Origin of the sequence: Synechocystis sp. FACHB-908 (assembly GCF_014698595.1) — a bacterium.
In the GTDB taxonomy this organism is placed as follows: Bacteria; Cyanobacteriota; Cyanobacteriia; order Cyanobacteriales; family Microcystaceae; genus Synechocystis.
In genome coordinates this window covers 57,672-245,358 of the sequence record NZ_JACJTH010000037.1, presented here as the reverse complement: position 1 = coordinate 245,358, position 187,687 = coordinate 57,672, and the positions used below count along the sequence as shown (strand labels likewise).

Sequence of the window (187,687 nt, the reverse complement as noted above, 5' to 3'; positions counted from 1 at the left end):
TTTGTTGGGCTTAAATCTACTCTATTTAACCATCTGTATATCGAGGCTTTTCCTATTTTATATATCTTGGAAGCCTCAGTTATTTTTCCTCCAGCTTCTATATAAGCTACTACTCTTTGCCTCAAATCTAAACTGTAAGCCATTGTTTAAACCTGTTCATTTTGTACACTCCATAATTTTACATTAAATTCTCTCATCGTTAATTGAAATGACTATAAAAACAAAGCCTCAACCTCTGTAGATTCTTCAGTGGTAATTGCTGATGGTTTTCAAAATGGCAAGAAAAAACCCTGAGCAGCTTAAAACCCAGGGAATTTGGCGATCACTATTGGGATTGATCTGATTGGATCTATAGATTCAGGCCCAGCCTAACTGTGCAAGCATTAGGCAGCCAATTGTTTATTATTCATCCACAGCGCTGACAGCCAGGGACTCATCTTCCTCATCATCGGTGTCATCAACGGAAGTGGGGGGCTCATAGGGAATGCCCTGGGCTTCCGCTAAACGTTTTTGCCGGAAAATTTCCGCCATTTCGTCCGCCATTTCGTTGACTAAATCCCGGTCTTTTAGCATGGCACCGGGTTCTGGCTCCAATTGCTTGGTGGAAAGGGAAATACGACCCCGTTCCGCATCCAGGTCAATAATCATCACCTTGATTTCATCATTGACATTGAAGACGCTGTGGGGAGTATCAATGTGGTCGTGGGAAATCTCAGAAATGTGCAACAGACCGCTGACACCGCCGATATCGATGAAAGCACCGTAGGGTTTGATGCCCCGGACGGAACCCACCACTACCTGGGCCACTTCTAAACCGTTCATCTTCCGCTCTACCAGAGCCCGACGGTGGCTGAGCACGAGGCGATTACGCTCTTCGTCCACTTCCAAAAACTTCAGGGGCAGATCTTCCCCTACTAGATCCTCTTTCGCTTCCCGAGCGCTGATGTGGGAGCCGGGAATAAAGCCCCGCAGTCCTTCAATTCTGACTAAGGCACCACCACGGTTTGTGGCAAAAACATTGGAGCGCACCGTGGCATCTTCTGCCTGGAGTTGTCTGACCCGTTCCCAAGCCCGCATATATTCAATCCGGCGGATGGAGAGGGTGAGCTGACCATCTTCGTTTTCATCGGTCAGAATGAAAAATTCCCGGGTTTCATTGGGCTGGAGCACCTCTTCAGGGTCATCCACACGGTTGATCGACATTTCCTGAATGGGAATGTAGGCGGCGGTTTTCGCCCCAATGTCAATCAGAGCCCCCCGGGACTCCATGCTAAAAACGGTCCCAGCGACAATGTCCCCAGGACTAAAGTGATAATCGTACTTGTCAAGAAGGGCGGCAAAGTCCTCGAGAGTGAATCCAATAGTTGCTGTAGAAGTTTGACTGACCATGTAAGTTTTAAGTCCTAATCCCTTAGTCTCCGTTTAGTGAATATGCGTGCCTCCTGTTACTTACCGTACAAGCCAGGATACAGACTCTCAATTATACAGTACGCGTTGGACAAAGGGGGCAAGACCACCACCGGGATGGACAATTTTGAGCGCCGTCTTCGGGCCGACTTTAGCCTCAGGCGATCGCCGGGTGAAATGGCGCTTGGGCTTTGTTTGCAAAATTCTTAGTTTGTCTCCTAAATTTCAAGACAAAGGGAGAGTTTTCTCTAACTTTTCCCAAAATTTAGAGATTGGGTGAGTTGCTCAAACCCGCCCTTTGATGTTGCCCGGGGGCCCTGGTTAATAGTTGCTGCCACAATGCCCTCCCGCTCAGAAAACAATAGAATTTGAACAGTGAAGTTAGGCCGAATTTTAAAAATGTCAGAATTCATGAGCAACTCCATTCCCCTGGTGGGATTAAAGGCAGACCATTTCCGCCATCCTTTGGACCAAATGGCCACCACCAACTTGAAGCAAATTCCCGGCCTAGACCTGATGGTGCGGGGACTGTTGGGCTCCGTGGCAGAACAGTTTTTTGCCCTCAATAATTTGGCGGCCAGTGTCCGGGTGGGAGAAAAACAATTACCCCATCTTCATCAACTGCTTTTGGATGCTTGCAAAATTCTCGACCTGGAAGCGCCGGAACTCTACATTCAACAAAATCCCCAACCCAATGCCTACACTTTTGCCATGCGAGGTAAAAAGCCTTTCATGGTGATGCACACTTCCCTGGTGGATATGTTGACTCCGGCGGAAATTCAAGCGGTGATGGCCCATGAGTTGGGACACCTCAAATGTGAACATGGGGTGTATTTAACCCTGGCTAACATTATGGTCTTAGCAGCGGGGCTAATTCCCAACTGGGGAGCAGTGTTGACCCAATCCCTCCAGTCCCAGATGTTGGAGTGGGTGCGCTGTGCTGAATTTAGCTGTGACCGGGCAGCCCTGTTGGCGGTGCAAGACCCGAAAGTGGTGATGTCGGTGCTGATGAAGTTGGCCGGTGGTTCTCCCCAATTGGCTCCTTTACTAAACTTGGATGCTTTCATTGACCAAGCCCGGGAATACGATCGCCTGGGGGAAGATGAAATGGGGGCAATGCTGAGGAATATGCAGACCCAAAACCTGACCCATCCGGTGCCGGTACTCCGGGCCAGGGAAATTGATCGTTGGAGTGATTCCCAAACCTATCAAAACTTGCTCAAGGGCCGCAAAAATGCGTATAATCTGAACACCGAAGAAAACAAGGGCGGCTGGCGGAATTGGTAGACGCACCACACTCAAAATGTGGCGACTTCGGTCGTGAGAGTTCGAGTCTCTCGCTGCCCATCCTAAAACCTAGATATGAACCGGTTCTGCTTAGGTCAACTCGTCTCCTTCGGGGTGAGTCCTTAATTACCCTGGTTTCATTGACCGGGGAAAAATTTCCCACCCACAGAGCTAGGCGATCGCCTCTGGGTAATCCGGCTATGTGCTTCCCTCAGGGCACATATTTTGGTAGCTTACTTAGGGAAAGATTCAACGATAATATTTGCCCATATCAGCGACTGTCGAGGATTTCAGCCGGGGACAGTCTTGCTCAATTTATAAGGAGAAACTCTAAAATGTCCATTGTTTTTCAGATTGCGTTGGCGGCCCTGGTGCTTTTTTCCTTCGTGATGGTGGTGGGGGTGCCCGTAGCCTATGCTTCTCCCCAGAACTGGGACCGTTCTAAGCCTTTGCTGTATTTAGGTTCCGGCATTTGGGCCATTTTGGTAATTGTGGTGGCCCTGTTGAACTTCCTGGTCGTCTAGGGGAGGCGATCGCCCTATCCCGGTAATTTCCCCATGGCCTGGGCTGTGGGGGATAGCCCCGAAAAACTCTGATCTACCGCTAACCCGATCTAGGGAACTACACCATGACAGTTTATGAAGGGTCGTTTACTCCTCCGGCCCGGCCATTTCGTTTTGCCCTTGTAATTGCCCGTTTCAATGATTTAGTAACGGAAAAGCTACTTTCTGGTTGCCAAGATTGCCTCAAACGTCATGGCATTGATGTGGACCCCGCCGGTACCCAGGTGGACTATATTTGGGTTCCCGGTAGCTTTGAGGTGCCATTGGTAACCCGTAAGTTGGCAGTGTCGGGGCAGTATGATGCCATTATCTGCCTAGGGGCGGTGATTCGGGGACAAACCCCCCATTTTGATTTTGTGGCCGGAGAAGCGGCCAAGGGCATTGCGGCGATCGCCAGCCAGACTGGGGTACCGGTAATTTTTGGCATTTTAACCACGGATACCATGCAACAGGCCCTAGAAAGGGCGGGGATTAAGAGTAACCACGGCTGGGGCTACGCCATGAATGCATTGGAAATGGCTAGTTTGATGCGGGCCATGGCTCCTTTGACGGAAGGTTAAGTAAAAAGTAGGTGGTCAAAGGTTAGCTTAAGTCAGTCACCGGTTAACCCTGGGAAATTGTAGCTCTCAAATTTTATTTTTCCTGCGCCCTTGTCCCAAGCATCCCTAGAAGAACGTATTAAAGCCCAAGCGTTGGCGATCAGTTTCCATCGGGTGGGCATTGCGCCAGTGTCGGAAACGGAGAATGATGAAGCTGCCCAAAGATTACAGAGTTGGATTGCCCTGGGCTATAACGCCGATATGGCTTGGATGGCTAATCCCAAACGGCAAAATATTCGGGAGCTTTTACCCTCAGCCCGGTCAGTAATTGCGGTGGGTTTGAATTATTACACTCCCCACCAGCGCAGTGGAGACCCCGCCCATGGCAAAATTTCCCGCTATGCCTGGGGAAGGGATTACCATCGGGTGTTAACTAAAAAGCTAAAAGCCCTTAATCTCTGGCTCGAACAACAGGTGCCAGATTTACAGAGCCGTTATTACGTAGATACGGGCCCCATCCAGGAAAAAGCTTGGGCGGAACGGGCCGGTCTTGGTTGGGTAGGAAAAAACGGTAATTTGATCAGTCGGGATTACGGCAGTTGGTTATTTTTAGGGGAAATTGTCACTAATATCACTCTCCAAGGCGATCGCCCCCATAGCCAACATTGTGGCACCTGCACCCGTTGCCTAGAAGCCTGTCCCACCCAGGCCATTGTGGAACCCTTCGTGGTGGACAGCAATAAATGCATTGCTTACCACACCATTGAAAATCGGGCAGAAATCCTACCAACGGCGATCGCCGACAATTTGCAAGGTTGGGTGGCAGGGTGCGACATTTGCCAAGATGTGTGCCCCTGGAATCAGCGTTTTGCCCAACCCACCGATGTGGCGGATTTTGATCCCTACGAGGGCAATCTCAACCCAGAGTTAGAAACTTTAGCCAATATCACCGAAGCTGATTGGCAGCAACAGTTCACCGCTTCGGCCTTGAGGCGAATAAAACCAGCTATGTTACGGCGGAACGCCCAGGCTAATCTACAATGAAGGACTGACCAACTATTTGGCCCATCCTCCTCACCATGGCCATTAAAGCTGTATTGTTCGATTTTGACGGCACCATTGCCGATACCCACGATGCTTTTTTTGCCATCGTCAATCGCTTGGCAGACGAGTTTGGCTACCCAGCGGTGGATAAAACAGAGTTGGCCCGCCTAAAAAAACTAAGCTCCGCCGAAATTATCAAATATTCCCAAATTTCTCCGTTTAAAATTCCTTTTATTCTCAAGCGCTTCAAAAAAGAATTGGGCAAAGAAATCAAAGACCTCAAACCCTATGGCGACATTAAAGAAGTATTAACTCTGCTCAACCAAAAGGGCTACGTTTTGGGCATTGTCACTTCCAACTCCAAAGATAACGTACTATCATTTTTACACAACAATGGTCTAGAAGATATTTTTGCTTTTGTCAAAGCTGGCACCACCCTATTTGGCAAAAACCGCATTATCAATCGGGTGTTGAAGGAGCATAAGTTTGGAACTGATGAGGTAATTTATGTGGGAGATGAAACCAGAGATATCAGCGCCGCTAAAAAAAGTCGGTTAACGATGGTTTCCGTGGCTTGGGGATTTAGTCCACCGGCCATTTTGCAGGAATATGAGCCGGATTTTTTGGTACATCAGCCCAAAGAACTGCTTACGGCGATCGCCTCCTTGGATAACCATCGCTGGTATCCATTAAAATCCTAGGAATTGCCCTTGTCCTGAATAGTTTTGGCCATGCCCAATGAGTTGTCCAATTTACCTCCAGTCCTAGGATCGGAGGAAACCATTGCACCCCGTCGTTCCTTGCCCCAATGGGTATTTCAAGAGTCCGTTGAACCGGCCATGCCCTGGTTACTAGTGGTTACGGTGGTGGGCATCGGGCTGGGGCTAATTTTCCAGTCCTCTTGGTTGGGATTTACTTCGGCGGTGTTGGCCCTGATGTTTTCCCTCCAGGTCATTCTCCCCACCATCAAATCCTGGGTACAGCATTACCTCACTGTTCAGGAGCGCCGTTCCCTGCTCGGGGGTTTAGGTTTTGTCCTGGCGATCGGTGCCCTAGCCCACTATCTAGGTGTCTACAGTTCCCTCAAATATTGGCTCAATCAGTTTAAATACGACGAATTTGGTTCCTGGGCGGAATGGGTGGGAGCCCTAGGGCAAATTATGATTGCTGTTCTAGCTGTGTACGTGGCTTGGCAACAATATGTCATTTCCAAGGATTTGACCATTCAGCAAAATCGTATTACCCAGCAACAAACCGTTGACGCCTATTTCCAGGGCATCTCAGACCTAGCTTTAAGTGATGAAGGCATGTTGGAGGATTGGCCCCAGGAACGGGCCTTTGCCGAAGGTAGAACAGCAGCAATCCTCGCCAGCGTCGATTCCGGTGGTAAAGCAAAAATTCTCCGCTTTCTTTCCCAATCCCGCTTACTCACTCCCCTAAAGCGGGACTATTACCTCGGTCGCCCTATTTTTGACGGCATGGGGGGCTACCAAGAGGACCGCATTCACGGCCTGAGGGTAATCAATCTGGGGGTGATGCTAGTGGCGGCGGATTTAGTCGGCCAGGATCTGCGCTGGGTGGATCTGAGCGAGATTTACCTCATCCGGGCAAACCTCAGCCAAGCGGATTTGGTCAAAGCTAATCTATCCAGGACAGTGCTATACGAGGCTAATCTTGATGGGGCTGACCTCAAGGGAACTAGGCTATTCTACGGCACCTGGGACCAGGCTAGTCCCCGCAGCCGCAACCATATTCCCAACTACGAAACCGGCGAATATACGGGCGCAGTGGTGGAAAATGCCAATTTTAGTAAGACTAAGAACATGAGTGAGGAGCAGAGGTGCTATTGCTGTGCCTGGGGAGGAACGTTAACCAGAAAAACTATCCCCGGCGGCTGTGAAGGAATCGAAAATCGTCTTGATCGATGAATGATTGAAAGAGCAAAAAGGTTAGGTAGAGAATTAATGAAACAATTTTCAACCTGTTAGCTTCTCCTACGAATGAAGGGAATGATCGCCTTTGTTATTTGTTGCGGTTTGTCGCAGTAGGGCCAAGGAGTTGATGTACAAAATACAGCCCCCCAGGGCCCATACCCCTTCGGCAAAGACATTAATGCGGTGGGTCATTTCCCGGCTGTAAAGGTAATCTGCCCTAGCGGGGGAAGATCGACGAACTTCCTGTTGAACCAGGGCGTTAGCCTCTGTTAAGCGGACCATATCCAGAACACTACAAGCACCACTGACTATGGCCACCGCAGCTCCCACTCCCATACCACCAATGGCGGACAGTCTGACAAAAAAGTTGAACATAATGCCAGTTCTGGTTGATTGACTTAAGACAAAAAAATTAGGTCTGCTGTTGAAATTTACCGATAAAGTTGACCCACCGTCGCCAATTAGCCCTGATTACTTTCCAGTAAGTTAGCATATGTATAAAGATAAAAATTAGAAAAGTATAAGCTAACCAAAAATGGGCATTACGGCCAATTTCTACCATGGCTTCGTTTTGGGGAAAAATATCGGGCAATGTGATGGAGAAAAATCTGACATTATTAGCTTTAAAGGAATTTGAGAGTAAAAAGCCAGAAATTGGGATCACTCCCATAAATACATATAGGCTCAGGTGGAGAGTAAAGGTGCGCCACCAAGCCAGAGATAACTTTGGGGGACGTTTAGTATATTTACGCCACCAAACCTGTAAGAGGGTGAAAATTCGCCAGGTTAATAATGCCATGGTTAATATACCGATGGATTTGTGGAAGTCGTATAGTTCACTGCGTAAAAATTGTCCCCTTTCTAAGTTAACCATTAAAGTTCCAGTGCAAAAAACTATTAGATAGGCAAGGGCCATCCACCAATGGATTCGCATTAGTGACTTAAATGGGGAATTAAGCCTTGGCGAGCGTTTCTCTGCTTCCTTCTGTAATGGGAGAGGATTCATTGTCACTACGGAAAAGGGTTAGAATTTTACCGTTAACAATCGTATTTTTGACCATATTCTATACTTTTTCCGATGTTGACCGATGCGTTATGGGGGTGGAGTGTTCAATCGATTAGCCTAAAGGGGCTGTATTGATCGCACAAACCGCTGTAACTGCCGACGTTCTAATTCCAAAACCCGTCGGGCAAAATCAGGGTTATGGTCGAGAAAATCATCAAAAGTATGGACTGAGATGGCTAAAATGCGTGTTTTTTAGCTGGCCGCAACGATAGTATTTTCTGAATTGCTGTGGGCCAAGACTTCTAACTCATCCAACGCTTGTCCGGGTTGGTAGTCGGAGCCATTTCTTCTGCTCTTTTTTCCTATCTGGCGATCGCCCCTGGGTGGAGAGTGGTCAAGGCTCCTATGGCACTGGCATAGGTCACTGCCTGGCAACTGAGATGAGGGTCTATGAATAAATTCTCTCCGTGGGTCAGGGCCTGGGCCAAAAATCCGGCCACAAAACTGTCCCCAGCCCCGGTAGTATCCCGCACATTAACTTTAAAAGCAGGGACTTCCCCATGGTTTTTGCCTAAGGAGTAGGAACAACCCTTGTCCCCGGCGGTGACCAATACTCCCTGGAGGTGGGGTAGTTTCTGGTGGATGGTGACCGGATCTTGGTGACCAAACAGCCACACTGCTTCCTCGTCGGTACATTTTAAAATTTGGGCATGGGTAATCAGGGCGGGAATTCTTTCCTTTGCCTGTGCTTCATCGTCCCAAAAAACCGATCGCCAGTTGACATCTAAAAATATTTTTACCTGGTGCTTTTTCGCCAATGCCACTAACCGCTCCGTGGCAGTGCGACTGGGGGCATAGGCCAGGGCAATGGTGCCCATCACCAAATATTGAGCTGAGGTGAATAGGGATTCGGGAATGGTTTCTCCCTGCATCGCTGTGTCGGCAAAATCCCCGGTGTGATATTCCCCAAACCCAGCAAAATGGCGATCGCCGTCCCCTGTCCGGGTCACATAAACCAAACGGGTGGGCCGGTGGGGATCGATTTGGAGCCCATCGGTATTAACTTGACATTGCTGTAGAACATTTTTAAGTTCTTGTCCGGCCTGGTCTGCCCCCAAACGACCAACAAAAGCGGCGCTAACACCTTGTTTGACTAGGGCACAGGCCACATTGGCAGGGGCACCACCGGCGTAGTTAGTCCAGGATTTAACTTGTTCCAAGGGGACTCCCAACTGGTCTGCCAAACAGTCGAAGAGCATTTCTCCAAAACAGACAACCTCAGCCATGGATACTTAACCTGTTCCAAAATTCATTGCTAATTCCCTTTCATCCTAGCCTGGGGACTGAAAGAGCTTGCAAGGATCATGTTTGCCCAGTCCGCAATGGCAATTAAGCCCTCAGCCTTTCCGAATAGGGCAATAGGACGCCCTTGGTTTGCTAATGTTGGAGGAGTTTTGGCAAATTTTGCCCCGTTTTTAGCCGTACTTGAGTCACCATGGAAGTAAGCCAGAGCAAGCCTGAAGGATTTTTGCCCCCCCGTTCTTTGCTGGTCGGGATGGCGATCGGTGCAGTCATTCTCTTCATCTGTGCCACGGTGCGCCATTGGCTGTTCCAATCCACTGCTCTCGATTTGGGTTTCTTTGACCAGGCTATTTATCTGATCAGTCAGGGGGAATATCCCCGAGTTTCCTTTCGGGGTTTCCATATTTTGGGGGACCACGCCGCCTTTTTGGTTTATCCCATAGCGATTTTTTACAAAATTTATCCCTCCGTTTATTGGTTATTTCTGATCCAGGCGATCGCCTTAGCCTTGGGAGCTTGGCCCACTTGGCAATTGGCAAAACAAACGGGACTGGGGGAAAAAGAAAGTTTAACCATGGCCTTGGTTTATGGCCTATATCCCCTAATTTTTAACATCAATTTATTTGACTTTCACACTGAAGTAATCGCCGTACCTGCTCTGCTTTGGGCCGTGTGGAGCGCTAGGGCGAATAAGTGGGGGATTTTCTTAATTAGTTTAGTCACAATCTTGGCTAGCAAAGCAGTACTTTCCCTCACCGTATTTATGCTAGGCATTTGGTTATTGATTTGGGAAAGAAAAAGGTTAATGGGACTCATTACCACCGTGGCGGGCATTGCCTGGTTTATCATTACCACCAAAGGTATTATTCCTGCTTTTAGCGGAGAGGAAGCAGCGGCGGTGGGTCGTTATAGTTTCCTGGGGGATTCCGTTGCAGAAATTATTTTAAATTTAATTCTTAAACCCCAAATTGTTTTAGGGATGTTATTTACCCTGGATAATTTATTTTATTTGGTGCTATTAACTGCGCCGGTTATTTGGGGAATTTGGGGCAAAGCTTGGGCTATGTTTATCCCCGCCATTCCCGCCCTATTTGTTAATTTGGTCACCGATTATCTGCCCCAAAAAGATTTAATTCATCAATATTCATTGCCAATTTTGCCCTTTTTGCTCCTAGTGGTGATGACCCATTGGTATCAGGGCAGTAGTTGGTTAAAAAAGCTCCGGTGGATTATTCTCTGGACGGCGATCGCCTTTTTAGCTTTGGGGAAATACACTTATTTTTTCGGCCGGTATTGGCACCATTGGGGACAATTGGCTAACCTACAAACGGCGGTGTCCTTAGTGCAACCAGGTGATCGGGTTTTGACTTCGCCCCACCTGGCGGCCCACCTGAGCCATCGACCAGATTTGGAATTAGCCATTGAAGCGGAAGCTCCCTTCGATCTGAACCGTTTTGATGCCGTATTGTTGCAGACTAACTACGCTGGTTGGGAAAATTCCCAGGGCACGGTGGAAGCCCTAGCCCAGCGGGTGAGTCAGGATTCAGCTTTTACGCCAGAATATCAAGAGAACGAGGTAATTCTTTATCGACGGGCCCCTTCTATTCCCTAATTTCAGCTCCGGTTTCCCATGGGCAAATTTCTTGATCTCCTACAAAAATACTGGCTTTTGCCCTGCCTTTTGCTAGCGGGTTACGGGGGAAACTATTTCAAGTTACATATATTTTTTGGAGTTGATTTTCTTTTTGGCAGCATTGCCACTTTACTGGTTTTGGTTTGCTATAGCTTGCCCTGGGGTCTAGTTAGTGCGGCGATCGCCGGTAGTCACACCCTGATCATTTGGCGCCATGGCTACGGCATATTAATAATCATCCTGGAAGCCCTGGTGGTGGGCTTGATGTTGCGCCGCCGGCAAACAAACTTAGTCCTAATTAATAGTCTCTTTTGGCTATTAATTGGCATACCGTTGGTTTATATTTTTTACCGTTGGGGCTTAAATATGACCTCGGTTACCACCAGTTTAATCACTCTTAAGCAAGCTACCAATGGCATTTTTAATAGTTTAATTGCCAGTTTTTTAATCACTGGCTTTGGTTTGTCGAAGCAGAAGTTTTCCCCCTCGACTAATCCAGCTTTTTTTCCCTGGAAAAAACTGTCTTTTGAGCAGACTTTGTTTAATTTGCTGGTGGCATTTGTCTTTTTCCCCCTCTTTTTTATCACTGTTGTTAATGGTCAAGAAGCTTTTGTACAAATGGAAAAGCAAACAGTCCAAGAACTAACAGCTTTATCCATACCCATTCAAAATTCTGTTGAGGATTGGTATCAAAGTCATCTGGAAGGAGCAGAGGTTTTTGCCACCGAAATCTTACCTTTAGTAGCTGCAATCAACCAGGGTAATGGGGCGCAACTACCTGCCCTTAGCCTTATGACCCACACCATACAAACAGCTTTTACTGGCTTTAGTAATATTTATGTCGGCGATCGCCAGGGGCAAATTATTGCCAGTTCTCCTGAATTTAATGAAGTGGGAGAATCACGACTAGGACTGATTCAAGCAGAAAAAATAGCTGGTTTTTCCATTCCCTCGCAAATACAAGTATCTCCACTACACCGCACCAATGTGAACGTCGATCCCCATGTGGCTATCACTATTCCACTAGTGGCTAACAATAGCTTTGAGGGCTTTATTAATGCTTCTTTAAACCTGGCTAAAATGAAAGACCTTCTATATGCAAATAGGGTCAGTAAGGAATTAAATATTACCCTCATCAATGGGCAAAATCAAGTGGTAGCCAGCACCATTGCTAATGTATTACCATTGGAAATCTATCAACCTTTTGAGGGGGGAGACCCTCGGGATTTAGGCTCATCAAATTACCATTGGTATCCCGATACACCGGCTAATCCTACCATCCGCTGGCGCGACTCCTATTATTATCATATTTTGCCCTTGGATAAAATTAATGATTGGCAATTAGTGCTTGGTTTGCCCGCTCGGGAAAGCATCGAAAAACTACAGGCTCAATCAGTACAAAAATTGGGCTTGCTATTATTTTTAAGTCTAGTGGGTTTGGTGGTTGCCATTGGTGTGAGTAAGCGGGTAGCTAATCCATTATTAACTTTAGCTAAAATCACCACTGACATTCCCACTAAAATGCAATACCAAGGCTTAACTCCCATTGCTCTCCGTAGTGAAGTCAGCGAAGTAATTACTCTGAATGAAAACTTTAATGAAATGCTGATTACTTTGCAAAATCAGTTTAAAATCATTAAGCAGGCCAAGGATAACTTAGAAATGAGAGTGGCGGAAAGAACCCACACTTTAATTGTGATTAATAAGCAACTAGCGGGGGAAATCGAAGAACGTCAGCGCATTGAAATTAAGTTGAGGGAAGCAAAGGAAAGTGCCGAATTAGCCAACCGTGTTAAGAGTGAGTTTTTAGCTAATATTAGCCATGAAATTCGGACTCCAATGAATGCTATTTTGGGTTTTTGCGACTTACTTTTACAAAAAGATCTTAGTTTGTCCCAAACCAAGAAATATCTCAATGCCATTGGTTCTAGTAGTAAGATTTTGTTGGCACTGATCGATGACATTTTAGATATTTCTAAAATTGAAGCAGGCAAATTAGTCATCCATCTAGAGCCAGTAGATTTAAGGGTAATAATTAGGGAAATCAAACAAATTTTTGATTACAAAGCTGAAAGCAAGAGTTTGTTGTTAACTATCCAAATAGATGAAACCTTAAACCAAGCTATTTATTTTGATGCGGTACGTCTGCGACAAATTTTATTTAATTTAGTGGGTAATGCTCTTAAATTTACGGAGGAGGGACAGGTTTTTATTTACATTGGCGTGGAAGGCATTCAAGTCCGTTCCCAGGGCACCTATATTTCTCTAGCCATTGAAGTCACTGACACGGGCATCGGCATTGCTCCAGAAGACCAAGCGAAGATTTTTGATGTTTTCACCCAAAGTCAGGGCCAGAGCACTCGCAAATATGGGGGCACAGGTTTGGGCTTGACCATTACTAGGCGCTTGACTGCATTATTAGGGGGAGAAATAAGTCTTTCCAGTCGGCTGGGGGAGGGGAGCACGTTTATTTTGCATTTCCCAGCGGTACGTTTGGTGGAAAATTCACTCAAGTCCGACCTCACCAATGGTGATGGGGGAAATTTAACCGATCGCCTAGGGTCGATGTCTTCATCTTCCGCCAATACAACGGAAAAACTTTTGCCCACTAGGGTTGGGAATATGGCCCCTGACAACAACTCCTTAGGCAACCACAACGGGCCTAGCCAAGGCTTCCCTAGGGCAGTCCCCCTCATTGACCAAGCCCAACGACAACAATTGATTTCTCTGCTGGAACAGGAAGAAACTAATGTTTGGAATAAATTACGCCATACCCTCATTTCCCGGCAAATAAGAAACTTTGGCGATCGCCTTTCAAGTTGGGGGAACGAATATGGCTGGGAAGATTTACACACCTATGGTCAGAGCATTATCAAGGCTTTGGAAAATTTTGATAGCCGTCGATTGGAGCAACTTATGGGTCAATTTCCCCAATATAGAGCTAGTCTGACGGAAGTTTCTGCCGGAGTGGATGGTAAGCATGCTTCCGAGTAGGCAAAAAAGTTAGTATGGAATCCCTTTCAATTCTCTAACCATGGCCCAATTTCGTTGGCAGTTAATTCCCCCTGTTACTCCCCCGGCTATTTTTGTCGAACAGGTGCGTCGCCATTGTGGCCAATCCAGCGGTCAATTTGCCGCCCAATTACTGTGGCAAAGGGGCATTCAGTCAGCGGATCAGTTGGGTGGGTTTCTTTCCCCGGATTGTTATACTCCCACCAGCCCTTGGGAATTTGGCCAGGAAATGAAATGGGCTGTACAAAGGTTGGGCCAGGCCATGGCCCAGAAGGAAAAAGTCACCATTTGGGGGGATTTCGATGCCGACGGCATTACTTCCACTGCAGTGTTATGGGAAGGATTGGGGCAATTTTTTCCCCAGGATAGCCAGTTGACCTACACCATCCCTAACCGTTTACGGGAGTCCCACGGCCTCAACCGACCGGGACTAGAACGCTTAGCAACCCAGGGTACAAAGTTAATTGTCACCTGCGACACTGGCAGTACAAATTTGGACGAAATTGTCTATGCCCAGCAGTTGGGCATGGATGTAATTGTCACCGACCACCATACGTTGCCAGACGATCGCCCGGAGGTGGTGGCCATTATTAACCCCCGTTACTTTGCCGATGGCCATCCCCTGTTTAACCTTTCCGGAGTAGCAGTGGCTTTTAAGTTGGTGGAAGCTCTCTACAACCAATATCCCACAGTGCCCCAACAACCCTTGGAGGATTTACTAGATTTAGTGGCGATCGGTCTAATTGCCGATTTGGTTACCCTGCAAGGTGATTGTCGTTACCTAGCCCAACGGGGCATTGCCCAACTCCGTACCCAAAAAGATCCAGCCACTGCCACCCGCCCTGGCATCCATGCCCTACTTAACCTTTGCAATCGCAACGGCGATCGGCCCACAGACATTGGTTTTGGTATTGGCCCCCGCATCAACGCCATCAGTCGCATTAAAGGGGATGCTAGCTTTGGAGTAGAACTACTCACCAGTCGGGACACAAAAGTTTGTAACCAATTGGCGGCCGAAGCGGAAACCCTCAACAGTAGACGCAAGGGATTACAGAAATCTGTCATTATCGAAATTGACCAACGACTCCAAAACATTGACCTATCCACCACCGGGGTAGTAGTACTCACCGATCCCCAGTGGCCTACAGGGGTTTTGGGCCTAGCCGCCAGTCATGTAGCCCAAACCTGTGGCCGTCCGGCCATTTTGCTCAACACCCAAGATGGGAAAATTGCCAAAGGATCAGCCCGTTCTGTGGCCAACATTGACCTTTATGCCCTACTGCACAGTCAACGACATTTAATGCTGGGCTTTGGAGGCCATCCCTTTGCCGCCGGTTTGAGCTTGCCTTTGGATAAATTGCCGTTGTTCACGGAAGCGGTCAATCAACAGTTTTGGCAAAGCTACGGAGCCCAGATCAGCTTGGATCCGATTCTGGCAGTGGATCTCCAAGTGAAGGTGGCAGATTTAGGACAGGACCTCTTTCGGGAATTTAATTTGCTTGAACCCTATGGCATGGGTAACCCCGCACCCAAACTACTACTGGAAAATGTGCAAGTCGGGAGGCCCAGCTTTCGCAATATCAAAGACCGCACTGGTAATAAAGTGTCCTACCTAAAAACCAGCTTTCGGGTAACGGACTATCCGCCTAAAACCGATGACGATGGCCAAGTTGTTCAATGCCCTGGGGTTTGGTGGGGCCACCATCCCGATGAACTGCCCCAAAATGAACCGTTGGATCTGGTGGTGGAATTAGACTTCAACACCTACGACCGGCAGTATGAAGTGCGCCTGATCGATTTCCGCTTACATCAACCCCAAGGAATTGCCCCTAGTCAAACTAGTACCAATTTAATTGACCGCCGTTCCCCCCATGCCCCAGACCAGGATCTTTCTCCCCAAGGTCATGTCCTCCGCACCTGTCCCAGCAGTTGGTCAGAATTGCGCCGGGCCTACCAACAGGCGATCGCCGCCCAGCAACCCCTAGTGTTGGATTATCATTTCTTACCCCAATGCCCTAGTAGCTTAGTGGCCGAACTAGAAGCCCAATGGCATGGGCGGGAAACGGCCCAACTTTCTCCCCTCAGCTTGCAAAAACAATGGGATTTTAGCCATGGCTTAGCAAGTCAAATTCTGGTCCTAATCCAAGAGTACGGCCCAGCGTTAAACTCAGGCAGTGCTTGGCCGAAAGCTTTGGTCCGCCAAATTGAAACTTTAATTGCAGAAGAACAATTCCAAAAGCAATATTTCAGCCAGGTGTCCCTAACCCCCGAGCTTTTGGCCACCGTACCCGACAAGCCATGAAAATTATTTTGCGATGCTGGGAATTTAGTGTATCATTGTTAACTGTCCGTTGGAGAAACAGACAAGGCTTGGTAGCTCAGTTGGTTAGAGCAGGGGACTCATAAGCCCAAGGTCGGCGGTTCAAATCCGCCCCGAGCCATTTCTAGTTTAGAGTTTTTCTACCTGGATGTTATGGGCTTTCAGGGTTTTTCCGTTTTCTGAGTTAGTCGAGCATGGGGAGTAGAAATAAAGCTCACTAACCCTTGATGGCAAGGTGATTTTTCCCGTGGCAACTCCATGGAGTTGTACGCCAACCTTAGCGGTTAAGAACGGCGGGAATGATTATGGCGAGGGCCGAGGTGGCCAAAAGGCCAAAGGCAATATTGACAATTTGCTGGGAAGCTTTCTGGTAAGTATCTAGTTTGCTGTCATAGATTTTAATTTCTGTCACTAGGTTAGTAAGAATCGTTTCAATTCGGTCTAGGCGTTGCCCCTGTTCATTCAAGCTATGTCTTTGAGCTTCAAGATCTTCGGAGATCTGCTCTAAGCGAATATTGTCATTGTTAGTCATGGAGTCTCCTTTTGCGGAGGTACTAGCGCCCCTGGATTAATTGTAGTGGCAGCCCAGATTTCAAAAGAAGCTAAACCATAGATGCTAAAGAGTGTCCCAAGCATAATGGCGTCTCCAGACCATCGTAAATTCCCTAACCCGGGGCGAGGATGATTGCTTTGTCAGTTTGGGAAACCATCAGGCACCAACTTTAAAGGTTGCTAGAAGTTGGCTGGTCACTGTTTACAAGGGGATTTTGCACCAGTTGACGACAGTGGTGACGATATACGGGGTCGATAAACTGGCTCTGCAATGGTTGCCATTGGTCCCAATATCCCAGGCGATCGCCATGGAAAATAGCACTCCATTGGGGACAGAGTTGCTTTAGGTCTACATCCAGGTACTGCTCCACCATGGCCCTCAAAACGAAGCTATCTTGCAAATTGCCGAGGATTTCTTGGGTCATTTTTACCTGGGCTAATAATTGTTGATATTCTTCCCCAAAGTAATCGCTAAATAGCTCCATTTGGTAGCGGGTGCGTTTTGCTTCTTTACGTAAATCGTGCAAAATTGATTCTTCCCCGTCTAACAAAGTTTCAATGGCGGTAGGACTGAGGTCAATACAGCGACGTTGTCGGTTTGAACTGTTAGTATCGGGGTCAATTTCTGTACCAACCAACCAACCGGGATGAAGAAAAAATTGGCTCAGTTGGGGCAGAAGTAAATCAGGTAATACATCGGCGATCGCCAAACCACCGAGGCTAGTGAAGTGGGGATGTTCTAGCCATATTTCCCAGCTCTGTTTAAATTGAGTAAATTTGTCGTGGGTTAACAATTTATAGGTGGCTTTAAACGCCTGTTTTCGCTCCTTTTGTAAACGTTTTAAAACTTTTTCCAAACAACCTTGTTCCGATGTTGGTAAATGGGGTAAATATTTATGGAGCAAAATTTCCTGCAAAACATCATTGTCCCGTTGCACTCCCAACTGTTGACCTATTTTTCCGATTTTTCTTTCCGTAATGCCCTGGGGTAATTGCACGGCTGGCATAAAACCAATGACCGCCGTTCTTAACCGTCGTACCCCCACCCGCAACTGATGCAGATCCTCTGGGTCTTGATCTTTTAAAACCCTAGGGGCATATTTAAAAATTTTTCCAGTGTGTTTCCCGAAGGCGAAAACTGCTCGATCGCCAAAGCTATGTGTTGTTTCCATGTCAAATAAATCACCCTAAATGCTCCGTTGTCTCCATCGTAGGATAGGAATTTGGGTCTTTGACAAGATTATGAATAGGTTAAGAAGTCTGGTTGGACAGGCAAGTTCTGGGGAAAATTCTCCCGATTCGTCGTTTACTGTTGTGGCGATATTTTGTGTGCATCCAAGGGAAAATTGATTATTCCACATCGGTTCAAAATGGTTGAGCACTGGCGGGAATGATACTGAGTTCCAGTTCAAAGGCGATCGGCTCCTCCGCTACCGATGTGATTACCAACTCGTAATAACCGGCTTGGTCAGTGGGGCCAGACCAGCGGTGCATGGCAGAATTTTGCAGAATTACCTCCGGCCCGGTGGGGGGATAGAAGGAAATTCGAGCGGTGGGAGGGGCGGTTAATTGTAGGCTGAACTCCTCTGTGGGGGGAATGGTAACAGCATAGGCATAGCCTTCTCCTGGCTCCAGGGTGCCATTGAGGTTGAGCTGATTGGTATCGTCAAAACTCAGTCTTTGGTAATGGCTTTCATCCTCCAGGCTTGCCAAGCTGTCAAAGGCCATGGCATTCCATACCTGGGCCAGGGGGCGTTGCTCAAATTCCGGTTCCCCCAATAAAGCAGGGCTGACCATGGGTAAATAGTGATGGAAACGGGCATTGACCAAATCGTAAAAACTACGACTGCTGAGGCGCAATTGATTTACCCTCGGAATCCAGCGGCGGCGATCGCCGGAATTGTTTTGGGCAAAATCCCTCGTAGCTTCTCGACTCAAACTTTCCAAGGCATCCAACACAGTGATGGTCATGGCCATCTGTTGCTCTGGGGAGCCGAGGCTCAGAGGGGCACCATTGGTATTGGGGTTCTTTTCCAACCTTTGCTGGGGGTCAATACCCAACTGAAAAGCTAAACCATCGTCCATCAAGGTCTGAAATCGTTGGGGAGAAATGCCTAAATTTAGTCGGCGGGCCCGAATTTCATTTTTAATCTCCAAATCGGTTTTTTCCGGCACATCATCCCCCGGTTCTTCCTGTGCCAATTTCTCCAACGCCGCCCGTTGTTGATTATCTAGCCATAACTGCCCTGCTCCCCAGCCTAGGGCCATGGCGATCGCCATCAAGCCCAGTAAGATGAATGATTTTTTGACTAGCCCCTTTAACCCATCGACTCGGACCATATTTTTTACTTTTGCGGAAGAAGAAGATTCAGGAGACTGATGGACTGTGGGGAAAGGGGGTTCCCCGGTGCTAGATTTACCAACGCCATTATCAGTTTGCTCTGGTATGGTGGACGTCAGGTTAAACTCAGCCACTGTAGGCAAAAAATGCTGGGGCAAGTTGTTCAGATTGTCCGTCAAAGTAGGCCAATCCACCAGGGGCGGCCAAGCTAGTAATTTCAGCAATAACTGGCGAAATTCCTGACTGAGGGCAACGGAGGACAACAGGTTTTCCCAAGGTGGGTTAGGGTTAACTTCCCCCGTCAGCAAGGCGATCGCCCCCAGGCCTAGACCATGTAAATCTCGTCGGTCTTCCCCTGGAGTACCGGAATAATATTGACTATGAGTAAAATCTACCAACACTGGCAGCCCATCCACTGTACGGCGCATTATACTACTGGGGCTAATCTGGCCATGGCAAATTTTCTGGATGTGGAGATAGTGTAAAACCGGTAGCAGTTGACGGCACCATTGGCGTACTTCCAATTCCGTAAAAGCTTTCCCCTGAAGGCGGCGGTCTTTGAGCAAATCGAAATAGGATTGTCCTTCGATAAAATCCTGTACTAGATAAAGCTCTGACCCCAGGGCAAAAAACTCCCGGAAATTAGCAATTTGGGGATGGTCGAGGGCGTAGAGTATTTCCGCCTGTTGCTTAAACAAATTGCCGGCTTTGTCCCCGGGGGGCGCAGTTAAAACCGTGATGGTGCAGGGTTCATCAAAGCGGTGGGTATCTTGGGCCAGATACTGCTGACCCAGGGAATTTTGTCCTAAATGCAGTTGAATCAGGTAACGGTCATCGAGGCGTTGGCCCAGGGACAAGGATGGGGTCATTGGGGGAAAGGAAGCAAGTTATCCAGCCGATGGCACATCCTAGCTTAATTTGACGGTACAGGGTTCTTCTTCTGCCACCATTGAAAACGAGGGGCGGGAAACTGACGGTCTAGCAATACGGTCAGGGGCGAAAGACAAAACAAGGCCCAGAACAAAGCAGTGGGCAAGTAGAAGTGATATTGCAAAATTAGGCTAAAAATGGCGATCGCCGTAGCCCAGATTAAACGACTAGAGCGGGCATTGGGAATGGAGCGGGGATCGGTGAGCATAAACAGGGCAAACACCAGTAAACTGCCATTTTCCAAATGATGGAAACTAACTTCCGGCGGCCAACCTAACCAAGCGTTGCGGGCTAAATCCAACCCGGCATAAACCGCCAAAAACATTATTGATGTGTCCCATCGTCCCACTTTACCCAACACCAAACCCCCCGCAGCCAGGAAAACTGCTCCCAACCAGAGAGTCGTGCCCCATTGTCCAGGGGAAACCCACGCATCCCCCGTTAAAGTCAGAGCGGCAATAATGCCGAAGTTAGCCGGATTAAACCAATGTTTACCCCAGGCTTGCAACAAAAATTTGCTGGCGATCGCCAAACTAGCCGCCAATATCAAAGTGGATAAATGGTTGGCTCGGAGTAATAGACAAAGACCTAAGCCAGTAATCAAAGCACTTTTCCAACCTTGATGTCTCCATAAACTCTGCCAGGTATCGAGGGAAAACCACCGACTAAAATTGCCCTGTTGATTAATGGTGAATAAGGATTGCACTGTCAGGGCAGTGGCCAAAACAACGGCGATCACCAGGGGGCTTAAACTCCAGTCCCGGGCCAATATCCCCAAACTCAAAAAGCTACAGAGAAAAATAATCTGGTAATCCCGGGCATCACGGTGGACAGTCAGCATGGGTTTTCCTGGCAAAAAAGTATTTTCATCTTAGAAGATATTTGGGAGCCTTGAAACCTACCAAGGACAGCATAAAATGAGGGCAGTGGGTGACGCCTAGAAACGCCTCCCCGACAGGTTCAATGCCATAAATCTTCAGAGCAGAGGGATATGTCTTCTTTTTTTATGCCAACGAAGGCCAGGAGCCAATGCATGTCCATGTTAGGCACGGAGGTGGGTATGCCAAGTTTTAGATCGAACCCGTTGAGCTGGATTATGCTAAAAGCCTAAAAACAAAACAAATTGTTAGAGCAGAAAAATTAATTGTTGATAATCTAGATTTGATCAGGAGCAAGTGGCACAATGTTTTTGGCATCTGAACAAACTATTCAAGCCGAGAGGGTATGGGTTGAAGATCGATGGATTTGTGTTCGCCTACAGGATGAACGGGAGATTCGTTTTCCTGCTCACAAAAATAAACGATTAGCAAAAGCAAGCTCGGAACAGTTAGCGGAGGTTAAATTGATTTGTGGCGGAACGGGACTCCATTGGGCAAGCTTAGACGAAGACTTATCCGTTGTTGGCATTTTAGAAGGAAGACTAGGATAGGATGAACTGACCGAGGACTTTGGTGGAAGAAAAAACGCAATCAAGCCAAACTCGCTGAATTTATTGCTAAGCAGAAAAAGTCTGTCTAGGCATTCTTTTGGGGGGAGATTATACTAAGTTTATTTGGAGTACCTATTCCCTTGGGCTGTGCAGATAATGCAGTCACCTCTGCTCACTGACAATCTCGATCTGTTTCTACAACGCGCAGAAATTGAGGCTTCCCCAGCCTGGGAATTTATCCGGGGGCAGGCCCAGCAGAAACCCATGCCGACGTTGTTTCATTCCCGCCTACAGCGTAATCTGGTCAACGTCATTAATGCACAAACCAGGGATTATGAGGCCATTCAGGAATTGCGCTGTATTGTGCCCCCATTTTCCCCCGTACCTGACATTGCCGTTGTAAAAAGCAATCTCCTGGCGGAGGAAGACGGGCCATTGAAGGGAGCGCCGGACTGGTTAATCGAAATTCTGTCCCCCGATCAAAATATTCTTAGCCTGCAAACCAAAATTCTGCATTGTTTGACTAATGGGACAAAACTCGCTTGGCTCATTGATATTTATCGTCAACAAATCTGGGTTTGGAATCAGGAATCGTTACCTTTAATTTATCAGGGACTGGAAAATCCACCCACGTTAGACAATCTTTTGACTTTGACTGTTAATGACGTAATGGCCATGACCCGACAACGCTAACGATGAAAATTTGGGTGTTTTACCAGGCCTTGGGTTTAAATTTCTCATCATTAAGAATGACCAAATCTTCCCCCGATTGGGCAATTACAAATAACCCTTTTTTATAGGCATAGCGAGCCACATCACCCGGAATAACCATGGCTGCCACTGCCCCAAGAAGATTAAAATTTTGATAACGGGGCAAAAGTCGCTTAAATTTACCCAATCTTTCCAGGTGTTCATCCACATCATCCTGGCTTAATTTACTTTTCACCTCAATGGCGATCGCCTCTGTGCCATTCACCACCAAAATATCAATTTCAATGCCATCTTGACTGGTCTGAAGAGATACATCAGAGGAAATTTCTTGGACATCAATGCCCCATTCTCGAAATAATCGCACCGCCGCCGGCCGCACCTGGGATTCCACAAATTCCCCGAGCCGGTTGCCCAATTTTCCTATTTGTTCATCTACCCGTTGGCTTTGTTCTTTCAGCAAACGCTCTGTTTCTCGAAATCTTCGCTCTGACTCCTCCCGTTGTTTTTAAAACCGGCGATCCATTTGCTGAGAACGGCGATCAGCCTCTTGACGCATTCGTGCCGATTCTTCTCTTTGTTCCTTCTGGACTTGGACTAGCTCTCCCAGGAGTTGCCACACTTCATCCGCTGTTGTCGCCATAATTACTTAGGATTTAGCCTACTTATTCCCCATTTTAAGGGGTCACCGTTTGGGATAGAACCTGTATCTCTGCAACCTAGCGGTTTGTTATTTTTTCGGTGTTTTGTTAAGAAGTCATACAAAAGTTAGCAATGGTAACCAAATTTTAATTCTGGTCCGACACTATAAGGGAAAGGCACAGCATTAATGGAGCACCTTCCCATGGCTTTTAACACCACCAATCCCCTCATTCAGGTGGAGGATGACCGCACTGGTCTGAGCGTGGAAACCCTCAAGCGGGCTTTGGCAGACAATTTGTTTTATCTCCAGGGTAAATTTCCCGCCATTGCCACTAAAAACGATTGTTATATGGCCCTGGCCTACACTATCCGCGATCGCCTCCTGCAACGGTGGTTAAATACATTCCAAACCTATCTCAACTGTGACAATCGGGTGGTGTGCTATCTGTCGGCGGAATATTTGCTGGGGCCCCATTTGGGTAATAACCTAATTAATTTAGGGCTATGGGAGCCGGTGCAACAGGCGGTGGAAGAATCGGGGTTGAGCTTGGATGAGTTAATTGATATTGAAGAAGAACCGGGGTTGGGCAACGGTGGTTTAGGTCGTTTGGCCGCCTGCTTTATGGATTCCCTGGCTACGTTGGAAATTCCGGCGATCGGCTACGGCATCCGCTACGAATTCGGTATCTTTGACCAGGAAATTAAAGACGGTTGGCAGGTGGAAATCACTGATAAATGGCTCCAACTGGGTAATCCTTGGGAAATTGCCCGTCCTGAATCCGCTGTGTTAGTCAAACTGGGGGGCCATACGGAACCCTACACCGATGACCAAGGTAATTATCGGGTGCGTTGGATTGCCGGCAGTTTGGTCAAAGGCATTCCCTATGACACTCCCATTTTGGGCTACAAAGTCAGCACCGCCAATAATTTGCGCCTGTGGAAATCGGAAGCGGCGGAATCCTTTGATTTTCAACGGTTTAATGTGGGGGATTATTACGGGGCAGTGCAGGACAAAATGTCCTCGGAAAATCTCACTAAAGTGCTCTATCCCAACGATGAACAGATTCAGGGGAAAGAGTTACGGCTGGCGCAACAATACTTTTTTGTTTCCTGTTCTTTGCAGGACATGATTCGCATTCACCTGTCGGACAATCCCACCCTGGAGAATTTCCACGAACATTTTGCGGTGCAGATGAATGACACCCATCCTTCCATTGCGGTGGCTGAACTGATGCGTCTGTTGGTGGATGAGCATCACTATGAATGGCAACGGGCTTGGGCCATTACCGAAGCCACCTTTGGTTTTACTAATCACACTTTGCTACCGGAGGCATTGGAAAAATGGTCTTTGCCCCTGTTTGGCGAAATGTTACCCCGCCATTTGGAAATTATTTACGAAATCAACCAACGTTTCCTAGATCAAGTACGGATGAAATATCCCAACGATGGCGATCGCCTGGCCCGGTTATCCATCATTGACGAAGCAGGAGAAAAGTCGGTGCGGATGGCCTATCTGGCCACGGTGGGTTCCCATGCCATTAATGGGGTGGCGGCGTTGCATAGTCAACTGGTGAAGGAGACTATTCTTAAAGACTTTTACGAACTTTGGCCAGAAAAATTTAGCAATAAAACCAACGGCGTTACCCCCCGGCGCTGGATGGTGCTCAGTAATCCCCGCCTGAGTAACTTAATTTCTTCCCGCATTGGTGATGGCTGGATTAAAAATTTAGACGAGCTAAAACAACTGGAACCCTTTGCTGATTTGGCTGGATTCCGACAGGATTGGTGCAAAGTTAAGCGGGAAGTTAAGCAGGATTTAGCTCGCTATATCCACACCAGAACTGACTTAGTGGTTAATCCCGATTCCCTGTTTGATGTGCAGGTAAAACGAATCCATGAATATAAACGGCAACATTTGAATATTCTCCACGTTATCCATCTTTATTTGCAGATTAAAAATAATCCTAATCTGGATGTTACACCCCGTACTTTTATCTATGGTGGTAAAGCAGCCCCCGGTTATTTTACCGCTAAATTAATCATCAAGCTGATCAACTCCGTGGCAGATGTAGTTAATAATGACCCCACCATTGGCGATCGCCTGAAAGTTATCTTTTTGCCGGACTATAACGTTAAATTTGGCCAAAGGGTCTATCCCGCCGCTGATCTTTCCGAGCAAATTTCCACCGCTGGCAAAGAAGCTTCCGGCACCGGCAATATGAAATTTTCCATGAATGGAGCTTTAACCATTGGCACATTGGACGGGGCAAATATTGAAATTCGAGAAGAGGTGGGGGCAGAAAACTTTTTCCTCTTTGGCCTCACCACTCCAGAAGTGGAAAAAACCTTGGCGGAAGGCTATCAACCTTGGGAATATTACAACAATAATGCCAACTTAAAAGCTGTGGTAGATCTGATTAATTCTGGCTTTTTCTCCCATGGTGACACAGCATTATTTCGCCCCTTAATGGATTCCTTGTTGGGTCAAGACCCATACCTTGTATTTGCCGATTTCCAAGCCTATGTGGATTGTCAAAACCAAGTGGGAGAAGCCTATAAAGATCAGGAAAACTGGGCTCGCATGGCCATCTTAAATGTGGCTCGCATGGGTAAGTTTTCCTCGGATCGCACTATTCGGGAATACGCCGAAGACATCTGGGCTATCAAACCCGTGGTAATTGAATTAGAAGACCTCTGTCCCGATGGTCAATGTTTGTTAATTTCTCCTAATAAATAGTTACCTTAACCTGCCTCTATTGCACTGTAAAAACCCAGTCCTGAGCATCAGTTACATTTTGTTAAGACACTGTTACTGGCCCTTCAATCTTCGTTTACCGTCCAGATAAAGACAACTTTCGTCACCTTTTATCACTGGATTGTGATTATTCCAGTATCACCATGGTCAACTCGGTAATAGGATGGTTGAGACGGCGGTTTTTACTAGTAGGATTGAGTGTTTTACTGATAACTTTTTTAGGGATTTTTACTCCAACCATTGCCCAAAGTGAACAATGGCGATCGCTCTCCAACGTGGTTTGGGGTAAGGATTTACCAGCTTTTACCTATGCCTTTAGCAAAACTCCCCTAGTGCTTTACGACGGCGGCACCACTAAACAGGTGGGTACCTATAACTTTCCCGTCAGCAAGGGGATGGCGGGGGTTTATATGAGCTTGGAGCCCGGAGCGATTCGGGAATTACATTGGCATGCCAACGCGGCGGAATGGGCCTATGTCATGGAAGGCAGAACCCGGATTACCCTCACCAGTCCCGAAGGCAAAGTGGAAATTGCCGATGTGGACAAAGGAGGGCTTTGGTATTTTCCCCGGGGTTGGGGCCACAGCATTGAGGGCATTGGTCCCGACACTGCCAAATTTTTGCTGGTATTCAACGACGGCACCTTTTCTGAAGGGGCAACCTTTAGCGTTACTGATTGGCTTTCCCACACTCCGATCGCCTGGGTGGAAGAAAATTTAGGTTGGACGGCGGCCCAGGTAGCCCAATTACCCAAAAAACAGGTTTACATTTCCTCCTACGGCCCGGCTTCTGGCCCCTTGGCTAGCGCAACTCCCCAGGGGCAAACGGCCAAAATTGAAGTTCCCCACACCCATAATCTCCTGGGGCAACAACCCCTAGTTTCCCTGGGTGGCAACGAATTGAGGCTAGCCAGCGCCAAGGAATTTCCCGGCAGTTTTAATATGACCGGCGCTTTAATTCATTTAGAACCGGGAGCCATGCGTCAACTCCATTGGCATCCCAACGCGGACGAGTGGCAATATGTGCTCGATGGGGAGATGGATTTAACCGTTTTTGCTTCCGAAGGTAAAGCCAGCGTTAGTCGTCTCCAGCAGGGAGATGTGGGCTATGTGCCCAAGGGTTATGGCCATGCCATCCGCAACAGTTCCCAAAAGCCGTTGGATATTGTGGTGGTTTTCAATGATGGGGATTATCAAAGTATTGATCTGAGTACTTGGTTAGCTAGCAATCCTAGCTCGGTGTTGGGGAATACTTTCCAAATTTCGCCGGAATTAACTAAAAAGTTACCAGTGCAAGACACGATTTTTTCTCTACCAACCCAACCATAATTATTGATAACTACCAAGGGGGAATAATGGCATGAAAATAGGAAGAATTACGGCCTATGCCCTAGTTGTGATTATTTTTGTGCTGTTTTTTTCCCTGGTAACTCCAGTAAGCTCTAAAACCGTTGCTACTATTACTTTGCCTGGGGTTTGTAATGCCAAATTATCTCCCCTTGCCATCAGTTGGCAGTTACCGGCAGACGTGGAAGGGGAACTCAAGCAAAAGAATTTCAATGTTGTCCAACGGGCGGTGGATACCTTTGCTTGGCAAGAATTCATTGCCCTAAACTGGCCCGCTATAGTTGGCGACGGCGATCGGGGAGTGCCGGATAAAAATTTAGCCATCAATGCTCCCGGCCCAAGGGTGTGGGAAACCTGGAAAGAAACCAGCGAAGTTTATTTGCCCAATGGCGCAGTGCCGCAGCCATGGAATAGTAATGAACCTTTACCCAATGGTTTGAAAGGAGATGGAAGAACGAAAATTTTATTTCGTCAAAGCAAGGTGGATGAAGTACTCAATGATGAATTTCAACCCACCAAAGCTGATGGGGCATTGCCCGGAACTTTGACCGATCAGTGGGGCAATGTGGTGCGCTATGAAATTCGCATGAATAAGGTGTTGTTTGATTATGTGGTGAAAAATAAACTTTACAACCCAGAACAACAGGCTCTTTTACCCGAAATTAATGCCCCTGATGGCTCCATTTTAATTAAGGCCGCTTGGCGGGAAATTACCCCGGAGGAATCCGGCCGTTTTCACAATGTACCGGCCTATGTGCAGGATTTAACCACAGGGAAATATCAACTGCAACAGATGGGTTTGGTGGGATTTCACATTATGTATAAAACTCCCAGTGCGCCCCAGTGGATTTGGTCCACCTATGAACAGGTGGATAATGTCCCCGGTTTAAACCACAGTGGTTCTGCCAATACCGTTTTCTCCTTCCACGGCGATCGGTGCGTTAATTGCTTGACCAACAAACAAACCATTCTTGGTGTTCCCAACCAAGTCACTCGCCGAACTCCTATTCCCCACCAAGACCCGGATTGCAGTCAACCCACCAAAGCAGTGGATAACGTTGCCGAGCTTAACCGCCTTGTACAAGCAGGGTTAAAAGATTCCGTTTGGGCCAATTATGAATTAATCAATGCTCAATGGGCTATCCCCAAATCAGCGGCGGATAAAAGCCCCGACACCGTTTTTCACGTTCTACCAGCCCTGTTAGCCAATACCACCATGGAAACCTATATCCAGGGGACATCTTCCTGTATGGGATGCCACGCCATGGCCCGGAGTAGTAATGTCAAAAAATTTGCTTCGGCGGATTTTAGTTTTACCTTTGCCGATGCCCTCCCGACCCAAATTGATCCTCAAGTTGTTTCTCCCCCCGATGAACCGGTAACGGCTTGGGATAATCAGCATTGGAATAGTATTCTGCGGGGCTATCAATTAACGACCGAAACCTATGAGGAAATGCCAGAATTTGTGCTCACTGCCAAGCTTCATTGCGCTAGTTGTCACCTCAATGCCGGGGCTAATCCGAAAGCATCTTCCTGGTTTGGCATGATGAAAAAATATCAATATCCAGAAACCATCAATTTACAGAAACGGATCAATCTTTGTTTTGAACATAGCCTCAACGGCAAACCTCTGACCATTACCGCCGATAGTCCCGATTTCCAAGCTTTTATCAGCTATATGCAGTGGCTGGATGAACAGGCAGAGGTATTGAACATCGATTTGCCCAAAACCCCCTATCCCCCCATTGCCAAACTGACGGGGAATCCAAATCAAGGCCAGGCAATTTTTGAGCAGAAATGTGCTTTTTGCCACGGTGCGTTGGGCCAGGGTCGCTATGGCAGTGACACCTATTATCGCCCAGCCCTATGGGGCCCCAATTCCTTCAATCGCCAAGCGGGGATGGCGAGGATTAATACTTTGGCAGAATTTATCCACGGTAATATGCCCTATCAATTTGATGGAGTGTTGACGGATCAAGAGGCCTGGGATTTAGCTACCTACATTGATGGTCAACCAAGACCGGAAGGGCCCGGATCACGCCAGAATTGATGGTTTTAGGTCAGTTGTGCAAGCAAACCACATTGCTAGCCTGATGATTGGTCTGACTAGCGATCGCCAATGGCCAGAAACTCTTTCAGATCAAAAATTGCTTCCTGGTGACGATACCATTTGAATTCCAGATAGTTATGGAAGGGGTCAGCTAGGAAAAAAGTGCGATGTTCCGTCAATTCTCCAGCAAAGCGTAACTTGGGCGGCAAATGATAGGGCACTCCGGCCGCTTCCACCTGTTCAGAAAAAGCAAACCAATCCGCTTCGACAGGAAATACTAAACCAAAATGGCGGGGATAGATGCCCGGTTGTTTTACTAAAGGTTCCAGGGTAATGTGGGCCACCACCTGATGGCCGTAGAAATCTAGAATTATTGCCTTATCGGTTTCTCTGCCGGCCTTGGCCCCCAGGCGATCACAGTAAAATTCCTTAGTTTTCGCAATATCATTAACGGGGATAGCGAGGTGAAAAATAACGGGGCCTGTCATCGGAATTGCCCTCTAGTCTTACAAATCAACACTGACCCTTTCATTCTAAGCGTCTTACCCTTTGCCTTTAGCACCCCCGTCACCGGCTGTTAACTTGACCTCTTTTTTTTGCATTTTGGAGTTAGGCTGAGAATCCCCCTGTCTGTTGATCGCCCGGTTACCTTGCCATGGCCTACGAACCTCTGCACCATAAATATCGCCCCCAGACCTTTGCAGATTTGGTGGGCCAAACGGCGATCGCCGCCACATTGAGCAATGCCATTGAACAGGAGCGCATCGTACCTGCTTACCTATTTACGGGCCCCAGGGGAACGGGAAAAACTTCTTCAGCCCGAATTTTAGCCAAATCCTTAAACTGCATCGCTGGCGATCGGCCTACTGCCACTCCCTGCGGCCAATGTGCCACCTGTCGGGCTATTACTAACGGTTCAGCTTTAGACGTAATTGAAATTGATGCGGCCAGTAATACAGGGGTAGATAATATCCGAGAAATTATTGAACGGGCTCAATTTGCCCCAGTACAGTGCAGATATAAAGTATATGTGATCGATGAATGCTTAACGGGGGACTCACAAGTTTTGACCCGCAATGGCTTAATGTCCATTGACAATCCCCAAATAAAAGGGCGAGAAGTTCTGAGCTACAACGAAACTCTACAGCAATGGGAATATAAAAAAGTTTTAAGATGGCTTGACAGAGGCGAAAAGCAAACATTGTCTATTAAGACAAAAAATTCTACAGTACGGTGTACGGCTAACCATTTAATCAGAACTGAACAAGGATGGACGAGAGCGGAAAACATCACTCCCGGAATGAAGATACTATCCCCTGCGAGTGTGGATGTGGACAATTTATCGCAAAGTACGGCACTGACCGCAAGCTTAGGCGGTTTGTCCGGGGCCATCAACTACGAGGCAATCAATACGGACAAAAAAAATACGACCTTATCTCTATCCTTGAAGAAGCAGAAGCCACAAGACCCTTTTGTCAATGCGGATGTGGCGAAAAACTTGATATTCCAGCATTTTTGCAGTGCAAAGGAAGAGAAATTAAAAGTATCCAATCCCATTGGCGAAGACATCCCTACAAAAAAAGCCACGGACTTTGGGATCTCAGAACAGAAAAAATTACATCAGGGTCAGAACCGTTGGGAGCAGAAATTCTCGGTCTTATCTACGGAACCTTGCTTGGGGATGGAAGTATTGACTATCCCAACCCACATAGCCGATTCCCCCGCTTGCGATGGACCCACGGCACCAAGCAGTCAGAATGGATGGAATATAAAGCGGCAAGACTGGGATGTCTGTCACCCAAAATACGATTCACAGCCAATAAAGGCTATGGGGAAAGTTCCATCTGCTGTCAAACCCGTTGTTCCCCAAACCTTATTGATGTTTTCAGCACAGTCAAACCTGGAGGTAAAAGAAAACAAGTTTCTTCGGAATGGCTCTCGCATATCACTGAAGAAGGAATGGCTTGGTGGTACATGGACGACGGTTCCCTCTCTATTTCCGAATCTGGGAGTCCATCAATTCAGTTACACACAGAGGGCTTTTTCCCGGAAGAAAATCAACTTATTGCTGAATGGCTTACCGATAGAGGATATCCCACCAGTGCAAAATCCTATCGCAGAAGCATTAACAGCAAAACCTATTACTACACAAAAATGGGAGCAGTGGCCACCCGCAAGTGGTTATCGGACTTGGAAATCTATTCCATCCCCGCAATGGCATACAAATTTCGAGGAAGTTGAGTCCGTCACTAAGGGTCAAGTGGAAAAAGTTTATGACCTGGAGGTGGAAGATAATCACAATTTTGTTGCCAATGGCTTACTAGTCCATAACTGTCATATGTTGAGCACGGCCGCATTCAATGCCCTGCTAAAAACCTTGGAAGAGCCACCGGAGCGGGTTGTTTTTGTCCTCGCTACCACCGATCCCCAGCGGGTTTTACCCACCATTATTTCCCGGTGTCAGCGGTTTGATTATCGCCGCATTCCTTTGCAGGCCATGGTGGACCATCTCCGTTATATTGCTGGGCGAGAAAATATTAATATTGACCAACCAGCTTTGACCCTAGTGGCCCAAATTGCCAATGGTGGTTTACGGGATGCGGAAAGTTTACTCGATCAATTAAGTCTGCTCCCCGACCTGATTACCCCCGATAAAGTTTGGGACCTCGTGGGGGCGGTGCCGGAACAGGATTTGTTAGCCCTCCTAGAGGCGATCGCCAGTGACGATGCAGAAACCCTATTGGCTACCTGTCGGCAGATTTTGAACCGGGGGCGGGAACCCTTGGTGGTATTGCAAAATTTAGCCAGTTTTTATTTGAATTTACTTATTGCCCAAACAGCTCCCCAACGCTCAGATTTGGTGGCGGTGACGGCGGAAACCTGGCAAGCCCTGTGTGACACGGCGCCCCAATGGCAAAGGGGAGTGATTTTGCAAGGACAACAAAAACTTAAGGAAAGTGAAATCCAAATTCGTAACACTACCCAGCCCCGACTTTGGCTAGAGGTGACCCTGTTGGGGCTGTTGCCATCCGCCTGTGGGTTGGACACTGGGGCAGTTAGTCAAACGGCAGTTAGAACACCTGTGGCTCAACCAATAACTCCGCCAAAGCCCAGTAATGTGGTGACTTTCCCTGGTGGCTCACACAACCATCTAACCGTGGTGGATTCTCCTACAATGATTCCTGTTTCTGAACCTATTGTTCTAGAAGAGAAGCTAGAAGCAGATGTAGAGCCATCCAGCTTTGAGCCGAGCAACGCCCATTGGGATCTGACCCAGTTATGGTCGGAAACGTTAAACAATCTAGGGGCGCTCAGTCAATCTTTATTTAAATCCTTTGGTTCTTTGATCAATTTGGTGGGGAATAATGCCACCGTCAGTGTTACCACCCAACAACTGCTTAAAATTGCGGCGGGCAAAAAGGATGAATTGGAAGCGGCCCTAGGGCAAGCCTGTGGCCAATCGGTGAAAGTGAATTTGGTGGTGGGTAAGCCATCGACCCCGGAAACTACTCCGGTTAACAGCGCTCCTCCCCCTAGCCATAGTAAGCCGCCAGCCTTTGCTCCAGAGCCAAGCCCTCCCCCCACCGCAGCGGTTAATGCTAATCCGGCTCCCACTGTGCCTCCTTCTCCCCCGGCGATCGCCAGGGGCCCCGCTACATCGGAAATAAAACCTTCCCCCCGACGGGAATCAAATAATTTCTCTAATCCTTCTCGGCCCAAACCAAAACCGGCTCCAGCCATGGAAGAGCCGCCTCCGACAGATATTGGTGACAGTGCCACCCGCAAGGCGATCGAGCAGTTTGCCAAAAATTTTGACGGGGAAATTGTGGCATCCGATGCGGCTCCCAAACAGGAATCGGATAATGGCGATGATTTATCTACGGAACCAACGGCGGAACTTGGTCAGCAACCCATGGATCACAATGGACATCTGCAAATTAACCAACCCACCGTCCTGAACCGACCGGCGATCGCCCCGGAGGAAGAAGAAGATCTACCTTTTTAGTAGCTGTCTCAAAAGTCTAATTTTTTTCTAATGGGACTCACTGCTTTTCGGCAAAGAAGCCCTTAACTTTTTCTACCCCCGTTTGCACATCGTGCCAGGAAAGTTTCAGCAGGGAAAATACCCCCACAAACACCAGGGCAATGCCAATGAGAAAATTGCTATCGGCCAAAAACAAACCCACAATGACGATGAAATAGGGGGAAAGGATCGCGCTAACTTTTTCCACCACCTGGACGGTTTCGGTCTGTTTTGGTTCATTCATGGTCCGTTGTTCCGGAAAATTCAGCAGGTTGATAGACGATTATCCCTTGGAATTATACTGGCCTGCCAGAGCAGATCAAGCCAAGGCCGGCCCACGGCGATCGCCCTTTAGGGAGTAAAACCGCAGTAGATGGGCTAGGAAAACGGGGTAAAATCAGCAAGTATTCCTATGCACAATTCTGCCCCAAGCCACTGTGACTGAAGCCAAAAGTTATAAAGACACCGTTAACTTGCCCCAAACCCGCTTTGATATGCGGGCCAACGCTAACAAAAGAGAGCCGGAAATTCAGCAATATTGGCAGGAAAAAGGAATTTACGCAGATTTAGCCGACAATAATCCCAAAGATTTGTTTGTGCTCCACGATGGGCCGCCCTACGCCAACGGTGCCCTCCACATGGGCCATGCTTTAAACAAAGTTCTCAAGGACATTATTAATAAGTATAAACTATTACAGGGGCATAAAGTCCATTACGTTCCCGGTTGGGACTGCCACGGTTTGCCCATTGAGTTGAAAGTTCTACAAAGTTTAAAAAGCAGTGAACGGGCGGAATTAACTCCCCTCACCCTCCGTCACAAAGCCAGGGATTTTGCCCTCAAAGCCCAACAGGAACAGGCGGTGGGATTCCAGCGTTATGGCATTTGGGGGGATTGGAAAAAGCCTTATTTAACCCTGACCCCGGAATATGAGGCGGCCCAGATTGGCGTATTTGGGGCCATGGCGTTGAAAGGTTATATCTACAGGGGTTTAAAACCGGTCCATTGGAGTCCTAGTTCCCGCACAGCCCTAGCAGAAGCGGAGTTGGAATATCCTGAAGGTCATACTTCCCGCAGTATTTACGTTAGTTTTCCCATCACCCAAGCAGGGGAGAAAGCCGCTGAAATTTTGGCCCCCTACATTGATGATTTAGCGGTGGCCATTTGGACTACAACCCCCTGGACATTGCCGGGCAATTTGGCCGTGGCATTAAATCCGGAATTAACCTATGCGGTGGTGGAAACGGAGTCCCATATTTTTCATCGCAGTTACTTAATTGTGGCCCTGGATTTAGTGGAAAAATTAAGTGAAACTTTCGGGGTCAAATTAACGGTTAAAGTAACTCTGCAAGGGGAAAGTTTGGAAAATACCTGTTATCAGCATCCTCTGTTTGACCGGGTTAGTCCCATTGTTATTGGTGGCGATTATGTCACTACCGAATCTGGTACCGGGCTAGTGCATACGGCTCCAGGCCACGGTCAAGAAGATTACGTTGTCGGGCAACGGTATGGCTTACCAATTTTGTCCCCGGTGGATGCGGCGGGCAATTTAACGGAGGAAGCAGGGAAATTTGCGGGGCTTAATGTGCTCAACGATGCCAATGAAGCCATTATTAATGCGTTGCAAGATCAAAAAGTTTTGCTCAAAGAAGAAGCTTATGAGCATAAATATCCCTACGATTGGCGCACCAAAAAGCCGACTATTTTCCGAGCCACGGAACAGTGGTTTGCTTCGGTGGAAGGTTTTCGGGATCAAGCTTTAAAAGCGATCAAAGAAGTTACCTGGATTCCAACCCAGGGGGAAAATCGCATCACTCCCATGGTTGGCGATCGCAGTGATTGGTGCATTTCCCGGCAACGGGCTTGGGGGGTTCCTATTCCCGTATTTTATGACGAGGAAACCAGTGAGCCTTTGCTAACGGAAGAAACCATTAATCATGTGCAACAAATCATTGCGGAAAAAGGTTCCGATGCTTGGTGGGAATTAACCGTAGAGGAACTCCTGCCGGAAGCATACCGCAACAATGGTCGTACTTACCGCAAAGGGGAAGACACCATGGACGTATGGTTTGATTCTGGCTCTTCCTGGGCAGCGGTCGCAAATGCAAAAAATCGACCATTAAAATACCCGGTGGATATGTATTTGGAGGGTTCCGACCAGCATCGAGGTTGGTTCCAGTCCAGTTTACTCACCAGTGTGGCAGTAAATGGCATTGCCCCCTATAAAACAGTGTTGACCCACGGTTTTGTACTGGATGAAAAGGGTCACAAAATGAGCAAATCCCTGGGCAATGTGGTGGACCCCTACCAGATTATTAATGGCGGTAAAAATCAAAAACAGGAACCGGCCTATGGGGCTGATGTGTTGCGGCTTTGGGTGGCATCGGTAGATTACGCCAATGATGTGCCCATTGGCCAGGGCATTCTCAAACAGTTGGTAGATATACGCAATAAAATTCGCAATACGGCCCGGTTTTTACTAGGTAACTTGCATGATTTTAATCCTGAAACCGATGCAGTGGCCTATGAAGATTTGCCAGAATTAGACCGCTATATGTTACACCGTATGACGGAAGTATTTACGGAAGTAACGGAAGCCTACGAAAGTTTCCAATTCTTTAAGTTTTTCCAAACGGTGCAAAACTTCTGTGTGGTGGATTTGTCTAACTTCTACTTAGATATTGCTAAAGACCGTCTGTATATTTCCGCCCCCAATGCTCCCCGTCGCCGCAGTTGCCAAACCATTCTCCAGTTGGCGTTGGAAAATTTAACCAAGGCGATCGCCCCTGTGCTGTGTCATTTAGCGGAGGACATTTGGCAATTTTTACCCTACGAAAAACCGACGGAATCGGTATTCCAATCAGGCTGGGTAAATTTAGATGCCCAATGGCAACAGCCGCAATTAGCTCAAAAGTGGGTTAGCCTACGTCAATTACGAGATGGAATTAACCAACTTCTCGAACAGGCTCGAAGGGACAAAGTGATAGGTTCATCTTTGGAGGCTAAATTGATTATTGTGGATCCCCGAACTGCTGAAAGTGGCACGGATGAAAAACAAGGAGAAAATTTTGTGCATTGGTTCTACGGATGGTTAGAAAATTTTAATGAACCCACATTTGATCCCAATGACCGAAAAATTTCGCTTCGCAACATATTTCTAACTTCTCAAGTTGAGTTTATCAAGTCTGCTGAAATTGAACCATCTTTTACGTATGAGGAAACCGTAGTAATTAACCTGGAACGGCATGATAATAATATTCGCACTAAACCCATTAAGATTATTGTCACTAAAGCCGACGGTCATAAATGTGAGCGTTGCTGGAATTATTCCACCCAAGTGGGCAGTTTCAGCGATGACCCCACCATTTGTGAGCGGTGCAACGAGGCCCTCCAGGGAAACTTTTAGATCTCCATAGTCTGAACGGAGTTGATTGAGCCATAGCCCAAGGGCTTGATTTCGGGAGGATTACAACTTCCTCCCTTAAATTGGGACTGCCAACGGACTTTTATCCAAGTGGAAAGGGCGGCACAGTCACTCAGTGGACACCTGAAAATTTACCCAGGCGGAACGGGAAGAATAGGGTTCTACCCAAGCTAACTGCTCGCCGCTATTGAGGGCATTGCGAGGCCCGCTCCAAGGCTCGAGGCACAGATAATCTTTCCCAGCCACAGTCCACAACACCAGAGTTTGGTACAGTTCGCTGAAGCTAACTTCTATCTTTAAATTCCGGTCTGGGTCAATAAAATGGGCCCTTGGCTGGGAAATTTGGGTAAAGGCTAAATCCAATTCCGGGGAAGTTAGATTCAGTTGCCCGTCATAGCCATGGCAATCGCCAGTTTTTTGGTCTAGGTAATCATTGGCAGGAATTGCTAACGTAATCCCTAACTTCTCTCGGCAGAAAAAATAGGGATGGAAACCGAGGGAAAAGGGCATCCGCTGATCGCCAAGGTTGGCAATACGTTGTTCAATGCGGAGGCTATGGCCCTGGAGTTGATAGCTGAAAACCAACTCAAATGCAAAAGGGAAAGCTTCGAGGGTGGCATCATTGTGGCTCAACCGTAGATCCAACCGGGCATTGTCTTGGGTTTGCTGGCCGATTACTTCCCACGGCAGATCCCGCGCAAAACCATGTTGTTTCAGGCGATAGCTTTTACCGGCGTGGTTGAACTGATCCTGGGGCAGATTGCCACAAATGGGAAACAAAATTGGGATGCCTCCCCGTACTGACAGGGATGGATCCTGGAACCGCTCTCGGTCAAAATACAGGATGGGCTGACCTTGAACGGTCCACTCGGTCACCAGACCGCCCCGCCCCGGCACGAGGGAAAGACGGGCCAGACTTTGATCATCCTCCAAATGGTAGGTCAGCGGGCGATCGGGGGTAAAGCTAATGTTGTACATGGTTAGCAGAGCACCTTACCATAGGCTTCCACTTCGCTACAAACTTCATAAATATTGGTGACCGGAGGCACATTAAACAAAGGGCCCATTTCGTCCAAAATTTTGCGATGGACTTCCGTTTGATTCGCCTCCATATCTTCGATCGTATTCCAGAGAATCACGGCAATGCCCTCGTCGGAATTGGGTTTTCTTAGCAGGAAGGCACCCTTAAAGCCACTTTTATAGGTGGAAATGGCCTTCTCATATAACCGTTGGGCTTCTGCAAACCGACCGGGTTTAAATTCTCCGATCGCCACATAGGCGCATTTATGTTGGAGGCAGTCAAAAAATTCAGCGGACATAATTGTTCTCTCCGGCGGTGAAGGGGCCTTACTCTACTTATACTTCTGGGCTTTGGCCATCAAGACAAATTAGTCATTATTCTTAACTTTCCCCTGCCCAAGGTAAATCTAGATCATCCCCAGCAATTTAAGTAAGCTTTTGCCAAAGTTGAATTTCGTAGCATAGATGATCCCGAAAAATATTCCCAGCCTGTAATCCTTCCTTTACCAAAACCTTAGCCTTTTTACCCAAAAAGTAATCGAAAATTTTATACAGAGGGGGGACTGCAATTCTGACTAAACTAGCTAAATAGGTTAAAGTTGAAACACCAAAAGTTTGAAAATTTTGCACACAAAGGTCTAAGGTAGGTACAATTTGTTGGGAAATATCATCCCTATCGAGCAGAATAAAACCGGCTTCTTTCATCGCCATCTGTAATTCACTTTTGATCAAACAATTGGAAAACATTCCTGTCTGATAATCTTCATTTTTACGAAACATATCAGCCAAGAGAACATAACCCCCTGGTTTTACCAATAATTTTGCCCCATCGGCGATAGTGGCTACAGCCATATATTGGGTACTTTCACTAAAAAGCAACAAATCATATTGGGGCATAGAACCAATCCGTTGCCAATCTTCTATAAAACCTTGGAAAGTATTACTATTAAAGCGAGCTTTGCCCCCAGTCTTTTGTAAAAAACTTGACTCCTGAAAAGGATCTGGGGCAATTCCTTCCACCTGTAAACCTTTGCCAATTAGTTGACTGGCGTTATCACCGTTGCCACAACCCACATCCAATACAGTTTCGATATTCTGCGGTAAAAATGAAAGCAAATGGTCAGTATATTTTTCCTGAGCATGGCGCAATTTAGCCATAGTCAGATCATCTTCGGTTTCCGGAATTGGTTGCCAATAACCGTAGTGGAGATGGGAAGACCCAGTCAGATCTTGGTAGTACTGAAGCGCGGCGTTTTGATAGCGAGTAACATTATCCATTCCAATACAGTACCATCAAAGCCAGAATAACCGTTGGGCAAATTTATGGCCGGATTTTTTCAATGGTAGTTAGGTGAAAATTCCAATGTTCAAATATAGTACTAAGCGGTGATCGATACCCCATCTAAAATAATTGATGGAGTGGCACAGGAACCCTGCCAACGACGGTCTGAACCCAAAGCGATAATCTGATTTAATAATTCATAAATGTTGCCAGAAACCATAGTGTCCTTAACCCTGCCAGTAATTTCACCATTCTGCACTCGATAACCCAAATCAACGTTGATGGAAAAATCACCGGAAATATCCGCCCCCCCCCCAAGAATTTGATCTACAACTAAACCATTACCCAATTTTTTAAGTAACTGGTCGAAGCTAGCGGTTCCCGGTGTGATTAACATATTCACCAAACCCGGTTGGGGCGCACTGCCTAGGCTAGGACGAAAACCATTACCCGTGGTGGTTGTACCTAATTTTTCTGCTGTTTCATGGTCTGTATAAAACTGGGCAATTTTTCCATTTTTAATTAAAGCCAGTTTTTGAGTACGGCTTCCTTCATCGTCAAAGGGACAATCAAAGGGAATGGCGGTGGGATCTTGACTAATATTCAATTCTTCAATGGCCACAGTTTGTCCTAATTTTTCTGCCCATGGGGATGAGTCTTCCGCTACCCGTTGACCATGGAGGGCTTCTCCTACCGTGTCCCAAAGCAAACTGGCCGCGCCACTGGTGAGCAAAATGGGCATTTTGCCGCCCTGGATTTGTTGATTCACTTCCACCCAAAGTAGCCGTTGCCGCAGATTTTCCACCACCTGTCCGACGTTGGTCTGGCCCCGACATTGCTCCCCATCATAGATGGCTAAAAAATCCTCTCCCCGAATCCATTCCACCCCGAAGTAGTAACTCAAACTTCTCTCTGTCCAGGTACAGTCCAAACCTTCACTGTTAATTAGGCGGGTGCTGTCAGTGCTACAGGCTAATTCGCCACTACAGAGCACTTCGGCAAACTCTGACCGTAAACTGGCGATCGCCGTTTGACCCCAATCGATTAATTGTTCTACGGAAACATCTTCCCCTAAACTTTCCCGATAATCTTGCCGGGGAGCAGTGAACCGGGGCGGATTGGGGGGATTCAAGGCTGCTAGGGCCAACGCTTTTTCGACTAATATTTCCGGTTCCACCGGACCATAGGCCACCGCTAAACCAGCCTGACCATTTTTCCATAACCGCAGGGCTACCCCTTCCGATTCAGAACTTTCCAACTGTTTTAACCGATTAGCCTCAAAGAAAACTGGTCGGGAAAAGGATCGGGAGTAATAAACTTCAGCGCTTTCCGCTCCGGCTTGTTGGGCTTGGTCGAGGTAAACCGATAGATCGGTGGTCATGGCAAAACTAGATGATAGACAAACAAAAAAGGGAGACGAATATTCCCCTCCCCATTATTAAGTATTCAGCTCTCCCCTAGGGTTAGAAGTCCCCATTGAGGTCAGCTAACTAAACGGAAACTAGAACCTTATCGCCACTGCCCACCTCATCCTTAGCCCGCATTTGGGTCAAAATGGCATCGACATTTTTCTTGGCATCGCCGAACAGCATTTGGGTATTTTCCTTATAAAACAAAGGATTTTCTACCCCAGCATAACCGGAAGCCATGCTCCGTTTCATCACCACCACCTGTTTGGCTTTCCACACTTCCAACACCGGCATTCCGGCGATCGCACTGGTGGGATCTTCCAAAGCACTGGGGTTCACCGTGTCATTGGCGCCAATCACTAGCACCACATCGGTTTCGGGGAAATCTTCATTAATTTCGTCCATTTCCAGCACTACGTCGTAGGGCACATTGGCTTCCGCTAACAGAACGTTCATGTGGCCAGGCAAACGACCAGCGACAGGATGAATGCCAAACCTGACCTTAACACCCTTTTCCTTGAGTAATTTGGTAATTTCTGCCACGGGATGTTGAGCTTGGGCCACCGCCATACCGTAACCGGGGGTAATGATCACGCTCTGGGCATCGAGCAATTCCTCCGCGACTTCTTCCGCACTAGTTTTAGTGACTGTACCAATTACCTCCTGGGCTGGCCCTTTGGAAGCAGCACTAGAACCTTCGCCAAAACCACCCAGGATAACGCTGATAAAAGAACGGTTCATGGCCTTACACATGATGTAGCTCAAAATTGCGCCACTGCTTCCCACCAACGCCCCAGTGATGATCAGTAGATCATTGGAGAGCATAAAGCCCGCCGCCGCCGCCGCCCAGCCAGAATAGCTGTTGAGCATGGAAATGACCACCGGCATATCTGCCCCCCCGATCGCCGCTACGAGATGCAGACCCAACACCCCGGCAATGGCGGTCATGATTAACAGGGGGGTCAAGCCAGCGGGGCTATTCAATTGCATAAACTGCACCCCGAAAATCACCGTAGCCACCAGCAGGGAAATGTTCAAGAAGTGCCGAGCCGGGAGCATGAGTGGTTTACTGCTGATAATGGCCCGCAATTTGCCAAAGGCCACGATGGAGCCGGTGAAGGTAACAGCCCCAATGAATACGCCTACATAAATTTCAATTTGATGGATAAAAGCTTCGGAACCCGCTAAACCATTTTCCGGGGCTAGGTAATTGGCAATACCTACCAAAACCGCCGCTAAACCCACAAAACTGTGCAAAATCGCCACTAGTTCCGGCATGGAAGTCATGGCTACTCGGGAGGCTAACAGGGAGCCGATAACCACCGCAGGTAAAATTGCCCCCAGCAGAGTGGTGTAACCAGTAAAGTCGCCCCCTAAAGCAGTGGCTAAAAAGGCGATCGCCATGCCGGCAATGCCATAAACATTTCCCCGCCGGGCAGTTTCCTGATTGGCCAGGCCCCCCAGGCTGAAGATAAATAATATGCTGGCGGCCACATAGGCCACGGTTTGTAAACTGTTAGACATAAGAATTTAGTGGTAATTGGTTATCAATTTAAGTAAAGGATTAGGGTTTTGCATAAACCCTTTCAATGATGGGAATCGGCTCTCCGTGTTTGTGATAGCTTTCCTTTACCCCTTGCCAGGCAATTTCTAATTCAGCAAGAGCGGCTTGGGGAGAATCGGCAAACGCTGAAACATTGGGCATTTCCGCCAAGCAAGCTAACCAATCCCCATCTTCATCCTGAAAAAGATTGATTGTGTAACCATCAAAAATATTACTAACAGTCATAATCACTCCTGAAGAAGATTGAGAAATTGCTTAACTTGATAAGCTTTTGCTTGACCATTTTTTGTTGGTTGAACGGACAAGCGATGCTTATCATAGGAGTACCAAATACGGTGACTACCAGTTTGATGATCAAGAAGCCAACCAGATAGTTCTAAAAGCTTTTCAAATTCTCTAAAGCTGAGGCCTTGGGGATTATTTTTAGCTTTGCTTAAAAGTTTTTGTTTCTTGTCCATTTATTGAAGCCTTATTAGGACTAAATCTGTAGTCTCGACTCCGTATAAATGACCTGTAAAGATTCCAAAATTGCTTTTTTCCTCAGTGGATTTTGGCTTTGCTCAATGCTTAACCGTTCCATTAAGTCCACCTTCCGACCAAAAATTTGTTGAAGTTGATCTTCCATATCCACCAGATCTAAGATTGTCCAGGGAACATTAGGCTCAAAAGAGACCAAAACGTCAATGTCGCTGTTATCTAGATCAAAATCATCTCGGAGAAATGAACCAAATAGGGCAAGCTCAGTTATTTGCCATTGCTGACAAAATGCAGTAATTTTGCCTGGATCAATGGAAACTTTATATTTAAATGCTGGGGAAATTTGCATGGGATTTATCGAGCCATAACGTAGGACACAGCAACGTGGAAACCGGCTTCATGTTGAGTTAATTGGAAATCTTGGATAATTCTTTTGTCCTTAGGAAATACTTCTAATTTGCGCTCAATTAACTCCTCAACAAAAACTCTTAAATCCTGCGTCGCTTCTATACTTTCTGGCTCGAGGGGATTGCTCAAATCTGTAAAAAAAGCTTCCATAAGTTTTTCTCGCCCACTTTCTGGGAATACTGAACAATTCCAGGCTAATATTGCTAGCTCAAAGAAAAATTCCCTTTCTTCATAGGAGTCTTCATCACCAATAAAGGGGGCGACAAATTCCTCTAAAACCTCAGACATTTTTCTCATGCCTTTGGGATTTTTAACAAAGGTGGCGCCTTTATTGTGCTCATCATTTTCAAGCTTTTTTTTGAATTGATCGTAAGCCGCTAATTCCTTTTTTCTAATGGATTGAGAAGTAGACTCCCTTCTTGGTGATTTCTCAGCATGGGTTTCTTCGTGAAATAATTTTTGAAATTCTTTTGATTTTCTGGCCATAATTTAATTCCTATTAAAAAATAAAATTACTTCCGAAACATTTTCAGCATCCGTTGGGTAACTAAAAATCCCCCGGCAATGTTGATCGTTCCCACTAAAATGGCGATCGCCCCCAAGATAGTGGTGGGACTATTCAATGGCCCGGAAATCTGCAACATGCCACCGATAATGATGATGCCGCTGATGGCGTTGGTCACACTCATCAAAGGGGTGTGCAATGCCGGGGCCACATTCCAAATTAACTGCCAACCCACCACACAGGCCAGCACAAACACAGTGAAATGGGAGAGAAAAGAAGTAGGTGCGCCGATACCAATGCCCACCAAGGCGATCGCCGCTAGGGCTAACCAAAGAAAATTACCGGAGCCGGATTTTTTAGCAGATTTGGCTTCACTCTCCACTACGGTCACGGTAGGTTTAGCTGGTTGCACCGGACTAGGGGGATTAAGCTTCGGCGGTGGCCAAGTAATCTTGCCTTCATGGGATACCAAGGCTCCCCGAATAACCTCATCTTCCACATCCACTTTGAAAGCTTCGGAGCCGCCCATATCCTTGAGCAAATGCCAGAGATTGGTGCCGTAAAGCTGACTGGATTGACTGGCCATGCGACTGGGCAAATCAGTGTAGCCAATGATGGTCACCCCTTCATATTCATAAACTTCGCCGGGTTTAGTAACTTCACAGTTGCCCCCCTGCTCCGCCGCTAAGTCCACCACTACGGAACCAGCCCGCATGGATTTGACCATGGGTTCAGTAATCAATTTGGGGGCGGGACGACCGGGAATCAACGCTGTGGTGATAATAATGTCCACTTCCTTGGCTTGGGCGGCAAATAACGCCATTTCCGCCGCAATGAATTCTTCACTCATTACTTTGGCGTAACCCCCCTGCCCGGTGCCGTCTTCCTTAAAGTCCAGCAGGAGAAATTCCCCGCCTAAACTTTCCACCTGTTCTTTGACCACTGGGCGAGTATCAAAGGCCCGCACGATCGCCCCTAAGCTTTTGGCCGCCCCGATCGCCGCTAACCCTGCTACCCCGGCCCCAATGACCAGAACTTTTGCTGGGGGAACTTTGCCCGCCGCAGTGATCTGTCCAGTGAAAAACCGCCCAAAACGATTAGCCGCTTCAATGATCGCCCGGTAACCGGCAATGTTGGCCATGGAACTGAGGGCATCCAATTTCTGGGCCCGACTGATCCGGGGCACCGCATCCATCGCCAGCACAGTGATATTTTTCGCCGCCAATTTTTCCAGCAATTCGGGATTTTGGGCCGGCCAGATAAAACTAATCAGGGCTTTCCCCGCCGGTAACTCCTCCACCTCTGCCGGGGAAGGGGGCCGCACTTTGAGGATAATGTCCGCTTGCTCAAATAAGGTTTGGCGACCATCGACAATGCCACAGCCTAGGGACTCATAAAGGCGATCGGCGAAATCCGCTTTTGCTCCCGCTCCCGTTTCCAACAACAAATCAAAGCCCAATTTTTGCAGCTTTTGGGCTGTATCGGGGGTCATGGCCACCCGGCATTCCTGGTCAAAGGATTCCCTGGGTACACCAATTTTTTTCGGTGTCGTCGGCTTCATCTCAGGGGCAACGGTGGTTTTAGGGGCGGCAATGGTCATGGAAAAAAATCAAAGTAAACACGGAGGTCTTGATCTGCATAGTAAGGCGATCGCCAAAGTTTGGGGCCAATCCTTTGCATTGCTTTATATTTGTTTACTCACAAATTAGCCTTAACGGTCGGTTATTGATGGAATAGGAATTGGGTCAAACCTTTACGCTGTCCCCGTAAGATGGGTAAGGACTGCTCAGGAGGGAACCTATGGATTGGCACATTGCAAAACATTACGACGACATTCTCTATTACAAAGCGGGGGGGATCGCCAAAATTGTCATCAATCGTCCCCATAAACGCAACGCCTTCCGTCCCCAGACCGTTTTTGAACTTTATGACGCATTTTGTAACGCCAGGGAAGATAACCGCATCGGGGTTGTACTACTAACCGGAGCCGGGCCCCACAGCGATGGCAAATATGCCTTTTGTTCCGGTGGGGATCAATCTGTCCGGGGAGAAGGGGGTTATATCGACGACCAAGGAACTCCCCGCCTCAATGTGCTCGATTTACAGCGGTTAATCCGCTCCATGCCCAAAGTTGTCATTGCCCTAGTGGCTGGCTATGCCATTGGTGGTGGCCACGTTTTACATTTGGTGTGTGACCTGACCATTGCCGCAGATAACGCCATTTTCGGCCAAACCGGGCCAAAAGTGGGGAGTTTTGATGGAGGCTTTGGCTCCAGTTACTTAGCTCGCATTGTGGGACAAAAAAAAGCCAGGGAAATTTGGTATCTTTGCCGCCAATACTCTGCCCAGGAAGCAGAACGCATGGGCATGGTGAACACCGTTGTTCCCGTCGATCGCCTGGAGGAAGAAGGTATCCAATGGGCGAAGGAAATCTTGAGCAAAAGTCCCCTGGCTATCCGCTGTCTTAAAGCTGCTTTCAATGCCGACTGTGACGGCCAGGCTGGATTACAGGAACTAGCGGGCAACGCCACCTTGCTTTATTACATGACAGAAGAGGGCAGTGAAGGCAAACAAGCCTTCCTGGAAAAACGCCCCCCGGATTTTAGCCAATATCCCTGGCTCCCCTAAGCTGATCAGACCAAAGCTCCCCTGTTCAGCCCTACTATGGCACTATGTCGGAAAATTAACCCCAAAAGTTCCCCGAAAACAGTCTCCACTATGGCAAATACCTTTAACACCCTTTAAGAGTCCATTACCCCAATTGTGCTGTCTAGGCCGCTTCGGCTGCGGTGGCGATCGTTTCTGCCGATTGTTCCACTAGAGCATCCTTACTGGTCAAAGCATAGGCATGTTCTAAATACACCACATCTTCGAGGTTCTCCCAGGGACCGGCAAAGGGTTTTGCCGCTAGGGCACAGGCCTTCCACTGTCCCTGTACTGGCACATTGAGTTGACTGCAAGTGCCGCCTCGCCTACCTTCAGCCTGGTAGTAGCGGCAATAACGACAAGATGAGGTGATAAAGTTAGCGGTTTTCATGGGGGTGCGTGGGGAAATTAGGCAGTTGTTAAAATTTTTGAAAAATATCAGCTCTTTTTGAAAAATATCAGCTCGAACTTTCTAGATGTTTATATTTTGCCCTATTCAACCAAGGGGGCAAATCCGCATTAAACAGTTACTCTGTCTGCCTTTACCTCCCCGATGGAAGGAAATTCTCTTCAGGTTGTCTTAATATTCGTTTTACAAATCGATACGTTTGACACAGCACCCGACCTTAACAGGTAACAAAATCTTTAGATAATGGTATGGTATGGAACAAAAAAGGTCAGGGATCAAGAAAAAACAAGATTAAAATAGTGGCTCAAATAACTGAACGCCCAACTAATAATCTTTTTTTAACCAAACTTGCTGAGATTGAGCTGTCTTGATCCCAGGCTAAAATTGTTTTTCCAACCAGCAAATTACTTTTTCTCCCAGGCGGACTCCCTCAAGGCGATCAATCTCCCGGATCCCCGTCGGACTTGTGACATTGACTTCTGTTAGGTAGCCTCCGATAACATCAATACCGACAAAATATAAACCGTCAGCCTGCAATTTGGGTTTTAGCAAAGCGCAAATTTCTATTTCCCTGGAGGTAATGGTAGTGGGAGCCACTTGACCACCAACCGCCATATTGCCCCGGAATTCTGCTCCACTGGGAATGCGATTGACGGCTCCAATGGGATCACCATCCAGCAGGATAATTCGCTTATCACCTTCCTTCGCTTCTGGCAGAAAACGCTGTACCATTACCGGCTCTTTGCCATGTTGGGTACTAATCTCCACCAGGGAGTTGAAGTTTCGATCGCCAGGATCGAGAAACAAAATTCCCTCCCCGGCCTTACCTCCCAAGGGTTTTAACACTGCCGCCCCGTGCTCTTCCAAAAACTGGCGGATCAGGCCCTTGTCCAAACTAACCACCGTGGGAGGCATCACCGCAGCAAACTGCAGGGTGTACATTTTTTCATTGGCTTCCCGTAGCCCCTGGGGGGAATTGATCACCATGGTCTTGGTGGGGGCTAGTAACTCCAAAATGAAGGTGGCGTAGAGATATTGCACGGTCACCGGCGGATCCTTACGCATAAAGACTGCTTGGCATTCCGTCAGGGCCATCCACTGGGATTTGGACAGTTCGGACCAAGGTTGGGAAACTTGCCAGTGCCCATCGACCAAAATCACAGGCTGAAGGCGTACCGCCGCTAATTTAGCCCAGGCCTGGCCATTGATAACGGCCAAATCCCCCACTGATGTGACAAAAACTTCGTGTCCCAACTTTTGGGCCGCTTCCATGATGGCAACGGTGGAATCATGGCCCGGATCGAGTTTTTCTAGGGGATCGATAATAAAAGCCAGTTTCACAGGGTCAATATCCTTGGGATGGGGGCAGAAGCCGTAATGGTTGAAGACAAATAATATATATACGAATAAGATTAGCCAGCCTAACTATGGAGCAGGGGGTCCAACTTGCCTGCACCATCTAGGGCATAGATGTCATCACAGCCACCAATGTGTTGGTCGTCAATAAAAATTTGGGGCAAGCTCCTTTTGCCGTTGGCCCTTGCCGCCATGGCTTCCCTTGCTTCGTTGTCGCCGTCAATGCAATATTCTTGGAACTCTACTCCTTTACGTTTCAATAAAGCCAGGGCTCTCATGCAAAAAGGGCAAGTGCTCCATGTATAAATTTCAATTTTTGCCGAGACAGCCATGGCAACGCTTAATGTAAAGATTTGTACGGTTCTGATTATAGCTGACCCTGTTCGTGGTTAGGGGATAACTAACGGGCAATGCTCAACTAAAGGGCAACAATGAGCCGTTGGCGATCGCCGTAATGTGGGTAAGCAGACCCATGGTTTCCATCGGCGCTGGCACCATTTCGCCACGAAAGTCGAGAATTTGTACTAAAACTAGATACGCTACAGCTAAAATAATTGAGATGGCACCGGTGACAATGGCCACGATTTTGCCTGAATCCATAGTGAGTTTCGCCCCAATTTTCGTCGGGAGATTATTTTCGCCTAATCCTACCACGGCTTCCCCAGGGGTTTTTGGGTAGGCCAATTTCTCCTAACCCCAATTATCGATCGCCATTTTTAGCCAGCACCATTTGAGTATGACTCCTTCCCTAACCCTTCCCGCACCGGCATTTACTGAAGCAACCTCCTGGGAATGTTGGCGACAAATGCAACAAGTTTCCCTAACCATCCATGGCCCAGACCACCCCAGTGCCATCACCGTGGACACCAACTATATGGATGAAGGCCAGGGGGAACCCATGCTTTTTATACATGGCTTTGACAGTTCGGTGTTGGAGTTTCGTCGCCTACTGCCCCTAATCAAAAAAAATTTTCGGGCGATCGCCATTGATTTGCTGGGATTTGGTTTCACAACTAGATCCAAGATATTACTACCCACCCCAGCCAACATCAAAATTCACCTAGACCACTTTTGGCAAACAATTATTCAAGAACCCATTACCTTAGTGGGGGTATCCATGGGGGGAGCAGTGGCCCTAGATTTTTGCCTCAGCTTTCCCGAACGGGTCAAAAAACTAGTGCTAATAGATAGTGCTGGCCTCGCGAAACAACCCTTTGCCAGTCGGCTCATGTTTCCACCGTTGGACCGTTGGCTAACCAATTTTTTAGCCAGCCCACAGGTCAGACAAAGTATTGGCCAGACCGCCTATTACAACCGGAGTCTAGCCAGTGAAGATGCCCGCCTCTGTGCCGCTGCCCATTTAACCTGCCCGGGTTGGAGCGAAGGATTGATTGCCTTCAGCAAAAGTGGTGGTTATGGCTCCTTTGCCGAGCAATTGGGGCAAATTACTTTGCCTAGCCTAATTATTTGGGGTAAACAGGACAAAATTTTGGGTGTTAGAGCGGCTGAACGATTCCAAAATCTTTTGCCCCAGAGTCAATTAATCTGGCTTGATGCCTGTGGCCATGTGCCCCATCTGGAACAACCCGAAGCTACCGCCGCCGCCCTCAGACAATTTTGCCTATGACCACCAAGACCTAAAATCTTCTAGCTAGCTTTTAAACTTGAGATTGATAAGTAATAACTGCATCCACCCAGGGAGATTTCCTTGGGAAAATAATGGGAAAAAAGTATTATCGTTTACTTTGGTCCCTGCCCCATGCTGGTTCAAAATTTGGGACAAAAACCATTCAGAAGTGAAGTTGGAGAACAGTTCTCATCTTAAAGTAATGAATTTTACTAGTACATACTTTAGCTTGTCGTCCCGGGCAAAGGGCTTATCTAATAAAGGTTCTGTAAATATTGACAATACATGGTCTGACTGATTATGGTTGTCGGAGTTAAAAACAATTATAAAGGTGACTATTCCCACGAATTGTTTACTTTTCTGCTAATATGTCTTCTATCCGACCAAAGACTATTTTCTCCTCAGTATCTATTTTGCACTGGTTCATCATTGCCTAAGATAATGTTGAAAATTTAAAACTCTTTTGGTTGTAAAGGGTCCACATTTCACACTGCTACATAATGTCTATCAATGCTTACAAACTAGCTACGACATTGACAGAAGATGGCACGCTCCTGCTCCAGGATTTACCGTGTCCAGCTGGTACTTCCGTAGAAGTTATTGTGTTAGTTGCCCCCCAGGGAATGGTCCTTCCCCAAGCTGAGAGGGCCCAAGGTCCTGCCCCCGGCAAAGTTGGGGAAGCTGGGGCCGACTATATGGCTGCCACCGCCGACACTATGACCGAATGGAATTCTGAAGCTGATAATTCTGCATACCGACACCTATGAATACAATTTACGAACAATTTGACGTCGTCATTGTCCCAGTTCCCTTCACGGATAGGCAATCTGATATTCGTCGCCCCGCTTTAATTTTGTCCGACGCCCCCGCTTTTAATAACCGCATTGGTCACAGTGTTATGGCTATGATCACTTCGGCAAAAAATGCCCCCTGGCCCCTCGATACCCCCATTGAAGACACCCGTTCAGCGGGATTGTTTACGCCTTCGGTGGTGAGGATGAAACTGTTCACCCTAGAACACAAGTATATCCTCGACTGTGTTGGCTCTCTGTCAAAGCAAGACCGATTGATGGTGAAGAGTGCTTTTCCCCATGTTTTTAAACTCGGTTAGTCCACTGGCTGGCCGCAAATATGATTAGCTTTGGCCGGACTGACTGCCTCAAGCTCCCATCAAATCATCTAACTCTTGGTAGTGCGGTGTTTTTTTGTGGGTGGGTTTTCCTTTGCGTATCACTAGGCGATCGCCTTGGGGGCGGGAAAAGATCTCACTGAAATAACGGGCTGGAAAGATAACTAGATCCGCTGGACCATTCACAGCAAGGCGGCCGTAGTCGGCAAGTCCCATTAATTGGGCAGGGGTTTGATTAACGGTGGCACACCAGTGACCGTAGGGAGGATCCAATTGGCCAATGCGTACGGATTGGTTCAAAATTTCCAGGCCATCATGGTCACCAAAGGGAAAAAACGGATCCCGACAGTTATCACTGGCAAAGACGAGGGGAATGCCCTCCGCGTGAATGGCATGAACTTTGGTAATTCCTCTCCAGGCCGGTTTCTGGGGTTGATGGCGGCCCTGGAGGTACAGGTTACAAAGGGGCAAACTAATGATAGCGATATTAGCCTGTTTGACTAAAGCCAATGTTTGCTGGACTTGCTGGGGGGATTGCACATCTAAACTGCAACAGTGCCCACAGACAATTTGACCGGTGAAACCGACTTTTAAGGCGATGGCGGCTACTTGATGCAATACTCGGGAGCGGCGATCGCCATTTTCGTCTACGTGCAGGTCAATGGCCAAATTTCTGGCTTGGGCTAGGGTCATCAAACGGGTTAACTGGGCTTCCACCTGGGGCCCAGCGTAGGCCACTCCCCCCAGAATTCCTCCCCCATGGGCCATCTGGTCGGCTAACTTTTCCCCTGCAGAGCCTAGATAATAATCCGTGGTAACCATCGCCACCCCTTGTAAAGTTAGGCGATCGGCCCAGGCTTGGCGCAGTTGTTGAAAAGTTTGCCAAGCAATCTGACTTTTCTGACCAGCCATTTCTATGTGGGTACGCACCGCTGCCGTGCCATGGGCATAGCTACATTGGAGGGCAAATTCCATTCTGCGGTAAATATCTTCTGGGCTATGGTGCAATTCAGCATCCCTTTCCGTGCTAGCAATGGCTCCAGAAAAGGTTCCATCAACATTTGGCGATCGCCCCCAGATATGGCCCTTATCTAAGTGGGTATGCATATCCACAAAACAGGGCAAGATCATTCTTTTACTCAAATCCACCCTGGGGACACCATCGTCGGTAACTAAATCGGACTCTTCCCCCTGCCCAACAGCAACGATATTTTTGATTTTGCCGTCGGCAATTTCTAGATGGTAAAGTCCTAAATCCTCCCAAGGCCTGGGAAACTGAAAATTTTCGGGAAAATTTACCTTGGTTTTGACCAAATTGGGGGGAATATGGGCATTTTTAAGCCAATAGTGGCCATCACTGGGAAGAACCAGAGGGGAAGACATAAAAAAGATGATTTAGTTTGCCAGTTTGCCGTTGCATCAATTCAGGGCCAAGCTCCAAAACTTTGCGTTACCCTGCAGGGGAAAAATTTAGCCCCTATTTGCAATTAGATGCCAATTTTCCTAGAACATTGACCAGTATAATAGCCGGATTATCTGCCCTTTACTGACTTCGCCATGATTACCAGGGAAACCTTGCCCGTTTATTTACAACGCCTTTGGCAAAACGCCATGGTGCGCTGGTGGATCATTGGCATTATTGCCATGGTTTTGAACGTTGTCCTCTTGGATTGGTTCAAAGTGTCCCTCGGCATGGGCCTCACCTGGGCTTCCGTCCTCTCCGCCGAAGTCATTACCATCATTCGTTACGGGGCGATTGACCTCTGGGTATTTCGTAATCCTAACCTTTCTTGGCAACGCTGTTGGGAATACCATGTGGCCAATTTCAGTGGCTTTTTTCTCTGGAGTTTAATTATTGTAATTTTGGGCAATAAATTGGGCTGGGACCATAAAATAGCGGCTATCGTTGCCACCATGATTACCGTATTTTGGAGCATGGCCACTAACTTTCTTTGGGTCTGGCGTAAACCGAAAAAGAAAGCTTAATTTGTAGCCCATTGGTGTGATGGAAGGAATGGATAATGATGGGTAAATTTTTTCACTTCATTAACGACGAAAAAAATCTTAAATACTGCTTTTTAATTGCCATAGCTGTTACCCTGGGGATTTTTCTACTTAAGTTTTTTGTCACTGGCTTTGGGGTGTACGGTGATGGATTGGGCTATTACACTCCCCTGAGATCTCTATTATTTGATGGTAATCTCAGGGTAGATAACGAATATAGCTATTATGCTGAAACCGCAGGACAATTCAACAGCAGTCCCCGGGTATTTGGGCCCATTCCAGAATACAGCAAATACACGGTGGGGCTAGGCATAGTTCTGTTACCATTCTTTGCTCTAGGTCATGTAGTTGCCTTGATTTTACATCAGTTTAATAATGCCATTCCCATCAATGGTATGTCTTGGCCCTACGAACTATTTTATTGCTTGGGAAGCGTTGGTTTGGGCATCACTGGTTTAGCCCTGAGTTATCGTTTTGCTCGGCGTTATTTTTCCCACATAAGTTGTTTACTGGCCGTAGGTGGAATTTGGTTTGCTTCACCATTGAGCTATTACCTATTCCTAGAAGTGTCCATGTCCCATGCAGTTTCCGCTTTTTTAATCGCCTTATTTTTGTACGGCATATTCACTAAACCTTGGTTAACCGATGGCCGTTGGCAGATTATGCTCGCTTTGGCGATCGCCTTTGCCGCTTGGGTGCGGCCCCAGGATGTGCTGTTTTTCCTCGCACCAATATTGGTGGCGGCGATCGGGTTTGAAACGCAACCATTGGGTAATCAACAACCGAGTTTAACAACCATTTCAGCAATTCATTGGGGAAAAGCTAGTCAAACTATTTTTACCAATATTACTAAGAGAAAATTTTGGCAACCACTGCTAGTGATGTTGACAGTGGCGATGCTAATGCAAATTCCCCAGCTATTAATTTATCTTTGGCAGTATGGTGGCATTGAGCGCATTCCCTATTTAGAAGAAGGACAAGCTACGGGTCACGGGGGCAGTTTCAATTGGTTGCAACCATCCCTTTGGCAAGTGTTATTCTCCGGTCATCGGGGCTTATTTATTTGGCACCCCATAACCTTACTAGCGGTGGTTGGTTTAGTGCTAGGTTGGAGACTGTTGCCCCGTTTAAACACCATTTTGTTGGTAACTTTCTTGGCTCAAGTTTACTTTATTGCCGCTTGGTGGTCTTGGTGGCAGGGCGCTAGTGTGGGGGGGAGAATGTTTAGTAATTGCACTTTTTTATTTGTATTTGGCATAGCTAATTTTTGGCAAAAAATTTCTGGTCGTCGCTGGCAAAAATGGGCTGCTTTTGTCACAGCGTTTTTTGCTTTTTGGAATATGCTAATTGTTTTGCAGTATCAATCGGGCATGATTCCACCGGAAGCTCCAGTGACGTTGGTGGAACTATATCAAAATCAATTTGAAGTCATTCCCTTTTTTGTTAGTCATCTTCTGGAAAAATTTTGATGGACATTGAGAACCATTCAGCAAGATAGTGCATAGAGTCTATTATTTAAGGGCTATAGGGGGTAGACCCCGGCAAAAGTAACTTGTAATTCTGTCTAGCCTTTGCACCTACGGCAAACCGGCCCCAAAAAATTGTTTTTTCTGCCCTGTTGATGCATAATGAAAATAATTTGCAATAGCTTTCTATAAAATCTTCTCTCAAAATTTACGGAAAAGTCCTTATGTATATCTGCGTTTGCCGGGGTATTAGCGATAAGCAAATTGAAGCGGCTGCCCAGCAGGGCATAACCTCCCTAGAAGAGTTGTCCGAGTCCATGGGAGTAGGGGCTGACTGCGGTGTCTGCCAAGGCCATGCTTGCCAGGTGCTAGAGGCGATCGCCAGAAGGAAATTAACCTAGATGGGAGTTAGAAAAATTGAGTATTAGGCTGAAAAGATATAAGCACTAACGATAATAATCTTCAAACTATAAACTACCCGACAGGGGCAAAAATTCCAGCACTTGGTCAACTTCCAAACCTAATTGCTGCGCCCGTCCTGCCCCCAGCTCCAACACCTGGTTAACCTCTTGGTTGAGGGGGCCGTAGTTGGGACAAGGATCGGCTTTACAGGGGGGAACGTTCGTAATAATTTGTTTAATTTGCCCATCCCGCAAAAAGATCATATCCAGGGGAATCAGGGTATTTTTCATCCAAAAGCGGGCAATTCTGGGTTCTGGAAAAGTGAATAACATCCCCCGATCACCAGCTAGTTCGGTGCGAAACATCAAGCCCTGGGCCTGCTGGGCAGGAGTTGTGGCGACTTCCAACAGAATTGTTTCCGAACCAATGGTTACCTTGGCCGTCAGAGGTAAAGATTCCACCAGCGGCGATCGGGAATAACTAGGGCTACACCCCACCGTCCCCATTGCCAATCCAATACCCAAGCCAATGGTTACCAAAGTCCGCGCAATAGATGGGGCTTTAGATTGACCTAAGTTACGAAAAGTCAATGGGGTCATGGCAAACGGTGGGGATCAACCCCAAACCATAGGGGACTAACCAATGGTAGCTAACCAATCCCGCATTAACTGATTGACAGTGGACGGATCTTCGTCGTGGGGACAGTGGCCCGCCGGCAAAAAATGCTCCGTTAGTTGGGGGTAATGTTGTCGAAACTTAACACTCCTTTCCTTGACCCGCATCCAAGGATCCCCCTGTCCCCAAATAGCCAACAGGGGCGCTTGTAATTTAGCCAGGAGTTTATCCACCATTTCCCCCTGGGGAGATTTAAACACCGAGGCAAACACCTGGGCCGCCCCCCCATCACAGGAAGGACGATAAATTTCTTCCACCAGGCGATCGGTCACTGCTGTTTGATCTACGTAAACTTTTTGTAAGGTCTTCCGAATGGTGGGTTTGCGCCGCAAATATTGAAACAGTAAGTAACTGGGTAGGGGCTGGAGCATCAAGCTTTGAATTGCTTTTTGCACAAAATTAATACCGCGCTCACTAATTTGATCACCAAATGGCCCGGCACTATTGAGCAACACCACCCCGGCAATTTTGTCGCCACCGTTGGCCGCCGCACAGAGGGAAGCGTAACCCCCTAGGGAATTGCCCGCCACCACGGTTTTTTCCCCAATCACCTGGTCAATAAAATCCAGTAACTGCTGTTCCCACAGTTGGCCGCTATATTCCAGAGCCGGTTTAGCCGATCGCCCGAAGCCCAACAGATCAATCGCCCACACCTGAAACTGGTCTTGGAGTCCTTCAATGTTTTTACGCCAATGGTCAGTGGAAGCACCAAAGCCGTGCACTAAAAGTAAAGAAGGTCGATCCGGCTGGGGTTGTCCGGCCCGGACATAGTAGATCTCATGCCCTTGCCAGTGCCAATAATTACCTGTGGGTGCGGTGATCTGGGGCGAAAAGGACTGCATTTCGTTAAGAATTGTTAAGTGAATTTATTTTCCCATCATAACCCCTTAACCCGGAGGCCAGCTAAAAGGGCGACCGCCAAGGATATGGAGGTGGAGATGGAACACAGTTTGCCCCACTTCCGCCCCGTTATTAATGACTAAGCGAAATTGATCGCCAATGCCTAGATCCGCCGCTACTTCCTTGGCTTTGAGCAAAAGATGACCCAGTAGGGCATGGTCTTCCGGGGTGGCCGCTGACAATTGGGGTAAAGGCTTTTTGGGGATTAAAAGCACATGGACTGGCGCTTGGGGATTAACATCCTTGAAAGCTAGGCAAAGATCATCTTCATAGACGATCGCCGCTGGAATTTCCCGACGGATAATTTTACTGAAAATGGTATCTTCTGCCATGGTTTAAACCTAAACTGACGCTATTCAGATTAACTTACCAACGGGGCTAAGCTAATTGAACTTTTGTTTAGCTTGCTCGTAGACCGTTTCCGTTATCTCTGTGATTCCTGCTTCCCTGGCAAAATTTTCGATTTTTTTACGGGCGGCAGGACGAACGAAAAAAGGAATTTCCTTTAAACGCTCCGTTGCTTCGGCAGTCCAACTAATAGGATCACTCATTACAAAAATGGGTCTGAAATTTCGCCCTTGGGCATGATTTGACAAAAGCATTCTACCGCGACCGTAAAATACGTGCCAAAGCATAGGCTATGAAAGAATCTCCTTGTATTTTTGTTTGAAGCTAAGGGAAGTTAATATTTACGCTCCTTCGGTTCAAAGCGATTAATGACCACCGGCATATATTCCACTTTTATTTGTTCGCCGTCAAAACTGGCTAAGGTGTGGCGCAAGAATTGTTCATCATCCCGACTGGGAAAATCTTCCCGAGCATGGGAACCCCGACTTTCCTGGCGTTGGATCGCAGAAGTTAAAATCAATTCCCCCACTGCCATAATGCTTTGCAGTTCTAGGGCTTCAATAACTTCCGTATTCCATTGCGGTTGTTTATCGTCCAAAAAGATTTGCCCGTACTGGGCTTTAAGATTTTGTACCTGTTCCAAACCTTCTGCCATAAAGGATTCGGAGCGGAACACCCCACAATGGCTGGTCATGCAATCCTGAAAAGCTTGGCGCAGGGTGTTAATACGCACTGTACCCTGTTGGTTAAGAAGCTGATCAATGCGGGTTTGGGCCTCAGTTTTATAAACTGCTTCGTCAATTTCCGGGAGCGATCGCCCTTGGACATATTCGGCAATGCTCCGGCCCGTGCGACGACCATAAACCACACATTCCAACAGGGAGTTACTGCCTAAACGATTGCCCCCATGGACGGAAACACAGGCACATTCCCCCGCAGCAAAAAATCCTTCTGTTAACTCGTTGGCATTTTTTCGTACCCGACCATCGGTATTTACCGGAATGCCCCCCATGCAGTAATGCACTGTGGGCCGCACTGGCATCGGTTGTTCCACTGCATCAATGCCCACTAAACGGTGAGCTTCTTCCCAACAGAAGGGAATACGACTCATAATTTTTTCCCGACCCATATGGCGCAAATCTAGGTAAACATAGGGGCCGCCAGCACTGCCATCGGCGTTAACCCCCCGCCCCGCCCGGATTTCCAGGGTAATGGCCCGGGAGGTGATGTCCCTGGGGGCCAACTCCATACGACTGGGGGCATAGTCTTCCATAAACCTGCGCCCTTCACTATTAATTAAGTAAGCTCCTTCCCCCCGCACTGCTTCGGAAATTAGCACCCCCACCGGATATAGCCCCGTGGGATGAAACTGGACAAACTCCATATCTTCCAAGGGAATTCCGGCGATCGCCGCCATGGCCAAACCGTCCCCAGTGGAAGCGTAGTCATTGGAAGTAGTGTTATAAACCCGGCCGTAGCCCCCCGTGGCGACCATCACCGCCTTAGCTCGGACAATTTCAATGCGACCGGTGGCAATTTCATACATCACCAAGCCCTTTGCCTCACCTTCTTCGTAGATGAGTTTCATCACATACCACTCATCGTAAATTTCCACCTTATTGCGGCGCAGGTTATTCACGAGTTCGTGCAAAATGGCATGGCCTGTTTTATCGGCGGCGTAGCAAGTGCGATTGTGGGAGTGGCCGCCAAAGGCCCGCTGGGCAATTTTACCGTCTGGTAAACGGGAAAAAAGTACTCCCAAATGTTCTAGCTCAATAATTACTTCCGGGGCTTCTTTGGTGAGAATTTCCACCGCATCCTGATCCGCTAGATAATCCGATCCCTTCACCGTATCAAAGGCATGGGCTTCCCAGGAATCTTCAGCGTCAACGTTTTTCAGACTGGCTGCAATGCCCCCCTGGGCGGCCACAGAATGGGAACGGATGGGATGGGTTTTGGCCACGATCGCCACTTTGGTATCAGGGGCCAGACGCTTAATTTCTAGGGCGGCCCGACAACCGGCTAAACCCCCACCGACAATGACAACGTCCTGTTCGAGCATGGAAAAACCTTCAAAGAAGCAACAATGACAATCCCTAGGGGCCTGCCTTCCCTAATGCTGAATCATTTTTGGTGATTGATCAATTTTTTTTGCCCCACCTGTGTATATTTTTCTAACTATTTTCAACTATGGATTAGCTAGGTGATTAATTGATCAACGAATTAACTGAATTTTGCTAAAAGTAGTCGTAGTCTTTCTCAGTTTCAAAAGCAGGGTAACTGAAGTTGGAAGGGTCTCTTAAAAAAGCAAAGACTTCTTCCTCCAGACGGTGGATCAAGTAGGGTTCAATTTGGTTGCTGAAACGCAGACAGGCAATAAACCCATCCACATAGAGGCGGATTTCATCCATCGAACGACTACGGTTCCATAAATCCACCATCGCATCAGTTAACTTTTGATAGAAACGAATGATTTGGGGGTCTTGCAACATTATGGACATGGTTATGATTCACTGACTATTTCGGGAATTACCTCTGATTCTAACGAGACGGGAATACCTTTGGAAAGTTTTATTGAGCCCCATAGGTTAACCAATGATCACCATTGACTTTCACCTTGCCCATCTGGCTAAGTATCTTTGCGGCACAGTGCTCCAGATTTATCTCTAAAGATTTTCAATTAATTCATCGGACATCTATCCCTGGCTACCCGCGAAATACCCTCAACCGGGCGCTGTCCGCTAGTTAAAGTTAACCTTCATGGCCAAGGCTGGTTGGAAGTAATTTGATTCTTTCAGTTTTAGTGTTGTTTTAGGATTATTGAGGAAAAGACTTTACAATATCATTTCCCATTTTTCCATCAAGGACAAACATAACGCTCTGTCACCCAGCCTCTCATGCCGTCCATGGTTTCCACCAGGAAGAAACCGTTGCTATAACCCTCGGTACTAACTGCAGTGCCATTGCTCAGGGTGCGGTTGGCATTTTGGCTGCTATTGCTGGGGCGATCGCGCAAATATACCCGTCCCGTTTCGGCACCACAGATATAGGAAGGGGAACTTCCAACGGGGGAACTGCCACAAAGATAGCGTTCTGTGACCCACCCCGAAAAACCATTGACGGTTTCCACAAAAACAAAGCCGTTGCGATATTCGTATCCTCGCACAGGGGTGCCGTTGGCTAGGGTGCGGTTAGCATTTTGACTAGCATTGCTAGGACGATCCCGTAAATAGACCCTGCCGGTTTCTGCCCCACAGACGGTGAGAGCATTTTGGCCCAAGGCAGGGGCTTGCAACCAAAAACCTTGCCCCAACAGACCAAACACGGCCATCAAGTTAAAGAGTTTCAAGATACGGTGGGGAGAAACTTTTTCCGGAGCATTGATGTGACCTTTCATGGTGAATCACCATTGAATTCGACGCAAATTCTGAAAAGATTTTGATTTCCATCTAACATTATAGTTGACTAGTTGTTACCTCCTCTTCAAAGGGTTAACTAGCTCGATCAATGAAACGATTAGGTAATTAAAATTAACAAAAATTTAACAGAAATGAAGCAAATATCCGTGGTTATTGTGGGTGGTGGTCTCTGCGGTTTAATGGCGGCGGTGGTGTTGCAACTCCAGGGCTTGGAGGTCACCGTGTTGGATAAAGGCAAGGGCATAGGGGGCAGACTGGCTTCCCGGAGATTACGCCATGGGGACGCAGTGGGATGTTTCGATTTTGGGGCCCAATATTTCAAAGCCCAGCATCCCCTTTTTCTTGCTTGGGTGGAGGATTGGATTAAGGCAGGGGTGGTCAAGGTTTGGGCAGAAGGGATGGGTACGGAAACAGGCACAATCCGCAGTCAGGGGGTAAAGCTATATCGAGGGGAACCGAGCAATCGCAGTTTGGCCCAATACCTCGCCCAGGATTTGAAAGTAGTTAATCAGGAAAAGGTTAATGCTTTTCACTGGCAGGATAATATTTGGCAAATTCACTGTGATTCCGGGGGGATTTACCAAGGCGATCGCCTAGTGGTGACGGCCCCGTTACCCCAAACCCTAGAATTATTGACAGTATCTAACATCAATTTGCCCGCCGATATTCAACAGACTTTGACTGGGGTGGTATATGACCCTTGTTTCAGTTTATCTTTACTGTTGGAACAACCCAGTTTAGTGCCTGACCCCGGTGGTCTTTGGTTATCGGGGGAACCCTTGGCTTGGATGGCTTGCAGTACGAAAAAAGGAATTTCTCCCCATGGCTACGGAGTGACAGTGCAAGCAGGCCCAGAGTTTAGTCGTCATTATTTAGCCACCGATACGGAACAGGTAATCGCATTAATGACCGCCGCGGCCCAACCCTGGTCAGGTTCAGCGGTGTTGGCTTCCCACTTGCATCTCTGGCGCTATAGCCATCCCCAAAATCCCCTCGATCAACCCTTTCTCTTTGGCGATTTTCCTGGCCCAGTTTACTTTGGGGGAGATGCTTTCCATGGCGGCAAAGTGGAAGGAGCAGCCCTATCGGGATTGGCGATCGCCGAGCATTTATTGAATTCCCTAGCGAAAGGTTAGAACCGGAATGGAAGTTTTTCGTAGAACTTGGGCGGTGGTACTACCGATAACCAAATGGCGAATACGGCTATGGCCATGGGCCCCCATTAACAATAAATCAATGGCGTTATCTTCCTGGTAACGAACAATGGCTTCTTCCGCATGGCCCACCAACAATTCCACCTCGAGCTTAAAACCAGCTTTTTCCAAGACTTTTTCGGCTGTACCCAAATTGGCGATCGCCTGGGGGTCTTGGTTGGTTTTCCCCACCGTGACAATGTGTAGGGGCAAATCAGCCAACAGGGAGGAACCGGCCAAAAACTGCAGAATTTTTTGGCAACTGGCACTACCGTCATAGGCAAAAAGAACTTTGGTAATGGTTTGAAACTGCTTTGGAGTAACCAAACAGGGCTTGGGAATACTGCGAATAATTCTCTCCATATTGGCTCCCAAATGGCCCTGGGCAAATTTAGCTGTTTCCCCTCTTTTCCCCAGGATAATTACATCAAAATCGCCCTTCAAATCTTCTAGACAATCCAATAAAAAACCTGTTTTGTGCATAACCTGCACCGATTCTATGCCAGCTTGCTGGAGAGTGTTTTTAGCCGTTGCCAGGACCAGTTTCGCCTTTTGATGATTAAGTTTGGCTTTAGTATGTTCTAAATCCACCAATTGTTTTAATAATTCTTCAGAAGTTCCTAAGCCAATACTGCCACTCAAATTGACCGATTCCACTGCCTTTTGGGCCCGGATATCAGTAACGTATAAAACCTTGATATTGCCGCCTAATTTACTGGCTAACCAGGCGGCGTAGGGATAACTTTGCTGAGCGAAATCCGATCCATCAGTGCAAAGCAAAATATTTTTCACAATGGTAACATTCCCAAAAAATAATTAGTGATGTGTAAGTTTTAAAAAAGCGTGGCCAGTTCCCCCAATTTCGCTCTAGTTCAGTACTGATATCAAACCTTAATTTTCAGCAGAAGAATTAATCAGTTTTAGTTCCGGTTCCTTGATCAATTTTTGCCAAAGGGTCGCACTCGCTCCGTTTAAACCCACCAATTCCACATCAATGCCATTGCGCCGGAACTTGGTCATGATTTGCTCCACTGTGCCCACTGCCCCCTGGTCCCAGAGATGGGCATGGGTTAAATCGATGGTAACCCGGTCTACCAATTCGTCAAAATCAAAGGCTTCAAGGAATTCTTCTTTGGAAACGAAGAAAATTTGACCAGAGACATTATAAATACGGTGGTTTTCATCCTCTGTTAAAACCCTATCCACAAAAACAAGTTGGGCAATTTTGCGGGTAAAAAAGATCGTACTCATAATAATGCCTGCCGCCACCCCCAGGGCAAAGTTACGAGTGATAATAATTAGCCCCATGGTGGTGAACATAACAATGTTTTCGCTCTGGGGAATTTTACGGAAGTCCCGCAGGGAAGACCAACGAAAAGTGCCAATGGAAACCATAATCATCACAGCTACTAAGGTTGCCATGGGCATTTGTTGCACCCAGTCCTTTAACCCCAAAATAGCAATTAAGAGAAAAATTCCCGCCGCAAAGGTGGATAACCGGCCCCGACCGCCGGATTGCACATTGATGACTGATTGGCCAATCATGCCACAGCCCGCCATGCCACCAAAAAAACCAGTGACAATATTGGCAATACCCTGGCCTTTGGCTTCGCGGTTTTTGTCGCTGGGGGTATCGGTCAATTCATCCACTAAAGATGCGGTTAAAAAGGAAGCCAGCAACCCAACGATCGCCAGGGTAAGGGAATAGGGCAAAATAATTTGTAAAGTTTGCCAATTAAAGGGAATTTGGGGTAGTAAAAAAATTGGTAGACTCCCAGGTAACTCCCCCATATCTCCCACAGTGGGCACATCTAGTTGCAAGAAAATAGTGGCATTGGTCATCACAAATAAAGCCACCAAAGGAGAGGGAAAAACCTTGGTAAACGTGGGCAGAATATAAATAATTGCTAGGGAACAGGCCAAGATTAAATAAACTAACCAATATTGACTAACTTTAGTCGGGTCTAGCTGGGGTAGCTGGGCCAAAAAAATCAACACGGCTAAAGCATTGATGTAACCCAACACCACCGCCCTGGGGACGTAGCGCATTTGCTTAGCAACTTTAAAAACCCCCAACAAAACCTGAAAAATTCCCGTCAGTACGGTGGCGGCCAGCAGGTACTGCAAACCGTGGTCTTTGACTAAATCCACCATTAATAGGGCCATGGCCCCTGTAGCGGCAGAAATAGACCCCGATCGCCCACCAAAAAAGGCCGTCAACACAGCAATGGTGAAGGAAGCATAAAGTCCCACCTTGGGGTCAACCCCAGCAATGATGGAAAAGGCGATCGCCTCGGGGATAAGGGCCAAACCCACCACAGCCCCGGCCAACAAATCTTCCTTGGTATTGCGAAACCACTCCCGCTTTAATATCGTCCAATTGATCATTATTCGGTCTAAAACTTAGTCTTTTACAAGATTTTTCGCGAGAATTTTTATAAGGAAGGGGGAATGGCAATCGCACTTAGTTTTAAATCAAGACAATCCCCTGCCACTTGTTCCAAATTCCACTGATTTTTAAACAGTAAAACTGGCGCATCCCAGCGATCTTTGACCACCACCGTATTGAATAACCGTCCCGCTTTTTCCAGGGCATCCCAACCTTCCACCACCCAGCGGGCCAGGGAAAAACCAAGGGGCTCTAATCTGGTTTCTACTCCGTACTCTTCCTGGAGGCGATACTGTACCACTTCAAATTGCAATTGTCCCACCGCGGCCAAAATAGGATCTCGTTTACTTTCATCCAGGGATTGGAGAATTTGCACCGCCCCTTCTTCCTGTAACTCTGATACCCCTTTCTTAAAGTTTTTATACTGACTAGGATCGGTGGATCTGAGATAGGCAAATAGCTCAGGAGAAAAGGATGGAATGGGGGGATAAATTATTTTTTCGCCAGTATGAACCGTATCGCCGATGGTGAATGCCCCCGGATTATTTAAACCAATCACGTCCCCCGCATAGGCAATGTCCACCGATTCCCGTTCCTGGGCAAAAAGTTTTTGGGGTCGGGATAAACGCACTGTTTTGCCCGTTCGGGGATGTTTTACCACCATATCCTTTTCAAATTTACCAGAACAAACCCGCAAAAAGGCAATGCGGTCCCGGTGTTTAGGGTCCATATTGGCCTGGAGTTTAAAGACAAAACCGGAAAATTCTTCATAGGTGGGTTCAATAGTTCCTCGGTTACTGTCATGGGCTTCGGGCTTAGCGGCATACTGCAAAAACGCTTGCAAAAATAGTTCTACGCCAAAGTTATTCATGGCACTGCCAAAAAATACCGGGGTCATTTCTCCGCCATGGACGGCGGCTAAATCAAATTCGGCCCCCGCTTCTTCGATTAATTCCAACTCATCTTGAAATTCGGCGTACACATCACTACCTAGCAATGATTCCAGGGCCGGATCATCTAGGGCCATGGTCTGATCCGCAGCTTTTTTGCTGCCGTGGGTGCCCGTTCGCTCAAACAAATGGATAGTTTTGGTTAAACGGTTGTAAACGCCCCGAAACCGATCGCCGGTGCCGATGGGATAGTTGACCGCATAGGTGTTCATGCCCAATTCCTGTTCAATTTCGTCCATCAATTCCAGGGGGGTCAAGCTGGGGCGATCGAGCTTGTTAATAAAAGTGAAAATGGGCAGATGGCGCAGACGACACACTTCAAACAGTTTGCGGGTTTGGGTTTCTAACCCCTTAGCGGCATCAATTAACATCACCGCGTTGTCTGCTGCGGCCAAGGTACGGTAGGTATCTTCACTAAAATCTTGGTGCCCTGGGGTATCCAACAAGTTAAGAATTTTGCCCCGGTAGTCGAACTGCAGCACGGTGGAAGTGATGGAAATACCCCGCTGTTGCTCCATGGCCATCCAGTCGGACGTGGCACTGCGCTGACTACGGCGAGCTTTCACGGCCCCCGCCTCCTGAATTGCGCCCCCATACAACAACAATTTTTCCGTTAGGGTAGTTTTCCCCGCATCGGGGTGGGAAATGATGGCAAAATTACGACGGCGATCGACCTCTTTCAAAAGATCGTCCAGGGCTTTGTCCGCACACGGCGCAGTGGAAGATGGGGAAGTTTGCATGCGATGGGAAAAAATAAGCGGGCATTAGCAATGGGCCCACTCTTTCTAGGCTCTAGCTGCAAACATTGTCTCAAGTTAACAGCGGATCTGTCCAATGGTGGGTTGGGTTTTGCCCTAGAACTTCTCGCCAATACCGAAGTTAATGCGGGATTCTCCCTCTCCAGTAAAGCCTAGGTCAATGCGGATGGGCCCTACGGGGGACTGGATTCTTACCCCTAAACCGTAGCCCACACCGGAACCGGGCAAACCTCTAACGATCGCCGGAAAACCTGGTACAGCGCCCTGGGAACCAAGGTTAGAGCCGTAGTCCACAAACAAAGCTCCTCCCACCGCTGCGATAATGGGAAAACGATATTCTGCCGTAGCTTGGAAGAAACTACGACCATTGCCCAGTTCCCCTTCTTGATAACCCCGCACGGAGTTACTACCCCCCAAAATGAAAGCTTCATAGGGTGGTAAATCCCCCAGCACAGTTCCCGCTTGCACGTTGAAAGCCACCGTTTGGGGCTGGGTGGATTCCACAAGGCCAAAGCCGGTCAAATCCAGCCAGTTAACTGGAATGTAGTAGCTATAACTACCCCGCAACCGGGTCATCATAATGTTGCCGGTGCCAACGGGAATAGTTTGTTCTGCCCCAAAGCGCACTAGGGAACCACTGGTGGGTTGCAAAGCATTGTTGCGATTATCCTGGGAAGCACCAAAGGAGAGGGTAAACAGCTCATCCACCCCATAATCACTGAAGGACAGGGGCTGGGAATTAAAACCATTTAAAGGGGCAGAAAAGGGAGACAGGGCCCCGGCGGCATTTTCAATGCGGACATTTTGATAGCCAAAACCCGCTGACAAACGCCAATCCGGTGGGGCAAACACATCATCGGCGATCGGTCTAAAAAAGGTCAGCCCTAAACCAGTACGTACAACCCTAGGACTGTCAAAGCCGTTAAAGGTACGAATGGAAGAATCAGCCCCGTCAAAAACGAGGGAAATGGTCCGGCGGCGGAAAAGGTTAGCAGTGTAGGAAGTGCGGAATGGATCGCCACCAATCCACGGGTCGGTAAAGCTAACATCAAACAACAACTCCCTTTGACCTACTTGGGCTTCCACCCCAATGGTTTGGTTGTTGCCCCCCAGATTTCTTTCCTGGTAACTGATGGTACCAAATAGCCCACTGCTGCTACTGATCCCCCCCCCGGCGGCGATCGATCCCGTATTGCCTTCTACTACATCAACGTTGACAATTACTTCAGTGGGATCACTGCCGGGATTAAATGATAACCTGACATCTTCAAACAGTCCCAGGCTATACACCCGCTGTAAGTCCGTTTGGGCTCGATTGCGGTTAAAAACGTCCCCCGGCTTCAAGCGCATTTCCCTGGTGATGATGAAATCCCTGGTTCTGCCCTGCACCGGCTCGTCTTCCGAGTCAAAAAAGCGCACTTGGATATTCTCCACAATGCCCTCGGCAATGACCAAGGTTACCTGGCCATCAGCCCCCACCTGGGGAGACCCCACCACCTGGGCCAGGTCATAACCCTGGTTGGAATACCATTCATTGATGGTTTTAATGCCCTCTTGTAATTCTCGTAGGTTGAGAATTTTGCCGTACTGTTCCCCAAAGGTTTCGTCCACCACTTCCTGGGGCAGAATTCGTTCCTTGCCTTCGGCCGTTTCCGGTACTGTGCGTATGTTCAAGCCGGTGAAAACGGGGTTAGCCTGGACTTCAAAGGTCACCCTCACCCCTAGAGGGGTATCACTGGGGGCTACCCGCACATTACTAAAATAGCCGGTGGCATAGATGGCGTTGACGTCCTCCTGCAACTGAGTACGGGTAGTGGTCCGGCCTGGTTGGGTGCGAATGGCGTTATAAACCAGCAACTCCAGTTCCGGGGTGGTGCCGGTAACCAATACTTCACTGACCAATACCCTTGGTTCTTCCTCGGCTGGGGCTGGGGTAGTAGTACTAGGACTGGCTGGAGGGGTAAAACTAGGCAGTGTCTGGGTGGGTCCCGGGGTTCCCTCGGTGTTAGTGGGAGGGGCATCGGGGGTAAAAGAGGGAGTTTCCTCCGGCGTTTCTTCCGTTACTCCGGTGGTTTCCTCCGTTGCCTCCATTTCTACCGCTTCAACTTCTTCTTCCACTGCGGCCTGGGCCATCAGTGGTGATTGCGGCTCAACGTGATCGGTCTGGTTATCGGTCTTTGTTTCGGCGATTAAATTTTCCTGTTCTACCTGGGCTACCCTTGGAGCAACCTGTGCAACGGCATTGCCATGGGGTAATTCGTTAGCTTGAGCTAATTCCGCGGAATCAACGGGGGCCATGGGGGGCAAATCATCAACCCCGACATCTAAATTACCCGCACTAATCTCCATTGTCTGGCCCAGGCGATCGCCGTCAATTTGCTCAATTTCAGGAGGGATAACACTGATCTCGCCATTCTCGCCATTGAGGGCGTTTATGACGGAGGGGGCAGCTTCCTGGAGAGTTGAATAATTAGAAGCTTCTGACTCGGAAGTGGGGCCGGGGAAATTAAGTTCTGAAGATGGCGAAACTAATAGCTCCGTGTTGTCCCCATCGGCCAACATATTTAGGGGGGAAAATGCCTGAGTTGCCTGGGCTGGAGATGCCCCCAGAACAAGACCACTGGTTAACAAAAGAAGTCGATAGTAAGGAGAAAGAATCACGCTTTTGTTCTGGTTTGACACGTCCTGACACCCAATTCAAGCCATTAATATTAATACGGACACGGGGGGTATGGAAAAATACCCAAAAACAACGCCGCGATGGCTAGAGATTCGCCGCGATTGCTTGCCCATTATCGAGTCCTGTCGGTTTCCTGACAAGCCGTTTGTGCAAGGTTTTAAACTGGTAGGTTGACCCAGACCCGTTGGAAAGGTTCCACACCAAGCAACGATGATCAGAAGGCACCCATTTGGGACTGCAGGCGTTCAATTTGGCTTAAAACCCGTTTTTCCACTGTTTGATAAGCGGCTTCAATTGAGCCCAAATCCCGCCGGAAACGATCTTTGTCTAGTACTCTGGCCTGGGGATCCGCCTGGGCGTTATCCCACAAACGACAGGTATCCGGGCTAATTTCATCGGCTAAGATGATTTTCCCTTGGCGATCGCCGCCAAATTCTAACTTAAAGTCCACTAAGGTGATATCGCACTGGGCAAAAAACCTCTGCAGATGCTGATTGATATTCAAAGCCAAGTCCTTTAGGGTCTGTAATCTCGCTTCATCGGTAACCCCCAACAGCAAGGCCCGTTCCCAGGTCAGGAGGGGATCCCCTAAGGCATCATCTTTGAAATAAAACTCCACCAACGGATTGGGCAGTACTAAGCCTTCCTTCAAACCGGTTTGCTTACAAAGACTGCCGGCGGCAATATTACGCACCACAACCTCCAGGGGAATGATGTTCACCGCTTTGACCAACATTTGGTCATTTTGGGGGCAGTCAATGTAATGAGTGGGAATCCCTAGGGTTTCTAACCACCGGAATAGGGCCGCTGAAATGGCGCAGTTAATGGCTCCTTTGCCCTGGATCTGGCCTTTTTTTTGGGCATTAAAGGCGGTGGCATCGTCCTTAAAAATAGTTAGCAGTACATCTGGGTCCTCGGTGGGGTAGAGGATTTTTGCTTTGCCTTCGTACAGTTTTTCCATGGAAAAGTTACCAAAATGGATGGAGGGCTCTGGGGGCCACATCTGCACTGATTTTAGCGGAGATGGGCATTAATCCCTGGTAGGAGGAAAGGAAAGATTACCATGGTGATGTGGGGTTTGATGACCCCATTGGCCTAGGGAGAAAGAGGAGCCAATCAGATGTTAAAGGCAGTATTGTTAGACTTCAATGGCGTGGTAATCAACGATGAAGCGATCCATCGCAGTCTGATTGACGAGCTATTGTTGACTGAGAATTTGCGTCCCCTCACTCCAGCGGAGTACCAACAGTTTTGTTTGGGCCGCAGTGACCGGGCTTGTTTGGTGGATTTGTTTGAGCATCGGGGCCGGGGGTTAACGGAAGCCTATTTGCAAAAGCTAATTGACCGCAAAGCGGAGAGCTACCATCAAAAACTGGTGGCCCTGGAAACCCTGCCCATCTATGGCGGACTGAAGGAGTTTCTCGAAAAGTTGCAGTTACGACGATTGGCGATCGCCTTGGTGACGGGGGCCGTTAGGTCAGAGGTGGAATACGGATTAGACCGGGCTGGGCTAGCAAGGTACTTTCCAGTCATTGTGGCGGGGGATGATATTGCCAGCAGTAAACCCCAGCCGGATGGCTATCAACTGGCTATTCACAAACTCAATCAATGGCGGCAGAGCCAAGCGGTGACCGATAGCTTGCTCGATGACATCGCTCCCCTGTTACCGGAAAATTGTCTGGCGATCGAAGATACCTTTGCCGGCATTGAAGCGGCGAAAAAAGCCGGTATGGCCGTGGTTGGCATTGCCCATACCTATCCCTATCACTTTATGCAAAGGCAAGCTAACTGGGCAGTGGACCGTTTTGATGAGTTGGATCTAGACCGTTTACAGGTGATTTTTTCCCGGCCCAAACTGGCAGTGTGAATCCTTCAAACCCTGGTTAAAACTGCAAAAAGTAGCTTGAGAATTAGTAAAAATAGGGCAATGGTTGCTACTACGGCGATCGCCCCGGCAATAGCGGCAATAATGACCGTAACTAGAACCGGGAAATCAAGTTGGGTCGCTAGTTCGACAATCTTTGGCCAACGGCTCAAACCCGGCACAGCTAATAGGGCCAGAATGGTTAGGGTATTGAGGCTCAACATTTCCGTTACTTCTAACCAACGCTTGAATTGGGCCAAGATTATCCCCGCCACCACCATGCCCAAAATACCCAAACTAATATTGGTCTGGGGAAAAAGGCTCACAGCAATAATGCCCCAGAAAACCAAAGCGGAACCAGTTAAAGCCCCTTGGAACAGAACTTTGAGAACCGGCAAATTTTGTACCGCCTGGCTAATTTTACCCGGTGTCTTTGGCGCTGTTAGGGGAGAAGCAGAACTTGCTGGGGTTGGTTGAATTTGGGTATTGGTACCTTGGGGAGTGGAAACTGTGGCCCCTGGCGGAGCTTTACCCTGATTGCCTTTACCGCCGTTCAGCACCGCCAAAACCTCTTCCGCACTGGCGTAACGGTCCTTGGGAGTGGGTAAAAGCAAACGGTCAATCACATCGGCCAAGGGCTGGCTCACCTTCAAACCAGGCGATCGCCAATTCCATTGGTTATGGTAAGCGTCGTACAAATCCTGGGCTGTTTTGCCCGTTAACAGGTAAAGACAGGTCACAGCCAAAGCATATAAATCCGTGGCGGGATAAACCTGGTTACCAGCCATCTGTTCCGGTGGCGCAAAACCCATGGAGTAAATGCCCGTGGAACCTTCGTTACTGGCCCCCACCCCGGCGGTTGCTTGCTTTACTGCGCCAAAATCCAACAGATACAATTTGCCCTCTTGGTCCCGCATTAAATTAGACGGTTTAATATCCCGATGAATGGCTCCGGTGCCGTGGACGAAACTAAGAATTTTTAGCATTTCCGTCAGCACCCAACGCACTTCCGCTTCCGACAGGGGGCCATGTTTTTCAACGGTTTTTTCCAAATCCTGACCGTTAATAAATTCCTGCACCAAATAAAAAAACTGATCCTGTTTACCAGTGCGGGGATCGTCCACCAACAGGGGAAAATAAGCAAATAAATCGGGAATCTGGTCATGGCGATTGCCCAACTTTTCCAACACCACCGCTTCCCGTTCAAATAGGGACAAAGCCAAATCTAATTGCTCTTGATTTAAATTCCCTGACGGTTGAAATTGCTTCACCACACAAAAACGCATGGTGGGGGTAAATCGATCTAGGGCCAGATAGGCCGCCCCAAAGCCCCCCTGTCCCAGGAGTTTCACTGGCAAATATCTGCCCGCCAAAATTAGTGGCATCCGACAACTGGTGCAAAACCTTTGTTGTACTGTTTGCAGAGTATTGCGATTATCCAGGTCAGGAAAAGAATTTAAACGGGCACAACCGGGGCGGGTGCAGAGCAGATCCATTGGCTGGTAAGGGTCTGATAGGTTTGGGCGGACTCAGCCCCAGTTTATCTTGTTTTTCTATTAACCTCGGCTGGATGGTGGGTAAAATGGGCTTGGGTTGATTTCTTTAACGTTGGTCGATCGCCTGTTCAGTTTTGGCGTCGAACAGATGAATTTTTTCGGGGTTGATTGTCAGCCAGAGTTGTTCCCCCACCTGGAGGGGATGATCGGGGGCAATGCGGGCTTGGATGGTGAGATCCGGCTCTGTCACTAAATGGGCATAGATAAAAGTATCGTTACCGAGGGCTTCAACCAAATTTACTGTGACAGGAAAAGCGTTGGACCCTTCGGTACTAGGGATAAAACTTTCTGGCCGTACCCCTAGGATCAAGGAACGACCTACGTAGGGGGCCACCAGTCCATGCCACTTTTCCGGCAGATTGAGGGCAAAGGCAGGATGTTGCAACACTGAAGCCGATGCCACTTTGAGGGTAAAAAAATTCATGGGAGGAGAGCCGATAAATTCCCCCACAAAACGGTTGGCGGGTTGATTGTACAAAGTTAAGGGGGGCGCAATTTGTTGAATTACCCCTTGGTTAAGCACCGCAATACGATCGCCCATGGTCATGGCTTCGGTTTGGTCGTGGGTAACGTAAATGGTGGTGGTGCCCAGTTGCCGCTGAATTTGCACAATCTGACTGCGGGTTTCTGCCCTTAGTTTGGCATCCAGGTTGGACAGGGGTTCATCCATCAAAAAGACTTGGGGATTTCTGGCGATCGCCCGACCGAGGGCCACCCGTTGCTTTTGGCCGCCGGATAATTGTTTGGGCAGCCGGTCTAGTAAATGGTCAATTTGCAATTGTTGGGCCACTTGGTTGACCCGTTGAGCCAGTACTTTTTCCTGGGCAGAAAGGTAGTGTAAAGATTTTGGCAAAGGTTTGGTAATGCCCCGTAAACTGTCCCCTACCCAGCGGGGGAATTTATCTTCAGTCTGATTATTTTCCCGATCCAGCATGCGCCGCAAACCAAAGGCAATGTTGTCGTAAACACTCAGGTGGGGATAGAGGGCATAGCTTTGGAACACCATGGCAATGTCCCTGGCTTTGGGCGGTAAATCATTTACCCGGCGATCGCCAATGAGAATATTACCCCCTGTAACGGTTTCCAAACCAGCAATGAGCCGCAGTAGAGTACTTTTACCACAACCGGACGGCCCCACCAGCACCATAAATTCCCCGTCGGCAATTTCCAGGTTAATGGCCTTAAGCACATTCACTGTTCCTCCGTCTTTAGCTTTGTTTTTGCCTTGGGCGGGGAAACTTTTGTAGAGATTTTCGACAATTACCTGGGCCACAGCGGAAACCGAAATCAATTTACATCAAGGCATCCTAGCATCTTCATTGGGGCTATTTTGGGGATTGGTTAACTCCCTAAAATTTGCCGCAAACTGGTTTCTAAATCTGGAGCCTGGAACTGAAAATCTGTTTTGCTAATGGCCCCCGGCAAAACTTCCTGCCCCTCCAGCACTAACTTGGCCCCTTCCCCCAGCAATAATTCCAACGCAATATCCGGTACGGGCAACCAGGAAGGACGGGCCAAAACTTTGCCCAGGGTGTGGCAAAATTCCTTCATCTTGACTGGGTTGGGCGCTGTGGCATTGTACGTTCCCCGTAAAGTTGAGTCCGTTAAAGCTTTATCAATTAAAGCAATTAAATCCCGGCGATCAATCCAAGAAAACCATTGTTCTCCACTGCCCAATGGCCCCCCAGCAAAGAGTTTGAACGGTGGCAACATTTTGGCCAACGCTCCCCCATCGGCCCCCAGCACAATGCCAATGCGAAAAACTACTAACCGAACTCCCAACTGTTCTACCTGGTGGGCGGCATTTTCCCACGCCTGACAAACTTCCGCCAGAAAATCATCTCCAGGCTTACTACTTTCCGTAAAAGTCGCCGTCTCGCTGGTGCCGTAGTAACCTATGGCTGACCCAGAAATCATTACTTGGGGTTTTCTATCCGCTTTGGCGATCGCCTCCACCAACTTTTCTGTGCCCAGCTTTCTGCTATCAAAAATCTCGGCTTTGTAAGCTTCTGTCCATCTTTCCGAAATGGGTTCCCCCGCCAAATTAATCACCGCATCCTGGCCATCAACGACCTTTTGCCAGTCCCCGCTTTTAGTGGCTTCATAGGCGATCGCCTTTAACTGGGGGAAACTACCGGGGGCAAATAACCGTTGGGCCTTAGACACACTACGCACCAGCAAAGTTAGCTCATGGCCCTGTTGATGTAGTAGAGGCACCAAAGAGCACCCCACAAAACCCGTCGCCCCAGTCAAAATAATTTTCATTAATGTACGTCTCCCACCACCAGCAGTAATGTGATTTTGACAATTGACAACCCTCCCCATCTTAGGGGGAACGGTCCTTAGTGACCAACTGGCCATGACCCTGGGGGGAGTAGGAGTAAGTTAAAATGAAAACCTGCATTGTGCTGTCAATGTTCCCCAGAGGATCTACCCAATGATTGAGATGAGAGTAGCTGGCATTGCCCTCGATGCGGTAAGTCGCAGTCCCATCGTATTGCTCAAGGATGGATCTGAACGGCGGGCATTACCCATTTATATCAGCCAAGACCAAGCTCGGTCGATTATCGGAGCCCTGGAAAATCAAAAGCCCACCCGTCCCCTCACCCATGACCTGATGGTCAATCTCCTCACCACCTGGGATGTGGACCTCAAAAAAATTATTATTCATTCCCTGCAGGATAATACCTTTTACGCTGTGCTCTGTTGTGCCCAGGGGGATCAAATTAGGGAAATTGACTGCCGCCCCAGTGATGCCATTTCCCTCGCGTTGCGGATGGACAGTCCCATTTGGGTGATGGAAGAAGTGTTGGCCGATGCTTCCATTCCCGTGGATCGAGATGCGGACGAAGAAGAAAGACAAGCTTTTCGGGATTTTCTCGACAATGTTAGCCCGGAAACCCTGATCAAACAGGCTCGCCTAAGTTCCGATAGCTTTGAGGCGGAATCCGATAGTTAGCCCCCTCAAAATCATTAAGCAATATTTAGTTCAGGTTAATAAATGGTGGTTGTAGATCTCTCAACGAAGGGCGATTGCCATGGAAACGGAAAAGAGCGAAAAAATAATTTCCCTTGGTTGATTGCTAAACTTAATTGTTGATTGAACCTTAAGCCTACTGTTACTGTGCCCATGACTGTTGTCCCCGACTACCTTGCCCACCTCAATCCTTCCCAACGGCGGGCGGTGGAGCATTTTTGTGGCCCTCTTTTGGTGGTGGCCGGGGCCGGCTCAGGGAAAACTAGGGCACTAACCTACCGCATTGCCCATCTAATTCGTCAGCATCGCATCAATCCGGAAAATATCCTGGCGGTAACCTTTACCAATAAAGCCGCCAAGGAAATGAAGGAACGTTTGGAAAAGATTTTTGCCCAAGCCTGGGCCCAACAGGAATTTAGCCAACGGTGGGAATTGTTGGGGAAATATGAACAAAAACAGTTGCTTTCCAGGGTGTACAAAACAGTTACGAAACCCCTCTGGATTGGCACTTTCCACAGTCTATGTTCTCGTATTCTCCGCTACGACATTGATAAATATCAGGACAGCAGTGGCCGCCGTTGGACAAAACAGTTTTCCATTTTTGATGAAAGTGACGTGCAAAGTTTGTTTAAGACCATTGTCACTAAGGATATGGATTTGGACGAAAAACAGTTCAATCCTAAGAGTATTCGCTACCAGGTCAGTAATGCCAAAAACCTCGGGCAATCACCGGAGACCTATCTAAGGGAAAATCCCAGTTATAAAGGTAGGGTCATTGCGGAAGTTTACCAAGCTTACCAAAATCAATTGGCCGCTAATAACGCTCTAGATTTTGATGATTTAATTCTCATCCCTACCCGTTTATTTCAACAAAATGAATCAGTTTTAGGCTACTGGCACCGAAAATTTAACCATATTTTGGTGGATGAATACCAAGACACTAATCGCATCCAATATGATTTAATTCGTCTGCTGAGCACCAATGGGGAAGAACGGCAGTCGGAGTGGGATTGGCGGGGGCGTTCCACTTTTGTGGTGGGGGATGCAGACCAATCTATTTACAGTTTCCGCATGGCAGACTTTACCATCCTGCTCAATTTCCAAGAGGATTTTGGCGATCGCCTGTTGGATGGGGAAACGACCACCATGGTCAAACTAGAGGAAAATTACCGTTCTCGGGAAAATATCCTCCAAGCGGCTAACCATTTAATTGAACATAATAGCCAACGGATTGACAAGATCCTCAAGGCTACCCGGAGTGGCGGAGATGATATTATCCTTTACCAGGCGGATGATGAAAGGGATGAGTCCCGTTTTGTGATTAATAAAATTCTGAGCTTAAGGAAAAATAACCCAGAATTAAATTTTGGTGATTTTGCTATTTTATATCGCACCAATGCCCAATCCCGGGCCTTTGAAGAACAGCTATTAAATAATAATATTCGCTACAATATTGTCGGTGGTTTTCGCTTCTACGATCGCCAGGAAATTAAAGATGCCATTGCCTATCTCCGGGTGTTAGTTAATCCGGCGGATACGGTCAGCTTGTTGCGTATCATCAATACTCCCCGGCGGGGCATCGGTAAATCCACCATTGAAGGTTTTGTTAATGCCTCTAAGGAATTGGACATTCCCCTGTGGGAAATTATTACCGACGAAACTTCGGTGAATACTCTGGCCGGGCGATCAGGTAAAAAAACCCTGCAATTTGCCCGCATGCTCCAGGAAATCCAAAGCCAAATTGGTGAGCTTTCTGCGTCGGAAGCCCTCAGCTTAGTGTTGGAAAAATCCAATTATGTGGACGACTTAAAGCAAAAAGGCACCGAAGAAGCGGATAATCGCCTGGCCAACCTGGGGGAATTGGACAATGCAGTGCGACAGTTTGAAGCAGAAAGTGAAGACCCTAGCCTAGTGGATTTTTTGGCTTCAGCATCCCTCACTTCCGACCTTGATGACCTGGAGGAATCCGGAGACGAAGTGTCCCTCATGACTCTCCACTCTGCTAAGGGCCTGGAATTTCCAGTGGTCTTCTTAGTGGGGTTGGAGCAGGGCACTTGCCCCCACGCCCGCAGTTTAAATGATCCTTTGGATCTAGAAGAGGAACGCCGTTTATGTTACGTGGGCATTACCAGAGCCCAGGAAAATCTCTTTTTGACCCATGCTCGCATGCGTTACATCTGGGGTTCTTTAGAAACCAAAATACCGTCCCAATTTCTCCAGGAATTACCACCGGATTTATTGGCCGATGGCTCAACTGGTCGTAGAACTGGTCGCAATGCTCCTGCCGCCGATCCCAAGGGACCTTCCATTGCCCAAAAACAAGCCCGAAAAAAAACTGGTTCCCAGTCCACTCAACCGGCTAAAGACCTAATCTGGAATGTTGGCGATCGGGTAATGCACAACAATTTTGGAGAAGGCACTGTGACCCACATTTTAGGCAAAGGCCATAAAGCTAATTTGGCCATCAAATTTCCCGGCATTGGTGTGAAAATTATTGACCCCAGTTTCGCCCCTCTACGCCGCCTTTGACTAACGTGAGTTCGAGATAAGAAAGAGGACTGAACAATGGGCTAAAAGCTTTATAGATCAATACATTCGGCAATGACATCAGACTCATGATTTCTGTTTTTTCATCCTCACAAGTGATTTTTTTGAAGTCCTGAAGCCCCAAATCCCCCAGTGTAGCTGGCGAAAAAGCCTCCATTGCAGTCAGAGCAATACTTCTAAGGATCGGCTTAACCCGAACTCGCGTTAACTACCAAAATTTTTCCGTTGCGAATACTAAGCCATGCTCCACTTCAAGAATCTTGAGGCCCTTGCCTTGAAGGCTTTTCGTCCGAAACTGTAACTTTTTGTTCAAATGCGCACGTTGGTCTTCTTAGAAACAGCAACCATTTCACCCTTGCCAGAAGGTAGCGGAGAGTCCAGCAATTAAGATAGGGACTGAGAAAGCGCCATCCTTCCCGATGGACTCGCCTGTGATAGAAAACCAGCGTGTAAGCAAAATCGCGAATTCTTCGTCCCCAGTAGATTTTTTGAATGCCACCGAGATCAAGGCGAATGCCATGGCGACTGTAGTTGGCATAGTTGAGAGGATTAAGGGGTGTGAGTTGCTGCTGTTGAGCTAGACTATCATAGGAGCGTCCAGGGCGAGTTTTAGGACAATCATCCGGTTCGATCCATTCACACAGCATCCAGGTGAGTCCAGCGGCATGGAACTGCGCTACGTCACGGGTGACATGCTGGGATCGCAAATATATTCCTACTGGTATCTCGGACCAAACGCCATGTTGCCAGACGAAATCCGGTTCGAAAAAGGCTTTAAATGCCCAGGAGTGCGTCTTCTCCCGGTATGTTATGTCAAGCCTAACTACCTGTCCAATCATTCCACTTCCAGCATGGCTGATGCGAAGTTCCAGAGTACCTTGCAGACTCTGAAGGTGGAGAGTTGTTTTTGGGAAGGGCTGCGGTGATCTTCCTACACTCTCTGCTAAGCGATCAAAAAAGGCAAGAAGTAGTGGTTCTGGCAAATAATCACAGAAAATACAAGGCAAATGACCGAAATACAAACGCTCATGCCCATTTTGCTGGCAAATGTTGCAGACGTAGCGGTAGAACTGCCAGGGAGAAAGAAGGGTTGTGCGTGCAAGGATATCGAGCTCGGTAGGGTCACAGGGTGAAATTAAAGGGTTAGAGGCGGAGGATTGAAAACGCTTCCAGAGGGTGAGAGTCAATGTAGTCGTTCGAGTGCAAAGACGCTGGGGTTAATATTTAACGTGAGTTCGGGTTAAGCCGATCCTTAGAAGTATTGCTCTGACTGCAATGGAGGTTTTTTCGCCAAGTACACTGGGGGATTTGGGGCTTCAGGACTTCAAAAAAATCACTTGTGAGGATGCAAAAACACAAATCACGAGTCTGATGTCATTCCCGAATGTATTGACCTGTAAAGCTTGTAGCCTATTGTCAGTCATCTTTCTTATCCCGAACTCACGTTACTTACAATACGAATAACCGAACAAAGGCGCAAGACTAGTTAAATCAGAGACTATTCTTCATAATATTCAGGCATTTTTTCCCGGCGGGTTTCCGGAATATTCACCCGGGGAGGGCTGTAGGGAGCAGGGGCCTCATCGTCGTCCCAGACATCGCCAGCCACTCCATCTTCATAATCATAATCCGGTTCTGGAGCAGAAGAACGGGAAGACGCTTCCCCCCAATTATCCACTTCATAATCATCTTCATATTCCGGCTCTGGATAACGCAGAGGGGCCACTTCCCGACGAGGGGGCGGCGCAGGGCGGGTATCTTGCCAATCGTCCTCGTTCCAACGCTCTTCCAACACGGGCTCCGGTTGACGGACTTGTACCGGTGGCCGCACGGGGATGCCACTGCCCAATTGATTTTCAGGGCGGGTAGTGGGGGGATAATACAAATCCTCTTCCATCCGTTCCCAAGAAGGACGGCCAATGCCAAGGCGTTCCAGTAATCCCACACTGAGTTGATTTAATCTTTCCTCTGCTCCTTCAAAAACGATCAAACGGTTGGGACCACTGCTCACCACCTCGTCAATGGAAAGCTCGTAGGTGCTGATAAGTTGGTCAGGAATTTGGGGTAATCCCAAGGAAGCGATGATAATGGAGGAAACTTTGCCAGTGGCGAGGTCAAACTGAAAATCCCTTACCCTACCCAGGGGTTCTCCCGTTTCAGTAACCACTTCGCTATTGACCAGAGGGGAATAGAGGTCCACTTCCACCAATTCAAAAACATCATCGTTTTCTACTAAGACCACGTCCCCGGTTTGGACAATACTGTTCAGGTAAAGATATTGGGGCATCCCGGTTAAAGACAAAAAGTTGTCCCGCAGTCCCAGGGCGACAATTTCTCGCTGATCGACATCGACTAGCACTTCTTTGACTACCCCCAGTTTTTTGCCGCTGCTGCGGGTAATAACTTCGGTGTTAATAAATTCGTTTCTAAGACGGATGTTATCAATGGTCATTGTGGTTTGGCGATCGCCGTGGTCAGAGGGGAGTTAAAACTGAGGTTGGGAGGATTGAGGTTTGATTAATTACGTTACAGAAAGCATTGGGAACGGAGTCGGGAATGGCCAGCGCAAAGTTGTTGCCAGTCAGTTTACTTTACTTCATGAAAACATTGTAGCGAATGGCTTGATTTTCTTGGGCAAAATTGCTAGGAATGCTTATTTAAGGGCAAAAAGCCATCCTAGTGACTGTGGAATGCCCCCCGTTCTGGAAAAAATGGCGCAGTTATTTCCGCTACCCTGACCCCCAAACCCCGGAGCATATCAGCCAATACCGGATCCGGTGCCAATCGCAGATAATCCAAGTTCACTTCTAGGGGCACATGGCGATTACCCAAATGATAGGCGGCCTTCAACAAAATAAGGCGATCGCCACTGGTGAGATGGAGCAGAGGTTCATCCGCTGCCAAAATAGTAATCGTTTCCCCTGTGGGAGAGCCGAGGCAATCCCCTGGACGTAAAAAACTTCCCCTGGGCAATTGAATAAATAGAGACGGAAAGCCAGGTTTATCAAAACGATAGCGGGTGCGACCCCTTTCCTCGGCGGTGAGGGGGAGGTCCCAGGTGGTGGCATCGGGTACTGTTTCTAGGCGATGATCAAAAATCACCATGGAGTATTAAATAAGAATTTGTCGGGGACTAACGGCGGAGATTAATGATTGCCCGTTGAATTTGGGTTTTCAGGTTGGCATTATTCTTGGCGGCTTCGGTGATGCGATTAAATTCTCCCGGCTTGAGTCCGCTTTCTTCAGCAATTTGTTTGGAACGATTGCAAAAATTAACGGCGATCGCCTGGGCGTTGCGGGGTAACTTGCGGATACTGTCCCGATTGGTGCAGGTAAGTTGGGGGGGAACCCGGCCAATGAGGGTTTGAATTTCCTCAAAGGCTTTTTTCCGTTCTACTTCAATGGCTAATACTGCCTTAGCATAGTGATTGATGCTCTCGGGGGAAAATTCCTGGGAATAGGCCGACCAGCGAAAGACAAGGGCTGTGGGGTGCCAACTTACCTCCGGCACCATTCCCCCAAATAAGCCGAGGAAGGCGAGAGTATTGGCAATAAAAAGTCGACTCAGAACACCGTTCAAGCCGCTTAAGGGACGTGAGCTAATAACCATGCGCCTAGTCGCTTTCGGGTGAATAGGATGACAAAATCCTAATGGTTTGCATTTTCTGTTTGAATTACTTTGCCGGGGATAAGTTCCGTGGAGGCTGTTACCCTGGGAAGGCGGGATCGTTTGGGGACGTAGATGGGAGCCAAATCCATGGAAGGAATGAACTTAAAACAAACGGCGATAGCAGACTTTCATCACGTTAGCGTTTTGCCCACGGCCCTGGTGGAAGGACTGGAGCCAAAGCCCGGTGGCTATTACCTTGATGCCACTGTGGGAGCTGGGGGCCACAGCGAAAGATTACTGAAATTAGGTATTCCCCTTGCCCTGACTATGATCGACCGAGATGTCCAGGCGATCGCCGCCGCCATGGAACGTTTGCAACCCTTAGTTGCGGATCGCAAAGACATAAGCATTAACACTTGGCAAGGTAACTTTGCTGATTTTCCCGGTCAACTCGAGCAATTTGACGGCATCATCGCAGATTTAGGAGTAAGCTCTCCCCAACTTGATCAAGGCGATCGGGGCTTTAGTTTTCGCCACACTGCTCCCTTGGATATGCGGATGGACCAAAGCCAGGATCTCACCGCCGCTGAAATTATTAACCACTGGTCCGAAAAAGATTTAGCCCGCATTTTTTATGAATACGGCGAAGAACGGCTTTCCCGACGTATTGCTCGGCAAATTGTCGAACAACGTCCCTTCCAAACCACTACCGACTTAGCAGAGGCGATCACCAAATGGGTACCAGGAAAATATCGCCATGGGCGCATCCATCCTGCCACCAGGACGTTCCAAGGTTTACGCATTGCAGTGAACGATGAATTAGGTTCCCTGGAAAAATTCATTGCCCAAGCTCCCCATTGGCTCAAAAGCGGCGGAAAGTTCGGCATTATCAGTTTTCATAGCTTGGAAGACCGCATTGTTAAGCACCGTTTTCGGGAAACGGAAAATTTACGGGTGCTGACCAAAAAGCCCATTATTGCCGGAGAAGAAGAGCAGAGGCAAAATCCCCGGGCCCGTTCCGCCAAATTACGTTGGGCCGAAAAAATCTAAGGAATTGGGGAAAGTCAAACCAAAATTGCTGATTTTTTCTGCCGGTTGTGGATTTACACGTCAGATAGTCTTAGTGGAATAATTGTTCCAATCTAAACGGTAATTTACAGGGTAGAAGGGTCAATACCCAATTCCCGCAATTTAGCAAAAGCTCGGTCTCTTTCCTGTTGAGCCTGATCCCTTTCTTCAAAAAGGGTTTCTGGATCTTTAAATGGCTCTCCGTTGGGGAAAAACAGTTTCAAGCCATCGGCAAACATTTCAAAGCGAATTCCTAGGGTTGGAGAAGTCCAGGGAAAATTGAGCAGGGTGATGGTTTTAAATTCTGCATCTGGGTGGGAACGCGCCTGACCCCAAAAGTCATAGGACTCTGGATCGTAAAAGAACATCTCTAATACTCCATACCGCCGATAAAACGTTTGCTTATGGAGCATTTCCCTGGCACTGTTACTCTCGGAAAGAATTTCAAATACTACCTGGGGAGCAATATGGTCTTCTTCCCATTGTTTGTAACTGTGTCGTTCCCCATCAGGTCTTCCCAGAACCACCATGGCATCGGGTGCCTGGCAGGGTGCGGGGGGACTGGCCACTTGTTCGGGATACCAAAGTAAATCCCCCGCTACAAAGACTGTTTTGCCCTGAAATAAATGCTTAAGATTGGTCACCAAACGGACAATCCAGTGATACTGCAGGGTATTGTCAGCCATGGGTTTACCGTCGGATTCCGGATATAGATCGGGAAAGTCGAGGGGAAGTAGGGCAGTTTGAACCATAGACTTTTACCGAATGAAATTGTACAAGCTCGTTCAACCTACTTAAGCTACTTAGAAGCGGTTTTGTTCACCTGTTGCATTAGCACTTCATAGGCCCTGGCAAATTGGGGGTCTTCCAGGGTGCCTACTTTTTCCCGATTTTGTTGCAATTCCTTCCGCTGGGCGTCGGTGAGTTCTACTTCCACATCGGGGTCGATGCCATGTTTATTGATGTCCCGACCGTTGGGGGTTAAATATTTGGCGATCGTCACTGCCATACCGGAACCATCCCCCAATTCCCGCACCGATTGTACTAATCCCTTACCAAAGGTTTTGGTGCCCACAATGACGGCCCGTTGATTATCCTGTAAGGCCCCGGAGACGATTTCACTGGCACTGGCGGAACCACCATCCACCAACACCACTAGGGGACGGTTACTCAACTGCCGCTTGTTAGCACTTTGTTGTTCCACTTCCCCTCGGCGATCGACGGTGGACACAATGCCCCCTTCATCCAACCAAATGCGAGCAATATCCACACTGGAATAAAGCAAACCACCGGGATTGGAACGCAGGTCGAAAATGTAGCCCACCACATTCTCTTTTTCCAATTTCTGCACTGCTTGGCGCATTTCCTCCGAAGCCTGGGCACTGAATTGATTTAAACGGATATAACCAACCCTGGCACCATTAATATCTTCCACTTGGGCCCGCACTGGATGAATTTCAATTAAAGTCCGGGTCAAAGGATATTCGATCGCCTGCCCTTCCCGCTCAATAGTGAGCACCACACTGGTGCCGGGCTTACCCCGAATTAACTTCACTGCGTCATCTACTTCCATGCCATCGGTGGACTTACCGTCAATCTTGGTAATTACGTCCTTAGAAAGAATGCCAGCGTTGTAGGCGGGGGTATCTTCGATGGGAGCCACCACCACAATTTTCTTCGTATCCTGGTCCTGGGTGATTTGAATACCCACCCCGGTCAATTCACCGGAAGTGTCGATACGCATTGATTGAAACTCATCGGGGGACATGAAGCGAGTGTAGGGGTCATTTAGCTTCTCCAGCATTTCCCGAATGGCGGTGTAGGCTTCTTCCTGGTTTTTGTAGTCCCGTGTTAGATAATCCTGGCGAACCGCTACCCAATCCTCACCGTTGAAAGTACCATCTACATAGGTGCGGTTGACAATCTGCCAAACTTCGTCAACCAGCTCCTTGGGATTATCCTGTAGGTAGCCCTGGGAGCGGGCCAATCGCAACCCAACCCCCGTCACCGCCACTGTTGTCAATAACAGAGCTGTAGTTCCCAAAATCAGACTGCGTTTTTGTTTCAACATGGGATTTACCGGACAGTTGGTGAAGATTAGTTAAGAAAATAAACCCTAGGGCGGTGCTTAGAGTCCTTGATTCCTAGGTTATAACATTTCAGAGATGATGGTTATTGAACTCCCATGACGGATTTAGTTGTGTCTGATTCCCTGAAAAATCGCCGGGAACAACTGATGTGGCAGAGGCGTTGGAAGCGTCTGCGCTCCTGCTGGCAATTTGTCTGTGTTTGTGGTTTGACGGGGGGCATGGTGTGGGTGATGAGCTGGCCAGAATGGTCTATCCGCTCCGATCGCCAAGTGGAGTTTTTGGGCAATAAGCTAGTCTCTAGGGAAACGTTATACGAAGATTTAGACCTGGAATATCCCCAGGCGGTTTGGCAACTTTCTACCCAGGCCTTGGGGGATGAACTGGCAAAAAATCCGGCCCTCCTGAGAGTAGAAGTCACTAGACAGTTATTTCCGGCCCAGGTAAATGTGGCCGTACAGGAACGACAACCGGTGGCGATCGCCGTGGCGGATCAGGGTCCGGGCTATTTAGACGGGGAAGGAAATTATATTCCTGCCTCCCTCTACAGCCAGGCGGTCAGAAAAACCCTGCCCCAAACCCCGCAATTTTTGGGCTACGGCCCCCAATACCGCAGTTTTTGGCAAACCCATCAAATTCTGATTCAACAGTCCCCTGTCAATATCCGGATTATTAACGGCAACAACCCCAGTAACATAAGTCTGACAACGGATTTAGGTTTAGTTTTCATAGGTTCTGACCTCTCTCGCTTCGGGCAACAAGTACAGGTTTTAGAAAAAATGCAGAATTTGCCCAGTCGGGTGCCCAAGGAACGTTTACTATTTATTGACCTCACAAATCCAGACAGTCCCAGCATTCAACTTCGTCCCCAACCCCCCAAGGAAAAAGCAGCCGTCAACAAACCCTAATATTTTTACCCTCCACTCCAGCCATTCTCCCGTGATAGAGGGAAAAAGCTCAGATTCACATTGACAAATTTGCTCAATATGCCTAGTGTAGGGACGATAGACCGCTGGGATTTGTGCTTGGGCGAGGGGATCTCTGTCGTCGTAAAAAGGCTTCAATACCCTGCTGCTTCGGAAGCGTTGCTCTCCCTGTGGTTGCTTTTGCGCCCTAAGAATTTGCTCATTTTGCTCCCCTAATACTTCCCCCCTGCAATGACGCTCAATAATGATTTACCCCTAAATAACATAGGTTTTACCGGTAGTGGTCTCAATGATGGAACGGAGGGGTTAGATGATTTATTTTCGTCCTCCATCGTTGACAATGAACCGTTGGAGGCTTTGGTAGAAACACCTACTTTTGCCAGCCCTAGTCCTAACCTAAAAAGGGATCAGATTGTGCCTAGTAACATTGCCAAAATTAAAGTGATCGGCGTTGGGGGAGGCGGTTGCAATGCTGTCAACCGTATGATTGCCAGTGGGGTGACGGGCATCGACTTTTGGGCAATTAATACCGATTCCCAGGCATTAACTAATACGAACGCCCCGGATTGTATTCAAATTGGCCAAAAACTCACCAGGGGTTTGGGGGCCGGTGGTAATCCGGCGATCGGGCAAAAAGCGGCGGAGGAATCCCGGGATGAAATTGCCCGTTCCCTTGAGGGTACGGATTTGGTCTTTATTACTGCGGGCATGGGGGGCGGCACTGGCACTGGAGCAGCTCCCATTGTGGCCGAGGTGGCCAAAGAAATGGGCTGTTTGACGGTGGGCATTGTCACCCGTCCATTTACCTTTGAAGGCCGACGACGGGCTAAGCAAGCTGAGGAAGGCATTAATGCTCTCCAATCGCGGGTCGATACCCTAATTGTGATTCCTAATAACCAACTTTTGTCGGTTATTCCCGCCGAAACTCCTCTCCAGGAAGCTTTTCGGGTAGCCGATGATATTCTGCGCCAGGGGGTACAGGGTATTTCCGACATTATCATCATCCCCGGTTTGGTGAATGTGGACTTTGCGGACGTGCGGGCGGTGATGGCCGATGCTGGCTCCGCATTAATGGGCATTGGGGTGGGTTCCGGCAAGTCCCGGGCCAAGGAGGCGGCCACGGCGGCCATTTCCTCTCCTTTGTTGGAATCTTCTATCCAGGGAGCTAAAGGAGTCGTATTTAATGTCACTGGTGGAACCGATCTGACCCTGCACGAAGTTAATGTTGCGGCTGAAATTATCTATGAAGTGGTGGATGCCGATGCCAACATCATCTTTGGAGCGGTGATTGACGATCGCCTGCAGGGAGAAATGAGAATTACCGTCATTGCCACGGGCTTCAACGGTGAAAAAGAAAAACCCCAAGCAAAAACCAGCAGCAAACCTGTGCTCAGCGGCCCCCCTGCCGGAGTGGAGACAGTGCCATCAACAACAACACCAGAAGATCCCCTAGGGGAAATTCCCATGGCCCCGGAGTTAGACATTCCTGATTTTCTCCAGAAGCGGCGTTTTCCCCGCCGTTAGGTTCCCCAGGATTACTGGTGGGAACCAAATAATTTGACCAAGAAAGTCTCTTAGGCTACACTACTAACCTCTAATTGTTGTCTCAAACTAAAGAGGTTGATCGATTTGCGCTTTTTGTTTGCTAGCCTACTAATTCCCTTGGTATTGCCTTTGCCGGTGATGGCCCAATCCGCCACTTTCTATGGCAATCAGTTTGTAGGGCGGAAGATGGCCAACGGCCAAGTCTATAACCACGGTCGCATGGTGGCAGCCCACCCCAGTCTGCCCCTAGGAACCAGAGTTAGGGTAACCAATCGCCGTACGGGGAAATCGGTCGTAGTGACGGTGAGTGACCGTTGTAACTGCTCCATCGACCTCAGCCGTTCTGCTTTCCAACAAATTGCTAACCCCCGCAAAGGCCGGGTTCCCGTAAGCATTACCCGTCTCTAGGTGCTGGGCAAACTACGTAAATAGGGGCTGAGGTGAGACCGTTCCGCAATACAGTGAAAGAGCGGTCCCCGGGAAGATAATTCCACCACGCTCAGTCCGGTGACGGGCATGGCAAAACGGTCTCGGTAACGACCTACGTCGATGCCCAGGAGGCAGCAGAGTAGGATGCGGATGGTGGCTTTGTGAGAAACCAACAACACATTGCCATCATCGAAGCGGTCTTCAATTTCCTCTAGCACCCTAGTGCCCCGGCGGGCGATGTCAATGCCCCTTTCTCCACCGGGGGGAGAGTTCCAAGCTGGATCGGTGAGCCATTGCATATAAAGGTCGTGGTCCCTTTGGTAAACTTCGTCGGGATGGAGTCCTTCCCATTCTCCATAGGCCACTTCCCTTAGGCCAGGGCGGATCTGCATTTCAATACCTAGGCGATCGCATAGGGGTTGGACTGTTTGGCGGGCCCGTTGCAAAGGGCTAACATAAACTGCTTGCCAGGGGTGTTGGGCGTAGGCTTCAGCAAATTCCTTGGCCATTAAAATTCCTTCTGGGGTCAAGCCAGGGTCATTTTCCGGGGTACCACAATAGCCTCCGGTGGCACTGTAGGCGGTTTGTGCGTGGCGCAGGAAATAAAGTTTGAGGGCCATGGCCGAGTTGAAAAGCAACAATATTAAAGATTACAGAGGAGTGAGAGCTTGGCTCTGCCTGCTCCCATTGTACATAAATACTCTGTTTTTTCGTGCCCAAGAGTTTTCCAGCCTTGCAAAAGTTGATCGGTAGCCAAAATCACCTTTGTCCCCTGGGTAAAAAGCTATAAAAAATCTTTGCGAAGCACACCTAAACTGCCCATTTTTGCGGAACTATGAGCAAGGAATTTCGAGAGCTATTAAGAAAAGTGGGTAGTGGTCCCCATACCAGCAAAAATTTGACCAGGGAAGAATCGGCCCAGGCCATGAAGTTGATGTTAACCCAGGAAGCTACCCCGGCCCAGATTGGTGCTTTTTTGATTGCCCATCGTATTAAACGTCCCACAGGAACTGAATTGGCAGGGATGCTGGATGCCTTTGAGCAATGGGGACCCAAAATTCCTGCCCTTAGCTCTGGTCAAACGGTAATTGTGCTTAGTCAACCCTACGATGGCCGAGATCGCACCTGTCCCGTGGGACCTCTCACAGCCCTGGTGCTGGCAACGGCGGGTTGTCCGGTAATTCAACATGGCGGTGATCGGATGCCCACAAAGGAAGGAATTCCCCTGGTGGAGTTGTGGGAAGGGCTAGGAGTGAATTGGCGATCGCCATCTCTGTTGGCCACACAGGATATTTTAGAAAAAACTAATGTGGGTTTTGTTTATCTGCCCAAATATTTTCCTGAAGCCCAGAAGTTGGTAATTTACCGGGAAGAAATCGGCAAACGCCCTCCCCTGGCAACCCTAGAGTTAATTTGGGTTCCCTATGCCGGTAAACACCATGTGGTGGCGGGGTTTGTCCATCCCCCCACGGAAAATATGATTGCTGAGGCTCTCAGTCTACGAGGCGTTAGTACATTCACCACAGTGAAAGGTTTGGAAGGAAGCTGTGATTTGCCCCAGGAGCGCACAGCCATCATTGGTTTGTACGATTTGACCAAGGCAGAAAACGCCCTGACCCGTTTGCGACTCCACGCCGCCGATTTTGGTCTGGGGGGGAAAAATCCGGTCTGGACTAATTTGGTTGATTATCTTGAGTTGGCCCAAGCCACTTTGAATGGGGAACAAACTCCCCTGCGGTCAGCCCTAATTTGGAACAGTGCTTTTTATCTCTGGCAACATACGGATGCTCCCAATCTAGAAACGGCGATCGCCAAAGCGGAAAAGCTCATTGACGACGGTCTGGTCAAACAACAATGGCATCGACTGCAGTTATATGCAAAATAAGCCAGCACCAATGCAGTAATCGCATGAAAATTAATTATTAGTTACAAACTATACAAATATTTACAAGGAAAAAATCCAGTCTAGGAATGTGATCGTCAGCAGTTGCCCTTTCTGGCCTTAGTTATTGCCTACACTATGAGTAATTTTTCCCGAAGCACCCGACGCAAGTTCATGTTTACCGCAGGGGCCGCCGCTATTGGAGGAGTGGTTCTCCATGGTTGTACTTCCCCCACCACCACATCCACCGGGACGGGTACAGGGTCCAGCACGGATCAAGCCATTAGTCCTTTAGTCGAGGGGGAGAATGCCCCGGAAGTAACCACCGCCAAATTGGGTTTTATTGCCCTAACCGATGCTGCCCCGTTGATTATTGCCAAGGAAAAGGGTTTTTACGCCAAATATGGCATGCCGGATGTGGAAGTGTTGAAGCAGGCTTCCTGGGGTACTACCAGAGATAACCTCGTATTGGGTTCCGCCAGTGGCGGTATTGATGGGGCCCATATTCTTACCCCCATGCCTTACCTCATTACCATGGGCACTGTAACCGATGGAAAACCAACCCCGATGTACATTTTGGCCCGCTTAAATGTCAATGGCCAAGGCATTCAGTTGGGCAATAATTATAAAGACTTAAAAGTGGGTACCGACGCTGCTCCCCTCAAAGAAGCCTTTGCCAAAGTAACGGATCCTAAAGTGGCCATGACTTTTCCTGGCGGCACCCACGACATGTGGATTCGCTACTGGTTAGCCGCTGGAGGCATGGAACCAGGTAAAGATTTTTCTACCATTGTGGTTCCCCCCGCCCAAATGATGGCCAACGTTAAAGTTAACGCCATGGAATCTTTCTGTGTTGGTGAACCATGGCCTTTACAAACTGTTAACCAAGGAGTCGGCTATCAGGCATTAACCACTGGTCAACTTTGGAAGGATCATCCCGAAAAAGCGTTTGGCATGCGGGCCGATTGGGTAGATCAGAATCCCAAAGCTGCTAAAGCGTTGTTAATGGCGGTGATGGAAGCCCAGCAATGGTGTGACCAGGCAGAGAATAAGGAAGAAATGTGTCAAATTCTCTCTAAACGGGAATGGTTTAAAGTTCCCTTTGAAGATATTATTGACCGCTCCAAAGGTATTTATAACTTCGGCAATGGCCAAGAAACCTTTGAAGATCAAGAAATTATGCAGAAATATTGGGTCGATAATGCTTCCTATCCCTATAAAAGTCATGACCAATGGTTTTTAACTGAGAATATTCGCTGGGGCTATTTGCCAGCGAGTACGGACACCAAAGCCATTGTGGATAAAGTCAATCGTGAAGATCTATGGCGAGAAGCAGCCCAGGCGTTGGAGGTACCAGCAGATCAAATTCCCAGTAGTCCTTCCCGGGGAATTGAGACTTTCTTTGACGGCATAACCTTCGATCCAGAAAATCCCCAGGCCTATCTGGACAGCTTGAAAATTAAGTCTATTAAAGCTTAGTTCCCAGTGATTTGCCCCCTGGGGAAAAGTACCCCCTTGACTTTTGTAATTGCTGCAGTTCAATCAACTATTTTTGGTAAAAATTATGGCTAGTTCCACCGCTGGGCTCCGTCCCCGCCGCAAGAAAAATCCCCTCAGTTTCATTTACAGTCCCAAGGTTATTCGTCCCGCCGTGGCGATCGCCGTTTTGTTGGTGGTTTGGCAGATTCTCTGCTCCGGAGAAGGTTCTAATCTGCCCAGTCCCGTGCAGGTCTTAGAACAAACCTATCCTTTAATTCTCAATCCCTTTTTTGACAATGGTGGCACAGACAAGGGTTTAGGCATCCAAATTTTTGCCAGTTTAACCAGGGTGGCAGTGGGCTTCAGTGCGGCGGCGGTGGTGGGCATTGCCCTAGGCATCTTAATTCGTAGTAGCAAATTTATGTATGATGCCCTCGATCCAATTTTTCAGGTTCTAAGAACCATTCCTCCCTTGGCCTGGTTGCCCATTGCTCTGGCGGCTTTGCAGGAAGCAGAGCCTTCGGCCATTTTCGTTATTTTCATTACGGCAATTTGGCCCATCGTCATCAACACCACGGTGGGAGCTCAACAGGTTCCCCAGGATTATCGGAATGTTTCCCGGGTTCTAAAACTCTCCAAAAGCCAATACTTTTTCAATATTCTATTCCCGGCAGCAGTGCCCTACATTTTCACTGGCCTACGCATTGGCATTGGTCTTTCCTGGTTGGCGATCGTGGCAGCGGAAATGCTGATTGGTGGTGTGGGCATTGGCTTTTTTATCTGGGATGCCTATAACAGCTCCCTGATCAGTGAAATCATTATTGCCTTAATTTATGTGGGCATTGTCGGTTTATTGCTAGATCGTTTTATCGCTTTTCTGGAAAGTTTAGTGGTCCCAGCGGAGCAAAAGTGACCAAACATCCATAGGAAGGCCGTTTTTCCTAGCTACTAGTTCTCAATTTTTGATTTGTCACCCCCGGACTAACTATGATGCCCTTCATTGAAATTGATCATGTTGACCGTATTTTTCCCCTCCCCGACGGGGGGCGTTACATTGCCCTCAAAAACATTGAGCTGAAAATTAGTCAGGGAGAATTTATTTCCTTGATTGGTCACTCTGGCTGCGGCAAGTCTACCTTGTTGAACATGATCTCTGGGCTAGATAAGCCCACCTTTGGCGGGGTCATCATGGAGGGGAAAGAAATCACCGAGCCTGGCCCTGAAAGGATGGTGGTGTTTCAAAACTACTCCCTGTTGCCTTGGTTGACGGTGCGACAAAATATCGCCCTGGCTGTGAATCGAGTTCTGCGGGATCTGCCCAAACCAGAACAAGAAAAAATTATTGACGACAATATTGCCCTGGTGGGGTTACAACGGGCAGCCCATAAACGACCGGGGGAATTGTCCGGGGGCATGAAACAGCGGGTGGCGATCGCCAGGGCATTATCGACCCGTCCTAAGGTTTTATTATTGGATGAACCGTTTGGGGCTTTGGATGCTTTAACCCGGGGGAATCTCCAGGAACGGTTAATGGAAATTGTCCAAGAAAGTGGCGTAACCTGCATTATGGTCACCCATGATGTGGACGAAGCATTGTTACTTTCTGACCGGGTGGTGATGTTAACCACAGGGCCCGAAGCCCACATTGGGCAAATTTTGGAAGTGCCCATTCCTCGACCCCGTCACCGTTTGGAAGTGGTCAACCATCCCAGTTACTACGCCCTGCGGGGGGAAATGGTTTATTTCCTCAATCAACAAAAACGGGCTAAAAAAGTTGGGGCGGTCAGTCAGTTTGCCGAGGCCATGGGGGGCAATGGCCTGGAAAAAATCAATCTGGACTTAGGTTTTATCCCCCTCACCGATTGCGCCCCGTTAGTGGTAGCCAAAGAGAAAGGTTTCTTCCAAAAGCATGGTTTAGAGCAAGTTAACCTGGTGAAAGAACCCAGTTGGCAGGCGATCGCCGACGGCATTCGGGAAAGACGGTTAGACGGAGCCCAAATGGTAGCGGGTATGCCCCTAGCTCTAACCCTAGGCATGGGGGGGAAAACCCCTTTACCCATGGTTACGGCCATGGTGATGAGTCGCAACGGCAATGCCATTACCCTCAGCAAAAAGTTTGCTGAAGCGGGGGTTAAAACCCTCGAAGATTTACGGTTAAAGCTAGCAGAAACTCCCGATCAAGTTTCCACCCTGGGCATGGTTCACCCCGCATCTATGCAAAATCTGTTACTGCGGTATTGGCTTGCTTCTGGCAGTATTGATCCAGACCAAGATATTAATTTAATGCGCCTACCACCGCCCCAAATGGTGTCTAATTTAGAAGCTGGCAATATTGACGGTTTTTGTGTGGGGGAACCATGGAATTCCTATGCTGTTAAACAGAATTTAGGCTATGTTATTGCCACGGATTTAGACATTTGGAACGGTCATCCGGAAAAGGTTTTAGGAATGCGGGAAGAATGGGTCAATAAATATCCAGCCACCCATTTAGCCCTGGTTAAAGCTCTGTTGGAAGCCTGTGAATATTGTGACGATCGCCGTCATCGCCAAGAAATTCTAGACTATTTGGCATTGCCTCAATATGTCGGCACCTCCACGGAATATATCAGTCCAGGCTTTTTGACTGAATATGATCAAGGAAATGACGCAGAAGCGGAAATGTTGCTGGACTTCAATCAATTTTATGTCAAGCAATCTAACTATCCCTCCCGCAGTGAAGGGTTATGGATTCTGACCCAATTAGCCCGTTGGGGTTACATTGATTTTCCTAAAAACTGGGTGGAAATTATTGAACGGGTACGCCGTCCTGACCTATTTGGGGAAGCCTGTCGCCATTTAGGGTGGCCAGATTTAGAAGGTGATCACCACAATGTTTCCCTGTTTGATGGCATGGTTTTCACCCCGAATGATCCCCTTGGTTACATTAAACGTTTCACCATTCACCGGGATATTCAAGTCACAGAAATTCTCATCGACCAAATTGATCAAGTTAATCAATAGATCAGCTTTTTGTCGCCTCTTTTTAACCTTGAAATATCTATTCTTCTAAATGTCATGCAAACAATGAATGTCAATGACCCTATCCTGACCGAAGAAAAAACCGCTTTTTTAGCCATTGAAAATGTCAGTAAAGTTTATCCCACTGCCCAGGGGCCCTATACGGTTTTAGATGGGGTTAACTTAGAGGTAAAAGAAGGGGAATTTATTTGCATCATTGGCCATTCCGGTTGCGGTAAATCTACCCTCTTAAATATGGTGTCGGGCTTTAATCAACCCACCCAAGGCACGGTTAAGCTGAAAAATCAGTTAATTACTGCCCCGGGCCCTGACCGAATGATGGTTTTCCAAAATTATTGCCTACTGCCTTGGAAATCTGCCTATGATAATGTTTCCCTGGCGGTGGAATCGGTTTACCCAGATAAATCTAAAACGGAAAAAGAAGAATTGGTAGCCCATTACCTCGAAATGGTGGGTTTAACGGAAGCGGCTCAGAAAAAACCTGGGCAAATTTCCGGGGGTATGAAACAACGGGTGGCGATCGCCAGAGCCTTAGCTATTTCCCCAGAAGTGTTAATTTTAGATGAACCTTTTGGGGCTTTGGATGCCATTACTAAGGAGGAATTGCAGGAAGAGTTATTAAAAATTTGGCGGGAAAATAATCTGACCGTGTTGATGATTACCCACGACATTGACGAAGCTTTATTCCTCGCCGATCGCCTAGTGATGATGACCAATGGCCCCAGCGCCAAAATTGGTGAAATTTTAGATATTCCCTTTGACCGTCCCCGCAACCGCAGTCAAATTACCGATGATCCAAAATATTATCAACTGCGGAATTATGCCCTTGATTTTCTCTTTCACCGTTATGCCCATGACGATGATGATGACCTCAAAGAAGATAAACCCAATCCCGGTTTGCTATTCAAAAAAGTTATGGCGGGAGCCCTAGGACTAGTGGCGATCGCCTTAGTCGGGGTTGGTTTGGTGCAAACTTTTGGTTCTAAGGGTGATGGTGGCCCTACCCCCTCAGTGGAATCCATGGAAGGGTCTTGAACTATCTGGATTAGCTAAATTTTTGCCGTTGTTACCATTAATTGCCACCAATTTGTCCAACTGTCGACTTACTATTAGTTTTTAAAAAAATGTCAGTTATTAACAACTTTGATCATTCCCTCTCACCTCCTAGCAACTCGATCCATGACAGTGATAATCAGCTTTGCTACTATCGCAATAGTGGCAATAAATTACAGCAGATAATTATTGATGGCACCTGGAATAAGGAAAAACTGATTTTTCCTGGCGAACAGTTATTATTTTGGGCTAGCCCTCAGGACAAATTAACTATTAAAGTTTTTCACTGCGATCAAATATCGACCAATCGTATTAACTGTATTCATCTTTTGGTCAATTAGTGGTCAACTAATCAAATTCGCTTCAATTAACTGCCAATATTTTAATGGATTCACCAGCTATTCTTCCCACCACCAGAACCCTTTGTCCTTACTGTGGAGTTGGTTGTGGTTTGGAGGCTGTTGCTAGTCCCCAAAAGTCGGTAGTTGATGCCGGTCATGCCCATAAAATTAGAGGCGATCGCCAGCATCCTTCCAGCCAAGGCATGGTCTGCGTCAAAGGAGCTACCGTAATGGAATCCATGGATAAACAGCGATTACTTTACCCCATGTTTCGGTCAAGTTTAGATCAGCCGTGGCAACAAATTAGTTGGGAAGCAGCCCTAGAAATTGTTGTTGATAAAATTCAGCAAGTTAAACAAACTTTGGGGGTAAGTGGTTTATGTATGTACGCCTCTGGGCAAATGCAGACAGAGGATTACTACGTGGCCCAAAAATTATTTAAAGGTTGTTTGGGTACCAATAATTTTGATACCAATTCTCGTCTTTGCATGTCTTCGGCTGTGTCTGCCTATAGCCTAAGCTTTGGTTCCGATGGTCCGCCTTGCTGTTATGAAGACTTAGAAATAACCGATTGCGCTTTTTTAATTGGTACTAATACAGCGGACTGCCATCCCATTATTTTTAATCGTTTACGCAAACACCACAAACAAAATCCCCACGTTAAATTAATTGTGGTGGACCCCCGTTGTACTGCCACCGCAGAAGTTGCGGACTTACATTTAGCGATCAATCCTGGCAGTGACATTACTTTACTCCATGGCATTGCCTATTTGCTAAAAAAGTGGAATTTAATTGATCAAAAATTTATTGATAATCACACCCAAGATTTTGAGCAGTATTGTCAAGTTATTGATCATTATCCCCCGGAAAAAGTTACCCAAATTTGTGGCATTAGTTTAGAACAATTAGAAACCGCCGCTCACTATTGGGGCAATGCCAAAACAGTGCTTTCCCTTTGGTCCATGGGAATGAATCAATCTTTTCAAGGCACAGCTAAAGGTCGTTGTTTAATTAATCTCCATTTACTCACTGGTCAGATTGGGAAACCAGGCAGTGGACCTTTTTCCCTCACTGGTCAGCCCAACGCCATGGGGGGTCGGGAAGCAGGGGGATTGTCCCATCTGTTGCCTGGCTATCGTTCAATTAAAAATCCTCAACACCGCCAAGAGGTAGAACAACTTTGGCAGATTTCCCCTGGCCGTATTAATCCAGAACCAGGTTTATCAGCCTGGGAAATGTTCATGGGATTGGAAAATCAACAGGTTGGTTTCCTATGGATTGTGGCGACTAACCCTGTTGTTAGTATGCCTGATTTAGAAAGGGTTAAAAAGGCTCTGCAACAATCAACTTTTACGATTCATCAGGATGCCTATTCCCCCACTGAAACGGCAGAATACGCCCATTTGTTATTGCCAGCAGCTCAATGGAGCGAAAAAACTGGCACAATGACCAATTCAGAACGGAGAGTTACCCTTTCTCCTGCGTTTCGCTCTCCTCCTGGGGAAGCAAGACCCGACTGGGAAATTTTTGCTGAGGTAGGACGTAGATTAGGTTTTGAAAATCAATTTAATTTTGTTGATTCAGCCGCAGTACATCGGGAATATGTGCAACTAACTGCTGAAAGATTATGTGACCAATCTGGTGTCAGTTATGAAAAGTTGCAAAAGCTGGGGCCGCTGCAATGGCCCTGTCGTCAATCAGATCAAGAAAGTCAACTTTTATCAACTAAAAGACTTTACACCGACTATAAATTTTGCACAGAAAATGGTCGGGCAAACTTTTGCTTAGACCACAGTCGGGGATTAGCTGAGCCGGTCGATCCAAACTATCCTTTTGTCCTCACCAATGGTCGTCTTTATGGTCATTGGCATACCCAAACCCGCACTGGCCACATTGAGAAAATCAAAAAAATGCATCCCAAACCTATATTGGAAATGCATCCCAAGGACGCAGAAAAATTGGGTATTAAAAGTCAGGATTTAGTTGCGATTAAATCTCGACGGGGTTCTGCTCAGCTAGAAGTTCTAGTTACTAGAGCCATTGCCCCCGGTACGGTTTTTATGCCCATGCACTGGGGTTTTTTGTGGGACGATAATGCTGAAGTTAATAGTTTGACCCATGCCACTGCTTGCCCTATTTCTAAACAACCGGAATTAAAAGCCTGCGCCGTTAATATTACACCAGTTTAATCAAACAATAAGCAATTAATTGTCAGGATAAAAATCTAAGCTTAAAATTTGGTCAGGAATATATGAGTATTGTTGAGGAAATGTTTCTTCCGGCAAGTTGGTCTCTCCCATTGCTAGATCCCTGCCATTATCATAGCCATCTGAGATAGCCTCTGATAAATAGGTTTTTAAGCTAGGATTTTCCTTAATCAACTTTAAAATATCCCGTCTTTGTACTCGAATTGTTGCCAGCCAACTGCGGCTTCTTTGCTCTGATTGGTATTGTCATTTGAGGAGATGACCAAGCAAAATTGCTAGACAATTTCTTAATTCCTGACGCTGTTGTCTCCCCAAGCTCTCTATTTCCTCAATCAAATTTTCTAAATCTAGTTTATGCCATTGCTGGTTACGTAGTATTTCAGTTTGCTCTTTTGTCCAGGCATAGAAATCGCTGTGGTAAGTGCTAGGTGAAGGCATTGAATTATATCCTCGCTCAACATCCAATGTTAGCATTAAAAACTAAGTTGATTTTCCTGTAACAATAACAATGTTTTTTCAATTTGAAGCTGATTTTGTTGATTCCCTCCGCTGTATTCCCATGGTTGTGCGTTATAAACTAGACACCTGTGGCGTTAAATTAAAATTAAGTCATTGGCATCAACTGAGTTTGGAACAAAGGCAGTATTTGACTGAAGCTAGTTGTGAAACACCAACAGAAGTTAGCCAATATGGGGAAAAGCTGCAAAATTGGATAACGGAATTAACTGGCAAGCCAGCTTCCACATTATCAGTGCCGGATTTACCCGATTGGTTAAATGCCAATCAAATTCCAGCTCAAATATTAACGGAGTTAAATAATAAATTACCGTCTTTGGAATCTTCCGGCATTACGTTGACTCAATGGCAATCCCTGACTCCTTTGCAAAGATTTGCTTTAATTAAACTAAGTCGTGCTGGCCACGAAAATCGTAATTTTCTGCTGGCCATCAAAGAATTTGATCTGATGCCAAGCTGACACAAAATCTACAACTCGCTAATTTATTCTCCATCCAGTGAGTTAATCAAACTAGTCCATATCAAATTTATCTATCTACTTAAAAATTGTTTGCTCCGGTTTACGTGGATAGAATTTTAAGGCGATCGCCGTAATGATCAATGTCAACCAAGCAAGAAGACTGATAAAGTTTGCCCAGATTAAGCCGGTGAATTTGACTTGGATTTGATGTTTGCCTGGACTCAGATTAAGACTGAGTAAATTAAAATCTCGATAATTAGTAAAAAATCCTTTTACTGGTTGATTATCTACCACGACTTGTTGCATTGCAGGATAATACAAAATTGGCAGTTGCACTGTGCCAGCCTCTGCGGGCATTTCAACTGGGCAGTTAGTCACAACTCCCTTTTGGTTACACATTTCCTTAGTTGCATGGACAGGTAGAAGGGTATTTGCGGCGGAAAAATCATCAAAATATAGATGATTCATTCTGATGTAAAGAGGATTGCCGTCAGTGGTTTCTCCCTCTACGATAAATTTTAATTCAAAGGCGTTGCCAGCGAATTTAACGTCGGTGAAAGGAACTTTTACTTTTAATTCTTCCTGGGTCAAAGGAATGGAAGTTAATGGTTGTTGATCAACAAAAACTATTAAATTAGCTTGGCTTTTAATTTTATCCATGGGAACTCTACCCTGTAAAACTAGGGTGGGTTTTTCCGTTTCTGGCCAGGCAGGATAGGGAATATCAACGTCAATGGGTAGGGGGCCATTAATAAATACATCCCAGGAAAGATAGCCGGGAATCCAATCGGGATGGAGAAGTTGCAACTCGGCTTTGCCATATATTTTTTCCACCGCTGATTGGGCTTTTGTGTTAACAGGAACGGCTTTGTTGGGTAAGCGATAGAGATAGTCCAAAGCGCCAGAATAACGAAAAAGGGGATCTTGTAATAATTCTTCTACTGTCACTGTGCCTCGGGGTATGGGTAACCAAGGGCGGCTAGCAATGACAATAATTAAAATACCTAAAATTAAATGACGACTGCGTAATCTTTCTCGAAAAATTAAAATAATTGCCAGTGTGGTTAGCAGTGCCCCGGACCACATTACATGGGTTAAAAAACGAAAAGTAAATTGGGTGACCCACAACTGTCGGGGCAAAAGATTCCAAATATTAACGGGACTCCACGTAAGAAATAAGGCTAGTATAAATACGCTCAGCAAAGGAATCAGCCAGGGCTGCGATCGCCATAAACGCCTAGGTAATGATTTGCCAGCAAAAACAAAGTAAATTACCGTGCCAAAGCCAGCCAAAAGAATCCAACCGACAGCGGGATGAAAACCGTAGGTAGGGGCAATGCCCAGTTCCGTTGGTTGGTGAGGCAGAGAATTGGGGGCTAGTAAATTGGCGATCGGGGTAATATCGGTAGTGTTGAAGGGATTAATGGCTTGAATCTGACGACGAATGGCTAAACTGCCAGATTCCAGAGCCACAGGAGCTAAAAAGTAAAGCGCTAGCAACCAAGCCCAGATGTAGCTCAAACTAATGTAAGTAATCCCTTTTTGCCAATGATTAGGCTTATTTTTGACTAAGAAAATGGCACCTAATAAAGCAATAAAAATAGTTGTGTAAACGAAGGTGATAATATGGGTTAATCCCAGGGCACACCAGGCCAAAGCACCTAAAATTAAATGGCGATAATGGGGATAGTAAAAAGTTTGAATAGCATAAAATAAAACAATGGCTAAAATTCCCTGGGCGATCGCCTCGGTGAAAGCTCCCCTTGCATGGACATTATTAAGAAAATAGGGGGCGGACATATAGGTCACTCCCCCTAAAATAGCGGCAATTTGGGAACGGGTGAAGAAAAACCCAACCCGATAGATGAAAATCCCCCCCAACCATAGGGCAGACCAAAGCAAAATTTTATAGGCAGTGTAGGGATTAGTGGGAGTCAAAAATTTGTAAATTATTGCCCCGAAAAAATAGGGAAGTTGACTATAAAATTGAAATCCAGGATAACGGAAACCAAAATTTTCTAGAGGGGCCACCCGTAGGGGAAATTGTCCTTCCTCTAGGGCCATTCGCCCTTGGACAATGTAGCCGATGTGGGAAGTGTGGTCATTAATGGAGAAAATTATCTTGGTCGATGCCATAGGGGCCATCCAAGCCAAAGCAATTAGCCCTAGCAAAACATAGGTAAGAATGGCAATACGATTTTTATAGTTAAAAGTGCCAATTTTTCGCCAAATTGCCATGGTGGTAACGGGTTTAATCAAATCAAATAAATATTGACGAAACGTTACCCCAAAAAGTAATAAACTCAAGATGATTAAATTACGTCTTAAGGCTTGTAAATCAGCCGCACCAAGCTTTGGTTCTAGAATGCCCCAATAGCCCACTAATCCTAAAGCTAAGCCTGTAATAAGACAAAATAAAGCAAGAATAAAAAAGGGGTTATTTTTCCGAATAACGAGGAATTTTAAGTTTTTAAAAATGCCGACTTCCTGATAGAGCAGAAAAAATCCAATCAATAAAATAACAGCCAAACCAAAACCGATTATAGGAATTAGCATTAGATCCAAGAATGACTCAGTTAGGGGCATTTCGGGTGACCGATAACGCCACATAATATCACAGGGGATTGCATTTTTTAGCTGACCCTAGATGGGGTTGATTTTTGTGGGAGAATGTTAGCCAACCTGAGGATAAACCATCGGATTTTTTGGGAAACGCCCCTATGCAAAAATTTTTTAAACAATTACGTCGCAAGCTTTTTGGCCTAGATGAGCAGGAAGCAGCCATGCTCAGGGCGATCGCCGACACCAATGATTTGATTGCTGGTTTACAAAAATCCTTTGATCATCTCCATTTGGATTACAGCCGGGCTTTAGTGGAAATTGTTGCCCAGAGCCAACCCCAGACTACCCTAAGCTGTGAAATTAATGGGGTTCCCCTCAGAGTTCCGGTGGGAATTTTACGGGCCTATGCCCATTGCTTGGAAACGTCCCAGGAATTTAGTTTTACCTATTGCATAGAAAGCCATTGCGTTCAGTGGCTGGGGCAGCATCTACGGCCCGGGGACGTGTTTTTTGATGTGGGGGCGGCCTACGGGGTGATTAGTATTCCCTTGGCAGAAATTGTTGGTAATAACGGCCATATCTATGCCTTTGAGCCCGCTCGCCAAACCCGTCAAAGCCTTGAACAAATCGTTAAGGGCAACCACCTGGAAAATATTACAGTTCTTCCCCTGGCGATCGCCGATGAAACGGGGGAAGCGGAATTCATTGAATATAGTACTGATAACCGTTTTTCCTGGGCGGCGGACACTTCTACCTTGGCGAAAGATGTGGAGCCTAGCCTAGATAATTATGCTACCTACGCAGTGGAAATCACCACCATTGATAAATTTGCCGGGGAAAACAATCTCAGCCCCAAAGCGATCAAAATTGATATTGAAGGTTTTGAACTGTATGCTCTCCAGGGGGCCATGGAAACATTAAAAACCTGTCGCCCCTATCTTTGCATTGACATCCACGCTGATGTGAAAACCAAACAATCGGCATTGTTGGGAGTCCAACCGTTGTTAGAGGGATTGGGTTACCGTTGCAACAGCGATGGCCATACTCTGTTTGCTAGTCCTGTGTGATCCCTATTAACCAATTAATTATCATCGTGGCTTTGGCTGGACAAACTTGCAGAGGGACAACCGGCCAGATAAAATTAGCCCCAGTTCTGAGAACCATTGGCACAGGCCTCTATTAAAATCCTGAATTATGAACGTTTAGGAAAAATACAGGCGCTCTGACCCTTTCTCAGCTTATTTTTACCGAATTTTTGGCTAAATTAACGGTGTCAACCTCTTTTTCCAGTGCCTATCGTTTGGCGGTGCTAGTTCCTTGCCGTAATGAAGCTTTGACCATCACCCAGGTTGTGACTGATTTTCGCCAGCAGTTGCCCAATGCCGCCATCTACGTTTACGACAATTGTTCCACCGATGACACCGCCACCGTCGCCCAGCAAGCAGGGGCCATTGTTCGTTACGAGAAACAACCGGGTAAAGGCAATGTGATCCGCCGCATGTTTGCTGATATTGAAGCGGATATTTACATTTTGGTGGATGGGGACAATACCTATGAAGCCGAAGCGGTGGGTAGATTGATTGATCGCCTGATTAATGAGCAATTGGATATGGTGGTGGGGGCTCGGCGATCGGAGGTTAAGGACAAGGAGGCCTACCGTTTTGGCCACCGCAGTGGTAACCAACTATTAAAGGGCATTGTGGAATTACAATTTGGGGCTCGGTTGGACGATATGTTGTCGGGCTACAGAATTTTTTCCCGCCGTTTTGTTAAATGCTTCCCAGCTATTTCCAACGGATTTGAAATTGAAACGGAATTAACTATCCACACCCTAGAACTACGTCTGCCCTTTGCCGAAGAACCAGTGTTATACCAATCTCGCCCTTCTGGCTCCGAAAGTAAGTTAAACACCATTAGCGATGGCTTTCGGGTTTTGGGTACCTCCTTTTTACTGATGAAGGAAACCCGCCCATTCCTCTTTTTTGGTGTGTTCTTTGCCCTCTTTTCCGGGTCGGCGATCGCCTTAATGTTGCCGGTGGTATTTACCTATCTGGAAACGGGTCTAGTACCGAGATTTCCCACAGTCATCATTGCCGCTTCTTTAATGTCCTTGGGCTTTGTCTTTTTCACCTGCGGCCTAATTTTAGATTCCGTTGCCCGGGGAAGACGGGAGCTTAAGCGCATGGCTTATCTCAGAATTCCCAGGGTCGAAATTAAGGAGGTCTAGGAGCCAATTAAATTCCCTCGACAGTTAGCTCCTAGGAAAATATCAACCATCGCTGCCAGCCTCCTGATTTTTCAGCAACGGAAAAGCAATTACATCTCGAATACTGGGGGAATCGGTCAGCAACATCACCAGGCGATCGATGCCTATGCCCAAGCCACCAGTAGGGGGCATGCCGTATTCCAACGCTGTGAGGAAATCTTCATCAACGCTGTGGGCTTCCAAATCCCCTGCCGCTTTTTTAGCCGCCTGGGCTTCCAACCGACTCCGTTGATCAATGGGGTCTGTCAGCTCGGAAAAACTATTGGCCAATTCCCGACCGTAAACAAATAGCTCAAACCGTTCCACCAGCCCCGGTTTACTGCGATGGGGCTTAGCGAGGGGAGAAATTTCCACCGGGAAATCGATGATAAAAGTGGGTTGCATCAACGTCCCTTCCACTTTTTGCTCAAAAGCATGGTTTAACAAATGCCCAAGGGAAGGACAATCTTCCGGCACACCAATGCCCGCTTTTGTGGCCGCTTGTTTGGCCGTTTCCAGATCTGTAAATTGGCTAAAATCTATCCCTGTTTCTAACTGCACCGCTTCGTGCATGGTGATGCGTTTCCAGGGAGGGGTGAGGTCGATTTCTTCCCCTTGGTAGGTAATTTTTAGCGTGCCTAATACTGCTTGGGCGGCGGTGGTGACGAGGGCTTCGGTTAAGGCCATCATCTCGTTATAGTCCACGTAGGCTTGATAGACCTCAATGGAGGTAAATTCAGGATTATGCCTGGTGGAAACCCCTTCGTTGCGAAAAATTCGCCCCAACTCAAAAACCTTTTCAAAGCCTCCCACCACCAATCTTTTCAGATGTAATTCCGTAGCAATGCGGAGATACAGGGGCATGCCCAGGGTGTTGTGATGGGTGATAAAAGGCCGAGCTTCTGCGCCCCCGGATTCCCCCTGTAAAACTGGTGTTTCAATTTCGATAAAGCCCTGTTTATCCAAGTAACGGCGGATGGCGGCGGTAATCTGGGCCCGGCGGCGGAAAGTTTGCCTTACGGTGGGATTAACGATTAAATCCACGTAACGTTGGCGGTAGCGTTTTTCTGTGTCAGTCAAACCATGCCATTTATCCGGTAGGGGCAGTAAAGACTTAGTTAATACAGCGTAGGTTTGCACATAAACCGATAATTCGCCTTTTTCCGTGCGTTTGAGGGTGCCGGTTACCCCCAAAATATCCCCCACATCGGTGATTTTTTTCAACAAGTTAAAAGCATTTTCCAACTCCGGCATATGTTCCGTCAGCCGTTGCTTTTCCAAATAAAGTTGGATGGTGCCGCTTTCGTCCTGGAGAGTAAAAAAGGCTAATTTTCCCATCACCCGCCGTGCTAAGATTCGGCCGGCGATCGCCACTTTGAGGTCCACTTCTTCGCCGTTGCTTAGATCCCGATAGGTTTCCTGTAAATCCTGAGCTTGGTGGGTAATTTCCCAGGTGTAGGCATAGGGATTGAGGCCGAGTTGCCGCAATTGTTCCGCTTTTTCAAGCCGGGTGGCACGGATTTCTTCAAGGCTGGAGTGGGAATGGGAATCGGCCATAGTGGAGTAAACGGGAAAAATTGAAATGAAATGATATTAAATACTAATAAACTATCTACTTCATGTTGGCCCTGGTATCCTGCACCGCAATCCAAAAGAAAAGGGCTGTCAGGGGAATACTGCCCAACAAAATGGCCGTGGTGGTCGTACTGCCCAATTCCGGTTGCCCCGATGACAGTTCAAATACGCAGCCCACGGCGGCGATCGCCGACACACAGGAAAGGAGCAGAAGAATACCACTTTTAGGGGTCACAGAAAAATAGCCTCCGGAACAATGGAACGGACAACAGTTCAGTTTACCGTTAAGCGGGGGCTAGGGTTGAGCCAGGGAAGTGAAGACTTTTTTCAGATGGCCTGCTAACTAAGACTCAAGCGACGGGCTTAACCGCCTGCATAGAAAAACCTTCTTTCTTCAAAGATTCTGCTAAGGCTAAAGGATTATCCACCCGGTCCACAAACATAACCCCATTCAGATGGTCCATTTCATGTTGAATTACCCTGGCGGTTAGCTCAGCAAAAAGGCGTTTTTGGGGCCGGCCATGCTCATCTTTGTAGGTCACTTCGATCGCCCGGGGCCGGGTCACATCCATGTAAACATTGGGCACACTCAGACAACCCTCTTCCACCACACAAAGTTCTTCGCTAGTGCGGGTAATTTGGGGATTAATCATAATCAAAGGCGGTTCATCGGGCTTATCCTGTTCACAATCCACCACCAAAAGTTGTTTGTTAATACCCACCTGGGGAGCAGCCAACCCGATACCATTGGCACTGTACATAGTCTGCAACATCTCCTTGGCCAATTTGCGAATGCTGTCATCCACCTTGGCAATGCGCTTGGCCGGTTGTCGGAGCACCTTGTCCCCTAGGTAATGAAGTTCTAAAGGGGGACGATCAACTTTTTGCTTTTCAACGAGGATGGTGGCAGTCATGGACGTTCTACGGGCCTATCTCAACAATGGGGTCTTGGACTACATCTTAACAAAATCACGGCCTGGACAATTTTCGCTATGGTTTAAAAGGTTTGCTTACCGTTGCCCGTTTGACTAGTTACACATCCTATGAATTTTTTGCTCACCAATGACGATGGCATTGATGCCCCTGGTATTGAAGCTCTCTATGAAGCCCTTGGTAAAAGGGGGGTGTGGGTGGCTCCCAAAAATCAACATTCCGGCTGTGGCCATAAGGTGACCACTGACCAGGCGATCGCCGTGGAACAAAGAGGCAAAAATCGTTACGCAGTGGACGGCACTCCGGCGGACTGTACCCGGTTGGGAGTAGTTCATTTTTATCCAGAAGTGGATTGGGTTATTGCCGGCATCAATGCGGGGGGCAATATGGGCATTGATTCCTACCTATCTGGCACAGTGGCGGCGGTACGGGAGGCGGCTATCCTTGGCCATAAGGCGATCGCCATTTCCCACTGGATTAACAAACCCCGCACCATTAACTGGGCCTGGGCTTCCCATTGGGCCAATGCTGTCTTCAATACCCTTTGGCAACAGGATTTACCCCCCCAACATTTTTGGAACGTTAACTTACCCCATTGGCAAAGTGGCGACCCGGAACCGGAGGTTATTTTTTGTGAACCCAGTCGGGATCCTCTGCCCGTGGCATTCACCATAGAAGGATCGAATTTCTTTTATCGGGGGGAATATAGCCAGCGACCACGGCAACCCGGCTCCGACATTGACGTTTGTTTTTCCGGCAACATTGCCATCACTCAGTTGAGAGTTTAAGCCGATAAGATATAAGCAAAGTTGCCCATTTTAGGAAACTTAAGCAAAGCAAATGGTTATCGCCCCCCATCGCACTATTATCTACCCCGACAGCGACGGTCAACCCATGGCAGATAATACTGAACAATTCCAGTGGATTGTTTTACTCAAGGAAAATCTGGAGTGTCTTTTTGCCCAGGACGACAATGTTTTCGTAGCCGGGGACCTACTCTGGTATCCCGTGGAAGGGCATCCTGAAATCCGTGTAGCTCCCGATGCCATGGTGGCCCTAGGGCGGCCCAAGGGGAAACGCGGTTCCTACCGCCAATGGGAGGAAGACAATATTGCTCCCCAGGTGGTCTTTGAAATCCTCTCTCCCGGCAATCGTGCTAAGGAAATGATTCGCAAATTACAGTTTTATGAACGCTACGGGGTGAATGAGTATTACGTTTATGACCCCGATGACAACGAATTAACCGGACTGCAGCGGGGAGAGAACGGATTAGAGGTGATTGAGACCATAGAAGATTGGACTAGCCCCCTCCTGGGCATTCGCTTTTTCCTCACTCCCGATACCCTGCAGATTTATTATCCTGACGGACGCAAGTTTCTTACCACGGTGGAGCTTGATCGAGAAATGGTCAAAGAAAAGCAACGGGCTAACGAAGAACAACAAAGGGCCGATCGCCTAGCGGCCAAGCTGAAGGAATTAGGCGTTGATCCTGAGGAAATTTAAGTTCTTGGCCGTAACTGTTACATCCTGCAACAAAGAGATTAGCTGCCAGTGAACTTAGTCTGTCCCGTTCCCCTTGATCGTTATCCCCAGGTACTGTTAGCCCACGGCGGCGGCGGTAAGTTGAGCCAACAATTACTTAAGCAAATTTTTTTACCGGCCTTTGGCGCTTCTGAAACGGGTAGTCATGATGCGGCGGTTTTTACTGCCAACCAAAGTTCTTTAGCTTTCACCACCGACTCCTATGTGATCAATCCCCTCTTTTTTCCTGGGGGCGATATTGGTTCTTTGGCAGTCCACGGCACCGTTAATGACCTAGCCATGGCCGGCGCAACCCCTCGCTATATCAGCGTTGGTTTTATCCTCGAAGAAGGATTGCCCATGGAGACCCTCTGGCGGGTGGCCCAATCCCTAGGGCAAGCGGCCCAAAACTGTGGGGTGGAAATTCTTACCGGTGATACCAAAGTGGTGGACCGGGGTAAGGGAGACGGCATTTTCATCAACACCAGCGGCATTGGTTCCCTCGACCATCAACAAACTATCCATCCCAATCAGGTACAGGTAGGCGATCGCCTAATTTTGAGCGGTGATTTGGGACGTCATGGCATGGCCATTATGGCAGTGCGCCAAGGATTAGAATTTGAAACCACCATTGAAAGTGATTCGGCCCCGGTTCACAGAGAAGTGCAGGCATTATTGTCGGCAGGGATCCCAATCCATTGTCTGCGGGATTTAACCAGGGGGGGATTAGCCAGTGCGGTTAATGAAATTGCCCAAACTTCCGGGGTAACCATGGCTTTACGAGAAACGTTAATCCCGGTGGAGGCCGAAGTACAAGCCGCCTGTGAACTGTTGGGTTTTGACCCCCTCTATGTGGCCAATGAGGGAAGATTCCTGGCCATTGTGCCCCCGGAAGCAGAACAGAAGACCGTGGAAATTTTGCAAACTTTCCATCCCCAAGCTACGGCGATCGGTACAGTAACAGGCAAAAGTGCACAAACCTTGGGGTTAGTCAGTTTGGAAAGTTCCATTGGTGCCCCCCGGTTGCTAGACATGATCAGTGGGGAGCAATTACCCCGTATTTGTTAGGACTCCAATCCCCAAGCCCTAGACTGAAAACCATAGCCCAAAAATATCGCCTTGCCTTAGGGATATGATGGGGAAAGGCCGATCAACCCGATCGCCAGATTTTTCTTGTTCAGTTACTCTTCTCCCAACCCATGGCCATCAAACCCCAACCCCAATGGCAACGTCGCCTTGCTAGCGTCCTGCTGTGGGGCTCCACCATTTATCTGTTAGTGAACTTGCTTGCCCCGGCATTATTTCGCTCCCAACCGCCCCAGGTGCCCTACAGTCTTTTCATTGACCAGGTGGAAGGGGACAAGGTAGCCAGCGTTTACGTAGGACAAAACGAGATTCGCTATCAACTCAAACCGGAAGCAGAGGATGAGGGGAAAGAAAAAGCCGCCGAGGGGCAAATTTTAAGAACTACTCCCATTTTTGATCTGGAGTTACCCAAGCGCTTGGAGGCCAAGGGCATTGAGTTTGCGGCCGCTCCCCCAGCGAAAAATTCTTGGTTTGGCACCCTTTTGAGTTGGGTTATCCCTCCGCTGATTTTTGTTGGTATTTGGTCATTTTTCTTGAACCGCAATAATAACGGTGCTCCCGGTGGGGCTTTGGCCTTCACTAAAAGTAAAGCGAAAGTTTATGTGGAAGGGGACTCCACTAAAGTCACCTTTGACGACGTGGCCGGGGTGGAAGAAGCCAAAACGGAATTGAGCGAAGTGGTGGATTTTCTCAAATTTCCCCAACGTTACACCGCCCTGGGAGCAAAAATTCCTAAAGGCGTATTGCTAGTCGGGCCTCCCGGCACAGGCAAAACCCTACTGGCTAAAGCGGCGGCGGGGGAAGCAGGGGTGCCATTTTTCATCATTTCTGGTTCTGAATTTGTGGAGTTATTTGTGGGCGCAGGGGCCGCCAGGGTGCGGGATTTATTTGAGCAAGCCAAAAAACAAGCCCCTTGCATTGTCTTCATTGACGAATTGGATGCCATTGGTAAATCCCGGGCCAGCGGCGCTTTTATGGGTGGTAACGATGAGCGAGAACAAACCCTCAACCAACTGCTGACGGAAATGGATGGGTTCAGTGCGGCGGGGGCAACGGTGATTGTATTGGCGGCCACTAACCGCCCGGAAACCTTGGATCCAGCTTTACTGCGTCCTGGCCGTTTCGATCGCCAGGTATTGGTGGACCGGCCAGATTTGGCGGGCAGGCTGAAAATTTTAGAAATTTATGCCAAGAAAATTAAATTGGACAAAGAGGTGGAATTAAAAAATATTGCCACCCGTACCCCTGGTTTTGCCGGGGCTGACTTGGCTAACTTAGTCAACGAAGCGGCACTGCTAGCCGCTAGGAATAAGCAAGATAGCGTTACCGAAGCCGATTTCCGCGAGGCGATCGAACGGGTGGTGGCTGGCTTGGAGAAGAAAAGTCGGGTGCTGTCGGATAAGGAGAAAAAAATTGTTGCCTACCATGAAGTGGGCCACGCACTAGTGGGAGCAGTGATGCCCGGCGGTGGTCAGGTGGCGAAAATTTCCATTGTGCCCCGGGGGATGGCCGCCCTGGGTTATACCCTACAGATGCCCACAGAAGACCGCTTTTTGTTAAACGAGTCTGAGCTACGGGACCAAATTGCCACTCTGCTGGGGGGAAGGGCCGCCGAAGAAATTGTTTTTGACAGCATCACCACTGGCGCGGCCAATGATTTACAACGGGCCACGGACTTAGCAGAACAGATGGTCACCACCTATGGCATGAGTAAGGTTTTGGGCCCCCTCGCCTACGATAAAGGTCAGCAAAATAACTTTCTGGGGCAGGGCATGGGTAATCCCCGGCGCATGGTCAGTGACGACACTGCCAAAGAAATTGACCTAGAGGTCAAAGAAATCGTTGAGCAGGGCCATAACCAAGCTTTGGCAATTCTGGAGCACAATCGAGATTTACTAGAGGCGATCGCCGAAAAAATTCTTGAAAAAGAGGTCATTGAAGGGGAAGAACTACATCACCTATTGGGCCAGGTTCAAGCTCCTGGCACCCTAGTGGTATAAGGAACTTGCTTTTTTGCTCCCTTTAAAAACCTGTTTGCAAAGTTCCAGTTTGTTCCCTAAATCTCCCCGCTAAAGCTCCGGCCATGGCACGTTATCCATGGCGGCTTTTGAGTGGGAATAGAATAAGCAACTAACCTAGACAGTTCTAGCATTCCCTCTGTAATTAACGCTTCCGGACCAGGGCATATTGTTTTTATAATCTGAGTTTTTTGTGACTAATCCCTTTCTGAATTTGACCTACGAACCTGCTTTAGAATCCTTGGGCAATGAATTTTTTGACCCAGTGTCAGCAGCGACTTTTCCTGAGCATAAACTGAGATTCCGTAACGATCGCCTGTTGCCCATGTTGGGTCTGGAGCCAAGTCAGGTTAAGGATGATAATTTCGTTGAAGCTTTCGGTTTATTCCATGGGGTAAGGCCATTTTTAGCTCTGCGTTACCACGGTTACCAATTCGGTGAATATAATCCTAATTTGGGTGACGGTCGGGGTTTTCTCTACGGCCAAGTGCGGGGAGTAAACGGGGAATTATTCGATTTTGGCACCAAAGGCTCTGGCCAGACTCCCTATTCCCGGGGCGGTGATGGCCGCCTAACCCTCAAAGGTGGGGTAAGGGAAGTGTTGGCCGCTGAGGCGTTGCATCGTTTGGGGGTAAAAACTTCTCGTTGTCTGAGTTTAGTGGAAACGGGGGATTCCTTGTGGCGGGGGGATGAGCCTTCCCCTACTAGGGCGTCGGTAATGATCCGCTTTAGCCGTTCCCACATTCGTTTTGGTACTTTTGAGCGACTCCATTACCATCACCAAACGGAACAGATTGCACAACTACTGGATCACGTAATTGTAACCTACTATCCAGAGGTTTCTGGCTCCAACTCCGATGATTCAGCCCATATTGCTTTTTTCCGAGTTTTGGTGGAGCGGGTGGCCAAGTTGGTGGCCCAATGGATGGCGGCGGGATTTTGCCATGGGGTTTTAAACACGGACAATATGTCCATCACCGGGGAAAGCTTTGATTACGGCCCCTATGGTTTTGTGCCCACCTACGATTTAAATTTTATTGCCGCCTATTTTGACTATGGTGGTCGCTACCGCTTTGGTAATCAACCCGCTGTCTGTCGCTGGAATTTGGAACGCCTACAAGTATCCCTAAGTTCCGTCATTCCCAGCAAAGCGATGACAGAGGCATTGGAAGACTACGAAAAAATTTATTTAGGCTACTACATCACCTTAATAGCCCGCCGCCTTGGTATTTCCTCCACCCTTGGCGATCGCCTAGACCCGGAGTTATGGGAAAAATTAGTGGGTCAGACCCTGCAATGTTTAGCCCAAAGCCAATGGAGTTACCCGGACTTTTTTGCCCAATTGCGGCTTAATTTCAGCCCTAGTTGGCGAGACAATGCCGATTTGATTTTGGAAAATGTCGATTTACTAGGGGCAGATTGGTCAACTTGGCGATCGATATACCAACAGGTGTTAAAGCAATTGCCTCCGGAATCCTTGGCGGCAGTGCCCACTGTGCTTGAGCAAGCCAACCCCCTTACCGATCTACTCCGGCCCCGCATTGAAACCGTTTGGCAGGCGATCGCCGAAGATGATAATTGGCAACCATTTAACGATTTGGTGCAGAAACTACAAAGCGGGAATTAATTTTCTCCATGCCCTGGGTCCCTGGGGCCATAGCCTCGAACAGTTTACTCAAAACAACTCAAACTCAATTTGGGTAAACCTTCAGAGTATGATGGGAGGACGTTGTGACCCTCCAGGAGCAAAAAATGTTTGGATTAGGTTGGCCAGAAATTCTGCTGATTTTAGGGGTAGTAATCATCATTTTTGGTCCCAAGAGAATTCCAGAATTGGGGGGAGCGTTGGGCAAAACCCTGCGCGGTTTCAAAGAAGAGTTACAAACCCAAGATGTGGATAGCACTGAAGTAGTGGATGTAGAACTAGGGGAGAACGATCCTGCGGCCGGCAAAAAATAAGCAATAATGAACGTTCTCTTTCTTCACCAAAATTTTCCTGGGCAATTTAAACACCTCGCCCCTGCTTTGGTAGCCCAAGGGCATCAGGTGGTGGCCATGATCATGCAAAAAAATGCATCTCCCCAATGGCAAGGGGTAAAGTTGATCAACTATTTTCCCAATCGGGGCAGTACCCCAAACATTCACCCTTGGTTGGTGGACTTTGAAACTAAAACCATCCGGGCAGAATCCGTTTTTCATCAAGCCCGAAAGTTAAAAGCCCAAGGATTTAATCCCGACGTTGTTATTGCTAACCCTGGTTGGGGCGAAAGTTTATTTGTCAAAGATGTGTGGCCAGAAACGAAATTGGGCATTTACTGCGAATTTTTCTACCATGCGTCCGGCTATGACACCACCTTTGATCCGGAATTTGCCAACGTTGACGAAACAGAGGTCTGTCGCATTCGCTGGAAAAATATCAACCATTATCTCCATTTTGACATTGCCGACGGTGGCCTGGCGCCTACCCAATGGCAAGCGGATTCCTTTCCCGAACCTTTCCGCTCCAAGCTGACAGTTGTCCACGACGGCATTGACACCGATATTCTGCGTCCCAACGCCGATGCCAACTTAACTTTTAATAATCAAATCACCCTCAACCGCAGCGACGAGATCATTACCTTTGTCAATCGCAACCTGGAACCCTACCGGGGCTACCACAGTTTTATGCGTTCCCTGCCGGAAATTCTCACTAATCGTCCCCATGCCAAGGTTTTAATTGTGGGCGGCAATGGGGTGAGTTATGGAGCCAAGCCCCCAGGCGATCGCCCTTGGCGGGACATTTTTCTCGACGAGGTTAAACCAAAACTAACGCCAGAACAGTTAAGTCGTCTGTATTTTCTCGGCACCATTCCCTACAACTATTTCATTAATCTGCTACAAATCTCCACTGTCCACGTTTACCTCAGTTATCCCTTTGTGCTGTCCTGGAGCTTACTGGAATCCATGGCCTGTGGCTGTGCGATCGCCGCTAGTAATACAGCCCCAGTGCGGGAGGTGATCACCGATGGCGAAACGGGACGGTTAGTGGACTTCTTCGACTACTCAGCCATCGCCACAACTATCTGCCAGTTATTAGAAGACAAAGAGGAGAGACAAAGGCTAGGAATCAACGCCCGCCGCCTAGTCCAGGCTAAATATGACCTACAGACCATCTGCCTACCCCAACAATTACAGTGGCTAGAGAATCTGGTTTCTCCCCAGCATTAACGAGCGGGGAAATTGTGTTGTTTTTGTTTGTGAACTGAATAGTTCTGCGAAAAACCCCGCCAATTTTGCGAAAAGGCGGGGTCATTTCTGTTGCACTCTAGTTATTGGCAAAAATGCGGATGGCGAGACTCGAACTCGCAAGGCAAAGCCACACGCCCCTCAAACGTGCGCGTATACCAATTCCGCCACATCCGCGTTACCTGTAATAATATCACGGCGATCGCCCCAATTAAGCACCACCAGGGGACAAATTTTTTCCATAATGGAGCCTAACTTAAGTAGTAATTAGTCACCATGGCAAAAAGAAAGACTGATAAGCCCACTAACACCACTAAGTAGCTCAAGGGCCGCAGTCTCAGGGTTACTAACCAGAGTCCAATGGTCTGTAAATTAAACAAACTTCCCCATAATAAAAAAGCAACCATGGACCCTCGCCAGAGTTGTTCCCCCAGGGGTGCCAATAAATCTGGGTTACTAAAATTTCCCAGGGGTAAAATGAACGACCAACCCATCATTAGTACAGTTTGCCGTACCGGCCCCAATCCAGCCCATTGTAGTAACCACGCCTGGGGAAGGAAAAAGACAATGCCACAGGCGATCGCCGTCCCGATGACTAGCACCCCACCAAATTCCTGAAATTCCTCAATGATGTTACGACCAAAAAGATGTAACTTTTGCCGCCAGGAAAAATCTGCCACAGGATTAACTCCACTGGCAAAAACCAACCCTCCCTGCCTTGGGGACGCCTCCATCGAAGATTGGAGTATAATCAAAGCCCCTGACCGTAATAGGGGAATGTTTAACAGGGCCGTTTCCCCCTCGTCCTCTGCCTGTTGACGGGCCAGTCGATAGGTACTAAAAACTAACCCCATCACGATCGCCATCAACCAACTGCAAGAAATACAAAGAAAAATTAGACCGTACTGAGATTGACGGGAAGATAAGACCCTGACAATGGCAAAAATATTCAAGGTGGGTGCTGCCACTAAAAAACTAACAGCCAAAGGAATGGGAGCTCCCTGTAAAAGTAAACGCCTCACTAAGGGCACACTACCAAAAGCCCCCAGAGGCAGCAGAAAACCGAGGGCGCTTCCCACCAAACTACTGAGCAAACGATTGCGGGGGAAATTAGCCACCCATTTCTGCTCATCGGTCCAAATTAGGAAAGTACTAGAAATGATAATTCCCAACAGGAGCCACGGCAGAGATAGCAACAGGGCACTACCAAGTAAATCTAAAAACAGATTAAATTCAACCAAATTAATCATCCAGGGGCAAAGCAACAATCAAATTAATGCAGCCCTTGTTCCGCTCCCTCATTTTCGGGCCCATGGCCAGGGTCCACTTTGGTTAACACTTCAAACATCGGCTCGTGGATGGCAACCATCAAAGGATCTTCATCCATGGCTACGATCGCCGGGTCCAAATTAGCCTGATTCAGAGAAGGAACCAAGGGTTTACCCAGAATACTAGAGTAGGCGGCCACCACCACAGCGGCGGCAGTCACACTACCCCAGAACCAAATACCACGCCAACGATTTTCCTGCTCTAGTTTGGCAAATACCCTCTGGGCCAACACATCGGCGTCAATAGCCGGCGGCACTGGCACTTGGGGCAAAGCGTTTTGCAAACGAATCAACCCCAGATAGGTCTGCTTAAACTCTGGGTCGCTATCAATCCAGCCTTGTACCTGTTTCTTCTCTTGGGGGGTAACCTCCCCGTCAATGTAAGCACTCAACAGCTCAAATTTTTCATCAAACAATAAATCCTCATTTCCAGGTTCAGCTCCATCCCAAGGCTGCCGTGGACAATCAAAGTCAAATTTTGAATTCATAGTAAACCTCTTCGGGGGAATCTCCACCGACAAGTAATAGTGAATTAGCTGTTTGTTATTAACTCTGGCCGATTCACTCCTCACAAAGTTGGACACTCCCTAGACCAAGGGTGATGGGACTAACACCAATAATAAAAACCATTGCTGGTGGCGGAAGCTAGGATTCAATGTTTAGGGTGGGCTTAGGAAGCCAAATAGGGCTGTAAAAAAGTTTGCAACTTCGCCCGGGCCCGGGCAATGCGAGATTTAACCGTCCCGAGGGAAACCCCGGTGATTTCGGCAATTTCTTCGTAGGCTAAACCGTCAATTTCCCGCAGGATAATGGTGGTGCGGAAAGCTTCAGGTAGGTCCTTAATGGCCGAACGCAAACATTCATAAAATTCAGCAGTGGATAAAGTTTCATCGGGACTGGGGTAATCAGATTCAATGTCCCAGTCAATTTCGCCGTCATCCATGCGCCGGGGAGCGTCAAGGGAAATGGGATGACTAACCCGTTTGCGCTTGCGTAACTCGTCGTAGAAGAGGTTAGTGGCAATGCGGCTGAGCCAACCCTTAAATTTGACCGGTTCGTTTAAGCGATGGATGTTACGGTAAACCCGAATCCAAACCTCCTGGGCCAAGTCCGCCCGGTCCTGCCAGTCGGGGGCCAAGTGATAAAGAATTTTATCCACATGGGACTGGTAACGCCGGAGCAACTCATTAAAAGCGGTACTATCGGGACGGGTCTTTTGCTGACAGAGCAAAATCAGGTCAACATTGGTTAACGACTCCGGGGGCAGGGCACTTAGTTTGCCTCCGCCACTCTCGATCGCCCAGTTGGTATTGACGGCTTGATTCATGGATTTACCCAACACGGCTGACTCCTCACATAGGCTAGTTGACGTAAGGATACCGTAAGAGTTTCTAGAATCACAGGTGTTTGCTAAAAAAATTAAAACTTTTGCCTAGGCACAACGACTTTTCTCTCCACTTTCCCCGTTTTTTATCCCTAAATTTCGACAAAACTTCGACAGAACATGATCATATTGCAAAAAAAATAACACCCGGTACCAAGGGTGTCAGTGGTGCTATGGCAAGTGGTACCGTGGCTTGGCTCTGCTTACGGTAAACCAAGGCTTTAGAGAAAGTCAGCCCAACGGCTGAAGAAGTAACCCCAGATGAAAGTGGCAGCCCCAATGGCGAAGAGAGTATTGGTGAAAAAGCGACCGAATTCAGGGCTGTTGCCCAGTTGCTTATCTTCTTGCCCGGCGGTGAAAAATAAAGACCAGGCTTGGTTCCCGTTGATGGGGGCAAATTGGTTGAAGTCTTTGCGGAAGACAACGGGGGCAAATAGATCTTTGTTTTGATAAATATCAGTGTCGGCGTTCATAGTTTTACCTCTTATTTGTTCGATTTTCACGGTGCCAAGGGCAGTCCTTTGGTAGTTCATGGAGCTAGGCCCTGGTTCAGTAGATTGCTTGGTTATGCACCCAGCCAATTAGAGAGAGAGCAACCAACCCACAATGCCGTGGCCAGTAATTACTTCCATTGCCAAGAGAGAAACAAAGCCAATCATGGCAAAACGACCATTCATTTTTTCGGCGTATTCAGTCCAACCGGCTTGAACACTGCTGTCAACGTACACAGGGGGTTCAATGGCGAAGTTGTTGAGACGGTTGTCTTGGTCGAGGCGAAATCCGCGGCTAGTCATAGTGTTGATCTCCTTGATTGGGTATTTGAGGTTTTTATTTTGTAACCTTATGTAAATAAATGTAACGTATTGTTAAGATTTTTGTCAAGTCTGTTGACCAAAAGAGCTTTTTGTTGGTGGACGAATTGCTTGCCTAGGATGGGTTTGGGCACTTTGCCTAAATTCTGAGAGGGAAAATATTTTTCGTTACATTTGTGTAACATCCGCGCCAGGGAGATTACTCTGGCAAAGACGCCAGGGTCTGGGGAATGACCATTTGATGTCCTGTTCTTTTTCCCTAGTTGTCTTCCTTTCCCCAGCATTTTTGCTATAAACTGACCAGAAGTGCGTCCCATTTCGTGTGCCAGGAGTCCGTCATAGTAATGCAGGCGACCCAACCGCTGCAAACCGTTTCCCAAGCTGTCCCAAAAGAGTTTTTACAGGCGGACGGCGGCTTCAATCCCAACGTGGCCATGTTCGGGATAGCTATTCTCTTAATGCTCGCTAACGTTTTTGGCTACTGGCAATGGGGGCTGCCCCACTGGCTTTGTTTTAGTTGTTCGGTGCTGGCGCTGCACCTGTCAGGCACAGTGATCCATGATGCATCCCACAATGCGGCCCATCGGAACACCATTATTAATGCAGTGCTTGGCCACGGTAGTGCCTTAATGTTGGGCTTTGCTTTTCCCGTCTTTACCCGGGTTCATCTCCAACACCACGCCAACGTCAATGACCCTGAAAATGACCCAGACCATTTTGTTTCCACCGGCGGTCCCCTCTTCCTCATTGCCGCCCGGTTCTTCTACCATGAGATCTTTTTCTTTAAACGGCGGTTATGGCGCAAATATGAGCTACTAGAGTGGTTCTTAAGTCGGCTTGTGTTGTTCACGATCGTTTTTCTCGGCATTCATTACGGCTTTATCGGCTTTGTGATGAATTACTGGTTTGTGCCTGCTTTAATTGTTGGCATTGCCCTGGGACTGTTTTTTGATTACCTGCCCCATCGACCTTTCCAAGAACGCAACCGTTGGAAAAATGCCAGGGTTTATCCCAGCCCCATTTTAAATTGGCTCATTTTCGGGCAAAATTACCACCTGATCCACCACCTTTGGCCTTCTATTCCTTGGTATCAGTACCAAAACACCTATCACATCACCAAGCCCATTTTGGATGAGAAGGGTTGTGATCAATCCCTGGGATTACTGGAAGGGAAAAATTTCTGGAGCTTCCTCTATGATGTTTTCCTTGGTATTCGTTTTCACGGCCATAATAATTCTCAATCATCTGACAAGCCCTAGCTAGGTTGTTTGCTTTCCAGAGCTAGAGTTTGCGGTGAAAATCGGGTAAGTAATTGCCAGCCCAGATAAACCACTAGGCCCAACATGTAGGAGACCAGGGAGAACCACAGCAGATTATTGCTCTGTTGCCAGATGGCTAGCCCAAGGCAGGGTAAATAGATCCCGAAGAAGGCAAACAGCACTCCGTTCCTAAGGGGTTGGGACGCTTTAAGCCCGATGAAATAGGCTTCCAGCATAAAGGCCAGGGCGGTGCTCTCCAACAGGGGAATCAGCCAGATGGTGTATTGACGGACGCTGTCGTTGATTTCTGCATGGTTGGTTAACAGTCCGAATAGGGTTTCGGGGAAGGCGATCGCCACAGCGGCAAAGCCCAGGGCCATTAATAGGGTGGTGACGATGGCGGTGAGTAAAACCGGCAATAACAATTGATATTCCCCTTTACTCTTGAAATTACCAGTCAGGGTTTGGCTGGTCATGCCCACCCCTTGGATGGTGAATTGGCTAAGCAGGGCAATTTGTAACAGCAGACCGTTTTGGGCCAAGACTTCCGTGCCAAAGCTGGAACTGATATTAGTAAACAAAGAATAGGTGGTGATTAAAATCACAAAACGGATCAAGATGTTCCCTTTCAGAGCAATGGTGGCCCGCAACGCTCCCCAGTCCGATAATTTGGCGATCGCCGCTTTAAACTCTCCCTTCTCTTTTTCCCCTTGGGCTAGAACCACAATGGAGATCAAACCTAGGGCCAGAGCTAAATACTGACTACTGGCAGTGGCCCAACCGGCCCCCGCACTAGCCCACCCCCAACGGTTAATCATCAAATAGTCCAGACCAACGTTGGAAAAATTAGCCACCAGGGAAATGAGCAAAACTAAACCATTGCGTTCTTGTCCCAATAGCCAGCCCAAGATGACAAAATTGAGCAGCACCGCCGGAGCCCCCCAAATCCGGCCGTAAAAATAGTCCATACCCGACTGCTCCACCCCTGGAGCCCCAGTTAACAGGGCAAAACCGAATTTTTGCAAGGGATATTGCAAGGCTAAAATGCCCAAACCCAACAATAGGGCTACCAAGGCACTTCTTAGTCCCGCCACCCATACCTCCGCCTGGTCTTCTTCCCCCACAGCTTGGGCCGTGAGAGCGGTGGTGCTGGTGCGTAAAAATTTTAGGACCCGGTAGAGGTAATCAAACAAAATCGAGCCGAGGATCACCCCTGCTAAATAATCAATGTCTTCTAGATGGCCCAAAAAAGCGGTGTCCACTAACCCAGCTAAGGGCACCATCATATTGGAAAGGACAGCAATGGTGGCTAGGCGAAAAAAACGGGGTAAGAATTGATACTGGCTAGGCAGGGCAAGATTCATAAAGACTTCTAAACTGGTCAGCGGCCAAGCAAAAATGCGGTCAAAATTCACAGGGCAGATTAGACTGCTCTTCTCACATTTTGCAACAGGCAAACCGTAACAACCTTTACCAGTGGCATGGATAGGACAAGAATCTTCTATCCCATGGTCCGGTGTTTACCCTTCTTTGATTAACAAAGCCACGCTGTAGGCGGCAATGCCTTCCTCCCTTCCCGTGGGGCCCAAACGCTCGTTGGTGGTAGCTTTAATGCCAATTAAATCTGGATCAATAGTCAAAACTTTGGCTAAATTTTCCTTCATGGCCTGGATGTGGGGTTTAAGTTTGGGTTGTTCTGCCACAATCACATTATCCAGATTATTGATTCGCCAACCCCGTTCAAGGATTAATTGATGCACCTGAGCCAAAAGTTTGAGGCTATCGGCCCCCTGCCACCGGGCATCGCTGGGAGGGAAGTAGTGGCCAATGTCCCCCAAACTCAATGCCCCTAGGAGAGCATCCATTAAAGCGTGGGTCAGCACGTCGGCATCGCTGTGGCCATCCAGTCCTAAATGGTGGGCAATGGTAACTCCCCCCAAAATCAAGGGGCGATCGCCTACGAGGCGGTGGATATCGTAGCCGTTGCCGATGCGTAGAGCAGTCATAGAAATTTAGTGAGTTCAAATAATCTAAATAAATTGGGCAAGTAGAGAATAATTAGCTTACTAAGGGTTACTTGAATAACCCCCAAAAAAACCGGTTGATCCGTTAAATCTTTACCAGAGTTTAGGCTCAAAATCAGGTGGAGTCTCTGCCAACTCAAAAACTTCATCGTGGATGCTGGCCACATATAAACCCTCCCGTAACGCCTGTTGCTTTAAGTCATCTGACCAATCCACCGCCGCCAGAATGCCATACAACTTTTTATCTTTGTGTTCAGGAAAGAAGGTACGAAACTTCTGGAGCAAATTTTTTAGTTGGGTAATGGACTCTTCCCTGGGATGGCTTTTTACTTCCACCACGTAAGCGGTATTAATGTCACTGTTGGCATAGGCTAGAACGTCAATTTCTAGGTGTTGCCCTCCTTTGCTGGCCCTGACACTAGGACTAATAACTTCCATGCCAAAACGCTCCTGCAGAATGCGCTCCATGGAAGGCAAGGCCAAGCCTTCGGTAAAACTACCAAATTTTTTCCCTAACCCACCAATTTGTTTCCCCAGTTCTTTGATAAAGCGACCGTTTTCTTTGATAAGTCGATCGGTCTCTTGCATACGACGATCGGTCTCCTGCATTTGAAGATCCGTTAATTTCATACGGCGATCGGTCTCTTGCATACGGCGATCAGTTTCTTTCTGGGATTCAATCAACTCCCCCAGTAGGGCCCAAACTTCATCGGCAGTGGTGGCCATTATGTTCCTCCGTGGTATTCACTAATAGTTAACTTCTCAAAATTTTGTGAACATTGGTATTTAATACCCTAAATTAACTGAATGCCAGGATTTGCTCGTCTAGGTCAAAATCTCCTTTTTCCTCCCCTTTACCGGACGGCAGATAATCCAGTTGAAAGCTATTTTTTAAGCCTTCTACTAAACCATAATTGGGATGCCAATCTAAATGGTCTTGGGCTTTTTGAATATCGGCAAAAAAGTGTTGTTGACGCAGGGGAAAAGCTTTGCGTTTACCAAAGTCAAAATCCTTGGGGTCATAGTGGACTAATTTAACGCCCTGGGGATCAAGACCCGCCGCGGTGGCACAGGCTTGAGCTAGACCATTCATGGTGACGTATCGATCGCCGGAGATGTTATAAATCTGCCCGATCGCTGCTGGGGTAACAATGGTTTTGGCCATGGCGATCGCCAAATCTTCCACATGGCCCAGTTGGGTGATGTATTGACCATTACCGGGGATGGGAATGGCTCGACCCCTCACTAAACGGTCAAAAAACCAGGATTCGAGGGCATTGTAATTGTGGGGACCGTAAATATAGGTGGGGCGGATGGCAGTCCAGGGAATGCCGCTCTGGGCTAGATAGCGTTCCGTTTCAAATTTGCCTTTGTGGCGACTCTGGGGATCCACCGCATCGGTCTCCCGGTGGGGCATTTGGGATGATGCTTGGTAAACCCCAGCGGAACTCATGTAAACGAATTGCTGTACTCGGCCATTGTACAAGTCCACCAGGGGCTGGGTATCGCTCAACTCCCGACCGTTGTTGTCAAAAATTACGTCAAATTCTTCCTTTTCTAGTTTTTCGCGCAACTGTTCAGCGACCCGGCGATCGCCATGGATTTGGGCCACGCCATTGACGGGGTCAGGACGATTTCCCCGATTGAATAGGACCACTTCATGACCTTGGGCCACCAGCACCCGGCAGAGATGGATACCGATAAAACGGGTTCCTCCCATAATTAAAATGCGCATGGTCTACTGTCTCCCTCCAAATGGCAACTTTCCCATTATCCCCTAGGCTGTGCCTCCCCGGAATTGTGGGGTTTTCTTTAAGCAGGAAGCTAAGTTTCTGGTATGGTCATCCCCAATTTATCAGCCATGGCCTGACCTTGAGTACTAATTGCCACCGGTTGGCGATCGCCATCAAATAGTAAACTGCCCACTTTTAATTGATGTTGACTGACTTTATAAACATATTCCTCCGAACGGCGATCGACGGTGTCCGCCATGGCTTGGTAAATTTTGCTAACCCAAGGACAATTTTGCTCCGTTTGCCAGTGGCGTAATAGCTTTAACCCTGCTTCCGTGGTGGGTGCTTGGCCAAGTTCCTGTACCAGGGGATAGGGTAAACCTGCTTGTACAGCTTGGGCAGTGAGAATTTCCAAACGGCCATCGGCTAAATGGTGATGGGTGTGGAAAATGCCCCCGGCTAGTTTGATCAATTTGCCGTGGTAACCCAAGAGCAAGATTTCCTGTACCCCCACGGCCGCCGCCGCCACAAAAAGGGAGCCTAACCAATTGGCCGTTTTTACCATTTGGTCTAGGGGTACTCCCCACTGTCGAGCTAAGTCTAAACCGTTTTCTCCCAGGCAAAATACTAAGCATTGATGTTGTTGAGCCGCACTAGTCAAATGCTGTTGAAACTCTGCCAGTTGCTCCGGAGCACTGAGGGGTTGGGCAATGCCGCTGGTGCCTAACAAAGATAGACCTTCCACCACCCCAAAAGCTGCATTGGATGTGCGAGTGGCTAAGGTTCGACCAAGGGGCAAAATTAAGGAAACCATCAGAGTTTGATCTCCACTTATGTACGGCTGCAAATGGTGTCTTAATAATCGTTGGGCATAGCTGTAAATGGCGGCTTGGCCTTCCCTATCAAGCTGTTTGCCAATGCCTTCTCCCCCTTGAATAATCAGTTTTCCTTCCCCTGGGGTAAATTCCACTTCCGCCCAAACGGGGGTATGGCGAGTTAAATCCAAGTTATTGCCCGGTTCGCTGCGGGTGATGGCCAAGGCTCTGTGATGACCGAGCAAAGCCCCCTGTTCAATGGCAATTTCCGCCGTTCTAGCCGGTTCCAATAGTTCCAGCGTGACCGAATCTGGACAGTTACTAGTGAGCAAGGTTTCCACAGCGGCGATCGCCGACGCACAGGCAAACACGGGCAGGGTATAACCAGATTGGGCAGAGATAGACTGAGACAAATTTTCTCGCTACTGATTAATTACAAAAAATAGGGCGATGATCATAGAGCAATTAACTTAGTTAAGGTTAGAAACAAACTCAATTTTCTGCCCATTATTTGTCATATCTAAAAATTGTTCTAGATTTTGGCAACGACCTTCTTCCATGTAACGACGAAAAACTTTATTTAAAGCTAGATTTTCACTAAACTCTTGCCGGGCCGCTTGACGAATTGCATCGGTTAAAGTCAAAGCGCCTTCGTCTAACAGAGACAAAATAGTTAGATAGGCTTTTTCCGCAGTTTCAAAAGCATTGGCGGATTGGGTAATGGAATTGTCCCGTTTATAGTAACGATAGAGGGGCTCGGGGTGAATAGCTACTTTTTCCGTGCGACTCAATAGCTCTAAATTGAAAAGTACATCCGCCGCAAAGGGCACTTTCGTCCAGCCATCTCCCAACAATTGCCGTTGAAAAACTGGAAAAAAGGGAATGCGGGGACTAAGAATATCCGCCGCTGTGGCAAAGTTCAGTGCTTGTCGTTGGGGAAAGGGTTGCTTATACAACACCAATTCACTGTTATAAACCCCCGTGTTATCGATCGCCACGCCATATTTTTCTGCTAGGGGTACTAACTTTTCCAGACGATCGGATGCAAAGGCATCGTCCGCATCTAAGTTGGCCAGAATGTCCCCATCACAAATACTCACCGCCTTATTCCTGGCGATCGCCTCCCCACTACCAATGCCCCCGGTAAAAACTTGCTTTAGCCTGGGGTCATTAATACCCTGTTCAGCCAATAGTTGCAGGTAATCCACCTGGTCATCCACACCGATCGCTACCTGCCAATGGTCATAGGTCTGGGCCAACACACTACGAACGGTAAAAGCAATGGTGTTTTCGGCCCGGTAGGCGGGGATGATAATGCTTACTAGGGGCTGATTAACCATGGTGCAGGGAAAAAAAGATGAATAAATGTCTAAGAATCTGTTTGAAAAGTTTTATTTTGCCCCCTAAATCCCCCAATAATGGGTGACTTTTACTTAACTTCCCCCAAACTTGGGGAGCCAGGGGGGCTTTTCAAACACTCTCTAAATTTAAGGCTGTTTACAGAGAATATATAAATGTCGATGGTCCGTAAAATAGGACCACGTTCGTTGCATATTACCTGGATCAGTATTAGATTTTATATCTAAATCATTAATCCCAGTTACCAACCATCCCCTAGGCTCCTGAAAATTAGCAGCGTCCAACTAAACAATTATCACAGGTGCCACAGGGTCGCCTCGCCGCCGGAGAATTGTCACCAAAGGCAACCAAAATCGTTTGCCAACGACAACGGGAAGTGGTCAGGTATTGGGTCATCAGGCGATACTGGCTTTTCAATTCCTCCAGGGGATTGGCCTGGTAATGGCCGGGGTTAATGCGGTAGTTAAATGGATCTAACCACTCTAAATTACCCCGACGGTGGAGCCACGCCAGAGCCATTTCCAAATCGGGAAAATGGGCTTTTAGTTGCCCTAGGTTGCCCTGGGATGGAATTTGTTGACTCAAGACCTCGGCTCGTTGTAGATATTTGCTGGCTTGACTCAAAAAATACTGACGCAATTGGCGATCGCCAGAGTCCAACCAACCGGTGGGTTCACTAACTAAGGTGAGACATTCTGCCGGTTGCAAATCTCGTCCGGCCCGTCCCACTTCCTGGAGATAATCCATCAACATCAGGGGGGCTTGGTAATGTAACACCCAACGGGTATCGGGCTTGTCTATGCCCAGGCCAAAGGCATTGGTGCAAACCACCGAAGAAATTTGCCCCGTTAACCATTTTTGTTCCAACTGTCGTCGTTGGTGGGGGCCCAAACCGCCATGGTAAGCTTCGCTGTCAAAGCCCCGTTCCTGCAACCATTGGGCTAAGTTGATGGCCATGGTGCGGGTACGGACGTAAATCAAACCGCTTTCCTGGAGATGCTTGAGCAAAAAACGCCGTAATTGTTGCCGGCGGCAATATTCACTCAGCACCATTTTGACTTTCAGATGTAGTTGGGGGCGATGGGGGCTGACCTGAAAACACTCCGGCGATCGCAAATTCAATCCTTCTACGATCAAATTCTGTTGCTGGCGATCGGCTGTGGCGGTGAAGGCGGCCAGGGGAATCTGGCCCTTGTCTCTGCCTAATCCCCGACGCAGGGCTCCCAAACGGCGGTAGGCAGGACGAAAACTATCTCCCCACTGCACCAAACAATGGGCTTCATCGAGCATGATTCCTTGCAATTTGACCTGGGGTTGCCGGAGCAAATTCCAGACTGGCTCACTCAGCAGGGTTTCCGGCGAAAGGTAAAGGAGCTTTAGTTGCTGTTGCCCCAATTGGTACAACACCTGTTTTCTTTCGGGGCGACTCAATTGGCTATGGAGACAGGCGGCGGGCAGATTTTGCCTACGTAAACTTTGTACCTGGTCTTCCATGAGGGCCACCAACGGTGAAACCACCAGGGTTAATCCCTCCCCCAATAATGCCGGCAATTGAAAGCAAATAGATTTCCCTCCTCCAGTGGGTAGTACCACCAGACAATCCCGCCTGGCCAATAGGCAATCAATTACTTCTCCCTGGGGATAGCGAAAGTGGTCATAGCCCCAAATTCGGCGGAGAGCTTCTTCCAACGATTGGCGATCAGCCATGGCAGGCAATGGGATTGATGATTTACCGGGAGACTGCAAAGTTGGTCAAATTTTACCTAACTATGTCCAAGCTTATTGTCCCCAGTAAACCGGAAAAATTAAGCTAAAGCTTCTTCCCCCCGACGGTACAATTCCCGGGCATAATCAGTCCAGGTGCCTTGGCCCCAATAACGGAAGCAACTAGTTTCCACTAATAACAGATATAGCAGAGCGTTTTGATAATCCTCCCGTTGGGTAACGCTGGGATCTTCCGCCACTAAGCGATCGAATTTTTGGTGGAATTTGGCGCTGAGTTGGTTCATTGGTTCGAGCACATTTTCATAGCCCTGTACCCAACTGAGATCATTAGTCCAAGAAGCTCCATCCATCCCAAATTGGTGGTCCGTGGCTTTCAATTCGGCGATCGCCTTTTCCACCTGTTCATGGCTGGGGGAATCGGGATTAACCCGTTGCCAAATTTTGTGTTGTTGAATGGCTTGGATCGCGGGGAAATCGGACTCTTGCACGCCGGCCGCTTCCAGTAGTTCTAAATATTCCGTGCCATTAATGGCCACTGTGCCGGATTTACCGCCATTTTCCGCCATTTTGCGAGTCGCTTGCTCGTAGGCAGGGGGAAATTCGTTCATCATGACGCCGCCATTTTCCCCATCGGCAATTTGGGTGACACAGGCAGGAATGTGGTGATTGCCCACAGGTTGTTTACCCCGCCCTAAGGCCTCGTAATAGGGCTGCATTTGGGCCACTAACTTGGTGTCGGAACCTTGGGTTTTAATGAGAGCGACAATGCTCACCGTTTCTCCCCGGGAGTTGCGGGCCACTAAGCGGTTGGGAACATATTTTTGATCACCGGAAAGGCCACTACCATCGAGGTTTTCCACGGAATGTTCCTGCACCATCAACCAACGGTAACCGCATTCTTTTAGGGCTTTAACATACTCAAACAAAGTATCAGGATGGTTGGGTAAATGCATTTCCGGGGGCGAGAAACCTTTCACCCGTTGTAATGCTTCCAGACCAAAAATATCAGCAAAGTGTTGTTGCCACGCTAACATATGTAGCTTCAAATCGGGGATGGGGGTGGAAGGGGCCACCGCATGGCTCCACATGGTTCCCAACCATTCCACATAGGGCTGATATTGGGCATCACAGGCTAACCGTTTCAGGTCATCAAGAATGTCGTTGCGGCTCATTTGCTGGAACGCCCAGAGCAAATTGCCAGAATAGTCCAACATGATGCGGGGATTGCAACCTTCCGCCACTAAACGGGGAATAATTTCCCCCAACCGACGGTAACACCAAGCAAAGGGATCGGCGTTGTGGTTATCCCCCTCCCCAGGATGCTCAAACATGTACTGCAGATTGGAAATCAACGCCCCATCTTGCCCGGCGGGAATGGTGGGTTGGTGCATATGCAGGGCGCAGGCACAGGCCGATTGCAAATTCTCCAACTGCAAATTGGTTTGGTGTAAAAACACCGGTTTATTTTCATTAACAACGGCTAATATTTCCGCTTCTTTACCAGCAATGGGGGGCAGGTTTAATTTTGTCCGTTCGGCGATCGATACCATCCGCAGTTTCTCCCAGGGTGAGTAAGTTAATGATTGTTAAGATTCGAGGTTTTTAATTGACTAAAATCTATGGCAATCCAGGTTAATGCTAGCATTGGGGCGGTTTCGGCATTGGTTACAATTCCCTTTACCAAGTCAGCAAACGTTGAAGTTAATAGTGACTAAAGGTGATGACTGAGCAGAAATACTTGATCAGAACGATGACTGCAGCGGAGATTGCTTTGGCGGTGGATTGGGCGGCTGCGGAGGGTTGGAATCCCGGTCACCAAGATGCTGACTGTTTTTACCAAGGCGATCGCCAGGGATTTTTCGTGGGTTTATTGGACGGGGAACCAATTGCCACCATTTCGGCGGTGAAATACAACCAAGAATTTGGTTTTATCGGCTTTTACATTGTCAAACCGGAGTATCGAGGTCAGGGTTACGGCTGGCAAATTTGGCAAAGGGCTTTGGACTATTTACAAGGCTGCAATATCGGTTTGGACGGAGTTTTGGCCCAACAGGCAAATTATCAAAAATCCGGTTTTCATCTGGCTTACCGCAATATTCGTTACCAGGGTGTTACCGGCGGCCTATCGTCCCCATCCCCCCATCTGGTCCCTCTAGAAGATGCCATGGCCTGGGAAGATGTATTGGCCTATGACGATCAATGCTTTCCTGCCCCCAGGGAAGAATTTTTACGAACATGGTGTCATCAATCGGGGCACCAGGCGATCGCCTACCAAGAAGATGGGATTTTACGGGGTTATGGCGTTCTACGCCCCTGCCGAGTAGGTTACAAAATTGGCCCTCTGTTTGCTGATACTCCAGAGGTAGCGGAAATTATCTTTTTAGCTCTAAAAGCAATTCCTACAGCGGAAAATACCATTTACCTAGATGTGCCAGAACCCAACCAAGCGGCGATCACTCTAGCAACGAAATATAGCCTGCAGGTAGTTTTTGAAACTGCTCGAATGTACACTGGGCAAGCCCCCTCCATCGCCCTAGATAAAATTTACGGAGTTACATCCTTTGAGTTAGGTTAACTTTTAAGTCCGGGTAAAATCCAAGTTTTCGTAAAGGATTGTGACAAAATCCCGCAAAACTGCAAAAATTCGTGGGGAAAAGTGATCCTACTTCCACACTTTGTGCATAGAATAAGGCAGTGAAACAGCCAGTCTGCGGGGATTTCAGGGGTTTTTAATGCCAAATTTCTGTGTCTATCCGGGCTGTGGAGCCTCCCGATGACCCTGTTATGGGGAGAAAATGCCTAAAAAATGAGTCTATTCCAACAAACTCACTCTCAAGGAGATTTTTTCAGATGAATAAAGGCGAATTAGTCCATGCGGTCACGGACAAAGCGAAAGAGCAACTGGGGGAAAGCATCACTAAAAAGGAGGTAGATGCGGTAATTTCAGCCGCCATTGATTGCATCATGGAAGTGGTGGCCGAAGGGGAAAAAGTAACCCTAGTGGGCTTTGGTTCCTTTGAAGCCAGGGAACGTAAGGAACGGGAGGGCCGTAACCCCAAAACTGGGGATAAAATGCTCATTCCAGCCACTAAGGTGCCGGCTTTCTCCGCAGGCAAAATGTTCAAAGATAAAGTTGCTCCTGAGAAAAAATAATTGCCACTGACCTTTGTTTGAGCGACCCCACCACGGTGGTAATTTGGGTTGGGCAGCGCAGATGGCAGGCTGTCCAGCTTTTTCTTTACTAGATTTTTCCGCCAGTATTAATCCTTTGGGCCCCCCCGCCTCTGTCCTGGCCGCCATTGAGTCAGCTTTGCCGGCCCTGCGCCACTATCCCGACCCCCAATATATTCATCTTCGTCAGGCGATCGCCGATCATCATCAGTTGTCGATGGATTGGGTGTTGCCGGGCAACGGTTCCGCGGAATTGTTAACCCTAGCGGGGCGCACTTTTGCTAGTTTGGATTGTACCTATGTGGTGGGCCCGGCCTTTGGGGACTATGGCCGCAGTTGGCGGGGAGCCGGAGCCGAGCTTAAAACTATTCCCTGGCAGGTTGATCAACCATGGCCTTGGCGAAAATTGCGATCGCCATCGGAAATTGCCAATACTTCAGCCGTCCAGTCCTCACACCACGGTTTAATTCTCAATAATCCCCATAATCCCTCCGGCACTCTACTAGCTCGGGAGGAAATTCTTGCCCTCCTGCCCCACTATCAATGGGTGTTGTTGGACGAAGCTTTTATGGATTTTCTGCCCCCGGGAGAAGAGCAAAGTCTGGTGGGGGATTTGGAGAAACATCCCAATTTAATTATTCTCCGCTCTCTGACCAAGTTTTATCGTTTGCCCGGATTACGCTTAGGTTATGCCCTAGCCCACCCAGATCTTTTAGCTCAATGGCAAGCTTGGCGGGACCCCTGGCCTGTGAATGTGTTGGCCGAAGCGGCGGCGATCGCCAGTTTGGAAGCCGAGGAATTTCGTCAACTGGTTTGGCAATGGTTACCCCCTGCCCGTAGCGCATTGCAGCAAGATTTAGCGAGTTTACCAGGGCTATTTCCCTTGCCGAGTCAGACCAATTTTTTGCTCGTAAAAACGACCATACCTGCTCCAGAACTTCAAGAAGAACTATTAACTAAATGCCAAATTTTGATCCGAGATTGTCTTAGTTTTCCCGAATTAGGTGAGGATTTTTTCCGAGTGGCAGTGCGGACAATGGCAGATAACCAAAAATTAACCCAGGCCCTAGCTACTATTATGGCCACGGCCGCCCCTAGCTAGATACAAAAATATTTAAAAGATCGGAGTAGCTCCATCAATGGCATGCTTTCAGGTGTTCAATGCCTAGACCGATACAAGAGCAATTAGGAATAATAAAAACCTGCTTGCAGAGTAATGAAGCTATCCGGCAAAGATTATATTTACCTAACTTGGGTTCAACCGATAGTCTTCAAACGTTATTCCTTATACCTTACTCAAAAAACCCTAGGTTATTATTGGAACTGGAGGCGATTATTTTAAGGACAACTGAGCCGCCGTGCAATGTCCAAATTCCTATGGAGTCCTAGGCCGTGCAAGTGAAATTTTCGGAGCAAATTTCGTCCGCTGATGCAGAAATTATTTTAAGGTGTTTACCAGATCGGATTCAAGATGCCCTAACTGCTCGTGCCACGGAAATTGATTATCCCGTTGAAGCAATCATCGAGATGGCGATCGCCACATTAACTTAAGCCAACTAAGGGCTGTTGATGCTCAGAGAATTAAGAACAAACAGGGCATCCTGGAAGATATTTACTGGGAAGAAATTGAGAAAGCAGTATCTATTGAGCTTGATTTCAACTCAGCGTTCAAGTCTTGATAATACAAAAGAAGGTCAGGCTATACTGAAAAAAGTCCACAGCTTTTATAAAATGATGCTTCAAGAACTCGAAGCCGTATTTGACGGCACAGCTCTTCAATTGGAAGTTCCCTTAAACCTTGCCGCAGGTACGAGGGTGCGAATTGTTGTTGAAAGTGTTCTACCAAATGAAGTAAAAGCACCTAAAACGTTTCTTCAAACTGCTCAGTCTTTAAAATTACAGGGTGAACCTGATTGGTCAGAGAAAATTGATCAATATTTGTATGGGGAAACTCTTTCTGACAATGACTGAAGTTTTTTTAGATACATCTTTTGCGATCGCATTATCTTCCATCACTGATCAAAATCATGTACGGGCTATTCAGCTTGCTAATCAAATTGAGGCTAACAAAATTCGTCTAGTAACAACCCAAGGTATCTTGCTAGAGATAGGCAATGCGCTTTCTAAGCAAAGATATAGAAAAGCGGCAATCCAACTTTTAGAATCCCTGGAAACTGATCCCAGTGTTGAAGTCGTTCTATTAACTAACAGTCTATACAAATCAGCATTTAATTTGTTTAAGCAACGAGAAGACAAGGAATGGGGTTTAGTGGACTGCATATCATTCATCGTGATGCAGGATCGAGGAATCACTGATGTACTGACTGCCGATATCCATTTTCAGCAGGCAGGATTTCGGGCACTATTAAGGGATTAATCACAGCAGTCAATGGCCGCAATACCCTTATGGTGACTCAAAAATCTTTCCTACTGCTAAGCTCTTAGAGCGTGTTTGAAAAGTAGGGTGAAGAATGGAAAATGGTGAAAAGAATAAAATTTTCACCATAATTAATGATAATCCGGGAATTTTACAGCACGGACATCACTGATAGCCAGTGGCAATTGGTAGAACCTCATTTACCCAAAGCAAAAACTGGGGGAAGAAAACGGAAAACTAGTCTGCGGGAGATACTCAATGCTATTTTTTACATGTTCAGAACGGGGTGTGCCTGGCGACTTCTGCCCCATGATTTTCCTAAATGGCGAACGGTCTATGGTTATTTCCAGCAATGGCACGAAGATGGTACCTGGAAAAAATTAAACCGTATCTTCCGTGAGAAAGTTCGGCTCAAAGCTGGAAGAAATACTCACCCTAGTGCCGGTTGTTTAGATTCACAGTCACTTAAAAAGGCTGGAACTGGCCAAGAAACTGGCTATGACGGCGGAAAAAAGGTCAATGGTCGTAAACGTACAATCCTCGTGGATACCATGGGATTACTTCTCGATGTTGTCGTCCATGGTGCCCATCGCTCCGACCATCAGGGTCTGATTCTACTTGCTACCTGGTTTGCTCCCCTTTGGCAGTGCCTGCAAGTTATATGGACTGATAGCACCTTTGGCGGAAAGGATTTTATCTATTGGGTGGAGCATACTTTTGGTTGGAATTTGAATGTCGTCAGCAAAAAGCAGGGACAAAAAGGCTTTGAAGTCCTACCCCGCCGTTGGGTAGTCGAGCGCACCTTTGCTTGGTTTGGCCGCTATCGTCGTTTAAGCAAGGATTATGAATATTTACCTACTACCAGTGAGACAATGCTCTATGTTGCCATGGTTCATCTCATGCTTCAAAGGCTTGCTTAAAACTTTTCAAACACTTTCTAAGAGGAGTGAGCATATCGCACCTGCTGCATGGTCGTTAGTTATTTGACTACCTTCTGAGGACAATCGAAGTACATGAGCGTTCTTAAATGGATAAATGTTGGCAAGGTTTCTGCTGAGCGAGACGACGAGCTCGTCAATTACTTCTATGATAACGGTGTTTTGAATTCAGTACTCACAAATAAGTCATCATTTTTGGTACTGGGAAGAAAGGGAGCAGGCAAGACTGCGGTTTTCAGATATCTGAAAGAGAACCCTCATCAGTATCTTAGTGATAAAGATATACTTGTTTCTCTTTCGTTTGAGGATTACAACTGGAAAGTACATTCTCTACTAAGTAATAGTGAAACGGCCGAATCACTCGCATATAAGCACTCTTGGCGATTCGTGATTTTAGTCGAAGTTATCAAGGCTTACGCCTCTCGTTGCGCCAAGGACGGTGTTACAGTCCCTCAACCAATTGCAAAAGCCCAAACCCTGCTTGAGAAACTGTTCGATCATCCTCTGCCATCGGTTTACCAATTAATTGGGCGGAAGTTACTCGGACTTTCGAAGGTAAAGTTACCAAGAGCAGGGTTGGACCTGGAAGATGGCAGCTTTGACTCCGTGGAAGTTTCTGGCGGTGAGTTGTCTTTTGAAGAAGTTTCGGCAGACAATGACATCCGCACTGCATTAGCCCAGAACGTTAGCAATATAATTGCTTATCTGGAAGCCGCACTTGCGAAAATTCAACCTTGTGAATATCGAACAGTTATCTGCTTTGATCGGGTCGATGAGGCCTGGGATAATGTCTCTCTCGATGTATCGCGGAAAGTCCTTGCTGGCCTAGTGTCCGCATCTGACTCTCTAACAGCAAAGTATAATGGCGTGGTTCGACCTATCATTTTCCTCCGTGAGGATATCTTTTCCGTACTGCCACTGAACGACTCTAACAAACTACGTGAAGACTGTGGCGCTCTGCTTAAGTGGGATCGTGACGACCTTTTTAAGCTCTTGTTGCGTCGCCTTTCTTATTTTGCACAAAAAAACGACGTGGATGCGGTGGAGGATTTAGATGGATTATTTGACAAAAACGAGATGCGGCAGCGCTCAAAACCTTCCAACTACCTCTTGAAACGAACCATGATGCGCCCAAGAGATATGATTTGTTTCTTGAGCCGTACAATTGATGCTGTGAAGGAAAGCGTTAATGATCCTTTCGAAGAAACCCCAGCTAATTTCGATCATCTGCCCGTTGAAGCAATTTACACAGCCGAACCAGGATATTCTGAATGGCTTCGTCAGGAACTACTCGATGAATGGTTTATCCAGTACTCGCATATTGTAAAGTTACTTTCTGCAATTCAAAACCATGCATCAACTCAATTCACTCGTGCCGAATTGGAATCGCAGCTAAGGGCACTGGGGGTTGAATTTACGCAAACTGGAATTCTGGACGATCTCCGTTTTCTTTTTGACAACTCAGTGGTCGGCTTTAAGATTGGAGCGTCTACCACTTGGCGCTATCGCTGTTTTTATCCATCACAAGGGTTTATTGAATCTGACCTTTATAAAGTGCATGATGGTTTAATCCGTGCGTTGAACTTGAAAGAACCACGAGACGCATCTTGACCTAAACTGTCAAATAAAAAACCGTTGCACACGAAGTCACAGGTTTTGCGGTTTGGTGAAGTTGATCTGTCCGGTGCGACCCGGTCAACAGTGACTTTAGATTAAATAGTGAAAATATATTTAAGTTTTTCTCACATTTAAGATTGCAATACCTTCGCTAAATATTTCCCTGTGTAAGAACTTGGATGTTGCGCCACTGTTTCCGGGGTTCCTGCAACCATAATTTTTCCACCCCGATCGCCACCTTCGGGGCCCAGATCAATAATCCAATCGCTACAGCGGATTACATCCAGGTTATGTTCAATGACTAAAACAGAATTGCCTTTATCCACTAGTCTTTGCAAAACGTTGAGCAAATGGTGGACATCATAAAAAGATAGCCCGGTGGTGGGTTCATCAATTAAATACAAAGTTTTGCCCGTGGCCCGGCGAGATAACTCGGAAGCTAGTTTGACCCGTTGGGCTTCTCCCCCGGATAAAGTGGGGGCCGGTTGACCCAGTTTGATGTAACCCAAACCCACATCTACCAAGGTTTGCAGGCGATTTACTGCCCTGGGAATATTCTCAAACACTGTCAGGGCTTCCTCGGTGGTCATGGCCAACACATCGGCAATGGAATGACCTTTATACTTCACCTGCAACGTTTCCCGGTTATATCTGGCTCCTTTGCACACATCACATTGCACATACACATCGGGCAAAAAATTCATTTCAATCACGTTAACTCCCTGACCAGCGCAGGCTTCACAGCGTCCCCCTTTGACGTTGAAAGAAAATTGTCCCGGCTTATAACCCCTAGCTTTAGCTTCAATGGTTTGGGTGAAAATTTCTCGAATGGAGTCAAAAATACCTGTATAGGTGGCGGGGTTGGAGCGGGGAGTGCGGCCAATGGGGGATTGGTCAATGACAATGACTTTATCGATCGCCTGGAGGCCGGTGATTTCCCCTAAATTCTTGGGAAAAGCTACTTGGCGAGAAAGATAATGTTGCAGAGCCGGATGGAGCAATTCATTGACTAGGGTGGACTTGCCGGAACCGGATACCCCTGTAACACACACCAGTTTGCCCAGGGGAATGGTCACATCAATATTACGCAAATTATTATGGCAACAACCTTGGAGGGTTAACTTGGCTCCGTTGCCATTTCTCCGTTCCTCCGGAGTGGCGATCGCCTCCCGACCGGATAGGTAAGCCCCAGTAAGAGACCTTTGATTTTTTAGTAGAGTCTGAAAATCCCCCTGACAGACAATTTCTCCACCATGGATGCCCGCCTTCGGACCAATGTCAACAATATAATCGGCGTGGCGGATAGTATCTTCATCATGCTCCACCACAATTAACGTATTGCCCAGATCCCTTAACTTAGTCAGAGTGGCCAACAGGCGATTGTTGTCCCGTTGATGCAAACCAATGCTTGGTTCATCCAAAACGTATAAAACTCCGGTGAGACCGGAACCAATTTGGGTGGCCAGGCGAATCCGTTGGGCTTCTCCGCCAGATAGAGTCATGGCGGCCCGGTCGAGGGTCAGATAATCCAAACCTACGTCCAGGAGAAATTGCAAACGGGCTTTGATTTCCTTTAACGCCAATTCCCCAATCATGGCTTGCCGGGAAGTCAACTCTAGATTTTCAATCCGTTCCAGGGTCTGGCGGATGGGCACACTGGTTAAATTGTTAATGTTGTACTGCCCTAGTTTTACTGCTAATGCTTCTGGCTTTAACCTTTTGCCGCCACAGGTGTGACAGGGTTGATTAATAATATATTTTTCTAACTTTTGCTTAATGGCATCGGAATTGGTTTCATCATAATTTTTTTGCAGGATATTTAATGCTCCAGCAAAACGACGATAATAACCTTGTTTATTGCGGTAACGGGATTCCCCTTCAAACCAAATTTCTTCTTCTGTGCCGTATAAAATTATTTCCTTTTGCTCTTTGGTTAGCTTTTTCCAGGGAGTTTGTAACTGAAAATCAAAATGCTGTCCTAAACTGTACAGTAACGACAAGTAATAGGAATTATCTTTTTCTGACCAGGGGGCGATCGCCACATACACTGGTTTTTCGGGATCAGGAATGACCAAATCTGGGCAAAAAGACCGCACAAAGCCAATTCCATGGCAATCGGGACAAGCACCGTAGGGGGAGTTGAAAGAAAATAAGCGGGGGGAAAGTTCATCCATCACCGCCCCATGTTCTGGACAGGCAAAGTTTTCTGAAAAGATAATTTCCTTGGGTAACTCTGCATGGTAAGCCTGGCCGTTTTCTGCCGCTTTTAATGCTTCTTTGTCGTCTTTTTTACCTCCATCTAACACTGCCAGCGTTGGCTTGTCCAAAATGTCAATAATGGCGGTGCCTTCTGCTTGCTTCAAACAAGTACTGAGTGAGTCTACCAATCGTTCCTGTAAACCTTCTTTTTTGATCAGGCGATCAATAACTATTTCAATGGTGTGGGCTTGGTTCTTTTTTAATTCAATATTGTCACTTAATTCTCGCACTTCGCCGTTAATTCTTACCCGCACAAAGCCTTGGGAAACTAAGCTAGAAAGTAGTTGCACATGGGTCCCTTTTTTGCCCTTTACCACCGGAGCAAGAATTTGAAACTTAGTTCTGTCCGGTAACTCCATCACCCGATCACACATTTGGTCAATGGTTTGGGGGGCAATATTCCGTTGGCAGTGGGGACAATGGGGACTGCCAGCCCTGCCAAATAACAGACGGAGGTAGTCGTAAATTTCCGTTACCGTACCCACGGTGGAGCGGGGATTGTGGGAAGTGGATTTCTGATCGATGGAAATAGCCGGACTCAACCCTTCGATGCTGTCCACATCAGGCTTATCCAACTGCCCCAAAAACTGTCGGGCGTAAGCACTGAGGGATTCCACATAACGCCGTTGTCCCTCTGCAAAGATAGTGTCAAAAGCTAGGGAAGATTTGCCTGACCCCGACACCCCCGTAAACACAATCAGGCGATCGCGGGGCAGGTCTAGATTCACATTTTTTAGGTTATGTTGTCTAGCGCCTCGAATACGGATGCTATTTTGTTCGGGCATAGGGGGAGACAAGGCTCTTAACTTTTCTTCACGATTTTAAACTGTCTTTGCTAATCTTGGCTGGCGATCGCCATTTACTTAGAAATAGGCTTAAAACCCAGAACAGTTTACGAAATTGATACAGATTTTTTTGATCGCTTTCGATGACCGTTGCAGTCTAAAGTCGGCGCCAGCGACGGCCATCTTTATTAATTAACCATTCTGCCTCCGCTGGTTCCCAGGTTCCAGCTTCGTACAAGGGCATGGAAAGAGGATCACTGGGGGCATCCCAAGCCGACAACACCGGAGTTACTACTCGCCAAGCTTCTTCTACCTCGTCGGCTCTTGTGAACAGGGTTTGGTCTCCCAACATACAATCTAATAAAAGGCGGTGATAGGCATCCGCTGCGGCCACTCCAAAGGATGAACCATAACTAAAATCCATATCTACAGTGCGGGTACGCAGTTCTGAACCGGGCATTTTTGCCTCAAAACGCAGGGAAATGCCTTCGTTGGGCTGAATTCTTAGACTCAACACATTGGGATTAGCTTGGTGGGCCACCGATTGAAAAATTAACAGAGGTACTTGCCGGAATTGAATTGCGATTTCACTCACTTTTTTAGGCATGCGCTTACCCGTGCGTAGATAGAAGGGCACCCCCTGCCAACGCCAGTTATCCACCATCAGTTTGAGGGCCGCAAAGGTAGGAGTGGTGGAACTTGGATCTACCCCCGGTTCTTCTCGATAACCCGGCACTGGTTTGCCTCCCATCCAACCAGCTTTATATTGGCCCCGGATACCGGCATTTTCCAAATTATTAATATCCGCTAAACGGGTAGCCTGCAACACTTTAACCTTTTCGTTGCGAATGCTGTCCGCGTCAATGGCATTGGGGGGGTCCATGGCGGTGAGACAAAACAGTTGCATGAGGTGATTCTGCACCATATCTCGTAAAGCCCCGGCGGATTCGTAATAACCGGCTCGTTCTTCTACCCCTACCGTTTCTGCTACGGTAATTTGCACATGATCAACAAACTGACGGTTCCACAGTGGCTCAAAAATAGCGTTGGCAAAGCGGAACACCATCAGATTTTGCACCGTTTCTTTGCCCAGGTAATGATCGATGCGATACACCTGATTTTCTTTGCAGACACTCTGCACTACCCGGTTCAAGCTTTGGGCTGAACTCAAATCCCGACCAAAGGGCTTTTCGATCACAATGCGACTTTTAACCGGGTCACTCAGCATACCCGCTGCCCCCAATTGTTTAATACCCGGGGGAAAGAAGTTGGGGGAAACAGCTAAATAAAAGACTCGATTGCCTCTGGTGTTACGTTTTTCATCCAATTCCCCCAGGAAGTTTTTCAATTTGAGATAGCTTTCTGGGTCATCCATATTGCCAGAGCAGTAGAATAAACCCTGGGCAAACTCATTCCACAGGTCTTCACTGCCAATGCCGGTGGAAAATTCTTCGATGCCCTTACGCATCTGCTCACGAAAATGGTCGTGGCTCCAGTCCCTTCTCGCAAAACCGACCACCGTTAACTCTGGAGGCAAGCGGCGCTCTCGTTTCATTTGGTAGATGGCTGGCACCAATTTCCGTTGGGTAAGGTCCCCGGATGCACCAAAAATGGTCAAAATGAGGGGTTCTGGAGTGCGTTCTTGACGGAGTCCAGTGCGGAAGGGATTTTCGAGTAGCGTTACCATGGGGAATGCTCGTATTGTGTGGCCACTTACGCTTTAAAATAACTCACAATTCCCGAAAGTTTTCTTTTTCTGGCAAAGTTTTCAGGAAAAATTTCTTTCTCAGTTCTTACTCCAAATCCTGAAATAGGGGGGTGCTGAGGTATCTTTCCCCAAAACTGGGTTGGATCATGACAATCAATTTATCTTTATTGGCAGGTCTTTTTGCCACTTTGATGGCCGCCGCCAGAGCTGCTCCAGTGGAAATCCCCGATAATATTCCTTCTTCCCTGGCTAATCTACGACCGTAGGCGATCGCCTCTTCATCGGTCACGGCAATCACTTCGTCAATCAGGTTTACATCTAACACTTCGGGAATAAAGCCCGCCCCAATACCTTGAATTTTATGCGGCCCCGGCTTACCCCCTGATAAGACTGGGCTATTTTGGGGTTCTACGGCGATCGCCTGAAAGCTAGGTTTTTTTTCTTTTAACACAGAAGCCACCCCGGTAATAGTCCCACCAGTGCCAACCCCCGCCACGAGGAAATCAATGGCTCCATCGGTATCTTGCCAAATTTCCAATGCCGTAGTCTGTTGATGAATTTGAGGATTAGCCGGATTATCAAACTGTTGCAACATATAGGCATTTGGCAAACTCTCAGCCAATTCTTGGGCTCTTCTAATACATCCCCCCATCCCTTCACTCCCCGGGGTCAGTTCTAGTTTTGCTCCATAGGCTTTTAACATCGCCCGCCGTTCTTGGCTCATGGTTTCAGGCATCGTCAAAATTAATTGGTAACCCTTGGCTGCGGCCACCATGGCAAGGGCAATGCCCGTATTACCAGAAGTGGGCTCAATCAGCAGAGTCTTCCCTGGTTCAATTAATCCCTCTTGTTCTGCCCGGTTAATCATATTAATGCCAATGCGGTCCTTTACCGAAGCCGCTGGATTCATCCCCTCCAACTTGACTACAATCTTGGCCCCACATCCCTCCAATAGGGGAATGCGATTGAGGCGAACCAGAGGAGTACGACCAATTAGCTCTGTAATATTACTGGCAATTTTCATAGGTAAGGGCCCACCAAGAAGGGAAATCTGCCTGCATCTTACAACGAAAAACCCCACCAGAGGCGGGGTTAAAGAGTTATTAGAGTTTAACTTTCAAACAAGTGTCTTAAGAAGACGGACTCAGGCTTAGAAAGTGAAGGTACCACGGACGGTGCCGATGAAGGCGTCGGTGGCGTTGGTGGTCTGTTCAGGCTTGGAGATCCAGATCACACCAGGAGTTATAGAAAGGTTGTCGGTGAGTTGATATTTGTAGAACAATTCAACTTGCAGAGGGTTAGCAGTGGTTACAAAGGTGGTTCCCAAAGTATTGTTGGTGAAACCGGAAACATAGGGTTGAACACCAGCAAAGATGCCAAGAACGTTACCTTCTTTACCAAGGTCGGGGAAGGCAAAGCCTCCACCGTAGGTCCAGATATCACCATTGTCTTTACCAATCAAAGTAACATTGGTGTAGCTACCATAGGCACTGAAGCTCAGCCAATCGGCAATGTTCCAAGCCATTTGGACGCCATAGCTGTTGGTTTGCTTGCCACCAAAGTCATAGGGGTTGATAACGTTGCCAGATGTGCTACCGCCGCTCACATTATTGTTGTAGGTAGCTGCATCCACAGGAGGAGCACCTACACCCAAACCGTTCACAAAGTCATCATTCAACTCAGAACGGTTGAGGTTAGCCGCAGTGGTACCGACGATACCTTGAGTGCCACCTTTACCGAAGATAGCGGCATCAGGGGTGGTGTAGGCATTAACGTAGGTGAAGCCTAGGCTAACCCGGTCGAAAATGTTGGTGGTAATTTGAGCCAAGGCGCTATAGCCACCGTTAAACAAACCGTTACCACCGCTGCTGAAGTCATAATTGTTGCCAGTGGCAGGGTTAGTAACAGAACCACCACTGCTGGGGTTGTTGCCCGTGCTAGCCAAGTAACCCAAGCTCAAGGAAGTGGGGCCCAACAGATTGCTGAGGAAGCCCAACTCTAGGCTTGTACCTATACCAGTACCGCCACCAATGGAGTAGATGGGGTTCTGGGCGGTGAACTGACTCAAGGAACCTTTGCCGCCAGTGTAGTCGTCGAAATAGGGGTTCAGGGTAGGAACGAAGTCATCCCAGATACCGCCCCAAGCAGCAATGTAGTTGTTGAGACGGAAGTTTTCGCCCAGATCCAAGGGAACATAGTAAGCTAACCAGTCAACGGCTACGTTGTTGTTGTCGCCGGGGGAAAGCTGGTGCACCTGGGTAAAGGTGGGGCTTTCATAGTAGTCACCTACAATACCGATGGGGTTACCGGTCTCGGGATCAATAACATTCTGAGTAGGATAGAAGCTCTTGAAGCGATTACCGTTACCAGCGGCGAGACGAGTGACCAACAGGTCTTCACCGGAGAAGCTGGTGTTGAACTGTAAACGAACCCGGTTCTGGAATACCGCTTGGTTGTTATCGGTTTGGTTGTTGAGAGTCTTTTTGGTACCAAAAATGGCGGTGGGAGCAAATATTACTTCCCCGGTCAATTTGGTGGTGGTAGAAAACTGATGGTCTTCGAGGAAAGAGGTGCGGGCTTCGAGGTTATCAACCCGAGCACCCAAAGCAGCCAATTCTGCCTCGAATTCCTGCATGAGGCGTTTCAGTTTGTCGATGTCCTCCCGGAGAACAGCCACGTTTTCCTGAATCAAACGTTCCATAACGTTCATACAGGCGTTAAGACCAGCGGCAAATTCCCAACGGCTGAGGGCTCGATCACCACGGAAGGTACGGTCAGGGTAACCAACGATACAACCGTAGCGTTCCACCAAGCTCTTGAGCGCTTCATAGGCCCAGGCAGTGGGTTGCACATCGCGGAGTTCGCTAACGCTGGTTACTTGATCAATGGCAGAAGACTGACCTTCGGCAGTGTATTGGTCTAATTGGTCTAAAACTTGAGCATTCGTAACGTTGTCGGGAGCAGCACTAGCAGCACCAGCCACAAGGGCGGCACCGATCACAGCAGGGCTCACTAACAGGGACTTCCAAGATAGTTTAAGCATTTTTAGCTTTTCCTCACACCTAATAATGACTACGGGAACCAAGTCCTATACTCAGTAACACATTGTACACGTTTTTTTCGAAAGAGTGGGAGAAGTTGACAATTTTCTTTAGATTCATGGTAGATGCTAGGCTAAGCAAGGCCATTGGTCTGTTTTGCGGGCTAGCTCAGGGAGCCAGGACCACAATCAGTGTTGGTAAAGAAAAACCGCCTACAGCTTCTGCTCACGGAACGATGATGTTGATGGTTAATAACAGATTATAGTTGCTATTTTGGTGATGGCTAGGGGCAGGGCCAGTTTTTAGGCCGGCCATAGTTCCCGGCGTAATGATGGAGCATTTGTCTGAACTCAGTTTTGACTTTGGATTAAGTATTGTTTCACTTGAACCAATCTTTTTTTCAGGGCTGTTTGAGGATGTTGTAAAGCTTTTTCTAGGGGCATATCCGGCCCCACTAGGCTAAAAATTTTGAGCACGTTAGGTAAAACTGTCTGACTTAATTGGCATTGTCCCGCTACGATGATCGCCGGTTTATTGATTTTTTTCGCTAGCTCAAGAACACCTCCCACCACCTTACCCTGTGGGGATTGATGATCGAAGCAACCTTCTCCGGTAATCACTAGATCGCATCCAGCCATGGCCTGTTCCAACTGGGTCAATTTGGCGATCGCCGTAAAACCTGATTCTATCTTTGTCTCCAATGCCCAGGCCACGCCCCCTCCCATTCCCCCAGCGGCCCCGGCCCGAGGAAAATTGATTTCAAAGCCATCAAACTCCCGTACTACTCGGGCAAAATGACGCAAACCCTGATCCAAGCGTTGAACCATAGCTGGATCTGCCCCTTTTTGCGGAGCATAGACCTGGGCAGCCCCATTAGCACCATAAAAAGGATTGGTCACATCGCATAAAACGGTTACCTGAGGAAAAGCATTTAAGACTGGAGGAATAATTTCGGCAACTTTACCCAGGGCTTGCCCTCCCCAACCGACGGACTGACCTTGAGAATCTAAGAACTGCCAACCCAATGCCATTAGTAAACCTAAACCTGCGTCATTGGTAGCAGAGCCGCCGATCGCCAATTGAATTTGTTTTGCTCCCCGTCGGGCAGCGTGGGTGATTAATTCCCCTGTGCCGTAGCTGGTAGCAATTTCCGGATTATGTTCCCCGACGGGTACCAGAGGCAAACCGCTGGCTCGGGCCATTTCAATGACTGCTGTCTCCTCTTGGGGTAACCATAAATAACAAGCATCAACCGTTTGATCCGGTAATGGCCCCTGTACTCTCACTGTCTGCCATTGGCCGTCGAGATTGTTGGCGATCGCCTCTAGGGTTCCTTCACCGCCGTCGGCTAGGGGATGGGCAACACAGTCAAATTCCGGCGCTAAAACATCTAGAGCAATCTGGCAAACCTCACCAGCGGAAAGAGTCCCCTTAAAAGAGTCTGGTGCAATCAAAATTTGACGCATTGGGGAATTCAGTAACCCACCTTATCTCGTCTATGCCTCTCAGTTTCCCAACAAAAAAATTAACGACGATTTAAACCTTCTGCTGCTTCCCGGAAAGGCTCCACTTCAGGACTAAAATCGATGGGCAGAACTGCCACTACGTTTTCATGGGGTCGGGGAATAATCACCCAGGTTTTCACGTCTGCCCCTTCAGTTCGGTTAATGGCATCAATACCAGCAGCCATGGCAGTTTTCACTTCCTGCACATCCCCACGAATATTAAGGGTGAAGCGAGCACTCCCCGCCCGAATATAGCCCACAATGGTAATCCTACCGGCCTTAACCATGGCATCAGCAGCGGCAAGAATACCGGGAAAACCAATGGTTTCAATGGAACCGACGGCGGATTGGGCGGACATATTGTTCTCCTTGACAGTGGCGGCAAAAACTAAAGGACAGATAAATAAAACCCAAACCTTCGACTTAACGACTAGTCGGGGTGGGAATTAGCAAGAATCCCATGGTCAACTATAGGCTAAGTGGTGTACATCGGACTACGAGGGCGGGAAAGTCTACCTCAGGTGCGGAAGCGAGCGACTTTTTCTGTGTATTCCACCGGCAAAACTGCCAGTACATTTTCGGGTGGATTGGGCACAATATAGTGGCTGACAATTTCTCCCCCCATAACAGACTCATTGACCGCCGCTAGACCCATCTTCATTGACAGATTCACCTCTGATACTGGGCCCCGTATCGCCACCACAAAATTCCCCCTCTCGGCCAAGTCATAGTACACCAGGGTCACCCTACCGCCCTTGAGCATGGCATCGGCAGCGGCCAAAACGGAGGGAAAGCCAAGGGTCTGTATCACGCCAACGGCCTGGGGCATGGAAAATTCCTCTAGGGAAACGGATGGAAACAGTCAATCGGACTAAGCAAGCGAAGATTACAACTTAGCTAGCTTTTTATCCTATCAAAAACATGGCACGGGCAAATCAAGCTGCAAGGTCCTAGTGCTGTTGACCACGGTAATTAGTTGCTTGGACCAGTCTAAAAAACCATAAATAGCCTTCGCCTTTGTGCCCTAATCGACATCCACCCTTGTCCCCTGACTAAAATCTCCGCTATGGTGGCCAGCCAGTGTGTCAAAATACTAGATTGTTGTGCCCCGATCGCCCTTGCTTGGTTTGCCTACACCGGACCAACAAGGAGAGATGCGGCGGCGGTCTAAATTGTTATTAAAAACTAAGTTTTCCCCCAGAAATCATGGCTGAGACCCTACTGTTTGCCGCCCTACGCCAAGCCCTTGACGAAGAAATGGGACGGGATGTCAACGTCCTTGTGCTGGGAGAAGATGTGGGACTCTATGGCGGTTCCTATAAGGTAACCAAGGATTTGTACGAGAAGTATGGCGAAATGCGGGTGCTGGATACGCCCATCGCCGAAAACAGTTTTACCGGCATGGCGGTGGGGGCGGCCATGACAGGATTGCGCCCAGTCATTGAAGGCATGAATATGGGTTTTCTTCTGCTGGCGTTTAACCAAATTGCCAATAATGCGGGGATGTTGCGCTATACCTCCGGCGGCAATTACCAAATTCCCATGGTTATCCGTGGTCCTGGGGGCGTAGGTCGGCAATTAGGGGCAGAACATTCCCAACGGTTGGAGGCCTATTTCCATGCGGTGCCGGGGTTAAAAATTGTGGCTTGCTCCACCCCCTATAACGCCAAGGGATTGCTCAAAGCAGCCATTCGGGATAATAACCCAGTGTTATTTTTTGAGCACGTACTTTTGTACAACTTGAAAGAAAACTTACCCGACTACGAATATATTGTGCCTCTGGATAAAGCCGAAGTGGTGCGCCCCGGTAAGGATGTCACTATTTTGACCTATTCCCGCATGCGTCACCATTGTTTACAGGCACTAAAAACTTTGGAAAAAGAAGGCTACGACCCGGAAATTATTGATTTGATTTCCCTCAAGCCTTTTGACATGGAAACCATCAGCGCTTCGGTGAAGAAAACCCATCGGGTCATTATTGTCGAAGAATGTATGAAAACCGGAGGCATCGGCGCTGAGCTCATTGCCCTAATCAATGATCATCTCTTTGATGAGTTAGATGGGCCGGTGGTGCGCCTTTCTTCCCAAGATATTCCCACTCCCTACAACGGTATGTTGGAACGACTGACCATTGTGCAACCGCCCCAAATTGTGGACGCAGTTAAGGCGATCATCGGCTAATTGGCCTCAAAACAGTACCCCTTGCCGTAAACGGAATTAATCAGGCGGGGGGCATTGGGCTGTTCAATTTTGCGCCGCAGTAATCGCACCAGGGCCGCCAGCACGTTACTACTGGGGGGGCTTTCGCCGGGCCAAAGGTGGGAATAGATCTCTTCGTGACTGAGAATTTGTCCGGGAGCTTGTAAGAATAGGGTTAACAGCGCCACTTCCTTTTCCGAAAGGGCAATGCGTTGACCCTGGCAATAGGCCACCTGATTGGCCACATCTAGGCTAACGTTGTTGACGCTGAGCAAATTATTTTTGACTGCACCCAGGGTTTCCGTGATGGTTTCTCCGTGGCTTTGTCGCCGCAGTAGGGCCCGCACCCGGGCTAAAAGCTCCCGTAGTTCAAAGGGCTTAATTAAATAGTCATCTCCACCGGCATCTAAGCCCGCCACTCGGTCATCAAGGGTATCTTTGGCAGTGAGAAATAAAACCGGCGTTGAGTGACCCAGAATCCTAATTTGACGACAAATCTCCAACCCTGATACTTGGGGCAACATCCAATCAAGGATTAACAAGTCATATTGACCGGCGATCGCCATGGCTAGTCCTGTTTTTCCTTGGTCAGCCACGTCAATGGTATGGCCCTGGTGCCCTAGGGCTTTGCTCAAGGGTTCCGTTAAGGCGTTTTCATCGTCCACTAAGAGGATATTGGCCATGGGGATGTTTTCTCAACTCTAGCAAGAATTTAGATTAGAGCTTGGTGGCCACTTGGGGGATCTGACTCTAACCAAGCAGTGTTTTGTTAGTCATAGTCTAAACTCCCATGGAAACAGTATTTTGGGGCAAATGGAAGCATTAAGATAGATCGGCAATTGATCGTAGTTAATTTTCTAATTATTTTCGGTTGTTGTTGAAAAGCAGCTCTGTCCTCTACCAACATTGAGACGAAACTAAGTAAAAGCCCCTCAATATTATCTGATCTAGTGGACAAACTAAAAGTTGTCCAATGGAATCTGAGGATAAAGTAGAGTCCTATTTGAACATATTTTTGTCAGCAAATTAGCAGAAGGATCTATGGTGGTGGTGCCGCGATTACATTACCGCCAAGATTATCTGCTCTTTTCTAGCGAGGTTTGAACTATGGGAACTAGTGCCAAATATCAATGTGTCTAGTACTGATTATTTATGCTTAATGGACAGCATAGAATTTATTATCCTTCCACCTAGATTAACGTAAGAGAGATAGAGAATTTTTATTGAAATCTTACTGCAAATTTAGAACAGTGGAGCACTATCGAAACACAACCGAGGCTGACCAACTTGATATTACTATCAACAACTTTAAATTTGGAACAGCCAACATTTTCCCATGCACTCCATTCAATCACCCCGACTACGACAACATTTCCCCCGGCGATCGCCGAAAAAATTGGCGTTAAAAAAGTCCGGTGGATTGGGCCATAGGGCTAAGGCTTCCCATTGCTATCGCATTGTCTTGTATTCCCACGACACCATGGGGTTGGGGCATAAGCGCCGTAATTTACTCATTGCCCAAACGTTACAAAAGTCTAGATTACCCGTTGAAATTTTGGTAATTACCGGCATTGAAGAAGGAAATGAAGCCCTAACTGCTGCGGGTATTAACTATGTGAATTTGCCCAGTCTGCGAAAAAATGGCGATGGTTCCTACTCTGGCCGGGATCTGGATCTGCCTTTGGAGAAATTGATCGCTTGGCGATCGCAGTTAATTCTAAAAACAATTCAGCAATTTCAGCCGGATGTGCTGATGGTGGACAATGTGCCCCGGGGAGTGGAACGGGAACTGGACCCCAGTTTGAAATATCTGCGACAACGACCAGAAAGCCTTTGTGTACTTGGCTTAAGGGATATTTTGGATCAACCGGGGACTGTGCAGCGGGATTGGGGGCAAGCAGATAATGAAAGGGCTATTCGTCGCTATTACGATGCCGTCTGGGTTTATGGTGACCCGCAAGTTTATGACCTACGACATGAGTATGGTTTTGCCCCCGATGTGACGGCGAAAATGCGGCCCCTTGGCTATTTCCATCAGGGCGATCGCCTCCAACATCTAACTAAACCTTGGCAAGAAACGTTAAGTAACTGGAAATTACCATCCCGGTTCATCCTCGGTGCTGTGGGAGGAGGTCAGGATGGGGAAACCCTGGCGATCGCCTTTGCCCAAATTCCCTTCACTGCCGACCTGCCGGGGGTACTGCTCACCGGGCCGTTTATGCCGGAGTCTGTACGGCAAAAGTTAAAGGTCAGTGCCCAGAATAATCCTGACCTCACTATCCTGCCCTATTTTTCTGAACCGACCATGTTGATGTGGGCGGCGGAACGGGTAATCACGATGGGGGGCTACAACACCACCTGCGAAATTCTGTCCTTCCAAAAACCAGCGCTGATTATTCCCCGCATTAAACCCCGCCAAGAACAATGGCTGAGGGCCACCCGTTTAAAACAACTGGGGCTGGTAGATGTGCTTCATCCCGATCAGGTAAATGCCCAAAATTTGACAGCTTGGCTCCACTCTGCGCCGACCAACCAATATAACAAACCAGTTCTAAATCTCCGGGCCACCCAACAACTTCCCCTCGTTCTGGGTCAATTGCTCAGCACCCGTAACTGTTTTATGTCCCAAGCCTGCTAGTCAATTCCGTTGTAAATTTTCCATGGCCATCGCCTACGTTGTTAAACGCTATCCCCGTTATTCGGAAACGTTCATTGTTAATGAAATTCTTGCCCACGAAGCAGCGGGTTTAGACATCAAAATTTTTGCCCTCCGTCCTCCGGTAGATAGCTATTTCCAAGACAAAATTGCCCGGGTGAAGGCCCCCGTTACCTGTATCCAAAAACCCAGCCAAGGGCGATCGCACCCAAATTTATTAGGGCAAAATCCCACTGCGGCCAGTTACCTCTGGGCGGAAATGCAAGCCACTGCGGTTGTAATTCCCGACATCTGGAGAAAGTTAGCCTACGCCGCCGGAGAACGCTCTAGTGTTGTTTACCAAGCCCTCTGGCTCGCCCAAGCCGTCCGTCACCAAGGAATTACCCATCTCCATGCCCATTTTGCCAGCGTTGCCACCAGTGTTACTCGCTTAGCGGCCCATTTTGCTGGGGTGCCCTACAGTTTTACGGCCCATGCCAAGGATATTTTCCATGAGAGCGTTGATCCGGCGGATTTTGCCCGCAAACTCCAAGCTGCCTGCGAGGTGGTGACCGTTAGCGACTATAACCGTACCTATTTACAACAGCAGTACGGGGAAGCGGCCAGCAAAGTACAGCGTATTTACAACGGCATGGATTTAACAGAATTGCCCTACCAACCCCGGTCGGAAAATTGTGAACCGCCGTTAATTATCTCTGTGTCACGCCTAGTAGAAAAAAAAGGCTTGACTTATCTAATCAGCGCCTGCGATCTCTTGCGCCGTTGGGATTGTGAGTTCCGTTGTCAGATCGTCGGTGCTGGTTCCTTGGAAGCGACATTGCGATCGCAAATTGTCCAGCATCAGCTAGAGCCTTGGGTGGAGATCACTGGCCCCAAACCCCAGGGGGAAGTGTTTCAACTCCTAAAACGGGCAAAGGTGTTTGCCGCCCCCTACATTGTTGGCCGGGATGGCAATCGGGATGGTTTACCCACAGTTTTGTTAGAGGCGATCGCCTTGGGTACTCCCTGTGTGGCAACGGATGTGACGGGCATTCCCGAAATTATTCAGCACCAGGAAACGGGATTGCTGGTGGCCCAAAATGACCCGGAACAGTTAGCCAAAGCGCTCCAAACCATCTTGAACCAAGCAGATTTACGTCATCGTTACGCCCAGCAGGCCCGCCAACGATTAGAACAGGCTTTTGACCTGCGACGCAATAGCGCCCAACTCCGTGACTTATTTCATTTAGGGGAGGCCAAACGATGAAGATTGCTTACATCTGTGTCGATCCCGGCATTCCAGTCTTTGGTTGTAAAGGTGCCTCAATCCATGTGCAAGAGATTATCCGCGCTTTTCAGAACCAGGGGGCAACGGTGACCCTGTTTGCGGCAAAGCTGGGGGGGGAACCGCCCAAGGATTTAGTCGATTTACCCGTTCACTGCCTGCCCAAGGTGCCCAAAGGAGATTTAGCAATGCGGGAACAGGGCTTATTTCAACAAAATCAGACGTTGCAAAATTTATTAACCCAGGCAGCTCCCTATGATCTTGTTTATGAACGTTATTCCCTCTGGAGTCATGCGGGAATGACCTTTGCCCGAAACTGTCAGATTCCTGGCATTTTAGAAGTGAATGCACCCTTAATTGAAGAGCAAGCCACACACCGGGTTTTACTAGACCGGGATTTGGCTTTGCAGGTGGCCGAAATAGTCTTTGGGAAAGCAACAGCTTTAATCGCAGTGTCCCAAGAGGTTAAATCCTATTTGCAACAATGGGTTTCTGGCGATCGCCTTTTTGTCATGCCTAATGGGATAAACCCAGCTCGTTTTGCCGGTCTGTCCAAACCATCTCAGACAGAACTCTTCACTGTGGGTTTTGTTAGTTCCCTTAAGCCCTGGCATGGCCTGGATTACCTGATTGAAGCCTTTGCCCAACTGCGACGAACTGTCCCGGAAGCTCGTCTGTTGATTGTCGGTGATGGCCCCCAACGGCAAGTCCTTGAACGAGCGATCTCCCAGCGCAATTTAACTACCCAAGTACAGTGGACCGGTACAGTCCCTCCAGAGCAAGTCCCCCACTGGTTAAGTCAAATGAGCGTTGCCGTGGCCCCCTATCCCGCCAGTGAAGATTTTTATTTTTCGCCTCTGAAAGTGGTGGAATATATGGCGGCCGGGTTACCCATAGTGGCTAGTTGCATCGGTCAAGTGAAGGACATTATTGACGATGGGGTGACGGGGATTTTGTGTCTACCGGGGGAACCGACAGCCCTGGCCCAGGCCCTCGAACGTCTCTGGCGATCGCCCCAGCAACGGCAACAGTTAGGTCTGGCGGCCCGTGACTTCGTGCTTAAACACCACACCTGGGATCGCGTTGCCGCCCAAATTTTGGCGATCGCCCAAGCCTAGTTTTTCAACGTTGAAATTAGTTGAATTTAGTTGAAGTTAAAAGTGATAGATAAATGAACCGTGCCTCCCCCATGACCCAAGCTGTGCCAGGCCTCTGGGCAGTGATCACCACCTTTTGGCCCCAAATTCGTGCCCAGTGGCGACTCTTGCTGGTAGCGATGGTGACTTTGCTGGCGGATGTGGGGTTGCGACTGTTGGAACCCTGGCCCCTCAAGCTGCTCATTGACGGGGTACTGATTCCCACTCAAACCCAGCCGAGTCTTTCTCTCTGGGGCTTTACTAACCTCAATGCCGCTTGGCTGTTGATGTTAATCGCCGTTGGGGTGATTATCATTGCCGTCAGTCGGGCGATCGCTACCTATTGGAATACCGTCAGTTTGGCGATCGTTGGTAGTCGCGTCATGGCCCAGGTGCGGGATCAACTCTATGGGCATTTGCAAAGGCTTTCCCTGCGTTACCATTACCAAGCCCGCAGTGGCGATCTGATTATCCGAGTCAGTAGCGATGCCAACCGTCTCCAGGAAATTTTGCTCACAGCAGCTTTGCCCCTGGTGGTCAGCCTTTTAACTTTGGGCGGCATGGTGGGGGTGATGGCCTGGCTAGACCTAAAATTAACCCTTTTGTCCTTGGCAACTTTTCCCCTGTTTTGGTTGGCCGCCAATCGTTTAAGTGCCAAAATTCGCCATGCTTCCCTCACCCAACGTCACCAGGAAGGGGCCGTTGCCTCCACCGCCGCTGAATCCCTCTCCGCCATTAAACTTGTCCAAGCTCTCTCCCTGGAACAAGCCTTTGCCGATTTGTTTAGCCGCCAAAATCAACGGAGCCTCCAAGAAAACATTGAAACTAAGCGTTTAGCCGCCAACCTGGAGCGATTGGTGGACGTGTTGATTGCCTTCGGTACAGCTTTGGTGATGGGTTACGGAGGCCATCTGGTCATTGAAGATGCTCTGACAGCGGGAACGGTTTTGGTGTTTTTAACCTATCTACGCAATGCCTACAAACCGGTGCAGAATTTTGCTAAATACACAGGTCGTCTGGCTAAAGCGGCGGCATCGGGGGAGCGAATTTTGAATATTTTGGCGGAAACCCCCGATATTCAGGACAAACCAGGGGCTATTCCTGCCCCATTTTTCCAGGGGCGCATTGAATTTAAATATGTTTCCTTTGGCTATCATCCAGATCAAGCCATTCTTGACGGGTTGAATTTAACAGTGCGACCAGGGGAGAAAATTGCCCTTGTTGGTGCTTCTGGCAGTGGTAAATCTACTCTTTTAAGTCTTTTACTGCGCCTGTATGACCCAACAGCAGGGAAAATTTTCATTGATGGCCATGATCTGCGGGATTATCAACTGACGAGCCTACGGAACCAAATGGCAGTGGTATTACAGGAGAGTTTATTATTTGCGGCCACGATCCGGGAAAATATCGCCTACGGCATCGAGGGGGCGACAATGGCAGAGATTGAAGCGGCGGCCCGTTTAGCCAATGCCCATAAATTTATTCTGGAACTGCCCCAGGGTTACGACACAGTAGTGGGAGAAAGGGGCACTACTCTCTCTGGTGGCCAGCGACAACGGTTGGCGATCGCCAGGGCCGCCATGCGACAAACCCCCATTCTGATCCTGGATGAACCCACCAGCGGCTTGGATAAAGTTAATGAACAGTTGGTTTTTGAAGCCCTAGAACGGTTAGCGGAAAATCGCACCACTTTTTTGGTAACCCATAATCTGCAGTTGGCGATCGCCGCTGACCAAATTCTTTACCTCTACCAGGGGCAAATCAGGGAACAGGGTACCCACGCCGAATTACTGGCTCGTCAGGGGGTCTATGCTGATCTCTTTCAACGGCAAACCCTCGCAACCGTCACCAAATCCCTGGGGCGTTAATGATGGCCGAAATTTTCTCTGATCCCAAAATACCATGGCTACCTTTTGCCCTCGATCGCCAATTAGCTCAACAGCACCTAGCTAGTATTTTTCCCGGTTTACAAGGGATCAAGAAAACCGAGCTTCTACGCCATAAACCTGGGCGACGGGCATTGATTGCCTATCATCTGGAAACCGATGGGGTGGAAGGAATTATTCTTGGCAAAATTCGCGCCAAGGGCACAGATTACAAAAGCTATGGCTCTCAACGGGCGTTATGGGAAAACGGGTTCCATGGGCAAAGTGAAGATGGATTATCGGTGCCAAAACCTTTGGGCATTGTTGAACCCTGGCAGATGTGGCTCCAACGATGGGTTCCCGGTCAACCTGCGACAGAATTATTGATTACCCGTCCCGACTTACCGGAAAAAATTGCCGCCCTAGCCCACAAAATCCACAGCCATTCTGTCCCCACAACCAAAACCCATACCATTGCCACTGAATTACAAATCCTTGGCGATCGCCTCCGGGAATTTAGCCACCAGCAACCTCAGTGGCAAACACAAATTCAACATTTCATCGCCCAGAGTGAACAGCTGGGAGAGGTTTTAAACAAATATCCCCGTCCTACTACCACTATTCACCGGGATTTTTACCCCGATCAAATTTTGGTAGATGGCAATCACCTTTGGTTGGTGGACCTCGACCTCTACTGCAAAGGAGATCCCGCCGTTGATCTAGGAAACTTTATCGCCCACATGACCGAATATAGCCTCCGCACCTGGGGGAATCCCGATGCCCTAGTTCGCAAAGAACAAATATTAAAAACTGCTTTTCTAGCTAAACAATCCCCAAATAATCCCCATCTTAGCCAAGCCATTGATATTTACATCATTCTTACTCTATTGCGGCATATTGCCATTAGTTGGCGCATCCCCAACCGCCATCATCATATCCCTGCCCTAATCGAACTCTGTGGCGACCGCCTACTTGGGATGGAAGCAAATTAGCAATGGGGTAAAAATAACAAAAAACTTAAGATTAAATGAGGCCGATTCCAATCCATTTTTTGTGGCGATCAGCCAATTAAAGCAAATCCCCCACCAACGAGGGCAGGGGACAAGCTTAATTACCTAACAGAGGAATTCGTTAACCGAACTTACCGGCTGTGGAAGCAATTAGGAATGCCGCATAGGTGAGCACATAACCAACGGTGAAGTGGGCTAAACCAACCAAACGGGCTTGAACAATGGACAACGCAACGGGCTTATCTTTCCAACGAACCAAGTTCGCCAAAGGAGTGCGCTCGTGGGCCCAAACGATGGTTTCAATCAACTCTTGCCAGTAACCCCGCCAAGAGATCAAGAACATGAAGCCAGTAGCCCAGACCAGGTGTCCGAAAAGGAACATCCAAGCCCAAACTGACAGATTGTTGACACCGTAGGGGTTGTAACCATTGATTAACTGAGCAGAGTTCGCCCAGAGGTAATCCCGGAACCAACCCATCAGGTAGGTGGAGTTTTCGTTGAACTGAGCAACGTTACCGCTCCAAACACCGAGGTGTTTCCAGTGCCAGTAGAAGGTCAACCAACCCAAGGTGTTCAGCATCCAGAACATGGCTAGGTAGAAGGCATCCCAAGCAGAGATGTCGCAGGTACCGCCACGGCCGGGGCCATCACAGGGGAAGGAGTAACCGAAGTCCTTTTTGTCCGGCATCAACTTAGAACCACGGGCATCCAAAGCACCTTTGATTAGAATCAGGGCAGTGGTGTGCAACCCTAGGGCGATCGCGTGGTGAACCAAGAAGTCGCCAGGGCCAATGGTCAAGAACAGAGAGTTGGTGCCGCTGTTGATAGCATCCAACCAGCCGGGTAACCAAGCGGCTCCAGTGGTGGAAGCAATGCTGTCAGGATTGGAGAGCAAAACATCAAAGCCATAGAGAGCTTTACCGGAAGTTGCTTGAATCCATTGGGCAAAAACGGGCTCGATCAGAATTTGTTTTTCGGGAGTACCGAAGGCCACCACCACATCGTTATGGACATAAAGACCAAGGGTGTGGAAGCCCAAGAAGAGGGACACCCAGCTTAAGTGGGAAATCAGAGCCTCTTTGTGTTCAAGCATGCGGGCCAGCACGTTATCTTTATTGGCCACGGGATCGTAATCCCGGACAAAGAAGATGGCACCGTGGGCAAAAGCACCAACCATCAAGAATCCAGCAATGTACTGGTGATGGGTGTAGAGGGCTGCCTGGGTGGTGTGGTCCTGGGCAATAAAGGCGTAGGAGGGCAGGGAGTACATGTGCTGCGCCACCAGGGAAGTAATAACCCCTAAGCTTGCCAAGGCTAAGCCGAGTTGGAAGTGGAGGGAGTTATTGATGGTGTCGTACAGGTTGGTATGGCCTGCGCCGGTTAGGGGACCTTTATGGGCATTAAGAATTTCTTTGATGCTGTGGCCAATGCCCCAGTTGGTGCGATACATGTGACCAGCAATGATGAAGATCACGGCGATCGCCAAATGGTGGTGGGCAATGTCCGTCAACCAGAGAGATTCCGTTTGGGGATGGAAACCACCCAGGAAGGTCAGGATTGCGGTACCAGCACCTTCAGAAGTACCAAAAATGTGGCCAGCAGTGTCGGGATCCGCCGCATACACGCCCCAGTTGCCGGTGAAGAAAGGCATCAAACCAGCGGGGTGGGGAGGAGTAGACAGGAAGTTATCCCAACCAACGTGTTGACCCCGGGCTTCGGGAATCGCAACGTGGACCAAGTGACCAGCCCAAGCCAAGGAGCTAACCCCGAACAAACCAGCCAGGTGGTGATTTAAGCGGGATTCGGCATTTTTGAACCAGGCTAAGCTAGGACGGAACTTCGGTTGGAGGTGTAACCAGCCTGCAAATAAAAACAGGGAAGCTAACACTAATAGGAAGACCGCACCAGAATAGAGCTCTTGGTTGGTGGTCATACCAATGGTGTAGAACCAGTGGTAAACCCCGGAATAAGCAATGTTAACCGGGTTAGAAGCCCCAGCTTGGGTGAAAGCATTGACAGCTCCCTCGCCAAAGTGGGGGTCCCAAATCGCATGGGCGATCGGGCGAATGTTTAAAGGATCTTTAATCCATTGTTCAAAATTACCTTGCCACGCAACGTGGAAAAGGGTGCCAGACGTCCACAGGAAAATGATGGCGATGTGTCCAAAGTGGGAGGCAAAAATCTTTTGGTAAAGATTCTCCTCAGTCATCCCATCGTGGGTTTCAAAGTCGTGGGCCGTAGCAATCCCGTACCAAATACGCCGTGTAGTCGGGTCTTGGGCGAGATCCTGGCTAAATTTAGGAAATTTAGTTGCCATAGCTTTTTCGGAAATTCTCCTCGTTAAGCAAGCAAAATGAGGCTAATGCAGAAGCGCTGCTCATTTCCGGATTGTTAAAGCCACTATAACAAGGGGTTATAGGGGTGAATATAGGGTAAAAGCGAAATTAAAACCGCTTCTATTAAATGCTGGGGAGGGTGGAGGGCAGGGGGAGGATTAAGGATAGTAAAAACCTCAGCCAGTCCCCCTGGTTTATCCCGGAAAACCCAACTTCAGCTCAAAGTCTAGCCAATGGAAAGACTGCGGGCGAGGAAGAACGCCCAGGTGGTAACAATACCTCCGAGGAGATAGTGCGCTACACCGACCGCACGACCTTGAATGATGCTCAAAGCGCGGGGTTGAATGGCCGGAGCCACATTCAGTTTGTTGTGAGCCCAGACAATGGACTCGATCAACTCTTGCCAATATCCCCGTCCACTGAACAGGAACATGAGGCTGAAGGCAAAGACAAAGTGTCCGGCGAGGAACATGATGCCATAGGCCGACAGGGCGGAACCGTAGGAGTTGATGACGTTGGCGGCTTGGGCCCAGAGGAAGTCCCGCAACCAGCCATTGATGGTGATGGCACTCTGGGCAAAGTTACCTAGGGTCACATGGGTGACACTGCCATCGGGAGAAACGGTACCCCAAACATCGGATTGCATTTTCCAACTGAAGTGGAAGATGACGATGGAAAGGGAGTTGTACATCCAGAACAGACCGAGGAAAACGTGGTCCCAACCAGATACTTGGCAGGTGCCGCCGCGGCCGGGGCCATCACAGGGGAAACGGAAACCGAGATTCGCTTTATCAGGGACAAGGCGAGAGCTACGGGCATATAGAACCCCTTTGAGGAGGATCAGGGCCGTTACGTGGATGGTAAAAGCGTGGATGTGGTGAACCATGAAGTCGGCAGTACCCAGGGTGATGGGCATCATGGCGACTTTACCGGCAACGGCAATGGTTTCTCCGCCAAAGGCATAGCTGGCAGTGGCCAAGGCATTGGGAGCGGTGGCTCCGGGGGCCAAGGTGTGCAGGTGCTGTACCCATTGGGCAAAGATCGGTTGCAGTTGGATGGCCGTGTCGGAGAACATGTCCTGGGGACGGCCTAAAGCCCGCATGGTGTCGTTGTGGATGTAGAGACCGAAGCTATGGAAGCCGAGGAAAATACATACCCAGTTGAGATGGGAAATGATGGCGTCACGGTGGCGCAGCATCCGATCCAGCAAGTTATTAACGTTCTTGGCGGGATCATAATCACGCACCATGAAGATGGCGCCATGGGCACCGGCCCCTACGATGAGGAAGCCGCCAATCCACATGTGGTGGGTGAACAGGGATAACTGCGTAGCGTAATCGATCGCCTGGTAGGGATAGGGCGGCATCGCATACATGTGTTGTGCAACGATGATCGTCAAAGAACCTAACAGGGCGAGGTTAATGGCTAATTGAGCGTGCCAAGAAGTAGTCAGGATTTCATAAAGTCCTTTGTGACCTTCCCCAGTGAAGGGGCCCTTGTGGGCTTCGAGGATCTCTTTCATGCTATGGCCGATGCCCCAGTTCGTGCGGTACATATGACCGGCAATGATGAACAGGACGGCGATCGCCAAATGGTGGTGAGCGGTATCAGACAACCAGAGGCCGCCGGTGACTGGATTCAATCCCCCTTTAAAGGTGAGGAAGTCTGAGTAGACTCCCCAGTTGAGGGTAAAGAACGGTGTCAAACCTTGGGCAAAGCTGGGGTAGAGTTCCGCCATCTTGCTCGGTTCCAAAATAAACTCGTGGGGAAGGGGAATGTCCTTAGGAGCAACCCCAGCATCCAAAAGTTTATTAATGGGCATGGAGACGTGGATCTGGTGACCCGCCCATCCCAAGGAGCCTAAGCCCAACAAACCAGCCAAATGATGGTTCATCATCGACTCCACATTTTGGAACCATTCCAATTTGGGAGCTTTGACGTGGTAGTGGAACCAGCCAGCGAACAGCATCAGGGCAGCCATAACCAAACCGCCAATGGCGGTGCAGTAGAGCTGATAGCTGTCGGTGAAACCGGAGGCCCGCCAGAGATAAAACAGGCCAGACGTAATCTGAATACCGTGGAAGCCACCGCCCACATCCCCGTTCAAGATGCCTTGACCGACAATGGGCCAAACCACTTGGGCACTGGGTTTAATGTGGGTAGGGTCGGCTAACCAACCTTCGTAATTGGAAAATTTCGCGCCGTGGAAGTACATTCCACTTAACCAAACAAAGACCACAGCGAGGTGCCCAAAGTGAGCACTGAAGATTTTGCGCGAAACATCTTCTAAATCGCTGGTCTGACTATCAAAATCATGGGCATTGGCATGGAGATTCCAAATCCAAGTGGTGGTTTTGGGACCTCTAGCTAAAGTCCGGTCGAAGTGACCCGGCTTGCCCCACTTCTCGAAGGAAGTTGGTACCGGGTTGTTATCAACCGAGACTTTGGCCTTAGCCTCTCTTTCGGGTGGACTAATTGTCATGCAGGGTTCTCCTCGCTCGACAATGAACTATTAAGGGTTTCCTATGCAGAATAGTGTAATAGAGGAAGCGTAAAAAAGGGAATTAGTTTTCGCTTCATAATAACGATGTTAAACCTTGCACAGATAGGCGTTTTCAGCAAACATCACTAGAAGATAATACGGCCTCCCCCCCCCTAGGCAAGACCTGCGTAACAATAATTAAAAATTGCCCCAGCCCTGACCAGTTCTAGCTCCTAGATTTTGCAAAGACTTACAAAAGTCAAGACAAAGTTGAACTTTGTTACAAAAATTTACAGCATTTTCATCAACTTACAACTGATAGCAATGGGCACCGTCAAAAATTAGATAGAAATTAATCAATGTTGTTGCTATAACAGCTTTAATTTTAAGAAATGTTAAGAAGCGGATTTTGACAATGATCTCCATAGATAAAAGTTATGATCGCCCTTGGAACGAGGGGCAAGTTTTACAAATTGGCTCAGAGTCCGCAAGGGGAAATCAGCCCGATGCTCCGGCTTGGACTTTACTGGAGTGTTTTGCGGAGGTTAAAAACCCTTGGTTGACCCTCAGGGGGGAACGGTGGCGGGATGATCGGGAAAGGAAATTGGATTATTGGCGGGTGGAAAAGGCTGACTCTTTAATAGTGTTGCCCCAACAAGGCGATCGCCTGCTTTTACCCCATCCCATTTTCCGGCCGGGTATAGGTAGGGCAACTTGGGATTTCCCTGGAGGGCGGCTAACAGATCTAGCTAAGGTGGAGCTAACTTTGGCTGAAATCCTTCATCGGGAACTGGAAGTGCCTCCCCATGCCATTGCCGAAATAACTCCCCTCAATGACGGGGGTTGGGCCGTCAATAGCTCTTTTTCCAACCAAAAGCTATATGGCTATTGGGCCAGGATCGATGGAGATTTTCGGCTCAGCCCCAAGGCGATCGGGGCCGAGTTCCAAGTTCCCTCACAACTGGTAGATTTGCTGAGAATTTTGGACTGTTTGCAATGTCGAGCACTGCTGCGGGAATGGCAACAGATTAACACCCTATTTACGTAATTCGGATATTTATGTAATTCGGATCAAACTCTCAAATTTTCCCTTGGAGTGGACTGCCACCCCGTAGCCTGCCTCTTCCTCCAATTACCCAGACTTATCATTCACTTAAGCAAATGGTTGTTGATCTGGAATTTTATTTCCCCTATGATATGGTGTAACAAATAACACTCTTTCTATGCATCTAGGTTATACCATTGTCGCTTGACTATGGTAATGCCCCTTTGGGGCCTGGATAAGATCAGCCATTTGGGCCGTCACTTTGGATGTATTAGCTTTCCCTGTCTGGGTTCTGGCAGTCCCAGATTCCTAGCACCGAGTAAGCCGGAAAATTCTTCGGTGACCGGGATGTTTGGACGGCGAAAGTGGAATCTTGTTAACAAAATTTCCCACAACCCCCATGTTAGAAAGTTTAAGTCGAATTATCTGGCTAGTACCTTGCTACGCTCTTTTGGGTGCCCTGTTAGCGGTCCCCTGGTCACCGGGCTTAACTCGACAAACGGGGCCAAGGCCGGCAGGCTATATAAGCACATTAATGACTTTTGTTGCATTTTTGCATAGTCTGTTGGTGCTTATACATATTTGGCAGCAACCCGCCATCGATCTTTCCTTCCCCTGGCTACATGCCGCTGACTTAGAAATTAACTTTGATTTAAAAATATCCACTGTTAACATCGCCGCCCTGGTTTTGATTACTGGGTTAAATTTGGGGGCACAGATTTATGCCATCGGATATCTAGAAAGGGATTGGGGCTGGGCCAGATTTTTTTCCCTAATGGCTCTGTTTGAGGCGGGATTATGCACTTTAGTGTTGTGTAACTCCCTGTTTTTCAGCTACGTTGTCCTGGAAATTTTAACCCTAGGTACTTATCTTCTCATTGGCTATTGGTTCAATCAATCCCTAGTGGTGACCGGGGCTAGGGATGCGTTTTTAACTAAACGGGTTGGAGATTTAATTTTGTTAATGGGGGTAGTTGCCCTCCTGCCTTTGGCTGGAAGTTGGAATTATGATGATTTGGCCCAATGGGCTGCTAGTGCAGACTTAAATCCCACCGCTGCCACCCTGCTTTGTTTGGCCTTAATTGCTGGACCTTTGGCTAAATGCGCTCAATTTCCTCTCCATCTCTGGTTGGATGAAGCCATGGAAGGTCCAATTCCCGCCACTATTCTAAGGAATACATTGGTGGTTGCAACGGGAGCGTGGGTTTTGGTAAAGGTACAACCGATTCTGGCCCTTTCTCCTGTGGCTTTGACTGTCATGATTGCTATCGGTTCCGTAACGGCGATCGGTGCTTCTTTAATTGCGATCGCCCAAATAGATATTAAGCGCTTCCTTTCCTATGTAGTTAGTGCTTACATGGGCCTAGTGTTTATTGCCGTGGGTACTGGTCAAGGGGAAACAGCTCTACAACTGATTTTTACTTACACCTTTGCCATGGCAATTCTGGTGATGTGTGTGTGGGGCATTATTCTCAACAATGTGACCCAGGATTTGACCCAATACGGTGGTCTTTGGAGCCGTCGTCCAATTTCTGGTTTGAGTTATCTGGTAGGGGTTGCATCCCTTATTGCCCTACCTCCCTTTGGGACTTTTTGGGCTTGGCTAAAACTGGCAGAAAATCTATCAGCTACATCCCCTTTGCTAGTCGGGGTATTACTAGTGGTGAACCTGCTCACTGCTTTCAATGTAACCCGTGGATTTTGTTTGATTTTTGGTGGTGAAGCTAAGCCGATGACCGTCCGATCGCCAGAGGGATTGTGGGCATTGGTGTTGCCCATGGTTGTGACAGTAGGTTTTGCTCTACATCTGTCCCTAATCCTAAAGCAAGGAAATTTATTACCTGATTTTGCCGACATTAATTGGGGCTTAAGCTCAGTCCTCATTGCGTCTAGCTTACTGGGTGTGGGAAGCTCAGCCTTTATTTACCTCAATCCTAAAATCACTAAACCAATTGACTTACCTTTGCCTGTAGTACAAAACTTTTTTGCCTATGACTTGTATACAGATAAGTTCTACAAACTCACTATTGTCGCCGTCATTGATTCAATTTCTCGCTTAATTAACTGGTTTGATAAAACCTTTGTGGACGGAGTGATTAATTTAATTGGGATTGTAACAATTTTTAGTGGTCAGAGTTTGAAATATAACGTTTCTGGTCAGACGCAATTTTACGTTCTTTCCATTGTCCTAGGCCTGACTTTAATTGGCGCCTTTCTTAGCTATTCTTTGCTTGGCCAAGCATTTTAAGCCCAAGACCAGGAAAATCAACTGCAAGCCAAGGCCAATGAATGCAATCTGTTCAAATTTGATTTTCCATTGGCAAGATTTACCTTCATCCAACTGACTTATCACCTCTTTTTGCCATGCTTAGCCTGCTCTTAATCCTGCCAGTTATCGGAGCTTTGATTATTGGCTTTTTTCCGGGCAACATACCAGCCAAACAACTTAGACAAATCACCGAAGTATTCGCTGTTTTGACCCTGGTGTGGTCATTGCTAGTGTTGTTTAAATTTGATGTTACAGACCCCCAGTTTCAATTCCAGGAGTATTTGCCTTGGATTCCCCAGCTTGGTTTGAACTATAGCCTTGCCATTGATGGATTATCTCTGCCCCTCGTAATTCTTAATAACCTGTTGACAGGGGTGGCGATTTATAGCATTGGGCCTAACGTGAACAGATCAAGACTTTACTATGGGTTGATCTTGCTAATTAATGCCGGTATTTCCGGTGCCCTATTAGCCCAAAATCTACTTCTATTCATCGTCTTCTACGAACTAGAATTAATTCCCTTCTACTTAATGATTGCCATTTGGGGTGGGGAAAAACGGGGTTATGCCTCCATGAAGTTTCTGCTCTACACTGCCTTTTCTGGTTTGTTGGTGTTAGCAGCCTTTCTCGGCATGAGTTTACTAAGTGGTAGCCATTCCTTTGATTACAATCCAGAAATTACCCAGACCTTTACCGAGTCAGCCCAAACCATTCTGTTGATTCTGATTTTGTTGGGTTTTGGCATCAAGATTCCCCTGGTTCCCCTACACACTTGGTTACCCGATGCCTACACGGAAGCTTCCCCAGCCACGGCCATTCTATTGGGAGGCATTTTGGCCAAACTAGGAACCTACGGTATTATCCGCTTTGGTCTGCAACTATTTCCCCAAACCTGGGCCCAGTTTGCCCCGGTGTTAGCTATTATTGGTACAGTTACTGTACTATACGGAGCCCTCTCGGCGATCGCCCAAAAAGATATCAAACGGATGGTGGCCTATAGCTCCATTGGCCACATGGGATACATCCTAGTGGCCGCCGCCGCCGGTACCGAGCTGAGTGTTTTAGGGGCAGTGGCCCAAATGGTTAGCCACGGTCTAATTCTGGCTCTGCTGTTCCATCTGGTGGGCATCGTCGAACGGAAAGCTGGCACCCGCGACCTGGATGTATTGAATGGTTTGATGAATCCCATTCGGGGTTTGCCCCTAACCAGTGCCCTATTAATTACCGGGGGCATGGCCAGCGCTGGCATTCCTGGTTTGGTGGGTTTTGCAGCGGAGTTCATCGTTTTCCAAGGTAGTTTTCCCACTTTTCCCATTCCGACTCTACTTTGCATTCTGGCTTCCGGTCTAACAGCAGTTTATTTTGTCATTCTTTTAAACCGCACCTGCTTTGGCAAACTCGATAATCAAAGAGCCTACTATCCGAAAGTATTAGCCTCGGAAATGATCCCAGCCCTGGTACTGACCGCCATTATTTTCTTCCTCGGTGTTCAGCCCAACTACTTAGTACATTGGACACAAACCACCACCAATGAAATGATTGCCCAGTTACCCCATGAAACCTCCGCCATTGAGCAATTAGCCCAAGGGGTGACCTTGCCATAACTCTAACGCCGTTGCCATTGTCCATTGCATTTAGTGCAGTTTATTTTTCCCGGTGAATCTTAAATGACTACCCTGACCCCAAAAGCTACCTTACCCCCCTCCACCCATCCTTTTGCCGACGTTATCCATCGCCTCGAAGCCGGTGGCTCCATGTTGCCGGACACTCCGGAAAACTTGATGCAGATCATAGGTATTTACAAAGCCTATGCTGTGCCCATGGATTTTTACTGGCGGGATCTGCTCTACATTGCGGAACGGGTATTTCTCAATCCCTTGCGTTTCTTTAAATATTTTCTGCCCCAGGAATATTTAGATCTTGCCAACCACTATGCTGGCGAAACTGCTGATCTGAGAATCTGGCGGGGAGAGGCTTCTGCCCACCCTGAGTTGCTGGAGTTTATGGAAAAAGGCAACACCACCAAAATGCCTAAACTGTTCCATCACCTCTGGCATGACCGCATCAACATGGAGTTTGCAGAGGCATGCATGCAAGCAATGCTATGGCATGGCCGGGACATGGGCATGGGTAAATTTGATACCTACCTAGATAGTGACGAATATAAAGCCAACGCAGATAAAGCGATTCGAGCTTACTTTAAGGGCAATCCCCCGATGTTGGCGTTATATAAACTTTTCCCTGATTTATTTTTAGAACAGGTCAGAGAACTATCCTACTACTCAAATTTGGGGCTTTTTTGGGAAGTAATGGCCCCCGTATTTTTTGAAATGTCCGACATTTACGATGAGGGCGGTTTTAAAGGAGTTCCTGATGCCATGAACTTCTTAGTTAACGGTATTTTTGCCATTGCTGGCCGCCCCATTTATCACCATGTTTATATTGATGGCGAATGTTTAGAAATTATTCCCAAATCTAAGGGTTTTACCTGGCTTTATGAAGCGGCACTACCCTATGTGGAAGCTGTTTTTTACCGCACTGCACCATTCCGGGGGACCAAATCCTATAATGCCCAGGCCAAACAGGTGCCGGAAGAACAAAAGGATTTTCACTATGGTATTTTGTATGCCGATGTATTCCCCGTTGGTACTGCGGGCATTCCCCCCACGCTGTTGATGGATGATATGTTGCACTTTTTGCCACCATATTTAATCGAGTATTATCAAAAACATTGCCGGGGTGAGGACGATATGTTGGTGCAGTTGGGGATCACTTTCCAGCGCTCAATGTACAATGTTACCTCAGCAGTCATCCAGGCTTTGCGGACGGCATTGTTATATCCCCTAGATGATCCGAACCCCCGGCATTTGGCTAAGAATCGGCAATTTTTTGAAGCTCAAATAGACCGATTTCTTCGTCCTGAAGCCCGCTTGAAAGATATTCAAAGCGATAGTTATCGTTAATTTGATAGCTGGTCTAGTCAAAATGGTGACGAACATTTAGATTAAGATGAATTGTCTATAAATCCTTTGTCATTGCCGTCGTCTTAAACTTAGCCCGACTAGTCATAACGATTACTAGAATCAGTTTTTTGACAGCTTCCCTTCCGTTTGACTGACTAATTCAATTAAATCCATGCCTAACATTGTTGAAATTGCGGTGTCTGACGAGCGATTCTCCACCTTGGTGACCGCTGTCACTGCGGCCAATTTGGTTGACGTGTTGCAAAGCCCTGGGCCCTTTACGGTTTTCGCTCCCACGGATACGGCCTTTGCCAAACTCCCCCCCGGTACCATTACCACCCTGGTACAAAATATTCCCCAATTGGCTCGGATTTTAACCTACCACGTGGTTGCCGGGAAGTTTACCCAAGCTGATTTATGTCGCCTATCAACTGTTGATTCAGTAGAGGGCTCCCCGATCGCCATCGACTGTACGGAGGGGTTTGAAGTGAAAAATGCCACGGTAATCATCCCCGATATCGAAGCGGACAACGGCATTATCCATGTGATTGACAACGTGATTTTAATGGGATAGGCATGGTGTGCGACCTGTTCAAAACCTTTAGCCCAGGGGAGGATACCTTGGTATTCCAACTGCGGAGCTAATGGACTAGGATGGAAAATAGTGATCCCAGCGGTAATGCTGTTGGTAGGAGCCATCTGTGAACAACTTTTCCCCCAAATTTGTTACCGTCAACCAATCAGGCCTGGGCTGTGGCTTGACTGTCCTTGCCGTGGCCATGCTCCTCAGTGCCATTGGTCTGAAATGGGTTGTCAATGGCATTGCTCTGTTGATTTTGCTATTGTTTCTGGCACCAACGGTGGGCTTTTTGGTATTCCGCTGGTGGCTGAAGAGAAAATTGGTGGATGGGGAGTGTCCCGTTTGTCAGTATCACTTCACTGGTTTTGACGGTCAGCCATGCCGATGCCCCAGTTGCGGGGAAGAGTTGGAAGTGAGCAATGGACAATTTACCCGCCCCACTCCCCCTGGAACTATTGACGTACAAGCGGTGGATGTATCAGTTAAAGCACTAGATGAGTCCTGAGTGTTGCCCTAATGTATTCCAGCAAAATTTTCACTGTCGTTCCGATAGCCAATGGGCGATCGCCGGGGGCAGATCCCGTTGTACTTTACCACTGACATACATGCCAATATGACCCACGGGGAAAGATTGGACGGTGTAGTCACAGTTTTCCGGCAAATAGTCCCCCAAAGCTAGGGAAGAAGCAGGGGCCACCAAGTGGTCTTTTTCCGCATATAAATTCAATATGGGCATGGTCAAATTATGCAGATCCACCAGGCGATCGCCAATCATCACTTCCCCTTTGATCAATTTATTTTGTTGATAAAAATCCTTGAGGAATTGACGGTAAGTTTCCCCCGCTTGATCGGGACTATCAAAAATCCATTTTTCCATGCGTAGAAAGTTTAACAATTTCGCTTCATCCCCCATAATATCGGGCACATCAAGATACTTTTGGTAACCTAATTGCAGGGGTTTAAGCATGAGAAATTCTAGGTTAAGATAATCCCCTGGAATATTGCCCATGGCATCCACCATTAAGTCAATATCTACTGCTTCGGCTCCCAAGGTACAGCCTCCCCGGGCGTTCAATAAAGTACCGGGTTGTTCAAAGTCCACCGGAGCCACCATCACCACCAAATTTTTAACCTTATCCGGGAATAGAGAAGCGTAACACAGGCTAAATGTGCCCCCCTGACAAACTCCTAACAACGTAATTTTTTCTTGCTGGGAGCGTTGACAAATAATATCGACACAGTTGTTCAAATATCCAGACAAATAATCTTCTAGGGTCAACCAACGATCGCCCCGGGAGGGATAACCCCAATCAATTAAATACACGTCCAAACCCAGTTTGAGGAGGTTGGCCACCAGGGAGCGTCCTTCCTGCAAATCCACCATGTAGGGGCGATTTACCAGGGCGTAAACAATTAAAACCGGGATAGGTAAGGGATTTTCCACCACCGGTTGGAAACGGTAAAGAATAACCTTATCTTCCTGGTAAACTGCTTCTTTGGGGGTAAAGCCCACCTGGATGTCATCTTCATTCAAACCCTGCAAATTTTCCAAGCCAGAGAGAAATTTTTCAGTAAAATCTAGGGTTTCATGGAGATTTTCTTCTAACCCCACCTGAGCAAAAAAAGGCAACATAATTTTTAACCAATGAACGATAAAAAATAGTAAAAACATTGATGGTGAATTAACTATCCATCGGATCTGAACAAAAATGTCCAGAATCCAAAAGCTCGAAATGCAATGGGACTAAATCCAATAAAGTAACTTTTAGCCTGGGTTTGCTTCTGTTTCTCCCAATCGTTTTTTCAAACTTTTAACTTCTTTCCGCAACTGATAAATGGTTTGATGAATTTCATCCACCTCTGAGCGGGTAGGGAGGTTCAGCATTTTTAACCATGCTTCTAGAATCTCCTGTTGCTGAATGCGATAACGATTCAAGGCATTGATGAATTTGCCCCGTACTTTCAGATTTTTTTCCTCACAAAAAGCTTCTTCAAACACTTGGTCAGCGGCGATCGCCCACCGTTGTTGAAATTCCTTCCAGGTTTTAACGGGTTTATCTTCCTTAGCCCGGGCCAGTAAATCTTCCATCAAAGCAGCAAAGCCCCGGTATTGAATATCTGCTTCCAGTAATTGATAGTCTGCCATGGCCTGGGATAACTTAACCCAATCGTCAAAGGCCCGCAATAATTTGCCATTCATTTCCCGACTGGGCCCCAGCAAAGGCGATCGCATAAAACTGCTCAGGTTTTTGTTGTAGAGGGCATCGCCGTAGAGATTATTTAAATCTAACCAAGCATGGATGTCCCCGGTGGGTAATTTGCCCAGGGGGGCGACGCTACTCTGCCAGGTGGAGAGCCAGAGTTGGGAAAATCTTTGTACTTCCTTGATGTAACACTGCCATAAACCATCCATGTCCCCTTGGAGAGCTTGGGTGGTGGCGGTATATTGCTCAATTTGGGTTTGTAGCTGTTTTAGGTAGCCCTGCACTGCCCCTGGCGCCGAACCATTATCCAATTTAGGCCACAGGCTTTGCCAAGCTTCAAAAGAAAGCTTAAGTAACTCTCCATAAAACTGCTGGGATTGGAGGAACTGTTGGGGCAAAGACTCAAAGGACTGGGGAGCCGAGCCCATCATGGCGCCGGCCCCGCCCTTGGCCATGAGGTCAAACCAATTCTTCCAAGCCTGGCTACTGGACTCCAGCCAAAACTGACTGAGGGGAGTCATGAGTTCTGTCCAGGTTTTATTTGTCGATTCCATGGTCAAAATCCACCTTACTACTGGCCGCTACCTGAATTATGGCTCAGCTTTTTGGGGTGGCAAGTGTTGCTCTGGAAGATTTGTCATGGGAAGGGAGAATTCCAGCCGAATCTAACCTTGGCCGCCGAACTGCCGCTGATAAACTTCGTCTTCTTTTTCGGTGATAATTTTCAAATCTGAGCGGGGATAGGCTACACAAAGTAGAGCATATCCCTCAGCCTGTAGTTCCGCTGAAACTCCCATGCCGTCAGCCTGCTCCGCTGTGCCTTCGGTGATTAACGCCGCACAGGTAGTGCAAACCCCAGCGCCACAGGAAGTAGGTAGTTGTATCCCCTCATCATCCGCCGCTTGGAGCACCGTTTTATCCTCGGGAACGGAGATGGTATAGGTCTGACCCTGGTGTTGGATTTCGGCGGTGTAGGTGTTAACCATGGCAAAGCGGTAATAATAAAAGAATTAATGGGATTTTTGGCCAATGAACACTCTAGCAAGTTTTGGATAGGCTGTTAACCAACCTGAGGAGTATCAACCTGGCCACCATTGTCGCCACGGTAGCGGGTCAGAAAAATAATTTTTCCTTGGCGATCGCCTGGGGGAAGACCGAATCTGGGCCATGACGAACCCAGGTTAAAATCAGGGCATAATCTGCGTAACTCTTTTTAAATCAACAAGGAATTTTCTATGGCATCTAACAGTACGGCAGACGGGAAAGATCGTTTTTTCAGTGCTTTGATTTATGTGATTCCCCTCATTGATGCATTCATGTTTGGGGGATTTTTATTACAACAATTTCCTGTTTTACAGATAATTTACTTGCCCATTATGCCCCTGTTGCAATTCTATTATCAGTTTCCCTTTGCCTCTTTTATCATCTTTATTGTGCTGTTTATGGCAGTGGTGAGAAACAACAATATCTCCCACTTTATCCGCTTCAATGCTATGCAAGCCATCCTAATTGGCATTCTCCTATCCTTGTTTGGCTTAATCGTTGCCTACGTGATCCAGCCAGTGTTTGGCCAGGGACTAGTTACCGAAACCCTCTACAATTTTGCTTTCCTTGGGGCCTTAGCCTGTGGATTTTTCGGCATTGTTCAATCAGTGCTGGGACGCTACGCAGAAATTCCCACCATTTCCGACGCGGCCTATTCCCAAGTGCGCTTTTAATTACCCACGTTGATGGACCCTGCCTCTGACCAAGTTGATTAACTGGAGCTATTTTTCCTGACCATGTCTGATAGTCGTTTAAATCTGGTGGCGATCGCCATTTTCCTAATGATGATGTCTGCCCTGGTGGGGCCGATAGTGCACCTTTCTCCGGCTATTCCAGCAGCGGCGACCTTAGGGATTTTGGGCATAATCACAGCGGATCAAATTAGTTGGCAGGGCAAGGGGACAGACTTTTTTGTCGGTCTCTTCCAAACCAAAGCGGAAAAAGAGAGAATTTTGTGCCATGAAGCAGGGCATTTTCTGGTGGCCCATTGCCTACAAATTCCCATTACTAACTACAGTCTTAGTCCCTGGGAAGTTCTGCGCCAGGGAGCCGGGGGAATGGCGGGCATCCAATTTGATACGACCAATCTAGAAAATCAGTGTCGGGATTGGCACCTCCGCCCCCAAGCTCTGGAACGTTGGGCTACGGTTTGGATGGCGGGCATTGCCGCAGAAAAAATTATCTATGGTGAATCCCAGGGAGGAAACGGCGATCGCCAACAGCTACGCCAAGCTTTTCGTCGGGCAGGACTGCCAGAAATTAAACTACAGCAAAAGGAAAGTTGGGCTTTTCTCCAAGCTAAAAACCTGCTGGAACAACACCGCCAAGCCCATGGTCAGTTGCAACAAGCCCTGGCCCAACGGCGATCGGTAGAAGAATGTCGCCATCTTCTCGCCCAACATCTAGGAGAGCCTGCTGTTGGTTCCAATTGACTGTTTTAGTTAAACCAAATAAGTTGAAGTGAACTTTTTGAACGGCCATCGTCCACTTACATCCGGGGAGCGATTTCAGGAGATACCATTGGGGCAATCATCTCTAGACTATGGTGTTGGTGTCGGCCTGTTATCATACTATTGTTGGCAGTCAGCACAATCGTTGAAAATAGTTTAAGTGCTTTTGTCTTTTTCCTCCGACACCACTGGCTGCATTAGCCTTGGTCAGCAAGAATTCTTTCCCTAACACTCGCTAACTATCATGAAATTTAACACGGAATGCTTACCCGATGTTATCAACAAAATTGAGAGTGACCGCGAAAGAATTAGACTAAAGAAAATTATTTACGGTCTGACCAACAAAGTTTGGGAAAACGATCCGAAGGTTGTGGGCAGTTGCTCCACTTACACACTACTAGTGAACTTAGTTAAAGTCCAACCAGAGATCAAACGTTTGGTGTCGGACATGTATAACCTGATTGAAAGCCTGAATCGAAAGGAAGCCTATGTGCCGATCGCCAAAAACTTGCTAGATATTATCGCTCCCATTTATGGCATTACCTCCGATAGCATCAGCCAATCATTGTTAGAAAACCTATTAGACGAAAAAGAAGAAGAACAAAAACGTCAGCGGAAAACCTGTCTTAACTTACTGGAAGTAGTAGTCAAGGATGAAATTTATAACGAACTGCAAAAACTACCCGTCAACGTCGCCAAATTTGTCAGCATTGCCGAGGTGGCTAGCTATACACTAAATCGCTTGCCCCCCATGTATGTGGCCAGTGAAGAAGGAAAAGCATTTCAGATGCAACGAGTTGAACAGATGCGAGGGGAGATTCGCACCGCTGTGCTAAGGGGAATTGGCGCAATTATGCGGGACCCTCTAAAAAAATCCACCCCTCTAAATATCGATGAAATAGACTCCTTTAGTACAGCCCATTCCATTCTGATAGAACTAGAAGAATTTGCCCGTAACATTGGCGTTGCCCAAGACAAAGTTAGCCTAGATGAACTTTCTAGCAAAATTCGGCGGGGGGTGAGGGACTACCATGCCGCTTTATTAGACCTAGAACAAGTGCTCGACGTTTATGGCATTGCCTATGAAAAAATAACCGCTAAAAACTTAGCCTCTGTAGTGCGCAAAATTTTGCGACAAATCGAAAAAAATCAACGGGATGGGCGGCATACAACTCACACAGATAATGATGCAACCTACTTACAAAGACGTCGGCAGGAGTCCCTAGATGCCCAACAAACTTCTATTATAGAATTTACCGACAATGATCAAGATAATGGTGATGAAACCTTTGCTGATTCCATTCGTGACTGGTACAGTTTTTAGCTGATTAAAAATCTATTTGAAAGTCTTGTCATTATTGATTTTCCTGGCAGCTTTTTCAAGCCGTCACCACCGGCTCGCTTAGTTCAAAGGATTTATCAAAATTCCGCCTTAGCCAAGTTAAGCAAGTTTGATTAAACTTATTTGGGCACTCGTCATGTAAACAGTGGCCGACTCCAGGCCAAAGTTGAAATTCAATTTTTTTGTTCAACAGGGCAAATTGCTGGCCATATCGACAGGGGATAAACCGATCGCCATCTCCCCAAAGCAACAATATGGGTAAATCCAGGGTAGGCAATAACTCCTTCACCGACGGCGCAAAGTGGGACTGACGCACAGAGCTAAACAATTGCCGAAAGGCAACCTCTGCCCCCAAATCCTGGGGAGGAGAACAAATAATTTGCACCAATTCCTCTTCAAACTGGTCTAGATCAAGCTGTTCCTGCCGCAAACCATAGGCCAAACCGGCCCAACGCTTGATAATCGGGGGACGACGAACAAACTTGAATAGGCCATTGAGTAACCAAGGAGGGGAAAAAGCGCTTTCCACCTTTTCAATCCAAGGTCTTAAAAAACGAGGGGCGGCCTGCTGACGAAGAGAAACGTCCGGCAAACTTGCCATAATTAATCCGGCCACTAGGGTTGGACTTTCTGCTGCCATAGTTAACGCCACCAGGGAACCAATGGAATTTCCCACTAACACGGTGGGACAGCCAATTATTTCCCGACAGAAATCCCGCACCTGGTCTGCCCAGGAGTAAGCACTGTAACGTTCGTCAGCTTTGCGGGAACCACCAAAACCAAGCAAATCAATGGCGTAAACGCTGGTGTGTTGAGCAAAAAACGACATGTTGTAACGCCAATGCTCGATCGCCGCCCCAAAACCATGGATAAGCAACAGGGGAGGTAAACCAGTGGGCTCAATAGGGTGACGAAAACTATACCGAATTTGCCAACCCCGCCAACTCCATTCCCGCTGACAACCAATGCGTTCATCCCATCGTTTTATTCCTTGCCTATCCTGGGATTGGGTGGTCAGAATATCACCGGTCAATTGTTTTCACCATCGTAATTGAGCTTGAAATGGATAGGAGCGCAAAAATCATCAATGCCTTGCTCCAAAACATAGGCCACCACCAGGGGCGCTAACAGGGGATGACAGACTTTGCGTTCGCTAAGGTGATTGACCACTGTACTGATGTTATTGTCTTTTAATGCCGCCGGAAAACCCCCCTCACAAATGGCTACTCGGCATCTTTTGGCCAAACCCTCTAGCCAATCATTGCGATCGGGCTGTTGCCCCACTTGGATGCCCAGGGTCAGGGCCGCATCTTCTAAATTACCTTCACAATCCTCGATGGTATCCAGCGCCTGCATTGCCTCCGGACAATGGGCAAGTTGGTCACGGTAACGGGCGATCGCCTGGGAGGTAATGGTGGTCATCGGCTTTTCAATTATGATCCAGCAAAACTGCATTCTAGCGGCCAACAGTCCGGGCGCAACAGCAAGGCAAGTGGGAAAAAAGCAACTTTTGCAAAAGAGGGTAAATCAGTTATGATGAGAAATTGTCAGTTTTTACTATGACCATGAACGCCCAAGCCATAATCAATTCCATTGAGGCAGAGTTTCTCAAAGAAGACCTGCCCACCATCCATGTCGGTGACACCATCAAGGTTGGGGTCAAGATTGTCGAAGGTGGGAAAGAACGGATCCAACCCTACGAAGGCACCGTCATTGCCAAACGCAACGGCGGCATCAGCGAAACCATTACCGTACGGAAAATTTTCCAAGGTGTTGGTGTGGAAAGGGTTTTCCTGCTCCATTCTCCCCGGGTTGCCAGCATCAAAGTGTTGCGCCGCGGTAAGGTTCGTCGGGCCAAACTTTACTATCTCCGGGATCGGGTTGGTAAAGCTACCCGCATCAAGCAGCGGTTTGACCGGGCTCTGTAGTCAGCGAAACTGTGATCTCCAACACCAATGGCGATCGCCATCGATGGGAATTGGCAGCAAATTAGGGTATGATGGTGCCAGAGTGCAGACTCCAGGGCTAACCTCAGCCCAGACTATGCGTCCTTAGTTCAGTTGGTAGAACGCAGGTCTCCAAAACCTGATGTCGGGGGTTCAAGTCCTCCAGGGCGCGTTGACCACCAATTACCTCGCCAACGATTGTTACGCAATTATTCGACTTTGCGTTCGGTGATGTTCCAGATTTTCTCATTAGTTATAACGATTTGGGAGGCAAGAAAAACCTGTGGTTAAGAAGGAAGCGGTCAGAACCGACAGTACCGAAGACAATTCCGTGGACAATGTCCAGGCCCGGAGCAACTTCATTGCAGCCACCAAAGATGAGTTGGCAAAAGTGGTTTGGCCCTCCCGTCAACAGCTAATCAGCGAATCCGTAGCCGTGATTTTGATGGTTATCTTGGTTTCGACGGTTATCTACTTCGTTGATCAAATCTTTGGCTGGATTACCAAACAACCTTTCCTTTTCGGTTAACGAACTCAGTGGAGCCAAGGGGTCGGTAAATTACTGCCCAATAAGCTTTGACTTTCTTTCGATAGCTGATGAGAAACTTCTAGTCAAGCTTCCTGTTAAGTTATCTAAGTAAAATAAGATTTTTATTTCTCAGCTACGCCCTCGATATTTTTTATTTTTTCGATCCTGTTGAAGTTTTAGAAATTCTAAATCCCCAACATTCACTCTGCCCAGTCTTGCTCAAACTTGAGCCTGGATTGCCGGCAATCCCCCCAGTCAATATTCCTCGTACATGTTGTCATGAGCTTCACTGACGATCAATCTCCGGTCGCGGAACAAAACAAAAAAACACCCTCCGAAGGCCATTGGTTTGCCGTACAGGTAGCCTCTGGCTGTGAAAAGCGGGTTAAGTTAAACCTTGAGCAGAGGATTCACACCTTGGACGTGGCTGATCGCATCCTCCAGGTGGAAATTCCCAAAACTCCCATCGTAAAAATCCGCAAAGACGGGGCAAGGGTGCAGGGGGAAGAGAAAATTTTCCCTGGCTACGTGCTCATCCGCATGATTATGGACGATGACGCTTGGCAGGTGGTAAAAAATACCCCCCACGTGATCAACTTCGTCGGCTCTGAGCAGAAGCGTCACTATGGTCGGGGGCGGGGCCACGTTTTACCCATGCCCCTCAGTCATGGGGAAGTGGAACGAATCTTCCGTCACGTGGATGAGCAGGAACCCGTGGTGAAAATCGATATGGAAATCGGTGATCACATCATGGTGCTCTCCGGCCCCTTTAAGGATTTTGAAGGGGACGTGATTGAAGTCAGTCCAGAAAGAAGTAAGCTAAAAGCCTTACTGTCCATTTTCGGTCGGGAAACCCCGGTGGAATTGGAATTTACCCAGGTGGAAAAACAGAATTAAACCCTTTAGTGGGAGATTGGAAGTAAATTCTCGCTCCCCGCGGTGGGTTTGATCGCCGTTAATTCACATCCTAATCACATTAACTTAGACATACATAAGCAATGGCCAAGAAAGTCGTCGCTCTGATTAAACTGGCCCTGCCCGCTGGCAAGGCTAACCCTGCTCCCCCCGTTGGTCCCGCTTTGGGTCAGCATGGGGTTAATATCATGGCATTTTGCAAAGAGTACAATGCCAAGACCGCCGATAAGCCTGGGATGATTATTCCTGTGGAAATTTCGGTGTTTGAAGACCGTAGTTTCACCTTTATCCTCAAAACTCCTCCTGCTTCGGTGCTCATCCGTAAAGCCGCTGGGGTGGAAAAGGGATCTAGTGAACCGAATAAAAACAAAGTGGCTTCCATTACCCGGGAGCAACTGCGGGAAATTGCCCAAACAAAATTGCCTGACCTTAATGCCAACGACATTGATGCGGCCATGAATATTATTGAAGGCACAGCCCGCAATATGGGTATTACTGTCAACAGCTAAGTTTGAGGGCCTAGACCCAATAAGTTTTCCATTTATTTCGGGGAGAAGTTCCCTACTTCGCCAGTACCCAAGGAGTTACCAAATCCATGACTAAAAAGCTTTCAAAACGCATGCAGGCGGCGATCGCCAAGGTAGATGACAGCAAACTCTATAGCCCGTTAGAGGCCATGGAGTTGCTCAAGGAAACCGCCACTGCCAAATTTGATGAGACGGCCGAAGCCCACATCCGTCTGGGCATTGATCCCAAATACAGTGACCAACAAATTCGGACCACTGTTTCTTTACCCAAAGGAACAGGGCAAACAGTACGGGTAGCCGTGCTAGCCCGGGGGGAAAAGGTCAAGGAGGCCACCGATGCTGGGGCTGACATTGCCGGTTCTGAGGAATTGATTGAAGAAATTCAAAAGGGCATGATGGACTTTGACGTGCTCATTGCCACCCCTGATATGATGCCCAAAATTGCCCGGTTGGGTAAACAATTGGGGCCCCGGGGTCTCATGCCTTCTCCCAAGGGGGGAACGGTAACCGCAGACCTGGCCGCGGCGGTAAATGAATTTAAAGCCGGAAAATTAGAATTCCGGGCTGATCGTACGGGCATCGTTCATGTTATGTTTGGAAAGGCCTCTTTTTCCGCCGATGATTTATTGGCGAATTTAAAAGCGCTGCAAGAGACCATTGACCGCAATCGTCCTTCGGGGGCAAAGGGTCGTTTCTGGCGCACCGTATTTGTGTCCAGTTCCATGGGTCCTTCCATCCCTGTAGACATCAATGCTTTACGCGATCTGAAGTTTGAGGATAACTAAGCGACGACAATTTCCGAGTCATTTCTAGCCACTATTTATTTAACTGGCTATGCCAAAGACCGCAGGAGCAATTAGGGTTGCTTAATTAACCTGCCGAGGTTGAAGCCTGAATCAAGATTTGAGTTTGTTGGGGATTTGCTTCCTTGACAGCTTTTGATCCTCTGCTTCAGCCCCGGCGATCGCCAAGGGGCATTTTTATTGTGTGTTTAATGCTTGCTATCCCAACCCCAAGGAGGTGAAACCCGAATGGGAAGAACGAGAGAAAATAAAGCGACGGTAATCAGTGATGTTCAGGAGTTATTCCAGGACGCTCAAATGACGGTGATCATTGATTATCAAGGGTTAACCGTTGCCGAAATTACCGATTTAAGAAACCGGCTCCGCCCCCTGGGTGGAACCTGTAAGATTGCCAAAAATACCCTTGTCCGTAGGGCACTGGCAGGACAAGAAGCCTGGTCTCCCATGGAAGAATTTCTGACGGGAACCACCGCTATTCTTGTCTTGAAAGAAGACCTGGGCGGCGCAATTAAGGCTTACAAAAAATTCCAGAAAGATACCAAAAAAACCGAACTACGGGGTGGGGTATTAGAAGGAAAAAGCCTAACCCAAGCTGACGTGGAGGCGATCGGTGATTTGCCTTCCAAAGAGCAACTTATGGGTCAAATTGCCGGCGGCATCAATGCCCTGGCTACCAAGATTGCCCTGGGCATCAAAGAAGTTCCAGCTTCCGTGGCCCGTGGTCTCCAAGCCCATGTGGACAAAGAATAGGGTTGTTTTCACCCTGTTCACCCCAAAGTCATTTGTTTTTGGTTTGTCTAATCAGATTTAACCTACTTACCTATAGGAGTCATTTCTATGTCCGCTGCAACCGATCAAATTTTAGAACAGTTAAAAAGTCTTTCCTTGTTGGAAGCTTCCGAGTTAGTTAAACAAATCGAAGAAGCTTTTGGTGTTAGCGCCGCTGCCCCCGTTGGTGGCATGGTTATGGCCGCCGCTGCCGCTGCCCCCGCCGAAGCCGCTGAGGAAAAAACTGAATTCGACGTTATCCTCGAAGAAGTTCCTGCCGACAAGAAAATTGCTGTGCTGAAAGTTGTCCGCACCATCACCGGTTTGGGTCTGAAAGAAGCCAAAGAATTGGTGGAATCCACCCCCAAAGCCATCAAAGAAGCTACCGGTAAAGATGATGCTGAAGCCATCAAAAAACAAATCGAAGAAGCTGGTGGTAAAGCCGCTGTTAAATAATCGTTTGGCATATTTGCTATTTGCCTAATTATTTAGCCGGTCATTTACTTTCTGTTCACTTTTTTTGGAAGCTAAATTATTAGACTCCAATTCCCAATAATTTCTTTTTCGGGCTAGGATATTTCCTTGGCCCGTTTATTTTTATCTATGCCTCGTTCCAAAAAATACTTAAAATAAGAGACTGGTCAGTCAGCATTGGTTATTTTATGGGAAACACGTTTGGCAGTTTATTTCGCATTACCACCTTCGGTGAGTCCCATGGGGGCGGCGTGGGGGTAATTATTGATGGTTGCCCTCCCCGATTGGAAATTTCCCCAGAGGAAATCCAAGTAGACCTAGACCGGCGGCGGCCAGGACAGAGCAAAATTACCACCCCTCGTAAGGAAGCAGATCAATGCGAAATTCTCTCTGGCGTGTTCGAGGGTAAAACTCTGGGTACACCGATCGCCATTTTGGTGCGAAATAAGGATGCCCGTTCCCAGGATTACAATGAGATGGCGGTGAAATATCGTCCTTCCCACGCCGATGCCACCTATGAAGCGAAATATGGCATTCGCAATTGGCAAGGAGGAGGTCGCTCTTCTGCTAGGGAAACCATTGGCCGGGTGGCCGCAGGGGCGATCGCCAAAAAGATTCTGGCCCAGTTTAACGGGGTGGAAATTGTGGCCTATGTGAAAAGTATCCAAGACATTGAGGCGACGGTGGACAGCAATACGGTGACCTTGGAGCAAGTGGAAAGCAATATTGTTCGTTGTCCCGATGAAGAATGTGCCGAAAAAATGATTGAACGCATTGACCAGGTGCTACGACAAAAAGACTCCATTGGCGGGGTGGTGGAATGTGCGATCCGTAACGCTCCCAAGGGGTTGGGGGAACCAGTGTTTGATAAGTTGGAAGCGGATTTGGCCAAGGCAATGATGTCCCTCCCCGCTACCAAGGGGTTTGAGTTTGGCTCTGGTTTTGCCGGTACTTTACTGACTGGTAGTCAACATAATGATGAGTACTACCTGGATGAAGCGGGGGAATGGCGTACTCGCACCAACCGTTCTGGGGGGGTTCAGGGAGGCATCAGCAACGGCGAACCCATTATTATGCGCATAGCATTTAAACCTACTGCCACCATTGGTCAAGAGCAAAAAACCGTTAGTAACATTGGGGAGGAAACCACCTTAGCCGCTAAAGGTCGCCATGATCCCTGCGTTTTGCCCCGGGCTGTGCCCATGGTGGAAGCGATGGCTGCATTAGTACTTTGTGACCATTTGTTGCGATTCCAAGCCCAGTGTAAAACTTTATAAAACCCTAGGTTAGGAAAGTATTTTGGAACAGCTAAAACTGTTTGATGCTCCCTCAAGCTATCGAGTCAAGCGGGAGCCAAAATTGCTGCTCGATCGCCAGGGTTTGGAAGATTGGCAGGAAAAAATTCACCAATATCAACAGAGTCAACGGAAAACTGGCCAACCCCAGCAAATTTCGCTGTTTGATGCCCCGGTCACCAGTTGGCACCATGCCGACGAAATTGACCCATTTACTTTGCCCCAACAGTCTTCCCTGTTTTGGCGACAGGGCAAGGATTCAGCCAATATAACCGGGGAAAATCAAGGTTGTTTATATTTCATCCTCGATCGCCGTTGGCCATTATTGCTTTACGTGGGGGAAACCAAATTGACAGCAGACCAACGTTGGCAGGGCACCCACGATTGTAAGGACTATATTTTGAGCTATATCGAACTACACCGCCGCTATGAATTAGAAGTGGAAGTGGTGGCGTCTTTTTGGCCCCATGTGCCCCCGGAAAAGAAAACCCTCCTTGCCTGGGAAAAGGAGTTAATTCTCAAATGGCGATCGCCTTTTAACAAAGAATGTTGGCGCTGGTGGGGTCAGCCCTTCGGTAAATTGAGTTAAACCTCGGCACAAGTAGCCTTAAACCCTTAGTGTAAGGGAAAATGAAGACTGGATAGTTTCTCTAGGCCAAGTAACAGAGCCGCTAAACTACCTGCTACCCTAATTTTTCCGGAAAAAATCTGCTCCCGTACCACGGCGATCGGCATTAACACCATCTCAATTTCTTCCGTTATATCCCAAGCTTTTTTTCCCGTGGGAGTCACATCTGGGGCAAGGAAAAGATGGAGACGGGATTGATCTTTGACGGGATTATCATAAATACAACCTAAGTTGAGCAAATTGGTAATCTGGTAACCAGTTTCTTCTTCTAATTCCCGGCGAATAGCAGCAGTGGGGCTTTCCTGGTCGGGGAAAAAAGTACCGGCAGGTAATTCTAATAAAATTTCCTGCACTCCATGGCGATACTGCCGCACAAAAATAATTTCCTGTTGGGGGGTTAGGGCCAAAACCATCACAATTTCTGGCCGCATATTGACGAAGTAGTCATCGATCAAAGTCCCATTGGGCAATTGCACCGTATCCCGACGAACCCGGCACCAAGGATTGTTTAGCACCATCTGGCTTTGGCATAGATGCCATTTCTGCAAATTACTGGGAGGAAGATGCCACATGGCTCTGGATTATTTCACCGACAAAGATCTAATTAATTTTAAGCTCGAACAACATGGTGAGCCAAAAATAGGGCAGAAAAACTGTTCTTTTACGATTGCAGTAACGACAGCGCATTTGATGGCATAGCAATAACAAGAGAGTTATTTTTACAGGTGAAGGATGTCCGTTAGAAAAGGCAAAGTTGGTTCTGTTACAGGTACATTTCATTAAGCAAACAAAATTTTTAGTAAAAACTTTTGTTTTAATCTACACTATTGTTTAGTGCTGTAGTCAATAAAATTAAAATTTAGATAGTAGAGCTGATTTATTTTTTACTTAGACAATACAGTCCAGGAAACAATCAATTTCCCTAACTGTCATCGGTTCAGACCAGAAATAACCTTGCCCCAAGCCACAGCCCATTTTTTTAAGTAAATTTAACTGATCGTTTGTTTCAACACCTTCTGCTACAGTTTGAATATCCAGTAAATCCCCAAGGGTAATAATAGTTTTAACAATGGATTGGGACGGAGAATCTTCTGTTATTTGATTAATAAAGGAACGATCAATTTTTAAGTAATTTACTGGTAATCGATATAAGTAACTGAGAGAAGAATAACCAGTCCCAAAGTCATCAATGCTAATTTTGATTCCGTGAGATTTTATTTTTTTAAGGCATTCTGCTACTATTTCTAAGTGTTGAATTAAAACTCCTTCTGTTATTTCTAGCACCAAGGCATCACCATCAAGCTTTGTTGTTTGTAATATGTTTTCAATTTCTTCTACAAAAAGGGGACGACAAATTTGATTAGGGGAAAGATTAATACTGACATAGATTTTATCATCATTAGTAATTTCTCTCCATTGGGCAATTTGTTGGCAAGCTTGCTGCATAATCCATTGTCCAAGGATGATAATTAGTCCAGTTTCTTCGGCGATCGCAATTAATTGCTCTGGATTAATATAACCTTTTTCAGGATGTTGCCAACGTATAAGAGCTTCAAACCCTTGTAGTCTATCATTAACTAAAGAAATTATAGGCTGATAATATAACTCTAGTGTTTCTTGTTCTAAGGCTTTGCGAAAATCATGCTCCAAACTTAAGCGTTCTAAAATTGTTTGGTGCATGGAAGGATCAAAAACAGCGTACTGGTTGCGCCCATTATTTTTAGCTTGATACATAGCAATATCTGCATCCCTTATCAGCCTTTCAGGTTCATAGTAATGAATACTACCAATGACAATGCCAATACTAGCTTTAACAAATAGTTCTTTGGCTTGAATTTGCACGGGCAAACGTAAGTGGATAAGAATCCGTTCTGCAACATCGATCGCCTGTTTAATTTCCGTAATACTTTCTAAAAAAATCACAAACTCATCTCCCCCTAAACGGACAGCTAAATCTGTTTCCCTTAAGTTAATTTGTAGTTTTTCTGCGATCTTAATTAAGAGAGCATCTCCAACGGAATGGCCCCAACTATCATTAATTAATTTGAAATGATCTAAATCAATGAAAAGAAGAGCAAATCGAGATTTTGGATTGTTTTTGATTTGGTGGCCAGCAAATTCCAACCTTTGGAGTAACAAGGCTCGGTTAGCCAAACCTGTTAAAGTATCATGAAGAGCTTGGTAGGAAAGTTGATTTTGGCTAGCTTTTCTTAATTTAATTTCTTTTTGTAAACGATAATTCCAAATAATAACAATAGCAACGGTGACGATAATAAAAATTATAATCAGCCGATGGATAATGGCGCGGAGATTTTGTATGGTCAATAACGGGTTATTAAATAACCATCGTTTTTGAGATTCATAATAAATGGAATCAGTATCCGCTTTTAGTAAATTTACTTGTTCATCAATATTACGTAAAATAGCTGGATTAGTTTGGCGAGAAGCAGCAAAAAATAATTGGGAAGTGTCAACAACCATATTGGTCGGACGTACCCTATGTTGATGGCTGAAACGGTTACCAAAAAAGTAATTAACCGCTCCAGCATCGGCTTCCCCTGCATCTATTTTTTTAAACAGCTCCGAAAATGAGTCAACTTGAATTATTTCTGCTTTTATTTTTAGTTCAGCCAAACGCTTAATCAAATTCTTTTCTTGAACACTATTTTTTAAAACTACTATTCTTTTTCCTTCTAGATCAATAATAGAATTGATATTGGCATTGTTCGCAGCATAAATAATTGACCAACTGTTTAGAACTACTTCTTGATTAAATTGAAACTTTTTTGCTCTTTCAGGATTGACTGCTACGTCGGGCATTAGATCTATTTTCCCTGCCTCTAGCTTTTGCAAACAGGCTTGCCATTCACAAAGGTGGTATTCAATTTGCCAATTCTCCGCAGCGGCGATCGCCTCGATTACGTCAATCCAAAAGCCCACTGGCCTATTTTGATCATTGAGAAAAATCTTTGGTTGATTTTCATAAACTCCGATCCGCACCACCTGGGTTCCAGTTACCGGCGCCGAACCCCAGAGCAACTGGATGATAATGCTTAAACGGAAAAGCCAACGGTGAATACCATTCATTAACGGGGAACTGCTCTTGTCTTTGGCAAATGCAGTGGAATTGGGAAAAATTTAGCCAAAGGGAAAAAGTTCTGCTCTGATTGCTTGAGGCGGAACTATTCTAACAACTCTCACAACGGGAATTGCAAAACCTAGTCGCTCTAATAGGGATTTTAGCCAATTTTTTATTTTGACTGGGCCCGGGAATAATCTCGTTTCCCTAGGCTTTACTTCTGATAAATTAGGTAAACAAAAGTTCTATTTGCCTCCCCCATGACCGGAGCCAAAACCAGGGACTTGTAGTGGCAATGTTACTTTTTCAGTTAGGGCAGCTAAATTTTTTGAGGGGATCCTAAGCCTGAATTTTGTCTCTCCTAGGCCTAAACTGCCGACGATTTGATCAAACGAAAGAGAGCTTAGCAAGTGAAAAAAAGGGAGGCCGAAACCTCCCTGGGATTTTATGAGAAAAGTGTTAGTCGGTCACTAAACCTTAGTAGTCGAAGTCACCACCGGGGGCACCAGCGGGGGCTTTTTCTTTTTCAGGTTTGTCCACAACAATGCATTCGGTGGTCAATACCATGCCAGCGATGGAAGCGGCATTTTGCAGAGCGGAACGGGTCACTTTGGCAGGGTCAACAATGCCAGCGGCCAGCATATCTACATATTCCAGGCTAGCGGCATTGTAACCAACGTTGAACTCCTTCTCTTTGACTCGCTCGGAGATAACCGCACCGTTTTGACCGGCGTTTTCGGCAATCCGTTTGAGGGGAGCAGGCAGAGCCCGGGCTACAATCAGGGCACCGGTTAACTCTTCATCTTTGAGGTTGCCAGTGGCCCAGTCTTCCAATTGGGGAGCCAAGTGGGCCAGGGTGGTACCACCACCGGGAACAATACCTTCTTCCACAGCGGCTTTGGTGGCATTGATGGCATCTTCCAGGCGGAGTTTACGGTCTTTCATTTCGGTTTCGGTAGCAGCACCGACTTTGATTACCGCTACACCACCGGCCAATTTAGCCAAGCGCTCTTGGAGTTTTTCTTTGTCGTAGCTAGAATCGGTTTCTTCGATCTGGCGACGGATTTGCTCACAGCGGGACTTAACGGCGGCTTCGTTGCCTTCGGCCACAATGGTGGTGTTGTCTTTGGTGATGTTGATGCGACGGGCAGAACCGAGGCTATCCACAGTGGCGCTTTCCAGTTTCAGACCAGCATCTTCGCTGATTACTTGACCGCCGGTGAGGGTGGCAATGTCTTCTAACATTTGTTTACGGCGATCGCCAAAGCCGGGGGCTTTCACAGCGGCCACATTCAACACACCCCGGAGACGGTTAACTACGAGGGTAGCCAAAGCTTCTTTTTCAATATCTTCGGCAATGATCAACAGGGGCTTACCTTGACGGGCCACTTGTTCAAGGATGGGCACCAGGTCTTGCACCAAGTTGATTTTTTTGTCAGTGATCAAAATGCGGGGATCTTCCAGGACAGCTTCCATCCGTTCCGCATCGGTGACGAAGTAAGGGGAGATATAACCCTTATCGAAGCGCATCCCTTCGGTGATTTCCAACTCGGTGGTCATGGATTTGCCTTCTTCGAGGGAAATAACCCCTTCTTGGCCGACTTTATCCATGGCATTGGCAATCATTTGGCCAACTTCTTCGTCGTTACCGGCGGAAATGGCTCCCACCTGGGCGATCGCCTTGGAATCTCCCACGGGTTGGGCATGCTCTTTAATCCGAGCAACGAGGAAATCAGTGGCCTTATCAATACCCCGCTTGAGGGAAATGGGGTTGGCACCAGCGGCCACGTTGCGTAAACCTTCTTTAACAATGGCGTGGGCCAAAACCGTAGCGGTGGTGGTACCATCCCCAGCCACATCATTGGTTTTAGAAGCCGCTTGGCGAATTAAGGAAACCCCAGTATTTTCTACATGGTCTTCCAGTTCAATCTCTTTGGCAATCGTGATCCCGTCGTTAATAATTTGGGGAGAGCCAAATTTCTTCTCGAGCACCACGTTACGACCTTTAGGGCCGAGGGTAACGGCAACGGCTTCCGCCAGAATGTCCATGCCCCGCTCTAGGGCACGGCGAGCTTCGTCATTGTAAATGATGGATTTAGCCATAAAAGTAAAACCTCGTGGGCAAATTAATGCAATAGATGAATGGGTAAAAATCCTGCAAGTTTTAACACAGGTCAGGATCGGTAAAAATTAATCGACCTAGGCAACGGAGGCCAAAATATCTTTTTCAGTTAACAGAACATAGTCGTCGCCACCAAGTTTGATATCGGTGCCGGCATACTTGGAATAGAGAACCTTATCGCCCACTTTGACTTCCACAGGGGAGTAGGTACCGTCGTCGTTGCGTTTGCCGGGGCCCACTTGGACAACTTCACCAATTTGGGGTTTTTCTTTGGCGTTATCAGGCAACAAAATCCCCCCAGCGGTTTTTTCTTCAGCGGGGCTTACTTTCACAAACACCCGATCGCCAAGGGGTTTCACAGTAGAAACATTAATGGAAATAGCGGCCATAGAAGTCATCCTCCAGATGATAGTCTTGCAAGGTCAGTAGTAATTTGGGAGAGGGTTTAGCACTCCCACCTCACGAGTGCTAATTTAGCTAAATTGCTTGACCCAGTGCAACACCCCGGTGAGTGTGGTTTCCCGAACTCAGGGCAAAAATCGGGAGCCGACTAGATCCTTCACTGCAAAGTTGCCCGGAGGCGATCGCCGCTTCTGTGCAGGACTACTCCTTTATTGACCGAACACTTTGTAATGCATATTATGTATGTATGCAGTTTGAGTATGATCCGCAAAAGGCCAAAAGTAATCGGCAAAAGCATGGCATTTCCTTTGCAGAAGCTGAAATGGTCTTTTTTGATCCTCTCACCATTCACGAGCTTGATCCTGATTCCACTACAGAAGAACGTTTTATCGCATTAGGGATGGGAAACACGGGCTCTATCTTGGTTGTTGTTTATACGTTGCGAGGAGAAATTATTCGCTTAATTTCAGCCCGACGTGCCACGAAACAGGAGACAAAAATCTATGAGACGGGAATATGATTTTTCCAAAGGAAAACGAGGCGCCATCATTCCATCCAAGGGAAAAACCCGCATTACGATTTATCTCGATGATGATGTTTTGGACCATTTTCGAACAGAGGCTGAGGCAAGGGGCATGGGCTATCAAACCTTGATTAATCAGGTGCTAAGACAATGTATCCAATCTCCCGCCGAACAATCAATAACTGAAACTGATTTACGACGTATTCTGCGAGAAGAATTGTCAGAAATGAGATGATGGGGACAAGATCATCCTATCTGGCCCTCCCATGGTTTTGGGAAAGGATGGTCCATAAGGGTTTCGGAGTTAACCATCCCCTGATCAAAAAATATTTTACTTAGGACTTTGGAAGCTCCTCGGGGAAACGGACAATGTCGTCATCCCCCAAATATTCACCGTTTTGCACCTCAATCATCACCAAGTCAATTACCCCAGGATTTTCTACCCGATGGGGAGTGTTCATCGGCACATAGGTAGATTCTTTCTGATTTAACAATTTTTCCTCACCGTTACAGATCACCTTGGCCGTACCCGACACCACTACCCAATGTTCACTGCGGTGGTAATGCATTTGGGTGCTCATATGTTGTCCCGGTTTGACCACAATGCGATTAATCCGATAACGGGGGCCTTCTTCCAACATGGTGACCATGCCCCAGGGAGGAGTGCGGGTGGTTTCAGGATGGGGAGTGGGGGCCGGACTAGAAGCTTCAGGGGAATCATGCATGGCGGATAACGTTAAGCCAAACGTTGAAAAAGACCAAGGACTTGCCCCAATTTTAAACTGCTGGGGAATTTGCCGGGAATTAAGCAATTAAGAAAAAAGCCCTGATCGCCAACGTCAGAGCTTTTAAGCATTCAAATATTTGGCATAGCTGTCGAAATCACAATTAGCAACAGTGCCTAAATCTTGACCCAGCAACTATTGAGCTAAACGGCTGGTTTCATAGCCCCAAGTGGGAAAATTATCGGAGGAAACGGAGGAGGAAGTTTCATTGCTTTCCTGACTACGACCTGCCAAAGAACTGACTTTGACGCAGTTGGGGGTAAACAGAAAAATACTCTCACCAATGCGTTCTTGGTGGCCATCCATGGCGAAAGTACCACCGGCCACAAAATCCACGGCTCGCTGGGCTTCTTCGGGGTCCATCACATTCAGGTTTAACACCACCGACTTCCGTTCCCGTAGGGTTTGAATCACCTGGGGCATTTCATCGAAGGAATGGGGTTCGACGACGACCACCTCTGCCACACTGTTGTTGATGCCGGGCATACCAATCACGTTATTTCTTACTCCTGTACCAATAGAGGTTTCATTATTTAAGCTTAAGGGTTCGCGGCTAATGCGAGGGGGAGGGGCAACTTCTTCGGCCGGCGGCTGGGAGGCCACTGACTGGGGAAACTCCATTTCTTCGTCGTAATCCTCTTCGTACTCATCGTGTTCACTGATGCCGACGAAGTCTTTTAACTTGGTCAAAATCATAGTTTACCGTCCGTATTTCCTGGGTAAAGTGAAAGGGGTCAATGGGATGAACTAGTGTTGCTACCAAAGCCGGGGTGATTGCGAACCCAGACCACGGTAAACGGCATCAACTGCAAATATTCTTGCTAGATTGGCAGGTTCATCGGTTCAGGGAGGAAAGGAGCGGCAACTCAGTGGCGAGGAGCTACTAAGGTCAGGCCCTTTCTTTTTCGGTCAATAATGACCGAGTTTCATTTTCCTATCCCTGTCGTGACAATTTACCAAAATGTTCCTAACTTTTGTAGGCTTTCGCCGACATTTTACCGATAATTTCTCACTGTTTCCCAAGCACAGGCCGGAGCCGTAACCAGGGCCAGAAATTAGGGTAACTAACAAAGATACCTCCCATTACTAGCACGAATGGGGCAAAAAATTAGCGAAGAAAGAGACGATAAACCGGATTATCACTCTCGTCCCAATAGCGATAGCCTAAATTGGCTAAAAACTGTTGCCACTGTTCCATTTCTGCCAAGGGAACCTGCATGCCGACGACAATTCTGCCGTAGTCGGCCCCGTGGTTACGGTAATGGAACAAACTAATATTCCAGGCTGGATCCATACAGCCCAAAAATTTCATCAATGCCCCTGGCCGCTCAGGAAATTCAAATCGGTAGAGTAATTCCCGTTGATTTTCCAATTGGGTCACCTGGGGGGGACGGCCCCCCACCATATGGCGCAAATGGAGCTTCGTCAGTTCGTCATCGGTTAAATCGAGGGTTTTAAAACCTTGGCGGTTAAAGCTGGCGGCCAGTTGGGACGCATCACTGCGGTTTTGCACCTGAATGCCGACAAAAATATGAGCATCGGGCCCCTCCGCAATGCGGTAACTAAATTCGGTAATGTTATGTTTCCCTAACCCTTCACAAAATTTTCTTAAACTGCCCCTTTGTTCGGGAATGGTCACTGCAAAAATGGCCTCTCGCTGTTCCCCATACTCGGCCCGTTCCGCCACAAATCTCAATCGGTCAAAGTTCATATTCGCCCCACAGGCGATCGCCACTAGGGTTTGGTCTCGACAGCCTTGCTTTTGGACATATTGTTTCAGTCCCGCAATGGCCAACGCTCCCGCCGGCTCCAAAATTGAGCGGGTATCTTCAAAGCAATCTTTGATGGCCGCACAGGTGTCGTCCGTATCCACCAGCAAAATATCATCCACATATTGCTGACAGAGGGGAAAAGTTAAATCCCCCACTTCCCGCACCGCCACACCATCCGCAAACAGTCCCACTTGGTTTAGCTTGACCCGTTTTCCCGCCGCCAAAGATTGGCGCATAGCATCGGCATCCGTTGGTTCCACGCCGATAATTTTAATTTCTGGATAGAGGCGTTTAACGTAGGCCGCTACCCCCGCAATCAGCCCACCGCCACCGATCGCCACAAAAATGGCATCAATGGGCTGTTGATACTGACGTAGAATTTCCATGCCAATGGTGCCTTGGCCAGCAATCACGTCGGGATCATTAAAAGGATGGATAAAAGTTAGCCCTTTTTCCTGCTCCAACTGTCGGGCATGGCCATAGGCATCGTCATAGGTTTCGCCATAGAGCACCACCACACCGCCCCGAGCTTTGACCGCCTCCACTTTCACCTGAGGAGTGGTTTCGGGCATAACAATAATCGCCCTGGTACCCAACTTGGAAGCTCCTAGGGCCACTCCCTGGGCATGGTTACCCGCCGAAGCTGCAATTACTCCTTTTGCCAATAATTCCGGTGATAACTGGGCCATTTTGTTATAGGCCCCCCGTAACTTAAAGGAAAAGACCGGCTGTAGGTCTTCCCGCTTAAAGTAAACCCGGTTACCCAGCCGCTTCGATAAATTGGCCGCCAAATCCAACGGAGTTTCGATCGCCACATCGTAAACCCGGGCTTTAAGAATTCTTTCGAGGTAATCGGTGGTCATGGAAAACGAGAGCAAAAACGGTAGTAGCTAAAATCCCCCTTTCCAGTTTCCCACTCTTTGGCAGAGCCTTGGCCCAGGCTAAGGGCCTATTGAAGAGGAATAAAGTAAAGAAAGTGGGGTACAGTTTTTTGTTGTAGAGTTCAGAATTAGATAGGGCAATTGGCTGGTTAAATCACCATTAACGATGGAGCAAAGATGACGAGTTTGACAACCACACCAGCGAAGGAATGGTTTAAGGTACTTTGATTTGTATTATGTTCCCTCGGATTATTTCTTAATTTTTACTTTAAAAATCTGCCCAGCGACGACAAGATACAATGGTCGTAATTAAGGCCCCATAGAGTATTGGTAAATAATTTTCGATGACCCAAAGTAATAATTTCGCCACTAGCCCTCTTTGGCAACAGGGGTCCGTAGTGGAACTGACCATTACCGGCCTCAATCACCAAGGGGAGGGTATTGGCCGCTTTAATGAGCGAGTAGTGTTTGTGCCCGACACGGCCCCCGGCGATCGCCTGGAAGTCCGCTTGGTAAAAGTCAAAAGAAATTATGCCTTGGCCCAATTGCTCAAAATTTTA

Annotated in this window: 176 protein-coding genes, 4 tRNA genes, 2 pseudogenes and 1 other annotated feature (1 of these 183 running past the window's edge); of the genes and pseudogenes, 89 read left to right on the top strand and 93 right to left on the bottom strand. The window is 47.7% G+C overall.

The window, feature by feature from the left end; genetic code table 11:
* From H6G46_RS14555 to H6G46_RS18690, 3 genes are all read right to left on the bottom strand, one after another.
* Positions 1–143 (bottom strand): IS630 transposase-related protein (locus H6G46_RS14555; protein ID WP_190759821.1); only part of this gene is annotated, 143 nt, incomplete at its 3' end.
* A gap of 259 nt (positions 144–402) precedes the next feature.
* Positions 403–1,389: a S1 RNA-binding domain-containing protein gene (locus H6G46_RS14550; RefSeq protein WP_010872200.1), complete on the bottom strand. Its 987-nt coding sequence runs from the start codon at positions 1,387–1,389 to the stop codon at positions 403–405.
* 87 nt (positions 1,390–1,476) lie between these two features.
* Positions 1,477–1,608: a hypothetical protein gene (locus tag H6G46_RS18690; RefSeq protein ID WP_255345285.1), complete on the bottom strand. Its 132-nt coding sequence runs from the start codon at positions 1,606–1,608 to the stop codon at positions 1,477–1,479.
* 174 nt (positions 1,609–1,782) lie between these two features.
* Between H6G46_RS18690 and H6G46_RS14545 the strand changes: the two genes are divergently transcribed.
* From H6G46_RS14545 to H6G46_RS14515, 7 genes are all read left to right on the top strand, one after another.
* Positions 1,783–2,694: a M48 family metallopeptidase gene (locus H6G46_RS14545; protein WP_010872199.1), complete on the top strand. Its 912-nt coding sequence runs from the start codon at positions 1,783–1,785 to the stop codon at positions 2,692–2,694.
* Positions 2,673–2,754, top strand: a tRNA-Leu gene (locus H6G46_RS14540). The genes H6G46_RS14545 and H6G46_RS14540 overlap by 22 nt, the downstream gene beginning before the upstream one ends.
* A gap of 275 nt (positions 2,755–3,029) precedes the next feature.
* Positions 3,030–3,218: a photosystem II reaction center protein PsbZ gene (psbZ, locus tag H6G46_RS14535; protein ID WP_014407093.1), complete on the top strand. Its 189-nt coding sequence runs from the start codon at positions 3,030–3,032 to the stop codon at positions 3,216–3,218.
* 104 nt (positions 3,219–3,322) lie between these two features.
* The gene (gene ribH, locus H6G46_RS14530) at positions 3,323–3,817 is read left to right on the top strand and encodes a 6,7-dimethyl-8-ribityllumazine synthase (protein ID WP_010872197.1); all 495 of its coding nucleotides are present in this window, start codon (positions 3,323–3,325) and stop codon (positions 3,815–3,817) included.
* A gap of 117 nt (positions 3,818–3,934) precedes the next feature.
* Complete coding sequence (gene queG, locus H6G46_RS14525) at positions 3,935–4,840, top strand: tRNA epoxyqueuosine(34) reductase QueG (RefSeq protein ID WP_071822670.1); 906 nt, start codon at positions 3,935–3,937, stop codon at positions 4,838–4,840.
* 35 nt (positions 4,841–4,875) lie between these two features.
* The gene (locus tag H6G46_RS14520; protein ID WP_010872195.1) at positions 4,876–5,541 is read left to right on the top strand and encodes an HAD-IA family hydrolase; all 666 of its coding nucleotides are present in this window, start codon (positions 4,876–4,878) and stop codon (positions 5,539–5,541) included.
* A gap of 30 nt (positions 5,542–5,571) precedes the next feature.
* Complete coding sequence (locus H6G46_RS14515) at positions 5,572–6,768, top strand: pentapeptide repeat-containing protein (RefSeq protein ID WP_010872194.1); 1,197 nt, start codon at positions 5,572–5,574, stop codon at positions 6,766–6,768.
* Positions 6,769–6,834: 66 nt separating this feature from the next.
* Here the strand turns inward: H6G46_RS14515 and H6G46_RS14510 are convergent, their stop codons facing one another.
* The 3 genes from H6G46_RS14510 to H6G46_RS14500 form a co-directional block, all read right to left on the bottom strand.
* Positions 6,835–7,149, bottom strand: coding sequence for a hypothetical protein (locus H6G46_RS14510; protein WP_010872193.1), 315 nt, complete (start codon positions 7,147–7,149; stop codon positions 6,835–6,837).
* Between the two features lie 37 nt (positions 7,150–7,186).
* Positions 7,187–7,708, bottom strand: a complete 522-nt coding sequence (locus tag H6G46_RS14505; protein WP_223211374.1) for a cytochrome b — start codon at positions 7,706–7,708, stop codon at positions 7,187–7,189.
* A gap of 434 nt (positions 7,709–8,142) precedes the next feature.
* Positions 8,143–9,066 carry a carbohydrate kinase gene (locus H6G46_RS14500; RefSeq protein WP_010872191.1) on the bottom strand — a complete coding sequence of 308 codons (924 nt, stop codon included), beginning with the start codon at positions 9,064–9,066 and terminating at the stop codon, positions 8,143–8,145.
* A 209-nt stretch (positions 9,067–9,275) separates the two neighbouring features.
* Here H6G46_RS14500 and H6G46_RS14495 point away from each other — a divergent pair, with 209 nt between their 5' ends.
* The 4 genes from H6G46_RS14495 to H6G46_RS14480 all read left to right on the top strand — a co-directional run bounded on the left by H6G46_RS14495 (position 9,276) and on the right by H6G46_RS14480 (position 16,168).
* On the top strand, positions 9,276–10,694 hold the full coding sequence (locus H6G46_RS14495) for a DUF2079 domain-containing protein (RefSeq protein ID WP_010872190.1): 1,419 nt from the start codon (positions 9,276–9,278) through the stop codon (positions 10,692–10,694).
* Between the two features lie 18 nt (positions 10,695–10,712).
* The gene (locus H6G46_RS14490) at positions 10,713–13,709 is read left to right on the top strand and encodes an ATP-binding protein (protein WP_010872189.1); all 2,997 of its coding nucleotides are present in this window, start codon (positions 10,713–10,715) and stop codon (positions 13,707–13,709) included.
* Positions 13,710–13,749: 40 nt separating this feature from the next.
* A complete protein-coding gene (gene recJ / locus H6G46_RS14485; protein ID WP_010872188.1) occupies positions 13,750–16,029 on the top strand; it encodes a single-stranded-DNA-specific exonuclease RecJ in 2,280 nt (759 codons plus the stop codon).
* A gap of 65 nt (positions 16,030–16,094) precedes the next feature.
* A tRNA-Met gene (locus H6G46_RS14480) sits at positions 16,095–16,168 on the top strand.
* A 156-nt stretch (positions 16,169–16,324) separates the two neighbouring features.
* Here the strand turns inward: H6G46_RS14480 and H6G46_RS14475 are convergent.
* The 4 genes from H6G46_RS14475 to H6G46_RS14460 form a co-directional block, all read right to left on the bottom strand.
* A complete protein-coding gene (locus H6G46_RS14475) occupies positions 16,325–16,579 on the bottom strand; it encodes a thylakoid membrane protein (protein ID WP_010872187.1) in 255 nt (84 codons plus the stop codon).
* A gap of 190 nt (positions 16,580–16,769) precedes the next feature.
* A complete protein-coding gene (locus H6G46_RS14470; RefSeq protein WP_010872186.1) occupies positions 16,770–17,771 on the bottom strand; it encodes a CHAD domain-containing protein in 1,002 nt (333 codons plus the stop codon).
* Positions 17,772–17,964: 193 nt separating this feature from the next.
* Complete coding sequence (locus H6G46_RS14465; protein WP_010872185.1) at positions 17,965–19,809, bottom strand: serine/threonine protein kinase; 1,845 nt, start codon at positions 19,807–19,809, stop codon at positions 17,965–17,967.
* Between the two features lie 44 nt (positions 19,810–19,853).
* Positions 19,854–20,711 (bottom strand): RnfABCDGE type electron transport complex subunit D, encoded by an 858-nt coding sequence (locus H6G46_RS14460; RefSeq protein ID WP_010872184.1) that lies wholly within the window; start codon positions 20,709–20,711, stop codon positions 19,854–19,856.
* 342 nt (positions 20,712–21,053) lie between these two features.
* Between H6G46_RS14460 and H6G46_RS14450 the strand changes: the two genes are divergently transcribed.
* On the top strand, positions 21,054–21,299 hold the full coding sequence (locus H6G46_RS14450; protein WP_020861608.1) for a DUF2442 domain-containing protein: 246 nt from the start codon (positions 21,054–21,056) through the stop codon (positions 21,297–21,299).
* 147 nt (positions 21,300–21,446) lie between these two features.
* On the top strand, positions 21,447–21,992 hold the full coding sequence (locus H6G46_RS14445; RefSeq protein ID WP_010872183.1) for a Uma2 family endonuclease: 546 nt from the start codon (positions 21,447–21,449) through the stop codon (positions 21,990–21,992).
* A 19-nt stretch (positions 21,993–22,011) separates the two neighbouring features.
* On the opposite strand, the gene H6G46_RS14440 is transcribed toward H6G46_RS14445, so the two are convergent.
* On the bottom strand, positions 22,012–22,470 hold the full coding sequence (locus H6G46_RS14440; protein ID WP_020861606.1) for a hypothetical protein: 459 nt from the start codon (positions 22,468–22,470) through the stop codon (positions 22,012–22,014).
* A gap of 45 nt (positions 22,471–22,515) precedes the next feature.
* Positions 22,516–22,650: a hypothetical protein gene (locus H6G46_RS18685; protein ID WP_255345284.1), complete on the bottom strand. Its 135-nt coding sequence runs from the start codon at positions 22,648–22,650 to the stop codon at positions 22,516–22,518.
* 186 nt (positions 22,651–22,836) lie between these two features.
* Here H6G46_RS18685 and H6G46_RS14435 point away from each other — a divergent pair, with 186 nt between their 5' ends.
* The 3 genes from H6G46_RS14435 to H6G46_RS14425 all read left to right on the top strand — a co-directional run bounded on the left by H6G46_RS14435 (position 22,837) and on the right by H6G46_RS14425 (position 28,800).
* Positions 22,837–25,386: a glycogen/starch/alpha-glucan phosphorylase gene (locus H6G46_RS14435; protein WP_010872181.1), complete on the top strand. Its 2,550-nt coding sequence runs from the start codon at positions 22,837–22,839 to the stop codon at positions 25,384–25,386.
* Positions 25,387–25,547: 161 nt separating this feature from the next.
* A complete protein-coding gene (locus H6G46_RS14430) occupies positions 25,548–26,732 on the top strand; it encodes a cupin domain-containing protein (RefSeq protein ID WP_010872180.1) in 1,185 nt (394 codons plus the stop codon).
* A 31-nt stretch (positions 26,733–26,763) separates the two neighbouring features.
* Complete coding sequence (locus H6G46_RS14425; protein WP_010872179.1) at positions 26,764–28,800, top strand: c-type cytochrome; 2,037 nt, start codon at positions 26,764–26,766, stop codon at positions 28,798–28,800.
* A gap of 56 nt (positions 28,801–28,856) precedes the next feature.
* Here H6G46_RS14425 and H6G46_RS14420 read toward each other — a convergent pair whose 3' ends face one another.
* On the bottom strand, positions 28,857–29,288 hold the full coding sequence (locus tag H6G46_RS14420) for a VOC family protein (RefSeq protein ID WP_010872178.1): 432 nt from the start codon (positions 29,286–29,288) through the stop codon (positions 28,857–28,859).
* A gap of 167 nt (positions 29,289–29,455) precedes the next feature.
* On the opposite strand from H6G46_RS14420, the gene dnaX reads away from it, so the two are divergent.
* Positions 29,456–32,806 carry a DNA polymerase III subunit gamma/tau gene (gene dnaX / locus H6G46_RS14415; protein ID WP_010872177.1) on the top strand — a complete coding sequence of 1,117 codons (3,351 nt, stop codon included), beginning with the start codon at positions 29,456–29,458 and terminating at the stop codon, positions 32,804–32,806.
* 37 nt (positions 32,807–32,843) lie between these two features.
* Here dnaX and H6G46_RS14410 read toward each other — a convergent pair whose 3' ends face one another.
* Positions 32,844–33,068, bottom strand: coding sequence for a hypothetical protein (locus H6G46_RS14410; RefSeq protein WP_010872176.1), 225 nt, complete (start codon positions 33,066–33,068; stop codon positions 32,844–32,846).
* 193 nt (positions 33,069–33,261) lie between these two features.
* Here H6G46_RS14410 and ileS point away from each other — a divergent pair, with 193 nt between their 5' ends.
* Positions 33,262–36,228: an isoleucine--tRNA ligase gene (gene ileS, locus H6G46_RS14405; RefSeq protein ID WP_010872175.1), complete on the top strand. Its 2,967-nt coding sequence runs from the start codon at positions 33,262–33,264 to the stop codon at positions 36,226–36,228.
* Positions 36,229–36,354: 126 nt separating this feature from the next.
* On the opposite strand, the gene H6G46_RS14400 is transcribed toward ileS, so the two are convergent.
* The 10 genes from H6G46_RS14400 to pntA all read right to left on the bottom strand — a co-directional run bounded on the left by H6G46_RS14400 (position 36,355) and on the right by pntA (position 44,511).
* Positions 36,355–37,224 (bottom strand): aldose 1-epimerase, encoded by an 870-nt coding sequence (locus H6G46_RS14400; RefSeq protein ID WP_010872174.1) that lies wholly within the window; start codon positions 37,222–37,224, stop codon positions 36,355–36,357.
* A 2-nt stretch (positions 37,225–37,226) separates the two neighbouring features.
* Positions 37,227–37,565: a hypothetical protein gene (locus H6G46_RS14395; RefSeq protein ID WP_010872173.1), complete on the bottom strand. Its 339-nt coding sequence runs from the start codon at positions 37,563–37,565 to the stop codon at positions 37,227–37,229.
* Between the two features lie 127 nt (positions 37,566–37,692).
* Positions 37,693–38,544 (bottom strand): class I SAM-dependent methyltransferase, encoded by an 852-nt coding sequence (locus H6G46_RS14390; RefSeq protein WP_010872172.1) that lies wholly within the window; start codon positions 38,542–38,544, stop codon positions 37,693–37,695.
* Between the two features lie 101 nt (positions 38,545–38,645).
* Positions 38,646–39,929, bottom strand: coding sequence for a TldD/PmbA family protein (locus H6G46_RS14385; RefSeq protein ID WP_010872171.1), 1,284 nt, complete (start codon positions 39,927–39,929; stop codon positions 38,646–38,648).
* Between the two features lie 109 nt (positions 39,930–40,038).
* On the bottom strand, positions 40,039–41,481 hold the full coding sequence (gene pntB, locus H6G46_RS14380; protein ID WP_010872170.1) for a Re/Si-specific NAD(P)(+) transhydrogenase subunit beta: 1,443 nt from the start codon (positions 41,479–41,481) through the stop codon (positions 40,039–40,041).
* A gap of 40 nt (positions 41,482–41,521) precedes the next feature.
* Positions 41,522–41,746 carry a type II toxin-antitoxin system HicB family antitoxin gene (locus tag H6G46_RS14375; RefSeq protein ID WP_020861600.1) on the bottom strand — a complete coding sequence of 75 codons (225 nt, stop codon included), beginning with the start codon at positions 41,744–41,746 and terminating at the stop codon, positions 41,522–41,524.
* Positions 41,747–41,748: 2 nt separating this feature from the next.
* Positions 41,749–41,979, bottom strand: coding sequence for a type II toxin-antitoxin system HicA family toxin (locus tag H6G46_RS14370; RefSeq protein ID WP_020861599.1), 231 nt, complete (start codon positions 41,977–41,979; stop codon positions 41,749–41,751).
* 20 nt (positions 41,980–41,999) lie between these two features.
* Positions 42,000–42,347 carry a nucleotidyltransferase family protein gene (locus tag H6G46_RS14365; RefSeq protein ID WP_010872168.1) on the bottom strand — a complete coding sequence of 116 codons (348 nt, stop codon included), beginning with the start codon at positions 42,345–42,347 and terminating at the stop codon, positions 42,000–42,002.
* Positions 42,348–42,352: 5 nt separating this feature from the next.
* Positions 42,353–42,892: a hypothetical protein gene (locus tag H6G46_RS14360; RefSeq protein ID WP_010872167.1), complete on the bottom strand. Its 540-nt coding sequence runs from the start codon at positions 42,890–42,892 to the stop codon at positions 42,353–42,355.
* A 26-nt stretch (positions 42,893–42,918) separates the two neighbouring features.
* Positions 42,919–44,511 carry a Re/Si-specific NAD(P)(+) transhydrogenase subunit alpha gene (gene pntA, locus H6G46_RS14355; protein ID WP_010872166.1) on the bottom strand — a complete coding sequence of 531 codons (1,593 nt, stop codon included), beginning with the start codon at positions 44,509–44,511 and terminating at the stop codon, positions 42,919–42,921.
* A gap of 200 nt (positions 44,512–44,711) precedes the next feature.
* On the opposite strand from pntA, the gene menB reads away from it, so the two are divergent.
* Positions 44,712–45,539 carry a 1,4-dihydroxy-2-naphthoyl-CoA synthase gene (gene menB / locus H6G46_RS14350; protein WP_010872165.1) on the top strand — a complete coding sequence of 276 codons (828 nt, stop codon included), beginning with the start codon at positions 44,712–44,714 and terminating at the stop codon, positions 45,537–45,539.
* Positions 45,540–45,681: 142 nt separating this feature from the next.
* Here the strand turns inward: menB and H6G46_RS14345 are convergent, their stop codons facing one another.
* The 4 genes from H6G46_RS14345 to H6G46_RS14330 form a co-directional block, all read right to left on the bottom strand.
* Entirely contained in the window at positions 45,682–45,948 is a 267-nt protein-coding gene (locus H6G46_RS14345) for a hypothetical protein (protein WP_010872164.1), read from the bottom strand.
* A gap of 396 nt (positions 45,949–46,344) precedes the next feature.
* On the bottom strand, positions 46,345–47,307 hold the full coding sequence (gshB, locus tag H6G46_RS14340) for a glutathione synthase (protein ID WP_010872163.1): 963 nt from the start codon (positions 47,305–47,307) through the stop codon (positions 46,345–46,347).
* Positions 47,308–47,387: 80 nt separating this feature from the next.
* Entirely contained in the window at positions 47,388–47,654 is a 267-nt protein-coding gene (gene grxC / locus H6G46_RS14335) for a glutaredoxin 3 (RefSeq protein ID WP_010872162.1), read from the bottom strand.
* A gap of 82 nt (positions 47,655–47,736) precedes the next feature.
* On the bottom strand, positions 47,737–48,006 hold the full coding sequence (locus H6G46_RS14330) for a hypothetical protein (RefSeq protein WP_020861597.1): 270 nt from the start codon (positions 48,004–48,006) through the stop codon (positions 47,737–47,739).
* Between the two features lie 52 nt (positions 48,007–48,058).
* Between H6G46_RS14330 and H6G46_RS14325 the strand changes: the two genes are divergently transcribed.
* From H6G46_RS14325 to H6G46_RS14315, 3 genes are all read left to right on the top strand, one after another.
* The gene (locus H6G46_RS14325) at positions 48,059–48,949 is read left to right on the top strand and encodes an alpha/beta hydrolase (protein WP_010872160.1); all 891 of its coding nucleotides are present in this window, start codon (positions 48,059–48,061) and stop codon (positions 48,947–48,949) included.
* Positions 48,950–49,449: 500 nt separating this feature from the next.
* Entirely contained in the window at positions 49,450–49,716 is a 267-nt protein-coding gene (locus H6G46_RS14320) for a hypothetical protein (RefSeq protein WP_010872159.1), read from the top strand.
* Positions 49,713–50,060 (top strand): type II toxin-antitoxin system PemK/MazF family toxin, encoded by a 348-nt coding sequence (locus tag H6G46_RS14315; RefSeq protein ID WP_010872158.1) that lies wholly within the window; start codon positions 49,713–49,715, stop codon positions 50,058–50,060. The genes H6G46_RS14320 and H6G46_RS14315 overlap by 4 nt, the downstream gene beginning before the upstream one ends.
* Before the next feature lie 48 nt (positions 50,061–50,108).
* On the opposite strand, the gene H6G46_RS14310 is transcribed toward H6G46_RS14315, so the two are convergent.
* On the bottom strand, positions 50,109–51,461 hold the full coding sequence (locus H6G46_RS14310; protein WP_010872157.1) for a cytosine deaminase: 1,353 nt from the start codon (positions 51,459–51,461) through the stop codon (positions 50,109–50,111).
* Between the two features lie 174 nt (positions 51,462–51,635).
* Here H6G46_RS14310 and H6G46_RS14305 point away from each other — a divergent pair, with 174 nt between their 5' ends.
* The 3 genes from H6G46_RS14305 (at position 51,636) to H6G46_RS14295 (ending at position 53,949) form a co-directional block, all read left to right on the top strand.
* A complete protein-coding gene (locus tag H6G46_RS14305) occupies positions 51,636–52,064 on the top strand; it encodes a GtrA family protein (RefSeq protein ID WP_010872156.1) in 429 nt (142 codons plus the stop codon).
* A gap of 35 nt (positions 52,065–52,099) precedes the next feature.
* Positions 52,100–53,551, top strand: a complete 1,452-nt coding sequence (locus tag H6G46_RS14300; RefSeq protein ID WP_010872155.1) for a hypothetical protein — start codon at positions 52,100–52,102, stop codon at positions 53,549–53,551.
* Between the two features lie 221 nt (positions 53,552–53,772).
* The gene (locus H6G46_RS14295) at positions 53,773–53,949 is read left to right on the top strand and encodes a bacterioferritin-associated ferredoxin (RefSeq protein ID WP_010872154.1); all 177 of its coding nucleotides are present in this window, start codon (positions 53,773–53,775) and stop codon (positions 53,947–53,949) included.
* A gap of 66 nt (positions 53,950–54,015) precedes the next feature.
* Here H6G46_RS14295 and H6G46_RS14290 read toward each other — a convergent pair whose 3' ends face one another.
* The 7 genes from H6G46_RS14290 to H6G46_RS14260 all read right to left on the bottom strand — a co-directional run bounded on the left by H6G46_RS14290 (position 54,016) and on the right by H6G46_RS14260 (position 59,270).
* The gene (locus H6G46_RS14290) at positions 54,016–54,549 is read right to left on the bottom strand and encodes a DUF192 domain-containing protein (RefSeq protein WP_010872153.1); all 534 of its coding nucleotides are present in this window, start codon (positions 54,547–54,549) and stop codon (positions 54,016–54,018) included.
* Between the two features lie 36 nt (positions 54,550–54,585).
* Positions 54,586–55,467 (bottom strand): alpha/beta fold hydrolase, encoded by an 882-nt coding sequence (locus H6G46_RS14285; RefSeq protein ID WP_010872152.1) that lies wholly within the window; start codon positions 55,465–55,467, stop codon positions 54,586–54,588.
* 45 nt (positions 55,468–55,512) lie between these two features.
* A complete protein-coding gene (locus tag H6G46_RS14280) occupies positions 55,513–55,857 on the bottom strand; it encodes a histidine triad nucleotide-binding protein (protein ID WP_010872151.1) in 345 nt (114 codons plus the stop codon).
* Positions 55,858–55,908: 51 nt separating this feature from the next.
* On the bottom strand, positions 55,909–56,076 hold the full coding sequence (locus tag H6G46_RS14275; RefSeq protein ID WP_014407092.1) for a PCP reductase family protein: 168 nt from the start codon (positions 56,074–56,076) through the stop codon (positions 55,909–55,911).
* Between the two features lie 131 nt (positions 56,077–56,207).
* Complete coding sequence (locus tag H6G46_RS14270; protein ID WP_010872149.1) at positions 56,208–57,935, bottom strand: succinate dehydrogenase/fumarate reductase flavoprotein subunit; 1,728 nt, start codon at positions 57,933–57,935, stop codon at positions 56,208–56,210.
* A gap of 175 nt (positions 57,936–58,110) precedes the next feature.
* Positions 58,111–58,374, bottom strand: a complete 264-nt coding sequence (locus H6G46_RS14265) for a DUF6761 family protein (RefSeq protein ID WP_010872148.1) — start codon at positions 58,372–58,374, stop codon at positions 58,111–58,113.
* 359 nt (positions 58,375–58,733) lie between these two features.
* Positions 58,734–59,270, bottom strand: a complete 537-nt coding sequence (locus H6G46_RS14260; RefSeq protein WP_010872147.1) for an SH3 domain-containing protein — start codon at positions 59,268–59,270, stop codon at positions 58,734–58,736.
* Positions 59,271–59,423: 153 nt separating this feature from the next.
* Here H6G46_RS14260 and H6G46_RS14255 point away from each other — a divergent pair, with 153 nt between their 5' ends.
* Positions 59,424–60,428, top strand: a complete 1,005-nt coding sequence (locus H6G46_RS14255) for an NAD(P)/FAD-dependent oxidoreductase (protein WP_010872146.1) — start codon at positions 59,424–59,426, stop codon at positions 60,426–60,428.
* Here H6G46_RS14255 and H6G46_RS14250 read toward each other — a convergent pair.
* From H6G46_RS14250 to purC, 5 genes are all read right to left on the bottom strand, one after another.
* Positions 60,414–61,277, bottom strand: a complete 864-nt coding sequence (locus H6G46_RS14250; RefSeq protein WP_010872145.1) for a universal stress protein — start codon at positions 61,275–61,277, stop codon at positions 60,414–60,416. The two genes, H6G46_RS14255 and H6G46_RS14250, sit on opposite strands and share 15 nt — an antisense overlap.
* 99 nt (positions 61,278–61,376) lie before the next feature.
* A complete protein-coding gene (locus tag H6G46_RS14245; protein WP_010872144.1) occupies positions 61,377–62,873 on the bottom strand; it encodes a SulP family inorganic anion transporter in 1,497 nt (498 codons plus the stop codon).
* Positions 62,874–62,920: 47 nt separating this feature from the next.
* The gene (gene prfC, locus H6G46_RS14240; protein ID WP_010872143.1) at positions 62,921–64,564 is read right to left on the bottom strand and encodes a peptide chain release factor 3; all 1,644 of its coding nucleotides are present in this window, start codon (positions 64,562–64,564) and stop codon (positions 62,921–62,923) included.
* A gap of 114 nt (positions 64,565–64,678) precedes the next feature.
* Positions 64,679–67,264, bottom strand: a complete 2,586-nt coding sequence (locus H6G46_RS14235) for an IAP75 family chloroplast envelope protein translocase (protein WP_010872142.1) — start codon at positions 67,262–67,264, stop codon at positions 64,679–64,681.
* Positions 67,265–67,476: 212 nt separating this feature from the next.
* Positions 67,477–68,271, bottom strand: coding sequence for a phosphoribosylaminoimidazolesuccinocarboxamide synthase (gene purC, locus H6G46_RS14230; protein ID WP_010872141.1), 795 nt, complete (start codon positions 68,269–68,271; stop codon positions 67,477–67,479).
* A 111-nt stretch (positions 68,272–68,382) separates the two neighbouring features.
* Here purC and H6G46_RS14225 point away from each other — a divergent pair, with 111 nt between their 5' ends.
* Positions 68,383–69,129 (top strand): HAD family phosphatase, encoded by a 747-nt coding sequence (locus tag H6G46_RS14225; RefSeq protein ID WP_010872140.1) that lies wholly within the window; start codon positions 68,383–68,385, stop codon positions 69,127–69,129.
* Positions 69,130–69,134: 5 nt separating this feature from the next.
* Here H6G46_RS14225 and H6G46_RS14220 read toward each other — a convergent pair whose 3' ends face one another.
* From H6G46_RS14220 to H6G46_RS14210, 3 genes are all read right to left on the bottom strand, one after another.
* Positions 69,135–70,622, bottom strand: a complete 1,488-nt coding sequence (locus tag H6G46_RS14220; RefSeq protein WP_010872139.1) for a serine/threonine-protein kinase — start codon at positions 70,620–70,622, stop codon at positions 69,135–69,137.
* Positions 70,623–70,728: 106 nt separating this feature from the next.
* Complete coding sequence (locus H6G46_RS14215; protein ID WP_010872138.1) at positions 70,729–71,955, bottom strand: ABC transporter ATP-binding protein; 1,227 nt, start codon at positions 71,953–71,955, stop codon at positions 70,729–70,731.
* A gap of 68 nt (positions 71,956–72,023) precedes the next feature.
* Positions 72,024–72,947, bottom strand: a complete 924-nt coding sequence (locus H6G46_RS14210; protein WP_014407090.1) for a TIGR01777 family oxidoreductase — start codon at positions 72,945–72,947, stop codon at positions 72,024–72,026.
* A 172-nt stretch (positions 72,948–73,119) separates the two neighbouring features.
* Here H6G46_RS14210 and H6G46_RS14205 point away from each other — a divergent pair, with 172 nt between their 5' ends.
* Together H6G46_RS14205 and pcrA are read left to right on the top strand one after the other, a co-directional pair.
* The gene (locus H6G46_RS14205) at positions 73,120–73,641 is read left to right on the top strand and encodes a bifunctional nuclease family protein (RefSeq protein ID WP_010872136.1); all 522 of its coding nucleotides are present in this window, start codon (positions 73,120–73,122) and stop codon (positions 73,639–73,641) included.
* A gap of 165 nt (positions 73,642–73,806) precedes the next feature.
* A complete protein-coding gene (gene pcrA / locus H6G46_RS14200; protein ID WP_010872135.1) occupies positions 73,807–76,188 on the top strand; it encodes a DNA helicase PcrA in 2,382 nt (793 codons plus the stop codon).
* A 269-nt stretch (positions 76,189–76,457) separates the two neighbouring features.
* Here pcrA and H6G46_RS18500 read toward each other — a convergent pair whose 3' ends face one another.
* The 4 genes from H6G46_RS18500 to H6G46_RS14180 form a co-directional block, all read right to left on the bottom strand.
* Entirely contained in the window at positions 76,458–77,393 is a 936-nt protein-coding gene (locus H6G46_RS18500; protein WP_223211349.1) for a hypothetical protein, read from the bottom strand.
* 311 nt (positions 77,394–77,704) lie between these two features.
* Positions 77,705–78,658 carry a PRC-barrel domain-containing protein gene (locus tag H6G46_RS14190; RefSeq protein WP_010872133.1) on the bottom strand — a complete coding sequence of 318 codons (954 nt, stop codon included), beginning with the start codon at positions 78,656–78,658 and terminating at the stop codon, positions 77,705–77,707.
* 224 nt (positions 78,659–78,882) lie between these two features.
* Positions 78,883–79,311 carry an urease accessory protein UreE gene (ureE, locus tag H6G46_RS14185; protein ID WP_010872132.1) on the bottom strand — a complete coding sequence of 143 codons (429 nt, stop codon included), beginning with the start codon at positions 79,309–79,311 and terminating at the stop codon, positions 78,883–78,885.
* 28 nt (positions 79,312–79,339) lie between these two features.
* Positions 79,340–79,816: a DUF4168 domain-containing protein gene (locus H6G46_RS14180; protein WP_010872131.1), complete on the bottom strand. Its 477-nt coding sequence runs from the start codon at positions 79,814–79,816 to the stop codon at positions 79,340–79,342.
* A 156-nt stretch (positions 79,817–79,972) separates the two neighbouring features.
* On the opposite strand from H6G46_RS14180, the gene rsmH reads away from it, so the two are divergent.
* Positions 79,973–80,866, top strand: coding sequence for a 16S rRNA (cytosine(1402)-N(4))-methyltransferase RsmH (gene rsmH / locus H6G46_RS14175; RefSeq protein ID WP_010872130.1), 894 nt, complete (start codon positions 79,973–79,975; stop codon positions 80,864–80,866).
* A gap of 104 nt (positions 80,867–80,970) precedes the next feature.
* Here rsmH and H6G46_RS14170 read toward each other — a convergent pair whose 3' ends face one another.
* Positions 80,971–81,636, bottom strand: coding sequence for a Uma2 family endonuclease (locus tag H6G46_RS14170; protein WP_010872129.1), 666 nt, complete (start codon positions 81,634–81,636; stop codon positions 80,971–80,973).
* A 47-nt stretch (positions 81,637–81,683) separates the two neighbouring features.
* Positions 81,684–82,955, bottom strand: coding sequence for a carboxyl-terminal processing protease CtpC (gene ctpC, locus H6G46_RS14165; RefSeq protein WP_010872128.1), 1,272 nt, complete (start codon positions 82,953–82,955; stop codon positions 81,684–81,686).
* Between the two features lie 114 nt (positions 82,956–83,069).
* Between ctpC and H6G46_RS14160 the strand changes: the two genes are divergently transcribed.
* From H6G46_RS14160 to H6G46_RS14150, 3 genes are all read left to right on the top strand, one after another.
* Positions 83,070–83,879 carry a cell division protein FtsQ/DivIB gene (locus H6G46_RS14160; RefSeq protein WP_010872127.1) on the top strand — a complete coding sequence of 270 codons (810 nt, stop codon included), beginning with the start codon at positions 83,070–83,072 and terminating at the stop codon, positions 83,877–83,879.
* A 249-nt stretch (positions 83,880–84,128) separates the two neighbouring features.
* Positions 84,129–85,421, top strand: coding sequence for a cell division protein FtsZ (gene ftsZ / locus H6G46_RS14155; protein ID WP_010872126.1), 1,293 nt, complete (start codon positions 84,129–84,131; stop codon positions 85,419–85,421).
* Positions 85,422–85,577: 156 nt separating this feature from the next.
* Positions 85,578–85,850: an RlpA-like double-psi beta-barrel domain-containing protein gene (locus tag H6G46_RS14150; RefSeq protein WP_010872125.1), complete on the top strand. Its 273-nt coding sequence runs from the start codon at positions 85,578–85,580 to the stop codon at positions 85,848–85,850.
* On the opposite strand, the gene H6G46_RS14145 is transcribed toward H6G46_RS14150, so the two are convergent.
* Positions 85,847–86,491, bottom strand: a complete 645-nt coding sequence (locus H6G46_RS14145; protein ID WP_010872124.1) for a histidine phosphatase family protein — start codon at positions 86,489–86,491, stop codon at positions 85,847–85,849. The genes H6G46_RS14150 and H6G46_RS14145 overlap by 4 nt on opposite strands.
* Before the next feature lie 215 nt (positions 86,492–86,706).
* Between H6G46_RS14145 and H6G46_RS14140 the strand changes: the two genes are divergently transcribed.
* The 7 genes and pseudogenes from H6G46_RS14140 (at position 86,707) to H6G46_RS14110 (ending at position 95,833) form a co-directional block, all read left to right on the top strand.
* Positions 86,707–87,756, top strand: a complete 1,050-nt coding sequence (locus H6G46_RS14140; RefSeq protein WP_010872123.1) for an anthranilate phosphoribosyltransferase family protein — start codon at positions 86,707–86,709, stop codon at positions 87,754–87,756.
* Between the two features lie 135 nt (positions 87,757–87,891).
* Positions 87,892–89,232, top strand: coding sequence for a CmpA/NrtA family ABC transporter substrate-binding protein (locus H6G46_RS14135; RefSeq protein ID WP_190759876.1), 1,341 nt, complete (start codon positions 87,892–87,894; stop codon positions 89,230–89,232).
* An 85-nt stretch (positions 89,233–89,317) separates the two neighbouring features.
* Positions 89,318–90,145, top strand: coding sequence for a nitrate ABC transporter permease (gene ntrB, locus H6G46_RS14130; protein WP_190759874.1), 828 nt, complete (start codon positions 89,318–89,320; stop codon positions 90,143–90,145).
* 74 nt (positions 90,146–90,219) lie between these two features.
* Positions 90,220–92,232, top strand: coding sequence for a nitrate ABC transporter ATP-binding protein (locus tag H6G46_RS14125; RefSeq protein ID WP_010872120.1), 2,013 nt, complete (start codon positions 90,220–90,222; stop codon positions 92,230–92,232).
* Positions 92,233–92,286: 54 nt separating this feature from the next.
* A pseudogene (locus H6G46_RS14120) lies at positions 92,287–93,111 on the top strand (nitrate ABC transporter ATP-binding protein); the annotation flags it as partial.
* A 263-nt stretch (positions 93,112–93,374) separates the two neighbouring features.
* Complete coding sequence (locus H6G46_RS14115; protein WP_041432077.1) at positions 93,375–93,644, top strand: DUF1830 domain-containing protein; 270 nt, start codon at positions 93,375–93,377, stop codon at positions 93,642–93,644.
* Between the two features lie 44 nt (positions 93,645–93,688).
* Complete coding sequence (locus tag H6G46_RS14110) at positions 93,689–95,833, top strand: nitrate reductase (RefSeq protein ID WP_010872118.1); 2,145 nt, start codon at positions 93,689–93,691, stop codon at positions 95,831–95,833.
* Positions 95,834–95,848: 15 nt separating this feature from the next.
* On the opposite strand, the pseudogene H6G46_RS14105 reads toward H6G46_RS14110, so the two are convergent.
* Positions 95,849–96,289 (bottom strand): annotated as a pseudogene (locus tag H6G46_RS14105) (DUF29 domain-containing protein).
* A 70-nt stretch (positions 96,290–96,359) separates the two neighbouring features.
* On the opposite strand from H6G46_RS14105, the gene H6G46_RS14100 reads away from it, so the two are divergent.
* Entirely contained in the window at positions 96,360–96,827 is a 468-nt protein-coding gene (locus H6G46_RS14100; RefSeq protein ID WP_010872117.1) for a nitrate reductase associated protein, read from the top strand.
* Between the two features lie 75 nt (positions 96,828–96,902).
* Here H6G46_RS14100 and H6G46_RS14095 read toward each other — a convergent pair whose 3' ends face one another.
* Positions 96,903–99,383, bottom strand: coding sequence for a hypothetical protein (locus H6G46_RS14095; protein ID WP_223211348.1), 2,481 nt, complete (start codon positions 99,381–99,383; stop codon positions 96,903–96,905).
* Between the two features lie 164 nt (positions 99,384–99,547).
* Between H6G46_RS14095 and H6G46_RS14090 the strand changes: the two genes are divergently transcribed.
* Both H6G46_RS14090 and H6G46_RS14085 read left to right on the top strand, forming a co-directional pair.
* The gene (locus tag H6G46_RS14090) at positions 99,548–100,456 is read left to right on the top strand and encodes an FkbM family methyltransferase (protein ID WP_010872115.1); all 909 of its coding nucleotides are present in this window, start codon (positions 99,548–99,550) and stop codon (positions 100,454–100,456) included.
* 203 nt (positions 100,457–100,659) lie between these two features.
* A complete protein-coding gene (locus H6G46_RS14085) occupies positions 100,660–101,616 on the top strand; it encodes a glycosyltransferase family 2 protein (protein ID WP_010872114.1) in 957 nt (318 codons plus the stop codon).
* A gap of 42 nt (positions 101,617–101,658) precedes the next feature.
* On the opposite strand, the gene lysS is transcribed toward H6G46_RS14085, so the two are convergent.
* From lysS to def, 3 genes are all read right to left on the bottom strand, one after another.
* A complete protein-coding gene (gene lysS, locus H6G46_RS14080; RefSeq protein ID WP_010872113.1) occupies positions 101,659–103,191 on the bottom strand; it encodes a lysine--tRNA ligase in 1,533 nt (510 codons plus the stop codon).
* A 55-nt stretch (positions 103,192–103,246) separates the two neighbouring features.
* Positions 103,247–103,444 carry a hypothetical protein gene (locus tag H6G46_RS14075; protein ID WP_010872112.1) on the bottom strand — a complete coding sequence of 66 codons (198 nt, stop codon included), beginning with the start codon at positions 103,442–103,444 and terminating at the stop codon, positions 103,247–103,249.
* A gap of 115 nt (positions 103,445–103,559) precedes the next feature.
* Positions 103,560–104,123: a peptide deformylase gene (gene def, locus H6G46_RS14070; protein WP_010872111.1), complete on the bottom strand. Its 564-nt coding sequence runs from the start codon at positions 104,121–104,123 to the stop codon at positions 103,560–103,562.
* Between the two features lie 129 nt (positions 104,124–104,252).
* On the opposite strand from def, the gene surE reads away from it, so the two are divergent.
* The 7 genes from surE to H6G46_RS14035 all read left to right on the top strand — a co-directional run bounded on the left by surE (position 104,253) and on the right by H6G46_RS14035 (position 111,974).
* Complete coding sequence (gene surE / locus H6G46_RS14065) at positions 104,253–104,930, top strand: 5'/3'-nucleotidase SurE (RefSeq protein ID WP_010872110.1); 678 nt, start codon at positions 104,253–104,255, stop codon at positions 104,928–104,930.
* A gap of 52 nt (positions 104,931–104,982) precedes the next feature.
* Positions 104,983–105,645: a Uma2 family endonuclease gene (locus H6G46_RS14060; protein WP_010872109.1), complete on the top strand. Its 663-nt coding sequence runs from the start codon at positions 104,983–104,985 to the stop codon at positions 105,643–105,645.
* Between the two features lie 48 nt (positions 105,646–105,693).
* A complete protein-coding gene (gene hypE / locus H6G46_RS14055) occupies positions 105,694–106,731 on the top strand; it encodes a hydrogenase expression/formation protein HypE (protein ID WP_010872108.1) in 1,038 nt (345 codons plus the stop codon).
* Between the two features lie 131 nt (positions 106,732–106,862).
* Complete coding sequence (gene ftsH4 / locus H6G46_RS14050) at positions 106,863–108,749, top strand: ATP-dependent zinc metalloprotease FtsH4 (RefSeq protein WP_010872107.1); 1,887 nt, start codon at positions 106,863–106,865, stop codon at positions 108,747–108,749.
* Positions 108,750–108,960: 211 nt separating this feature from the next.
* Complete coding sequence (locus tag H6G46_RS14045; RefSeq protein WP_010872106.1) at positions 108,961–110,394, top strand: YdiU family protein; 1,434 nt, start codon at positions 108,961–108,963, stop codon at positions 110,392–110,394.
* 125 nt (positions 110,395–110,519) lie between these two features.
* Positions 110,520–110,726 (top strand): twin-arginine translocase TatA/TatE family subunit, encoded by a 207-nt coding sequence (locus tag H6G46_RS14040; RefSeq protein WP_041425941.1) that lies wholly within the window; start codon positions 110,520–110,522, stop codon positions 110,724–110,726.
* A gap of 6 nt (positions 110,727–110,732) precedes the next feature.
* Entirely contained in the window at positions 110,733–111,974 is a 1,242-nt protein-coding gene (locus H6G46_RS14035) for a glycosyltransferase family 4 protein (RefSeq protein ID WP_010872104.1), read from the top strand.
* Between the two features lie 114 nt (positions 111,975–112,088).
* Here H6G46_RS14035 and H6G46_RS14030 read toward each other — a convergent pair.
* The 7 genes from H6G46_RS14030 to H6G46_RS14000 form a co-directional block, all read right to left on the bottom strand.
* A tRNA-Leu gene (locus H6G46_RS14030) sits at positions 112,089–112,169 on the bottom strand.
* Positions 112,170–112,243: 74 nt separating this feature from the next.
* Positions 112,244–113,242 (bottom strand): permease, encoded by a 999-nt coding sequence (locus tag H6G46_RS14025; RefSeq protein WP_010872103.1) that lies wholly within the window; start codon positions 113,240–113,242, stop codon positions 112,244–112,246.
* A gap of 23 nt (positions 113,243–113,265) precedes the next feature.
* The gene (locus H6G46_RS14020; protein ID WP_020861572.1) at positions 113,266–113,808 is read right to left on the bottom strand and encodes an anti-sigma factor; all 543 of its coding nucleotides are present in this window, start codon (positions 113,806–113,808) and stop codon (positions 113,266–113,268) included.
* Between the two features lie 182 nt (positions 113,809–113,990).
* Positions 113,991–114,662 carry a sigma-70 family RNA polymerase sigma factor gene (locus tag H6G46_RS14015; RefSeq protein WP_010872101.1) on the bottom strand — a complete coding sequence of 224 codons (672 nt, stop codon included), beginning with the start codon at positions 114,660–114,662 and terminating at the stop codon, positions 113,991–113,993.
* Positions 114,663–114,925: 263 nt separating this feature from the next.
* Positions 114,926–115,177 carry a hypothetical protein gene (locus H6G46_RS14010; RefSeq protein WP_020861571.1) on the bottom strand — a complete coding sequence of 84 codons (252 nt, stop codon included), beginning with the start codon at positions 115,175–115,177 and terminating at the stop codon, positions 114,926–114,928.
* 108 nt (positions 115,178–115,285) lie between these two features.
* Positions 115,286–115,498 carry a chlorophyll a/b-binding protein gene (locus H6G46_RS14005; RefSeq protein ID WP_010872099.1) on the bottom strand — a complete coding sequence of 71 codons (213 nt, stop codon included), beginning with the start codon at positions 115,496–115,498 and terminating at the stop codon, positions 115,286–115,288.
* Between the two features lie 47 nt (positions 115,499–115,545).
* Entirely contained in the window at positions 115,546–115,833 is a 288-nt protein-coding gene (locus H6G46_RS14000; protein ID WP_041428170.1) for a hypothetical protein, read from the bottom strand.
* Positions 115,834–115,836: 3 nt separating this feature from the next.
* Here H6G46_RS14000 and crtR point away from each other — a divergent pair, with 3 nt between their 5' ends.
* Positions 115,837–116,775, top strand: a complete 939-nt coding sequence (crtR, locus tag H6G46_RS13995; RefSeq protein WP_010872098.1) for a beta-carotene hydroxylase — start codon at positions 115,837–115,839, stop codon at positions 116,773–116,775.
* Here the strand turns inward: crtR and gntT are convergent.
* The 8 genes from gntT to H6G46_RS13955 form a co-directional block, all read right to left on the bottom strand.
* Positions 116,772–118,139: a guanitoxin biosynthesis MATE family efflux transporter GntT gene (gene gntT / locus H6G46_RS13990; protein ID WP_048908426.1), complete on the bottom strand. Its 1,368-nt coding sequence runs from the start codon at positions 118,137–118,139 to the stop codon at positions 116,772–116,774. The genes crtR and gntT overlap by 4 nt on opposite strands.
* A 156-nt stretch (positions 118,140–118,295) precedes the next feature.
* On the bottom strand, positions 118,296–118,781 hold the full coding sequence (gene ispF / locus H6G46_RS13985; protein ID WP_010872096.1) for a 2-C-methyl-D-erythritol 2,4-cyclodiphosphate synthase: 486 nt from the start codon (positions 118,779–118,781) through the stop codon (positions 118,296–118,298).
* Between the two features lie 111 nt (positions 118,782–118,892).
* On the bottom strand, positions 118,893–119,525 hold the full coding sequence (locus tag H6G46_RS13980; protein ID WP_010872095.1) for a DUF3782 domain-containing protein: 633 nt from the start codon (positions 119,523–119,525) through the stop codon (positions 118,893–118,895).
* A 73-nt stretch (positions 119,526–119,598) separates the two neighbouring features.
* A complete protein-coding gene (locus H6G46_RS13975; protein WP_010872094.1) occupies positions 119,599–120,534 on the bottom strand; it encodes an NAD-dependent epimerase/dehydratase family protein in 936 nt (311 codons plus the stop codon).
* A gap of 89 nt (positions 120,535–120,623) precedes the next feature.
* Positions 120,624–121,760, bottom strand: a complete 1,137-nt coding sequence (cbiD, locus tag H6G46_RS13970) for a cobalt-precorrin-5B (C(1))-methyltransferase CbiD (RefSeq protein ID WP_020861568.1) — start codon at positions 121,758–121,760, stop codon at positions 120,624–120,626.
* Positions 121,761–121,817: 57 nt separating this feature from the next.
* Positions 121,818–122,687 carry a glycosyltransferase family 2 protein gene (locus H6G46_RS13965; protein ID WP_010872092.1) on the bottom strand — a complete coding sequence of 290 codons (870 nt, stop codon included), beginning with the start codon at positions 122,685–122,687 and terminating at the stop codon, positions 121,818–121,820.
* Positions 122,688–122,976: 289 nt separating this feature from the next.
* Complete coding sequence (locus tag H6G46_RS13960; RefSeq protein WP_010872091.1) at positions 122,977–124,413, bottom strand: ATP-dependent DNA helicase RecQ; 1,437 nt, start codon at positions 124,411–124,413, stop codon at positions 122,977–122,979.
* Positions 124,414–124,511: 98 nt separating this feature from the next.
* Positions 124,512–125,981: a hypothetical protein gene (locus H6G46_RS13955; RefSeq protein ID WP_010872090.1), complete on the bottom strand. Its 1,470-nt coding sequence runs from the start codon at positions 125,979–125,981 to the stop codon at positions 124,512–124,514.
* A 200-nt stretch (positions 125,982–126,181) separates the two neighbouring features.
* Here H6G46_RS13955 and H6G46_RS13950 point away from each other — a divergent pair, with 200 nt between their 5' ends.
* The 8 genes from H6G46_RS13950 (at position 126,182) to H6G46_RS13915 (ending at position 132,528) form a co-directional block, all read left to right on the top strand.
* Entirely contained in the window at positions 126,182–127,006 is an 825-nt protein-coding gene (locus tag H6G46_RS13950; RefSeq protein WP_223211347.1) for a GNAT family N-acetyltransferase, read from the top strand.
* A gap of 275 nt (positions 127,007–127,281) precedes the next feature.
* Positions 127,282–127,584: an HU family DNA-binding protein gene (locus H6G46_RS13945; protein ID WP_014407089.1), complete on the top strand. Its 303-nt coding sequence runs from the start codon at positions 127,282–127,284 to the stop codon at positions 127,582–127,584.
* A 13-nt stretch (positions 127,585–127,597) separates the two neighbouring features.
* Entirely contained in the window at positions 127,598–128,704 is a 1,107-nt protein-coding gene (gene cobD / locus H6G46_RS13940) for a threonine-phosphate decarboxylase CobD (protein ID WP_014407088.1), read from the top strand.
* A gap of 290 nt (positions 128,705–128,994) precedes the next feature.
* Entirely contained in the window at positions 128,995–129,153 is a 159-nt protein-coding gene (locus H6G46_RS13935) for a hypothetical protein (RefSeq protein ID WP_020861565.1), read from the top strand.
* 18 nt (positions 129,154–129,171) lie between these two features.
* Positions 129,172–129,573: a hypothetical protein gene (locus tag H6G46_RS18295; RefSeq protein WP_010872086.1), complete on the top strand. Its 402-nt coding sequence runs from the start codon at positions 129,172–129,174 to the stop codon at positions 129,571–129,573.
* Positions 129,566–129,979, top strand: a complete 414-nt coding sequence (locus H6G46_RS13925; RefSeq protein WP_020861563.1) for a type II toxin-antitoxin system VapC family toxin — start codon at positions 129,566–129,568, stop codon at positions 129,977–129,979. The genes H6G46_RS18295 and H6G46_RS13925 overlap by 8 nt, the downstream gene beginning before the upstream one ends.
* A 134-nt stretch (positions 129,980–130,113) precedes the next feature.
* The gene (locus tag H6G46_RS13920) at positions 130,114–130,899 is read left to right on the top strand and encodes an IS5 family transposase (RefSeq protein WP_010872084.1); all 786 of its coding nucleotides are present in this window, start codon (positions 130,114–130,116) and stop codon (positions 130,897–130,899) included.
* Between the two features lie 93 nt (positions 130,900–130,992).
* Entirely contained in the window at positions 130,993–132,528 is a 1,536-nt protein-coding gene (locus H6G46_RS13915) for a hypothetical protein (protein WP_010872083.1), read from the top strand.
* Positions 132,529–132,665: 137 nt separating this feature from the next.
* Here the strand turns inward: H6G46_RS13915 and uvrA are convergent, their stop codons facing one another.
* From uvrA to H6G46_RS13880, 7 genes are all read right to left on the bottom strand, one after another.
* Positions 132,666–135,578 (bottom strand): excinuclease ABC subunit UvrA, encoded by a 2,913-nt coding sequence (gene uvrA / locus H6G46_RS13910; protein ID WP_010872082.1) that lies wholly within the window; start codon positions 135,576–135,578, stop codon positions 132,666–132,668.
* 157 nt (positions 135,579–135,735) lie between these two features.
* Positions 135,736–137,265: a glucose-6-phosphate dehydrogenase gene (gene zwf, locus H6G46_RS13905; protein WP_010872081.1), complete on the bottom strand. Its 1,530-nt coding sequence runs from the start codon at positions 137,263–137,265 to the stop codon at positions 135,736–135,738.
* Positions 137,266–137,371: 106 nt separating this feature from the next.
* The gene (gene cysK / locus H6G46_RS13900; RefSeq protein ID WP_014407087.1) at positions 137,372–138,310 is read right to left on the bottom strand and encodes a cysteine synthase A; all 939 of its coding nucleotides are present in this window, start codon (positions 138,308–138,310) and stop codon (positions 137,372–137,374) included.
* Between the two features lie 126 nt (positions 138,311–138,436).
* The gene (locus H6G46_RS13895) at positions 138,437–140,329 is read right to left on the bottom strand and encodes an iron uptake porin (protein ID WP_010872079.1); all 1,893 of its coding nucleotides are present in this window, start codon (positions 140,327–140,329) and stop codon (positions 138,437–138,439) included.
* Positions 140,330–140,677: 348 nt separating this feature from the next.
* Positions 140,678–141,793, bottom strand: coding sequence for a glycerate kinase (locus H6G46_RS13890; protein ID WP_010872078.1), 1,116 nt, complete (start codon positions 141,791–141,793; stop codon positions 140,678–140,680).
* A 59-nt stretch (positions 141,794–141,852) separates the two neighbouring features.
* Positions 141,853–142,191 (bottom strand): carbon dioxide-concentrating mechanism protein CcmK, encoded by a 339-nt coding sequence (locus H6G46_RS13885; protein WP_010872077.1) that lies wholly within the window; start codon positions 142,189–142,191, stop codon positions 141,853–141,855.
* A 158-nt stretch (positions 142,192–142,349) separates the two neighbouring features.
* The gene (locus H6G46_RS13880; protein ID WP_010872076.1) at positions 142,350–142,661 is read right to left on the bottom strand and encodes a BMC domain-containing protein; all 312 of its coding nucleotides are present in this window, start codon (positions 142,659–142,661) and stop codon (positions 142,350–142,352) included.
* Between the two features lie 377 nt (positions 142,662–143,038).
* Between H6G46_RS13880 and H6G46_RS13875 the strand changes: the two genes are divergently transcribed.
* Positions 143,039–144,013: an alpha-ketoacid dehydrogenase subunit beta gene (locus H6G46_RS13875; RefSeq protein ID WP_010872075.1), complete on the top strand. Its 975-nt coding sequence runs from the start codon at positions 143,039–143,041 to the stop codon at positions 144,011–144,013.
* Here the strand turns inward: H6G46_RS13875 and H6G46_RS13870 are convergent.
* Entirely contained in the window at positions 144,010–144,714 is a 705-nt protein-coding gene (locus H6G46_RS13870) for a response regulator transcription factor (protein ID WP_010872074.1), read from the bottom strand. The two genes, H6G46_RS13875 and H6G46_RS13870, sit on opposite strands and share 4 nt — an antisense overlap.
* 653 nt (positions 144,715–145,367) lie before the next feature.
* On the opposite strand from H6G46_RS13870, the gene H6G46_RS13865 reads away from it, so the two are divergent.
* From H6G46_RS13865 to H6G46_RS13845, 5 genes are read left to right on the top strand one after another with little or no spacing between them, the layout of a single operon-like run.
* Positions 145,368–146,669 (top strand): glycosyltransferase family protein, encoded by a 1,302-nt coding sequence (locus H6G46_RS13865; RefSeq protein WP_010872073.1) that lies wholly within the window; start codon positions 145,368–145,370, stop codon positions 146,667–146,669.
* 22 nt (positions 146,670–146,691) lie between these two features.
* The gene (locus H6G46_RS13860; RefSeq protein ID WP_010872072.1) at positions 146,692–147,933 is read left to right on the top strand and encodes a glycosyltransferase family 4 protein; all 1,242 of its coding nucleotides are present in this window, start codon (positions 146,692–146,694) and stop codon (positions 147,931–147,933) included.
* On the top strand, positions 147,930–149,069 hold the full coding sequence (locus H6G46_RS13855) for a glycosyltransferase family 4 protein (RefSeq protein ID WP_010872071.1): 1,140 nt from the start codon (positions 147,930–147,932) through the stop codon (positions 149,067–149,069). Before H6G46_RS13860 ends, H6G46_RS13855 begins: the two co-directional genes overlap by 4 nt.
* 53 nt (positions 149,070–149,122) lie before the next feature.
* Positions 149,123–150,955, top strand: a complete 1,833-nt coding sequence (locus tag H6G46_RS13850; RefSeq protein WP_010872070.1) for an ABC transporter ATP-binding protein — start codon at positions 149,123–149,125, stop codon at positions 150,953–150,955.
* On the top strand, positions 150,955–151,944 hold the full coding sequence (locus H6G46_RS13845) for a phosphotransferase (RefSeq protein ID WP_010872069.1): 990 nt from the start codon (positions 150,955–150,957) through the stop codon (positions 151,942–151,944). Before H6G46_RS13850 ends, H6G46_RS13845 begins: the two co-directional genes overlap by 1 nt.
* A gap of 139 nt (positions 151,945–152,083) precedes the next feature.
* Here H6G46_RS13845 and psaB read toward each other — a convergent pair whose 3' ends face one another.
* Both psaB and psaA read right to left on the bottom strand, forming a co-directional pair.
* The gene (gene psaB, locus H6G46_RS13840; RefSeq protein WP_010872068.1) at positions 152,084–154,279 is read right to left on the bottom strand and encodes a photosystem I core protein PsaB; all 2,196 of its coding nucleotides are present in this window, start codon (positions 154,277–154,279) and stop codon (positions 152,084–152,086) included.
* Positions 154,280–154,524: 245 nt separating this feature from the next.
* On the bottom strand, positions 154,525–156,780 hold the full coding sequence (gene psaA / locus H6G46_RS13835) for a photosystem I core protein PsaA (RefSeq protein ID WP_014407086.1): 2,256 nt from the start codon (positions 156,778–156,780) through the stop codon (positions 154,525–154,527).
* Between the two features lie 415 nt (positions 156,781–157,195).
* On the opposite strand from psaA, the gene H6G46_RS13830 reads away from it, so the two are divergent.
* From H6G46_RS13830 to H6G46_RS13805, 6 genes are all read left to right on the top strand, one after another.
* Positions 157,196–157,828, top strand: coding sequence for a hypothetical protein (locus tag H6G46_RS13830; protein WP_010872066.1), 633 nt, complete (start codon positions 157,196–157,198; stop codon positions 157,826–157,828).
* A 397-nt stretch (positions 157,829–158,225) separates the two neighbouring features.
* The gene (locus tag H6G46_RS13825; RefSeq protein WP_190595409.1) at positions 158,226–160,073 is read left to right on the top strand and encodes an NAD(P)H-quinone oxidoreductase subunit F; all 1,848 of its coding nucleotides are present in this window, start codon (positions 158,226–158,228) and stop codon (positions 160,071–160,073) included.
* A 116-nt stretch (positions 160,074–160,189) separates the two neighbouring features.
* Positions 160,190–161,698, top strand: a complete 1,509-nt coding sequence (locus H6G46_RS13820) for an NADH-quinone oxidoreductase subunit M (protein ID WP_010872064.1) — start codon at positions 160,190–160,192, stop codon at positions 161,696–161,698.
* 63 nt (positions 161,699–161,761) lie between these two features.
* Positions 161,762–163,057: a CO2 hydration protein gene (locus H6G46_RS13815; RefSeq protein WP_010872063.1), complete on the top strand. Its 1,296-nt coding sequence runs from the start codon at positions 161,762–161,764 to the stop codon at positions 163,055–163,057.
* 172 nt (positions 163,058–163,229) lie between these two features.
* A complete protein-coding gene (locus H6G46_RS13810; protein WP_010872062.1) occupies positions 163,230–163,631 on the top strand; it encodes a fasciclin domain-containing protein in 402 nt (133 codons plus the stop codon).
* Between the two features lie 127 nt (positions 163,632–163,758).
* Complete coding sequence (locus H6G46_RS13805) at positions 163,759–164,142, top strand: hypothetical protein (protein WP_010872061.1); 384 nt, start codon at positions 163,759–163,761, stop codon at positions 164,140–164,142.
* Between the two features lie 30 nt (positions 164,143–164,172).
* Here the strand turns inward: H6G46_RS13805 and H6G46_RS13800 are convergent, their stop codons facing one another.
* The 3 genes from H6G46_RS13800 to H6G46_RS13790 all read right to left on the bottom strand — a co-directional run bounded on the left by H6G46_RS13800 (position 164,173) and on the right by H6G46_RS13790 (position 166,827).
* Positions 164,173–165,270 (bottom strand): class III poly(R)-hydroxyalkanoic acid synthase subunit PhaC, encoded by a 1,098-nt coding sequence (locus H6G46_RS13800; protein ID WP_041425936.1) that lies wholly within the window; start codon positions 165,268–165,270, stop codon positions 164,173–164,175.
* A 132-nt stretch (positions 165,271–165,402) separates the two neighbouring features.
* A complete protein-coding gene (gene phaE / locus H6G46_RS13795) occupies positions 165,403–166,395 on the bottom strand; it encodes a class III poly(R)-hydroxyalkanoic acid synthase subunit PhaE (protein WP_010872059.1) in 993 nt (330 codons plus the stop codon).
* A gap of 111 nt (positions 166,396–166,506) precedes the next feature.
* Positions 166,507–166,827 (bottom strand): 2Fe-2S iron-sulfur cluster-binding protein, encoded by a 321-nt coding sequence (locus H6G46_RS13790; RefSeq protein WP_010872058.1) that lies wholly within the window; start codon positions 166,825–166,827, stop codon positions 166,507–166,509.
* Between the two features lie 62 nt (positions 166,828–166,889).
* Between H6G46_RS13790 and H6G46_RS18680 the strand changes: the two genes are divergently transcribed.
* The 4 genes from H6G46_RS18680 to H6G46_RS13775 all read left to right on the top strand — a co-directional run bounded on the left by H6G46_RS18680 (position 166,890) and on the right by H6G46_RS13775 (position 169,660).
* Positions 166,890–167,012 (top strand): hypothetical protein, encoded by a 123-nt coding sequence (locus tag H6G46_RS18680; protein WP_255345281.1) that lies wholly within the window; start codon positions 166,890–166,892, stop codon positions 167,010–167,012.
* Positions 167,013–167,076: 64 nt separating this feature from the next.
* The gene (locus H6G46_RS13785; protein WP_010872057.1) at positions 167,077–167,559 is read left to right on the top strand and encodes a Tic20 family protein; all 483 of its coding nucleotides are present in this window, start codon (positions 167,077–167,079) and stop codon (positions 167,557–167,559) included.
* Between the two features lie 63 nt (positions 167,560–167,622).
* Positions 167,623–168,318, top strand: a complete 696-nt coding sequence (locus H6G46_RS13780) for a hypothetical protein (RefSeq protein WP_010872056.1) — start codon at positions 167,623–167,625, stop codon at positions 168,316–168,318.
* Between the two features lie 262 nt (positions 168,319–168,580).
* A complete protein-coding gene (locus H6G46_RS13775; RefSeq protein WP_010872055.1) occupies positions 168,581–169,660 on the top strand; it encodes a late competence development ComFB family protein in 1,080 nt (359 codons plus the stop codon).
* Between the two features lie 55 nt (positions 169,661–169,715).
* Here the strand turns inward: H6G46_RS13775 and H6G46_RS13770 are convergent, their stop codons facing one another.
* On the bottom strand, positions 169,716–170,711 hold the full coding sequence (locus tag H6G46_RS13770; RefSeq protein ID WP_020861560.1) for an alpha/beta fold hydrolase: 996 nt from the start codon (positions 170,709–170,711) through the stop codon (positions 169,716–169,718).
* Positions 170,708–171,100, bottom strand: coding sequence for a hypothetical protein (locus H6G46_RS13765; RefSeq protein WP_020861559.1), 393 nt, complete (start codon positions 171,098–171,100; stop codon positions 170,708–170,710). Before H6G46_RS13765 ends, H6G46_RS13770 begins: the two co-directional genes overlap by 4 nt.
* A 137-nt stretch (positions 171,101–171,237) precedes the next feature.
* Here H6G46_RS13765 and rplS point away from each other — a divergent pair, with 137 nt between their 5' ends.
* The 10 genes from rplS (at position 171,238) to H6G46_RS18495 (ending at position 177,524) form a co-directional block, all read left to right on the top strand.
* The gene (gene rplS, locus H6G46_RS13760; RefSeq protein ID WP_010872052.1) at positions 171,238–171,606 is read left to right on the top strand and encodes a 50S ribosomal protein L19; all 369 of its coding nucleotides are present in this window, start codon (positions 171,238–171,240) and stop codon (positions 171,604–171,606) included.
* A 117-nt stretch (positions 171,607–171,723) separates the two neighbouring features.
* Positions 171,724–171,796, top strand: a tRNA-Trp gene (locus tag H6G46_RS13755).
* A 111-nt stretch (positions 171,797–171,907) separates the two neighbouring features.
* Complete coding sequence (gene secE / locus H6G46_RS13750) at positions 171,908–172,153, top strand: preprotein translocase subunit SecE (RefSeq protein WP_010872051.1); 246 nt, start codon at positions 171,908–171,910, stop codon at positions 172,151–172,153.
* 279 nt (positions 172,154–172,432) lie between these two features.
* Positions 172,433–173,050 (top strand): transcription termination/antitermination protein NusG, encoded by a 618-nt coding sequence (gene nusG, locus H6G46_RS13745; protein WP_010872050.1) that lies wholly within the window; start codon positions 172,433–172,435, stop codon positions 173,048–173,050.
* Positions 173,051–173,151: 101 nt separating this feature from the next.
* Complete coding sequence (gene rplK, locus H6G46_RS13740) at positions 173,152–173,577, top strand: 50S ribosomal protein L11 (protein ID WP_010872049.1); 426 nt, start codon at positions 173,152–173,154, stop codon at positions 173,575–173,577.
* Positions 173,578–173,663: 86 nt separating this feature from the next.
* The gene (rplA, locus tag H6G46_RS13735) at positions 173,664–174,380 is read left to right on the top strand and encodes a 50S ribosomal protein L1 (protein WP_010872048.1); all 717 of its coding nucleotides are present in this window, start codon (positions 173,664–173,666) and stop codon (positions 174,378–174,380) included.
* A 34-nt stretch (positions 174,381–174,414) separates the two neighbouring features.
* Positions 174,415–174,586, top strand: a sequence feature (ribosomal protein L10 leader region).
* 40 nt (positions 174,587–174,626) lie between these two features.
* Positions 174,627–175,148 (top strand): 50S ribosomal protein L10, encoded by a 522-nt coding sequence (gene rplJ / locus H6G46_RS13730; protein WP_010872047.1) that lies wholly within the window; start codon positions 174,627–174,629, stop codon positions 175,146–175,148.
* 87 nt (positions 175,149–175,235) lie between these two features.
* Positions 175,236–175,622 carry a 50S ribosomal protein L7/L12 gene (rplL, locus tag H6G46_RS13725; RefSeq protein WP_010872046.1) on the top strand — a complete coding sequence of 129 codons (387 nt, stop codon included), beginning with the start codon at positions 175,236–175,238 and terminating at the stop codon, positions 175,620–175,622.
* Between the two features lie 206 nt (positions 175,623–175,828).
* Positions 175,829–176,917, top strand: a complete 1,089-nt coding sequence (gene aroC, locus H6G46_RS13720) for a chorismate synthase (RefSeq protein ID WP_010872045.1) — start codon at positions 175,829–175,831, stop codon at positions 176,915–176,917.
* A 22-nt stretch (positions 176,918–176,939) separates the two neighbouring features.
* A complete protein-coding gene (locus H6G46_RS18495) occupies positions 176,940–177,524 on the top strand; it encodes a hypothetical protein (protein WP_020861558.1) in 585 nt (194 codons plus the stop codon).
* A gap of 26 nt (positions 177,525–177,550) precedes the next feature.
* Here the strand turns inward: H6G46_RS18495 and H6G46_RS13710 are convergent, their stop codons facing one another.
* The 4 genes from H6G46_RS13710 to groES form a co-directional block, all read right to left on the bottom strand.
* Positions 177,551–178,135 (bottom strand): NUDIX hydrolase, encoded by a 585-nt coding sequence (locus tag H6G46_RS13710; protein ID WP_010872043.1) that lies wholly within the window; start codon positions 178,133–178,135, stop codon positions 177,551–177,553.
* 316 nt (positions 178,136–178,451) lie between these two features.
* Positions 178,452–180,650, bottom strand: a complete 2,199-nt coding sequence (locus H6G46_RS13705; protein ID WP_010872042.1) for an EAL domain-containing protein — start codon at positions 180,648–180,650, stop codon at positions 178,452–178,454.
* Positions 180,651–181,119: 469 nt separating this feature from the next.
* Entirely contained in the window at positions 181,120–182,745 is a 1,626-nt protein-coding gene (gene groL / locus H6G46_RS13700) for a chaperonin GroEL (RefSeq protein WP_010872041.1), read from the bottom strand.
* Between the two features lie 96 nt (positions 182,746–182,841).
* A complete protein-coding gene (groES, locus tag H6G46_RS13695; RefSeq protein WP_020861555.1) occupies positions 182,842–183,153 on the bottom strand; it encodes a co-chaperone GroES in 312 nt (103 codons plus the stop codon).
* A gap of 97 nt (positions 183,154–183,250) precedes the next feature.
* Here groES and H6G46_RS18675 point away from each other — a divergent pair, with 97 nt between their 5' ends.
* From H6G46_RS18675 to H6G46_RS13685, 3 genes are read left to right on the top strand one after another with little or no spacing between them, the layout of a single operon-like run.
* Complete coding sequence (locus H6G46_RS18675; RefSeq protein WP_277922303.1) at positions 183,251–183,382, top strand: hypothetical protein; 132 nt, start codon at positions 183,251–183,253, stop codon at positions 183,380–183,382.
* A 31-nt stretch (positions 183,383–183,413) separates the two neighbouring features.
* On the top strand, positions 183,414–183,686 hold the full coding sequence (locus H6G46_RS13690) for a BrnT family toxin (RefSeq protein ID WP_194014337.1): 273 nt from the start codon (positions 183,414–183,416) through the stop codon (positions 183,684–183,686).
* Positions 183,670–183,924: a BrnA antitoxin family protein gene (locus tag H6G46_RS13685; protein WP_020861553.1), complete on the top strand. Its 255-nt coding sequence runs from the start codon at positions 183,670–183,672 to the stop codon at positions 183,922–183,924. The genes H6G46_RS13690 and H6G46_RS13685 overlap by 17 nt, the downstream gene beginning before the upstream one ends.
* Positions 183,925–184,024: 100 nt before the next feature.
* Here the strand turns inward: H6G46_RS13685 and H6G46_RS13680 are convergent, their stop codons facing one another.
* The 3 genes from H6G46_RS13680 to ilvA form a co-directional block, all read right to left on the bottom strand.
* Positions 184,025–184,414, bottom strand: coding sequence for a phosphomannose isomerase type II C-terminal cupin domain (locus H6G46_RS13680; protein ID WP_010872038.1), 390 nt, complete (start codon positions 184,412–184,414; stop codon positions 184,025–184,027).
* A 195-nt stretch (positions 184,415–184,609) separates the two neighbouring features.
* Positions 184,610–185,170 (bottom strand): cell division protein SepF, encoded by a 561-nt coding sequence (locus H6G46_RS13675; protein WP_010872037.1) that lies wholly within the window; start codon positions 185,168–185,170, stop codon positions 184,610–184,612.
* A 412-nt stretch (positions 185,171–185,582) separates the two neighbouring features.
* On the bottom strand, positions 185,583–187,109 hold the full coding sequence (gene ilvA / locus H6G46_RS13670) for a threonine ammonia-lyase, biosynthetic (protein WP_010872036.1): 1,527 nt from the start codon (positions 187,107–187,109) through the stop codon (positions 185,583–185,585).
* Between the two features lie 362 nt (positions 187,110–187,471).
* On the opposite strand from ilvA, the gene rlmD reads away from it, so the two are divergent.
* Positions 187,472–187,687, top strand: the 5' end (the start) of a protein-coding gene (rlmD, locus tag H6G46_RS13665) for a 23S rRNA (uracil(1939)-C(5))-methyltransferase RlmD (protein ID WP_010872035.1). It continues 1,176 nt past the right edge of the window; the window shows 216 of its 1,392 coding nt (coding positions 1–216); it begins with the start codon at positions 187,472–187,474; its stop codon lies beyond the right edge, outside the window.

Excerpts from the sequence above, each read along its gene's own strand:
- H6G46_RS14550 (WP_010872200.1), bottom strand. The coding sequence starts at position 1,389 with ATGGTCAGTCAAACTTCTACAGCAACTATTGGATTCACTCTCGAGGAC.
- psbZ (WP_014407093.1), top strand. The coding sequence starts at position 3,030 with ATGTCCATTGTTTTTCAGATTGCGTTGGCGGCCCTGGTGCTTTTTTCC.
- ribH (WP_010872197.1), top strand. The coding sequence starts at position 3,323 with ATGACAGTTTATGAAGGGTCGTTTACTCCTCCGGCCCGGCCATTTCGT.
- H6G46_RS14520 (WP_010872195.1), top strand. The coding sequence starts at position 4,876 with ATGGCCATTAAAGCTGTATTGTTCGATTTTGACGGCACCATTGCCGAT.
- H6G46_RS14515 (WP_010872194.1), top strand. The coding sequence starts at position 5,572 with ATGCCCAATGAGTTGTCCAATTTACCTCCAGTCCTAGGATCGGAGGAA.
- H6G46_RS14510 (WP_010872193.1), bottom strand. The coding sequence starts at position 7,149 with ATGTTCAACTTTTTTGTCAGACTGTCCGCCATTGGTGGTATGGGAGTG.
- H6G46_RS14505 (WP_223211374.1), bottom strand. The coding sequence starts at position 7,708 with ATGCGAATCCATTGGTGGATGGCCCTTGCCTATCTAATAGTTTTTTGC.
- H6G46_RS14500 (WP_010872191.1), bottom strand. The coding sequence starts at position 9,066 with ATGGCTGAGGTTGTCTGTTTTGGAGAAATGCTCTTCGACTGTTTGGCA.
- H6G46_RS14495 (WP_010872190.1), top strand. The coding sequence starts at position 9,276 with ATGGAAGTAAGCCAGAGCAAGCCTGAAGGATTTTTGCCCCCCCGTTCT.
- H6G46_RS14490 (WP_010872189.1), top strand. The coding sequence starts at position 10,713 with ATGGGCAAATTTCTTGATCTCCTACAAAAATACTGGCTTTTGCCCTGC.
- recJ (WP_010872188.1), top strand. The coding sequence starts at position 13,750 with ATGGCCCAATTTCGTTGGCAGTTAATTCCCCCTGTTACTCCCCCGGCT.
- H6G46_RS14475 (WP_010872187.1), bottom strand. The coding sequence starts at position 16,579 with ATGACTAACAATGACAATATTCGCTTAGAGCAGATCTCCGAAGATCTT.
- H6G46_RS14470 (WP_010872186.1), bottom strand. The coding sequence starts at position 17,771 with ATGGAAACAACACATAGCTTTGGCGATCGAGCAGTTTTCGCCTTCGGG.
- H6G46_RS14465 (WP_010872185.1), bottom strand. The coding sequence starts at position 19,809 with ATGACCCCATCCTTGTCCCTGGGCCAACGCCTCGATGACCGTTACCTG.
- H6G46_RS14460 (WP_010872184.1), bottom strand. The coding sequence starts at position 20,711 with ATGCTGACTGTCCACCGTGATGCCCGGGATTACCAGATTATTTTTCTC.
- H6G46_RS14450 (WP_020861608.1), top strand. The coding sequence starts at position 21,054 with ATGTTTTTGGCATCTGAACAAACTATTCAAGCCGAGAGGGTATGGGTT.
- H6G46_RS18685 (WP_255345284.1), bottom strand. The coding sequence starts at position 22,650 with ATGGCGACAACAGCGGATGAAGTGTGGCAACTCCTGGGAGAGCTAGTC.
- H6G46_RS14435 (WP_010872181.1), top strand. The coding sequence starts at position 22,837 with ATGGAGCACCTTCCCATGGCTTTTAACACCACCAATCCCCTCATTCAG.
- H6G46_RS14430 (WP_010872180.1), top strand. The coding sequence starts at position 25,548 with ATGGTCAACTCGGTAATAGGATGGTTGAGACGGCGGTTTTTACTAGTA.
- H6G46_RS14425 (WP_010872179.1), top strand. The coding sequence starts at position 26,764 with ATGAAAATAGGAAGAATTACGGCCTATGCCCTAGTTGTGATTATTTTT.
- H6G46_RS14420 (WP_010872178.1), bottom strand. The coding sequence starts at position 29,288 with ATGACAGGCCCCGTTATTTTTCACCTCGCTATCCCCGTTAATGATATT.
- dnaX (WP_010872177.1), top strand. The coding sequence starts at position 29,456 with ATGGCCTACGAACCTCTGCACCATAAATATCGCCCCCAGACCTTTGCA.
- H6G46_RS14410 (WP_010872176.1), bottom strand. The coding sequence starts at position 33,068 with ATGAATGAACCAAAACAGACCGAAACCGTCCAGGTGGTGGAAAAAGTT.
- H6G46_RS14400 (WP_010872174.1), bottom strand. The coding sequence starts at position 37,224 with ATGTACAACATTAGCTTTACCCCCGATCGCCCGCTGACCTACCATTTG.
- H6G46_RS14395 (WP_010872173.1), bottom strand. The coding sequence starts at position 37,565 with ATGTCCGCTGAATTTTTTGACTGCCTCCAACATAAATGCGCCTATGTG.
- H6G46_RS14390 (WP_010872172.1), bottom strand. The coding sequence starts at position 38,544 with ATGGATAATGTTACTCGCTATCAAAACGCCGCGCTTCAGTACTACCAA.
- H6G46_RS14385 (WP_010872171.1), bottom strand. The coding sequence starts at position 39,929 with ATGACCACCGATCTATCGGTTTACCTCGACCAAGCCCAACAAGCCGGA.
- pntB (WP_010872170.1), bottom strand. The coding sequence starts at position 41,481 with ATGTCTAACAGTTTACAAACCGTGGCCTATGTGGCCGCCAGCATATTA.
- H6G46_RS14375 (WP_020861600.1), bottom strand. The coding sequence starts at position 41,746 with ATGACTGTTAGTAATATTTTTGATGGTTACACAATCAATCTTTTTCAG.
- H6G46_RS14370 (WP_020861599.1), bottom strand. The coding sequence starts at position 41,979 with ATGGACAAGAAACAAAAACTTTTAAGCAAAGCTAAAAATAATCCCCAA.
- H6G46_RS14365 (WP_010872168.1), bottom strand. The coding sequence starts at position 42,347 with ATGCAAATTTCCCCAGCATTTAAATATAAAGTTTCCATTGATCCAGGC.
- H6G46_RS14360 (WP_010872167.1), bottom strand. The coding sequence starts at position 42,892 with ATGGCCAGAAAATCAAAAGAATTTCAAAAATTATTTCACGAAGAAACC.
- pntA (WP_010872166.1), bottom strand. The coding sequence starts at position 44,511 with ATGACCATTGCCGCCCCTAAAACCACCGTTGCCCCTGAGATGAAGCCG.
- menB (WP_010872165.1), top strand. The coding sequence starts at position 44,712 with ATGGATTGGCACATTGCAAAACATTACGACGACATTCTCTATTACAAA.
- H6G46_RS14345 (WP_010872164.1), bottom strand. The coding sequence starts at position 45,948 with ATGAAAACCGCTAACTTTATCACCTCATCTTGTCGTTATTGCCGCTAC.
- grxC (WP_010872162.1), bottom strand. The coding sequence starts at position 47,654 with ATGGCTGTCTCGGCAAAAATTGAAATTTATACATGGAGCACTTGCCCT.
- H6G46_RS14325 (WP_010872160.1), top strand. The coding sequence starts at position 48,059 with ATGACTCCTTCCCTAACCCTTCCCGCACCGGCATTTACTGAAGCAACC.
- H6G46_RS14320 (WP_010872159.1), top strand. The coding sequence starts at position 49,450 with ATGTCTATCAATGCTTACAAACTAGCTACGACATTGACAGAAGATGGC.
- H6G46_RS14315 (WP_010872158.1), top strand. The coding sequence starts at position 49,713 with ATGAATACAATTTACGAACAATTTGACGTCGTCATTGTCCCAGTTCCC.
- H6G46_RS14310 (WP_010872157.1), bottom strand. The coding sequence starts at position 51,461 with ATGTCTTCCCCTCTGGTTCTTCCCAGTGATGGCCACTATTGGCTTAAA.
- H6G46_RS14305 (WP_010872156.1), top strand. The coding sequence starts at position 51,636 with ATGATTACCAGGGAAACCTTGCCCGTTTATTTACAACGCCTTTGGCAA.
- H6G46_RS14300 (WP_010872155.1), top strand. The coding sequence starts at position 52,100 with ATGATGGGTAAATTTTTTCACTTCATTAACGACGAAAAAAATCTTAAA.
- H6G46_RS14295 (WP_010872154.1), top strand. The coding sequence starts at position 53,773 with ATGTATATCTGCGTTTGCCGGGGTATTAGCGATAAGCAAATTGAAGCG.
- H6G46_RS14290 (WP_010872153.1), bottom strand. The coding sequence starts at position 54,549 with ATGACCCCATTGACTTTTCGTAACTTAGGTCAATCTAAAGCCCCATCT.
- H6G46_RS14285 (WP_010872152.1), bottom strand. The coding sequence starts at position 55,467 with ATGCAGTCCTTTTCGCCCCAGATCACCGCACCCACAGGTAATTATTGG.
- H6G46_RS14280 (WP_010872151.1), bottom strand. The coding sequence starts at position 55,857 with ATGGCAGAAGATACCATTTTCAGTAAAATTATCCGTCGGGAAATTCCA.
- H6G46_RS14275 (WP_014407092.1), bottom strand. The coding sequence starts at position 56,076 with ATGAGTGATCCTATTAGTTGGACTGCCGAAGCAACGGAGCGTTTAAAG.
- H6G46_RS14270 (WP_010872149.1), bottom strand. The coding sequence starts at position 57,935 with ATGCTCGAACAGGACGTTGTCATTGTCGGTGGGGGTTTAGCCGGTTGT.
- H6G46_RS14265 (WP_010872148.1), bottom strand. The coding sequence starts at position 58,374 with ATGTCCATAATGTTGCAAGACCCCCAAATCATTCGTTTCTATCAAAAG.
- H6G46_RS14260 (WP_010872147.1), bottom strand. The coding sequence starts at position 59,270 with ATGAAAGGTCACATCAATGCTCCGGAAAAAGTTTCTCCCCACCGTATC.
- H6G46_RS14255 (WP_010872146.1), top strand. The coding sequence starts at position 59,424 with ATGAAGCAAATATCCGTGGTTATTGTGGGTGGTGGTCTCTGCGGTTTA.
- H6G46_RS14245 (WP_010872144.1), bottom strand. The coding sequence starts at position 62,873 with ATGATCAATTGGACGATATTAAAGCGGGAGTGGTTTCGCAATACCAAG.
- prfC (WP_010872143.1), bottom strand. The coding sequence starts at position 64,564 with ATGCAAACTTCCCCATCTTCCACTGCGCCGTGTGCGGACAAAGCCCTG.
- H6G46_RS14225 (WP_010872140.1), top strand. The coding sequence starts at position 68,383 with ATGTTAAAGGCAGTATTGTTAGACTTCAATGGCGTGGTAATCAACGAT.
- H6G46_RS14220 (WP_010872139.1), bottom strand. The coding sequence starts at position 70,622 with ATGGATCTGCTCTGCACCCGCCCCGGTTGTGCCCGTTTAAATTCTTTT.
- H6G46_RS14210 (WP_014407090.1), bottom strand. The coding sequence starts at position 72,947 with ATGAAAATTATTTTGACTGGGGCGACGGGTTTTGTGGGGTGCTCTTTG.
- H6G46_RS14205 (WP_010872136.1), top strand. The coding sequence starts at position 73,120 with ATGATTGAGATGAGAGTAGCTGGCATTGCCCTCGATGCGGTAAGTCGC.
- H6G46_RS14190 (WP_010872133.1), bottom strand. The coding sequence starts at position 78,658 with ATGACCATTGATAACATCCGTCTTAGAAACGAATTTATTAACACCGAA.
- ureE (WP_010872132.1), bottom strand. The coding sequence starts at position 79,311 with ATGGTGATTTTTGATCATCGCCTAGAAACAGTACCCGATGCCACCACC.
- H6G46_RS14180 (WP_010872131.1), bottom strand. The coding sequence starts at position 79,816 with ATGGTTATTAGCTCACGTCCCTTAAGCGGCTTGAACGGTGTTCTGAGT.
- rsmH (WP_010872130.1), top strand. The coding sequence starts at position 79,973 with ATGAACTTAAAACAAACGGCGATAGCAGACTTTCATCACGTTAGCGTT.
- H6G46_RS14170 (WP_010872129.1), bottom strand. The coding sequence starts at position 81,636 with ATGGTTCAAACTGCCCTACTTCCCCTCGACTTTCCCGATCTATATCCG.
- ctpC (WP_010872128.1), bottom strand. The coding sequence starts at position 82,955 with ATGTTGAAACAAAAACGCAGTCTGATTTTGGGAACTACAGCTCTGTTA.
- H6G46_RS14160 (WP_010872127.1), top strand. The coding sequence starts at position 83,070 with ATGACGGATTTAGTTGTGTCTGATTCCCTGAAAAATCGCCGGGAACAA.
- ftsZ (WP_010872126.1), top strand. The coding sequence starts at position 84,129 with ATGACGCTCAATAATGATTTACCCCTAAATAACATAGGTTTTACCGGT.
- H6G46_RS14145 (WP_010872124.1), bottom strand. The coding sequence starts at position 86,491 with ATGGCCCTCAAACTTTATTTCCTGCGCCACGCACAAACCGCCTACAGT.
- H6G46_RS14140 (WP_010872123.1), top strand. The coding sequence starts at position 86,707 with ATGAGCAAGGAATTTCGAGAGCTATTAAGAAAAGTGGGTAGTGGTCCC.
- H6G46_RS14135 (WP_190759876.1), top strand. The coding sequence starts at position 87,892 with ATGAGTAATTTTTCCCGAAGCACCCGACGCAAGTTCATGTTTACCGCA.
- ntrB (WP_190759874.1), top strand. The coding sequence starts at position 89,318 with ATGGCTAGTTCCACCGCTGGGCTCCGTCCCCGCCGCAAGAAAAATCCC.
- H6G46_RS14125 (WP_010872120.1), top strand. The coding sequence starts at position 90,220 with ATGATGCCCTTCATTGAAATTGATCATGTTGACCGTATTTTTCCCCTC.
- H6G46_RS14115 (WP_041432077.1), top strand. The coding sequence starts at position 93,375 with ATGTCAGTTATTAACAACTTTGATCATTCCCTCTCACCTCCTAGCAAC.
- H6G46_RS14110 (WP_010872118.1), top strand. The coding sequence starts at position 93,689 with ATGGATTCACCAGCTATTCTTCCCACCACCAGAACCCTTTGTCCTTAC.
- H6G46_RS14100 (WP_010872117.1), top strand. The coding sequence starts at position 96,360 with ATGTTTTTTCAATTTGAAGCTGATTTTGTTGATTCCCTCCGCTGTATT.
- H6G46_RS14095 (WP_223211348.1), bottom strand. The coding sequence starts at position 99,383 with ATGCTAATTCCTATAATCGGTTTTGGTTTGGCTGTTATTTTATTGATT.
- H6G46_RS14090 (WP_010872115.1), top strand. The coding sequence starts at position 99,548 with ATGCAAAAATTTTTTAAACAATTACGTCGCAAGCTTTTTGGCCTAGAT.
- lysS (WP_010872113.1), bottom strand. The coding sequence starts at position 103,191 with ATGGCCGATTCCCATTCCCACTCCAGCCTTGAAGAAATCCGTGCCACC.
- def (WP_010872111.1), bottom strand. The coding sequence starts at position 104,123 with ATGACTGCCACCATCCTCGTTGAAAAGCAAAAAGTTGATCGTCCCCCT.
- surE (WP_010872110.1), top strand. The coding sequence starts at position 104,253 with ATGAATTTTTTGCTCACCAATGACGATGGCATTGATGCCCCTGGTATT.
- H6G46_RS14060 (WP_010872109.1), top strand. The coding sequence starts at position 104,983 with ATGGTTATCGCCCCCCATCGCACTATTATCTACCCCGACAGCGACGGT.
- ftsH4 (WP_010872107.1), top strand. The coding sequence starts at position 106,863 with ATGGCCATCAAACCCCAACCCCAATGGCAACGTCGCCTTGCTAGCGTC.
- H6G46_RS14040 (WP_041425941.1), top strand. The coding sequence starts at position 110,520 with ATGTTTGGATTAGGTTGGCCAGAAATTCTGCTGATTTTAGGGGTAGTA.
- H6G46_RS14035 (WP_010872104.1), top strand. The coding sequence starts at position 110,733 with ATGAACGTTCTCTTTCTTCACCAAAATTTTCCTGGGCAATTTAAACAC.
- H6G46_RS14025 (WP_010872103.1), bottom strand. The coding sequence starts at position 113,242 with ATGATTAATTTGGTTGAATTTAATCTGTTTTTAGATTTACTTGGTAGT.
- H6G46_RS14020 (WP_020861572.1), bottom strand. The coding sequence starts at position 113,808 with ATGAATTCAAAATTTGACTTTGATTGTCCACGGCAGCCTTGGGATGGA.
- H6G46_RS14010 (WP_020861571.1), bottom strand. The coding sequence starts at position 115,177 with ATGAACGCCGACACTGATATTTATCAAAACAAAGATCTATTTGCCCCC.
- H6G46_RS14005 (WP_010872099.1), bottom strand. The coding sequence starts at position 115,498 with ATGACTAGCCGCGGATTTCGCCTCGACCAAGACAACCGTCTCAACAAC.
- H6G46_RS14000 (WP_041428170.1), bottom strand. The coding sequence starts at position 115,833 with ATGGGACGCACTTCTGGTCAGTTTATAGCAAAAATGCTGGGGAAAGGA.
- gntT (WP_048908426.1), bottom strand. The coding sequence starts at position 118,139 with ATGAATCTTGCCCTGCCTAGCCAGTATCAATTCTTACCCCGTTTTTTT.
- ispF (WP_010872096.1), bottom strand. The coding sequence starts at position 118,781 with ATGACTGCTCTACGCATCGGCAACGGCTACGATATCCACCGCCTCGTA.
- H6G46_RS13980 (WP_010872095.1), bottom strand. The coding sequence starts at position 119,525 with ATGGCCACCACTGCCGATGAAGTTTGGGCCCTACTGGGGGAGTTGATT.
- H6G46_RS13975 (WP_010872094.1), bottom strand. The coding sequence starts at position 120,534 with ATGCGCATTTTAATTATGGGAGGAACCCGTTTTATCGGTATCCATCTC.
- H6G46_RS13965 (WP_010872092.1), bottom strand. The coding sequence starts at position 122,687 with ATGGTTAATCAGCCCCTAGTAAGCATTATCATCCCCGCCTACCGGGCC.
- H6G46_RS13960 (WP_010872091.1), bottom strand. The coding sequence starts at position 124,413 with ATGGCTGATCGCCAATCGTTGGAAGAAGCTCTCCGCCGAATTTGGGGC.
- H6G46_RS13955 (WP_010872090.1), bottom strand. The coding sequence starts at position 125,981 with ATGGTATCGATCGCCGAACGGACAAAATTAAACCTGCCCCCCATTGCT.
- H6G46_RS13950 (WP_223211347.1), top strand. The coding sequence starts at position 126,182 with ATGACTGCAGCGGAGATTGCTTTGGCGGTGGATTGGGCGGCTGCGGAG.
- H6G46_RS13945 (WP_014407089.1), top strand. The coding sequence starts at position 127,282 with ATGAATAAAGGCGAATTAGTCCATGCGGTCACGGACAAAGCGAAAGAG.
- H6G46_RS18295 (WP_010872086.1), top strand. The coding sequence starts at position 129,172 with ATGCTCAGAGAATTAAGAACAAACAGGGCATCCTGGAAGATATTTACT.
- H6G46_RS13925 (WP_020861563.1), top strand. The coding sequence starts at position 129,566 with ATGACTGAAGTTTTTTTAGATACATCTTTTGCGATCGCATTATCTTCC.
- H6G46_RS13920 (WP_010872084.1), top strand. The coding sequence starts at position 130,114 with ATGATAATCCGGGAATTTTACAGCACGGACATCACTGATAGCCAGTGG.
- H6G46_RS13915 (WP_010872083.1), top strand. The coding sequence starts at position 130,993 with ATGAGCGTTCTTAAATGGATAAATGTTGGCAAGGTTTCTGCTGAGCGA.
- uvrA (WP_010872082.1), bottom strand. The coding sequence starts at position 135,578 with ATGCCCGAACAAAATAGCATCCGTATTCGAGGCGCTAGACAACATAAC.
- zwf (WP_010872081.1), bottom strand. The coding sequence starts at position 137,265 with ATGGTAACGCTACTCGAAAATCCCTTCCGCACTGGACTCCGTCAAGAA.
- cysK (WP_014407087.1), bottom strand. The coding sequence starts at position 138,310 with ATGAAAATTGCCAGTAATATTACAGAGCTAATTGGTCGTACTCCTCTG.
- H6G46_RS13895 (WP_010872079.1), bottom strand. The coding sequence starts at position 140,329 with ATGCTTAAACTATCTTGGAAGTCCCTGTTAGTGAGCCCTGCTGTGATC.
- H6G46_RS13890 (WP_010872078.1), bottom strand. The coding sequence starts at position 141,793 with ATGCGTCAAATTTTGATTGCACCAGACTCTTTTAAGGGGACTCTTTCC.
- H6G46_RS13885 (WP_010872077.1), bottom strand. The coding sequence starts at position 142,191 with ATGTCCGCCCAATCCGCCGTCGGTTCCATTGAAACCATTGGTTTTCCC.
- H6G46_RS13880 (WP_010872076.1), bottom strand. The coding sequence starts at position 142,661 with ATGCCCCAGGCCGTTGGCGTGATACAGACCCTTGGCTTTCCCTCCGTT.
- H6G46_RS13875 (WP_010872075.1), top strand. The coding sequence starts at position 143,039 with ATGGCTGAGACCCTACTGTTTGCCGCCCTACGCCAAGCCCTTGACGAA.
- H6G46_RS13870 (WP_010872074.1), bottom strand. The coding sequence starts at position 144,714 with ATGGCCAATATCCTCTTAGTGGACGATGAAAACGCCTTAACGGAACCC.
- H6G46_RS13865 (WP_010872073.1), top strand. The coding sequence starts at position 145,368 with ATGCACTCCATTCAATCACCCCGACTACGACAACATTTCCCCCGGCGA.
- H6G46_RS13860 (WP_010872072.1), top strand. The coding sequence starts at position 146,692 with ATGGCCATCGCCTACGTTGTTAAACGCTATCCCCGTTATTCGGAAACG.
- H6G46_RS13855 (WP_010872071.1), top strand. The coding sequence starts at position 147,930 with ATGAAGATTGCTTACATCTGTGTCGATCCCGGCATTCCAGTCTTTGGT.
- H6G46_RS13850 (WP_010872070.1), top strand. The coding sequence starts at position 149,123 with ATGAACCGTGCCTCCCCCATGACCCAAGCTGTGCCAGGCCTCTGGGCA.
- H6G46_RS13845 (WP_010872069.1), top strand. The coding sequence starts at position 150,955 with ATGATGGCCGAAATTTTCTCTGATCCCAAAATACCATGGCTACCTTTT.
- psaB (WP_010872068.1), bottom strand. The coding sequence starts at position 154,279 with ATGGCAACTAAATTTCCTAAATTTAGCCAGGATCTCGCCCAAGACCCG.
- psaA (WP_014407086.1), bottom strand. The coding sequence starts at position 156,780 with ATGACAATTAGTCCACCCGAAAGAGAGGCTAAGGCCAAAGTCTCGGTT.
- H6G46_RS13830 (WP_010872066.1), top strand. The coding sequence starts at position 157,196 with ATGATCTCCATAGATAAAAGTTATGATCGCCCTTGGAACGAGGGGCAA.
- H6G46_RS13825 (WP_190595409.1), top strand. The coding sequence starts at position 158,226 with ATGTTAGAAAGTTTAAGTCGAATTATCTGGCTAGTACCTTGCTACGCT.
- H6G46_RS13820 (WP_010872064.1), top strand. The coding sequence starts at position 160,190 with ATGCTTAGCCTGCTCTTAATCCTGCCAGTTATCGGAGCTTTGATTATT.
- H6G46_RS13815 (WP_010872063.1), top strand. The coding sequence starts at position 161,762 with ATGACTACCCTGACCCCAAAAGCTACCTTACCCCCCTCCACCCATCCT.
- H6G46_RS13810 (WP_010872062.1), top strand. The coding sequence starts at position 163,230 with ATGCCTAACATTGTTGAAATTGCGGTGTCTGACGAGCGATTCTCCACC.
- H6G46_RS13800 (WP_041425936.1), bottom strand. The coding sequence starts at position 165,270 with ATGTTGCCTTTTTTTGCTCAGGTGGGGTTAGAAGAAAATCTCCATGAA.
- phaE (WP_010872059.1), bottom strand. The coding sequence starts at position 166,395 with ATGGAATCGACAAATAAAACCTGGACAGAACTCATGACTCCCCTCAGT.
- H6G46_RS13790 (WP_010872058.1), bottom strand. The coding sequence starts at position 166,827 with ATGGTTAACACCTACACCGCCGAAATCCAACACCAGGGTCAGACCTAT.
- H6G46_RS13785 (WP_010872057.1), top strand. The coding sequence starts at position 167,077 with ATGGCATCTAACAGTACGGCAGACGGGAAAGATCGTTTTTTCAGTGCT.
- H6G46_RS13780 (WP_010872056.1), top strand. The coding sequence starts at position 167,623 with ATGTCTGATAGTCGTTTAAATCTGGTGGCGATCGCCATTTTCCTAATG.
- H6G46_RS13775 (WP_010872055.1), top strand. The coding sequence starts at position 168,581 with ATGAAATTTAACACGGAATGCTTACCCGATGTTATCAACAAAATTGAG.
- H6G46_RS13765 (WP_020861559.1), bottom strand. The coding sequence starts at position 171,100 with ATGACCACCATTACCTCCCAGGCGATCGCCCGTTACCGTGACCAACTT.
- rplS (WP_010872052.1), top strand. The coding sequence starts at position 171,238 with ATGACCATGAACGCCCAAGCCATAATCAATTCCATTGAGGCAGAGTTT.
- nusG (WP_010872050.1), top strand. The coding sequence starts at position 172,433 with ATGAGCTTCACTGACGATCAATCTCCGGTCGCGGAACAAAACAAAAAA.
- rplK (WP_010872049.1), top strand. The coding sequence starts at position 173,152 with ATGGCCAAGAAAGTCGTCGCTCTGATTAAACTGGCCCTGCCCGCTGGC.
- rplA (WP_010872048.1), top strand. The coding sequence starts at position 173,664 with ATGACTAAAAAGCTTTCAAAACGCATGCAGGCGGCGATCGCCAAGGTA.
- rplJ (WP_010872047.1), top strand. The coding sequence starts at position 174,627 with ATGGGAAGAACGAGAGAAAATAAAGCGACGGTAATCAGTGATGTTCAG.
- rplL (WP_010872046.1), top strand. The coding sequence starts at position 175,236 with ATGTCCGCTGCAACCGATCAAATTTTAGAACAGTTAAAAAGTCTTTCC.
- aroC (WP_010872045.1), top strand. The coding sequence starts at position 175,829 with ATGGGAAACACGTTTGGCAGTTTATTTCGCATTACCACCTTCGGTGAG.
- H6G46_RS13710 (WP_010872043.1), bottom strand. The coding sequence starts at position 178,135 with ATGTGGCATCTTCCTCCCAGTAATTTGCAGAAATGGCATCTATGCCAA.
- H6G46_RS13705 (WP_010872042.1), bottom strand. The coding sequence starts at position 180,650 with ATGAATGGTATTCACCGTTGGCTTTTCCGTTTAAGCATTATCATCCAG.
- groL (WP_010872041.1), bottom strand. The coding sequence starts at position 182,745 with ATGGCTAAATCCATCATTTACAATGACGAAGCTCGCCGTGCCCTAGAG.
- groES (WP_020861555.1), bottom strand. The coding sequence starts at position 183,153 with ATGGCCGCTATTTCCATTAATGTTTCTACTGTGAAACCCCTTGGCGAT.
- H6G46_RS13690 (WP_194014337.1), top strand. The coding sequence starts at position 183,414 with ATGCAGTTTGAGTATGATCCGCAAAAGGCCAAAAGTAATCGGCAAAAG.
- H6G46_RS13685 (WP_020861553.1), top strand. The coding sequence starts at position 183,670 with ATGAGACGGGAATATGATTTTTCCAAAGGAAAACGAGGCGCCATCATT.
- H6G46_RS13680 (WP_010872038.1), bottom strand. The coding sequence starts at position 184,414 with ATGCATGATTCCCCTGAAGCTTCTAGTCCGGCCCCCACTCCCCATCCT.
- H6G46_RS13675 (WP_010872037.1), bottom strand. The coding sequence starts at position 185,170 with ATGATTTTGACCAAGTTAAAAGACTTCGTCGGCATCAGTGAACACGAT.
- ilvA (WP_010872036.1), bottom strand. The coding sequence starts at position 187,109 with ATGACCACCGATTACCTCGAAAGAATTCTTAAAGCCCGGGTTTACGAT.